The organism is Janthinobacterium sp. DSP2-3-3, from assembly GCF_049897325.1.
Lineage (GTDB): Bacteria > Pseudomonadota > Gammaproteobacteria > Burkholderiales > Burkholderiaceae_D > Janthinobacterium.
This window is the reverse complement of the sequence record NZ_JAFCWA010000005.1, coordinates 286712-452553: the sequence shown is the minus strand read 5'-3', so window position 1 is coordinate 452553 and position 165842 is coordinate 286712. Positions and strand designations below refer to the sequence as shown.

Sequence of the window (165842 nt, the reverse complement as noted above, 5' to 3'; positions counted from 1 at the left end):
GCCATCCACAAGAAGTGGCGCAAAACCTACTTTTCAACGCCATCCTCGACCACGCATCAGGCCTATCCGTTCTGGACGGGCGAGCTGTTCAACAAGCGCCGCGCCAAGGCCGACCAGGTCAACATCGACGTGAGCCACGGCCGCCTGTCGTCAGGCTTTACGGGCGAGGACAAGATCTGGCGCCAGATCGTCACCATCCTGGACGCTGAGCGCGGCGGCTGCAACCTGTTCGACATCGACGAGCTGCGCAACTTCGAATACAGCCCGGACCAGTTCGACAACCTGCTGATGTGCAATTTTATTGACGACTCGGCCTCGGTCTTCCCGCTGGCCGAGCTGCAGCGCTGCATGGTCGATTCCTGGGTGGAGTGGGACGACTACAAGCCGTTGCTGGGCCTGCGCCCGTTCGGCAACCGGCCCGTGTGGATCGGCTACGACCCGGCCTTGAACGGCGACAGCGCCGGCTGCGTCGTACTGGCCCCGCCCATGACGGCCGGAGGCAAGTTTCGCATCCTGGAGCGCCACCAGTGGCGCGGGCAGAGCTTCGAGGACCACGCCGACGCCATCCGCCAGATGACCCAGCGCTACAACGTCGAATACATCGGCATCGACACGACCGGCATGGGCATCGGCGTGCTGCCCATCGTGCGCGGCTTCTTCCCCGCCGTGACGGCCCTGAATTACTCGCCCGAAGTCAAAACCCGCATGGTCTTGAAGGCCAAAAACATCATCAGCAAGGGCCGGCTGGAATTCGACGCCGGCTGGACGGACATCGCGCAATCGTTCATGGCGATCCACAAGACCCTTACCCCCAGCGGGCGGCACGTGACCTATGTCGCCGGCCGCAGCGATGAAACCGGCCACGCCGACCTGGCGTGGGCCTGCATGCACGCCCTCGATCACGAGCCCTTCGAAGGCACCACCGACAACCACCACTCTTTCATGGAGATTTATTCTTGAGCAAAGCACGACACTTGCGCGCGCGCGGCCAGCAGGCCCAAGGCGCGCCATCAACAGCGGCCACGGCGCCGGCCGCCGCCGGCATCGAGGCGTTTTCCTTCGGCGACCCGACGCCCGTGCTGGAACACGCCGATATCCTCGACTGCTTCGAATGCTGGAAGAACGGCCACTGGTATGAGCCGCCCGTCAACCTGGCGGGCCTGGCCAAGTCCTTCAATGCCGGCGTGCACCACAGCAGTGCCATCCACTTCAAGGCCAACGTGCTGGCATCCACCCTGATTCCCAGCAAGTATTTGTCGCGCGACGCCTTTAAACGCATGGCCCTGGACTTCCTGACGTTCGGCAATGCCTACCTGGAAGACCGGCCCAGCCGCAGCGGCAAGGCGCTGGCGTACCAGCATGCCTTGGCCAAGTACATGCGGCGCGGCGTCGATCTGGATACCTACTTTTTTGTGAACGGCTACCAGGCCGTGCACCAGTTCGACAAGGGCCGCGTGTTTCACCTGATGGAACCGGATGTAAACCAGGAACTGTATGGCGTGCCGCAGTACCTGAGCGCGCTGCAATCGGCCTGGCTCAACGAGGCGGCCACCTTGTTCCGCCGCAAGTACTATAAGAACGGCTCGCACGCCGGCTTTGTTTTCTACATGACGGACGCCGCCGCCAACACCCAGGACGTGGACAATCTGCGCCAGGCAATGCGCGACAGCAAGGGGCCGGGCAACTTCCGCAACCTGTTCATGTACGCGCCGAACGGCAAGAAGGACGGCATCCAGATTTTGCCGGTGTCGGACGTGGCCGCCAAGGACGAGTTTTTCAACATCAAGAGCGTCACGCGCGACGACCAGCTTGCCGCGCACCGCGTGCCGCCGCAGCTGATGGGCATCCTGCCGAACAATGCCGGCGGCTTCGGTGCCGTGGAACCGGCCGCGCGGGTCTTCGCGCGCAACGAGCTGGTGCCGCTGCAGGCACAGTTCATGGCAATCAACGAGTGGGCCGGCGTGGAAGTGGTGAAGTTCGCCCCGTATGACTTGGGCCTGGGCAAGGAGAGCGCGCAATGAGCGACCACGTAGACAATACCGACAAGATCATCTATGCAGAGGTGGCGCGCGGCCTGGCCGCCGTGCGGCGCCGGCCCGGCCTGGTGGCGCATGGTTGTTGCCACTACTGTGACGAGGCGCTGGCGCCCGCGCTGCTGTTCTGCAATGCGGACTGCCGCGACGACTACGAGAAGGAGCAAGCGGCCAAGGCCCGCGCCGGCCGCACAGGATGACCGCCACGCCGCGATAGCCGGCAGGGCAGGGCCGCGACAGCCCCACCGCGCTAGAGCGCCGCAGCCACCGCAGAAGCCGCCCATGAGGCGGCTTTTTCACGTCTTGACAATTGATGTTGCTGATGAAGCAAGAAAAAGGCCCGTTTCGGCCCGGCGCGCGCAGTTGTCCCCCCTCCACACCTGCCCGCTATATAGGGGTCTTTTGACTCAAATTTGTGCCATGGCCGAAGGCGCATGAGGACTGGCGCGGCGGGGCGAAGAGGGGGAATGCGATTTGACGCATTTTGGCGCACTTTGAGCGGTTTTTTGTGCGACTGGTGCAATGGCGTGCAAATGTTGGTGTTTGCCCACTGGTGGGGCTGTATTGCAGTCTCTTGGTACATGCATTAATCAATACTGGCTAGATAGCCGCCGAGCGAGTCCGCTTCGGATTGGTTTTTTGAAGAACCCGGTAGATTTCTTGAGGTGGACTTTACAACTTCGGCTGGCGCGAAAAGCGCAAAGCTCTCGATAGCAGGATCTCCACCGTATAGCCAGCACCAGTTTCATGCACAAGCCAGAGCACTCCATTTTTTTCAATCACCCACGCATCGACAATCAAAGTATCAAATGGTTTAGCCATATCCTTTATGTCGATTTTTACCCGGCCTGCGCTTTCATCTATCGTTCGTAAAACCCTGTTCGTTCGACGCGTAAACTCGATGAAATAGGTGGAAATTATTATATTATCCACAATAGTTCCTGTTCAATTTTTAATAGAATTGCCAAGTGATTAGTTTCCTTAAAAACAAATGAGGAGAAATAGTAAATTCTCTGTGGAAATAAATAATTATCATGGAAAACAAATATTTAACATGTCAAGTTATATTTGATATCAAAGGGAATTTTAATATGGAAACATATTTAAGAAATTGGATCAAGCCTGCTCCGATAGAAATTTAATATGGAACTTTAAATAAATTTCTTTAATGGAATATGTGTTTTAAAAATACCATAATAAATTGCAATTAAGGCAACTTTATGTCAATAAGTGGCTCTTTATGATAGCAAAATAATTTGTAGAATAAATTTCTTCTAGGAATGTATTGATTCAAATCAACTTAAAGGACGCACGTCTGCATAAATATGTTGTGCCTGCTAATCTTGACATTCAATTTTTACCGAAAGTGGGACTAGATTAGTGACAGATAGTAATGACAATTTCTTGGTGGGAAAAGTTCTCTGTGTCGATAATCTGACATTTGAAAAACTCTATATAAAATACAGATCAAAGGTGAAACATATCGTCGCGCAAATTCTTTGTGATCCGCATGATATCGAAGATGTCATTCAAATTGTTTTTATAAAAGCATTTCAAGAAATTATTCCATCTCGGAGTGATTTGAATTTTCCTTCTTGGCTGTTTGTCATTGCCGCCGATAGAGCAAGAAAATTTCATGATGAAAAATATGGGGATAATATACGGTTTCTCGATGCCAAGGAATTGTATAAGGCATCACATGAAATAAATAACATAAATTATTTAGATAATCCCGAAGAGAAATATATTGCAATGCAGACCAATCTGAAAATTGAACGTGCATTTATGGCCTTGCCCGCCACCTTGCGCCTAACTTTTTGTCTTCGTGAAATAGAGTGCTTGAGTTACGAGGAAATATCTAAAAAAATAGCTCGCCCGATAGGCACGGTACGCAGCCGTATCTTTAGGGCACGCGAAGAAATGTGGGAGGAAATAAACAAATCAAGCTGATAGCGCGGAGGATATCGACATGGCGCCAGAACAAAGAAATTCGTGCCCCGACCTTAGATGTCACCCAGAGGAAACCACATGTTAATCACTTCAAATACAGTAGTGGATCACGAAGGTTCCACTTCATATACAAGAAGCGATATTCTGACTGCTCAGAAAATAGATGTGGGCATAATCTTCCAAGCGATGCTCGGTACAATTATTGCAGCAGAATATCTCAGGAGGAGCGGGGTTCCGTTGGAGATAGCCCTCCGAGTACTCACCATTTCCCATAGAAAAACCCCGACGCCTCCTCTATTGATAGGTGATCCAAAGCTGCCCCACGTGACGACCAATACGCAGAGGTTAGGTGATATAGCGAACGTGGATGCTTTGACCGTATTGAAGTCCTAATCAGACTGCTGCTGGTTGCAGGAGGTATGGTACGTGGTTTTTTGTGGAACAAGTTTTATGGAGTGAGTTCTTGGACACAAAGCACAGGGCATCCCGTGTGACAGGCGTTGGCGCAGGCGCCTGTCCAGAAAACCTACCTTTATTGGAGGCGCTTGTCCGAACGTGGGGGCGCGTACATCTCGGCACAACGATCACGCCAAGCCGACCTTAAGATGACTGTCGTCAACTGTTCACCAAGCAGTAAAATAAGCATGTCGACGAAAGTGTTTAGCAAACTGGCACTGGCTGCAGTGGATTCCGAGATCACTTGCCCTTCAAGACATGCTCGCAGCTTTTTAAATTCGGATTCGGCTGCTTGAAAGGCATGCCCAGGCATCATCCAAGGGAAAGTCTTCCCGGTGGTGTAAACGCTGCGCAAAAATAGGGTGTGAAATCCAACTTCGCCAATGGTCGATTTGAGCGTCGAAGCTAGCATCTTCCATAGATCGATGCTGGTGTTCACCACTGCGTCGGGGCGCTGTGTAATCGCCAGTTGAATCGTCTGATGCAGATGATGGGGGATGGAGGCCATAGATTCCTATGAAGACTCAGGGGCCAGGACTCTGACAATAGCCAACGAGTTATTCCTGAGTGTCGATTTCAGTATAGGACATCGGCGCACGAATTTCACACAATGACAGGTCAGTCGCAATTATTGCTGGTTTGTGGCGAAGGAATGCAAGTCGACACGGTTGAACGCAGGATCACTTGCAGCTAATGCTGGTTTGAGGAGGCTGTCAGTCGCAGTTAATTTTGGTCGAAAAATCCGCTGAATACAGGTCGGGCCGTTTCAAAAACGTTTCCGCATCGTACATGTAGGATGGTGAAAACAGTACGTTGCAAGGTAATGGAAAAACATTGCGTGCGGAACCAAATCGCGCGTAAGCATCTGAAATGTATGAAGTATTTTGAAGACTTGAAAACTAGCGACGGGTTAAACTGTTCGTGAGTTCGAATCTCACCGCTTCCGCCAAGTACATAAAAAATTCGTGAGTATACTCAACTTATATTCCACCGAATTTCATTGAAAATCAACGATTTAGCTTGATTTTTAGCCTTCCGAATCGCAGATTCGGCGGTATCCAAAAACCCTCTCGCAGAATGACGCGTAGGCTAAATTGTAGGTATGATGCGGTTTTTCTCAAAATCGTACCTGCAGGATATCGCATGGCCATCAATACGCTTACCGACGCAGACTGCCGTCGTGCCACGCCAAACGATGGCAAGCTGCGCAAGCTCTTCGATGGCCACGGCCTGATGCTGGCAGTCCTGCCAAGCGGAAACAAGGTTTGGCGCATGGCCTATCGCAACGACCAGGGCAAGCAGCAAACTGCCGTGATTGGCCCGTATCCGCTTATCGGCCTCATGGAAGCCCGCGACCGTCGCGACGCTTTGCGTTTGAAGCTGATCGACGGGGAAGACCTCAAGCGCAAGGCAAGCAGCCCATCCATTACCCTTGATGCCGCCATCGATATCCCTGTTGTGCCGCTCCACCCATCTGGGTTCATGCATATGTCCTTCTAAATCGCTAAGCCCGGGCAGCGATTCTATCGGCGGCGTCCATCCCGCCAGCGCCGGTTTCCTCCACGATTTGCAGGCATTCGTCGCATGGGAGAAGACACGGGCATCCGTGCCGCTAGAATGGGGGCGAGTTAAACACGAGGAATTTAATGAGTTCTCCCCCATTTTTGCCATTCAACGCGCCTCCCGTATCGGAAGTCAAGCACGACCGCCACCTTGTGCGCCGCTACTTGCTGCAGTCGGCGCTGCGCTTAAACGCCGGTTCACTCTTGTTCCTGTCGCTGGCGATCGCGCTGCTGCCGCTCTGGCTGAACCATACCCCGGCCGCGCCGGGCGAAATGGAGACCCGCAAGCTGACTCCGTACATTGTCGGCGGCGTTGTAGTGGCGGTGATGGTCTGGCTCGCGCTGATGTCTAATGGGATCGCTCGCAGCTTTCTTGCGCGGCTGGGCGAAGAGGGCAAGGCGCTGAGTGTCGAGGCGATGGCTTCCTTGGTTACGCGTCACATCCATGCGCCGTTCAATCCCTACACCACCTTTGACCTGTGCACCGAGTCCTTGTCGGGGCTGGCGCTCGGCACGGCACTTGGCTACTCCGGTCCGCCTGCTTTCTTCCATGACCCGTTCAAGGGCCGGATCGTGCTGGGTCGCTGGCGCCCCTTGGCGCTGGGGCGCCATGTCGAGGTGAGAATATCGTCCGATTTGGGCCCCAGTTGCCACATTGAGCTGCGCTGCCGACCGGGCTTGGCTTGGTTCGCGATCCAGCAGGGTGAGTCGCTAAAGACTGCCGAGATGGTGTCTACCCAACTGCACCAGCACCTCGCGCGCCATGCAAGCGCGCTAAATGCGGCTCGGCGTGAGCGCGAGCTGGAACGCACCTCTCTGCAGGCGCGCCTTTCAGCCTTGCAGGCCCAGGTAGAGCCGCACTTCCTGTTCAATACCCTGGCAAATCTAAAGTATCTGATCCGCACCGACCAGCGGGCCGCGCAAGAGATGCTCGACCATCTGGTCGGCTACCTGCAAAACGCGATGCCCGATATGCGCTCGGTGTCCTCGACCTTGGGACGAGAAATGGATCTTGTTAGCGACTACCTGGCGGTGATGCGCATCCGCATGGGCACGCGCCTACGCTACGCTGTCGAAGTGGCCGAGGAATTGCGCAGCCTGCCATTCCCGCCGGCGATGCTGATCTCGCTTGTGGAAAACGCCGTCAAACACGGTCTGGAGCGGGCCAGCCGACCAGGCCTGATCACCATCAGCGCAAGGCACGAAAGCGGCGGGAAGGGCGAGCTGCTGAGCGTGTCTGTTGTCGACGACGGGGTCGGCTTGACCGAACAATCCGGGCAAGGCACGGGGTTGGCGAATATTACAGAGCGCTTGCTGCTGCTATACGGGAAGAAGGCCAGCCTTTTTGTGGAGCCGGGCGACGGACAAGGCGTATGCGCAGTGTTGACGGTGCCTATTGTCGGGAGTCACGCCTGATGCCAAGCGCTCTGATCGTCGAGGACGAGCCTCTGCTAAGGGCGGAGCTGGTGGACCAGCTGCATGCCTTGTGGCCCGAACTGCAAATCGCCGGCCAGATCGAAAACGGCATCGAAGCGGTGGCATGCATCGACGTACTGAAACCGGACATCGTATTTCTGGACATACAGATGCCCGGCCTAAACGGTATGGAGGTGGCGCGCCATATTCCCGAGTCGTGCCAGGTAGTGTTCGTTACAGCGTATGCGGACTATGCCTTGGCCGCTTTCGATACCGGCGCGTCCGACTATCTGGTCAAGCCGGTGACGACCTCACGCCTGCTGCAGACGATCCGTCGTCTGAAGTCGCGCACGGCCGCAAGCCCGCCGCCGGCCGTGTGGGAACAGCTCTTTGAACAGGAGAGCGCACCGGTGTACCTCAAGTGGATCAAGGCCTCAAGCGGCAATTCGGTGCGGCTGGTGATGGTGAGCGAAGTGCTGTACTTCCAGTCGAACGAAAAGTACACGCGGGTGGTGACGGACAACGGCGATTCGCTGATTCGGTTGCCTCTCAAGTCCCTGCTTGAGCAACTGGACCCGCAGTTGTTCACGCAGATCCACCGCAGTGCCGTCGTCAATCTGCAGGCCATTGACCGGATTGAACGCAGTGAATCCGGGGTGCGCAGCGGCCCTGGGCTGGAGGTCATCCTGAAAGGTCGGACCGAGCGCTTGACCGTTAGTGAGGGATTTACCAAGCAGTTCCGCCAGATGTAGCAGGGATGTTAAAGCCTCTCTGCCGATTGGCCGCCTTCGTGACGACGGCGGATTTGTTGGTTCAGTTCGCAGTTAATCATTTAAGCATATTGAAAAAAAGGAAAATAATGAAAAATCAATGGATAGTTTCCCTGGCTTTGTTATTGCTGACCGTGACAGGGGCAATCGCAGCTACACCCCCGGTGGCGCCGACAGTGGAGGTCAATCGGGCAGTCCGGTTGGAGGTCATCGATACGCTGATTGCCAAGCTCAATGCCCACTACGTTTTTCCAGACAAAGCCAAACAAGTCGAAGTTGTCTTGCGCCAGCATCAGCGCGAGGGCAAGTACGATAGGGTCACGGACGGTCAACAACTCGCCAAACAGCTATTCGATGACATTGATGGCGTTATCCACGACAAGCATGTGTTCATCGATGTCAGTGCCCACCCTGTGCCTCCCGATGATGCAATGCCACCACCACAGACGCGGGCGGAATGGGAAAAACAAGTGCCGCCTGCCGTGCTTGAAAGGGTTCTTACATCAAACCTTGGCGTGGAAAAGGTTGATCACCTTAGTCCCAATATCGGCTACCTGGAGATTTCCTCATTCGGGCCGGTTTTCCTCGTATCCGACAAGTTCGCCGCAGCGATGAATAAACTCGCTAACACCGATGGCCTCATCATCGATCTGCGCAACAACGGCGGTGGCGGGGAAGACTCAGTGGCGCTACTAATCAGCTATCTTGTTGACGGGCGCACCCGCCTCAACGACATCTGGGAACGTGCGACCGGTATCACCACGCAGTATTGGACGCAGGATAAGCTCGACGGCAAACGCTATGGGGGCAAGAAGCCGGTCCTCATCTTGGCCGGCCCCGATACGAAGTCCGCCGCCGAATCATTCGCGTACCAAATGCAGGCGCTGAAACGCGCCAAGGTGATCGGGGAACGCACTTGGGGCGGCGCCAACGCTTCGCGCCCATATCGTCTCAGCGAGAATTTTGCTATCTTTATCCCAAGCAAGCGCCCGATCAGCTCAATTACCCATACAAACTGGGAGGGCAAGGGCGTCACTCCGGATGTCGCTGCAAAGGTGAACGATGCCCTCGCGGCGGCTAAAGTTTTGATGCAGCGACAATTTCATGGGGGCGCACCACGTGCTACCAATGATCACTAAAAACTATGGTCGATATGGCGGGTGCGAAGTTCATATTTGTCACGATGAGGTAGAAAACAGCCCTTGTACCGCCTGACTTCGCCGAGGACGCTGTCTACTACGGCTATACCGAACTCATGTCAGACCAAGAGCGGCACCTGATGATGTGGATCCCGGCCGGCAGGCCGATCATCGCAGCACCCGATCGAGCACCTGCGCCAGCGCGGCCGCGTCGGGCTGGCCTTCGATGCGCACGCGGACCTGGCCCAGCTCAAGCATGATCGTCCCCCTCACATTGATGGTGGCGTTGCCCGGCGCCGGCGCAGTGGGCGCCAGCACCACCGGCAAGAAGCCATCGTCGCGCATCAACGCAGGCACGCCGAGGCGTCCTTGTTGATAGAGGCTGCGCCAGCTGAATACCTGGTTGGCGTTGGCGCTGTGTTCGCGCGCGATGCGAGCGACCGAGACGCCAGGTTCGAGCGACAACGCCAGCAACGCGCACTTGAACTCCAACGAGTGCTGCCGATAATGGCCGCGCGTATTCGTGGAAATGGTCGGTTGAAAATTTGTGTCCATAATCATAATTTGTGGGCACAAATGTTGTGCCAAAATTCGATCATGGATGACGGTGGTCAGGCAGTCCAGACGGCGTCGGGAAGACGTTTACTGTTCAAGACTGAGCTAGTGCACTTAATCGGTATTAGTTCAAACTAGAACTGACACTTCGCGTCAAACGGGCGTCCGCATCCTGCTGCGGACGCAGCAACTTGCCGGCTTACTCCGTCATCGGTCCATAAAAAATTAACCGACCAGTCTCGAAAGCTGCGACGCCTGTGGTTAAACCTCAAGATGCCACGAAAGGTCCGGGAAGGGGCGGTTGAGCATGTCGCGTATGGTGGCCAGAAACCTTGTCCTGGCCTTGTACCGGTTGAATGCCTGCGACCTCAGTTTGGGCACTCCACCACCAGTTCAAAATAGTTTGGCCTGCTTGATAGCTGGTGCTTTGGGTACCTGCTCTCCGGTGGCCATCCCGATGGGTCCGCGCACGTGGGTAAGCTGCTCCCAATTTGGCTCTTAGAAGCAGTCCATGGGAACAAGGCAGAGCTGAGAATTGGCCGTTGCGGACTTGCACGTCCCCAGTTGGCCAACGGTATCTGCACGGGCGTTCATTGTTGTGAGGTCCCCGCATATAGATGCCAACGGCCAGCTATCCTACTGTGGCACTGGCCTTGCCGATGAGTGAGCATCCGCATGCCGTCTTGCAGCCATGTATGGCCACCGGAGTCCCCCCAGCGGTGAGGGTTTCATGAGCAGTAATGATTTTATTGACGCCATGCGGCGCGCCACCGGGATAGCGCTGCGGGCACATGACTTCGTCGCCTAGCCGCGCAATCGCCTTGCCACCGATATCGTGTGTGGGTGAGCCGCTGATGACTTTCCCTCCATGGTCGGTGGAATCACCGATTGTGATGATTTTCAAGGGCATGGTATTTCTCCTATTTGTTCCAGGTTGTCTTATTAAGTGGGACGGCCGTTGGATTCGGGCTTAACAGCGCTATCCACACCGGACCATTTCGGTAGTGGGGCTGGAGGCAACGGAAGCACTTGGTCGAGCCTGTTCAACTTCAGGTCGGGATTGATTTGTAACACGTCGTAAATAGCGTCGTAGCGCCTCTCTCGCTCAGCGTCTATCTTGCTACGCCATACCTTGCGAGCCTCGACATAGAGCTGGTATGCTGCCGGGTCGCGGCTTGCCGGCATGTGGTCCTTCCAGCGGGCGCAAGCGGGTAGCGGGTCAGACATACTGAACTTCTTGAATCCATATGGCAGGGTGCGCAAGGCTCTCTCCTGCAAGTAGCTTGAGAGGGAAAAAGTCGCAGCGACGAGCGACGCCAGCAGAACAAGGCAATATAGCCATCGTCGACGAGAGCCGTTTGCAACCGCATGAGATGTGGCGGACATTCAGGTTAGCTCAGTACGTGGGTTTGTCGTAGGACTCGGGTGTGACCGCGTCCTCAACCTTGGACCAGGGTGGTAATTGCGCCGGAGGTAGCGGAAGTATTAGGTCGAGCCTGCTCAGCTTTAGGTCGGGATTGATTTCTAATGCGTCGTAGATGGCGCTGTAGCGCCTTTTACGCTCCGGGTCGACTCCAATACCCAAAGGCCTTAAAAGGTCTTTTTCCTCGTCAGAGTCTTTTCCCCAATAGCCATGGCGGAACATAACCTCGAGGTCTCGCGCACACTCTATGCTCCCAAATTTCACGCCTTCCTGATATGTACGTATCGACTCTTGATATCGCTTATTTACTCCGGCATCTAGAGCCAGCGAATAGGCAGCCGGACCGTGTCCCTGTTGATATGCACATTGCAGCATAGTTGCCTCATCCTTAGGACGCCCCGCCTCACTATATGCCTTAGCCAACGCCATCTGCGCTTCTGGGCTGCCGAGCTGAGCCGCCCGCAGGTAGTATGCCCAAGCCAAATCGACATCGTAGTGCGCGCCGCCATAGCCATGCTCGTGAGCGACACCGAGGTCATACAGCCCCCACGGTTGCATCGCCTTGGCAGCCATGCGGGCGATTTCGACACTCTTGACGGGGTCTGCATCAAGCACGTGGTTGGTTTCGAGAACGCCGAGTCCGTGCAGATAAAAATGCGCCATTAGTGCACGCGCTCCCCAGTCGCCCAACTCGGCGGCCTTTTTCACATCGGTGAGTATGCGCGTGGCCTCCTCTCGCTTGAATTGCCACGCTATCTTATTGCGCCATACCTTGCGAGCCTCGATATAGAGCCGGTATGCTGCCGGGTCGCGGCTTGCCGGCATGTGTTCCTTCCAACGGGCGCATGCGGGTAGCGGGTCAGACATACTGAACTTCTTAAATCCATATGGCAAGGCGTGCAAGGCTCTCTCCTGTAAGTAGCTTGAGAGGAAAAAAGCCGCAGCAACGAGCGACGCCAGCAGAACAAGGCAATATAGCCATCGTCGACGAGAGCCGTTTGCAAGCGCATGAGATGTGGCGGACATTCAGGTTCGCTCAGTACGTGGGTTTGTCGTATGACTCTGGCTCGACCGCGTCCTCCACACCGGACCAGGGTGGCAATACAGCCGGAGGCAATGGAAGTACTTGGTCGAGTCGGCTCAGCTTTGGGTCGGGATTGATTTGTAACGCGTCGTAAATGGCGTCGTAGCGCCTCTCTCGCTCAGCGTCTACCTGAACTCCCAACGCACTGAGTGCATCTTTCTCCCTGTCAGAGCCGATAGCCCAATACCCTTGGTTAAACATAATCCTCAGGTCTCGCGCACACTCTGCGCTCCCAAATTTCACGCCATTTTGATATATATCTATCGCTTCTTGAAACCTTTTATTCACTCTAGCATATAGAGCCAGCTCGTGGGCAGCTGGTCCATGCCCCTGCTGATATGCACAATGCAGCATAGTGGTCTCATCTCCCCGGCGTCCAGCTTTGCTATAGGCTTGAGCCAAGGCCATCTGTGCCTCCGGGCTGCCGAGCTGAGCCGCCCTCAGATAGTATGCCCAAGCCAAATCGACATCGTAGTGCGCGCCGCCATAGCCATGCTCGTGAGCGACACCGAGGTCATACAGCCCCCACGGTTGCATTTCCTTGGCAGCCATGCGGGCGATTTCAACACTTTTGTCAGGGTTTGCATCAAGCACGTGGTTGGATTCTAGAACACCGAGTCCGTGCAGATAAAAATGCGCCATTAGTGCACGCGCTCCCCAGTCGCCCAACTCGGCCGCCTTTTTCACATCGGTGAGTATGCGCATGGCCTCCTCTCGCGTGAATTGCCACGCTATCTTGCTACGCCATACCTTGCGAGCCTCGATATAGAGCCGGTATGCTGCCGGGTCGCGGCTTGCCGGCATGTGGTCTTTCCAGCGGGCGCATGCGGGTAGCGGGTCAGACATACTGAACTTCTTGAATCCATATGGCAGGGTGCGCAAGGCTCTCTCCTGCAAGTAGCTTGGGAGGAAAAAAGCCGCAGCGACGAGCGACGCCAGCAGAACAAGGCAATATAGCCATCGTCGACGAGGGCCGTTTGCAACCGCATGAGATGTGGCGGACATTCAGGTTCGCTCAGTACGTGGGTTTGTCGTATGACTCTGGCTCGACCGCGTCCTCCACACCGGACCAGGGTGGCAATTTCGCAGGAGGTAACGGAAGTACTTGGTCGAGCTGGCTCAGTTTCAGGTCGGGATTGACATCCAACACTTCGGAAACGGTCTTGTATCGACTGCTGCGTTCCGGGTCCACTGTGACGCCGAGTAGTTTTAAGGCGGTTTTTTCCTCATCCTTCGCATTGGTCCAATGCCCATCTTCAAATAACAACCATAGGGTAGCCGCGCAGTTCGAATTTCCAAATTTTACGCCCTCTTGGTAGATTGTTATTGCCTCCATGAAGCGTTTATGGATTCTTGCAGTCATTCCTAACTCATACGCGGCGGGGCCATGACCTTGTTGGTATGCACATTGCTGCATAGTTTTTTCGTCGCCTAATCTTCCAGCGTCGCTATAGGCTTGGGCAAGTGTCATCTGTGCCTCTGGACTGCCTAGTTGGGCTGCCCTTAGATAGTATGCCCAAGCCAAATCGACATCGTAAGGTGCCCCTCCATAACCATGCTCGTAAGCTACGCCAAGGTCATACAGTCCCCAAGGTTGCATCTCCTTTGCCGCCATGCGGGCGATTTCGACACTCTTGGCGGGGTCTGCATCAAGCACGTGGTTGGTTTCGAGAACGCCGAGTCCGTGCAGATAAAAATGCGCCATCAGTGCACGCGCTCCCCAGTCCCCCAACTCGGCGGCCTTTTTCACATCGGTGAGTATGCGCGTGGTCTCCTCTCGCGTGAATTGCCACGCTATCTTGCTACGCCATACCTTGCGAGCCTCGATATAGAGCCGGTATGCTGCCGGGTCGCGGCTTGCCGGCATGTGGTCCTTCCAGCGCGCGCATGCGGGTAGCGGGTCAGACATACTGAACTTCTTGAATCCATATGGCAGGGCGTGCAAGGCTCTCTCCTGTAAATAGAAGTTGAGGGAAAATGCGCCTGCCGCCAATACCACTAGCAAGGTGAACGCATATATCAGGCGCAGTCGGTAATTGCTCATGTCTATACGACAGGCGAGCCAGGTTTGCGGTCCACATAGAACGGCATAATCTGGCTTTCAAGTGCCAAACCCGCTGCCATCAATTTCTTATTTTGGAGCGCCACATCCCCCCAGTTCCTAAACGTCTTGGACATATCACTGAATTGCGCCGGCCCCGCCAACCCAGAGCACTGGCTGAACAAATCACAGCGCAATTGAAACGCTACCTCCTTCGCCTCGCTCAACACGTTTAGCTCGCTGTCTAGTGCCATGCTGCGTAGATTCAGGTTGGCCGAGCCTATCGTGAACGCGGCGTCATCCACAATCGCCACCTTGGCGTGGATATAGATTTCTTCATAGTCCGTCGCTTGCAGCCTGTCTTTGTCCCTGGCGCAAGTCCAAAGCGACCCCATAAAAACCTTGATGCCACGCTCGGCCAGTTCTTCTGCGGTAATCGGCGGTTTGGTCTTTTTCTCCCGCGCCAGCTTCAAGGCTTCTTCGTGCTCCACCTTCATTGCCTCACTCCTGCCCACTTTGCTGGCTACATCGTAGGTCGGCACGTCCATGCCATCATTTTCCGGGGTGGAGGTCAGGATGAACACATATATCGGCTTCAGGTAGCCGGCCGAACGCAGGCGGCCGACGCATTCGATGAGATGCTCCGCCCAAGGCTCATACTGGATATATTGGTTCTGTATGAAGATATAGCGAAGAGTTTGCCGGGTCAGGTTGGCGTAGCATTCCTTAATGGTTTTCTCTGTATGCTGCGGCTCGGTGCGCAGCAGTTGTACATTGTGTAAGCCGTTTTGTAGTTTGAACGCGCTCAATGGTATCTTCGCACGCCGCGCGATGAACTCCGGGTCCATCTCATCATGAAGCCAGTCCCCAGCTTTCTTAACGATACGCTTGATTGGCGGATTAAAAAACCAAGCCGTGTCCATGAAGAGAGAGGTAGGCCTGGTTGACTTTTCCCACGCTTGGCAGAAATTATGATTGAGGTCGTAGAGAATCGGACCATGCAAGCGGCAGGACACATCCTGATACGGTTTGACCACATGGCTATTCTTGTCGATGTATGATTGGACAAGCCGCTCCTTGGCCGTCTGCTGCTGCGAGCTCAATTGGTATCCTGTACCAGCACTGTCATAACACTCGCCTTCCTTCCAAGCCGCCTTCTGTAGCTTCACATGCTCCATGTGGTAGATGCGCTCGCGCCTGATGTCGCGGAAGTGGTGCTCCGACGTGTCCCAGAAGTCGGTGACGGAATTATGTCCCATCACATAACCTATCGCATTGACCGGATTTTCATAGTCAATCAACAGCATTTTCTGGTGGTGCGTGGCAAACGCTTGGGTTACCTGTGCCATAAAACCAGTGGGCGCCAGCTCTCCCGACAATGACTTTTCTAACAAAGCGATAGGAAGTTTGCGCACATGAAAATGAATATTCGGTATCGCGTCGTCGCAAACCTGCGCATACCATTCTGCGTTATAGGCTTGGTGCGATTCGCTAAAATAACCGCCCATGGCGCATCCGATATATGGAAATCGTCTGCCGTAGTAGCCTGGATTGTTTTTCATTAACTTTTGCGTCACGGTGCTGTCGTGCCATACCAGCAAACGAACTTTGACCGGATTGGGCTTGCGCGAGGCAATCTTCTTCAGCAAATCTCCATAACGTATCCCATCCTCGGCGCTCTTCCCGCGCACCAGCACCATGCCAGGGTCGAATCCCCATGTGATGATGTCGACGCTATGCTTGGCGCTTTCCAAGTCCTTTGCTATTTTCCTAAAGACCGTTTCTCCGCAAATCAATGGTTCAATAAAACAGCGATAACGCGGCGGATGGACGGGATATGGAACATGAACAAACCAAGGCTGTGCGAGGCATTGGTAGGGCGCGTCGTTGTCGCGATAGGATAGAGTTTGCTTGTAGAGGTCTACGTTGCTGTTCATGCCACTCATGGTGCAGTCCTTAAAAAAGTCAGCGATGGCGTCATGCTTCGGATGAATCTTCGCCGTCGTCCAATGCAGGATTTGACAGCACTCGACTCTGTTCCAGCGTCGCGTAGCCCTCGTTGGCAGCCCCGCCCGAATTGGTGTACCCGTGGTAGCCGATGCCAGCGCTCATTTCCTGTTTCTCGTCATGTGGGTTCGGCGCGACGGTATAGCGGTTGCCGTTGGGGAGCTCCAACTCGTAGGTGGACTGCTTTTCCAGCTCGTGCTGGAAAGTCATGTTGCCATCGTCGTCAAACACCCCTTGCTCCGTCAGCGCGCCATCCTTATAGAGTTTGTAGGGCAAGCCGGCATTCAGGGCGCCGCCCGCCGCCGGATGACTGTTCAAATGAAACGTGCCCGCGCCCTTTAGCTGGGCCTGTGGCGGTTGCACCTGGGCTATCTGCAGGTTCTTAGGGCCGAGCAAACTGTGGCTCACTGCGTGCGCGACAAAGGTGCCGTTGCTGCCTTGTTCGATGCCGCCGGCGCTGAACCTGGCGTAGCTGCCGCCGCCGTTGATGACCACTTCTTCCTTGGCGCTGATGGTGATGCGGTTGGCCGTGTGCGTGATGTTGAGCTTGGCAAGGAGGTTGATGCTGTCCTTCAACGCCCGCACATCGATATCGCCGGCTGCCGCGACCAGCCGCATGCCGGCCTGCTGTACGAACAGGCGGAATGCTTGCCGCACGCTGGCGAACAGGCTGGCGCCGCTGGCGATGGACAGGTCTTGTCCGGTAGTAATCGCCGTATGCTGGTCGCTGGCCAGATGGGTGCTGCCGCGGGTCGTGGTCTCGATGCCGGCCGGGCTGGCCAGTACCAGGTGCGGCGCGGCCAGTTGGGGAAAGCTGCCCTTGGTGCCCGCACCTCCCTTGATGCTGTCGTTCTGCGCCTGGATGGCGGCCACTGCTTTGGCCTGGTCCTCGCCGTCCTGCGCGCCCGATTGCTCGGCCAACTTGGCTAGCGCCTCCTGCCGGGCATGGGCGGCCTTCAGGCGCAGCTGTGTCTCGCCCATGTCCTTGATGTGCGAGGCGCCGTTGGGGCGCGCCTCGGTGGTGAGGAGCATGCCCCGGTTCGCGCGCGCCACGCCCCAGGCATTGGTCGCCAGCTCCCAGCCGTCGCCGCGCGCGTCCATGCGCCCGTCGGACGTGTCAATGCGGGTGATGCTGCCCAGCGACAGCTGGCTGTGCTCGTGGTCGCTTTTGAGCTGCGCCTGGAGTGCGCCCTTGGTGTCGTCCAGTACCAGATGGTTGCTGTTGCCATCGCCGCCGCTGTTCAATTCGCGGCTGCGCAATCCGGCCAGCGAGCGCTGCGCGGGCAAATGCCAGGGCGGCATGTTGTCGCGGTTGTAGACGACGCCGACGACGATGGGGTGGTCGATGTTCCCATCGAGGAACTGCACCAGCACTTCCTGGCCGACGCGCGGCAAGCACATCTGGCCGAAGTACTGGCCGGCCATGGGCATCATGACGCGTATCCACGGTGAGCTGGCCTGGTCGAATGTGCCTAACCGGTCCCAGTGAAACTGCAGTTTGACCCGGGCCAGTGCGTCGGTATAAATATCCTCGCCGGGCGGGCCGACGACGATGGCCGTCTGCACGCCGGGATGGCGGCACGGCACGCTGTTATGCTGACGCCCCGGGCGCCAGCGTATGTCGCGGCGTAGGCAGACGAGGGTGTTGCTGTATTCCGATTTGCCGTCCGGGCCGGCGGGATAATTGTTGCTCGCGACATGTTCAACCGACACGATGAGATAGTCGCGCGCGCCGATGCCCGGTTTCCTGTCTTCGCCTGGTGCCGGCGCCTTGACTTGTGCACTGAAGTGGCCGCTTAGCTTGAACGTACGGCCCGGCTGCGCGGCGCGGTCGTTGCCGCCCGCCTCGAAATACTGGGTGCGCTGGTCATGTTCTTCCATGTGGCGCTGCGCCAGGGTCTCGCCGTCCCGCAGATTCGGGTAGCCGTAGGCGCCGGTGTTTTCGTAGATTTCATAGCCGTCCACGTCGCCCTGCGCGTTCAGGGAGCTGCCCTGGACCCGTTGCGGATGCGGGCTTTTATAGTTGAAACTGGCCAGTGTCAGTTTGCCGGAGCCGAGTTCCCGCACCGCTTGCCAGTCGTCAATCCCGTCCGCCTCCTCGGCCCCGGCCTGGGCGCGAAACTGCATCTGGTCTGCGCCATCCGCGACATGCGCGTCGTCGATGGGCTCGGCCAGGGTGGAGTTGTCGCTGAGAATGAGCGTGTGGCCATCGGCCCGGTGCTCGTAGTGGTAATACAGCCCTGCGTCTTCCCAACGGCGGTGCAGATGGTTGTAGTCCGTCTCGTTATGCTGGTTGGCGCAGGTCAGTTTTTTATCGTCGTAACCGGGGCCCAGCCTGGTCTTCCAGTCGCGCTGGCGGTAGTGCCCGAAGGTGGTCTCGGTCAGCTCGACGGTGCTGCGGTGGTGAAAGGAGACGTTGTCCTGGCGCAGCCTGGCGAAGGCCAGCCAGGGCGACAGCAGCATCTGGTAATAGGCGAAGCCGCCGTCGGTACGGACAAAACGGAAACTGCCGACGTAGCCGTTCATGTAGCGCAGGCTGCCGTTCTCGCGCACCAGCGAAATGGTGACCATCCGGCCCATCATGCTTTTGAGGGAAATACTGGCGTCGTCCGACAGCACTTCGGCCTCGATGCGAAAATCGCGCGATAACTCCTCGCACATGCGCACCTTGTTGACCAGCATGACGGCATTCGCGGGACCGTCCGCCTGCGGGAAGTCCATGCGCATCAGCCGATTGGCTTGCGATTGGGCGCCAAATATGGATAGCACCACCATGTCGGCGTCGATGATTTTTTGTGTCATACGTCCTCCATCGGTCACAACAGGTAGCTGGTCGAACCCTTGCAGATTGTGCCAAGTTTGTTTGTGAAAACCAGACGCTGCCGGCACGATGTCTGGAACAGACAGATACGCGCTTCGAATTGCAGGAAGGTGATGATGTTCAAGAGCATGCGGACTCCTGTTTATTGAACAGTATTGGAGTCGGAGTTGCCTTCCTGCCTGGACCAAGCGGGACGCTTGTCTTCCGGAACGTCTGCCTGGAAAATAGAGTCAATATTTTGCAGTGTATTTGCGTCATATAGAATGAGAGTACCTGCAAAATGCCTGCCTCCACAATCAATAGCGACCTGCTTTCCTCCCATCCAGAACCAATAATCCCGGATGAACGGTTCACACTTTATATATCGAAGCCTGCTATTTCTATAAATTGCAAGTTGACTGGAACTTGGCCCTACATCTCCCTCCGCAATCCATGAATTTAACACTAGCCATGCTGCGGAATGCTTATCTGGCGCTAAGGTTGCTCTTGCTGCACGGCCATTTCTTGTTATCTTTTTATCTCGACCATCAGGAAAAATAATATGAATGTTCTTTGCAGTGTCAATGTAGATGGATTCAAATTTATTGATATTTCTTGAGTGACAATTTGATGTACATATTATCAAAGCGATTGATATGAATTTTTTCATTATTCAGCTCCTAAATATTTCACCTGACGTCTGGTTCCATTTACACCGCCGAGCATCCATGCTTTTACCACAGCCGCTCCAGCGCCAAGAAAATTATCAATATGATAGTTTTGAATGGCGCTCCCCTTGTCATCTGCATAACGTGTTCCAACACCTTCGATATTGACTTTCGCTCGAGCTGGAATGATGCTTGTATCAACTGCAATAGAATGATTTTCCGTAACTGGTCCGTACTTCCCTTGAACACTCTGAACATGTCGGAACGATGTACCAGTTTGCGATGCGACGCGGTCAGGAGCACCCCTTGAATTTCGGTGCCACCCGCCCAGTAATTGAGCCAATGCAATATAGCGTCCATCGCTGTCTTTTCCGGTACCTTGCATCGGAACTCCTCTGGCGCTGAACAAAAAATCTTCTTTGTGTTTTTCTTGTAATCCGTTAGCCGCGACCAAAGGTCCAGAAAAATCATTTTCATCACAAACGTTATAACCTGTAATTAAAAATAATTCCTCATACCAAGCATCTTTAAAGCTGATTTTGAAAGTGGGAGATGTCACGCCGGAGGTGGTTACATTCAATTCAACAGCGCCAGAATCACGGGTTTCAAGTGTGAAAATTAATTCTCCATTGGCATCGGATTTTCCATGAATAATGATGCTATCTGCGGGTCTGTTGGATTTTATGCTAAGGGAATGGTCGGATACCTTAGCTCCGCTGGAGTGCATGGTAAGGCAAGCTTTAAGATTTAATCTGTATAATATTTTCCCATTTCGAACTCTTGCATTCGAAGGAATGACTGGCAAGGTGTCTGAGAATTTGTTTTTTTCAATTTTGATAGAGCAAACTATGTCATTCACGGTGATTTTTACTTCTGAACCGGATACTGGATTGGTATTGGCGGTAGCGATAATTGTCTCGGTCATATCACACCTCATCAGCCAGTAACTTCAAGGAAAGTTCAGTTGGTGAAGACGTATAAATCCTTTCGGTCAACCCTTCCTCATTGCTTATCCCTTCCCAGCAGGTCCCGTCAGATGCTGTAATGCAATATCGCTTATTGGCAATGGGAGTTTTGCCATCTTTTGCCACCAGACGAAATTGCTCATCAAATGATTCCAGGGAAGTAGCAGTTGTTAAATGAGGGCCCAGAGATGGCACATCAATGCTATTGGGGCCGAGCAAACTGTGGCTCACTGCGTGCGCGACAAAGGTGCCGTTGCTGCCTTGTTCGATGCCGCTGGCGCTGAACCTGGCGTAGCTGCCGCCGCCGTTGATGACCACTTCTTCCTTGGCGCTGATGGTGATGCGGTTGGCCGTGTGCGTGATGTTGAGCTTGGCAAGGAGGTTGATGCTGTCCTTCAACGCCCGCACATCGATATCGCCGGCTGCCGCGACCAGCCGCATGCCGGCCTGCTGCACGAACAGGCGGAATGCTTGCCGCACGCTGGCAAACAGGCTGGCGCCGCTGGCGATGGAAAGGTCTTGTCCGGTGGTAATCGCCGTATGCTGGTCGCTGGCCAGATGGGTGCTGCCGCGGGTCGTGGTCTCGATGCCGGCCGGGCTGGCCAGCACCAGGTGCGGCGCGGCCAGTTGGGGAAAGCTGCCCTTGGCGCCCGCGCCGCCCTGGATGCTGTCGTTCTGCGCCTTAATGGCAGCCACTGCTTTGCCCTGGTCCTCGCCGTCCTGCGCGCCCGATTGCAGGGCTAGCTTGGTCAGCGCCTCTTGCCGGGCATGGGCGGCCTTCAGGCGCAGCTGTGTCTCGCCCATGTCCTTGATGTGCGAGGCGCCGTTGGCGCGCGCTTCGGTGGTGATGAGCATGCCCCGGTTCGCGCGCGCCACGCCCCAGGCATTGGTCGCCAGCTCCCAGCCGTCGCCGCGCGCGTCCATGCGCCCGTCGGACGTGTCAATGCGGGTGATGCTGCCCAGCGACAGCTGGCTGTGCTCGTGGTCGCTCTTGAGCTGCGCCTGGAGTGCGCCCTTGGTGTCGTCCAGCACCAGATGGTTGCTGTTGCCGTCGCCGCCGCTGTTCAATTCGCGGCTGCGCAATCCCGCCAGCGAGCGTTGCGCCGGCAAATGCCAGGGCGGCATGTTGTCGCGGTTGTAGACGACGCCGACGACGATGGGGTGGTCGATGTTCTCATCGAGGAACTGCACCAGTACTTCCTGGCCGACGCGCGGCAAGCACATCTGGCCGAAGTACTGGCCGGCCATGGGCAGCATGACGCGTATCCAGGGCGAACTGGCCTGGTCGAATGTGCCTAACCGGTCCCAGTGAAATTGCAGTTTGACCCGGGCCAGTTCATCGGTATAAATATCCTCGCCGGGCGGGCCGACGACGATGGCCGTCTGCACGCCGGGATGGCGGCACGGCACGCTGTTGTGCTGACGCCCCGGGCGCCACTGTATGTCGCGGCGTAGGCAGGTGAGGGTGTTGCTGTATTCCGATTTGCCGTCCGGGCCGGCGGGATAATTGTTGCTCGCGACATGTTCAACCGAGACGATGAGATAGTCGCGCGCAGCGATGCCCGGTTTCCTGTCTTCGCCGGGCGCCGGCGCCTTGACTTGCGCGCTGAAGTGGCCGGTCAGCTTGAACGTGCGGCCCGGCTGCGCGGCGCGGTCGTTGCCGCCCGCCTCGAAATACTGGGTGCGCTGGTCATGTTCTTCCATGCGGCGCTGCGCCAGGGTCTCGCCGTCACGCAGATTCGGGTAGCCGTAGGCGCCGGTGTTTTCGTAGAGTTCATAGCCGTCCACGTCGCCCTGCGCGTTCAGGGAGCTGCCCTGGACCCGTTGCGGATGCGGGCTTTTATAGTTGAAACTGGCCAGTGTCAGTTTGCCGGAGCCGAGTTCCCGCACCGCTTGCCAGTCGTCAATCCCGTCCGCCTCCTCGGACCCGGCCTGGGCGCGAAACTGCATCTGGTCTGCAGCATCGGCGACATGCGCGTCGTCGATGGGCTCGGCCAGGGTGGAGTTGTCGCTGAGAATGAGCGTGTGGCCATCGGCCCGGTGCTCGTAGTGGTAATACAGCCCTGCGTCTTCCCAACGGCGGTGCAGATGGTTATAGTCCGTCTCGTTATGCTGGTTGGCGCAGGTCAGTTTTTTATCGTCGTAACCGGGCCCCAGCCTGGTCTTCCAGTCGCGCTGGCGGTAGTGCCCGAAGGTGGTCTCGGTCAGTTCGATGGTGCTGCGGTGGTGAAAGGAGACGTTGTCCTTGCGCAGCTTGGCGAAGGCCAGCCAGGGCGACAGCACCATCTGGTAGTAGGCGAAGCCGCCGTCGGTACGGACAAAACGGAAACTGCCGACGTAGCCGTTCATGTAGCGCAGGCTGCCGTTCTCGCGCACCAGCGAAATGGTGACCATCCGGCCCATCATGCTTTTGAGGGGGATGCCGGCGTCATCCGACAGCACCTCGGCCTCGATGCGGAAGTCGCGCGATAACTCCTCGCGCATGCGCACCTTGTTGACCAGCATGACGGCATTCGCGGGACCGTCCGCCTGCGGGAAGTCCATGCGCATGAGCCGATTGGCTTGCGATTGGGCGCCAAATACGGACAGCGCCGCCATGCCAGCGTCCACGATGTTGCGTATCATGCAGCCTCCGATGTGCTTCCCGCCGACGGCGGATGAGATGGGTCGTTATTTATCCTGTATCCGCCACTGTAGGTGGGTGTCGGGGGAGCCGTATTGAGGGGACTCAAGGGAGCTCATCAATAGTGAGCCGGTCCGCGCGCACTATCGTGGGGGAAATGAACATCACCTTGCGCAGCGACAGCCGCGGTCCGTGCGCCTGCATGCGGAAGTGGCCGCGCCGCCAGTGCGGCGACATCTCTCCAGACGCGCCGCGCAGATGGGCCGGCAGCGTGTCCGGCCCCAATACCACGCGGTCATAGAGGCGTTCCGTCTGCCGGCGCAGCTTGGCGGCCTTTCTGGGGCCCATGCCCTGCAAGCGCCGCAACGCGTCGCCATGCGGCGTCAGGCTTACATGCCGTGCCTGTTCGATGGCCCAGTACAGAAAAACCTTCGTGCAAAGCTGTGCCAGGGCCGTTTGCTGCACCAGCAAGGAATCGGACTGTAGCGTCCCCCCCGCACTGACGCCGGATGACGCTGAGCAGGGATTCCTGCTCGCCCTCGATGACAAAATCGAGGCTGCTGATGCCCAGGGGCTCGTCACGGCCCGCCGCATAAATCGCCACAATGGAAATGGCCCGTTTACCCTTGTACGTTGAGGCGAACACATAGGCACCTTGGATGCTATGAACGCCGGTCTCTGCGGGCAGCACGACTGCTTGCCGCATCGCCTCGCCGAATCGGATGTAGCAGGCCGCCATGCGCGGTCGCAACTGGGCGGCGGGAATGTCTTCGCCCAGGTCGGAACTCGTCAGCAGCCGCTCCGATGCCGGTGTCAACTCAATCACCACGTTGGGCCGCTGCCAGAACATCAGGGCCGCCGTGGTGAACATGGCGTCGCACTCGATGGCGTCCCGGGAAAAATTGCGGGGCGAGTGGCGCAGTAAAATATTGCGCACCAGGTCGTCGTTCTCGGCGAAGCGCAGATGCAGCCTGGCCAGCACGTCTGCGGCGCTCAACTGGGCGGCCCCGTCCTCGCGCTGCGCGGCGCATCGTTGCCATGTGTGATAAAAACCGATATTTCGCACATGCACAGGATGCACATCGTCGCCGCGTGCGCGGCAGGCTGCTATCGCCATGAAGCAAGCCGACATGGCTGGGCTGCTTGCGTATAGAAGGGGTCTCACCGCGTTACTCCTGCTCAATGGCCACTTGGCCGGATTGATGCATCTGTATCCCAGCCGCCTCCGGACTGTCGCCGCGTGAGCCTGCATCGATGGGCCGCAATAGGTAGCCGGCAGTGTCTCTGGAAACTTTGCCATCTTGTCGCAACAGAAAGGCGTCCCAATTCAGACGCCGCCCCGCGCCGGGTTTGCTCGTCAGGATGAGGCGTTGCAGGCACGACGGCTTGAATAAAATCCGCACCTCGAATTGCAGATTGGGCAGTCCGAACATCGCCAACCTTTGCGCCAGCCCCACGGCGGCGCTGCCGCGTGGGAGAAAACGCTCGGTATCGGCCTTGTCGAGGGGGCCGATGTTCAAGCGGACGCGCAGGTCCTTGCGCCGCAAGCGCCCGCCCAGCGCTGCACCGAAACCCAGCCTGGCAACTTTTTCGCCGAGCTTGCTGCGTTTGTTTTTCGGGATGACGTCCCAGACTTCGACGAAAGGTTCGAGCTCGACCTGCACCCCGAAGTGATGCGTCAACACGCGCGAGACCGAGCTTGCCGCCACCGGCCGGGTGCGCAACAACGCGGCATAGAATCCCGCCATATCGCAGGCGGCATCGTCTGCGCCGCCGGGCAGCGCGTCACGGCGAATACCCGCCAATGCCGTCAACAGCGGCAACTGGCCATCCTCGCCACCCATGTCGAGCCGGTGCTCCAGGCGATACTTGCCCCAGGCTTGAAAAAACATGGCCACCATGCGCTGGGAGAATAGGTCGATAAACGCGCGGGCGCTGTCGTCCCCGTCCCAGCGTTGCGCGGCGCTAATCCGCTCCGTGCGATGTAAAGGCAGGCCAGCGTTCACGCCAAGGAGCCCCAGGAACGCGGGCGTCAGGAATATCTTCGTGCCCGGCGCTTGCCGCATGGCCTGCAGCAATTCGATATCGGTCTCGCACGTCGCCGGCTGCGCCCCCAGCTCCTCGATTTGGCTGGCCGGAAAGCTCAGCGACAGGCTGTTCTGAAAGCGCAGTACCTGGGACAGCGCTTGCTCGTCGTCGTAAGACAGGCCGGCTTGGCGCAGCCAGCGTACCAGGATGCGCACAGCCTGGATAAAATGGAACCGCTGGGGTTCATCCATTAAACCCTGGATTACGCTAACGTCAGGTAGCCGCTTCTTGGCTTGCATCGCATGAGTTCCTTGTCGGATTGTTTGGATAGAACAACCAATTCGATGAAGCTGTTCACCTGCACATACAGGCCCAGGAACTGGTCGATGACTTCCACAAACAGCAGCAAGCCGCTGCCCACAAAAGCTTCTTCGTCGAGTGTCATGCGCATCTCGGTTCCGTGCACCAGCGCGGCGCCATGCTTGTGCCGCATCCAGGTCACCGTCGCCGCTTGTTGCAAGTCAGTGATGCCTTCTATCTGACGCCGTGAAATCGGCGAATGTGGCAAGTCGTACAGGGCCAGCATTTCGCGGAAAGCCGGCAATCCGCCTTGCGACAGTGCGTGCTGGTTCACCGTCAGATGGGAAATCAATCGCCATTGCTGGCTCCCTTTGGCAAAACGGTAGGTGCGGGTCGGCCGACGCAGAAGGCGAACCGAGTAGCTGTCGGCGTCGCGCAGCGGCGTCAAGTCGCCGCCGGCCTGCCCGTATTTCAGCGCATTGGGCAAGTCCCTGTTGGTGCAGCTCAGCGCAATCGACAGGCTCGTCTTTTCGACCTCCATCGGGTTGAAGTCGCCGTCAATCAGGGTGATGCGCTTTTCATGGCCGGGGCTGAGTGCAGCCAATTCGTCATCGCTGCGCAGCATCCAGTAATGCCCGTTCTTTGTGGACGCGTCCTCGCCGTGGCGCAGCGAATAAAACGGCCGGAATTCGGTCACTGCCTCCTTCTGTCCGCGCCGGCGCACCATCTTGACCGAGTCTATCGAGTACACCTCGAACGACTTGGCGTGCGCGGCATCCGCCACCACCGCATAGTCGGCAGTCAACTGCGTCAAGGATATCGGCTGGCCCGGCCGCTGGAACAGGTTGACCACCGGGCTGCAACCGAGCAGCAAATTCATCTTTGACAGACTAGCCAGCATACGGGCACGGGAGGAATCCGGCCGCAGGCCGACCAAGGCCACATGGAGCGTAAAGCGACGACATCCCTGTGGCAGCAGCGCCCGCAACGCCACCAGGTCGATGTCGAAGAAATTGAACTTTTCGGGAAAGACAAAATACTCGCTGAGCACCCGGTATGCCACGTGCGAGCGGGCGTCAAACGGGATGAGCGCCTCGTCTTCGGCGAAACCGACCGGCGCCAGTGGCACGGCCGGCAACGCCGTCCAGCGCCCCGGCTCGGTTTCCACATAGGCGCACACGGCGCGCATGAAAAGCGCGTCGCGCAGGGCCGCGCAAAACGAGGGCTCGCCATCGATGAACACGCGCAGGGCGGGGAGCTCGGCCGGCGCGGCGCCGTCGATGACGATGCTCAGTGCGGCGCTGGCAGATGACGGCAAGGTGACGCTGGAGGGCGCGCGTACTACCGGGTCGAAGCGGGCGGCGGCCAGCGTCATCGGCGAGAGCACGATGCCGTAGGCGGTCTTGAAACTGCAGCGTACGCCGTCGACGGCGCTGGAGTCCATCTCGGTACCGCGCGGGATGGTCAGCATCGGTGCTTCGCCCGCTGACTTGACGGAAGGATACGTGGCGCGCACTATCGAACAGGAGGGGAAGGGTCTCAGGTAGTGCGGAAACAGCGTCTCCAGTAGCGCTTCGGTCAATTCAGGATAGCTGTCGTCGAGCCGCTTCGCCACGCGCGCGGAAAGCAGCGCGACGGACTGTATCAATTGTTCGACATGCGGGTCCGGGCAAGTGTCGTCGCTGAGCTGCAGGGCGCCGCCCACCCTGGGATAGCGCTCGTAAAATTCGCGTCCGAGGCGACGCAGATACACCAGTTCACGCTCGAAATACGGCAACAAGTCTTCCATCAAGCTCTCCTTGCCCCTCACGGACGAAAGCCATGTGCAGATGTTCAAGTATCAATCAAGCGATGGCGAATATGTTGCGGTTGCGCAATACTGGTGACAGTGGCGGGTTTTGCTCGTCGTCATCGTGGCAACGGCCGGGCTTGGGACCTTTCTTGCGAAAACTCAATGAGTTTCCTAAATGCAGCGTCAAACTCTATCGACGAGCAATGCATTTTAAGGGAGAGAACATGAGCATCTCATTAAAAGTCTTGTGGGCCGAAGGTCTCACGCTCGATGCGCAGCATTTCCAGCAGTTGGACCTGTATCACGAGGCCCGCTTGCGGCACATCGCCTCGGCCATCAATCCCTACACCTGGGGCGTCCAGCTTGCACGCTGGAGCATTGAAGGTGTAACGAGCAACACGTTGTATGCGCAGGCGCTGACCCTGATTTTCAAGGATGGAGAAATCTACCAGGCGCCGCTTTCCGATGAATTGCCCTTGGCGATAGACTTGGGCAAGCTGCCTGCAGATGAGCAAAGCTTTGTCTTTTACGCGGCGCTGCCGGTCGTCAAGGCACATGGTGGCAATCTGGCCAGCGGCGAGGCCCCGTACGATGACACCCGATACTCGCCATTCGATGCGCAAGCTCTGGACCTCTACACCGATGCGCTCAGCACCAACGTTTCCTACATGAGAAAAAAACTGCGGCTGCTGTCGCATCTCGATATGCGTGACGCCTACGACTGCATCCCGCTAGTCAAGGTGCGCCGCAAGGAGGACAGCACCTTTGAAATCGACCCGACGTTCATGGCACCGAGCCTGTCGGTCGACGTTGACCCGGCCATGCGGGAAATGCTGCGCGGCTTGCTCGGCAAGTTGAACGCGAAAGCCGAGGCACTCTATCGTCTGCAACGGCAGCCGCGGGGAAACGCCATCGAGGCGCACAGTGGCGACGTGTCTTCATTCTGGATGCTCAGCACGGTCAGCGCCGCGAACGCGTCCCTTGCCCATTGCGCCAAGTCGGGACACTGCCATCCGGAGCGGCTGTTCGACAAGCTGATGGTGCTCGCGGGCGGCCTGATGGCGTTTTCCCGGAAGTATTCGGTATCAGATTTACCCGCCTACGACCATGAGAATCCGGCTCCCGGTTTCGACGCGCTGAACGCCATCATTTGCGAACTGCTCGATACGGTGGTGTCGTCCAGATACGTCGTCATTCCTCTCACCCTCGACAAGGAACAAGGCCCATACCATCAGGGAAAAATCGACGCCACGCTACTGGACCGGAAAGCAGGGCTGTACCTTGCCGTCACCGCCAATATGCCGGCGCTCAATCTGGTCGCGGAGGTACCGCGTCAGTTAAAAATCGCATCGCCCCACGACATCGAGGCGTTGATTCGTAGTGCCTTGCCTGGACTGCAATTGGTGCACATGGCCCAGGTGCCGATGGAAGTGCCGGTCCGCCCGAACGCTTATTATTTCTCGATTGATAACCGTGGTGAGCTTTACGAGGCGATGATGAAAGCCCAGGCGATAGCCATTTATGCGCCCAGCACCTTCACAGAACTGCGGATGGAGTTGTTCGCCATCACCGATTAGAGTGTCATTCCCACCTGTGATACATCTCATTACAAATGATGATTGGCGAGATATGGCGCAGTGCAGCATAATTCATCTGTCTCCTCCAACTCCTCCAAGAATTGGATTCAACCCGCCCAAGATGGCGGGTTTTTTTTAGCCAAAAATTTCAGTTTACGGGCCGTTGCCAAGGGACAGTAGGGCGGTTTCTCTTTGCCTAGAGGCTGCAGCGAAGGGCTTTATTCATGCTGATAGTACACATTTTCAATTGAAAGATACCGGTCGGTATGTTATCTTTGCACCCATCTTCAATCGTCAGCCGTTTTATTCAAATGACTCCAAATTTATTATCGTGGGCGGCTTTGGGCGGCGCCATTGCGTGCGAGGTGGCCGGCACCGCGTTCCTCAACAAGTCCGAGCAATTTAGCAAATTGGCGCCGACCTTGATCTCCCTCGGGCTGTACGGCGTTTCATTCTATTTACTGGCCCAGGCACTCAGGACTTTGCCGATTGGCGTGGCATATGCGATATGGGGCGGCCTGGGCATCGTACTCACCGCGATTGTCAGCATCGTGGTGTTCAAGCAGCGGCTCGACTGGATTGCCATGGTCGGCATCGGCTTCATCGTGGTCGGGGTGATTATCGTCAACGGCTTCTCTAAAGCAAGCGGGCATTGACATGGCATCTGCTTACGAACGTCGAAAGGATCCCGAAGCGGTGCGTCGTGCCTTGCTCAATTGTGCTGCGTTGATCGCTGGTAGCGAGGGTCTCGCCGCCGTGACAGTGGCGGGTGTGTCGGCAGCTGCAGGCGTGACCAAGGGGGCGCTCTTCCATCATTTCGCCAATAAACAGGCGATGGTCGATGCGATGGTCAATGAGCTGATGCAGGAGTTGGATGCGGCGCTCGACGACTTGATCGCCGTCGATCAGGTGCCGCGTGGCAGTTTTACCCGCGCCTATGTTCACGCCGCACTCTCTATGGACGATAACACCACGCGCATTTGGTCTGCTCTTATTAGTTCGCTGACTGCGGAGACGCTGGTGGCAGGCCAATGGCACGCCTGGCTAGCGCAACGATTGCGCCGCCATGCTGATACCGACGCCGGAGAACTTCTAGAGGTCGTCAGACTGGCGGCAGATGGCGCTTGGTTTACTTCGCTGAGCGCTGGCGCTTCGGCAAGGGTTCTGGACTTGCCAGCGATCAGAGCACGCTTGATAGCCATGACTTTTTTAACCATCGCAACACCATCAGGAGAGCATCATGTCTGACAGTTCAATTCTCGTCACCGGCGCCACCGGCAAGACCGGCAGCCGCGTCGCCGCCAATCTCATGCAACGAGGGTTCGCCGTCCGCGCCGTTTCGCGCAAATCGGCGGTGCGCTTCGACTGGGACGATGCATCGACCTGGCAAGCTGCGCTGCAGGGCGTACGCGCTGTGTACATCGTGCATCCCGGTTTGGGCTTTGACGGCGCGACTGAGCAAGTGGGAGATTTCGCCCGTGCCGCTGCTGCTGCCGGCGTGAAAAAGGCTGTGCTGGCTTCGACTCCGGATGACGGTAGCGAGTTTTCACAGGCCATGCGCGCTGCAGAACATCATATCGTCAACGCCGGCTTAGACCTGACAAGTCTGCGCCTGCGCTGGTTTTTCCAGAATTTCAGCGAGGATTTCCTGCTCCAGTCCGTACGCTCGGGCGAGTTGCGTTTGCCCGCAGGGTCCGGCAAGGAAGCGTTTGTCGATGCGGATGATATCGCCGAAGTGGCGGTCGCTGCGTTGACGGATGAGCGCCACAATGGCCGCCAGTACGACCTGACTGGCCCTTGCCTGTTGAGCTTTGCAGAGGTGGCGCAGGAAATTACGTCGGGGGCGCAACACCCTCTCTCGTATGTGTCGCTCGACCCCGCCACCTACGTTGCCGAGCAAGTCGCGCAACAGGTGCCGGAGGAATGGGCTTACTCTTTCAGCGTTCTTTATCAGGACATCGCTAACAACAAGCTGGCGCAAGTCTCGGGTGACGTCGAGGCTGTGCTTGGCAAGCCGGCGCGCGATTTTTCCACTTTTGTTTCGGCGATGGGGAAAGCTGGGGTTTGGAGGTAATCCGGCCTGCGTCCTAGCTTAACGCCTCGGCGATGTTGTTGCGGCTGGCCGCGGCGCTGGTTTCATGTGCAGACCATCGACGCCAGTAGCACCTTCCATGCGTGTGCCAGCTTGGTGTCATTGCGCTTCAGGTACGCAAAGACGTAAAGCCGTTTTTCATGGCTTCTTATAAATAAATGCTTCTCTAATATGCAATTTTTCAAGGATTAATGACGCATCCAGAAGGTGTGTTCCAGTTATGGAACGATGCCGCTGATGGAGGTAACTTAGGATGGGTAACTGCAGAGAGGTTGCACGATCAATGGTTGCGTGTTTTGCGGATTTCTCGTAGCTACAGGCCGTTCTGGCCTCAATGTTTAGAGCAAGGGTGCTCACACATGAAGAAGTTAAATATTTATTTAAAAAGCAATTTTATTTTATAAATAATATTTTTAAAAAAGTACCATCACGTTGTTCAACTTGCGTTGGCAGAGAAGGCTATGGCTCAATCTGAGGCAGAAAAGTCTAGTTGAAGCGCCTGTCGCCATGCAGAAAAATCGTTTCCGCATCGGCTACACATGGCAGCGAAAATACGGTGATGTAAGGTTGCATGAAAACCTTGTGCGGAATAATATACTATGTAATTTATTGAAATATAAGAAGTATTTTGAGGAATTGCAAGCTTGGCGACGGCTTACATTGTTCGTGAGATTCGAAGGGCTAGGCCTGCCGGCCCGGCCCGAATCCTTCAATTCGCTTTCAAAGGAGCCAGCCTCTACGACGTCCAACGCATCAGTTCGGGTACAAATGGCAGACCCTTGCACCCGCACTGTACTTTCTGTTTTAGGTTCTGAAAAATTTCTCCATGTGTACCTTGCCTGTCTAGAAGTACTGTGTAAAAATACAGTGTCAACATTCAAAAAGGACACCTCATGATCAAAGGCAGTTGCTGCTGTGGCTCAGTAAAGTTTGAATTGGCATCCCCTCCAAGCATGATGGGCATGTGTCACTGTTCTCGTTGTCGGAAGGTCGGAGCGAGTGCCTTGGCCTTCGTTGATAAAAATTCATTTACCTTGCTGGAGGGACGAGAATTTATTCAACGATATGAGCCAGAGCCCCGCTTTAAATATGCAAGAACTTTTTGCAAAAACTGCGGAACTTCTTTGGGGGAAATTGGTTCAGAGAATGATTCATTTCCAATATCAGTTAACTGCTTGGATGATGATCCTGAGGTAAGAATGCAATTTCATGTTTATGTTGGCTCCAAGCCTACATGGTATGAAATTTGTGATAACGCTAAACAGTTTCAAGAAAGTCCGACCTAATAAAAAAAGCCAGTCATTTGACTGGCTTTTTTATTGCAATTTTGATATTTCGAATAATTTCAATGTTAGTTTTCCGGCAGGATTGATCTTCCCGTTATCTAATCAGCTTTCCGACTGAGCCTGCTGTCACGGCACACAACGCATCAGTCTGTGTGAAAAATGGCAGACCTGAACCACGCGCCCTGCATGTGGCTTTTAGATTTCTATGTTCCAATCTTATCTCAAAATTATCGATTTTTTGAAATAACACCACTCATGTATTGATTTAAATCGCGAAAATCCTTAATCCCCCACGAGTGCGGCGATAGCTTAATTCCATTTTCTCGCAAAGTTTTTGGAATTAAGTCGCCATTTGGACGAAGTATGATTGATGATACAATAACGCCAGGATAATCTTTTAGTCGTTTTTTGAAAGAGGATGTTGTAAGGTCAGGTGTGGGAGGATTGCTTTTATTTGCCAATGGTCCGGTTCCTTTGATATCTATTCCGTGGCACATGGCACATCTCTGTAGGTAGAGATTTTTCCCGTTGATATTATCTGCGAAGGCTGGCGATGTTTTGATTAGCGATAGAATTACTAGCGAGACGATGAATGATATTTTCATTTAAATGTGGTCTTGGTAGCAGTAAAATTTGAATCCATTATTATATCTGTCGTTGTCCGGTTGCACCGGCCTAGTGAATTTAGTTGAAAAATTGTGACGTCATTGGTAAGGACCGGACCATCGCGGGGCATCGGTTGTATCGATCATGACCCGAATGTGATCATTTATGTGCCATCGGCCCCTTATCGATTGGTACGAAAACTTCCCATTTCTTTTGTATCGCGGGCTTTACGGTCTTGTCGCAAATTACAGCTACATTCGGTCCAGACAGGCCATGGCTTTTCGGAACCCATTTTACATGCAAAGATATCGCGCATTTGACAACCAGAATCTTCCGGTTCGGCGCCATGGCCTGCCACTTTGTTCCATTTTTCAGATTCTCTGCTGCAATGAACTTTACAGCTGCATCCCTTATCTCAAACAATCCATGTATGTCACCTCGTGTTCGATCTTCGTCAAGAGTAGTAGCGAGTGCCGATGAGACGTTCGCAACAAGAAAAAAGGAGCTAGCAAGGGAGGCGTACATGCGTTTATTCAATCGTAGCGGTAGCAACATATTTACAATCCTTGCCAAGTTTTCTCTTTATTAGATAAAGACATAGAGGGTTCCACATTTCCATTTTGAGATTGCACACAACTGTCGACAGGGCTGGTGGCGTTCGTCTGCTGGCAGGATTACCCCTCTGTTTGACCTTCTTTTCATACCCGTGCAAGCGCCGCGATCCTGTCGTAAGACTTCTCGAACCCGTGAGAGTTAAACGCGGGCGTGCATATTTTTCTATGGCACGGCAGGAGCCTGACGACGCACCAGCCCCTGCGCGTATGATGGAACCGCTTATTGCGCCATTACCAGACATGTGCGAGTTGGCGAGTTCCCCGCCATGACAAGGTCAAGCTTCCTCATCCCGTCTGAATACGAATTGTTGGCGGCTAATGCCTTGCGTGACAAAGTCTGCATCCGGCGGTATCATTTCCAAGAAAAAATCATGTTTAAAAATTGGAATTTTGTTAAATTTTCGCGAACGAAATATCCATCTGTTTTTCGTGAAATCGCTGTAACGGTCCCCTTTGAACTGCTGGTGTACAGCCGTGAAGGGAAGCAATCTTTCGGCAATATCCGGAAAAGAAAAACTTGGATTATCGTTTTTGAATTTTTCAAAAATTTCAAATTGATCTCTACAAATGACTTGAATGGCAGTCTCTGGAAAACGATGGCGTGGAGACCATAGTACGTTCCAGCCTGATTCTATTTCATTGATGAAATTCACCATGCGAGGCGTCAAAATATAGGCATCCGACTCGATATGGATTATTTTATCAACACCTAATTCATTTGCCACATTAATGGAGTGGAGAAAACTTCGCCACCAACCGGGGTAGTCAACTCCGCTTTGTCGCCCGAGATTGTTATCAAAGTGAATGATGAGATTTTTGTCGGTATTTGAAGCCAGCGGGTCTTTATGGGAAATTGTATTGATAATATCGATAGGCGGCAGATACGGCGACCCATCATCAATCATTATTTTTTTTATTGCATTGATTGGTATGTTTTCGTAGTAGTCGAGCCACCGTTGATACCGACTTCCCCATGATGGGGCATCTTTTATAAAGCTGGTGCAGAATATAATGGCTTTCATTGGCTAAGAAAATTCCTTGTATTTGAAAAATATAGATTATTCATGGTCTAATCATTAAAATTTCAAGTATTTTAACAGATTGAAGGCGGTTTAATAACAGAACGGCCATGCCGGCGATGTGGCCGTTCAGGTCATCGAGCCTCTGGCACTGCACGTGATGACTGCCGACATGCAGGCACTTGGCGGCGCCTCCCGCTCGCGACACAGGCGTTCAAGCATCGGCGCAAAGGCGAGACGGGGATCCATACTTTTCACCTATGTCGTATCGTCCACATGCCTGGATTATGGCCGCTTATTCTCTGTGCATGACAGAGGTTTCCCATGCGCGATCTCCTTACACCCGTGAATCAATGAAAACATCACTGTTGATATCGTCATCACTTTCCTGTTGATCCGTTGGATGTGGTTCGTGTCTTCGATCAATCTGGCATCAAGCGGCCCAGTAGTGAGCTCCCCAGAATCGCGCGCATGTTTGCCGCGCCTTGTCTCTTGCTGTCGGCATGGGTGGATGGCGAGCTTGTAGGGCTGGCCCGGTCGCTGACAGACTATGCGTTGCTGTTATCTCTCGGACCTCGCGGTAGACAAGCAATACCAGGGCCTGGGTATCGGCAAAGAGCTGGTCAAGCGCACCCGGGCCATCATCGGCGACGAAGTGTCCTTGATATTGCTCTCCGCCCCGGATGCCATGTCCTACTATCCGACGCTCGGTTTTGAACTTGCCGGCAATGCATACGTCGTTCGGCGCAAACATTGAGTGAGCGCTTTCAAGCACTCCTGCGCCTGATGAAACCCGTCTACACCCTCGCCGAAGCGTTGGCACAAGACCCCACTCGCACCGCCAAGACCAATCCCTCACCCTCGACAGGGCCAGACCCTCCATGGGCCTGAAAGGCAGCTACGGCCTGTTCGCCTCCGAAGCATGGTGGGAAAGCATCAAAGCGACGAGCTCAAGGCGCAGCCGGCAGCCGATGGCGGTGTCAATGTCGCGCGTATCGTGCTGGAAGGGTGCTGCGCTTTGCCGCCACACCACCCATTTGCATAGAATTGACCCCGGACAAATTCCTCATTGGAATTCGTTTGACCCGCGCCCGTGCCAGGTCTACAGTCGTCGAAGAGACCTCAACCGACTGCGTCGCCCACCCCATGGCCAAGCCTTTTCCTTTAAACCCCAAGAACCCTGAACGCATCTGCTGGGGCTGCGACAAATATTGTCCGCCGGACGCCATGCGCTGCGGGAATGGTTCCGAACGCACGCAGCATCCCATCGAACTGTTCGGGGAAGGCTGGAATGACTGGGGGCTGGCGGCCGCCGATAAAGAAGAGGCGCAGAAAAAACCTTAGCAGCGATAGCAAGCGAACAGCGCAGCAACCACTTACAATCCCTCATCGCGTCCGAGCTGAGGAGTCAACATGCCCAACCCCCTGTCCCGCTGGCTGGCAAGCAGCGCCGGTGATGACACCTGGGTCGAACACCCGGCCGTGCATACCATCGCCGAAGCGCTGATCCATGTGCCAGCCATGCCCGGCCTGATGGTGAAAAACCTGTTCGTGCGCGACGAGAAGGGCCGCCGGCATTTTCTCGTCATCGTGCCTTTCGACAAGCGCATCGACTTGGCGGCGCTGGGGCGCTTGCTGCCGGCCAGAAAGTTGAGCATGGCTTCGCCCGAGCGCTTGCTGCAGCACCTGGGCATCACGCCCGGCTCCGTCAGCCTGTTTGCGCTGATCCACGACAGCGCGCAGGCGGTGGAACTGGTGCTGGACCAGGCTGTGTGGGAGGCCAGCCATCTACAAGCCCATCCGCTGCGCAACACGGCCACGGTGGCGCTGTCGCACGCTACCGTGCTCAGTTTCCTCGCGCACACGGGGCACGTGCCCCGCATCGTGATGGTGCCTGCGGCGGATTAAAAGCGTCGCCTCAATGCCCGGACACTGGCGCGCCGCCACTGCGCCGTCCCGGCCGGAATCCATGCGCGCTGGCCGACCAGGCGACCACGAATGCCAGCACGAGCAAAGCCACCATAGCCCACGGGAAGGCGCCCGCGCCCCAGGTTTCCAGCAAGGTACCACCCACCACGCCCGCTGCCGCTATCGCGCCATTCCACGCCACTACATTCATCGACAAAGCCACGTCGGCGCCGCTGCCCGCCGTGTCGGCCAGCGCCGTTTGCAAGAGCGTTGCCGCGCCGCCGAAGGACAAGCCCCAGACGGCCATGCCCAGATAGATGACGGCAGGCAAGTGCGCCGCGATGCCCAGCACGAGTGCCGTCAGGGTGAAAGTAGCCAGGCTGGCCAGCACGGTGACGCGCAGGTGGCGCTCGACCAGTTTGCCCGTGATCCAGATGCCTGCCATGGCGGCAGCGCCGAAGACGAGCAGGACCAGGTCGATGCGTCCCGTCAATCCGGCCGGCGCCACAAACGGGGCGATGTAGGTGTAGAGAATGTTATGCGCCAGCATCCAGGCGATGACGACGGCCAGCACGGGGCGCACGCCCGGCGTGGTGAAGACGCGGCGCAGGGGCAGGCGCTCATGGACGGATTGGCCCGGGTAGTCCGGTACTTTTGCCAAGACCCAGGCGATGAGTGCCAGAGTCAGGGCGGAAATGATCCAGAACGCGGCGCGCCAGCCGACCAGGGATCCGAGCAAGGTGCCCAGCGGCACGCCCAGGGACAGGGCGACGGGCGCACCCACCATGGCCAGCGCCAGGGCGCGGCCTTGCTGGTGGGGCGCCACCATGCGCCGCGCGTAGCCGGCCAGCAAGCTCCACGCCAGCCCGGCCGCCATGCCGGCAAAGAAGCGGGCCGCCAGGGTCAGCCAGTAGTGGGACGACAGTGCCGTGACGGTATTGAACACGAGAAAGCCGATGATGGTCAGCAGCAGCACGTTGCGGCGGCGCCAGCCGCGCGTGGCGATGGTCAGGGGAATGGCTGCCAGCAAGGAGCCGAGCGCATAGGCCGTGACCATTTGCCCGGCCAGCGCGGCGCTGATGCCAAGGCCAGCACTGATCTGCGGCAACAAGCCGGCGGGCAAGGTTTCCGTAACGATACAGATAAAACCCGTCATGGCCAGGGCCAGCAGGCCGGAGATGGGGAGGCGATCGGCCAGCGCGGGGCTGGTTCCGGTAGTGATAGTGGCGTGATTCACGGCAAACATCCTTGTAAAGTGATCAGGCGCAGAAATGCTCCTGACCGTCATGGCGGTACATATGTATCGATCGGTATAAATATAGACGATGGCGCGCCCCGTTGTCAACAACTTCTGTATCGAGTAGTATGTAAGTGGCATATAAGGAGATGAGAAGGAGCGATGGATGGCGCAAATGGGACGGCCGCGCACGTTCGACCGGCAGGCAGCGGTCGAGCAGGCCATGTTTTTATTCTGGCAGCAGGGTTATGAATCGACGTCCTTGAGCCAGCTCAAGGCGAGCCTGGGCGGCGGCATTTCCGCGCCCAGCTTTTATGCGGCGTTCGGCTCGAAGGAAGCACTGTTCCGCGAAGCGGCGCAATGCTATCTGGATACCTTTGCGCGTGTGACGGAATGCCTGTGGGACGATGGCCTGGCACCGCGCGCGGCCATCGAGCTGGCATTGCGCCAGTCGGCCAGCATGCAGTCCGATGTGGGACATCCACCTGGCTGCATGGTGGCGCTCGGCTGCATGAGCGCGCCGACGGCCGAACATGCGGCCGTGGCCGCACCGCTCACGGCCTCGCGCACGCGCACGCGTGCCGGCTTCGTGCGCTGCGTCGAGCGGGGCATGGTCAGCGGCGAATTGCCCGATGGTACGGATGCAGCGGCGCTGGCCGCCGTCTTCGACAGCTTTTTATCGGGCGTGTCGATCCAGGCGCGCGATGGCGTTGGCTACGTCGTGTTTGACGCTGCCATTACGCAGATCCTGCGCGTGTGGGATGCCAATCGCGTGCCGGGCTAGACGCTAGGCCGTAAAGTGAAACTCCAGCACATCGTCGCCATATTTGTCCGTCTCTCCCGTCGCCGTCCAGCCCAGGTAGCGGTAAAAGCCATAGGAGCGTGAGGCGGGGTCGCTGGAGCAGCCCAGGAACAGCCGTTGATGGCCCTGTGCGCGCAGTTCCGTCATCACCAATTCCAGCATGGTCTTGCCGATACCGAGGCCTTCGAATTCCGGTAGCAGGGCCAGGACGATGATTTCTCCCGTGTCGCGCTCGCCAAAGCAGTAGCCGACCAGCTGGCCGTCGTGATGGCAGACCTGGCCGGGCAAGCTGCCTGAGCGCATCATCTCGGCCCAGGACTCGGCCGTAATGCCCACTTCCGCCAGGCGCTCCGCGGAAATGGCGTTTTGCCGCGTCTTGCCGCGCAATGCGATGAAGGCCGGGGTGTCTTCCGCCTTGGCGGCATGGAAAGTAATCGATGCTGGATGTGTCGTCATGTGTTGTATGGTTGCGATGGTGTCGGATCAACGGTGAGTAGAACTTGGATAAAGCTCATTCCCAGGGTTTGCGCATGATGTGCGCATGGCGCTGCCAGTCATAGGTTTTGGTGTTCTCTATTGCCTGCTGTCCGGGATTGCCGCTATCGATGATTTCATCCTTGACGATGAGCAAGTCATTCTTGTCATTCAAGCGATATTCCCGGTAGCGCTCACAATCCTGTTCGCGCCGTGCGATGGTGATTAATTTGTCAGCACGCCAGGCATAGCTGTCTTCATAAAAGCATTGCGCCGCGCAGCCGCAATTGGCGATGCCGCCTTCAATTCCTTGATCGGCTATGTTGATATCCAGATTCGGAATCGCTGATAATGGCTTGTTGAAACTGTATTGCTTCGCTGACGCATCCCACAGCCACACATCGGAACAGCGGATGCGCCCCTGGCTTTCCGTGTAGCCGGTGACCCACAGATCGGCATGGCCGTCAAAATTCATGTCCAGCAGCAGCGCGTGCAAATTGCCCGTGCCGCTGCCGCTACAACTGCCAGGTATCCACTGCTTCCCGATTTTCAGTTGATACGTCTGTTTTTCATCGTGATTCGCATAACGGATATCGGCGGCTTGCCGCACTTTGCCTGTCGCGGCTTTGTCCAGGTGCAGCGTGCCGCCATAAACCGAGGTGGAAATCAGGGATAAAAGCAGCGATAAAGACAAGACAGTCAGTTTCATGGAGATATTCTTGGGCAGGCATATTTGCGCAACGTCCAGATTGAATCGTGCGTGAATGATCATAACGCATGATTTGGGCAATGCGCCACACCGTTCCCTATCGTACATTCTGCGCGAAACAGTGCTGTGTACAATGCCCAAAAATCCCCGAATAAGAAATCTTTATGCCATCTTCTCCCGACTCTTTTAATGAAGCGGGCATCCTCGCTTATAACGACGGTCATCACGCCGAGGCGTTCAAATAATTCGACGCGGCCGCACGCACTGGCGATCCGGCCGGTCAGCATTTGCTGGCCAGCCTGTATTACCAGGGCCATGTCTTGACGCAAGACTTGCCGAAAGCGGTGGAATTGTTCACGGCGGCCGCGCAAGCGGGCTTTCCACCCTCGCTGGCCAATCTGGCTCTGATGTATGCGAGCGGCAATGGCGTCGCGCAAGATATGGCGTAATCGCTCGTGTATGGGCGTCAGGCGGCCGAGGCCGGTTCCCTGTCGGCACAGAATGAATACGGCTGGTCAAGAACCGCGACCAGTTGCTGGAAATCCTCACGCCGTCATAGCAGCAAGCGGCGCGCACGCTGGCGACCGACTATGCGACGCAGTACGGCGTCAATCCCCACTAATGGGTTGTTGGTGGGATTTCGCCGGCAACTTGGTCAGCACGCCGGCCGCATCGAGCTCATAGCTGTCGAAATCGCGTGCCAAAAACAGTTCACCCGAGTAATGCAGCCGCGCTTCCGCTTCCAGCTCGGCCATGCCGTCCGCATTGTGATAGCGGGCGCTGAAGTGGGTGAGGATCAGATTCGGCAAGCGGACCGCTTCGGCAAACTGCGCCACGCGCTGTACGGAACTGTGCGTGGGGCCGGGGCCCACTTTCTGCAGCATCGCTTCCGTGTAGGTGGCTTCATGCACGAGCAGCTGCGCGTCCGCACAAGCGTCCGCCAGCAACGCTGGCGTGTCGTTGTCGCCGCCGATCACTACCGTGGCGCGTTGCGTTTTCACCTGGCGGAAAGTGGCGGCGCGCAATACCGTGCCATCATCCCGGATCGCATCCTGGCCCGCCTGCAAGAGTCCCCAGGCGGGACCGGGCGGCACGCCAGCCGCCTGCAGGGCGGCCTTGTCCAGTTTCCATCTGCTTGTTTCCAGCGCAAAACGATAAGCGACGCTGGGTGCGCGGTGCGACAGCGCATGGCGCTCGATGGTCAAGCCCGCCTCCTCATGCACGACTGGCGCGCTATCGACGTCGATGTGGATCAGCGGATATGTCAAGAACAGTTCCGTGTGCAGCAGGGTCGCGTCGATCCAGGCCTTGATGGCGGCCGGGGCGATCAGCAGCAAAGGCTTCTTGCGCCCCGTCATCGAGGCGCTGGCCAGCAAGCCCGGCAGCCCATAGCTGTGGTCGCCATGCACGTGGGTGATGCAGATGCCCACCAGGTCGTGCACGGACAAGGGCAGGCGCTGCAGCCGATGCTGTGTGGCTTCGCCGCAATCGATCATCCACCAGTCGCGGTTGTGCGTGGTGTGCAGGGCCAGCGAGGTGACGTTGCGGTGGCGCGTGGGCACGCCGGAAGACGTGCCGAGAAAAGTCAGTTTGAACATGCGCGCATTATGCGGCAAGCCATCGCCGTTGCCAACGCGCCCGCCTTCAGCTTGCCATTGGTGTGCTCAATTTGTCCTTGTCAATGCTTACCGGGAAGGGCGAGCGCCGGCCGGACAGGGCCAGCAGTCGCCATTCTGTCCCGTCGCCTGCGCCGGCAGGGTCTAGGGATCGTAAAAGCGCGTGAGCTTGGCCAGCTGGCCATGCTCGATGCTGCGCACGCTTGCGCGGATGGCGCGCTGTATGCCTTTCGGCGTGTAGACGTGGGCCATCACATACGTGCACCAGTCGGCGGCCGCTTCCATACCGGCGCGCAGTGCGCGTTCCGACTACTGGGTGCTGTCGAGCGGGTCGTACATCGACGCGACGCCGCCGCCCGCCAGCATCTTGATCTGCGTCGCGCCCAGCATCAGCTACTGGCGCACGCGACGCAATACCTGCGCCTCGCCATCGGCGATCATGGCCATGCCCGCCGTTTCCGCCATGCTCAACTGGGCCGTCGACGATGCTTTCATTGCCGCCGCGCCGGGAGAGTGGCTGCCGGCAACTTAATTATAGGAAACTATTGCCATTGAAAGCCCGCAGCGGCCGTGGCAAGCCAAGCGTGCACTTGCTTTATGGAAAAAAATGTAGCATCGGCTTGCCAGACGGTAAGCTTGTCCCGTGTTTCCTTCGACAGGGTGGTGGCGCGTCGCCGGCCGTGTCGTCGACAAAGCCGTCGCGGCGGCAAAAGCTGGCCGGCGGCATGCCTGCCTGGCGCGCGATGCGGATGGCTAGCGAGGCGGGCATTGTCGGTTTTTGCCGGGACATCACGGTGACCAAGGGCATGCTGCGGCAAATGTATGGCGTAGGCTATGATGGCGTCAGCAAAACAGACAGGCTGCTGGATTTTCCCGCGGCGCTGTCGTCGGCGATCTATTTTGTGTCCAGCAGCGATGCTTTGCTGGCACTGGGTATTTCGCCGGCGGATCCCGGCCAAGGGGCGTCCCGGCAGTTCCCACTTATTTCTTTATAAGGAGTTTTCCATGCGTATTCGTCCAGCCACATTGCTGTCCACCCTGATACTCGGCAGCGTCGTCTTCAGCGCCTCCGCTTCCGCCGTCGGCCTGGGTTTCCTGGCCGATACGCCGATGGCTTACCTGAACAAGAACGACAAGCCCGTCTTCGTCAAGGCCGTCACCGACGTGCTCAATGACAAGAAAGATGGCGAAACTGTGCAATGGAGCAATGAAGGCTTGCGCAATTCCGTGCGTATTGCTGCCGAGATCACGGCCAGCGAGACGCAAAAGACGGATGCGCAAACCTGCCGCATGGTGCAGGTGGGCTTGAACGCCAAGGGCCAGGAACAGACTCTGAAACTGAAAGTGTGCAAGGCTGGCAGTGCTGCGTGGAAAGTGGCAAAGAGCTGATAGTCCGTGCTTGTCCTTGCCGGTTCTGCACCGGCAAGGCGACGACTTTCTCATAAGTAAGTGTTGCAGCGGTTAGAATCACGCTTTACCCTCACTTTTACCATTTGCATGCAGCAAAGTCGCCTCCTGTTTTTCCGCCTGGTCGGCCAGTTTCGCCGCTATGGCGCCATCGTTGCCGCTACTTTGCTGGCCGTGGGCGTGGCGTCCGCCACCGATGTGTTGTTAATCCGCCAGTTGCAAAATGTCGTCGACGCCATGCGCACGACGGCCAGCGCACAGGTGGCGCCCGCGTCCGGCGTGATGGGCATGCTGCAGGGCTGGGTCGACCGTTTCCTGCCGGCACAGGCAGGACAGGTGGACTTGTGGGTGATTCCCGCCACCATCCTGGGCCTGGCCGTGCTGCGCATGGTCTCCAGTTTTGCCGGCGATTACGGTTCCGTATGGCTATCGAGCCGGGTGCAGGCCGATTTGCGCGAAAAAATGTTCGCCACCATCATGCGCCTGCCCAGCCGCTTTTTCGATACCACCACCACCAGTTTGACGCAGTCGCGCGTGGCCTTCGACGCCAGCCAGGTATCACAGGCGGGCTTGAACGTGCTCAATGTGATGGTGCGCGATTCCGTCGCCACCATCGGCTACCTGATCTTGCTGTTCAGCATAGACGTGAAACTGGCCCTGTTCTGCATGGCCTCGATGCCCATCGTGGCCATCGTCGTGACCCTGGCGGGACGTCGCATGCGCCACTTGAGCAAGAGTTCGCAGCAAGCCGTGGGTGAACTGACGTCCGTGCTGGACGAAAGCATAGCCGGCCAACGCGTGGTGAAAATTTTCGGCGGGCAAGATTATGAACAGGCGCGCTTCGTCGACGTGGTCAAGCGCAACCGCCAGCTGGCCGTCAAGCATGCGGCCACCTCGGCCATGAATTCCGGCTTCATCATGATGCTCGTCGGCATTACCCTGTCCTCCGTGATTTACTTTGCCATGCTGCGCGCGCAAAGCGGCGCCATCACGCCGGGCGCCTTCGTCGCCTTCATGGGTGCGCTGATGGCGATGCAGTCGCCGATCAAGAATTTGACGAAAATCAATGAACCGCTGCAGCGGGGCCTGGCGGCGGCAGAGTCCGTCTTCGGCTTGATCGATACGCCGCTGGAACCGGACCCTGGCAGCATCGCCCCGGCCACGGTGCAGGGCAATCTATCCTTGCAAAACGTCCAATTCCGCTACAACAGCGACGATCCCGATGCGCCCACGGCCTTGAGCGATATCACGCTCGATATCCGCGCCGGCGAAACGGTGGCCCTGGTAGGCGGCTCCGGCGGCGGCAAGACGACCTTGCTGGGCTTGCTGCCGCGCTTCTATGACGTCAGCGGCGGCCAGATTTTGCTCGACGGCGTGGACGTGCGCGATTACTCCTTGCTGGCCCTGCGGCGCCAGTTCGCCCTCGTCAGTCAGGATGTGATTTTGTTCAACGACACCATGGCGGCGAATATCGCATACGGCGACCCGGCCCCGGACCAGGACAGAATCGAAGCGTCGGCGCGCGCCGCCTATGCCCACGATTTCATCATGCAACTGCCGCAAGGCTACGCAACGCAGGCGGGACAGAACGGTTCGCGCCTGTCGGGCGGGCAACGCCAGCGCTTGGCCATCGCGCGCGCCCTGTACAAGGATGCGCCAATTCTCTTGCTCGACGAAGCCACTAGCGCGCTGGACACGGAGTCGGAGCGACAGGTGCAGGCGGCGCTGGAAGTGCTGATGCGCAACCGCACCACCATCGTCATCGCTCACAGGTTATCCACCATCGAAAGCGCCGACCGCATCGTCGTCATGCAGGGCGGGCGCCTGGTGGAGTCGGGCAGCCATGCAGCCTTGCTGCAGCAGGGCGGCGCGTATGCGCGCTTGCATGCGAGCCAGTTGTCACCCGTCAAGGATGGCGCGGCTTAGAAAACGTGCATTTCCTGTAAGACCAGCCGGGCGCCCAGCGCCGTGCCTTCCACGCGAAACGTGGCGGTCAGGTCGGACCAGGCGCCGTTCAGGGGCAGGGCGTGGCGCGCCTCGGCAAGCGCCGCGCCGCCATCCTGGCAGTCAGGGCGTTCGACGCAGCGTTCGTGCGCCGCGCCGCTGGCATGTGCCGCCGGCGTGACGCGATACACGCTGCCATCCGCATACGCTTCCGGCGAACCATAACCTTCGATCACGGCGCGCAGCAGCGCCGGCGTCCAGCCGTAATACGCGTCGTGCGCCGTGCGCGCATGGGCGCACGCGTAATCGCCGCGCGCCAGGTCGGCGATCTAGGCATCGATGATGTCCAATATCTGGGTGTCGCTGGGGGCGGCTGGCAAGTGCATGGATTTCTTTCGTGACAGGGGAAAACGTTGCTTTCCATTATGATGGCAGCCGCACCATAACATTGCAACGGAACACAATGCACACACCACAGACGACGCGCGTGGCACTGGCAGCCCTGCTGGGCATGGCCCTGGCTTTGCCGCTGGCGGCTCAGGAACAGCCAGCGGGGTCAACGCCAACGTCAACGCCAACGTCAACGCCAACGTCAACGCCAACGCTACAGGAGGAAGACCAGACCATGTATCTGGATGAAAATTTTATGCCGAGCAACCAGCGCCATGCCGCGTACGCGCTGCGCACGCCGCCCGTGCGCGACGCGGCGTTGGGCGCCTGGCATGTACGGCTCGAATTTCCCGATACGCCGGGCGTGCTGGCCTTTGAAACCTATGCCACGGACCTCGACCTGAGCCAGGTCAAGTTCGTGCGTTTTCGCAAGTATTACTACGAGAATGGCCAGCTGCTGCGCGACACCTACTTCAATGCCCAAGGCGAGGAGCTGCTCGGCGGCTGCGTGTACTTCGAGAATGGCCAGGTCAAGCAGCGGGTCACCGCGTTGCCGAACGGGCGCGACAGTATCTCGGAAACGTATCACGAGAATGGTCAGTTGGCGTACAAGACGCTGTATCACGACGACGAGATGGCCGATGGCGAGCATGTGTCGTTTGACGCGAATGGGGCCGTCAGCAGCCGCTCGTATCGACGCAATGGCAAGATGGATGGCGTGCAGGAATCGTTTTATGCCGATGGCAAGCTGCATCGCTGGGGACGGTTCGTCGATGGTAAGCGCGAGGGCGAGTTTGTCAGGTATGCCCGGGACGGCAGCGTGCTGGCCAAGACCGTGTGGGTGCACGACCAGCCCGACGGTTGGTCGTTTGAAAGCCATGACAATGGCGTCCTGTCAAACAAGACGCTGTACAAGAAAGGTGCCGAGCTCAGCTTGCAAACGTGGGGGCCGAATGGCCGGCCTATATTTGCGTGGCAGAAAGACGCGCGGGGGCGTGACCATGGCGATACGACGGATTGGCATGCAAACGGCGTGCGCGCCAGCGTGATTCCGTTTGTCCACGGCCAGCGACACGGCTTGCTACAGACTTGGTACAGCGATGGCAGCCTGCGGCAGATCGTGCCGTACGAACACGGCAAGAAGCACGGCATCGAGCGCCAATGGGACCAGGCCGGCAAGCCGGTGCTGGAACAGGCTTGGCAGGATGGCCAGCCCGTGGCGGCGAAGTAAGGGATCGCATGCCATATCGACAGACCATGCGGAGCGTGCGCCTGGCGCTGCTGGCGGCGCTCATGACGGCCCTGCCGTTGGCGGCGCAGGCACAGGAGCAACAGCAGGCTCCGGCACCGGAGCGGCAGCCAGCGCAGGACAAGAGCATCTACCTGGACGAAGACTATGCGGCGAGCGACGTGCGCCATGCCGCGTATGCGTTGCGCACGCCGCCCGTGCGCAACGCGGCGTTGGGCGCCTGGCATGTACGGCTCGAATTTCCCGATACGCCGGGCGTGCTGGCCTTTGAAACCTATGCCACCGACCCCGATTTGCGCCAGGCCAGCTTCGTCCACCTGCGCAAGTGGTATTACCCGAATGGACAGCTGGCCCGCGATGAGAGGCTGGACGCCAAGGGCAATGTGCTGACCGGCGGCGCGTCATTCTATGCAAACGGGCAAGTCAAGCAGCGCGTGACCCTGCTGCCGACCGGGCGCGACAGCATCTCCGAGAATTACCATGAAAATGGCCAGCTGATGAACCGCATCCGCTACCACGGCAAGCAGATGGCCGATGGCGAGTACGTGTCATACGGGCCGAATGGCAAGATGAGCAGCCACGCCTTCCTGAAAGGCGGCAAGATGCATGGCTTGCAGGAAGTGTTTTACGCCGATGGCAAGCTGTTTCAGCGCAGTCATTTTATCCATGACAAGCAGGATGGCGAATTCCTCACCCTGGCCGAGGATGGCAAGGTGCTCGCGCGCAAGCTCTGGGTGGATGGCGAAGCCGATGGCTGGTCGTTTGAAAGCCACGACAATGGCCAACTGGCGCAAAAAGCCCTGTACCGCAAGGGCAAGTTGCTCAGCATGCAAAAGTGGGGCAGCAACGGCAAGCCGTCGATCGCCTGGCAGCAGGATGTGCAGGGGCGCGAGCAGGGCGATGTGACGGAATGGTATGAGAATGGCGTGCGCGCCAAGGTCACCCCCATGCGCGATGGCCAGCGCCATGGCTTGCTGCAAGTCTGGGCCAGCGACGGCAGCCTGCTGCAGTTAGTGCCGTATGAGCAGGGCAAGAAGCAGGGTATCGAGCGCCGCTGGGACAAGCGGGGCAAACAGGTGTGGCAGAAAGCTTGGCAGGCCGGAGCGCCATTGCCTGCCGGGCTATAGGCTCTAGGGGCGCATCCGCCTTTGCAGGTATCATGTACGGATTCCGGCCCGCCAGCAGGCGCGAAGCCGGCAGGATAACTGGAGGCAATGGTGGTAGATGCGGAAGTTTCGGCGATGGCCAGGGCGCAAGGCATGGCCTTGCAAAACATGCGCGTCGTCATGCGCGCGGCGCAGCGGCACTCGGCACAGATCGAGAAACAATGTGGCGTGTCGGGCGCGCAATTGTGGGTGATGCAGGAGTTGCTGGAGCGGCCAGGCTTGCGCATGGGCGAGCTGGCCAGCAAGATGTCCATCCACCAGACGACGGCCAGCAACCTGGTTGATGCGCTGGTGAAAAAAGTCTATGTGCGCAAGGCGCGCGACCAACCCGACCAGCGCGTGGTTACCCTGACCCTGACGGTGGAAGGGCAGGCCGTGATCGCCGGCGCGCCGCAGCCGGCGCGCGGCTTGCTGCCCAGCGCGCTGAGCCAGCTCGATGCCGACAGCCTGGCGCACCTGAACCAGGGCTTGAACGCCTTGCTGGCCGTGGTCGCCCCCGATGACAGGCAGGCGGGCATGCAGCCGTTTCCGTTTACGATGTAGTTTACGATGTAGTGTCCCGGCTGGCCTGCGGCAGCCGTTGCAGCTGCAACTGCGCCAGCGCCCCGTACAGCGGTTCGCTGAGTACGCGCGAGACCGTGCTGGCCACCACGGCGCACGCCATCAGGCTCAGCACCATGCCGTGGCCATCAACCATTTCCATGACAATAATAAAAGCCGTCAGCGGCGCCTGCGTGGCGGCGGCCAGGAAGCCCACCATGCCCAGTGCGATCAGGGCGGGCGCGTGCGGATAGTGCAGCAGTTGCGCAATGTCATGCCCGATGCCGGCGCCGATGGCCAGCGAGGGCGCGAAGATGCCGGCCGGCACGCCCGACCAGACGGTCAGCCAGGTCGCCACATATTTGAAGGCAACAAAGGCAGGGGCCGCTTCGGACGAGCCTTCCAGCATGGCGCGCGTGGCCACAGTGCCGCTGCCGAACGTGGCGCCATGGCTGGCGATGCCGATGGCCGCCACCAGCAGACCGCAGACGGCGGCGAACAGCACGGGCCGGCCTCTTCTCCACGCGGACAGTTTGCCCAGCGGATTGCCCCGGGCGGAGGCCAGCAGCAGCCTGGCGAACAGGCCGCCGGCCACGCCCGCCACCAGCGTCACTAGCAAACCTGGCAAGGCCAGCGCCAGGCCGATGGGGCCGGGATGGATGATGCCGAAGTGGGTGGCGTTGCCGTGAATGGAGACGGCCATCATGCCGGCCAGCACGATGCCGGCGACGATCAGGCCGCTGTTGCGCTGCTCCGGCGAGCGAGAGAGTTCCTCGATGGCAAACATGACGCCCGCCAGCGGAGTGTTGAAGGCGGCCGCGATGCCGGCTGCGCCGCCGGCCACCAGCAGCGAATGGGCGCTCACCTGCGAGTGGCGCGGCAGCCAGCGGCGCGCGGCCAGCATCACGCCGGCGGCGATTTGCACGGACGGGCCTTCGCGTCCCAGCGACAATCCGCCCAGCAAGCCGCCCGCCGTCAAGCCTATCTTCGCGGCACTCAGTTTCAGGGAGACAAACAAGGAGCGCTGTTCGGGTGCCACGGCCGGGTCCAAGGTGGCCATCACTTGCGGGATGTCGGAACCGGCCGCGCCCATCGCATAGCGGCGCGTCAGCCAGACTAGCAGGGCGGCGCAGGCGGGCGTCCACAGCAGCGCGAACCACCAGGCCTTGCCGTTAAAAAAGAGAAACAAGTCCAGCGCTTCCTCCGCCAGCCACGTAAAGCCGACGACGACGAGGCCCGCGATGGCGGCCATGCCGACGACGACGGCGCGCGACCACCACAGGCGCGGGTTGGCAAATTCATGCTTGAAGGCAGAGGGAATATCGTGCAAGTGCTTCATTGCGGCAAATCCAGGGTAGGGCGCGCAAGGCGTCGGGGAGGCTTGCCATTATAAAGACATATTTGTCCAAATGTATTTCGTTGCATCTTACACCTGACTTATTTGTGGGCAAGAGGCTTGTGGGCAAGAGGCGACAGAATGGCCGCCTTGGCCAGGAAATCGACGAGGGCGCGCACTTTCGGCGCCAGGTGCGGCCCGGACGGCCATAGCAGCCAGCAACCGTGGGCCGGATGGTCGGCGATGGCGTAGTCCATCAGCACCTCGATCAGGCTGCCATCAGCGATGGCGCTGCGCACATGAAAGTCGGGCAGCCAGGCGATGCCCAGGCCTTGCCGGGCGAAGTGCAGGCGCGCTTCCACGTTGTTGCAGATCATGGACTGCGGCAAGTCCGGCGCCGCCTCGCCATCGTCCTGGCGCAGCTGCCACTGTTCGATCTTGCCGCTGTGGCGGAAACGGTAGTGCAGGCAAGCATGGTGTTGCAGCTCAAGGGGGTGGCTAGGCGTGCCGTGGCGCGCCAGATAGGCGGGCGAGGCCACCAGGCAGGAGCGGAACTGGCCCAGCTTGCGGGCCGCCAGGCGCGAATCGCGGGGCGCTCCGATGCGGATGACGGCGTCGAAGCCATCGCCGACGACATCGGTCAGCGCATCGGAAAAGTCCAGGTCGAGGGCGATGGCGGGGTGTAGTTGGGCGAAAGCGGCCAGCGCGGGCAGGAACAGGCCGCCCAGTTCCGGCAAGCCCAGGCGCAGACGCCCGTGCGGCGCCAGATGGCCCGCCAGTTCATCCTGCGCCGCTTGCATTTCGGCCAGGATGGTCTTGCTGCGCGCGAGGAAGAGCTTGCCCTCCGCCGTCAAGCTCAGTTGGCGCGTGCTGCGCTGGAACAGGCGCGCGCCCAGCCGCTGCTCCAGCCGCGCCAGGCTCTTGCTGACGGCCGATGGCGAAATGCCGGCCTGGCGCGCGGCGGCAACAAAGCTGCCCGCTTGCGCCAATTGCACGAACAGGGCCACGCCGGAGAGATTATCTGTTTCCTGGTTTTGCATGATTCATGACAGTTTGGTCAGTAGTGAAACGCATTGAAGCATATTTTTCTTTATCGCGTGGCTGCTTACCATGGACTTTTATCTGTAGGGGTAGGCAATGAAGATGATCGGATTCAGGAAGGGCAGCAGCGTGGACGACGAGGATGGCTTGTTCGACATGACGGGGGCGATGCCGGTGCCCGGCCCGCGCGAGGTGCTGGTGCAAGTGCGCGCCGTGGGCGTCAACCCGCTCGACACCAAGGTGCGTGCGGGGCGGGTAGAAGTGCCGGAGCGTGTCGTGACCTTGGGCTGGGACGCGGCCGGCATCGTGCATGCCGTGGGCAGCGAAGTGACCCTGCTGGCGCCTGGGCAAGCCGTGTATTACGCGGGCTCGTTCGACCGCGCGGGCGCGAATGCCGAATACCACCTGGTCGATGAGCGCATCGCCGCGCGCATGCCGGCGACGCTGGATTTTGCGCAGGCGGCCGGCGTGCCGCTGGCGGCGCTGACGGCGTGGCAGCTGCTGTTCGAGCGTTTTGCCATCACGCCCGGCGACACGCAGCCGCGGGGCAGCCTGCTGGTGCTCGGTGGCGCGGGCGGCGTTGGCTCGATGCTGATCCAGCTGGCGCGTCAGTTGACGGGGCTGACGGTGATCGCCACGGCCTCGCGCGGCGACAGCATGGAGTGGTGCCGCACCATGGGTGCGCATCACGTGATCGACCATACGCTGCCCATGCCGGAACAGGTGGTAGCATTGAAACTGGCGCCCGTGCGCCACATCGCCGCCCTGTCGCACACGGCACGCCACGTCGCGGCATTGACGCAGATCATCGCGCCGCACGGCAAGCTGGCCGTCATCGACGACCACGATGCTTTCGACGCGGCGCCGCTGAAAGGCAAGAGCGTGTCGCTGCACTGGGAAATGGTGTTTACGCGGCCCCTGTACGCCACCGACGATATGCAGGAACAGCAGCGCATCCTGACCCGTGTGGCGGCGTTGCTGGACGAGGGCGTTCTGCGCCACACTGTGCGGCAGCGTTTGTCGCCCTTCAATGCAGCCACCGTGTTGCGCGCGCATGCGCTGCTGGAGCGGGGCGGGCAGCCGGGGAAAATCGTCGTCAGCGGCTGGTAGCTACACGAACAGCTCGTGCCGCGCGCTCTGGCTGATGGCGATGGTGGCCGGGTGGCTCAAACGCCGTTCCGTGGTGATTGCATACACTTGCTCGACCAGGCTGTCGACCCGGCCCAGTGCCACCACGGCATATTGCTCGCAGACCTGGGGCGCGATGACGGTGGGCGCAAAGAACAGGCCCGCGCCGGACTGGCCGAAGGCCTTCATCATGGCGCTGTCGTCAAACTCGCCGACGATGCGCGGGTGCAGATGGTTGTCGCCGAGCCATTGCAGCAAGCGCCCGTAGATGGCGAAGTCTTCGCCCGGCAGAAGCAGCGGCGCGCCATCCAGGCATTGCGGGAAGCCCCCGGTCAGCGTGGCGGCCAGGGTAGGCGTGCCGAACAGGGTCATGCCGCTCTCACCCAGTAAATGGTTAAAGCCGCGCACGCTCAAGTGGGCCGGCATGGGGCGGTCCGCCATGATCAGGTCCAGCCGGTGCACGGCCAGGTCCGCCAACAGGCTGGCCAGCCGGCCTTCACGGCAAATGATGCGCAGCGGCTCGGCCAGGCCCAGTGCCGGCGCGACCAGGCGGCAGGCGATCAGTTTTGACACGGAATCGGCGCAGCCCACGCGAAAGGTCGTTGTCGCCGTGCGCGACTGGTCGCGCACGATTTCCAGCAATGCATCGCCCGTGCTGAAAATGCTTTCGGCATGGCTGAGGATGCGCCGGCCCGTATCCGTCAATTCCAACTGGCGCCCGCTGCGGCGGAACAATTCCACGCCCAGGGTTTCGGCAAAGTCGCTGAGCTGGCCGGAAATCGATTGCGGCGTCAGGTGCAGCTGTTCGGCCGCGCGGGCGATGCTGCCCGTCTTGGCCACCATCCAGAAATAGCGCAAGTGCTTGAAGTTGAGTGTCGACATGGTTTTCCCGGAAAATCAATACATCGAATTTTTCGATGTATTCGTAAATTATATTCGATTTGTTCGATGTTTGGATTGAGACTATGATGGCTGCTCAATTCATGCAAGGAGAGTGTCATGGGCATCAGGATACAAACAGACAGTTGCGGAGGCCGCCGATGAACGGCCTGGAAAGCATTGCGACGGCACCCATGTGGGCCGGCTTCATCGTATTCGTCCTGTTCATGCTGGCGCTGGACCTGTTCGTCTTCGGCGGCAACAAGGCGCACAAGGTGGGCGTCAAGGAAGCGGCAACGTGGTCGCTGGTGTGGGTCAGCCTGGCCCTGCTGTTCAACGGCGGCCTGTGGTGGTATCTGAACGGCACGGCCGGTCCCGAGATCGCCAACCAGAAGGCGCTGGAATTTTTCTCCGGCTACCTGATCGAGAAAGCGCTGTCCGTCGATAACGTGTTCGTCTTCCTGCTGATCTTCAGCGCCTTCCAGGTGCCGATCCAGTACCAGCGCCGGGTCCTGATTTACGGCGTGCTGGGCGCGATCGTCATGCGTGCCGTGATGATACTGGCCGGTGCCTGGGTGGTGAGCGAGTTCAGCTGGGTGCTGTACCTGTTTGGCGCCTTCCTGTTAATTACCGGCATGCGCATGCTGGTGGCGGCCGATGCGGAGCCGGACGTGGCGAACAACCCGGTGCTGCGTTTTGCCCGCCGCCACCTGCGGGTGGCCGACGGCGACCATGGTGAGCGTTTCTTCGTGGCCAAGGGCGGTTTGCGCTATGTCACGCCGCTGTTCCTGGTGCTGATCCTGATCGAGGTGACGGACCTGATCTTCGCGGTCGATTCGATCCCGGCGATTTTCGCCATCACGACGGACCCGTTCATCGTCTTTACGTCGAACCTGTTCGCCATCATGGGCTTGCGTGCCCTGTACTTCCTGCTGGTGGACGTGGCTGACCGTTTCCACATGCTCAAGTATGGCCTGGCGATGGTGCTGGTGTTCATCGGCGCCAAGATGCTGATCATGCCGTGGTACCACGTACCGGTGGAAGCGTCGTTGCTGGTGGTGGCAGTCCTGATCGTGGCTAGTTGCGTGGCGAGCGTGTTCATCACCCGCAGCGACAAGAAATAAACAGCGAATTTAACAGCGATATGGCGCGCCCCGCAGGGCGGTGGCGCGCTTTTTAAACTAACAATGGAAGAGAAACTATGCGTACCTATGAAATGAACAGTCCTCAGGCAGCGGGACGTATCCTGGCCCTGATGATGGTGGTCGACGGCAACCTGGCCAGCACCGAGCTGCAAGCCATGCACCGCAGCAAGATTCTCGAGCATATCGACTTGGCGCCGGCCGCCTTCCAGCAACTGCTGCAAGACTTGTGCGACGACATGCTGACCTCCACCGTGCATGGTGCCGTGCAACTGGCCAATGGCGTGATCGACAGCCTGCTCGATGAAATCGATGACCCGGACTTGCGCCGCAAGTTGCTGCAAGCCATGTGGAAGATCGCCGATGCCGACGACTGGCTGGCCGATGGTGAAGCGGTTTTGCTGGCCCGTGCCAGCGCGGCGTGGTCGGCGGAAACGAACTTCCGCGCGCATGCCGCCTGAGGCAAATCAAGCCGCCTTGTGCCCCATGGCAATGACGGCGGCGCCGGCCAGGGCCAGGCCCACGCCGGCGATGTCCGTCCAGGCGGGCGTGATGCCGTCCACCAGCCACAGCCATCCCAGGGCCGTGGCGATATAGATGGCGCCATACGTGGCGTACACCCTGCCGCTGGCGGCTGGATGCAGGGTCAGCAGCCACACGAAGATCAAGAGGCTGATGGCGGCCGGCAACAGCAGCCAGGCGCTGCCTTTGTTGCTCAGCCACAGCATGGGCAGGTAGCAGCCCAACAATTCGGCCACGGCCGTGACGGTAAACAGCCCGAAAGTGCGGGCAAGACTGGTCCATTCGATGGCGTCGTTCATTGCATTCCTGTGATGTGCTCAAGACGCCATTCTAGCTGCCAGGCTGCCGGCACTGCTATGATCGGGTTCGGATACCCGAGGAGAAAACAATGACGACGACCCCAGCGCCGCGCGCCTTGCTGCAAGCCATGTTCCACGCGGCCATCGCCGCGGCCCAGCCATCGCACTGCGTGCCGCCGCATCTGCCGCCCGCGCCCAAGGGGCGTTTGATCGTCATCGGCGCCGGCAAGGCGTCGGCGGCCATGGCGCAAGCCGTGGAACAGCACTGGCCGGGGCCGCTCTCCGGGCTGGTGGTGACGCGCTACGGTTACGCCGTGCCATGCGAGCGCATCGAGATCGTCGAAGCGTCGCATCCCGTGCCGGACGCGGCCGGCATGCAGGCCGCGCGGCGCATGCTCGATCTGGTGGGTAACTTGCAGGCCGAGGATACCGTGCTGTGCCTGATTTCGGGCGGCGGCTCGTCCCTGCTGGCCTTGCCCCTTGACGGCATCACCCTGGAAGACAAGCAAGCTTTGAACCGCACACTGCTGGCGTCCGGCGCCACCATCGGCGAAATGAATTGCGTGCGCCGCCATTTGTCCGCCATCAAGGGGGGACGGCTGGCGGCTGCCTGCCATCCGGCGCAAGTCGTGACCCTGGTTATTTCCGACGTGCCTGGCGACAAGCTGGGCGATATCGCCTCCGGTCCCACGGTGGGCGATGCCACCACCTGCGACGACGCGCTGGCCATCGTGCGCCGCTATGGCATGGTCTTGCCGGACAGCCTGCGCGCAGTGCTGGAAAGCGGGCGCGGCGAATCGATCAAACCTGATGACCCGCGCCTGGCGCGCACGCGCACGACCCTGATCGCCACGCCGCAGATGGCGCTGGAAGCGGCGGCAGAGGTGGCGCGCGCGGCCGGTATCACGCCAGGTATCACGCCATATATATTAGGCGACAGCCTGGAAGGCGAGGCGCGCGACGTGGGCAAGGTGATGGCCGGCATCGCGCTGCAAACGGCTTTGCGGGGTCAGCCGTTCCCCGCCCCGTGCGTGCTGCTGTCGGGCGGCGAAACGACGGTCACCGTGCGCGGCAACGGGCGCGGCGGGCGCAATGTGGAGTTTTTGCTGGCGCTGGGCATCGCGCTGGAAGGGCATGCAGGCATACACGCGCTGGCCGGCGACACGGATGGCGTCGACGGCCAGGAAGACATCGCCGGCGCGGTTCTGGCGCCCGATACCCTGCAGCGCGCCTGGGCGCTGGGCATCAAGCCCCGCGACAGCCTGGACAACAACGATGGCCACGGCTTCTTCCAGGCGCTGGGAGATAGTGTGATCACTGGCCCGACATTGACGAACGTCAACGATTTCCGGGCCATTTTAATTACCTGATTACTGGAAATTTTCAAGCACGATCTTGCCCTTCGCCGTATTGCTTTCCAGCAGGGCATGCGCGCGCTTCAAGTTTTGCGCGTTGATCGTGCCGAAGCGTTCGGCCAGGGTCGTCTTGATGACGCCCGCATCGACCAGCTGCGCCAATTCTTCCAGCAAGGCGTGCTGCTGGGCCATGTCTTCCGTCTGGAACAGCGAGCGGGTAAACATCAGTTCCCAGTGCAGGGACACGCTCTTGCCCTTGAACTTGCGCACGTCGATGTGCTCGGGGTCGTCGATCAGGGCGAACTTGCCTTGCGGCGCGATCAATTCCACGATTTGCTCGAAATGCTTGTCGGTCTGGTTCAGGCTGATCACATAATCGACGGGCGGCAAGCCCAGGCGCGTGATTTCCCCCGCCAGCGGCAAGCTGTGGTCGATCACGTGGTGGGCGCCCAGTTCCCTGACCCAGCCGGCCGTTTCCGCGCGCGAGGCCGTGCCGATGATGGTCACGCCCGTCAACTGCCGCGCCAGCTGCACCAGCACGGAACCGACACCGCCCGCCGCGCCGATCACCAGCAGGGACTTGCCGGTGAGACTCTTGTCGCGGCTGATCTGCAAACGGTCGAACAGCAATTCCCAGGCCGTAATCGCCGTCAAGGGCAGGGCGGCGGCGGGAGCAAAGTCCAGGCTGGCAGGCATGTGGCCGACGATGCGCTCGTCGACCAGCTGGAATTCGCTGTTGCTGCCGGGGCGGTTGATGGCGCCCGCGTACCAGACTTTATCGCCGACCTGGAACAGGGTCACGTCGGGGCCGACGGCGGCGACGACGCCGGCCGCATCCCAGCCCAGCACTTCCGGCTGGCCGCCCTTGGGGGCGCGGTTCTTGCGCACCTTGGCGTCGACGGGGTTGACGGAGATGGCCTTGACGGCGACGAGCAGGTCGCGCCCCGTGGCGACGGGCGTGGGCAGCTCGATGTCGAGCAGGGCGTCGGCATCGGTAATGGGCAGGCTGTGGTGGTAGGCGATGGCTTTCATGTTCTTCCTCGTTGATTGGATACCGTATGATGGTGGCAATGCCACCCTGGAAACAGGGGGCGCGCACCGAAACACTTTCAAAGGAATGCTGAAAATTGCTGCGACTCGATGACTTGCAGGTGTTTGTGCGCACGGCCGACCGGGGCAGTTTGTCGGCGGCCGCGCGCGAGATCGGCATCTCGCCCGCGCTGGCCAGCGCCGCCGTCAAGCGCCTGGAAGGGGAGCTGGGCTTGCGCCTGCTGGCCCGCACGACTCGTTCTCTGAGTCTGACGCCGGAAGGCACGCAATACCTCGAACATGCGCGCGAAGCCTTGCGCGTGCTGCGCGCGGGCCACGACGCACTGCTGGCCGGCAAGGACAGTTTCGGCGGAACTTTGAAAATCGCCATGCCCTCCGACCTGGGCCGCAACCTGATGCTGGGCTGGCTGGATGAATTCCAGTCGCGCCATCCCAAGCTGCAGTACCAGCTCAGCGTCAGCGACCGGGTGGCCGACATGGTGCGTCAGCAAGTGGACATTGCCTTGCGTTACGGCCAGCAGGACGATTCGTCCATGATCGCCATGCCGATTGCGCCCGCCAACGACCGCGTGCTCGTGGCCTCGCCCGACTACCTGCGCGCGCATGGCCCCTTGCTGACGCTGGAAGACTTGCCTCAGCACAATTGCTTGCGCTTCGCGCTGGAAGACGGCTTGCACGACCGCTGGACTTTTTACCGCCTGCCCCAGCGCGAGCAAGTCACGATCTCCGTGAGCGGCAACCGCAGCGCCGACGATGCCGAGCTGGTGCGGCGCTGGTCCGTGGCGGGCCTGGGCATTGCCTACAAATCGCGGCTGGACGTCGCTGGCGACCTGGCCGCCGGCCGCCTGCACGTGCTGCTGCCCGAAGTGGCGGGCGAGGCAACGCCCTTGCAGCTGGTGTGCATGCACCGGACGCAAGTGACGCCCCTGGTGCTGCAGCTGCGCGATTTCCTGCGCGACAAGTGCGCGGAGTTGGTATAACAGCACGATTGATTACAACTCGTTGCAAATGACAATCATGCACGGGTCAACCTGGGCGTACCCTCAGGCATTCTGCATGAAACCGCTTGAAGGATAGCCATGACCCCCAGCCGACTGCTGCCGACGACCTTGATTTCCCTGCTGTTGCTGGCCGGCTGCGCCGCGACGGCGCCGCCGGCCGAGCAGCATGCCGTCGCCGCGCCTGACAATGCCGCGCAAGGCATCGCCATGCTCGAGCGCATCAGCTGGGGCGTGAACGGCGGCAGCGTGCGCCAATTGCAGGCGCAAGGCTGGAACGCTTACCTGCAGGCGCAGTTGCACCCAGGAAAAACGACCTTGCCGCCTGCCGTCCAGGCGCAGATCGACGCCATGACCATCAGCCAGGTGCCGCTGGATCAATTGGTGATTTCTATGGAGCAAAAGCGCAAGGAGTCGGCTGGCGTCATGGACGATATGGCGAAGCAGCAGGCGCAAAAGGATTACCAACAGGAACTCGCCCGCCTGGCGCGCGAGGCGGCCACGCGTTCGCTGTTGCTGGACGTGTATTCGCCGAACCAGTTGCAGCAGCAACTGAGCTGGTTCTGGCTCAACCATTTCAGCGTGCACCAGGGCAAGCACAACTTGCGCGCCATGGTGGGCGATTACGAGGCGAATGCCATCGCGCCGCATGCCTTGGGGAAATTTCGTGACTTGCTGGGCGCGACCGTCCACCATCCGGCCATGTTGCGTTACCTGGACAATGAAGCCAATGCCGTCAAGCGCATCAATGAAAACTATGCGCGCGAGCTGATGGAGTTGCACACGCTGGGCGTGAATGGTGGCTACAGCCAGACGGATGTGCAGGAGCTGGCGCGCATCCTGACGGGGGTGGGGGTGAACTTGGGAGCAAACTTGGGAGCGGACACGCCGAAAGTCAAACCGGTGCTGCAGTCGCAATACGTGCGCCGGGGCTTGTTCGAATTCAATCCGAACCGCCACGATTACGGCGATAAACAATTCCTCGGACAAACGGTGAAAGGCCGGGGACTGGCCGAGCTCGATGAAGCGCTGGATCGCCTCAGCCGCAGTCCCGCCACCGCGTATTTTATTAGCGGCAAGCTGGCCCAGTATTTCGTCAGCGACAATCCGCCCGAGCCGTTGGTGGCGCGCATGGCGGCCACCTTCCAGCACAGCGACGGCATGATCGCCGACGTGCTGCAGACCATGTTCAGCAGTCCGGAGTTCCGGCAGTCGCTGGGCAAGAAATTCAAGGACCCCATGCATTATGTGGTGTCGGCCGTGCGCCTCAGCTATGACGACAAGCCCATCCTCAACGCGGGTCCCATGCTGAACTGGCTTTCGCGCATGGGCCAGCCCTTGTACGGACGCCAGACACCGGATGGCTATCCGCTGGCTGACGCTTCCTGGGCCAGCCCCGGCCAGATGACGACGCGCTTCGATATCGCCCGCACCATCGGTTCGGGCAGCGCCGGCCTGTTCAAGACGGATGGCCCGCAGGCGCAGGAAAAAGTGGCGTTCCCGCAACTGGCCAGCGCCCTGTATTACCAGTCGCTGCAGCCAACATTGAGTCCGGCCACGCGCCAGGCCCTGGAACAGGCCGCTTCGCCGCAGGAGTGGAACACGTTTTTGCTGTCGTCGCCAGAAATGATGCACCGCTAAGTTACGCTGAAGGAATCGCCATGAACCGTCGTGACTTGTTGAAAGCCCTGGCCGCCGCGCCCCTGTTGTCGCATGCGGGCAGCTTGCTGGCCGCGCCCGCCACGAATGCCCGGCTGCTGTTCGTCTTCTTGCGCGGCGGCTATGACGCCAACAACCTGCTGGTGCCGGTCGGCAGCGATTTCTATTATGCCTCGCGGCCGAATATCGCCATTGCGAAACCCGGTGCGGACAACGGCGCGCTGGCATTGACTGCCGACTGGGCCTTGCATCCGGCCTTGCGCGAGACCATTTACCCCATGTTCCATGGTGGCGAGGCGGCCTTCATTCCATTTGCGGGCACGACGGATTTGACGCGCAGCCATTTCGAGACGCAGGACAGTATCGAACTGGGACAGGAGATCGGCGGGCGCCGCGATTTCCGCTCGGGCTTCCTGAACCGGCTGGCGCAAATCCTGAATAGCAGCAACCACGCCATTTCCTTCACGGACCAGTTGCCCCTGATCTTCCAGGGCGGCGTGCAAGTGCCGAACATGGGGCTGCGCTCCGTGGGCAAGTCGGGTATTGATGCGCGTCAAAGCCAGGTCATCGCCGCCATGTACAGGGGCACGCCCTTGCAGCAACCCGTCAGCGCGGGCTTTGCCGTGCGCGACGACGTGGCGAAAGAGTTGACGGGAGAAATGCAGGCGGCCAACCGCAACGCCATCAGTACCAAGGGCTTTGAATTGGAAGCGCAGCGCATCGCCCGCTTGATGAAAGACAAATACAACATCGGCTTTGTCGATGTGGGCGGCTGGGATACGCATGTGGGGCAGGGCGGCGCCAGCGGCTATCTGGCGGGGCGCTTCGATGAGCTGGGGCGGGGCCTGGCCGCGTTTTCGCAGGAAATGGGTAGTGCATGGCGCAATACCGTGGTGGTGGTGGTCAGCGAATTTGGCCGCACCTTCCGCGAAAACGGCAACCGCGGCACGGATCACGGCCACGGCAGCGTGTTCTGGGTGCTGGGCGGCGGCATCAAGGGTAAGCAGGTGGCGGGCGAGCAGGTAGCGATTTCGCCGGCGAACCTGTTCCAGAACCGCGACATGCCCGTGCTGAATGAATACCGCGCCGTGCTGGGCGGCTTGCTGCGCCGCACGTTCGGCTTGACGCCGGCGCAACTCGATCACGTGTTTGTCGGCGTCAAACCGGTGGAGCTGGGACTGGTATAAATCGCCATGCCGCCGTGTTACGCTACGCCTGCGCAACTGGCGCGTAGCCAAGCCCGCCACTACTCACCACGGCGGGCACGAATGGAGTGGTATGAGCGATACCCAGCGCGACATCGTCAGCGCAGGCTTTTCCCTGGCCCTGATTGCCGTGACGGCCGTCGTCATGCAGCGTTTCTTTTTGCCGCTCGTGTGGGCCGGCATCCTGTGCGTGGCCACCTGGCCTTTGTACCTGCGCGTGCGTGCGGCGCTGGGGCAGCGCACCATCATCGCGGCGGCCGCGCTGACCCTGGCGTTCGCCTGCATCTTCATCATACCCGTGCTGTTCGGCGTGGCGCAGGCGGCGCGCGAAGTGCCCGTGCTGGCCAATTTCATCGTGCATGCGAATACCGAGGGCTTGCCCGTGCCGGACTGGGTGGTGCACATTCCCCTGGCCGGTAGCGCCATCGGCGACTGGTGGCAAGCCACGCTGAGCCAGCCCCACGGCCTCAGTCACTTCTTTGCGGGCAGCGCCGTGGGCGGCTTTCATTCCGCACGCGACATGCTGAAAATCCTCGGCGCGGACGTGTTCCACCGCCTGGTCGATTTCGGCCTGGCCTTCTTGTGCCTGTTTTTCTTTTACAAGGATGGCGAAGCGCTGACGCGCCAGATCACGGCCGTCGGCAGCCATTTCCTGCGTCCTGAACGCTGGGGCCGCTATGCGCAAAAGATTCCCACGGCCATCCGCGCCACCGTCAACGGCTTGGTGCTGGTGGGTCTGGCGGAAGGCGTGCTGATCGGTATCGCCTACGCCATCGTCGGCTTGCCGTCACCGGCCCTGTGGGCGTTTGCTACCGGCATCCTGGCCATCATCCCCTTTGGCGCTCCGTTGGCTTACCTGTGTGCCGCCGCCTTGCTGGTTTTCCAGGGCAATGTAGGCGGCGCCATCGGCGTGGCCGCGTGGGGCACCGTCGTGCTATTCGTGGCCGACCACTTCGTGCGTCCCGGCATGATCGGCAACGCCACCCGCTTGCCCTTCCTGGCCGTGCTGTTCGGCATTCTGGGCGGCGTGGAAACCCTGGGCCTCGTGGGCCTGTTCATCGGCCCCGTCGTGATGGTGCTGTTCGTGACGCTTTGGTACGAAGCGAATGTGTCTGGCAGCGTACCGCCTGCCAACGCACTTGCCGACGCATCTGCTGAGACACCTGCCAGCCCGGCTGCGCCGGAACGCACACAGTAGTGAGGGGTCGGCCAGCGCTGTTGCCGCTGGCCGGTACTGTCGTGTTCCTGGCGGAGCCGGGCGAGCTGACTTTACAACAGGGTGCGAGCACCTTGTTTTAAAGTCATTCTTAATGCGCCTTGGATAGAATAAGCAACCAACGGCGCATCAGCAGCACTTCAACATAGCCCGGCTCGATGCCCGTACCGCACTCGATCAAGGGATTGACGGTGTAGTAGCGCTTGCGGAAGTCGCGGCAAACGAGGATTTCGCGCTTGCCCATGCGGACGAGGAAAGAGCTTGGGGCGTATTCCAGGCCGAACCGTGAGCCAAAACCGCTATTCAATGTTGCCATGACAATTCCTTTGAGGGAGATGTGTTGAACGAGTCATCAGAATAGCATAACTACTGTATGAAAACACAGCTACTGTATGAATAAACAGTATTTTTTTACTGGTGTGGTTTTTTTGATCATCACCACGAACAGGAAAGTGAGAGCAGTTTGCAAGAGAAGAATGACATGGGCATGACCACGGGCTGGACCACGAGACTGCGCCGCTTCGTCGAAGCGCGCCTGTCGCCCGAGGGCGAACTGGGCCTGCACATGACGGTCGGCGTGGCCCTGATGCTGGTGGCCATCGTGGTCTTTCACGAAATCGCCGAAGCCGTGATGGGCATGCAACAAATCACGGTGATCGACTTGCAGGTGGCGCACTGGTTCAACCAGCATGCCGTGCCATGGATCACCAGTTGCCTGCTGGTCGTCACGCACCTGCATGGCGTGATCGGCGCCATCACCCTGGCGACCCTGCTGGGCTGGTATCTGCACCGCAAGGGCGCCACCTACTGGCTGTTTACCCTGGTCATTACCATGCCGGGCGTCATGTTTTTGAACCTCCTGCTAAAGTACATTTTTGTCCGTGCGCGGCCCAGTTTTGACGAGCCCATCTTGCAGACGGCCCTCAGCACCTACAGCTTTCCCAGTGGTCATACGGCCACCTCGACGGCCCTGTACGGCTTGCTGGCCGCCTACCTGATTTGCCAGACGGCGCCGGGCGCGTGGGGCAAGCGCATCGCCATAGCGCTGGGTGCCTTCCTGATGGCGTCACTCGTGGGTTTCAGCCGCATCTACCTGGGCGCGCATTACCTGAGCGATGTGCTGGCGGCCATGGCGGAAAGCTATGGCTGGCTGGCCATCTGCATCGCCGGCGTGTCGACCCTGCGTCGCCGCCGGCATATCCGGCAAACCAAATAAGGGGAAAGATCCTGAGCAAAATTGCAGTCATCATCAACGGGGGCGCTGGCTGTGGCTATGCGCCCGACTGGGCGCAGCAGCTCGAAGCACAGTTCCTGGCCGTGGGGCTTGACGCCGCCATCACCTTGGCGCAAAGCGGGGCCGAGATGATCGCCACGGCCGAGCAGGCCCTGCGCGATGGCGCGCCCATCGTCGTGGCCGGTGGCGGCGACGGCACCATCAATGCCGTGGCGTCCGTCGTCGTCGGCAGCGGCACGCCGTTTGGTGTCTTGCCGCTAGGCACCCTGAACCATTTCGCCAAGGATTTGAGTATCCCGCTCGACCTCGATGCGGCCATCGCCAATGTGGCGCAGGGCGTGCTGCACAAAGTCGACGTGGGCGAAGTGAATGGCCGCATCTTCCTCAACAATTCCAGCCTGGGCCTGTATCCGGACATCGTGCGCGACCGCGAAAAGCAGCAACGCCGGCTGGGAAGGGGTAAGTGGCTGGCCTTCAGCTGGGCCCTGCTGGCCGCCTTGCGCCGCTATCCATTCCTCAGCGTGCAATTGAAACTCAACGATGCCGTGCATGCGCGGCGCACGCCGTTTGTGTTCATCGGTAATAATGAATACCTGATGGAAGGCTTGACTATCGGTGAGCGCGAGCGGCTCGATGGCGGTCAGCTGAGCCTGTACGTGGCGCAGCGTCCGGGCCGCCTGGGCTTGGTGCGCCTGGCACTGCACGCGCTGTTCGGCAAGTTGTCGCAAGCCAAGGATTTCGACGTGCTGACGGCCACCGACCTGGAGATTGCCACGAAACACCGGCGATTGCGCGTGGCCACCGATGGCGAAGTGACCATCATGAATACGCCGCTGCAGTACCGCATCCGCACGGCCGCGCTGGCGGTGCTGGTGCCTGCGCCGGCACCTTCCAGGGAGTAAGGCCATGCGTACCCTCGTGCATTTGTCCGACTTGCATTTTGGCAGGGTCGATGCGGACCTGCTGGTACCCTTGCGCGCGCTGGTCGAGCGCCTGGAGCCGGACGTGGTGGTGGTCTCGGGCGACTTGACGCAGCGCGCCCGCAGCGCCCAGTTCCAGGCAGCGCGGCACTTTCTCGACAGCTTGCCGGGGCCACAGATCGTGGTGCCGGGCAACCATGACGTGCCCCTGTATAACGTATTTTCCCGCTTTTTGACGCCGCTGGTGAAGTACCGGCGCCATGTGACGGACGATTTGTCGCCCGAGTATGTGGACGACGAAATTGCCGTGCTGGGCATCAATACGGCCCGCTCCCTGACGTTCAAGGATGGCCGTATCAGCCAAGAGCAGATCGATGTCCTGCGTGAACGCCTGGGCCGTTTGCCGCCCGGTTTGACGCGCATCATCGTCACGCACCATCCATTTGACTTGCCCGAGCACTTCGACAAGGATGATCTGGTCGACCGCGCGCCGCTGGCGCTGCAAATGTTTTCCGAATGCGGCGTGGACTTGTTGCTGGCCGGCCATTTGCACGCCAGCCATGCGGGCGATACCTCGGCGCGCTACAAGATCGACGGCTACGCTGCCCTGATGGTGCAGGCGGGCACGGCCACGTCCACGCGGGGCAGGGGCGAGTCTAACTCCTTCAATGTCATCCGCATCGAAGACCGCTGCATCAGAGTCGAGCGCTACAGCTGGAATGAAGACAGCGCCGACTTTGAAAAAGTCAGCACGGAAGCGTTCGAGCGCCAGGGCGGCGTGTGGGCCAGCTTGCGGCCGCTGTAGTATCTCGTAGGTCGGATTAGCGGCGGTACGCCGTGTCATCCGACCTACGCCGACCTGCGCCATCGTAAGTCGGCAGCAGGAGTGGCCGGCAAAATGGCCAAGGCTAGGCGCGTTGCCGAAGACAGTACGAATAGTACGGCGAGGCAATGCAACAACGCTCTGGACTTTTTGACGGCTACTCCCTTACAGCCAGTAGTTCATGAAGCGCGCCGCCCACTCCTTCATGCGGTCCGAGATGGGCCGCGTTTCCCATTTTGCCCGGGTAATCTCTTCCGAGTCGCGCAAGTCTTCCTGAAAGGCGTTTTCCATTTCACGGCCGAAACTGTCGCCCAGCACGATCACGTTCAGTTCGCTGTTATGCAGGAAGCTGCGCATGTCGATGTTGGTCGAGCCCACGGTCGACCAGGCGCCGTCGATGACGGCCGTCTTGGCGTGCAGCACCGCCAGTTTCAAGTGGAAGATGCGGATGCCGCCGGCCAGCAACTGGTCGTACAGGGCGTGTCCCGCATGGAACACCAAGCCGCTGTCGGACACGCCCGGCAGCACCACGGTGACATCCACGCCACGTTTCGCGGCGGCGACCAGCGCGTCGACCGTCTGCTGGTCGGGCACGAAATAGGCGGACGTGATGTGGATGGATTTCTTGGCTTCCTGGATGGCTAAAATATACGCCTTGTAGATTTCAAAGCCGCCGTCCGGCTCGCTGGCCACTACGCGCACCAGTTTGTCGCCCACTTCCGACAGGGGCGGAAAATAATTCGCGTCCGGCAAGTCGGCCTGGTCTTGCTGAGCCCAGGTGCGGATGAACAGCCACTGGAAGGCGGCCACGGCCGGGCCTTCCACTTTTACGTGCGTATCGCGCCAGCCCACATCCTTCTTGTCGGTGGGCTTCGATTTCGAGCGGAACAGCGAGCTCTTGGCATAGGTATCGCTGATATTGATGCCGCCCGTAAACGCCATCTTGCCGTCGACGATCAGCACCTTGCGGTGGTCGCGGTTATTGATTTTCCACTCATCGCCCTTCAGTTTGGCAGGATTGACGGGGTTGAAGGCCACCAGGTGGATGCCGGCCGTGCGCATGCGCTCGAAGAACGCTTGCGGCACGCCAATGGTGCCCACGCTATCGTAGATGACGTTCACCGTCACACCCGCCTGCTGCTTTTCGATGAGCATGTCGGCAAACTTCAGGCCCAGCGGGTCCTGGTCGAAGATATACGTTTCCAGGTTGATGCTGCTCTTCGCTTCACTGATGGCCTGGAACATGGCGGCCATGGTTTGCGGGCCGTCAAACAGCAGGGTTACTTTGTTGCCCTTGATCAAAGGCACGCCCGTGGCCGCCTCTTCCAGCGCGGCCTGGGTCTTCAAGTCCATGCCGGACTTGGCCCAGCGCTTGTTGAGCAGGGCGGCCCGGCTGTTGACGTTCAGCAAGGCGCCCTTGCCCGTGATCACATTCGGCCTGGCCACCGGTTCCAGGGTGGTGTTGAGGTTCTTGACATTGGGCAGCGAGGCGCATGCCGCCAGGGTCCAGCACAGCAATAGGGCGGTGAGGCAGGGTTGCATGCGCCTGGCGGTCATTTTTGAGCCTTGGTCGTGGGTGACAGGTTTGCCGAGTCATCGGCCAATGCCAGTGGTGGCGGGTTTTTCGAGCCGAAGAAGAAGACGATGGGCGAGCGCAGGAAGCGCTTGCCGAGAATCTTCAACAATTGCATGCCGTGCTTGAAGCGCACCTGGCGCGAACGCAGGGCCACCCACAGGGCTAAACCGAAGCTGACCAGCAGGTTGGTGGTGCCGATGGCGAAGATGCCCGACAGCGACTTGACGGCCAGTTGCCAGCTCATGTTGTGGTCCAGTCCCACCAGCGCTGTCGCAAAGTTGGCGGCCGAGAAGGTGATGTGGCGGATATCGATCGGCAAGCCGATCAGGAAGCCCAGGGTGCCGATGGAACCGAGCAGGATACCGAAATAGAAGTTCCCCATCAGTCCGCCCAGGTTGTTTTCCAGGTACAGGCCCAGCCGTTGCAAGCGCTCCTGGCCGATCACTTTGCCCAGGCTGCGCAATTGCGCGATGCGCTGCGCCCAGCGCGTGTACAGCGCCTGGTTGTCATAGTAGCCCGAAATCAGGCCGGCCACGAACAGGCACACGCCGGCAATCATGGCGTAGAAGATGGCGGGGCTGCCGATGGGGTCGATATCGTGCAGCAAATGCATGGCTTTTTCCGGCGACACCAGGTTGTGGCCCGTGATCGCCTTGTAGCCCAGCGCGATCAGCCAGGCCGTGGGAATGGCCGTCGCCAGGTTGCCCAGCACGGCCATGTTTTGCGTGCGGAAGACCTTGTTGATCAGTTCCGCCATGCTGTCGAGGTCGATATTTCGCCCATCCTTGCTGTGCAGACCGGCGGCGATGCGCGAGGCCGTCATGGCCGGCTGCTTGGTGGCCACCGTGAAGTGCAGCAAGTGGATGAACATGAAGCCGATCGAGTAATTCATGCTGAACATGAATGCTTCGACCAGCGGTGCCGAGCGCAAATACGACATCAATATCTTGAACAGGGCCATGAAGCCGATGATGACGCCGGCGCCGGCCGATGACAGGAACATGGCGCCCATCTCGCGCCGGCTTTCCGCGATGTAGTGTTCGCCCGTGCGGCTGGCGTTTTCCGTCACATTGCGCGCCAGCAAGTTGATATTGTCGGAAAACAGGTCGCTGACCTTGTACTTGTGGTTATGCGCGCGTATCAGTTCCAGCGCCAGTGCGACGGCGCCCGCGCGGCGGCGGCTGACGGGCTGCGGGTGCAGCAAGTCTTGTGTGGCGTCCACCGTGATGGCGGCGATGTCCACGTTGGCGGAGCTGGGCAGCTCGCCGCTCGTGTCGACCAGGAACAACAGCTTGCGCAGGCGGTCGATGCTTTGCGCCAGCGCCACCAATAAATACGTGAGGGGAATGCTGGTGCCCTGGTACAGGGCCTTCTTGCGGATCTTGGCGATGACGGTATCGCACTGGTCCAACATCACCAGCAAATGGCGCGCGTCCTCGATGTGCTCGATATTGCCGTGCAGCAGATTCGTGTAGGCGTCCAGGTAGGCGTTCACTTCCGTGTTCTGCACCATGAACGGCGACTGGAACACTTCGATTTCATTGTGGAAACGCGTCAGTTCGGGTTCGAGGCCCATGGCGCAGACGCGGTAGGACAGCGTGCGGATGGCATCGAGCATGCCCGGCAGCATGATATTGCCATCGCCGACGGCCAGTTCGATATCGTCGCTGGTGAGCACGTCGAACAGTTCCAGCCAGTCCGCAGCGGGCACGTTGCTGATCCACAAATAATCGGTCTTCAGGTACAGCACCTGGTCGAGTGCGTCGTTCAGGTACTCGTCGCCCAGGGCGGGTGGCAGCATGCGGTAGGCGATGCGGCGTTTCAATTCGGTGAAGAAACCGCTGTTCGACAGCACGCCGATGTCCGTGTACAAGCTGGCGTGGCGGCGCGCGGCCAGCACGCGCAGCACGTATTCGTGCAGCGCGCGCGCTTGCGCGCGGTTACCTTTGAGAAGCTGGCGCAGGGTGCGCACGTTGGCGATCGCGGTAGCGCTGTCGTGGGGGCGCTTGGGACGCAGAGAGTTGAACAATTCCACCAGCAAGTCGATATTGCTGGAGTTGGGGTCAATGCGTTCGAGGATAGCTAGCATGCAGAAAAACGGGCGAGCCGCTGTCGGTAAAACCAGTAGTGTACCGCCTGCGTCAAATCGCGCAACGTTCGCTACCGAACATTGCTTTACGGCAGGGCCTGCTTTTAACGCCATTTTGCCGCTAGTACCACAATCATGGTCACTCTTGCGTGTTGTCAGTGCGCGACGTGTTTCCCGGGGCTAAGCTGAAGTTTCTGTTGCACAACGCACTGATGGATGGACAAAAAGCGAGGATAAGGTAACACTAAGATCAGACACACAGCGCATGTCCTGATCAATACCGGAAAGTTTCACCCACGTTACCGAGATATTTATCATGAAGACCTCGTATTTTGCGCTGGCTGTGATAGGGATGGGGCCGTTCGCGCTGGGCGCAGCGGCCCAGGCTGCCGATGGCGCGAGCAATGCCGCATCCAGTAACGTTGCCGTGTATGGCGTGCTTGACGCGGGTATCGTTGCCGACCGGGGCTGTGCCGCCAGTTGCGCCGGCAGCAAGGTGTCCGGTGGCGTGGCATCCGGCTCGCGCCTGGGCGTGCAGGGCCGCGAAGCCTTGGGCAATGACATGTCCGCCGTATTTGCCCTGGAAGCGGGCGTGCAGAACGACACGGGGCAGTCGGAGGACGGCCGTTTGTTCGGCCGCCAGGCTTACGTGGGCCTGGACAGCCGCCTGGGCGCGCTGACCCTGGGTCGCCAGTACAACCTGCAATACCTGACGCTGACCGACGTGGCCGACCCGTTCAAGGGCGGCATGGCCGGCAGTGCCAGCAACCTGGCCGGCTACAGCGTGAAACGCTATGACAATACCGTCAAATACGTGACGCCCGCCTTGCGCGGCGTGTCCGCCAGCGCCATCTACAGCTTTGGCGAGTCGCCGTACAGCAGCGCCAACAACCGCGCGTACGGTGCCACGCTCGGTTATTCGGCCGGCGCCGTGAATATCAGCGTGTCGCACCAGCGCAAGAACAACTTCATCCTCGCCTCAGGCACCCTGCCCGCCATCGACATGTCGGCCCGCAACACTCTGATCGCGGCAAATATCGACCTCAAAGTGGCCACCGCCTTTGCCGCCGTGGGCGTGAACAAGGGCTATGGCAGTTCGCCGTGGGACCCCAGCAATGCGTACAGCTCGCTGGCCCTGTCGATGTCGTCGTCGGATAGCCGCGACACCTTGCTGGGCGTATCCGTGCCCGTGGGCGGCTTAAAGCTGCTGGCCTCGTACGTGCGCAAGGATGACCGCGACCTGGCCAACCGTGATGCCAATCAGGTGGCCGTCGGTCTCACGTACTCGCTGTCAACACGCAGCGATTTCTACGCGTCTTACGCGAAGATCCACAACAAGAACGGCGCCCGCTACACGGTGGGCAATGCCAGCGACGCGGGACGCGGCGACGCCGCTTTTAATATGGGCTTTCGTCATGGCTTCTGAGCAGCCGCGCCCGCCAGGCGGCCGGTGCAGGATGACAGCGCGCCTTTAACATAGGCTTCCGTCACGGCTTCTGAGCGCCAGCGGTTGATGGCGCAGGGCACGTTGCCCCCAACCATTTGCCGTTGCTTGTGACGTTCACCTGCTCCGGCGTGCCGCGCGCGCTGGTGGTCACCGCCAGTTGCATGCTGAAAGCCTGGTCGCCACTGAAGCGCACCTGGCCTTCGCCGCTCGATTTCGGGTTTGCGCAGGTGAACGATACATTCATGCCGCCCGCAGTGTCGGTATTGGTCGACTTGCAATCGCCGGGCTGGCCCGTGGGAATCTGCTTGCGCGCAGCCATTTCCGGCGTCACGCACGCCGTTACGCGCACGGCGCCATCGGCGCCCACGGTGGGCATGGCCATGCCGCGGCTGGCGGCCATGTTTTCCAGCTGCTTGCGTTGATCGGGAGGAAGGTTGCCCAGTTGCTGCAACACCATGGACATGGCGTTGTCGGTAGCGGCATCGGGCGACGCCATCTTGCTGTCGACTTGCCACAGGCCCGGCTTGATGGTGGTGGACGGCGAGGCAGCCTGGGCACCGGCGTGCGCGCCGATGGCGGCGCAGACCAGCAAACTCAGGCGTAGCAGGGAGTGGTTCATGTTGGCGTCTCCAAAAAGGGCAGACCCCAGCATACGGCATGGCAAGCGGGGCACGCTTGCCAATGTGTTACAAACTGTGATCGGGTTCGATGCGGCGCACGTCCACGCAGGCGATGCGGCGCTCGTCGGCCTCGACGATTTCATAGCGCAAGTCATCGAGTTCCAGCACTTCGCCCACGGCCGGCATGTTTTCAAAGTGCGCCAGCAGGAAGCCGGCCAGTGAGTTGTAATCGCCATCTTCGCTGACCAGTGACTCCGTCTCGAAGACTTGCTCCAGGTAATGCAGGTCCGTGGCGCCGTCGATGCGCCAGTGGCCGGGGCCCAGTACTTCCACGTCGGGTTGCTCGTCCTCGTCGGGGAATTCGCCGGCGATGGCTTCGAGAATGTCGATGGGCGTCAGCACGCCTTGCACGGTGCCGAACTCGTCGACCACCAGCACCAGCTGGCCGCGCGAGCGCTTCAAGGTTTCCATGGCTTTCAGCACGCCGGCCGCTTCCGGCACGACGATGGCTTCGCGCATGCTGGCCGGGTCGATCTTGCCGTGCGACACGAGATCTTCGATGAGGTCCTTGCTGCGCGCGATGCCGATCACATTGTCCAGGTCATCATTGCAGACAGGAATCATGCTGTGCGGCGTTTCGCGCAGCAGTTGCAGCATCTTCTCGCGGCTGTCGCTCAGGTTGACCCACGAAACGTCGCCGCGCGGCGTCATCACCGAGCGGATCGAGCGTTCGGCCAGGGTCAGCACGCCGCTGACCATGTTGCGCTCTTCCACGCCGAAGGCGGACGGGTCGAGCGCTTCCTTGACTTCGTGCTCTTCGACAGCTTCGCGGCCCTTGCGCCCGCCCAGCAGGCTCAGCACGGCTTGCGCCGTGCGGTCGCGCAGCGGCGCATTCGATTGCAGCTTGAGAAAATTGCGGCGCGCCAGCTGATTGAAGAACTCGATGACGATCGAGAAACCGATAGCGGCATACAGATACCCTTTCGGAATGTGGAAGCCCATGCCTTCGGCCACCAGGGACAGGCCGATCATCAGCAAAAAGCTCAGGCACAGCACCACGACGGTAGGGTGGGCGTTGACGAAGCGCGTCAACACTTTTGAGGCGAGCATCATGACGACGATGGAAATGACGACGGCCGCCATCATCACGTACAGGTTGTCCACCATGCCGACGGCCGTGATGACGGCGTCGAGCGAAAAGACGGCGTCGAGCACGACGATCTGCGTCACCACCAGGCCGAAGCCGGCGTAGACCTTGGGACCCGTCTGGGCGTGGGCCACCCCTTCAAGGCGCTCATGCAGCTCGGTAGTGGCCTTGAACAGCAGGAACAGGCCGCCGATGAGCAGGATCAGGTCGCGCCCCGAAAACGAGAATGTCCATAGGGAGAACAATGGCGTGGTCAGGGTGACCAGCCAGGAAATCAGGGAGAGCAGGCCCAGGCGCATGACGAGGGCCAGGGTCAGGCCCAGCACGCGCGCCTTGTCGCGCTGGTGCGGCGGCAGTTTCTCGGCCAGGATGGCGATGAAGATCAGGTTGTCGATACCCAGTACGATTTCCAGTACGACCAGCGTCAGCAGGCCGACCCAGATTGTCGGGTCAAATAACCATTCCATGTGTGTAACCTTGTAAAGTCGATCAGTGTAAAGCGTGCCTGGCGGCTAACTGCCCCAGGCGCGTGGGTGTTGCATGCATATATTCAGAGGCGGACGCGCGGCGGCCGGGTGACCTGCCGCGCGTCCGCTTCGGCAAGTGCGCCCGGTCCCGCCTGCCAAATGATGGCGCAAAAAGGCGCGCCCTGGCGCGAGGTCGGGTACAGCGTGATGGGGTCGTTGTCGCATTCGTCGGCGTCGCAGTTGTCACCGGGCAAGCCCGCATGGGCGCTGGGGTCAAGGCAATCGGCGACGAAGGCGGGCGTGGTGGTAACGCCGGCCGCGACTGCATGCTGGAATGGGGAAGGGCTGGCGTAGGCCATGCTGGCGAACGCCTGGGGTAGGGCGATGAAAACAAAAAGGCAGAGCAGGACGAGAGCTCGTCTCATATACAGGCTGATAGTTCTGGAACCGTGAAGTATAACACGGGCAGATAACAGCCCGATGACAGGACTTGCGTAACTGATAAGTATGCCGTAAATTGTGAGTGCAATAATTTCCCTGGGCAGCGAAGACGCAGCGCGGGCCTATGGCAATGTTTGCGTTTGTATCGCATTGCGCTTGCGCATCTTTCGCCTGTGCATTTTTAAACGTAGTGTTACCAGGACTCCGCTTTGAAACCAATTACCGCCCTCCTGCTTGCCGCCGGCATCCTGTCGCCTTCCTTCATCCTGGCCGCCACCCCGGTGGACGTCGCGCCGACCCAGAAAACCGCCAAGGCTGCACCCAACCGCGCCGCCGTCAAAGTCACGTCCGTCGAAGGCATCACCGAATATCGCCTGGCGAATGGCTTGCGCGTGCTGCTGTTCCCGGACGCCAGCAAGCCGACCCTGACCACCAACATCGTTTACCTGGTCGGTTCACGCCATGAAAACTATGGCGAAACGGGCATGGCCCACTTACTCGAGCACTTGCTGTTCAAGCCCAGCGCCAACTTCGGCGTCAGGAAGGGCACGAAAACCCCGGTCGAGATCCTGAACTCGACGGGCGCGCAGTTCAATGGCACCACCTGGTACGACCGCACCAATTACTACGCCACCTTCCCCGCCAACGACGACAACCTGCGCCAGATGCTGGCGATGGAAGCGGACCGTATGGTCAACGCCGCCATCGACCAGAACGATCTGTGGAATCCGACGACGCAAAAGGGGGAAATGACGGTCGTGCGCAATGAATTCGAGATGGGCGAAAGCGACCCGATCGGCGTGACCAGCGAACGCATCCAGGCTATCGCCTACGACTGGCACAACTATGGCAAGTCGACCATCGGCGCCCGTTCCGACATCGAGCAAGTCAACATTCCCCGTCTGCGCGCGTTTTATCATAAATATTATCAGCCAGATAATGCCGTGCTGATGGTGGCGGGCCGCTTCGACGAAGCCAAGGTCTTGAAGCAGATCAATGCGCTGTTCGGCAAGATCCCGAAACCCACGCGCGTGATCGAACCGACCTACACTGCCGAACCGGTGCAGGATGGCGAACGTGCCGTGACGGTGCGCCGCAGCGGCGGCACGCAGTTCGTCGGCGCCGGCTACCATGTGGCGCCGTCCGGCAACCCGGACGCCGTCGCCATCGAGGTGCTGGGCCACGTGCTGACGGACGCCCCGGCCGGCCGTTTGCACAAGGCGCTGGTGGAAACCAAGCTGGCCAGCAAGATTGAATACAACTCGGTGAGCAACCTGGAGCCGGGCTACAACCTGTTCGGCGCGCTGGTGCCCGTCGATGGCAACCTCGACGTGGCGCAAGCAGCCATGCTGAAAGTGCTGGAAGAGCTGAAATCGCAGCCGATCACGGAGGCGGAAGTGGCGCGCGTGAAACAGCAACTGAACAAGCAGGTGGAACTGATCACCTCGAACACGGCGCGCATGACGATCGCCCTGACGGAATCGCTGGCAGCCGGCGACTGGCGTTTGTTCTTCCTGCAGCGCGACCAGCTCGACAAGCTGACGACAGCGCAGGTGCAGGCGGCGGCCGAGAAATACCTGAAGAGCTCGAACCGCACCCTGGGCCGCTTCATCCCCACCGACGCGCCGGACCGCACGGTGGTGCCGGCCTACGCCGACGTGGCGCCGCAACTAGCCGGCTACACGGGCCGCGCCGTGGTGGCGCAGGGCGAGGCGTTCGATCCCAGTCCCGACAATATCGAAGCGCGCACGCAGCGCTTCACCTTGCCGAACGGCTTGAAGGGCGCCTTGCTACCGAAGAAAACCAAGGGCAACACCGTCAGCCTTGTGTTGAAATTGCAGATCGGCAGCGAAGAAAGCTTGCGCGGCAAGGCGCAAGTGGGCAGTTACACGGCCAATCTGTTGTCGCGCGGCACGGATAAACTGTCGCGCCAGGAAGTGAAGGACAAGTTCGACCAGCTGGGCACGCAAGTGGCCATCACGGGCGGCGCCGAGGGCGTCACCGCCATGCTGACGGGCAAGCGCGAAAATTTGCCGGCCGCCATGGACCTGCTGGCGCAAGTGCTGCAAAAGCCGGCCCTGAGCGAAACGGAATTCCTGGAATTGCAGCGCGAGCGCGTGGGCCGCGCGGAACAGGAATTGCCTGAACCGCAGCCGTTGGCCGTGAACGCCTTCCGCCGCCTGCTCGACGCCACGCCGGAAGGCCATGTGCGCCACGTGGCCACCCTGCCGGCGGAACTGGCGCAATGGAAAGCCATCCAGGTGGCCGATGTGAAAGCCTTCCATGGCGCCTATTATGGCGCTGCGAACGCGACTTTCGCTGCCGTGGGCGACTTTGACCCGGCCGTGCTGAAGGCGCAAGTGGCCAGCCTGTACGGCAGCTGGAAGGCGCAGCAGCCGTATGTTCGCATTGCCGACACCGTCAAGCCCGTCAGTGGCGAAAAAGTCACGCTGGAAACGCCGGACAAGGCGAATAGCGTGCTGTTCGCCATCCAGCCGATTCCCCTCAAGGATGACGCCGCCACCTATCCCGCCTTGCTGATCGCCAATCACATGCTCGGTGGCGGCGCCTTGCGCAGCCGCCTGGCCGACCGCATCCGCCAGAAGGAAGGCTTGTCGTACGGCGTCGGCTCGCAAGTGACGGTACCGTCGCGCGAACCAGCCGGTTACTGGATGGCGTATGCCATCAGCGCGCCGCAAAACACGGTCAAGGTGGAAGCGGCCCTGCGCGAGGAGATCGCCAAGGTGCTGGCCGACGGCTTCACGCAAGAGGAATTGGTCGAGGCGAAGAAAGGCTGGCTGCAATCGGAAGAAGTGGGCCGCACGCAAGACAGCGGCCTGGCGCGTGGTCTGGCCGATTATCTTGCGCAAGACCGTACCATGGCGTACGACAAGGACCTGGAAGCGAAAGTGGCAGCATTGACCCTGGCGCAAGTGAACCAGAGCTTGCGCGAGTACCTGAAGCCATCGGCCGTCTCTATCGTGACGGCCGGCGACTTCGCCAAGGTGGCGAAAGAGGGCGAGAGCGGCGCCAAGGCAACGACGTCGAAATAAGCTGTTTTAGATAGAGAAAACCCGCTGGCAATGACATTGCCAGCGGGTTTTTTATTGATGCGTGTCAGCTTAGCGTGGTGCTAACTCTGCGACATAAATTTCCACGCGGCGATTGCGTGCACGTCCCGATGCATCTGCATTCGAGGCGATCGGCTCGCGTGCGCCGCGGCCTTCCGTGACGACGCGCGTCGGCGAGACGCCGCGCATGGCCAGGTAGTCGCGCGTGTGGGCCGCGCGTTCCACCGACAGCGGTTCGTTGATGGAAGCGCTGCCCGTGCTGTCCGTATGGCCGATGATGCTGACCGTGGTGTTCGGGTTTTCATTCAGGGTGGCGGCGAAGCGGTCGAGGATGGGGCGGAAGTTACCCTTGATGTCGGCGCGGTTGGTGTCGAAGGAAATGTCGCTTGGAATTTCCATTTTCAGGCGGTTATCAGCCGTTTGCGACACTTGCACACCAGTACCCTGTGTCGCTTGTTCCATCGCGCGCTTCTGGTTTTCCATGCGGTTCGACCAGATATTGCCGACTACGGCGCCAGCTGCCGCACCCAGCAGGGCACCGCCGGCCGTGCGGCCGCTGCTGCCGCCACCGGTGGTGCCGCCGATCAAGGCGCCGAGGCCAGCGCCGATGCCAGCGCCCGTGGCCGTGCCACGTTGCGTCGAGGACATGTCCGCGCAGCCGCTAGCGGCCAATGCGACCACCAGCATGCCGATCAGGGATTTGGCGCCAGGGCCTTTTTTGAATGTTTCTTTCATGGATTTTCTCCTTGTTTTGTTATTGGGACATACCCAGAATTACCTGTACACGTTACTGCAAAATGAAGCTGTTTGCCAGTGCGCGCACACTGTATGCAAAAGGCGGCAAAAAGGCGGCGCCCGTTTGCACGCGCGCCGCCCTGTCTGGCCAGTGAATTGGCTGCTATAAACCGCGCCCGCTGATCAAGCGCAGCAGTACCATGATCACGGCGACCACCAGCAGGATGTGGATGAAGCCGCCAATGGTATAGGAAGTTACCAGGCCCAGCAGCCAAAGAATAATGAGTACGACGGCGATTGTATACAGCATGATATGTCCTCCGAGAGTAATGTGTGGATGACGGCGACTGCCTTGGCCTTGCGGGCGCTGGCGCGTGGCGCCGTCATCGGTTCTTGTCATTGCGCGGCGACCGGGTCGCTGAACGCTGATGCCATGACTAAGTGTCTACTTTGTTTGTCTTGCGTTCTGTACGCTGTCGTACACAAGGCTCAACTATCGGGGCCGGTCGGCGTGCTCATCGGCCATGCCTGGCACCCACGCCAGCATGCCGGCCATGCCGACGGCACCCGCCAGGCAGCTGAGCATGCCGCCCGTGAGCAACAGCATGACGCCGAACACGGGCGCGCCCGCTTGCGAAGGCGCCAGGTCCAGCGCGCAGAAGCCCAGCGCGGTGGCCAGCAAGCCGCCGCCAATAAAGCCGAGCCAGATCCGATTATTGCCTGCCTTGTCGCATTCCATGGCTACTCCTTGATGACATTCCGTTGAACTTTCCTGAATGCATCATCTCGCGCCACGGCAAGCTTATCTGTACGCCAACGAACATGATCAAAAAGAAAACGCCCGGACAGGCCGGGCGTGTGTGTAATGTGCCACAGTGGCGGGCGGCGCGCTGGCCGCCAGCCCCTTAGTCGATGGCGCGCAAGGCGCCGTTGACGACGCGTACGCGGTCGCCCTGACGCCAGTTCGGCGCGGCGCTCTGGTGCACGGTGCGCGTTTTGCCGTTATCGAGGCGCACCACGATGTTGTAGCTGCGCGTGGCGCGCACGCTGCCTTCGATCTGGTTGCCGGCCACGGCGCCGCCAACAGCGCCCAGCACGGTAGCCAGTTGCTTGCCGTGGCCGCCACCGACCTGGTTGCCCAGCAAGCCGCCAACGACGGCGCCGCCGGCCGCACCCACGCCGCTGCCTTCGGCGCGGGTATTGACTTCATGGATGGCTTCGATCACGCCGCAATTGCCACATACCTGCGGCGCAGGGGCTGCCGCGTATTGTTGCTGTGGCTGTGGCTGTTGCTGGCGCACGGGCTGCTGCTGCTGTTGCTGCTGCTGTTGCAGCGGTAAGGCGGCCAGCGGCTGCGCGCCGGCAGGCTGCAAGTTCGCCTGCGGCTGGTTTGCCTGCAGGCTGGCCAGCTGTTCGGCCGAAGTGCTGGCCGCCAGTGGCTGCGCATCGCCCTGGGACGAGGGCAGCCAGCCCATCAGGGCCGCCGTGCCCACGCCGCAGAACAGCAGGACGGCGACGGCGGCGGCAAGCACCAGCGGATGGAGGGATTTGGTGGTGGTGGTCATGGAAAGCTCCTTGGTGTTTTTAAATAATGACATGGGTAGTGCGTGTGGTCCGTGCATGCAGCCAGTGTGCTGTGCCGCGTGCCGCGCTTCCGTGCGTCACCGTACATACAGGCACGGTACTGCACCGTAGGCTAAGTAAAAATTATGTCGAGTTGTAACGTTTTAACGACAACAAGGAAAAGCAATGCGACCAACGAACGCCAGCATGACCCTGTCCCGCGACGCAGGCCGATCTGGCCTGGGGTCGCCTGCGGGCGCGCTTGACGCCGGCAACCGCTTGCTGGCCAGCTTGCCCGAGCACGACTTGCGCCACCTGACGGCGCTGTTCGATACCGTCACGGTCGAGGTGGGCGAGGTGCTGTACGAACCGGGCCAGCCGATCGGCTATATCTACTTTCCCGGCGACTGCCTGATCTCGCTGCTGGCCGTGGCGGAAGGCCGGATGACCCTGGAAGTGGGCTCCGTCGGCCGTGAAGGCGTGCTGGGCGCTTCCGTCGCGTTGGGTCATGAGCTGGCGCAAGTACGTGCCGTGGTACAACGTTCCGGCACGGCCAGCCGCATCGCACGGGCGGCGTTCTGCGCCGAGTTCGCCCAGCTCGATTCCCTGCAGCGCCTGCTGTACCGCTACACGGACACCTTGCTGGCGCAAGCCATCCAGATTGCCGTATGCAGCCGCTTCCATGTGCTCGAGGCGCGTCTGGCCCGTTCGCTGCTGATCACGCGCGACCGCCTGCAGTCGGAAAAATTTCACCTGACGCATGAATTTCTCGCCCACACCCTCGGTGTGCGGCGCGTCGGCGTGACCAAGGCAGCCAGCGCGTTGCAACAGCAAAAACTCATCACCTACAGCCGCGGCAATATCGAAATCCTCGATTCCGCCGGCCTGGAAGCCGTCTCCTGCCGCTGTTACGCGCTGGTCAAGGACAGCGGCGCCATCGGCATGGCCAACGTCTTCGTCTGATTTCCCTCATTCTTGTGCCGCAGACGTAAAAAAGCGGGGTGGGCGCCTGGGCACCCACCCCGCTTTCTTGAGCAACGATTACTTCGGCTTGACCTGATTACCGATCACGCCGCCGACGGCGGCGCCACCGACTGCACCGATGGCGCTGCCGCCCGTCAGTACGGAACCGGCAACGGCGCCGACACCGGCGCCGATGGCCGTATTTTTATCCTGGCCGGACATGTTGGCGCAAGCAGTCAAGCTCAGCAGCAGAGCGGCAACGGAAGTGGTAGCGGCGATTTTTTTAATGATTTGCATAATAGTTCTCCTATGAATTCGGACCTCGTGGCGCCGGCATGGTATGGGCCGGTGGGACTTCGTGTCGCCACGTCTTGGGTGTTTCAGGCACGATTACAGAATAGGATTGTGACAAGGCAGGGTCTGTTCGGCAACGCACATAGGGGTGTAACAATTGTAATCGTGCACGGCTGGCGGCAACGTTGTCATATTCTGCCATCTCGTTCACCGGCTTTTGCGCGGTGCCTTGCCCGGTTTCGGCGCCACCGGTTTCACGCGCGCCTGGGCCAGCAGGGCCGCGCATTCGCTGTCCTCGCCGGGACCAGTATTGACCAGCGGCAGCAGCGCCGCCACGGGCGCCACCACGGCCAGCGCCAGAGCGCCGCCGGCGCGCAGGGCCAGCACGCCCTTGTCGACGCTCACATCGGGCTTGCTGAAGGTGCCTTGCACATACAGGGGCGAGCGCAGCGAAAAGATGCGCAGCCCCTTGCTGTCCGGCTGCAAGGTCAGGTCCAGTTGTTCATTGGCCAGGTTCACCGTGCCGTCGATATGCAGCACCGCATCGTCCGTGTCGACGATGAATTGGCGCGTGCGCATCAATCCTTTGGTGACGGCGAAGTCGGCAGCCATGCAATTGAGCCTGACCTGCTTGTCGCCCACCAGCTTGGTCAGCACGACACTGCCGATATTCAAGCCCATTTCTTCCAGCAGCAGCTTGCTGATGCTGCCCCGGTTGATCAGCGCGCGCACTTCGCCGTTCGAACTGCCCAGCAGGCTGGCGACGGAATTGCCCGTGGCCGACAGCGAAGCGTCGCCATTGATTTCACCTACGCTGGCCTGCAAGGCCGGCAGGCGGGGAAATAGTTGTTGGATGTGCAGATGGCGGGCGCTGGCCTTGAGTTCGGCGGCGATGCCGTTGGCGATGACTTTGCCGCTGCCGTCGAGCCTGATCTGCGACGTCAGGGTGCCACCCGCCACGTTGAAGTTGAGCGGTGTCAAGGACAGCACGCCGTCCATCAGCACCACATGCGTGTCGAGCTTGCTGATCGGTAACTCGGCGTCGCGCGTGATTTTATCCGCCGTGTAGCGCACATCGGCGTCCAGGCTGGTCCAGCGCTCCGTTTTGAAGGTTTCCACCGGCAGCACGCGGCCGGCCGGCTGCGTCGACGGCACGCCCCGTTCCTTCTTGCTGGCGCTGGAATCGGCGCCCACCAGCGGACCCAGGTCGGAAAATTGCAGCAGGCGCGAGTGAACTTCGCCCGTCAGGCGCTTGCGTGGCTTGCTGGCCGAAAAGGCCAGCTTGCCACTGATGTCGCTCGACCCCACCTTGCCGCTGAACTGGTCGTACACCCATTCGCCGCCGCGCGGCGCCAGGGTGCCCGTCAAATGGCCTTCCGTGCTGAAATGCGGCGTTTCCGGCAGCAGCACGCCCGTCAATGGGTACAGGCGCGCCATGCTGGGCCCGGATATTTTCAGGCGCACGTCGAGCGCGGCCAGGTCCGCCGGGCGCGTCAAGGTGCCTTCGATGGCCACGCTACTGCCGTTCGCGCGCATGTCGGCCTGGATGGGGAAGGGCGTGCCTTGCTGCTGCAGCGACAGCACGCCGCCCGCCTTGCCGCCGCCCTGGATGTTTTCTCCACGGTAAGTGCCGGACAGTTTCCAGGCGATGCCGTAGCGCGCATCGTTCGCTATGGTGTCGACATCGGCGCGCATCGCTGTGTGCGTGACGGCATCGTTCAGCGTCACGCTGCCCTTGCTGAAGACCACGCTTTGCAGTTCCAGCTGCCACGGCGACGGCTGCTCCTGCTTGTCGAAGGTCCAGTTGTTCTTGCCATCCTTGTTGCGCAGCAGGCGTACTTGCGGCGTATCGAAGCGCAATTGCGGGATGATGATTTTCTTGTCCAGCAGGGCCAGCGGATTGAGTGAAAACGCCAGCTGGCTCACGCTGGCCAGCTGCGCCGTGTCATTCGCCGCTGTCATGGCGTTCGGGTTGCCCAGGCGCACATCTTTTGCCTGTAAGTGCGGCCACGGCAGGTAGGCGCGCCAGTTTTGTTGCCACGCAATCCCTGGCTGCTGCCACGTCAGCGACAGGTCGCCCGCAATGACAAAGGGCCGGCCCAGCGCTTCGCTGGCGCGTGCATTCAGCCAGGGCTTGGCGCGGTTCCAGTCCATGTTGAGCAGGATGACGGCGGCCGTGACGGGCAGGGCGACCAGCACGGCGGCGCTGGCGAGGGCGATTTTCTGGCGGCGCGAGAGGGCGATAAAGCGTGGCATAGGTGTGGGGTAAGAAGCGTTTCTTTCTGGATAGATGCAAGATGCTACAGGAATCGTTACAAAGCCGGGTCCGTTTCAGGTTTTGCTGGCGCAGGCGTGCGCTAACGCACCTTGCCCATGCAAGTATTGTCGATTTCTTACTCTATGTGCGGCACCGAACGGATACGCGGGAAGCCGGAGCCTATAACGTCATACATCAAACGCCGTTCCTGATTCCAGATGCACCGACGTATGAACCTTACTGCTTAACATTCTCTAGGAGAAGAAAAATGACAAACCGAGATTTCACGATGTCCCCACTGGCCGCCCTGGCTGCTTGCGCCACCGCCGTCGTCCTGATGACGGGCTGTTCCAGCCTGAAAACGCCTGCCACGGCCGATGTCGCCGTGTCGCGCGCCGCCGTGGATAACGCCGCCAGCGCCGGTGCCGCCGAACTGGCACCCGATGAAATGCGTTCGGCCCGCGAAAAAATGCGCATGGCTAACCAGGCATTGAAAGACCGCGACTATAAACTGGCACGCGAGTTGGCCGACCAGGCGCAGGCCGATGCCAAGCTGGCGCAAAGCAAGGCCAACTCGACCAAGGCCACCAGCGCCGCCGATGAAATCAACGAGAACATCCGCGTCATGCGCGAAGAACTCGACCGTGCTAACCAGCAAGCCCCGAAACAATAACTAACAATAAGAACAGAACAGGAACCCATCATGAAAAAAGCTACTTACACCACCATTCCCGGCCTGCTGGCCATGGCCGCTTTTGTTGCCGCCTGCAGCTCCGCACCGACCACCACCAGTCTGCTCGATCAGACGCGCGGCGATTACATGGCGGCGCAATCGAACCCGCTGGTGTCGACCTATGCTCCACGCGAATTCCGCGAAGCGAGCGCTGCGCTGGAAGCGGCGAACGCGGCCGCCACGCGCCAGGATGACAGCGAAAAGGTCGACAAGCTGGCCTACCTGGCCAAGCAAAAGATAGCCACGGCGCAAGAAGTCGCCAAGCAAAAGGCAGCGGAAGCCGATATCGCCAACGCCGGCAAGCAGCGCGACCAGTTGCGCCTCGATGCACGCACGCAGCAGGCTGACCAGGCCACGGCACGCGCCCAGGCGGCCCAGGCGGATGCGGAAGCAGCCAAGGCCCAGGCGCAATCGGCCGAAGCGTCGGCCCGTGACGCCACCGCCCGCGCCGCCGCGCTGGAAGTGCAGCTGGCCGACCTGGCCGCCAAGAAAACCGAACGCGGCATGGTCATTACCCTCGGTGACGTGCTGTTTGGCACGGACAAGGCGAACTTGACGGCCGATGGCGCGAATACGGCACGCAAGCTGGCCGATGTGCTGAAAAACAACCCGCAACGCACCGTGCTGATCGAAGGCTTTACGGATAGCACGGGCGGTTCCGCGCACAACTTGGAATTGTCGCAGCGTCGCGCCGAATCCGTGCGCAATGCGCTGCTGGAACAAGGCATCAGCCGCGACCGCATCGCCACGAAAGGCTATGGCGCCGCCTATCCGGCCGCCGGCAATGACAGCGCGGCGAACCGCCAGCTGAATCGCCGGGTGGAAATCGTCTTGTCCGAGGACAACACGGCCATTCCCGCCCGCCGCTAAGTCGCGCCGCCTGGCGCGGGAGTAGAAAGGCAGCACCGGCCGCATGTTGGCCGGTGGATACCCAAGCAAGACTTGAAAGGAAACATTATGATCCAAACATCTGTTGAGATTCCAGCTGGCATCGATACGGCCGCCATCCGCGCCGCCGCCAAAAACCTGGACGACGGTGCCGTGACGGCCGGCTATCAGGCTGACCGCGAGGAATTGATCACCCTGTTGAATGCGGCGCTGGCTACCGAACTGGTGTGTATTGCGCGCTATAAACGCCATTACTACACCGTAAGCGGGCGCGACAATGGGGGCGTCAAGGCCGAGTTCCTTGAGCATGCGCAGCAAGAGCAGGAGCACGCCGACTGGCTGGCTGAACGCATCGTGCAATTGAATGGCAAGCCAGATTTTAATCCTGCAACATTGCTTGCACGTAGTCATGCCGAGTATGATGACTCCGAAGACGTGCAAAGCATGGTGCGTGCCAATTTGATCGCGGAACGCGTAGCGATCGAGTCATATCGCCAGATGATCGTGAAAATTGGCGACAAAGACCCGACCACACGCCATTTGTTGATCAAAATCATGGCTGTCGAGGAAGAGCACGCCGATGATATGCGCGATCTGATGGAATAGTGTTTTTGAGTAAAGTAGGTATAGTAACTACATTCATCCATAGCTAAGGAGCTAAACCATGTTGGAAAACAATATCACCACCGTCAATAACGATGTCAAAACCCTGGTCAAGGATGCGCAAGCCCTGTTCAGCGCCGCTGCCGCCCTGACTGGCGAAAAAGCCGATGAAGTGCGCGTCAAGGGCATGAAAACCCTGGATGCCGCACTGGCCAAAGCGCACGAAGCGCAAGCGTCGGCCATCGTTGCCACCAAGCAGATGGCTGCCCAGGCAGACGGTTACGTCAAGGAAAACCCATGGCGCACGGTGGCCGTCGCCGCTGGCGTCGGCGTGCTGGTCGGCTTCATCCTGGGCCGCAAGTAATCCACCGTCAGGAGCGATATGGACAAGTCTGCTTCATCTCACCAGGGGCCGGGATTGATCGGCTCGGTCGCCGGCCTGGCCAAAAACGCCGTCGGACTGATGTTGTCGCGGCTGGAACTGGCCACCATCGAACTGTCGGAGGTGCGCAATCACATGTTGCAGCTGGTGGTCATTTTCGCCTTGGCGACAGTTGCGGGCTTGTTTGCCATCGCTTACGGCAGCGTGCTGATCGTTTTCCTGGCCTGGGATAGCCTGGGCTGGAAGATCCTGGCGATCATGACGGTCGTGTTCGTACTGCTGGCCATCACTCTGGTCATCTATGCACGCGCCATGCTGCGTCAAGGAAAGTTGTCCATGCCGGCCACCATGGCGGAATTGAAGGCTGACCGCGACATGCTGATGTAAGCTGCTGGCGGGAACCACCCGGACCTGTGCCGGAACGGGGCCCGCCATGTCCAGCCTGCCTTACGAGGAGAATTCATGTCGGAAAACGACAAACTGGCGGCGCAAGCCGCCCGCAAGCGCCTGCTGATCGCCCAGGGCGAAATGTACCGCGTGGGCATCGTGCATGCGCGCGCCAACGTGGGCTATGGGCTGCGTCCCGAATCGCTGCTGCAGGGCGTGGTCGAGACGGCTGTCGGCTTTGCCGGCCACCGGGTCGAGTCCTTGCTGGCGCCGGGCGGCATGCGCCTGCAAGGCGCCATGCCCTATGTGCTAACGGCGCTATCGTTTATCGGACGCAAGAAGCTGGTCAAGCCGGCCCTGGTCCTCGTGGCCGTGGCCGCCGTTGCCACCAGCTGGCTGCGCCGCAAGCGCTGAACGCCAGCCATGTTGCACGGGAACGCCGTCATGGACGGCGTTTTTTTTTGCCCGTATCCACTGTTGGGCGCATACAGGCGCAATCCCTTACAATGATTCACGCTGCACTTGCGCGGCGCATACAGGGCCATCTTGATGACGAATTCGAAGACACCGATCAATCAGTTAAATCCCTCGCGCCTGCGCATCGTGCTGGTGCTGCAAGGCGGCGGCGCGTTGGGCGCCTACCAGGCTGGCGTCTATCACGCGCTGCACGAACATGGCCTGGCGCCGGATTGGGTGGTGGGCACCTCGATTGGCGCCATCAATGCAGCCATTTTGGCCGGCAACAAGCACGAGGACAGGCTGGTGCGGCTAAAACAGTTTTGGCAGCGCGTGGCGCACCGCGACAGTATCGATATGAACCTTGTTTCGGACCAGCAGCGCCGCTCGAACATCTGGCTGGCCACGCTCGATACGGTGCTGCGCGGCGTGCCCGGCTTCTTCAAGCCGCGTTCGTTCAGCCTGTTCCCGACAGGAATCGCCGTCAAGCCGGAAGACGCCAGCTATTACGACACAAGCGAGCTGGCCAGCACCCTCGAGGAACTGGTCGATTTCGATTATCTGAACCAGCCCGGTGGCATGCGTCTGACGGTCAACGCCCTGCGCGTCAAATGCGGCAGCCTCGTCAGTTTCGACAGCCAGCAGCAGCCACTGACGGCCGACCATATCCGCGCCAGCGGCGCCTTGCCGCCCGGCTTTGCAGGCGTGCGCGTCGATGGCGACCTGTACTGGGATGGCGGCCTGTATTCGAATACGCCGCTGGAAACCGTGCTCGACGACACGCCCCACGTCGATACGCTGGTCTTCATGGTCGACCTGTGGAGCTCGGAAGGCCCGGAGCCGACCACGCTCGATGAAGTGCAGACGCGGCAAAAAGATGTCACCTTCGCGTCGCGCTCGAAGCGGCATATCGAAGATTACGTCAATACGCATACCTTGCAACATAAATTGCGCGAACTCTACGCCAAGCTGCCCGACAGCGCGCATAACCGGCAACAGACGGAAGAACTGGTAGCGCTGGGCTGCGACAGCACCATGCACATCGTGCGCTTGCCGTATGCGGGGCGCGACTGGCACATGGCGGCCAAGGATATCAATTTCTCCAAGGGCTCCATCGATTGGCGCTGGGAGCAGGGCTACCAGGACGCCTTGCGCGCGATTAAGGCGGCCGGCTGGCTGGCGTTCGTCACGGAAGACACGCCGCTGGTGGTGCACGAGTTGCCGCCGTACGAACGCGACGCCGCCTGATCAGGCGGCATCGCAATAGCACTGCGCATCACTGCGGATGCGCCGCTACACGCAGTTTTTCCGCGTTCGCCATGTCTTGCCGGTAAGTGTCGTGCGCATCCTTCAGGCAAGTGGCCCGCGTGGCGGATGGTTCCATACGGCAGGCTTTTTTGGCCTCGGCCAGGGCGGCGGCGATTTCCTTGCGCAAGGTGCGCAACTGGGCTTGCGCCGTGCTGTCTTCCTGGTACCAGCGGGCCGGATCGCCCGCTTGCGGGGCAGCGGTTTGTGCCTGGCTGAATGGTGCCAGGCTGCATGCCAGTACGATGGCCAGCGCCGGGGGAGTGAGTCGGAGTGTCATGATATTTCCTCTTTGAAATAGAAAAGGCGCCGCAGCGCCTTTTTTTTACAACCTGCCCGTCAGTAATAGCAGGATCAGTATCACGACGACCAGGCCGGCGATGCCGCTGGGGCCGTAACCCCAGTTGCGGCTATGCGGCCAGGTAGGCAGGACGCCGACCAGGGCCAGGATCAAGATGATCAGAATGATGGTGCCCATGGCAACTCCTTGTTATCGTACAACGTATGCGGGATGGCGGATGCCTGCTGGCACAGTCCGCCGAAAATTAATAGCGGTAGACGCGGCCGTCAACGACGCGCACGCGGTTGCCTGGACGCAAGTCATTCGCGTTGTCCTGCACCACGGTGCGGTATTCGCCGTTGTCGAGGCGCACGCTGATCTGGTAGGACTGTGCTTGCTGCCTGCGGCCCTCCACCTGGTTGCCGACCACGCCGCCGGCGACGGCGCCCGCCACGGTGGCGGCCGTGCGTCCGCCGCCCGAGCCGATGGTATTGCCCAACAAGGCGCCGGCGATGCCGCCGACCACGGCGCCGGCGCCGCTGGTTTGACCGCCACCCTGCACGATCTGGATGGAGTCGACGGTGCCGTACATGGCGGACTCAGGCTGGTTGGCCGGGTAGTACTGCTGTGACTGGGAAGGGCCGGTGGCACAACCGCTCAGTACGGCTGTGCCGGCGAGCATCAGTGCTGCCAAGGTGGCATTGGTTTTCATTTTATTCTCCTGACGAGGTGAGGGTGTAGTGCCATCTTAGTTACGCCCCTGTTCCCGGTCTGTACGCTGCCGCACGCACTTATTTCGTGTCGGAATGGTGTTTTTGGCGAATGCGATGCGTCAAAACGTTGTTATTTCTCCCTGACTGCTTCCCACTTTCAAAATAAATTACTTGTGTACGGCAGCGTACAGAAGGGCGGCGACGATCCACGTAAAACGGTAGTCATGCCAAGCAGACATGCTTGTCACCACCAGGGAGAAATACATGAACAAGAATAAGCTCTTCACCGCCATCGTCGTCAGCCTGGCGTGCGCCGCCTGGGGCGGCCAGGCAGTGGCCGCCACGCCGGAAGCGAAAGCAGCCTACAAGGCGGCCAAAGAACAGGCTGGCCTGAATTACAAGCTGGCGCATGCGGAATGCGAAAAAATCACGGGCAACCCGAAGGATGTCTGCATTGCCGAAGCGAAGGCCGTGCGCACCTACGATGAAGCAGTTGCTCAGGCGCAATACACGAATACCCTGCGCGCCTACACCAAGGCGCGCATCAAGATTGCCGATGCCAACTACGACGTCGACCTGGCCCGCTGCAATGCGTTGACGGGCAACGACAAGGATGTCTGCGTCAAGCTGGCCAAGTCCACCAAGGTGGCGGCCCTGGCCGACGCCAAGGCAGACAAGAAAGTTATCGAAGCGCGCAGCGATGCGCGTGAAGCAAAGAGAAAAGCCGAGTACAAGGTCGCGACAGAAAAATGCGATGCATTAGCCGGCGCAGCCAAGGATGACTGTATCAAGGCTGCAAAAACCCAGTTTGGCTACTGAGCTCCCTCCGGCGCGCAGTCACCAGATTGGTATAAGAAGCTCATTGTGAGCACATTGATTGACCACTCCTAAGGAAAAAACCATGAAATTCACTAAATCTATCGCTACTGGCCTTTTCGTCGCTTCCCTGTTCGCTGTTGCAGGTTGCGCTTCGACCCCAACCAAAGAAGGCACGGGCGAGTACATCGACGATGCGGCCATCACCACCAAAGTCAAAGCCAGCATCTTCAATGAGCCTACCCTGAAATCGACGGAAATCAACGTTGAAACCTTCAAGGGCGTGGTTCAGCTGAGCGGCTTCGTGGCTCAGCCAGCTGACGCCGCTAAAGCGGGCGAAATTACCCGTGGCGTCAAGGGCGTGAAGTCGGTGAAAAACGACATCCGCGTCAAGTAATGGCATGACCTGCCGCAGCGCCCGGCCCGATGGCTGGCGCTGTGGTCCTCCACCGACCGTCGCGGGAATCGCATGCATATCCAGCCTACAGATACCCCGCCCGAGCCGGTGGCGGCTGCTTCCATCGAGCCTGCCGGGCCACCTCCCGGCGCGCCCGAGGAGCACTTGGATGCATCCTTGCGCCTGCCGTTGCATGTCCATGCGCGCGGCCTGGCCTTGGGCATCATCGCTACTGTCAGCTTCATCTACGCGCTGCAATGGGCGCAGAAATTCCTCATTCCCGTCATCTTCGGCATTTTTATTGCCTATACCCTCAATCCCGTCGTCGCCTGGCTGGAAAAGCTGCGCCTGCCGCGCGCCATTTGCGTTAGCGTGGTGACGGCGCTGATCCTGTTCGGCTCCATCGTCGTGATCGAGCGCGTGCAGGGCGAATTTGAATCCATCGTTGAAGAGTTGCCGGCCGCCACACAGAAACTGTCGCGGCTGATCGCCGAGAACACGGGTGGCAAGAACAGCACCTTCCAAAAGATGCAGGCCGTGGCCAATGCAATCGAGCAAGTGGCCGCTGGCGCCGAAGCGCGCCGCAATATCCGCCGCGCCGCCACTGCGCCGGATGCACCGAATTTCAAGATCATGGACTGGGTCTGGGCTGGCTCGCTGGGCCTGGTGGGTTTCCTCAGCCAGGCCGCCATGGTCATCTTTCTCGTGTTTTTCCTGCTGCTGTCGGGCAATACCTTCAAGCGCAAGCTCGTCAAGCTGACGGGCCCGTCGTTGAGCCGCAAGAAGGTCACCGTGCACATCCTGGAAGACATCAATACCTCGATCCAGAACTATATGTTCATGCTGCTCGTCACGAATGGCTTGCTGGCGGTCATGATGTGGATCGCCTTGCGCGTGATCGGCTTGGAAAATGCGGGCGCCTGGGCCATCGTGGCCGGCTTGCTGCACATCATGCCGTATTTCGGTCCCTTGCTCATCACCATCGCCACGGGGATGGTCGCCTTTTTGCAGTTCGAATCGCTGGAAATGGTCTTGCTGGTGACGGGCACGTCGATGGCCATCGCCACCCTGGTGGGCACCTTTGTCACCACCTGGATGACGGGGCGCATCGCTCGCATGAATCCCACGGCCGTCTTCATCAGTCTGCTGTTCTGGGGCTGGCTGTGGGGCGTCTGGGGCTTGCTGCTGGGCGTGCCCATCATCGTCATCGTGAAGGTGGTGGCCGAGCGCGTGCAGGGCATGGAAGCGGTGGCCGAGCTGCTGGGCGAATAGCGTGCGGCAACGCCAACGGCGCCCGTGGGCGCCGTTGTTGCATGCAGGGGCAGACAATCAGGACTGGTGGCGTTTCAATATCCTGACTTGCACATCGCCGTCTTCCGTTTTCGGCATGTCCTTCATGCTGCCCAGTTGCAGGGCAAATTGGCGCGTGAATTCGGCACCCAGGAAGAAAATCTGCGCCGAGTAATACACCCACAGCAGCAGGGCCACCAGCGAACCGGCTGCGCCATAGCTGCTGGCCACACCGCTATTGCCGATATATACGCCTATCGCATACTTCCCCAGTGCAAACATGAAAGCCGTGCCCACGGCACCGATCAGTACGTCGCGCCATGACAAGCGGACGCGCGGCAGCATTTTATAGATGACGGCGAACAGGCTGGCGATGACGGCAAAGCCGATCAGGTTCGACAAAATGGTAAACAGCACGGCCGTGTCCTTCCACACGCCTTCCCAGAAGTTGGCGAGGATGGCCATGGCCGCGTTGACCACCAGCGACACCATCAGCAGGAAGGCCAGGACCAGCACCAGGCCGAAAGACAGCAGGCGCGTGCGCAGCATGTCCCAGGCGCCCGCTTCCTTCAGGGGGGGCACTTGCCAGATTTCATCGAGACTGGCTTTCAGTTCGGCAAACACGCTGGTGGCGCCAAACAGCAGCAGGGCGCTGGCGATGAGGGTGGCGATGCGGCCCTGTTCATGGTTTTTCGCGCCGGCCAGCACGAGCTGGATGGCTTCGGCGCCTTGCGTGCCCAGCAAACCTTGCAGTTGCCCCATCAGCTCGCCGCGCGCGGCGGCCGGGCCATAGAAAAAACCGGCGATGGCAATCACCAGCACAAGGATGGGGGCGATGGAAAACAGGGTGTAGTAGGCGAGGGCGGCACCCTTGCTCGAGGCGCGGTGCTCCAGCCATTCAGTGACGGAGCAGACGATGACACTACGCATCTGCTTGCTGAACGGAGCCAGGCTGGCCAGTTTGGGATAGCGGGTAGAAAAATTCATAGTGACTTTCAATGAAAAAAAGGGGCCGCAGCCCCTTTTTTAACTAGTGGCGTACCACTGGTATTGCTTACTGTACGCGGCGTTCGATGGTGATCTGTTCCACTTCAACGCGGCGGTTTGGTTCCAGGCACTTGATCAGGTCGGCACGCTTCTTGTTATCGCAGGTGACGACAGGATTGGTCGAGCCCTTGCCTTCGGCCGTCAGACGGTTGGCGGCGACACCGTGGGCGACCAGGTATTCCTTGACTGCGTCAGCGCGCTGCTGCGACAGTTTCAGGTTGTACTTGGGTGAACCGATGCGGTCGGCATAACCACTGATGACGACGTTGTTGACGTCCGGCGCTGCGGTCAGCACGCGGGCGATCTCGTCGAGCTTGGTCTGTGTCGGGCCCAGCTTGGCGCTGTCGAACGCGAACAGTTCCGTTGCCGCCATCGTCACTTTTTCAAAGCGTGCTGGCGGTGGCGGCGGTGGTGGCGGCAAGACCACGACGACTTCCTCGCGTACTGGCGGCGGTGGCGGTGGTGGCGGCGATGCAGGCGGTTTGTCGAACGCGAAGTTCAGGCCCACGGTGACATAGTAGTTGTTGGACTTGCTGCTCGGGTCGAAGGTATTGCCGCGCAGGAAGCCGTGCACATTGCGTATGTCAGCCTGGAACGACAATTGATCGTTGATCGTGGACTGGAAGCCCAGGCCGACGCTGGCGTATGGCGAACTCTTGCTGCGTTCACCGAAAGCGAAGCTGGTGTCCTTGTCGCGCTGCATGCCGGCACCCACCAGCAGGAAGGGACGGAAGGCTTTACGCGAGAACATGTACAAGCCGTCTACGCCCAGCGTATTTTGCTGGTAGCGCTGGCCGCCATCCTTGGAACGGGCGTACGTGGTGCCCAGCTGGATATCCCAGTCCGGGGAAACAGGCTTACCGAAACGCAAGCCTGCGCCATAGCCGGTTTTATCCGTGGCAAAGTCGGAATCTGGCTTGAGTGCGTTGATGCTGGGTTGAATATACCAGGAGGGATTGATTTCCTGGGCCTGTGCGCCTAGGGCGGAGCACAGGACTGCGGCGGCAACGGCGATTTTTTTTAGATTATTCACAAGTAACTCCCAACGTTGATAAGAGATTTTCTCTACAGCATCAAAGCGACATCTTGCTACACGTGCTATTGCATGGGATAGACAACATGAGATAGACAACAATTCCAGTGCGCTCGTCTTGCGATAAATGCACTGCTGTTGGACTAAGAATACGATTCCAGGTTCGAGAGGTCGGTGCGTTAGCGCACAAAGCATTGTTGTATATCAATGGTGTTGCAGATTCACGACAAAGACCTTGGTGTTGAAAAAAACTAATTTACTTGGTGGAATCTTCACCAGTACGGCCATTTCCTGGCGCCGCGGCAGAGGCAATCGTACGACTTGTTACCAGCATGCCACTGTATATTAGCAACAATGTTGCGCTTGATAACTACTATTACATTCATGTTGTATTCCTGCCGCGTTCTGTTGCCTTGCCGGGCTTCCTCCTGGCAACTTGTGCGTGCCGCAGCCAGCTCCGCCACTTTTCATCAAGGAGTCACCCGTGCCTGACCATCCCCGTATTGTTTCTTCCCCGCTGTTTGGCAAACTGGGCCGGCTATGTCTGCTGCTCTCGCTGGGCATGGCTACGCCGGTCTGGGCCGATAGCGGCGTGTCCCTGTTTTCACCGAGCGGCACGGTCAAGGCCGTACGCCAGGTGCGTGCCCAGTTCGCCACGCCGATGGTGCCGTTCGGCGACATGGGCTTGCCCGCGCCGTTTGCCATCGATTGCGGCAAGGCCGAGCCTGCCGTCGTGGCGGGCGCCGGGCGCTGGGCCGACGAGCGCAACTGGAACTTTGATTTCGAGCGCGACTTGCCCGCCGGCGTGGCCTGCAACTTCACCTTGAAAGCGGGACTGAAGGACCTGGCGGGCAAGCCCTTGCAGGGAACGACGTCCTACCGCTTTTCCACGGGCGGCCCGGCCATCGTCGAGGCCGTACCCTATGACGGCCAGCCGTATATCGATGAAAACCAGATCTTCGTGCTGGGCCTGGACGCCGTGCCGAACGAGGCCAGCGTGGCCGCGCATGCGTATTGCCGCGCCGATGGCATCAATGAAAAGATTCCCGTGCGGCGGCTGGTGGGTAAGGAATTGGAGCAGGTATTGACCCTGCGCAAGAGCTTTCTCGACCGCTACCTGACCGTGTACTTCAAGAAGCGGGGCACGCTGTGGAAAGTGGGCATGCCCGTCGCCAGCAAGGGCGCGCCGCCGTTGCCCGTCGCCGTGCTGCAATGCAAGCGCAGCTTCCCCGCCAACGCCAAGGTCTCCCTGGTGTGGGGCGAGGGCATCGCCAGCGCCAGCGGCATCGCCACGGACAAGGCGCAAACCCTGCAGTTCAAGACGCGCCCCGACTTCACGGCCAAGTTCAGCTGCGAGCGCAGCAATCCGAAGGAACAGTGCATTCCCTTCCTGCCCATGCGCTTGCAGTTTTCTGCGCCCGTGCAAGCATCGCTGGTGCGCGCCGTGACCCTGACAGGGGGCGGCAAGACGTATGCGCCGACGCTCTCGAAGGAAGAGGAAAAAGCCGAATTCGTGCAGTACGTGACCTTCAACGGTCCTTTCCCCGTGCAAGCCAGTTTCGTGCTGAACCTGCCGCCGAAGCTGACGGACGACGCGGGCCGCGCCTTGCTCAACCGTGCGCGCTTCCCCATGACGGTGCGCACGGGTGAACAGCCGCCGCTGTTGAAGTTCCCGGCCCCGTTCGGCATCATCGAGGCCAAGGGCGACGGCTTGCTGCCTGTCACCGTGCGCAATATCGAGCCCGTGCTGACCGGCAAGGAAATCGCCAAGGAATCGGCCTCCACCGCCGCGCCTGCCGCGACAGGCGCCACCTTGCGCGTGCCCGACAATGACGACAAGTTCATCATCGAGTGGATGCAGCGCCTGGCCGGCGATGGCGCCGGTGGCGAATACTGGCAGCCGTACGCCCAGTATGCGGGCAACATGAGCAAATCCGTGCTGGCCCAGGCGGCCGGCACGCGCCCCATCAGCCTGCCGCGCCCCGATGGCAAGAAAACCTTTGAAGTGATCGGCATTCCGCTGCAGAAACCGGGCTTTTACGTGGTCGAGCTGGCCAGCCCCATCCTCGGCAAAGTGCTGCTGGGCAAACCCACCACGGCCTACATTCGCACGGCCGCGCTGGTGACCAACCTGGCGGCCCACTTCAAGCACGGCGCACAATCGTCGCTCGTGTGGGTGACGTCGCTGGACAAGGGCGCGCCTGTTGCGAAAGCGCAAGTGGCCGTGCGCGACTGCGCCGGCAAGCTGCTGTGGCAAGGCGCCACGGGTGCGGACGGCGTGGCGCACATCCCTGGCGAGCTGGCCAATTCCAGTTGCAAGAACAATGGCCGCTACTTTATCAGTGCGCGCAGCGGCGGCGACATGACGTTCACCCTGTCGGATTGGGTGGGCGGCATCGAAGCCTGGCGTTTCAACTTGCCCACGGACGATACGCGCGCCGACAACACCTTGCTGGCCACGGTATTCGACCGCACCTTGCTGCGCGCCGGCGAAACCGTGCACATGAAGCATTTCATTCGCAAGCACACGGCCGAGGGCATGAGCCTGGTCGACAAGAACAACGGCCCCGGCAGCGCCACCTCCGTCGTCATCACGCATCAGGGCAGCGACCAGAACTACCAACTACCGCTGCGCTGGTCCGCCAGTGGCACGGCGGAAAGCGACTGGGTGATTCCCGCCGACGCCAAGCAGGGCGAATACAGTGTGACGATGGCGGGCCGCCCGTCCGGCAGTTTCCGCGTGGAAGCGTTCCGCGTACCGACCATGAAAGCCGTGCTGCAGGGGCCGAAAGCGCCCGCCGTGCAGGTGAAACAGCTGGCCCTAGATGCGCAAATCACCTACCTGGCCGGTGGCGCCGCCACGAATGCGCCCGTCAAGCTGCGCACGGTACTGCAAGACAAGAGCGTCACCTTTGCCGACTATCCCGATGTCAGCTTCAGCAATGGCGACGTGAAGGAAGGCTTGGTCAAGCAGGGCACGGGCTACGATGATGATGAGGGCGAATGGCAAGATGAAGGCCATGGCGGACCAGCCGGCCCCGGCGCCGGCGCTTCCGCGGCGCGCACGCAAAGCTTGACCCTGGACAAGGCGGGCGGTGCGCGCATCGTCATCGACCAGCTGCCGCAGCTGTCCGTGCCGCGCGACCTGGTGGCGGAAATGGCTTTCCAGGATGCGAATGGCGAGACGGCTTCCGTGGCCACGCGCGTGCCGCTGTGGCCATCGAACTATGTGATTGGCATCAAGCCCGACGCCTGGGCCTTGAGCAAAGATGCCTTCAAGTTCACGGTCGCCGTGCTGGGCACCAATGGCAAGCCCGTGGCAAATGCGGCCGTGGCCGTCGATTTCTTCCAGCGCAACAGCTATTCGCACCGCCGCCGCCTGATCGGTGGTTTCTATGCGTATGAAAACAGCAGCGAAATCGTCAAGCTGGGCCCCGCCTGTTCGGGCAAGACGGACAACAAGGGCTTGCTGATCTGCGATGTGAAGGCGCCCGCCAGCGGCAATTTGATCTTGCGCGCCCGTACGCAGGATGCTGCCGGCAATGCGGCTGTCGCCAACCGCGAAACCTGGGTGGCCGGCAGCGGCGACTGGTGGTTCAACGCCAGCGACAATGACCGCATCGACGTGCTGCCTGAAAAGAAACGCTATGAACCGGGCCAGGAAGCGAGCTTGCAGGTGCGCATGCCGTTCCGTTCGGGCACAGCCTTGATCACGGTCGAGCGCGAAGGCATCCTCGACACCTATGTGCGCCAGCTGAATGGCCGGGAACCGGTGGTGAATATCCCTGTCAAAGCGAATTACGCGCCGAATGTGTATGTCTCCGTGTTTGTCGTGCGGGGCAGGGTGGATGGCGTGCAGCCGACGGCCTTGGTTGACCTGGGCAAGCCAGCCTACAAGATGGGCATCGCGCCCCTGAACGTGGGGTGGCAGGCGCATGAACTGAATGTCATGGTGGTGTCCGACAAGGAGGTCTACAAGACGCGCGACAAGGCGGAAGTATCCGTGCGCGTGCGCCGCGCCGACGGTAAAGCCTTGCCGGCCGGCGCCGAAGTGGCGCTGGCGGCCGTCGATACGGGGCTGCTGGAGTTGATGCCCAACGATAGCTGGAAGTTGCTCGACACCATGATGGCGCAGCGCAGCCTGCAGGTGGAAACGGCGACGGCGCAGATGCAGGTGATCGGCAAGCGCCACTTTGGCCGCAAGGCTTTCCCGGCCGGCGGTGGCGGCGGCAAGGGTGCCAGCCGCGAGCTGTTCGATACCTTGCTGTTCTGGAAAGCCACCGTCAAGCTCGACGCCAAGGGCGAAGCCACGGTGCAAGTGCCGCTGAACGATTCGCTGACGGCGTTTCGCATCGTCGCCATCGCCAGCGCCGGCAAGGAATTGTTCGGCACCGGCAGCACGGATATCCGCAGCTCGCAAGACTTGATCTTGATGTCGGGCTTGCCGACTCTGGTGCGCGAAGGTGACCAGTTGCGCGCGGGATTCACCGTGCGCAACACCTCGGCCGCCTCCTTGAGCGTGGACCTCAATGCCAGCGCGGCCGGCAAGGCGCTGCCGCGCCAGAGCCTGACGTTGGCAGCGGGCGAAGCGCGCGAAGTGGGCTGGGATTACCAGGTGCCGCTCGGTGCGGCAAGCATCGTGTGGGATATTAGCGCCAAGGCGGGCAGCGGGCTTGGCAACACCTCGGATAAACTGAAAATCACGCAAAAAGTGGGCCAGGCCACCCCCGTGCGCACTTACCAGGCCACCTTGCTGCAGATCGATAAGCCCATCAATATGTCGGTGCAGATGCCGGCCGGCGCCTTGCCGGGCCGAGGCGGCATCCAGACCAGCTTTGTCGCCAAACTGGGCGGCGAGCTGCCCGGCGTGCGCGAGTACATGGCGGCCTATCCGTACACCTGCTTCGAGCAGAACACCTCGAAGGCCATCGCCCTGCAAGACCAGGATGCGTGGAACAAGCTGGCCGCCAGTCTGCCCGCCTACCTGGACAGTGATGGCATGCTGAAATACTTCCCCATCATGGAACAGGGCAGCGACAGCCTGACGGCATATGTATTGTCGGCAAGCAGGGAAGCGGGCTATGCGATTCCCGAGCAGACGAAGAACCGCATGGAAGAAGCCTTGACGGCCTTCGTGCAGGGCCGCATCGTGCGCCGCTCCGCGCTGGCCACGAGCGACCTGGCCGTGCGCAAGCTCGCTGCACTGGAAGCGCTGTCGCGTTCGAACAAGGTGCCGCCGGATGCCCTGGAGAGTATCAGCATCAGCCCGAACCTGTGGCCCACTTCCGCCGTCATCGACTGGAGCCTGTTGCTGCAACGCACGCCACACCTGGCGCGCCGCGATGCGCTGCTGGCCGAAGCGCAGCAGATTCTGCGTTCGCGCCTGAACTTCCAGGGCACGACCATGGGCTTTTCCACCGAGCGCAAGGATAACTGGTGGTGGCTGATGGTATCCGGCGACGTCAATGCCAACCGGCTGCTGCTGGCCGTGATGGATGACCCGGCGTGGAAGGATGACATCGGCCGCCTGGTGCGCGGCAGTATGGGGCGCCAGAAGAAGGGCCGCTGGGATACCACGGTGGCCAACGCCTGGGGCACTTTGGCCATCGCCAAGTTCTCGGCCAAGTTCGAATCTGCACAAGTGACGGGCGCCAGCGCTGTGAAGCTGGGCGGCGATACGCAAGCGCTCGTGTGGAATGGCGCGGCGAAAGTCGGCCCTGTGCTGCAAGCGTGGCCGAAGGGCACGGACACCCTGGGTCTGGCGCATAGCGGCACGGGCAAGCCGTGGGCCACCGTGCAAAGTCTGGCGGCCATTCCGCTCAAGGCGCCCGTGTCCAGCGGTTACACGATCAAGAAAACCATGACGCCAGTGGAACAGAAAACCACGGGACTATGGTCGCGCGGCGATGTCTACCGCGTGCGTCTGGACTTGTCGGCGCAGGCGGACATGAGCTGGGTAGTGGTCGACGACCCGATTCCCGCCAGCGCCACGGTGCTGGGCAATGGCCTGGGCCGCGATTCGCAGCTGCTCACGGCCGGCGAAAAATCCACGGGCTGGGTCTGGCCGACATTCGAGGAACGGGCCTTCGACGCCTTCCGCGCGTATTACGCCTTCGTGCCGAAAGGCACCTGGAGCGTGGAATACACGGTGCGCCTGAACAACGCCGGTGACTTCAGCCTGCCGGCCACGCGCATCGAAGCCATGTATTCGCCCGAGATGTTTGGCGAGTCGCCGAACGTGAATGTGAAGGTGGGGCAGTGAAGGGAAAGTTGATTGCCGCCATGTGTGGCGCGCTAGCGTGCAACTTTGCGCTGGCGCAAGCGGTGCTGACGCCGGCCCAGGTGCAAACTGCCTACCGCAGCTCGGAAGCGCAATTGCTCGACCGCAGCGGCGCACCCCTGCAATCCTTGCGCGTGGACATGAAAGTGCGGCGCTTGCCGTGGGTGCCGCTGGCTGATGTTTCTCCCGCCGTGCAGCAAGCCGTGCTGCTGGCGGAAGACCAGCGCTTCATGCGTCATGGCGGCGTGGATGTGTCCGCGCTGGCCACGGCCGCCTGGGACAATCTGTTTTCGAAAAAGCCCCGCGGCGCCTCGACCATCACCATGCAGCTGGCGGGCCAGCTCGATGCGGACTTGCAGGCGTCCTCGGGCGGACGCAGCCTGCGCCAGAAATGGGACCAGATGCGTGCCGCCCAAGCCATCGAAGACAGCTGGAGCAAGGCGCAGATTTTCGAGGCGTACTTGAACCTGGTATCGTTCCGTGGCGAGCTGCAAGGCATCGCCTCCGCCTCGTACAGCCTGTTCGGCAAGGCGCCGTCCGGCCTGAATCAGACGGACGGCATCATTTTGGCCAGCCTCGTGCGCGCACCGAATGCGCCGCAGGCCACCGTCACGCGGCGCGCGTGCGCGCTGGCGAAAGAGTGGCGCATGGACAGCAGTTGCCAGCTGATCGGCCAGCGCGTGCAGACGGCCTTGCAGCGCACGGCCCTGTACGCCGACCTCGCGCCGGCGCCGCAGGTGGCGCAGCAGTTGCTCAAGCAATCGGGCAGTTCCGTGCGTAGCACCCTCGATGGCCCCCTGCAGCGCTTCGCACAGGAAAACCTGCGCCAGCAACTGGCCTCCTTGCGCGAGCGCAATGTCAACGATGGCGCCATCATCGTGCTGGACAACCGCAGCGGCGACATTCTCGCCTATGTCGGCAATGCGGGCGGCAGCCATGTCGATGGCGTGGCTGCCCTGCGCCAGGCCGGTTCCACCTTGAAACCATTCCTGTATGAATTGGCCATCGAACGCCGTTTGATGACGGCCGCCTCCGTCATGGACGACTCGCCGCTGGACGTCGCCACGGCGTCGGGCATGTATGCGCCGCAAAACTACGACCGCAATTTCAAAGGTTACGTCAGCGCGCGCACCAGCCTGGCCAGTTCACTCAACATTCCCGCTGTGCGCACGGTGTTGCTGACGGGGCAGGACGGCTTTTATAACCGCCTCAAGGAAGTGGGTCTGTCCAGCCTGACGGAACCGGCCGAATACTACGGCCCCTCGCTGGCGCTGGGCTCGTCGGAAGTGACCTTGCTGGAACTGGCCAACGCCTACCGCGCGCTGGCCAATGGCGGGCTGTACAGCACCGCCGGCCTGCAGCCGGGGCAGGCCGGCAAGGATAGACGCCGCGTGATGGAGCCGGGCGCCGCCTTTATCGTCGGCGATATCCTGGCCGACCGTGCCGCGCGCAGCATGACCTTTGGCTTGCGCAACGAGTTGGGGACCAATTTCTGGAGCGCCGTCAAGACGGGCACCAGCAAGGACATGCGCGACAACTGGTGCATGGGCTACTCGGAGCGCTATACGGTGGGCGTCTGGGTGGGCAACTTCGACGGCAAGCCCATGTGGGATGTTTCTGGCGTGACGGGCGCCGCGCCCGTATGGCGCGACGTGATGGATTACCTGCACAAGAACGTGCCCAGCCACGCCCCGAAAGCGCCGCCCGGCGTATTGCAGCAGATGGTGGCGTACCAGCCCGCGCTGGAAGCGCCGCGCCGCGAATGGTTTATCGCCGGCACGGAAAGCCCCGTGATCGCCGTATTGGGCGATACCGTGAAGCCGCCCGCCATCGTGTACCCGGCAGAGGACAGCATCCTCGCCATCGACCCCGACATCCCGCCAGCCCTGCAGCGCGTGTTCTTCCAGGCGCAAGGCAGTCATGGCTTGCGCTGGGTGCTCGACGGCAAGGACATGGGCGCGGCAACGGAGAGCATCAGCTGGCGCCCGGTGCCGGGCAAGCATGCGCTGGCCCTCGTCGACGAAGCCGGCAAGACGGTGGCAAGGGTGGTGTTCCAGGTGCGGGGGAATGCGCTGGCGCAGCTGAATTAGGCGGAGTGATTCGTGCCCTTGGCCAGCTTCTAGCGCAGTATTGTCAAAAAGTATTTACGGCGCGCTGAGGATATTCGTCAGCGCAATGCGATACGCCGGCTGCACGTCGCCATTCCGGTCCAGCTTGTCCGTCATGATCACGCCGTAACCTTGCGCGTACCACACGTATTCGCCGCTTTTGCCTTTGCTTTTTTCACCGACGTCGTGCAGCTCGAACTTGCAGGCGTCGGGGAAGCGGCGCCCGCCCAGTTCCAGGCGTTCCCAGCCCAGGAAGGTGATCGAGACATCGCGTTTGTCAGTACGCGTGGAAGTGGTGATTTTGTCGGACAGGCCAGCCAGTGGGTAGTGGGTGCTCGTTTGCGTGTCCGAGAATTGCACGCGCACTTCGTGACCGGGGCGCATGTTGGCGGGGATGGCGGACTGTGGCGTGTAGACGTTCTTGCTGCGCACGCTGCCATCTTCATTGTAATGGATCGCACCCGTCAGGAATACCTGGCCATCGTGGATGTCCTGGTAGGACGTGGCCAGCAGCACGCCGCCGTCAAGGATCAGCTGTGTGCCCTTTTGTTTCTTGCCCTCGAAGTTTTCCTCGACATTGACTTGCGCATCGCCATTGTTCTTGCTGAACTTGATGCCTGCCGTCAGCTCCATGCACTCGCCCACCGTGGGCGCGGCTTGTGCACCCGCGGCCGCCAATACGCCTGCCGTTACCATCGCCACCATCCCGCACCATGCTGCTTTCATTGTCATCCTAGCTATCTTGTAAAGGCGCGATGATAGCGTGCCTTGGAGCAATGTGGCGCAGCGCAGCGCTGGAAGCAATGCTTAGCGGGCCGGTGCTGCCGGTGTCGCTGGCGGCGAGGTGGCTGGTCCGCTGGCTGCCGGGGTGTCCGGTGTGTCCGGTGTGACCACGGGCTTGCCGCGGCGGCTGCGCTTGTCCGTGCGCGTTTTGTCGGGCGTGGCGTCGTGAACCAGCTTGCCTTTGTTGTCGAGTTTGTCGGACTGGTCCGATTTCTGGCCCGGATCATTCGGATTGTTGGTGTGGTTGCCTGTCTGATTGACATTCGTCGTCGACTGGGCTTGTACCCAGGCGCCGCCCACGGTCATCAGGGTGGCGGCCAGCAAGAGAGCGGCGGTTTTCATGGCAGTATCCTGTGCAAAGTGTTGATGTGAGCCGGTATTGTCACACAGGAGACTGGCCGCACGGGTAGGACGCCGCCCCATGGTTGTGTCGGCCATTTGCTTCAGATCAACGGAATTGTTCCGTCGAGATATCAAATCGCTTGAGCTTGTCGTACAGGGTTTTCTTCGGGATATTCAAGGCAGCAGCTGCATCGATGACATTGCCGTTGTGGCGGCGCAAGGCTTCTTCGATGATGGAAATTTCGAACGTGTCCACCTGTTCGGCCAATGAGGCTTCGCGGCAACCGGCCGGGCTGAGCGTGTCGTCGAGCAAGCCCAGCACGAAGCGGTCGGCGACATTGTGCAGCTCGCGCACATTGCCGGCCCAGCGCTGCGCCATCAGGGATGCGATCAGGTCACCGCTGACGAGGGCCGCCGGCTGGCCATAGCGCAGCGCTGCCTGCAGCACGAAAAATTCGAACAGCAGGGGGATATCCTCGCGCCGGTTGCGCAGCGCCGGCAGGGTCAGGCTGGCCACGTTCAGGCGGTAATACAGGTCGGGCCGGAACTTGCCCTGTTCCGCCAGTACATTCAAATCTTCCTTGGCGGCGGCAATCACGCGGAAATTGACGGAAATCAATTTATTGGAACCGAGCCGCTCGACTTGCCGTTCCTGCAGCACGCGCAACAGCTTGACTTGCAGGGCCAGCGGCATGCTTTCGATTTCGTCCAGAAACAGGGTGCCGCCGTTGGCGTACTCGATCTTGCCGATGCGCTGGCGCTGCGCGCCCGTAAATGCCCCTTCCTCGTGGCCGAACAGTTCCGACTCGAAAATCGATTCGGGCAGGGCGCCGCAGTTGATCGCCACGAAAGGGTGGTCGCGGCGCTCGCTGAAGTCGTGCAGGCAGCGCGCAATCAGTTCTTTTCCAGTCCCCGTTTCGCCGAGGATGATGATGTCGGCCGATTTTGGTGCCAGGTTCAGCACCAGCTGGCGCACCTTGGCCATGGCCGCGCTGCGGCCCACGATGCGCGCCTCGATGCCGACCCGCTGTTCGAGCTGGCGGCGCAAGTTCATGTTTTCCAGCACCAGGTGGCGTTTATCGAGCGCGCGGCGGCACACTTCCACCAGCAAGTCGGCGGAAAACGGTTTTTCGATGAAGTCGTAAGCGCCACGGCGCATGGCGCCCACGGCCATCGACACGTCGCCATGGCCCGTGACGAGGATGACGGGCAGGCTGGCATCCTGCGCCACGGCGATATCGAGCAGTTTCAAGCCATCCATGCCGGGCAGCTTGATATCGCTCAATAAAATGCCCGCAAATTCGGGCACCAGGTAGGGCAGTGCTTCCTCGGCCGTGGCGACGGCCGTCACTTGCAAGCCCGCCAGTTCCAGCGATTGCCGGGCGCCCTTGCGCACCACGGCATCGTCTTCCACCAGCAGCACTTGCATGCCTTCAAAATTATTCTCGTGCATCAGATGTTTCCTTCGTCTCTCTCCCCCGGGTCGCAGCTCAGGGTGATGGTAAATTGCGCGCCGCCCCCTTCCTGCGCGCTACGGTTGCGCACCGCCAGTGCGCTGTCGGCCGCGCGCAGTATGCCTGCGCTGATCGATAATCCCAAGCCCAGTCCGTGCTCCTTGGTGGTATAGAAGGGGTCGAAAATCTTGTCGAGCGAGGCCAGCGGGATGCCGGGGCCATTATCGGTGATATGCAGCACGGCGAGCTTGCCTTCGCGGCGCACCTGGAACCATATATGCACGGGCTCGCTTTCCGGCACGGCATCCATGGCGTTGGTGATCAAGTTGGTAAACACCTGTTCCAGGCCGATGGCGTTGCACAGTACGATGATATCGTCCTCAAGCCAGCTTTCATGCAGGGTCAGGCGCTGCGAATGCTTGCGCGTGCGGATTTGCAGCATGGTTTGCGCAAACGCCTGGCGCACGCTGACGGGTTTGCGGGCATCGTCGCCGCGCCGCGCAAAGCCTTTCAATTGCGATGTGACATAGCCGAGGCGCTTGACGAGGTCGGAAATGGTCGACAGATTGTCCAGCGCATCGTCGATGCGGCCCCGCGCCAAAAAGACTTTGGCATTATCGGAAAAAGTTTGCAGGGCGGCCAGCGGCTGGTTCAGTTCGTGCGTGACGCCGGCCGCCATCTGGCCAATGGCCGCCAGTTTGCCGCTTTGCACCAGTTCCGCCTGGGCATAGCGCAGGGTCTGCTCGGCCCGCTCGCGTTCGGCCACTTCCGCCTGCAGGCGGCCATTCGCATGCACCAGGTCGGCCGTGCGCTGCTCGACCTTGATTTCCAGCTGTTCATAGGCGCGCGCCAGCGTCTGTTGCGCATTGAGCTTGTCGGCGATGCGGCGCCGGCGCTGGCGCGCATACATCAGGCCCAGCAGCAGCAAGGCCCAGCCCAGCGCGGCGGCGATGGCTGCGTTGCGCGCCGCCTCGTTGACCTGGTCGAGTTCGGCCAGCACCGTGATTTGCCATTGCAGCGGACCCAGCGCGCGGTTCACGGCCAGATAGTTCACCTTGTCGGCGCTGCCGGACAGGGCCGGCGTGTCGCCAGCCTGCGGGCGCTCCAGGGTCATCACGCTGGCGCCATCGGCGAACTGGCGCTGCACCTTGTGCGGCAGGATGGGCAGGTTTTCCTGCAGGAACTGGCGCTGCTCGCTGATATCGTGCTTGGCGGCCGGCGACAGCGGCGCCAGGGTCTTGAACTTGAAGGCGGGCGTCGTGGCCAGGATGATCACGCCATTCGCATCCTTGACCCAGATCTGCTCGCCTGCGCCCGGTGTGCGCCACGATTGCTCGATCCAGTCCAGGTTGACCTTGGCGGCGACGATGCCGATGACGCGTCCGTCGCGTAGCACGGGCTGCGAAATGAAATAGCCAGCCTCGAAGGTGGAGAAGCCGATGCCGTAGAAGCGGCCTATGCCGCCCGCGAACGCATCCTTGAAGTAGGGCCGGAAACCGTAGTTGACGCCCACGTAGGAACTGCGGTCTCGCCAGTTGCTGGACGCCAGGGTCGTGCCCTTGTCGTCGAGCACATACACGGCAAAGGCGCCCGCGCGGCGGTTCATGTCGACCAGGTAGGCGTTGATCTGCGCGACTTTGTCGGCGCTGGGCTGCTCCAGCAGTTGCGCCACAGCATCGCTCTGGGCCACGGCCAGGGGCAGGAATTCGTATTTATTGAGGGCGCCGCCGATGGAGGCCGCGTACAGTTCCGCGCGCGAATCGAGGGTGCGGTGCAATTCATCGAGCTGGCGCTGCTGTACCCAGGCATACGAGGCCCATGTCAGCAAGACCAGCGTAGCCACGGCCAGCAGGGGGCCGAGCGCCGGTCTCAGGGTCCATTTGCCGAATGCCATGGTGCTCCGTGTGTCGGGTTGATGGGGGCAGACCAGACGGTACTGCCCCGGTGCTAACTAATCAGACATACTATCAGTCTGCCGTACTTGCCATGGTTTCGGCGTTGTGGTGCCTTTGCTGCTCTTCCATCACCATCTCGCCCAGCATACGTTTGAGGCGGTTGAACTCGGGGTCGCTCGGGTCGCGCGGGCGGGGCAGGTCGATTGCCACGTCGCGCTTGATGGTGCCGGGACGGTAGGTCATGACGATGGTGCGGTCGGCCAGGTAGATCGATTCCTCGATCGAGTGCGTGACAAACACGATGGTGGTGCCGAAGACTTTCCAGATTTTCAGCAATTCATCTTGCAGGTTGCGCCGCGTCAAGGCATCCAGTGCGCCGAACGGTTCATCCATCAGCATGATGGGCGAATCGAGGGCCAGCACGCGGGCGATCGCTACGCGCTGGCGCATGCCGCCCGACAAGTCTTTCGGGTAGCGGGCACGGAATTCCGTCAAGCCCAGCATGCTCAGCAGCATGTCGACCCGTTCCTTGATTTCGGCCGGCGTCTTGCCGGCGATTTCCAGGCCGAAAGCGATATTGCTCTCGATGCTCATCCATGGGAACAGCGCGTATTCCTGGAACACCATGCCGCGGTCGGGACCGGGTTCGGTGATCAGCTTGCCACCGGCCAGGATTTGGCCGGAAGTCGGCTGCGAAAAGCCGGCGAGGGCATTGAGCAGGGTCGACTTGCCGCAGCCGGACGGCCCCAGCAGGCAGATGAACTCGCCGCTGGCGATTTCCAGGTTGATATCCTTCAGGGCGATGACGTCGGCGCCGCCCGTCGTGAAGATTTTATTGACTGCATTGATATTGATCGTGGTCATGGCCGTTCCTCTCAGTGTTCCAGGCCGCGGTGCCACTGCAGCAAATGATTATTCAGGGCATTCATTGCCATATCGATGGCCAGGCCGAACAGGCCGATGGTAAACATGCCGGCGATAATCTTGTCAGACCAGAAATACTCGCGCGCTTCCAGGATGCGGAAACCGAGGCCGCTGTTGACGGCGATCATTTCCGCCACGATCACGACGATGAAGGCCGTGCCCATGCCGATGCGCGCGCCGGCCAGGATGTAGGGCGTGGCCGCCGGCAGGATGACGCGGCGGAACATCGTCATCTGGCTGGCGCCCAGGTTGCGCGCGGCGCGAATATAGATGCCGTCGACCTGGCGCACGCCGGCGATGGTATTCATCAGCACGGGGAAGAAAGAACCAATGCTGATCAGGAAGAAGGCGGGCGGATTGCCCAGGCCGAACCATAAAATCGCCAGCGGGATGTAGGCGATCGGTGGAATCGGGCGCAGCACCTGCACCAGCGGGTCAAACAGTTTATAGATGGTCTTGTTGGTGCCCATCAGCAGGCCCAGCGGCAAGGCCAGGCCGGCGCCGATGGCGAAGCCGCCCAGCACGCGCGACAGGCTGGCCCAGGCGTCATGCGGCAGTTCGCCGGAGAACATCCACACCAGGTAGTTGCCCGCTTCCGGCGTGTACGCTTGCATGGGGATCAGGTATTCATACCACTTCACCAGCACGGCGACGGGCGACGGCAGGATTTGCGGATTGATCCAGCCAAACGTGGACAGCGCTTGCCAGAACAGCAGCACGGCCACGGGCACGATGGCACCGTGCACGAAGCGTTTCATCATTTGTATATTCATCGTGATACTTTCCGATTGGCGTGGTCGTGGTTAGCGTGGGACATAGGATTTCTTGGCTTTTTCCAGCAGGTCGAGCTTGACCCAATCCTTGGCGGCAGGCGGTTTTGCCATGCGTCCCACGCCGAATTTCACCATGTAGTCGGTGGTCAGCTGCACGTGGCTCTGGGAGATGTCTTCCGTGAAGATGGCGTTGTCGATGGCATCGCGGTAATCCTCAGACGTGATCTGGTTCTTGAACATCGATTCGCGCACATATTTTTCGGCCAGTTTCGGGTCGGCCAGGAAGGCGCGCGTGGCGGCGACGAAGCAATCCATGAAACGCTGTGCCACGGCCGGCTTTTCCTTGTACATTTTTTCCGTCATCACGAGAGCGCGCACGGGCTCGCCCAGCGGTGTGTCATACGGCTTGACGATGGCCGCGCCGTATTTCTTGTGGATCGCCTGGGTCGAGTAGGGCTCGGACTGGCTCATGACGTCGATATCCTTGGTCAGCAGCGCCTGATTCAAGTCCGGGTAGCCCATGTACAAGATCTGCACGTCCTTGCCCGGTTTGTCGGACCAGGTCAGCTTGGCCTTGGTGAGTTCGGCAAACAGCAGGATTTCCTGCGGGCCACCGCGCGTGACGCCGACTTTCTTGCCCTTCAGGTCGGCAATGCCCTTGATGTTCAGGTCGGGACGTCCGACGATCTGCACACCGCCCTTGGCGAAGCCGCCCACCAGGTACACGGGTAAGCCCGTGGCACGGCCCGTGATGGCCGCTTCCAGCGCACTGGCGGAGACGTCGATTTCACCGGCGATCATGGCCGGCACGATGTCGAGGCCCTTGGCGAAGATGCGTTCTTCGATTTTCAAGTCGTACTTCGGCGCGATTTCCTTCATATAGGCGACGGCGCCGTAATGGGCGAATTTCAGGTTACCCAGGCGGACCAGGTCGGCGGCGTGGACGGCCAGCGGGAATTGCGCGGCCAGTGCGACGGCCACGACCAGAGCCTTGGTGTTCAGGAAGGACGAGATACGGAAGGTGCTTGCCATGCTGTTGTCTCCAAAAAGTAGATGGTTTTATATAGTGGGTCGGGCTGCCGCTCTGACGGCGGTTATGAAAATATAAAAGCATCTTCCGTGCCAGTGGAGCGCACTTTGGCGTTTATTGCAAGTGATTGTTTATAAAGGTTTAATTTGAATCTATTGAAAAAGGGAAATATCGATATTCCGTCTTTCCGCACGGCGAGGGGAAAGGCTGTGCGGATTGCCAGATTGCCGGCGGGTCGGTTCGATGCTGGCTGGCGCTGCGCCTGCCGTTGAACCTTCATGGCGTGACCGACTCCAATCGTAAAAAAACGCGTTGCGAACAGGCTGGCAACGCGTAACTCCCCCGTGGAGTAGGGATGGCGCCGCGTGGACGCCTGATTGATCGCCGTCCGGCGGCCTTGTCTGTTGGCTTTACTTCGGCGCCGTGGCGGGCGGCAAAGCGGGGGCGGTGGCGGGATCGGTCAGCGGCGCAGGCAGCGTCACGTGGCCCGGACCCGTTTCCGGCATGGCAGGCGTGACGGGAGCAGCCATCACTTGTGGGGCGGACGGGGGGGGCGGTGCCGTTTCGGGCAGCGGCGCTTCGGCGGGTTTCTTACAGGCGGACAGGGTGACGAGCAAGGTGGCGGCCAACAGGGCAGGCATTTTCATGAGGTTTCCTTTGCAAGAGTCGAAGTAGCGCGATCGGGCGGGGGGCGGGGCGGCGGGCGCCGCGTGCGAAGCTTGAATTTATTGCAATGGAGCTTCTGCTTCTGTTCGCTATTTCACTTTGCGCCATGAATGGGGGCCAGAGTGGGGGCGGAGCGTTTTTCAGATGCCATTTTTAGATGCCCCGAGAGAAAGAATGCAGTAGGGCAATATTTTTCACTTTCTTGTTCCTAATGTTCGTTAACGCACAGACCAGCTAGGAGCAGGATGGCATTCTGTGCCCAGACGCTCAGGATTTGTGGTGTTCTGGTATAAAAATTGCCAAGAACTTAACAATCCGGGCTACCGGCAATCGTTTAAAAGGAGTATTCAAATGCATGCAATGACTCAGTCTCACGTGAAGAGCGAATTAAAGGCAGCGCACCAGGAACTTCGTAGCCCCGAAAAAGGCTCGCAAATGGTAGAACGCGCAGCACCTATCCCACCGGAGCGGATGAATCCCATTTCCATGGCACCGATCGAGCGCGTGCGTTCGACGTCGGCCACCCTGCGCCGCATCGAAAACATGCAAAAACTGATCGGCGAATTGTCGCTGCACGAGATGCTGGCCGATGAAATCGCCTGGTTCCTCAAGTTTTCGCCATCGGGCGCCCGTAAATACATCCGCGACTTGCGCGAAGCGGGCGTGATCGAACTGGCACGCTACATCGAAGGCACCGCCACTTACCTGGGCAAGGCAGTGTACCAGTTGACGCCAGATCCTGAGCGCGTGCGCGCTTTCCTAGCAGCCATCGTTCAGCCGAAACGCGAAGGCGCGCCACCACGCAAGGACCGTCCCGGCCTGCGCGAGCAAAGCATGGCAGGCAGCGGCCGCCACTTCCACATCTTGGCCGATGACACGCATTACGCCATCCGCGTCAACCGCGGTCCCGTAACGCGCGATCCGTTGGTGGCTGCCTTGTTTGGTGCTCCTCAGCAAAAGACCGCTGAGTAAGTCTGTGCCTTGCGGGCCGCGTGGTGATTGGCGGGCGCGGGCGTAATGCTGGTGATAGTGGCTGGTGATAGTGATTCTTAGATGCATGTTGAAAGCCGGGTGACACCCCGGCTTTTGGCGTTGCACACGGCTCTTTGAGCTAGTCTGATTGAAAAGACTGCAAGCATCCCCATGTGGGCTGGACTGCCCGCCCTTCCCGATGCGGGTTCATTCGAAGGAGCTTGTCCTTGTTCGCCTACACCGTCTCCGTTTGCCCGATTGCCCCCGTTGTTCTGAAGTGGGCCGTTGCATGAACCCGCTGCTGTGGATCGCCTTCGTCACGGCCGCCATCGTTTTTTCGCTGTGGTTCCCCCGCTGGCGTTTGAAGCGTGCCCTGGCCAAGCCCTTGCCGCCCGAAGGCTTGGCCGTGCTGGAAAAGAATATTCCCGTGTATGCGCGCATGCCGGCCCCGCTGCAGGAACAATTGCGCCATCTCGTCGTGCAATTCCTGTACCAGAAGAAATTCGTCGGCTGTGGCGGCCTGGAGATCACGGACGAGATGCGCTACACCATCGCCGGCCAAGCCTGTTTGCTGCTGCTGAATCGCCAGACCCAAGTGTATCCGGAGCTCGACACTATCCTCGTGTATCCCACGGAATTCATCGTCACGCGCAATGAAGTGGGGCCGGGCGGCGTGGTCACGCCATCGGCCAACGGCTTGCTGGGTGAATCCTGGGGCGATGGCCGCGTAGTGCTCGCTTGGGACCACGTGCAGCGCGGTGCGGCTGACTGGACCGATGGCCACAATGTGGTGCTGCATGAATTCGCCCATCAGCTTGACAGTGAATCGGGCGCCGCGAATGGCGCGCCGTATTTGCCCAGCGTGTCGAGCTACCGCAGCTGGGCCACGGTGCTGTCGCGCGACTTCGACAACCTACGCCACGACGCCATGGTTCAGCAGCAAAGCGTGATGGACCATTACGGCGCCACAAATCCCGCCGAATTCTTTGCCGTGGCCACGGAAACCTTCTTTGAAAAGCCGTACCAGATGGCCGAGCACCATGCAGAACTGTATGCGCAATTCTTGCAGTATTACAAGGTCGACCCGCGCGACTGGATGGCGCCGCCTGTGGAGCCGGAACACATGGCCTCGCCACTCCCCAACTTTGCCCAGCACTGGTAAGCGGAGACTTCAGCCCAGCAATCGCTGTTTCAGCGCGGGATAGCTGCTGCGCGAGACGGGTATGCCCGTGCTGGTCTGCGTGTCGAGCGCGTATTTGCCGCCCGCACCGATCTGCAGCCGCTTGAAGCCCAGGCTGTTGACGATGTAGGAGCGGTGCACGCGCAGGAAGTGGGGCGGCAGCAGGGCCATGAGCTTGTCGATAGCCAAGTCGTGAAAGCACTGTTCGCCGCTGCGCAGCACGATGTTGCTGTAATGACCGTCGGCTTGCACATGATCGATCTCTGCCATGGCGATCCATTCCAGCGCCCCCCGTCTCTTGACGGCCAGCGAGGCGGTTTCCGTGTGCCGCCCGGTATAGCGTTGCAGCGCCTTGTGCAGGCGTTCGCGGCTGAAGGGCTTGGCGACGAAGTCGAGCACGCCAAACTCGAAGGCCGTGATCGAGCGTTCCGCGTGCGCCGAGACGATGATGGTCTGGAACGGGGCGTTGCCGGCCTGGCGCAGCAAGTCGTAGCCGTCCGCGCCGTGCAGGTGCAAGTCCAGCAGCAGCAAATCATAGTCATGCTGCCGCAGCGCGGCCAGCGCCTGTTCCACATTGTCATGCAGCGCCAGCGCCGCCAGGCGTGCGCCGAAATGTGCGCGCACCTCGCGCGCCAGGCCTTGCGCGATCAGCGGTTCATCTTCCAGTATCAACACATTCATGGCGCCGCCGGCAAGGTAAAGGTGAGGCGCCAGCCCGCTGGCTGTTGTTCGCTGGCATGTTCGCTGGCATATTCGCTGGCATAGCGGGCATGATCGCCAAACACGGCCTGCAGGCTGGCGCGGATGTACTGTTCGCCCACGCCGCTGCCCGCGTGCGGGCGCGCTACGCCTTCGGGCAAGACCAGGGTGAGCACGTGTGTTTGCGCATCTTTTACGATGCGCAGGATAAAGGCCGCACCCTGGCGGTAGCGGTTATGGCTGAATGCGTTTTCCAGCGCCGTCAGCAACAGGGCGGGCGGCACGGTGATGCCCGCCGCCTCGCCATCGAGCTGCAGGCGGCACGGTTGTTGCAGCCGCGTGCCCATGATGCTCAGGTAATTCTGACACAGGGCCAGTTCTTGCGTCAGGGCAATGCTGGGCTGCTGCGCAAACTCGTTGAGCATGCGCAACTCGGCGCCCAGCGCTTCGATGAAGTTTTCGGCCGCCTGCGGCGATTGCGCGTTGAGTTCGCTGATCAGGCTCAGGGAATTCATCAGGAAATGCGGTTGCATGCTTTTGCGCAAGAGCTGGTTTTCCAGCTGCTGGGCACGCGCCGCCTTGCTGCGTACACGCAGCAGCTGCGCCAGCAATTGTGCGCACAGGGGCAGCAGCAAAAAGCACACGACGAGGGCGAAGCCGCCTTCGGCAAACTGGCTGCCCGTCAGCAGGAACAGGGCGCACGAAGCCAGCGCGATCAGCGTGCCGCCACGGCTGCCCGGCAGGCGGCGCCACAGGGCGCCCAGATTGAGCGCCAAGCTCGCCGCCAGGCCCGTCAAAAACATCAGCCAGCAGCGTGCGTCGAAATGCGTGTGCAGCGCGCCGGCCAGCGCGATGCACGCCAGCAGCACCGCCGCCGCCAGCGGCCAGCGCGGTAGCCGGTATGCCGTATAAAAATACAGGGGCAGCAAGGCGGAAAAAAGCCAGGTGAGGGCGCAGACGGCGTACAGGCGCGGCAAATGCAAGGGGTAGGCATAGCCGGTTACACTGCGCCAGATTTCCACCACCAGCAGCAGCGCCGCCACCAGGCACAGCGCGGCAAACATGGCCCAGTGCCGCTGCCGCTGGTACAGCACCGTCAAGGCGAGGAAGAGCACGGCGACAGCGCCCAGCGCCCCGGCCAGCAGCAGCGGCGGCAGCCGGTACCAGGCCAGCGCCACGCGGTAGTCTTGCCGGTCGATCAGGTACAGCGCATAAAATGGCGACGCCAGGTGCGCCGGCACCTGCTGCGTCGACAGCAGCAGGCGCAAATGGTGCGTGCCCATGGTCAATTGCTGTGGCGTCAGGTGGATGCCGAAATCGATGTCGCCCGCGCGTTCCCCGCTGGCTTGCCGGGCCGGTTGGCCATTGCTGCCGATCAAGTTGCCGTCCAGCCAGAGCTCGCTGGCGGCCAGCGCCGACAGTACCAGCAGTTGCGTCGATGGCGGCGTGGCGGCCAAGGACAGCTCGCGTTCCACGCACAGCAGCTGGCCTGGCTTGAGTAACTGGTGCAGCGTGGCGGCGGGCGCGGCGGATGCTGTGCCGCAGGCGCGCCAGCCCTCGTCCAGCGGCAGGCGATCCATGGCGCCAGCAAAACTGGGCAAGACTAGGCAGCACAGGAGCAGGGAGCGGAAGAAGGAAGGCAGGAAGAAGGAAGGCAGGAAGAAGGAGGGCATGGCGGGCATTGTAGCGGCTGCTACCCATTTGCAACATTTTCATCCTCTTTGGTGCCGTTCATGCGGGCTACGTGCATTTCGTGCACAGCCCGCCAATGCTGTGTGAAAGACACTTACCATGCATCAGCGCCGTGCTGTGCACACGGCCCTCACCATGGAATAATGACTATGCAAAGCAGCAAATACTACGGTTTCGCCGGCGCGCTGGCGCTGTTGTGCGGCGTGGCGCAAGCCGCCTCCGCTCCCTCGGCTGTGCTGACCGCGCGACTGGCCGACTTCGACGGCTGGGTAGCCCAGCGCATGGGTGCGCAGCGCATCCCGGGCGTCACCGTCGGTTTCAGTCAGGGCGAGGTGGAATGGGTAAAAGGCTATGGCTATGCCGACCTGGAAAACCGCGTGCCGGCGACGGCCCGGTCCAGCTATCGGCTGGCGTCTGTCACCAAGCCCATGACGGCCCTGGCCATCCTGCAACTGGTCGAACAGGGCAAGATCGACCTGGATGCGCCTGTGCAAACCTATGTGCCGTATTTCCCCCTCAAAGCGTTTCCCGTGACGGTGCGCCAGTTGCTGGGTCACTTGGGCGGCATCGATGCCTACCGCGACAGCAAGGCGGAGCAGCATTTCAAGGAGCACAAGGATACGCGCCAGTCCATCGCCGTCTTCGAGCAGTTCGACCTGATCGCCGAACCGGGCACGCGCTTCCGCTACACCAGCTATGGCTACAACTTGCTGGGCGCCGTCATCGAGGGCGCCTCGGGCGAAAGCTATGGCGGCTACATGCGGCGCCACGTGTGGGGGCCGCTGGGCATGGACGCCACCGTGATGGATGAGCCGGATGCCGTAATTGCCCATCGCGTGCGCGGCTACCGGCTGGCCGGCCAGGAATGGAAAAACTCGGAATTCGTCGATATCAGCAGCCGCTTTTCGGCCGGCGGCACACGCTCAAGCGTGTCCGACATGCTGGCGTTTGGCAGGGGTATCCACGCAGGCAAGATATTGTCGGCGGCCAGCGTGGCCGCCATGGTGCAGCCGATGGCCACGCGCGCGGGCCGCTTGACGAACTATGGCATGGGCTGGGAAGTCTTTCCGACGGGCGGGCGTTATGCCATCGCGCACAGCGGCCAGCAGCCGGAAACCGTCACCTATCTGTACAGTTTTCCCTCGCGCAAGCTCACCATTGCCGTCGCCGCCAATCTGGAGCGCGTCAATCCCGAGCCGTTCGTGCAGCGCCTGTTCGAAGTGGTTACGGGCGAACCGTGGCAGCTGAAAACGTATATCGCAGATGCCGGCGCGCAGCGCGCTTACCAGGTGGCCCAAGGCTTGTTCGAGGAGGGCCGGGCGCATGCCGAGCGCACGCCTCAAGCGTATGCCGATGCGGCCGCCACGCGCATAGCCTTTACGCAAATCAACCGGCAAGCGCTGGCGCCGGAGGCCGGGGCGGCACGCGCTTTCATCGACGCCGCCCGCCATCCCGCCGGCGGCAGCGTTTTCCTGGCAGCCGGCGCCAGCATGGCCATCCAGCTGCGTCAGTCGGGCGTCGACCTGGACACCTATTCGCGTGGCGGCGCGCTGGCATTTGCGCGCGACTATATTCTGTTGTCGCAAGGTGCGGCGGGCGCCACCTTGCCCCGCTTCGAGCCCGCTTTCGAGCAAGCCATCGTGGCCCTGGCCGCCAGCTGGGACCGCACCGCCGCCATCGCCTGGCCGGCCGCCTCCGCCTCCGCCTCCATTCCCGCACTCGATAGCCAACTGCGCGCAGCCTTCCGCGGCCAGCGCGCCTATCCCGATTTCGTGCCCGAGCTGCAGGAACTGGCGCAAGCGTCGGCCGCGCGCGGCGAGGCGGAATCAGCGCTGGCGGCCAGCAGCCTGGCAGTGGCACTGTATCCGCTCAGCGACCGCGCACATGCGCTGCAGGGCTTGACCTTGCTGCGCGCCGGCAAGACGGAATCCGCCCTCGCCGCCCTGCGCCTGGCGCTGTCGCGCGACCCGCTGGGCGCAGCCAGTCCTGCGGCGCTGAATCTGGAAGCCTACCGCTTGAAAGGCAGCGGCGCCGTCGCGCAAGGCATGGCCGTGCTGCAGGCGGCTGTCAGCCTGCATCCGCGCGACGCGAATTTGCAGGATAGCCTGGCCGAGTTTTATGTCGAGCAAGGCTTGCGTCCGCAGGCCGTCGCGGCTTACCGGCAGGCACTGCAGCTCGATCCCCGCTATCCGGGCGCCGTGGGGGCCAAGGCGGCGATCCTGCGCCTGGGTGGCGAGACGAACGCGCTGGCGCCTTAGATGACGGCTTAGATGAATTCTGCATAAACATGGGTGAAAAGATTCCTTTTTGGAAATAAGCGCGTTGCGGTTTAATGGCGGCATTCATTACGCCACCAGAGGAATCCCATGCAGAACCGTCTTCATTTCGCCGCGCTTCTTTTCACCTCCATCGCCTTCACGCAGGTGGCGCAAGCGGACCAGCTGGCCGCCATCAAGGCGAAAGGCGAGCTGGTCTGCGGCACCCTGGGCACGGACGAGCCGAACAGTTTCATCGACGCCAAGTCGCGCCAGCTGGTTGGCTATGAAGTGGACCTGTGCCGCGCCATCGCCCAGGGCCTCGGCGTCAAACCGGTGATCAAACAGCTGGCCGTGGCTGCCCGCATTCCCGAATTGCAGCAAGGCCGCATCGATATCCTGACGGCGTCCCTGACGCACAACAAGGAACGCGAAGCGCTGATCGATTTTTCCCTGTCGACGTTTTACACGGGCCAGCGCGTGCTGGTGAAGAAAAGCAGCAATATCACGACGGTCGCTGGCCTGGCCGGCAAGAAAGTGCTGACCGTTAAGGGCGGCACGCAGGAACCGAATATCCGCAAGGCCGTGCCCGGTGTGGACGTGGTGACGTTCGAGACGGCGGGCCAGGCCTACCTGGGCTTGCAGCAAGGCAAGGGCGTTGGCTATGTCGACGATGAAGTCTCGCTGCTGAACAACTACGCCAAGCTGGGCGCCGCGCAAAAGGACTATATTGTGCTGCCGCAAAACATCAGCCAGGAAGTGTTTGCCTTCGGCATTCGCAAGGGTGAGACGGGCGTGAAGACGGCTGTCGACCAGGTGCTGCGCGGACTGGAAAAGTCGGGCGAGGCAGAAAAACTGTTCTTCAAATGGTATGGCCCGACGAGCAATGTCAAGTTTCAAAAACGTACTTTCAAGATCGAATCGGACAAGATCGACGCCTGAATTTAGCCTGACTCTTCCGCATGTTTGATCTGAACTTTTTGCTGTCCGGCGACTACCGCGACTGGCTGGTCTCCGGCTTGCTGCTGTCCTTGCAACTGATGGGCATCACCTTGCTGCTGGCCTTGCCGCTGGCGTGTGGCGTGGCCATGCTGCGCCTCGCCCCGTCGCGCCTGCTCAACGGGCTGGGCGCCGCGTACGTCGAGCTGATCCGCAACGTGCCCTTGCTGGCCCACTTCCTGCTCTGGTATTTCGGCGCGCCCGAATTGCTGCCCGACACGTGGAAGGAACGCTTGTATGCCGGCAATATCGAGGCCGTCAGCGCCATCACCGCCCTGACCTTGTACACGGCCGCCTACATGGCGGAAGATATCCGTAGCGGCATCCGCGCCATTCCTGTCCAGCAATTCGAGGCGGGACGGGCGCTGGGCTTCAGTTTTCTCGCCAGCATGCGCCTGTGCATCGTGCCGCAGGCGCTGCGGCTGGCCGCGCCACCGTTGCTGTCGCAAACCCTGAACCTGTGGCAAAACACCAGTATCGCCACCGTCATTGGCGTGGCCGAGCTGATGTACCAGACGCAGCGCGTGGAAGCGGCTTCGTTCCGCAGCGTCGAGGCGTTCGTCTTCGCCGGCGTGGCCTACCTGGCCGTCTCGCTGCTGATCGCCAGCCTGGCGGCCTTGCTGCAAAGGAAGGTGTCCTGATGCTGGAACTCATCGACGATTACTGGCTGTATTTTCTCGTTGGCCGCTATCCCGAGGGACCGCTGGGCGGCCTGGCGCTGACGGTGCTGCTGGCCAGCCTGGCGCTGGTGCTCAGCCTGCCGTTCGGCTTGCTGCTGGGCCTGGCACGCCTGAGTCCCTGGCGCCTGCTGCGCTGGCCTGTGGCTGCGCTGATCCACGTGGTGCGGGGCATCCCCTTGCTGCTGGTCATCTTCTGGGCCTATTTCTTCCTGCCCAGCATCACGGGGCACGAAAGCGGGCAATTCGGCACCATGCTGGCCGCCCTCGTCATCTTCGACGGCATGTATTTGGCGGAAATTGTGCGCGCCGGCGTGCAAGCCGTGCAACGCGGACAGGTGGAGGCGGCCCGTTCGCTGGGCTTGAACTATCTGGACAGCATGCGTACGGTGGTGTTGCCGCAGGCAATGCGCCATATGCTGCCCTCGCTGGTGAACCAGTTCGTCTCGACCATCAAGGAAACCTCGCTGGGCACCATCATCGGCCTGGCCGAAGTGTCGTTCATCGCCTCGCAAGTCAATGGCCTGGTGCTGACCAAGCCCGTGCAAGTGTATTTCCTGCTGGGCATGACGTATTTTGTTTTGTGTTTCAGCCTGTCGCGCGCCGCCTTCTGGCTCGAGCGGCGCCAGGCACGACTCCTGAAAGCGGCTGCATGATTAGCTTTGACAACGTCAACAAATACTATGGCGACTATCACGCCTTGATCGGCATCAATGAACACGTCGCCAAGGGCGAAGTACTGGTGGTGTGCGGGCCGTCAGGCTCCGGCAAGTCGACCCTGATCCGCACCATCAATCGCCTGGAGGCGATCGCTTCGGGCCGCATCACGGTGGCGGGCCAGGATATCCATGCGCCGGGGCTGGATGTGAACGCCTTCCGCTCGCACATCGGTTTTGTGTTCCAGCAATTCAACCTGTTTCCACACTTGTCCGTGCTGGACAATTGCGCGCTGGCGCCGCAGCACTTGCGCGGTCTCACCCGGCGCGAAGCGGAAGAGCGGGCGCTGGCCTTGCTGGAGCGCGTGGGGCTGGCGCACAAGGCGCGCGCCATGCCGGCGGCACTCTCGGGTGGCCAGCAGCAGCGCGTGGCGATTGCTCGCGCGCTGGCCATGCAGCCGCCGCTGATGCTGTTTGATGAACCCACCAGCGCCTTGGACCCGGAAATGGTGGGCGAAGTGCTGCAAGTGATGCGCGATCTGGCGCAGGGCGGCATGACGATGGTGTGCGTCACGCACGAGATGGGTTTCGCGCGCGAAGTGGCGGACCGCGTCTGGTTCATGGACCACGGAGAAGTGCTGGAGCGGGCTGCGCCCGAGGATTTCTTTGCGCGGCCGCAACATGCGCGCGCACAACAATTTCTGTCCGATATACGCAGTCCGTTCGGTGTATCCGCATGAGTGAGCGGCTATGTGCGTAAGCGAACGGTATGCTGGCGCTGTCCGGCGCACGCTATCCTGGTGGCGCATGGTGCGCCCGCAGCCGACCAGGAGGGCAGTATCATGTCACGCATCATCGCAGGTCATTTTCAGTTGCAGGAACAGATCGACGCCGCGCGCGCCGCCCTGAACCAGGCGGGCTTTCCCGACAGCCGCATCAGCGCCTTCTTTGTCAACCAGCCGGGCCAGCATGATTTGCATGCGCTCGGTGGCGACCGCGACATGTCGCCCGGCGCCAAAGAGACGCCGGAAGGCGTGGTGGAAGGCGTGGCCGTGGGCGCTGTGGTAGGCGCCGGCATCGGCGCCGCCGCCACCCTGGCGACAGGGCCGCTGGGTCCGGTAGTGGGGGCGCTGGTGGGCGCCCACGTGGGCTCGCTCTACAGTTTCAACAAGATGAAGGAGGCGGGTGAAGCCGAAAAGCATGGTGAGAACAACGGCGAAAACCGCCGCCAGCCCCGGCATCCGGGCATGCTGATCGCCGTCGCGCTGGGCGGCCTCGACGAGCGCGAACGGGCGCTCGAGGCGCTGCACCGGCTCGGCGCCGAGCATATCGAGGAAGCGGAAGGCACGATTGCCAATGGCGACTGGCACGACTTCGATCCGCTCAGCATTCCCGTGCTGGTGGCGTGAATCGGCGCACCCGCCGTGCCATATGCATATATGCCGCGCCGCACGGAATTTAGGTATGATACTTGTCAGTATTCGTAATTATTGGTAAACAATGCCGACAGGGATAGTTTCCGTGCGCCCGAAGTGATACTGGACCAAGGTGACTGCCTGTAGTACTTGCCTCGCATGCTAACGAGTATGAATAGGAGGGCGCGTCATGACACAGGCATGGTTCATTCTGACACGGGCCGACGGGCGCGACATCTGCGCGCCCTCGCCGGCACAGCTGGCTGATGCGCTGGCCGAAGTCTATCGCGGCGGCGCCATCACGCCGGACGGCAGCCCGGCCGCTGTCCTGTTGCGCTTTGGCTACGACGATGGCTTGATGTATCAGGTCGAGGTCGCTAGCGGAGGCGAAGTCACTTTTGAAGAATGGTCGGACCGCGATTGCGAAATCGCGCTGGCCAGTCCGCGCCACATGTCGGCCCTGCCGCAGGGCGACGCGCTACAGCTGTGGCAGTGGCTGGCGCAGCGCCAGGTGGCCAAGATCCGCAGCCAGCCCTGGCAAGGGGCTTAGCCCGCTGCTTTCAACAGGCTCTAGTGCGCCATCAGCACGGGGATCGTCATGCGCTGCAAAATGGTGCGCGTGACGCCGCCCAGGATGGTTTCGCGCAGGCGCGAATGACCATATGCTCCCATCACCAGAAAGTCCGCCGACAGGTCCGCCGCCTGCGACAACAGCGCTTCGCCGATGTCGCCGCGCCGTACGCCACCACCGTCGAGCAAATGCAGCCGCGCTTCCACGCCATGGCGCGCCAGGTAGTGCGCCAGCTCGGCGCCCGGCTGTTCGCCGTGTTCGGTGGCATGCACCTGGGCATCGAAGATGGCCACGTGGACTTGCGCGGCGCGCTGCAGCAGGGGCAGGGCGGCGGTCACGGCGCGGCTCGCTTCCTTGCTGGCATTCCAGGAAATGAGCACATTGCGCGCGGCCGCAGGCGGCGCCAGCAGTGGCAGTGGCGGCGCATACGGCACGATCAGCACGGGACGTCCCGAATGCAGCAGCACATAGGCGGGAAAGTCGCGCATCACGGACGGCGATTTATCCTTGGCATTGTATTGACTGATCACCACCAGGTCCGCATAGCGGGCCAGCAAGCTGATGCCGCCCGCCGCCTCGTCGTCGAGCACGCGCTGTTCGAACGAGGCGACGCCGGCCGCGCGCACCTGCGCCTCGAAACCGTCGAGTGCGCGCGTCGCCCGCTCTCTCAGGAAATTGAGGTGCAGACTCAGGTTGGGGTCGGCATCGAGGTCGGGCTGGTTCTGGTACAGCAGGCGTGACACGCCCGTCAGGGACACGCCCGTCAGGTGGCCACCGCAAGCCTGGGCGATGCTGGCGGCCGCTTCGATGCGGGCGGCGCGCCCGGCGCTGTCGTCAATGTGGAGCAATACGGTTTTATACGTCATGGCCTGACCTCTCGCTGTGCACTAGCGGCCATTTTGGCACAGTCCGGGGTGTCGGCCGCGCACGACTGCATCAGGCTGAGCACTTGATCTGGCGCAAAGCTGGCGATAAAAACTGCTCCTACACTTGATCCCACGCAGAACAACCATAACAAGCGGGGAGAGATAGCAATGAAGGAACAAAAGGTAGCGCTGGTCACGGGCGGCATGGGTGGCCTGGGCACGGCCTTGTGCCGGCGCCTGCATGCGGCGGGCTTTGCCGTCGTGGCGGCGCACACGCCGGGCAACGCGCGCGTGGAAAGCTGGCTCGACGAGCAGCAGGCGCAGCAGTATTATTTTCATCCGCTGGCCATCGACGTGGGCGATTTCGACGCCTGCAGCGTAGCCGTGGCACGCGTGCTTGGGCAGTTCGGCCGCATCGATGTGCTGGTCAATAACGCCGGTATCACGCGCGACCAGAGCATGCGCAAGATGGAATTGCCGCACTGGGCCGAGGTCATGCGCACCAATCTCGACAGCCTGTTCAACATGAGCAAGCAGGTGCTCGAACCGATGCTGGCCAACCGCTGGGGCCGCATCATCAACATCTCGTCCGTGAATGGCCAGAAGGGCGCGTTTGGCCAGTGCAACTACGCGGCCGCCAAGGCGGGCGTGCATGGCTTCAGCAAGGCGTTGGCACTGGAAGTGGCGCGCCACGGCATCACTGTCAACACCGTCTCGCCCGGTTACCTGCGCACGCAGATGGTGACAGCCGTGCCGGCCAATATCCTGGAAACGAAGATCCTGCCGCAGATTCCCCTGGGCCGCCTGGGCGAGCCGGACGAGGTGGCGGCCCTGGTGGCCTACCTGGCGTCCGACGAAGCGGCGTTCGTCACGGGCGCGAATATCGCCATCAATGGCGGGCAGCACATGAGTTAAGCAAGCGTAGAGCTTGCAGTAGGGCAATGGCAGTAGAGGAGACCCGTCCACCCAGCCGGCACACAGAGGCTGACGGGAAGACGAACAGCAGCATGGCAGCGCGGATGGAAAGCAGGGGGCGGGGCAGCGATGCCTTGCCCCCTTGCCGCAGCACCAGGTCAGCGCTGGTTTTTTTCCAGCCGCGTCTGACAATCGATGCACAGGCGCGCCTCGGGGCGCGCATTCAGGCGAGACAGGCCGATGGCTTCGCCACAGTTGTCGCACAGACCATAGCTGCCATTGGCAGATTTGGCCAGCGCGTGCTTGATGATGGCCAGCTGCGCCAGGTTGTGCTCGGCCGCTTCGCTGACGAGGGCGTTCAAGGTGCGCACGCTGGCGTTGTCGGCAGGCGAGGCTTCTATTTCATTGAGCAGCGAGGCGCGCGCATCCGCCTCGGCAGCTTCGTTCTCGAGCTGTTCCAGCAACGCCAGCTTGCGTTGCTCCAGCACGCCCTGCAGGCGCTGCAACTGGTCTTGCGGCAATCCATTCATGGCTGTCCCCGATAGGAGTCTCTCCTACATGGTAGTCCAGGATTGGCCGCTCTGCTTGCGCTAATGACCGCGCCGCGTTTGATGCGGCGCAGGCAGGCAAGGGCTGTTCTATGCTGGTTCTTTCAGGCAGTTGACCATCCAGGCCACGCCGAACTGGTCTTTCAGCATGCCGAAGCGTTTGGCCCAGAACGTTTCCTCCAATGGCATCTGGATGTTGCCGTCACGCGCGAGTGCGTCGAAAGCCCGTTCCGCTTCCTCCGGCGTGTCGAGGGTTAGGCAGACCGAGCAGCCACTCATGCCCTTGGCGCCATCCTCGGTGCAGCCGCCGTCCGAGCCCATCAGCATGGTGGCCCCCAGCTGCACGGAGCCATGCATGATCTTGTCGTACCAGTCTTCCTTGACTTGCTCCTGGCCTGGTGAGCCGCGATACGGCATCAGGCACAGGTCTGTGCCATGCAGATGCTGGCGGTAGTATTCCAGCGCTTGCGCGCAGTTTCCATCGAATTGCAAATACGGTTCGATACGCATGTTGGTCTCCTCTGGCCATCGCTCCGCCGGCACGATTGCCATGCGGGGCTGTCCCAGTATAGGCGCTCGCTAGCCAATTTCAATCAGTCCGGCGCCATCTCTTGCAGCCGCTCACGCACCTTGCCCAGGGTGCCGAGGATGCGCTCGGGATTGCCTGCCAGGACGGCGCTGCCCAGGTGCAACAAGCTCGTTGCCAGGCTGATCCAGTGCCGCACGTCGTCGTTGCGGGCAATGCGCAGGCGCACCGTGTCAAGCAGGCCGCTGAGCTGGCGCTGCGCCGTTTCCAGGCCGTCCACCGTGTGCCCGGCCGCATCGGCATACAGCTGGTTGGCTTGCTGGCGCAAGGCCACTTCCAGGGCGAAGACGGCCTGTGCCTGGCTGTGGCTGATGCCGTTTGCTCCCTGGCTGGCGCGCTTGCGGATAGCGCGCATGACGGCGCCATGCAGGGTGACGGCCGCCTGCGACAAGCTGTCAGCCAGTTGTTCGACGCGCATGGCGCTGCTGAGCGCCGCTTCGCGGCGTTCGCTGCTGCTCCTGCCTACTGATCCGTCCATCTTGCCTCCGTGGTGGTGAGGGTGGCAGCGAGGTGGGTGTGTTCGCGCCCCAGTGCCGCCAGTTGCCGGCGCGTCAATGTATGGCGCAGACCAAGCAGGCGGTATTCCTCGGTTTTGCTTTGTTGCATGTTTTTCGCCAGCACGGCCAGCAGGCGCTGCTGCGGCGTGTCGGCATAGGCGATTTCCACGTCGAGCAAGCCGAGCACCATGTCGCGCTCGTTATCGCCGCTCTTGTCGTACAGCAGCAGCAAGCTGTCGAGCGCGGCCAGCAAGGCTTGCAGCGGCGCGTCGCCATCGTGCAGCACCTGGGCCAGGTGCGCCTGCTGGTTGGCCGCACCGCCCAGGCGCGCGAGTTGTTGCAGCAACAGGGTGTAGGCGCTGACGTGGCGGTCGTCGATGCCGCTGCCTGGCCAGGCGCGGATGGCAGCGCCAGCGCTGGCCAGTTCGGGCTGCACCTCATACGCATCGGCTTGTGCCAGCCGGCCCAGCGCCTGCAGGTACAGGCGGACGGCCTGCGCCAGGCGCGCAACATCCGCTTGCGCGGCGTGGCGCTGCGTATCGAGCAGGCGTTCGCGCGCGTCTTCGGCGGGCGACAGATAGGGACGGGCGCGCTGGTAGCTGTCCACGTGGCGCTGCGACAGCTCGCTGAAGGCACTCAGGGCATCGGTGCCGGCGGCCAGGGCGCGCACTTGCGCCAGGTCGGTGCGCGCGGTGGTGCAGCCGCACAGCACCATCGTCAGGCACAGGTTCAGGCAAAGGGCGCGGCGATGGCGGGTAGGCAGGGCGGACACGTTACCTCTCGACAGGAAATGCTGTATGGAAAGGTATTGTGGTGCCGGCCTGCGCCGCCCGCCTTGTGCGGGCGCAAGCGCGCTGCGATCAGGCGCCGATAGTGCCCGCTGTGCCCGCTGTGCCCGCTGCGCCCGCTGCGGCTGTCAATTGCTCGCGCCAGCCCAGTCCCGCCACGGTGTCGCTGACGGGACGGTACTCGCAGCCGACCCAGCCTGCATAGCCGACCTGCTCCAGCAGTCTGAATATGTGGCGGTAATTGATCTCGCCCGTGCCCGGTTCGTGGCGGCCCGGCGTGTCGGCGATCTGGATGTGGCGGATCAGGGGCAGCAGGGCGCGGATGGTGTTGCTCAGTTCGCCCTCCATGCGTTGCATGTGATAAATGTCGTATTGCAGGAAGATATTGCTGCGCTGGCAGTCGGCGATGATGTCGGCCGCCTGCTGGCTATGGTGCAGAAAGTAAGCGGGCATGTCGTAGTGGTTGATCGGCTCGATCAACACATTGATGCCATGCGGACGGCAGGCGTCTGCCGCAAACTGCAGATTGCCGATCAAGCTTTGCCGCGCCCGCTCCAGGCTCATGCCGGGCGGCACGATGCCGGCCATGCAGTGCAGCTGTTTCGCGCCGAGCGCCAGCGCGTAGTTGAGCGCCAGTTGCACGTTGCTGCGAAATTCCTCGCTCCGGCGCGGATCGCAGGCGATGCCCCGTTCGCCGTGTTCCCAGTCGCCGGGCGGGAAGTTGAACACGGCCAGCTGCAAATGGTGGCGTTCCAGCCGCATGGCGATTTGCCGCGCTTCGACGGCATAGGGAAACAGGAATTCGACGGCATCGAAGCCCGCCTCCCTGGCGGCGGCAAAGCGGTCCAGAAAGGGCAGTTCGGTAAACATCATGCTGAGGTTGGCAGCGAAGTTCGGCATGGCAGCACGCAAGTGAGGACGATGGATACTATCCTAGCCCAAATCGGCCATTGGTGGCGTGCATAAAAAAACCGTTCCAGAAGCAAGTTCTGGAACGGTTTTTGTCGTCTTTTTATAAAGACAAACGCCGCCTGAAAGCGTAGCGAGCGGGAGTGATATTGCGTCGAGTAGCGCAGCCGTACAGGAGTACGGCGAGCAACCCAAACGCAAAGCGCCCCGCGCAGTAGCTTTCAGGCCGCGTTTTAACGGCCGCGGCCGCCGGAACGGTGATTGGCTGCCGAACGCGGCGCATTGCCCGAACGGTTGCCGCCGCCACCGCCGCCCGCTGGACCGGCGCTGCGTGGCTTGGCGCCGCTGCCGCCGGTTTTCACGCGCACCACGGCGCCGGCTGGCGCGCGGCTGTTGTTGCGGTGACCGCCGGTGCCGCTGCGCAATTGCACAGGCTGGGCGCGGGCGTTCAAGTCTGGCTCGAAGCCTTCGATGACTTCGCGCGGCAGAGTTTGCTTGATCAGCTTTTCGATGTCTTTCAACATTTCGTGCTCATCCACGCAGACCAGCGATACGGCTTCGCCCTTGGCGCCGGCACGGCCCGTGCGGCCGATACGGTGCACATAGTCTTCCGGAATGTTCGGCAAGTCGTAGTTGACGACGTGCGGCAACTGGTCGATATCGATACCGCGCGCGGCGATGTCGGTGGCGACCAGCACTTGCAGCGTGCCATCCTTGAACTCGGACAGCGCGCGCGTGCGCGCCGACTGGCTCTTGTTGCCGTGGATGGCCAGGGCGCCGATGCCGTCCGCGCCCAGCTGCTCGACCAGTTTATTGGCGCCGTGCTTGGTGCGTGTAAACACCAGTACTTGCGTCCAGTTATTCGACTTGATCAGGTAAGACAGCATCGGGTGCTTCTTGTCGCGGTCGACCGGATGGATTTTTTGCTGGATGACTTCCACGGTCGAATTGCGGCGCGCCACTTCGATCATGGCCGGCTTGTTCAGCAAGCCGTCGGCCAGGGCCTTGATCTCTTCCGAGAACGTGGCCGAGAACAGCAGGTTCTGGCGTTTCGGCGGCAGCACGGCCAGCACTTTCTTGATGTCGCGGATGAAACCCATGTCGAGCATGCGGTCGGCTTCGTCGAGGATCAGGATTTCCACTTTCGACAAATCAACGGTGCCCTGGCCCATGTGGTCCAGCAAACGGCCCGGTGTGGCGACGAGCACGTCGACGCCGTGCTTCAGCTGCTTGATTTGCGGGTTGATGCCGACGCCGCCGAAGATCACGGTGGAGTTCAGCTTGGTGTACTTGCCATAAGTGCGCACGCTTTCCTCGACCTGCGCGGCGAGTTCGCGCGTCGGTGCCAGGATCAGGGCGCGGATCGGGCGCGTGGAAGTGTTGCTGGTGATGGCTGCGCCATTCGCGTCAGTCGACAGGCGGTGCAGCAAGGGCAGGGTGAAACCGGCCGTCTTGCCGGTGCCGGTTTGTGCGCCGGCCAGCAAGTCGCCGCCAGCCAGCACGGCGGGAATCGCCTGCGTCTGGATCGGGGTCGGCACGGTGTAGCCGTGTTCGGTAACGGCACGTACGATAGCGTCGGACAATCCGAGGGAGGAAAAGGACATGGTAACTTTATTGTGAGATCGGCCTGTCGCCATCGGGGGGCGCCAGTCGCAGGCAATCAGATTAGGGGTCGAAAGACAGCGGCAAGGGGACTGGTCATATGTGCCGCACACGCGAAGTATAACAGCATGTCAAAAAAGCGTTCCAATTGTTTCAAGTTTGTAAGACCGGGAGCGTGGCAGGCTGATCATGTGACGTATGTCGCAAATTCTGCTTGCAACGATGTGACAGTTGTCGCACAATTGGTGCATTCGTCACATGAGGGGATTCCATGGCTACGCCATCCGTTACCGAATTATCGTTATTGAAAGCCCTGTGGAAAGAGCCGCCCCTGTCCGCGCGCGAACTGCATGCCAGGGTAGAAGATGAGCTGGGCTGGTCTTTTTCCTCCACGCGCAAGACGGTCGAACGCATGCTGGACAAGGGCATGCTGGCGCAGCGCAGCGTGCACGGCGTGCTCGTGTATGAAGCGAGCGTCGATAAAGTGGCGACCCTGGCAGCGTTTGCCCACGATTTCGGCCGCCGTGTGATGGAAATCGACAGCCCCCTGCCAGTCAGTATGTTCAGCGGCAGCAAATTGGTGGACCGTGAGGAACTGGCCGAACTGGAGCAACTGCTGCACGACTGGCCGCTTGAGCCGAAGGAGTAAGCGATGAGCGCCTTGAACCTGTTGCAGGCCAGCGCCGCCTGCCTGCTGAGCGGACTGTTGTTGCAGGGAATGATGTTTCTCGCGCAACGGCGCTGGCCCGCGCTGCGCGCCCAGCGCAGCGTATGGCTGGGTGCGCAACTGGTGCTGGCGAGCGTGTTTGCGCTGAGCTTGCTGCCCGACAGCCGGCACGTCAGCGTGGTGCCTGCCGTCAACCTGCCCGCCGCCATCGCCACGCCGGCCCCGGTGACGCAATTGTTTGCTGTGGCGAAGGCTGCGCCAGCCATGGCCGTTGGCGCGCCCCAGTCCGATGCCCCGGCCGCCACGGCTTGGCTGAGTTGGCTTGCACCGGGCTGGCTGGGCATTTATCTGCTGGGTATCGCCTGCGTGGCGTGGCGCTACTGGTGCGGTCGCGCCACCTTGCGGGCCCTGCTCAAGGCGGCACAGCCCTTGGATGCGGCGGCGCTGGCCATGCATGCCGCTTTTTCACCTGCGCAATTGCTGCAATTGCAAACGCAGGGCATGGGCGTACTGGAAATCGACGCGCCTGTCTCGGCCATGCTTGTCGGCGTCTGGCGTCCCCGTTTGCTGTTGCCTGCGCATTTGCGGCAATTCACGCCGGAGCAGCAGCAACTGGTGATTGAGCATGAATTGACGCATGCGCGCCGCCGTGATCCGCTCGTCCAGTGGCTGGCGGCGTTGGCCTACCTGCTGCTGTGGTTCAACCCGGCAATGCGCTGGCTGGGCGGGCAACTGGCTTGGGCGCAGGAGCTTGCTTGTGACCGCCACGTGCTGGCCGGCCGTCCCCAACAGCAGCGTCAGCAGTATGCGGCCGCCCTGGTGCGCCAACTGAGCCTGCAAACCCGCTTTCCCGCTGGCCTGGCGTTCGGCGGCAAGCCGGGCGGCATGCTCGAGCGTGTTGCCCGCATGCGCGATGTGCAGACGGGCGCCATGCACTGGTCCGTCAATGCTGGCTTGGCGCTGACGCTGTGCACGCTGGGCGCGGCCAGCGTGGTCTTGCAGCCGGCCCTGGCCTGGACGGCAGGCGAATCTGCGCTTCTGGCCAAGGCGACAGACTGGCGTCATCCCCTGGCCAGCATGCGCGTGACGGGTTTCTTTGGCGTGGTGCGCCCCGCCACGCCCAAGGGTTTGCGCGGACTGGACCTGGCCGCCAGCCGGGGCACGCCTGTGTTTGCCGTGGCGGACGGTATGGCGACGGTCAAGCACGACGAGTGGCTGGGCAAGTTCGTGCGTATCAACCATGGCGGCGGCATCGAGTCGCTGTACGCCCACCTCGACAGCGTTGCGCTGGTCGATGGCGCCGTGGTCAAAGCCGGGCAAACCCTCGGCACGGCCGGCGCCACGGGCCGGGCGACGGGGCCGCACCTGCACTTTCAGGTGCGCCAGGATGGCCGCGTGCAAGATCCGCAAACGCGGCTCGCGGGCCTCGACGCCAACGCGAGCGAACACGCGCTGCGCATGCGCAAGGAGCAGTTCGGACGCTGACGCCTGCCATCAGTGCCGCAGGTCGGGCGGGTGCGGCGCATCCCCCGGCCACCATTCACCCTTTTCGGGATATTCCATGCGATTGAGTCTATTTTTGTGCAGCCTTGCGCTGCCGTTGACGGCGCACGTCCGTGCCGACGATGCCATCCCCGACAGCACGCTTCCTTCCGTCACCGTCAGCGCGGGCAAGGCGGACCAGCGCCGCAACGATACCGTGTCGAGCGTCGTCGTCGGCCATGCGGAATTGATACGCCAGGGCGACCGCAGCTTGTCCGACGCCCTGAAGCGCCTGCCCGGCATTTCCATCGGCGGCGCGCCCGGCGCGGGGCAGGGTGGGCAAATCCAGATGCGCGGGCTGGGCCAGGGTTATACCTTGATCATGCTCAATGGCGTGCCTGTGCCGCCCGGCTTTTCGCTCGACTCTCTGGATCCGGAGCTGGTCGAGCGCGTGGAAATCATGCGCGCCGCCACGGCGGAGTTTTCCGCGCAGGCGATTGCCGGTTCCATCAATATCGTGCTGAAAAAGTCGGGCGGGCGGAGCGAACGCACGTTCAAGCTGGGGGCGTCCGGCAGCCATGGCATGCCCGCCGGCAGCGCCACCGTGCAATGGTCGGACAAGGATGGCCGAATGTCGTATGCGCTGGCCGGCACGCTCAGTCACACGGGCCGCGAGGCACTGCTCGACGAGTGGAGCCGCGAATTTGATGGCGGCGGCACTCCCACGGTGGTGCGCCATACACCGCTCACCGAACGCGTGAAGAGCGACGGCATTGAGCTGGCACCCCGTTTGCAATGGGCGCTGGAGGGCGAGGACAGCCTGGCCTGGCAAAGCCTGGTCAATCTGCGCCGCCTGGCCAGCCGCCGCCATGCACTGGAAACGACTTACCTGGGCGCCAATACGGCGTATCCCGAAAATCAGGCGAATTTCAAGCAGGACAGCAGCACCGTGCGCAGCGATCTGCACTGGCTGCGCAAGTTCGCGCAAGGCGCCAGTCTCGACGTGAAGCTGGGTGTCAGTTACAACCACCGCGTCAATGATTATCGGTTCCTGGGCAGCGGCGCGGCCCCAGGGCAGGGCACGACGCGCCTGGTCGATTCGGGCGTGGACGAGGTGGACGTGCATGCGAGTGGCACCTACCGCCGCGCGCTGGGGCAGCACCACGTTCTGGCGGCGGGATGGGATGCCGGGCACCGGCGGCGCGCGGATTTCCGCCGCGAACGCCAGCTGGAGCCGGGCGGCCCGCCCGTCCTTGCAGACGAGGACTATGCGGCCACGCTGCGGCGCCTGGCGCTCTTCGCGCAGGATGAGTGGCAGCTGTCGGCGCGCTGGTCGCTGTACCTGGGCTTGCGCTGGGAAGTCTTGCGCACGGCCAGCGCCCCCGCCGACGTGCGCTCGCAAGTGTGGAGTCCGCTGCTGCAAAGCCTGTGGAAGCTGGGCCCCAGCGACCAGGTGCGCCTGGCTCTCACGCGCACCTACAAGGCGCCGCAGATTTTCGAGCTGATCCCGCGCCCGTACACGGTCGATAACGGCAACAGCCCCACGAATCCCGACAACCAGGGCAACCCGGCGCTGCGTCCGGAACTGGCGTGGGGCTTGGATGCGTCCTATGAATACTACCTGGAAGGCGGGGGAGATGGCGCCATGCTGGGTGCCAGCGCCTCGCTGCGGCGCATCAGCGACGTGATGCTGGACCGGCTGTACCAGGAGAACGGGCGCTGGGTGTCCACCCCCGTCAACAAGGGCAAGGCGGAGGTGCGTGGCATCGCGCTGGAAGCGAAACTGCCGTTGAAAGTGCTGTTGGCGGGCGCTCCCGCGTTGGATCTGCGCGCCAATGTGGCGCGCAACTGGTCGAGGGTCGATGCCGTCGCCGGCCCCGATAACCGGCTCGACAGCCAGCTGCCGTGGAGTGCCAACCTGGGGGTGGACTACCAGCTGGCAAGCTTGCCCTTGAGTGTAGGCGCTAACATGAACTACCAGGCGGGCGGGCGTTCACGCGAGTCCAGCCAACTGCTGGCCTACCAGGGCGCCAGGCGCGAGCTCGATGTGCACGCATTGTGGAAACTCGGTGACAAGCTGCGCGTGCGCGTGTCGGGCGCCAACCTGCTGGCCCAGGCCATCCGCACGCGCAGCCTGTATGCGGATGGTGCGGGCAGCCTGCTGCGCACGGTCGATACGGGCAGCTACCGCACGCTGCGCGTCATGCTTGAAGGCCCCTTGTAGGCTTTGTAGCTAGTCGTCGATCTCCCCGACGGCGTAGTCCACGCCCTGCGCATCGAGGTAGGCGCGCACGGTGGCCAGGCCGTGCCAGGGATCCGGGCGCAGGTACTGACATATATACAGGCCGGCGTCCGTCAGCCTGGCGTCGGTGTCGGGCATGGCGGCGCCGGCCGGGCGCGGCGCCGGCGCCGCCAACTCTGGCAGCTGCGCGAGGTGCCGGCGCTGTTCCTGCGTCAGGCTGGCCGTGATCCTGAATTCAAATCCCATGTTTTCTCCTTGATGTGTGGCTTGCTGTTGCGCTTATTTCGTATCATCGAAAAAATTGCATATAGCTTGGCATTCTTTCCGTTTTTGTTTTCAAAGTATCTCGTCCATACTGCATAGCACTGGCCCGGCACACACAGCGTGACCAAAGGGCAGGAGCAGAAACACCGTATAACGACATCCTTTTTTTATATTCAATTATTTTCACTAAGGAAAACATCATGCCTATCGCTACCGCCCAAGCCGCACAAAAACTGCTGACCCCAAACGATCATACCCTGATCATGATCGACCACCAGTCGCAGATGGCGTTCGCCACCCGCTCCATCGACCTGGCCCTGCTGCGCAACAACGCGGCCCTGGTGGCCAAGGCGGCGTTTGAATTCAAGGTGCCGACGATCCTGACGACGGTGGCCGCCAAATCGTTCTCCGGCCCGATCTTCGATGAAATCCAGTCCGTCTTCCCGGAACAGGCGCCGGTCGACCGCACCACGATGAACACCTGGGAAGATGCGCGCATCGCCGACAAGGTGAATGGCTACGGCAAGGGCAAGATCGTGCTGGCCGGTCTGTGGACGTCCGTCTGCATCGTCGGCCCCGCGCTGTCGGCGCTGGAGCAGGGTTTTGACGTGTATGTGATCGCCGACGCCAGCGGCGACGTCTCCGACGAAGCGCATGCGATGGCGCTGCAACGCATGCTGCAGGCGGGGGCGCAGCCGATGACGTCCGTGCAATACTTGCTGGAACTGCAGCGCGACTGGGCCCGTGGCGAGACCTACAATGAAACGGTGGCGACGGCCGTGGCGCACGGCGGCGGCTATGGCCTGGGCTTGATCTACGCCAAATCCATGTTCAATGCCAGCGAAGGCCATTGATTTTTCACTGATGCCCCGGCCCCGCCGCCCGCCGGCGGGACCGTTTTTTCACCTGATTCGGGAGTTCCCATGCACGCAAACACGATCTTGTTGAATGGCCGTTTCCACACGGTCGACAGGGCGCAGCCGCTGGCGTCCGCCGTCGCCATCGCCGATGGCAAATTCCTCGCCGTGGGCGACGTGGAAGACGTGATGCGTCATCGCGGCCCCGCCACGCAGGTAATCGACCTCGATGGCCGCACGGTCATTCCCGGCCTGAATGACTCGCACCTGCACCTGATCCGCGGCGGCTTGAACTACAACCTGGAATTGCGCTGGGAAGGCGTGCCCTCGCTGGCCGACGCCTTGCGCATGTTGAAAGAACAGGCGCTGCGCACGCCAAACCCGCAATGGGTGCGCGTGGTGGGCGGCTGGACTGAATTCCAGTTCGCGGAAAAGCGCATGCCGACCCTGGACGAGATCAACGCGGCCGCGCCCGATACCCCCGTCTTCATCCTGCACCTGTACGACCGCGCCTTGCTGAACCGCGCCGCGCTGCGCGCCGTCGGTTACGATAAAAATACGCCGAACCCGCCGGGCGGCGAAATCGTGCGCGACGCGGCGGGCAACCCGACCGGCCTGCTGATCGCCCGGCCGAACGCCATGATCTTGTATGCGACCCTGGCCAGAGGCCCGAAGCTGCCGCTGGAATTGCAGGTGAACTCCACGCGCCAGTTCATGCGCGAATTGAACCGCCTTGGCATCACCAGCGCCATCGACGCGGGCGGCGGCTTCCAGAATTATCCCGAGGATTACGCCGTCGTCGACGAACTGGCGCAAAAAGAGCAGTTGACCATCCGCATCGCCTACAACCTGTTCACGCAAAACAAGGGCGCGGAATTGCAGGACTTCCAGAAGTGGACGGGCATGGTGAAACCGGGCGACGGCACGGATTTCTATCGCCATAACGGCGCCGGCGAAATGCTGGTCTTTTCCGCCGCCGACTTCGAGGATTTCCTCGAGCCGCGCCCGGAGCTGGCAGCCGGCATGGAAGATGAACTGGAAAAAGTCGTGCGCCATCTGGTCGAACAGCGCTGGCCCTTCCGGCTGCACGCCACCTATGACGAATCGATCAGCCGCATGCTCGACGTGTTTGAAAAGGTCAACCGCGACACGCCGTTCGGCGGCTTGCACTGGCTGTTCGACCATGCGGAAACCATCAGCCCTAAAAATATCGACCGCGTCAAGGCGCTGGGCGGCGGCCTGGCCATCCAGCACCGCATGGCTTTCCAGGGCGAGTATTTTGTCGAGCGCTATGGCGCCGATGCAGCCAAGGCCACGCCGCCCGTGCAGCGCATGCTGGACGCGGGCGTGCCCGTGGGCGGCGGCACGGATGCCACGCGGGTGGCCAGCTACAACCCGTGGACGGCGCTGTACTGGCTGGTCTCCGGGCGCACCGTGGGCGGCCTGGCCCTGACGGATGCGGCGGGCAGATTGTCGCGCGACACGGCGCTGGAACTGTGGACGGCGGGCAGCGCTTGGTTTTCCAGTGAGCAAGGCAAGAAGGGCCGCATCCGTGCAGGCATGCTGGCCGACCTGAGTGTACTGTCGGCCGATTATTTCAAGGTGCCGGAGGAGGCGATCAAGTCCATCGAATCCGTGCTGACCATGGTGGGTGGGAAAATCGTCTACGGCCAGGCGGAATTTGCGACCCTGGCGCCGCCGCCGATTCCCGTGCTGCCCGAGTGGTCGCCCGTGCGCACGGTGCCCGGTCATTACCGTCCCGTGGTTGCGCAAACGCAAGCCTTGCTGCCGCACCAGTGCGCGGGCGCCTGCGGCGTGCATGCGCATGCCCACGACCGGGCGCGCAAGTCGGCCGTGCCGATCAGCGATTTTTCCGGTTTCTGGGGCACGCTGGGCTGCAGCTGCTTCGCCTTCTAGGAGAACCGCATGCGCTACAAGAAAGTGAGTTTGGGCCTGTTGCTGGCCTTTGTCGTGGGTTTTGTCTGCCAGTTGGCGCACATCCCCGTGCCGGCGCCGCCCGTGCTGGGCGCCGCGCTGCTGGTGTTTTTGACCAGCAGCGGCTACTGGCTGACGGGTTTGTACCTTGAGCGCCGCGCGCAAGCAGAAGCGCAGCGGGAGGCGCCATGAACGTCATGCTGGCCGGCGCCGTGCTCGGCGTGCTGGTGGGTGCGGTGTGCCGCTGGTTCGACCTGCCATCGCCCACGCCACCCACGCCGACAGGCGCGGCGATGGTGGTGGCTATGACATTGGGCTTCGTCATGGCAGGGCAGCTGCCGGCGTAGGCGATTACTTGGAAATGCGCAGGATGGCCGAGGCGAGGCGGGTGAAACAGGGGCTCAGGTCGCTTTCGGTGGCCGCATAGCAGTACAGGCCCGCAGGTTCGGCCGGCTTGCGGCAACTGGTTTTCGCATCGGCCGTATTGGCCAGGCAGCGCAGCAAGTCTTCGCCCAGTTCGTTGTCCGGCCCTTCCTTGCTCTTCAGTGATGCGCCCATGCCCAGGGTAAAGACGTAAATGCCTTCCTGGCGCGCCTTTGCCGCCATCGCCTCCACCAGGTTGCGCGAGGCGCGGTGCACATTTGTCCATTGCGCCTGCGCCGAGGCGACGGAAGCGGTCACGACACGGGGCGTGCTGGTCACGATGGGAAATTCGCGCAGCGGGGCGGCGTCATTATTCGCGTTATACCATGGGGGAAGCGCGGTGATCTGCGTGGCGGCGCAATCGCCGTACTGGAGCGTGTCGCTCACTTTCATCCGGTACAGGCCGGCCAGCGCGGGGTTTTGCAGTTTTGGAAAGGTGGCGAGCGCGCCTGCCGTCTTGCATTTGCTGCTGGTGTTGGGAAAGTACGAGGAAAATGCCGCTGGCGAACCATCGGAAAAAAACACGATGACGCGCAGGCTGGAGCGGTTGATCTGTTCGATGTCATTCAGCTGCTTGCGCGCCTGGAACATGCCTGCGGAAGAATTGGTGCCGCCGACAAAGGCGAATTGATCGATCTTTCCATCTTTCATGGTCATGCTGCTGCGGTCAAAACCGCGCTCGACCTGCCTGATCGGAATATCGATTTGCGCTTCCGAAGCGAAGTGCAGCAAGCCGACCCGGTCGACCGTGGAGTTGAATTTGTTCAGGAAAGACTTGCCCGCCGCCCGCACGGCCTCCGCATTGTTTTCTAGCGACCTCGACGTATCCATCACCAGCACCATGTCCAGGTCCTTGCGAATGGTTTGTGCGCTGGCGGCCACGTTCAGGGTCTTGAAGCCAAGTATGCCCATCAGCGACACGGGCAGGGAGGCGGTGGCCGAGACGTCGATGGTGACGCTGCCGCTGTCGAACGTGACGCTGACCGGATGCAGGGTCGGCGTCGACATCAGGAAGTTGTCCGGATAATTAATGTCAAAGAACTCCTTCGCCGACTGACGCGCATTGGCCCGCTGTTCCTCTTCCGAGTTGCCTGCGGTAACGCCACGCGCTGCCGCCAGGCTGGCCGAGTCGACCGCTGCGTTGAGCTTGGCCTTGACGAAGTAGCCGAGGGCCGAATCGACGGCCAGGCCCACGGAGGCGATCAGGACGACGGCCGACAGCGCCACCAGGATCAGTACTTGCCCGCCTTGCCGCTTGTGTGGAATGCGCATCAGAATATCGTCATCGAAGTGAGGTTGGGACCCAGCACGGGAGTCGTGCTGTTGCCAAATTTCAAGGTACCGAACAGCATGTCGAAATTGTAGAAAGTTTCCACTGCGTAGATCAGTTCGCCATCGGCCAGCTGGCTCTGCATCAATGGCACCGCGGGCGCATACTCATCCTTGGCGATGCCGGTGCACGTGCCATTGCTCCAGCTGCCGCATTGCCACACCTGGCTGGCGGGCAGGTAGCCGCTGGCCTTCGCGCCGGCGTCCCAGCGGTACTGTTCCAGCACGATATTGCGCAAGCCGCTCTTCGCCGTGTAGCCCATGATCTTAGTGATATAGATCATGCCGTGCCCGTTCATGTCCAGCGGCGGGGTGGTGGCGGCCAGCGCATTCATGATGCTCTGGCTGGAGCCGCTCAGGTCGGACGTGGCGCGCGCGGACAAGTTGGCGCCTTCGCGGCTGATGTTGAGCAGGATGGTCTTGGCCTGGATGGCGCGCGACAGGTCGGCCAGCATAAACAGCAGCAAGGCCAGCAAGGGCAGCACGATGGCAAATTCGATGGCGGCGATGCCGCGCGCGGCGCGGCGCGGAAAACGGGGGGCTGGTGCGCGCATCACAGGCCGCCAAAGCTTTCATTGCGCATGGTGGCGGCCACCACGAAATGCGCCTGACCGTCGTGGAACAGGGCCCTGATCATGGGCGTGGCAAATGCCCAGCGGCAATCGACGGAGATGACGACGATATCGCCGGCCTGGCCGAACATGGCGGCGCCGACCGCAGCGCTGCCGTTGACGGCGATCACGGGGCTGACCTTGTCATACATGCCCATGGAACTGTCGCGTATCTTTTGCATCACGGCCTGGTAGCGCTGCTGGTTGGCGCTGTCGGGGTCGAGGTCCTTGGCCCCCGTGACGGCATAGCGCGCGCCTTCGCGTACGGCATGCTGCATGGTCATATTGGCAAAATAGGCCATGCTCAATTCAATGATGCCGATTATCAGCATGAGAAAGACCGGTGCTATCAGGGCCAATTCAACCAGCGTGGTGCCGCCCTGTCCGCTTTGCTTACGGAATATGCGGGAATCGACCTGTTTTAAACGCATGGGAATAATCCGGTTAAGTTCCGCGATGACGAATGTCGGGCGGCTGGCATTGGGCCATTTGACTGGCGATTATTCTATATCGATTTTCAAGGGCGTGGCCGTCATTTAAATTATTACAGGTCAAGATAATCGTAATTAACTGCGTTATTTCAAGTGTGCCGGCCCCGTCCTTACAGGGCCGGGAGTAATATGCGCGGGTATGAAAACAAGCCTGGTGTCAGGATTGTCCTGCGTGCAGGCAAAGACTTGTTTTGCAAGGTGATGCAACAAAATGCTGCAATGTAAGCAACAGCAGCGGTGGCAGCAGCGATGGCGCGCCCGCGGCGCACCCGTACTGGCCACGCTGCCCATCCATCGGCACACGCCCGGCATGCGGCGACCGCCGGCCTGGGGGACGCACCGCGTTTGCGCGTGCCGGACCATGGCCTCTTCCTTTGTGCCCCCATGACTTCTTTCCCCTGCGCGCGGCGGCAGAAGGCGCGCGCGGACGAGGCAGGCAAGCCGATTCGGATCAACAACATGCCCCCGATGGGAGTGGGCTTCAAGTAAAGAGGTAAAGCATGTCAACAAAAAATGTCATACGCGTCATGCTGGTGTCGGATCACAAGACCTGGCTGTGGGGCTTGGAGCAGTTGCTCGCCGGCGCCCAGCCGGCGATGCAGGTGGTGGCCAGCTCCACCGAGATCGACAGCGCGCTGCTGCTGGCCAGCACCCTGTGTCCTGACGTCATCGTGCTCGACGCCGATCTTGGCTGCGGCGGCGCCTGCGCCATCGATTATCTGCCGGAGCTGCTCGGCAATGGCGTGTCGCGGGCCTTGCTGTTCAGCGGCACGCAGGACCAGGCCGCATGCGGGCGCGCTGTGCGCAGTGGCGCGCGCGCGGTGATGGGCAAGGAAACGCCGGTCAAGCAAATGGTCGACGCCATCGCCCGCCTGCATCAAGGCGAATTGTGCCTCGATCCGGCGCTGCTCGACAGCATGCTGGGAGTGCTGAACAAGCCGGAGGCGGCGCCTGATCCGGAAGAGCAGCGGATCGCCAGGCTGACGCTGAAGGAGCGCAAGATCGTTGCCATGATGGTGGAAGGAAATGGCGCGCTGAACCGCGCGATAGCCCAGCGCGCTTTTATCTCGGAGCAAACCTTGCGTAATCATTTGACATCGATCTACAGCAAGCTCGATGTCACCAACCGCCTGGAATTATATGTGTATGCCACCCGCAACCGGCTGGCCGAGCCCATGCCTGCGGAATGACAGTACATATGTCCTGATTGTGAACAAAAAATTAAGATGGTTTGTACTGCGCATAAAATGACTTTTCTCTGATTCGATTTAATGTTTGTTTATATAAAATACACGAATCAGAAATTGGCAAATAAAAACAAAGATAATGTTTTTATTTTCAGACTGTATTTTTAGTTTTTATCATGTTTAAAACTTGACCTGAAAGGGAATAATATGAATTTCATTAAAAACTTTATCGCCGAAGAAGATGGCGTGACTGCCATCGAATATGCGCTGATCGCTGCGCTGGTGGCTGCTGCGCTGGTAACGGCCGTCGGCTATTTCACCACCGGCCTCGATGGCGCCTTCAAGGCGATCGGCACCAAGCTGACGGGCGCGGCGATCTAAGGCGCCTGCCCACCGCGCAGCACCCCGGCAGGCCGGCTGCCCATGCGGACCGGCCTGTCGACTTCCCGCCCAACGATGCGCATGCTGTCATGTGCTCGACTTGCATCAGGTACACGATGGACCCTCATTCTTTCTGGACGTTCAGCCCCGCCATTGTCTTGTGGTGGCTGCTTGCCGCAGCTGTCTGGCATGACGTGCGCCGCCGGCGCATTCCCAACCGCTTGGTGTTTTCCGGCGCCTTGCTTGGCGTGCTGCTCAACAGCCTGGCGCTGCCCGGAGTGACGCCGGCCGGGCCGTGGCTGGCGCTGGGCGGCCTAGCGGTCGGCCTGGGCTTGCTGCTGCCCATGTATGCGATGAAGGCGCTGGGCGCGGGCGACGTCAAGCTGATGGCGATGGTGGGGGCCTTTCTTGGCCCACGCCCCGCCGTGTTTGCGGTGCTGTGCAGTCTGCTTGCTGGCGGCGTGTTGGCGCTGGCCGTCGCCCTGTGCCGGGGCACGCTGCGCCAGGCGATGAGCAATGCCTGGCAATTGCTGCTGCAAGGCTGGCTGCGTGCCGCGGCAGGCGAGGTGCCGCAGGTCGGCGCGTCCGCCGCGCCGAGCGGCAACTTGCCGTACGCGATCGCCATTGCCGTTGGCACCGCCATCTGGCTGGCCCTGGCTGCCGGCGGATATGCATGACGCGCCCGGCACCGAGATGGCCGCGTACGCCCGGAAAACCCGGCGTCATCGGCAGGATCAACATCGAGAGGATAAGTAATGAGAAATAGCCGCGTTGTGATCGTGCTGCTGCTGGCATTGCTGATGGCGGGAGGCGCCGTGCTGGCGGCGGCGCGCTGGATGGCAGGACAAGGCGTGCCGGCCAGCCAGACGGTGATGGTCGCGCTAGTCGATATCGGTGTGGGCGCGAAGGTGACGCCGGCCATGCTGCGCGGCATGGACTGGCCGGCGGGCGCCATGCCGCCGGGGGCGTTTGGCGAGACTGGCGCGCTGGACGGGCGTATCACGCGCACCGCCGTCAGCAGGGGCGAGCCTGTCCTGGAAAGCAAGCTCGCGCCGCCCGGCGCCACCGGTGGCCTGTCGGCCATCGTGGCTGCCGGCAAGCGTGCCATGACTGTGCGCGTGAATGACGTGGTGGGCGTGGCCGGTTTCGCCTTGCCGGGCAATTTCGTCGACATTCTCGTGCATACGCAGGATGACCGCGCCAGGCCGGCGGGCGGCGGGCCGCTGGCCATTTCCAAGATCGTGCTGGAACGCATCCTGGTGCTGGCCGTGGCGCAGGAGTCCGGCCGCGATGACAACAAGCCCAAGGTGGTCAATGCCGTGACCCTGGAGCTGACGCCGGAGCAGGTGGAAAAGCTGGACCTGGCGCGCAGCGTGGGCAGTCTGTCGCTGGTGCTGCGCAACCAGGTCGATCCGGCGCCCGTCAACACGGGCGGCGCTACCAAGGAATCGTTGCTGGAACTGAAGGCGCCGGCGGCCGCGCCGGTGCGCGCGGCGCGGCGCCAAACGGCCCCGGCACGCGCTGCCGCGCGCGACAGCATCACCGTCATCAAGGGCATGGATACCAGCGTCCAGCAATTTTAAAAATCAGCAGGCAAGCGAGCAAGGATGATCGATGAACAAATTTCGTAAGCACGCCTCGAGTGCGGGCATGCGCCTGAGCCTGGCGCTGGGCGGCGTGGCGGCAGGCCTGGCTTGGCCGGGCAGCGCCATCGCGGCGGCGCCGGCCAGGCAGGCCGTCATGTCGCCAGTCGCGGCGCCGGCCATGTCGCTGGGCGCCGATATTGCCCGCCTGGGCGCACCCGTGCGCATCGCCGTGGGCAAGTCCACCTTGCGCAGCCTGAGCCTGCCGGTGTCGCAGATCGCCGTCAATGATCCGCGGGTGGCCGGCGCCAGGATGCTGGGCTCGTCCAGCCAGCTGTTCGTCTGGGGCCTGGCCCCCGGCAGCACCAACCTGATCCTGTGGGACCGGCAGCAGCGCCCCGTGATCGTCGATATTGAAGTCGAGATCGATGTCGAGGGCTTGCAAGCGCAGCTGGCTTATGTCTTCCCTGGCGAGCGCGCCGTCAAGGCTGGCGCGGCCGGCGGCAGCATCGTGCTGTCGGGGCAGGTGAGCGACAGCGTCAAGGCCAGCCAGATACTGGAGATGGCGCAGGCCTATGCGCAGCGCGGCGCCGGCGAAGCGGCCGCGCCGGCCGACGGCGCCGCCAGTGCGGCCGGTGGCGTCAAGGTCATCAATATGCTATCGATCGCGGCACCACAACAGGTCATGCTGGAAGTGAAAATCGCCGAAGTGTCGAAGACCCTGGTCGACCAGCTGGGCGCCAGCGTGGGCATCAGCGGCACGCGTGGCAACTGGACCTACGGCCTGCTGTCGAACCTGCTCAGCGGCAACCCGAGCCAGCTGGGCGCCGTGCACGGCAAGAATGGCAACGGGCTGACGCTGGATGCGCAAAAGCGCGACGGCCTGGTCAAGGTGCTGGCCGAACCGAACATCATGGCCATCAGTGGACAGGAAGCCAGTTTCCTGGCGGGCGGCAAGATTTTCATTCCGGTCGCACAAGACAGCACCACCAACAAGATCACGCTGGAGGAAAAGGAATTCGGCATTGCCGTCAAGTTCACGCCCACCGTGCTGGAAGGCGGACGCATCAATCTGAAGGTGGCGCCGGAAGTGTCGGAGCTGAACCGCGAAGGCATCGGCATCACCACCGGCGGGGGCGCCGCCGCCAATGCGGTGTTGCCGGCATTTACCACGCGGCGCACCACCACCACGGTGCAGCTGTTCGACGGCCAGAGCTTTGCCGTTGGCGGCTTGATCAAGAACAATGTGACGACCAATATCAAGGCCTTGCCCTTCCTGGGCGAGATTCCCGTGCTGGGCGCGCTGTTCCGCAGCAGCGATTTCCAGACCGACCGTACCGAGCTGGTGTTCATCATCACGCCGCACCTGGTCAAGCCACTCGACAGAGCGCTCGATGGCGACATCGTGTTGCCGACTGACGCCTATGTGGCGCCCAGTCGCGGCGAGTTCTTCTTGCAAGGAAAAATGGAAGGCGCCGCCGCGCCACGGCCACGCCAGGAAGCAGCCACGCAGACAGCGCCGGCTGGCCCGGACATTCAATAGGAGCACATCATGCAGCATTCCCTTTTTCTCCCCGTGCTCCTGGCCGCCCTGGCCGTCAGCGGCTGCGCCGCCACCCCGAACCTGGACCGCCAGTTTGGCCACAGCGTCGAGCAACTGCGCTTGCGGCAAGTACTGTCGCCGCAGGCGGGCGCGAACCGCGACCCCGTGGCCGGCATGGACGGCAAGGCCGCCCAAGCCGCCTACACGGCATATCAGAAAAGCTTTGCCGCGCCCGCGCCGCAAGCGGCCGCTTTTACCATCGGCGTCGGGGCGCGCCAGTGAACCTGGCATCGTCATCACAGAACAAGCAAGGCATATCGTGAAAATCGCCATCAATTCCAGGGATGAAAAAACGCTGTCCGAACTGGGGCGGCTGCTGCGCAGCCGCAATCGGCTCGACGAGATCAACGCAGGCGGCGAAACGCTCGAACCGCTGCAGGCGGCGCAGTCCCTGCCCGACGTGCTGATCTTCGACCGTCCATCGAACGACGGCGCCGACCTGGCCGCCATCGAGCGCCTCAGCAACCTGCATCCGCGCATGGCCTTCATCGTGCTGTGCCACCATCAGGCGCCTGAATTCCTGCTGCAGGCCATGCGTGCAGGCGTGCGCGACGTGTTGCCGTTTCCCGCCGCGCCGGCCAGCCTGTATGCGGCGCTCGAACGCATCGAGGAAAAGCTGGAGCGGCGCGAGCAAGGCAACGGCAAGGTGCTGGCCTTCATCTCCTGCAAGGGCGGCAGCGGCGCCACCTTCATTGCCAGCAACCTCGGTTATGCGCTGGCCGCCGGCGGCCAGCAGCGCGTTGCCCTGATCGACATGAATTTGCATTTTGGCGATGCCTCGCTCTTCGTTTCCGAGAACAAGCCGCTGGCCACGCTGTCCGACGTCACGCGCGACATCCACCGGCTCGACTCCTCGTTCCTGGGATCGAGCATGCTGCACATCCTGCCCAACTACAGCGTGCTGGCCGCGCCCGAGGACCCGGCCCACGCCAGCGAAGTGGCGCCCGAACACATCGACGCCATCATCAAGCAGGCCAGGCGCCAGTACGATTTCATCGTGCTCGACGTGGGCCGCAACCTTGATGCCGTCAGCGTGCGCGCGCTGGACCACTCCGACATGATTTTTCCTGTCCTGCAGGCGACCTTGCCCTACATCCGCGACGGCAAGCGCCTGCTGGGCATGTTCCGCTCGCTCGAATACGCCAAGGACAAGGTGCATATCATCGTCAACCGTCACGACAAGGGCGGCGAAATCCGCCTGCGCGATCTGGAGGCGGCGTATGGCACGACGGTCTACCGCACCGTGCCGAATCACTACGCCTCGGCGGCCGCCTCGGTCAACCAGGGCGTGCCGATTTTACAGCTCGACAAAGCCAGCCCGATCACCCGCTCGCTGCAGGAATTCGCCGCCAGCCTGGCCGGCGGCGCGGCCAGCACGGCGCGCCAGGGCTGGCTGGGCCGCGTTTTGCGGCGCGCCTGATCCACGCGCTCGATCCACATCCTAGAACAGGAGCATTTCATGGCTAGTTCCCCCATCGCCGTCTTGTCCATCCGCGAACGGCTAGGCAGCGCCAAGATCGCCGCGCTCGCGCCGCAACGCATGGCGGCCATCGACAACCACGGCTACCGTGACCTCAAGCTGCGCATCCATGGGCTGCTGCTCGACCGGGTCGACCTGGAAAGCATGCAGCGCCTGTCGCAGGAGCGCATCCGCGAAGAATTGCGCGGCCTGGTCGAGCGCTTGCTGGAGGAAGAGGCGGTGGTCATCAACGACGCCGAGCGCAAGAGCCTGACGCGCGACATCCAGCACGAGATGCTGGGCTTCGGGCCGCTCGAAACGCTGCTCTCGGATGCCAGCGTGTCGGACATTCTGGTCAATGGCCACAAGCAGGTCTATGTGGAGCGCGCCGGCCGCCTGGAGCTGACCGACGTCAGCTTCGACGATGACGCCCACCTGATGAAAATCATCGACAAGATCGTCTCGCGCGTGGGCCGCCGCATCGATGAATCGAGCCCCATGGTCGACGCGCGCCTGCCCGACGGTTCGCGCGTCAACGCCATCATTCCGCCGCTGGCGATCGACGGCCCGGTGATGTCGATCCGGCGCTTCTCCGTCGACCCGCTGCGCCTGGCCGACCTGGTCGCCTACCAGAGCATGACGGCCGAGATGGCCGAGGTGCTGCAGGGCCTCGGCAAGGCGAAGATGAATATCCTCATTTCCGGCGGCACGGGCAGCGGCAAGACCACCATGCTCAACGTGCTGTCCGGCTTTATCGGCCAGACCGAACGCATCGTGACGGTGGAAGACGCGGCCGAGCTGCAATTGCAGCAGCCGCACGTGGTACGCCTGGAAACGCGCCCCGCCAATATCGAAGGCAAGGGGGAGGTGAGCCAACGCGCGCTGGTGCGCAATGCGCTGCGCATGCGCCCGGACCGCATCATCCTGGGCGAGGTGCGCGGCGCCGAGGCGCTTGACATGCTGGGCGCGATGAACACGGGCCATGAAGGCTCGATGGCGACCATCCACGCCAACACGCCGCGCGACGCCATCACGCGGCTGGAAAACATGATCAGCATGGCGGCGGCCAACCTGCCCAGCAAGGCCATCCGCCAGCAGATCAGCTCGGCCGTGTCGGTGGTGGTGCAAGTGTCGCGCCTGATCGATGGCAAGCGCAAGGTCACGTCGATCCAGGAAATCACGGGCATGGAAGGGGAGGTCATCACGATGCAGGAAATTTTCAGTTTCAGGCAGACCGGCGTGGCCGAGGGCGGCGCGGTGGTCGGGTATTTCTCGGCCAGCGGCATCCGCCCGCGCTTTCTCGAGCGGCTGAACAGCTTTGGCATCGGCGTATCGGGCGCCTTGTTCGAACCTGCCGCGGCGGGACGCTGACCCGCCATGCTTTCTTACCTTGTCTATCTGCTCATCTTCCTGGCCGTCCTGCTGCTGATGGCTGGCGCCTGGCTGGCGTGGCAAGCGGCGCGCGGGGCGGGCGCGGCGCGAGTGGCGCGGCGCCTGCAGGCCATGTATACGGCCAGCGGCGGCGAACAAGCCCTGTCGATCACCAAGCAGCGCCCACTGAGCACCAATCCGCTGCTGCAAGGCATGCTGGAAGGCTTGCCCGGCACGCGGCGCCTCGATCAGTTACTGCTGCAGGCGGGCATGCGCTGGCGCGTGGCTGGCTTCCTGGGCTATTGCACGCTGGGCTGGACGGCCGGCCTGCTGGTGGCCAGCGCGCTGCCGCTGCCATGGTATGTGCGCCTGGGTATGAGCGTGGGCGGCGCCGCGCTGCCGTATCTGCTGGTGCGCCGCGCCAGGAGCAAGCGGCTGGTGCGCATCGAGCAGCAACTGCCGGATGCGCTCGACCTGATGGGCCGCGCCATGCGTGCCGGCCATGCCTTTCCGACCGCGCTGAAAATGGTGGGCGAGGAAATGACGGGGCCGCTGGCTGAAGAGTTCCGCGCGGTGTTCGACGAAGTCAGTTTCGGCGTCGCGATGGCCGATGCGCTGGGCAACCTGGCCGCGCGCGTTCCCAGCACGGACTTGCGCTATTTCGTCATCGCCGTGCTGATCCAGCGCGAAACGGGCGGCAACCTGACTGAATTGCTGAGCAGCATCAGCGCCATCATCCGCGATCGCCTGAAATTGCTGGGTCAGGTGCGCGTGCTGTCGGCCGAAGGGCGCATGTCGGCCTGGATTCTGGGTTTGCTGCCGTTTGGCGCGGCGCTGATGATGTACATGATGAATCCGCAGTTTATTGCCGTGCTGTACACGGATGCGGGCGGGCGCAAGATGGTCGGCGTGGCGTTGGGCTTGCTGATGGTTGGCGTGCTCGGCATCAGAAAAATTATCAATATCCGGGTGTGATATGAAAGAAAAGATACGATGAGTAACATGAGTGCGGCGCAGTTGGCTTTGCTGGGCCTGTTGTTCCTGATTGTTTTCGCGCTGGCCCTGCTGGTGCTGCGCCTGCTTGCTGGCAATGCGGTGCAGGAGCGGCTGCAGGCGCTGGGCGATGCCGGCGCCGCCGGCGACAGGGAGCGCCTTGCCCGGCGGCGCTGGCTGGTGCACGCCGTCAGCCTGACGCGCCCGCTGGCCAGATTGTCGCTGCCGGACGAGGGCTGGGAAAGTTCGCCCATCCGCAGCTGCTTCGTCCATGCCGGCTGGCGCAGCCAGGCCGCGCCCGCGCTGTTTTACGCGGCCAAGACCGGCTTGTTCGTGGGCTTGCCGCTGCTGGTGTACTTTCTGCTGCGCCAGGGCGGGCACAATTTGCCGTTGTGGCTGGTCGCGGCCGCCGCCCTCGGCTATTACCTGCCCAATGTCTGGCTGTCGCGCTGCGTGAAACAGCGTCAGCGCGAAGTGTTCGAGACCTTTCCCGATGCGCTGGACCTGATGACGGTGTGTGTCGAAGCGGGGCTGGCGATGGATGCGGCCCTGGCGCGCGTGGCGCAGGAAATCGGGCTGAAAAGCGCGGTCCTGGCCGAAGAGCTGCAACTGGTGACGCTGGAGCTGCGCGCCGGCAGCGCCAAGGACATGGCCTTGCGCAACCTGGCCCTGCGCACCGGGGTGGAGGATGTGGACGCGCTGGTGACCCTGCTGATCCAGGCCGAGCGCTTCGGCACGAGTATAGCCGCGTCGCTGCGCGTGCAGTCCGACCAGCTGCGCACCAAGCGGCGCCAGCGCGCCGAAGAAACGGCGGCCAGGATCGCCCTCAAACTGCTGTTTCCGCTGATCTTTTTCATCTTTCCATCGTTGATGGTAGTGCTGATGGGGCCGGCGTTCCTGCAGATTTACCGCGTGCTGCTGCCGGCCATGCGTGGCAACTGAAGGGACCAAAAAAAAACTGCCGGAGGAAACTCCGGCAGCTTTTTTTACCTCAGAGCGCGCCTGGCAATCAGGCGAATGGCGTCAGCAGGGTAATCATCTGGCCAAAGATCTTCGGGCTGGCGGCGATGACGTCGCCCTTGTGCAGGTAGTCCGATTCGCCGGAAAATTCACCGACGATACCGCCCGATTCCGTGATCATCAGGGCGCCTGCGGCGATATCCCAAGGCTTCAAGCCTTTTTCGTAGAAGCCGTCCAGGCGGCCGCAAGCGACGTAGGCCAGGTCCAGTGCGGCCGAGCCAGCGCAGCGTACGCCCTGGCTGCGTTCGCCCATGATCGCGTACATTTTCAGGTATTCGTCCAGCGCGCGGGCGCTGCCGGCCACGTAGCCGGTGCCCAGCAGGGCGTTCGAGATGCGGTCTAGCTTGGTGACGCGGATGCGTTTTTCGTTCAGGTAGGCGCCGGCGCCCTTGGTGGCCGTGAACAGGTCGTTGCGGACCGGGTCGTAGATGACCGCTTGCGTGACGACGCCGCGATGCGCGAGAGCGATCGAGATGCAGTATTGCGGGAAGCCGTGGATAAAGTTGGTGGTGCCATCGATCGGGTCGATGATCCACTGATATTCATTCTCGTCGTGCGAGTTGGCGGAAGCTCCCGATTCCTCAGCCAGGAACGCGTGGTCCGGGTAGGCTTTGGACAGCACCTCGATGATGGCTTGTTCGGCCGCTTGGTCGACGTCGGTGACGAAATCGTTATGTTGTTTTTCCGTGACGACGACGCGGTCGAGGTCAAAAGAGGCGCGATTGATGACGGCGGCGCCGCGGCGGGCGGCTTTGATCGCCGTGTTGAGCATTGGGTGCATGTGAGCTTCCGTTAAAAGCACGCGACCGCCCAAGGTCGCCTTGCGGCGCCGGTACGATAGAGTGCAAGAATGAATTAAAGAGCGGAGCGGTGCCGAAGTGGTTAAAATCCCGGCCTGGAGTCAGCGTTTTGTGACTCCGTTTCCCGAAATTTCCTGTATCGATACCGCGCAATAGCGCTATTTTAAATGAATCTGCCCGAAATCAACACGTCTCTTTTCAAACGCCTGCGATTTATTCTTGTCGAAACTAGTCGTCCTGGCAACATTGGCGGCGTCGCGCGCGCCATGAAAACGATGGGTTTTTCCGATCTGGTGCTGGTCAACCCGCGTTTCCCCGATGCCTTGACGGACGCGGAAGCGGTGGCCTTCGCCAGCGGCGCGCAGGATATTCTGTCTGGCGCGCGCATCGTCGGCTCGATTGCCGAGGCGCTCGAAGGCTGCAATTACGCGGCGGCCGTGTCGGCCAGATTGCGCGAATTTTCGCCGCCCGTCACCGCCCCGCGCGCCATCGCCATCCAGCTGGCCGCCAGCGCAGACTTGCACGCGGCCGTCATCTTCGGCAACGAGCGCTTTGGCTTGCCCAACGAGATCGTCGAGCAGTGCAATGTGCTGATCAACATCCCCGCCAATCCCGCGTATTCCTCGCTGAACCTGTCGCAGGCGGCGCAGGTCGTCGCTTATGAATGCCGCGTGGCGGCCCTCGGCGATGCGCAGGCGGCCAGTCCCGTCGGTTTCCACGGCGACGCGGCCAGCCTGACGCAGGTCGACGGCATGTATGCGCATCTTGAGCAGGCGCTGGTGGCCATCGATTTCCTCGATGCCGACAATCCGAAAAAGCTCATGCCGCGCCTGAAACGCCTGTTTTCGCGCACGGGGTTGGAAACGGAAGAGGTCAATATCTTGCGCGGCATCGCCCGGCATATCCTGGCGGTGGCGAAAAAAGGCCCATGATAGAGACCCGGCTGCTGCGCCAGTTCATCGCCGTCGCCGAGGAACTCAATTTTCGCCGCGCGGCCGAACGGCTGCACATGGCGCAGCCGCCGTTGTCGCAGGCGATCCTGCGGCTGGAGGAGGCGCTCGGCTACCCTGTTTTCGAGCGCACCAACCGCAAGGTCAGTCTGACGCCGGCCGGCAGCACTTTTCTGACTACGGCGCGCCAAGTGCTGGCCAGCCTGGAAGAGGGCGTGGCGGCCACGCGCCGCGTGGCGCAGGGCATCGAGGGGCACTTGCGCCTGAGTTTCATCAACATCACGCCGTATGCCCACGTATTGCAAGCCTTGCGCGCTTTCCGCGCCGCCTCGCCCGCCGTGCAATTCATCTTGCGCGAAGCGTCGACGCAGCAACAGGTCGAGTGGCTGGAGCAGGGCGAGGTCGATATCGCCCTGCTGCGCGCGCCGGGGCGCAGCACGCCAGGCTTGCATTTCGAGCGCCTATCAGGCGAAGACATTGTGGTGGCACTGCCGTCCGACCACCGCTGTGCGGCGCAGGTAAGCGTGGACCTGGCGGACCTGGCCTTTGATGATTTCGTCGCCTCGCCGCGCGACTTGGGTCAGGGTTTCCATGACCAGCTTGCCAGCCTGTGCCTGCATGCGGGCTTCGTGCCGCACGTGGTGCAGCAGGCGCGCCGCCTGCAAACGGTGCTGGGCCTGGTGGCGGCCGGTTTCGGCGTGGCCCTGCTGCCGGCCAGCCTGGCCGTGTGCATGCCCGCCGGTGTCGTCATGCTCCCGCTGCAAAGTGATGCGCCCGAGGCCTTGCGCCAGCTCGACCTGTACATGGCGTGGGACCCGCAGCGCCATTCTGCCGTGCGCGAGCGCCTGCTGGCGCAGCTGCGGCACTTCGGCCCTCAGTGAGACCTTAGATTGAGACGTCAAGCGTCTCGTTTCAAGATAAATAAGATATTTTACAGATGGCGGCCCAGGGGCCAGCATGACGTTTTGCCTGTCCTGGAATCGTCATGTCCTTAGCTTCTACCTCTGCCGTGCCGCGCGCCGCCACCGCGCTGCCGCCTGCCATTTATCTGCTCTCCCTGTGCAGCTTTGCCTTCGGCCTGTGCGAATTCATCGCCGCCGGCCTGTTGTCCCCCATGGCGCGCGACTTGCACGCCAGCGTGGCCGCCGCCGGTGGCGCCATCGCCGCGTATGCGCTGGGGGCGGCCATCGGCGCGCCCGTGCTGACGGCCATGCTGGCGCGCCGGCCTACGCGCCAAGTGCTGCTGGCGACGATGGCCGTGCTGGCGGCGGGCAGCGTGGCGATGGCGGCGGCGCCAGCCTTGGGCGCGCTGCTGGGCGTGCGCTTTATCGTCGGCCTCGCGCATGGCGTGTTCATGGCCGTGGCCTCGCATGCGGCCACCAGCCTGGTCGACCCTTCCCGCGCGGGCCGCGCCCTGTCCATCGTCTGGCTGGGCCTGACCCTGGCGCTGGCCGGCGGCGTGCCGCTGGGGACCTGGCTGGGCGCCGTCTCGTCGTGGCGCGCGGTGTTTGCCGCCATCGGCGTGCTGGCCCTGTGCGGCGGCGCCGGCCTGCGCTTCGCCATGCCGGCCGTGCGCCAGCAGGGCGCCGCCGTATCGGCCCTGGCCAGCCTGCGCGCCATCGTGCAGCCGCCCCTGTTGCTGGCGGCCGGTGTGGCGGCGCTGGTCAGCGTGGCCACCTTCAGCTTTTTCACATATATCTCTCCCTTCCTGCTGCAGCTGAGCGGGCTCGATGCGGGCTGGCTGGGCGCCGCCATGCTGTGTTTTGGCGCGTGCGCCATCGGCGGCAACTTGCTGGGCGGGCATTGTGCCGATGGCGCACGCGCAGACCGTTCGGCCATACTGGCCCTGGCCGCGCTGGGGCTCAATCTGCTGGGGTTTTATATGCTGCGCGCCCAGCCCCTGGCCATGCTGGCCCTGTGCGGCACTTTGGGCTTGCTGTTCTTTGCTCTTGTCACACTGTCGACCATGCGTTTGCTAAGCCTGGCGCAGCAGCATTGCCCGGGCAGCGACGCAGTGGCGGCGGGGCTCAGTATCGCCGCCTTCAATGCGGGCACGGCCGCCGGCGGTGCGCTGGGCGGCGTGCTGATCGTCGCCATCGGCTTGCCCAGTATCGCCATCGGCGGCGCGCTGGCGGCGCTGCTGGCCATGCTGTTGCTGTGGTTTCAGTCGCAAAAACTAGACGCGCCGCTCTAGTTTTTGCGCGCGGAGCGCCGCTTCCTTTGGCGTACACTGGCTTACAAAAGACCGTACAAAACAAGGAGAGACATGGCAATGGAGACATGCTGATGCGACGCAGATCGTTTCTGAAACTGGGCTTGCTGGGCGCCTGCGCGCTGGCGGCCGGCGGCGCCGCGTACCGCCTGGTGCGCGGACCGGCGGCGCCTGGCCGCTTCGTGCTCGATGGCGCGGCGCGCGCGGCGCTGTCGGCCATCGTGCCGGCCATGCTGGGCGAGGCCTTGCCACAGGGGGGCGATTCGCGCAGCGAGGCGCTCGATGGCGCCATCGCCGGCGTGGACACGGCCATCCGTGGCTTGCCACTGGCGGCGCAGCAGGAAGTGCAGGACCTGTTTGGCCTGCTGGCGCTGGCGCCCGCGCGGCGCTTTGTCGCCGGCGTGCATGGCGGCTGGCGCGAAGCCGATCCCGCCCAGGTGGCCACCTTTTTGCAGTCGTGGCGTACGCACCGCCTGGCGACATTGCAGACGGCCTATCTGGCCCTGCATGATTTGATCCTCGGCGCCTGGTATGCCGATGCCGCCCACTGGGCCGCCATCGGCTATCCGGGACCGCTGCCCGAACTGAGCGCATAAGGCATCCATGAGCACATCCCCCATACCCGACCCCATCGCCATCGGCGTGGCCAGAGGCTGGAACGTCACCGACGCCAGCACCCTGACCGCCGACCGCAGCTTCGAAGCGGATGTCGTTGTCATCGGCAGCGGCGCCGGCGGCGGCGTGACGGCGGAAATCCTTGCGCTGGCCGGCCTGAAGGTGCTGATCGTCGAAGAGGGCGGCTTGAAGTCCTCGAAAGACTTCAAGATGCGCGAAGCGGACGCCTATCCCGCGCTGTACCAGGAATCGGCCGCGCGCAAGACGCGCGACAAGGCGATCAATATTTTGCAGGGGCGCACGGTGGGCGGTTCGACCACCGTCAACTGGACCTCGAGTTTTCGCACGCCGCCCGGCACCCTGGACTACTGGCGCCAGCATTTTGGTTTGTCCGGCTACTCCGTGGACGCCATGGCGCCGTGGTTCGCCATGATGGAAAAACGCCTGCACGTGAGCGACTGGGCCGCGCCGCCGAACGAAAACAACGATTTGCTGCGCCGCGGCGCCACGGCGCTGGGCATACCCACCGCCGCCATCCGGCGCAATGTGAACGGCTGCTGGAACCTCGGCTACTGCGGCATGGGCTGTCCGACGAACGCCAAGCAGTCGATGCTGGTAACGACGATTCCTGCGGCGCTGGCGCTGGGTGCGGGCCTGCTCGTGCATGCGCGCGCCCAGCGTTTCCTCTTCAAGGGCGAGCGCATCGACAGCCTGCAGGTGACGGCGCTCGACGCCGCCGGGCAGGCGCCCACGGGCGTGCGCCTCACGCTGCGCGCCAAACATTTTGTGCTGGCAGGCGGCGCTATCAACTCGCCGGCCCTGTTGCTGCGCTCGCAGGCGCCCGATCCGCACGGCTTGCTGGGCCGGCGCACCTTTTTGCATCCGACGGTGATCTCGGCGGGCCTGTTCAAGCAGCGCGTCGACGCCTACGCGGGCGCGCCGCAGACGATCTATTCCGACCATTTCCTGCACACGGCGCCCATCGATGGCCCTATCGGCTACAAGCTCGAAGCGCCGCCCCTGCATCCGCTGCTGATGGCCACCACCATGGGCGGCTTCGGTGAGGAGCATGCGCGCACCATGCGCGAATTCCCCCATGCGCACGGCTTGCTGGCGCTGCTGCGCGACGGCTTTCACCATGAGGCGGTTGGCGGCAGCGTATCTCTCGACAGTTTTGGCGCGCCCGTGCTCGACTATCCGCTCACGCCCTTCATCTGGGATGGCGTGCGGCGCGCGCTGCTGTCGATGGCGGAAATCCAGTTTGCCGCCGGCGCCAAGAGCGTGTATCCCGTGCACGAGCTGGCCAGCCACTATACGAGCTGGGCGCAGGCGAAGCAGGCCATCGGCGATTTGCCGATGAAGGCCTTGCTGGCGCGTGTGGTGTCGGCCCACGTGATGGGCGGCTGCGCCATGTCGGACGAAGCGCGCCTGGGCGTGACGGGTGCCGATGGCCGCTACCACGGCGTGCGCAACCTGTCGGTGCACGACGGCTCGCTGTTCCCCACCTCGATCGGCGCCAATCCGCAACTGACGATTTATGCGCTGGCCGCGCGCCTGGCCAGCGGCCTGGCGCAAGCGGTGACGGGCAAGCCGGCCCCCGTGCCCATGCCTGTCGCCGCCCCAGCCGCCGCATGATCGCGCGCATCCTCAAGTGGCTGATGCTGCTGCAGGTGCTGGCCGTGCTGGGGTTTGCCTACCTGGCCATGCAGGCGTGGGGCGTCGCTTCGCCCGTCATGGCCCTGCTGTTGGCGGTCGTCATGCTGCTGGCGATGCGCGCGCTGATCGTGGCGCGCAATTTCTGGCAGAGCCGGAGTTTGGGCAGCGTCGTGCCACACGACTATCAGTTGGGTGTCCGCGGCATCGCGCGCCTGTTCCTGGGCGAGTTGCGCGCCACCCTGTGGACCTCGTCGTGGGGCATGCTGCGACCGCGCCTGCATGCGCTGGATGCCGCCACGGATTCTCAGGGTTTGCCGGTGCTGCTGATCCATGGCTATGTGTGCAACCGCGGCTACTGGACGCAGCTGAGCGGCCAGCTGGCGCGGGCCGGCATCGCGCATGACGCCGTCGATCTGGAACCCATAGCCGCTGACATCGAGGATTTCGTGCCGCAAGTGGAGCGGGCCATCGTGGCGCTGTGCGCCCGCACGGGCAGCAACCGTGTCATCATCGTTGCCCACAGCATGGGCGGTCTGGTAGCGCGCGCCTGGCTGCGCGATTACGGCGCAGCCCGCGTGGCGCGCATCTTCACTATCGGCACGCCGCACCACGGTACGGTGTTGGCCAACGTGGCGGCGGGCGCCAATGCGCGCCAGATGAGCCGTATCAATGGCGCACCAAGCGCCTGGCTGGCGCAGTTGGCCGCCAGCGAGACGCCGGAAACGCGCGCCCTGATCACGTCGATGTATTCGCATCACGATAATATTGTCGCACCGCAAACTTCCGCCCACTTGCCCGGCGCGCGCAATCTGGCCTTCGGCGGTATCGGCCACGTGGCGCTGGCCAGCGATCCGCGCGTGCTGCGTCAGCTGGTAGCGGAAATTACTATCAAGGTCGAAGCCGTCTAGCCACCGTCTTGCCCCCATTTTTCCTGAATCCTGTTGTGTTTTGTCTGCATGGCAAGACTGTCTCTTTTGACTCTGCTGTTGCTCAGGTTTAACAGGTACAGGCTCAGAAAATGCTGTTTTCCACTGGCGTCCTGTATTAAGCTAGCATCATGAAGGTGACGGCCAGCAATGATTGCCGGGGCCGTATGTGCCGCGCCATGCGCATCCGCATGCGAGATATTTGCGGCGATGCATGGCAGAATGTTGTAGGATCAGCATGTTGCCGCGCAAGCGGAGAGTTGGGTGCAGGCAGAAAATGAGTCCATGCAGTTTTCATTGGGGGTGCTAATTGTCCGCACGTATCCTGATTATTGAAGATAACGCCACCAATATGGAATTGATGGTGTATCTGTTGCGTGCCTTCGGGTACACGCCGCTGGCCGCCTATGACGGCGAAGAGGGCGTGCGCATGGCGCGCAGCGAATTGCCGGACCTGATCATCTGCGACGTGCATTTGCCCAAGCTCGATGGCTATGGCGTAGTGGCCGAGCTGAAGAAAGACCCGCTGCTGCGCAACATCCCGGCCCTGGCCGTGACGGCGCTGGCCATGGTGGGCGACCGCGAACGCCTGCTCGAAGCGGGTTTCAATGGCTATATCGGCAAGCCGATCGAGCCGGACCTGTTTGTGGCGGAGCTGGAATCTTTTTTACCCGGGGCGCCGTCGACGCCAGTTAAAAACGACATAGCGACCATATTGATCGTTGACGATCATGTGCTGAACCGCGAGTTCCTGACCGCACTGCTGGGCTACGGCGGCCACCGCCTGCTCGAGGCGGCGAATGGTGCAGACGCGCTGGAAGTGCTGCGTACCGAGCGGCCGGACCTGATCATCTCCGACATCCTCATGCCGAACATGGACGGCTACGAATTCGTCACGCGCGTGCATGCCGACCCTGCGCTGGCCGACGTGCCCATCATCTTTTATACGGCCACCTACCGCGAGCAGGAAGCGATCTTACTGGCGCAGGCGTGCGGCGTGCGCTGGGTGTTGCCCAAGCCGTCCGACCCCGAGGTCATCGTGCGCACGGTCAACGAGGCGCTGGGACTGATGCCGGCAGCCTCCCAGTTGCCCGCCGTGCCGGGCGCGGGCGGCAGTACGACCCCTCCCGCCACTGGCCAACTGGCCGGCATCGAGCACCAGGTCAGCGGCTATCTCGACGAACTCGAGTCCAGCAGCCAGCAGATTTCGCAACTGGCCAGCCAGCGCGAGGGCCAGGCCGCCATCCCCGAAGACCTGGCCATCATGACGGAGCGCCTGTCGCGCTCTCTGTCGAGCCTGCAGGCGGTGAGCCTGCGCCTGACGGCCCTGATCGAGCTGGGCATCGAGCTGGGCGCAGAACGCGATCCGCGCGCCTTGATCGAGGCAGGCTGCAAGGTGGCGCAGAATATCTGCGTCTCCAAGTACGCCTGTATTGGCGTGCTGGAAGCGGGCGCCGAAAAGCTTAGTTATTTTTCCTCCTGCGGTGCAGAGAAAAACCTCGAGCGCATTGCCAGCGCGCCGCGCACGGGCATCCTGAACCGCTTGCTGGAGCAGCGCCAGCCCTACCGTGTCAATGGCCTGAAAGGTGACCCCGGTGCACTGGGCCTGCCCGACACCCATCCACCCGTGCACTCCTTCCTGGGCGTCGCCATCGCCTCGCGCGAGCGCAGCCACGGCTGGTTGTACCTGGTCGACAAGCTGGGGGCGAACGAGTTTTCCGAAGTCGACGAGCGGGTGGCCGCCACGGTGGCGGCGCAGATCGCCGTCGCCTACGACAACCTGCTGCTGTACGACGAAATCAAGCGCCACCACGAGCAGCTGACCCTGGACATGGCGGAGCGTATCCGCCTCGATGAAGACTTGCGCCGCTTTCGCCTGGCGATGGATGCCACGGCCGACGCGATTTTCCTCGTCGACCGCGCCGGCATGTGCTTCGTCGATGTCAACCAGACTGCCTGCCGTATGCTGGGCTTTGAACGCGAGGATTTCCTGCGCGTGGGGCCGGGGCGCGCGAACGAGGGCGAGACCCAGCTGGAAGATCTGTACAACAAGCTGCTGGCGGGCGATCAAGGCGCTCCGATAACGGAATTGCAGCTGCAGCGCAAGGATGGTTCGCCACTGTCGGTGGAAGTGCAGCGGCGCACCTTGCGCTCGGGCGAGAGCTGGATTCTGGTGGCCGTGGCGCGCGACATCACCGAGCGCAAGGATGCCGAGCAGCGCCTGATGAAGCTGGCCCATTTCGACACCTTGACCGGCTTGCCGAACCGCAGCCAGTTTTACGCCTCGCTGACCCATTCGCTGGCCCAGGCGGCCGAACACCAATGGGCCGTGGCCGTGCTGTTCATGGACATCGACCGCTTCAAGAATATCAACGACACCCTGGGCCATACCCTCGGCGACGACCTGCTGCGCCAGTTTTCCAGTCGCCTGGTTGATTGCCTGCGCGTGCGCGATACCATCGGCCGCTTTGGCGGCGATGAGTTTGCCACCATCCTGGTGCTGCCCGAGGGTGCCCAGCATGCCGTGGGCGTGGTCGACAAGATCCGCGAAGCGATGCGCAAGCCCTTCGACTTGCTGGGGCACGAGGTGACGGTGACAGTCAGTATCGGCATTTCAGTGTTCCCCGAAGACGGCGTCGATGCGGACACGCTGATTCAATACGCCGACACGGCCATGTACCGCGCCAAGGAGGCCGGGCGCGATGCCTTCCGCTTCTTCACGGCGGAAATGAATGCGCAATCGATGGCGCGGCTGGACCTGGAAAATGCCCTGCGGCGCGCCATCGACAACGAGGAATTCGTGTTGTTTTTCCAGCCCAAGGTGAATATCATCTCGGGACGCATCAGCGGCGCCGAGGCGCTGATACGCTGGCGCCGCCCCGGCCTCGGCATGGTTTCGCCGGCCCTGTTCATCCCCCTGCTGGAAGAAACGGGGCTGATCGTACGGGTCGGTAACTGGGTGCTTGACGAGGCCTGCAAGAAGATCAGCGAGTGGGGCGCCAGCAGCATCGGTCCCGTGCACCTGTCCGTGAATGTGTCGGGCATCCAATTTTTCGTCGGCGGCTTGGAAGAAGAGGTGCTCAGGGCGATCAGCAAGTACGATATCGCGCCCGACCTGCTGGAACTGGAGCTGACGGAAAGCTCGCTGATGTCGAACGCCGAGGAAACCATCGCCGTGCTGCGCAACCTGAAGGCGCTGGGCATCCAGATTTCCATCGACGATTTCGGCACCGGCTATTCCAGCCTGGCCTATCTGAAGCGCTTCCCCATCGACAAGCTGAAGATCGACATCGCCTTCGTGCGCGAAGTGACCAGCAATCCGGATGACGCGGCCATCGTGCTGGCCATCATCAGCATGGCGCACAGCATGAAGCTGGAAGTGATCGCCGAAGGCGTGGAAAACGATGCGCAACTGGCCTACCTGCGGCGCCACGGCTGCGACGAGATGCAGGGCTATTATTTCAGCCGCCCCGTGCCGCAGGACGAATTCGAGCAGATGCTGATGAAAGGCAAGCAGCTGCAAGCGCCCCAGGAGGCCGATGGCGAAGAGCAGCAGACTTTGCTGATCGTCGACGACGATGTCTTCATGCTCGACGTACTCAGCGACTTCCTGGCGCAGGACGGCTACCGCATCCTCACGGCGCAGACGGCCGCCGAGGGTTTCGACATCCTGGCGCGCCACAAGGTGCAGGTGATTCTGTGCGACCAGTGCATGCCGCTCATGAGCGGCACCGAATTCATGGAGCGGGTCAAGCACCTGTGCCCCGACACCTTCCGCATCATGTTGTCCGCCTTTGCCGACCTGACCCCCATCATGGCGGCCATCAATCGTGGCGCCATCGACCGTTTCTATACCAAGCCGTGGAAAGGCGCCGTGCTGCGCGAGAATATCCGAGAAGGCTTCCGCCTGCACAAGCTGCTGCATGGCCCGGTGAAAGTGGCGGCCTAGGTGCTTGCCACAGCGTGCGCCAGCGCACGTTTAGAAGCAGCTTTCTATCGAATTAGACTCCCGTCTCTAGTTTTGCTCTCTAGAATAAAAAGCATCCATGAAGTGGCATGGCCTTTCATATGACGGGAGCGGGCGATGGTGAAGAAATTGAAGGAGTTGACGGAAGACAAGGAATTGGCGAGCGCCGTGCGCTCGTCCGCGCAGCAGATCTGGCAAGCGGGCCTGGGTGCCTTCGCCAAGGCGCAGGAAGAGGGCGGGCGCGTGTTTTCCAAGCTGGTGAAGGAAGGCACGGAATTCCAGAAGCGCGCCGAAGACAAGGTGGCCGATGTCGGCGATAGCGTCGGCAAACTGGCCGATGGCGTGGGCAAGCAGGCCAGCGGTTCCTGGGACAAGCTCGAGCAAGTGTTTGAAGAGCGCGTCGCGCGCGCCCTGGCCACCATCGGCGTGCCCATGCAAAACGATATCGCCGCGCTGCACGCCAAGATCGATGCCTTGAGCGTGCAGGTGGCGACGCTGTCGGCCAAGGCCGCGCCGGCGCCCAAACCGAAGGCTGTGGCTAAGCCCGCCGTGAAGGCGGCGCCGAAAGCCGCGCCGAAAGCAGCCGTCGCCAGGTCACCGGCCAAGCCGGTAGCCAGGGCCGCGCCGCGCGCCGCAGCCAAGCCAGTGAGCAATTCAGCGAGCAAGCCAGTGAGCAAGCCTGCTGCGAGCGCGGCGGCGAAGAAAAAAGCGGCGCCGGCCTGAGTTGGTGCAGCATGCCTCCAGCCTGCTCGCGCAGGCTTTTTTTTTGCTTGCGTTTTTCGCCGGCGCCGTGGGGCCGAGTGTTTCATTACGGCTATCTTAGGTGGTATGCTTGCGGCAGAACACAGAGAGATTGCCCGCCATGCTACAAAAAGCACCACGCCGTACCCGCGAACGCATCCTGGAGTTGTCGCTGCGCCTGTTCAATGAGTTTGGTGAGCCGAATATCACGACGACCGTGATTGCGGAAGAGATGAACATTTCGCCGGGAAATCTGTATTACCACTTCCGTAACAAGGACGACATCGTCAATTCGATCTTCGTCCAGTTCGAGGCGGAAATCGAACGCATCCTGACCGTGCCTGACGGGCGCCGTTCGAATATCGAGGATGTCTGGCTGTATTTGCACCTGATGTTCGAACTGATCTGGCGCTACCGCTTTTTCTATCGCGACCTCAATGATTTGCTGTCGCGCAACCGCAAGCTGGAACTGCACTTCAAGCTGATCCTGGCGCACAAGATCAAGGTGGCCACGCAGCTGTGCGAAGATTTGCGCAGCGAACAGTCGCTCGAAGCGTCGGACATGGAAGTCGCTGCGATGGCGACGAATATGGTGGTCGTTGCCACCTACTGGCTGTCGTATGAATATGTGCGCAACCCGCGCAAGTACAGCGAGCAGCAATCGATGTCCGATGCGCTGGCGCGTGGCTGCTACCAGGTGCTGTCCCTGATCGGACCGTATTTACGCAATGAAACGCATTTGCTGTTTCGCAAACTGTCGGAAGAGTATGTGACCAAACTCAAGAATGACTGACGCGGCTGCTGGCGCCATGTCGTTAATTACAGGAGACATGTATGGCTTGGAAACAATTTCCCTATCCGGACGCGGCATATGTCTACACGCCGCACACTCTGGAGGCGGCCTGGGCGCGCCTGCATGCGGGCGATGTGGAGCCTTTGCCCACGCACTCTGCATTGGTGCAGGCCTGGCTGGCCTTCCATGCGGGCGACTTCGAGCGCGCCGCGAAGCTGGGTCTGGCCGTTGGCGTGCCCGGCTATGCGGTGGCGCACAAGGCGACCTGCATTTACGCCACGCACCTGGAAGTGAACGACAGCCAGAAACTCGACATGTACGAAGAAGTGGCGGAGCGCTGCGAGCGTCAGCAGAGCGAGCAGCCGGACAACCCGGCCGGCTACTACTGGCATGCCTACAGCCTGGGCCGCTACGCGCTGGGCACGTCCGTCGTCAAGGCACTGGCGCAGGGCATGGGCGCGCGCGTGCGCAACAGCCTGGACCGCACGATGACGGTGGCGCCCATGCATGCGGAAGCGCATATCGCGTTTGGGATTTATCATACGGAAATTATCGACAAGGTCGGCGCCATGATCGGCAGCCTGACCTACGGCGCCAACAAGGAAGACGGCTACCAGCATTTCAAGACGGCGCTGGCCCTGACGCCCTATTCGGCGCTGGCGCACAGCGAATATGCGCGCGCTTTGAACATGCTCGACGGAAAGAAAAAGCTGGCGGAAGCGCTGGCCCTGTATGAAAAGGCGGCCGACTGCGTGGCATTGGACGCCAAGGAACGCCTCGAGGTCGAGGCGGCGATCGATGAATTGAAAGGATAAGGATTACTGTGATCAAGGCTTTATGTGTGTACTGTGGCGCCAACGCGGGCGTCTCGCCGGACTATGCCGTGGCGGCGCGTGAATTGGCGCGCGTGCTGGTGGCAGAAAATATTTCACTGGTGTATGGCGGCGGCAAGGTTGGCCTGATGGGCGTGATCGCCGATGAAGTGCTGCGCCTGGGCGGCGAGGTAACGGGTGTGATCCCCACCCAGCTGGTTGAGCGCGAAGTGGGCCACACGGGCTTGACGCGCCAGTTCATCGTGAAGGACATGCATGAGCGCAAGGCGATGATGGCCAGCCTGTCCGATGCCTTCATCGCCATGCCCGGCGGCTATGGCACCCTGGAAGAGTTGTTCGAGATGCTCACGTGGGCCCAGCTGGGCTTGCACGCCAAGCCCATCGGCTTGCTCAATGTGGACCGTTTTTATGATGGCTTGCTGGCCTTCGTGGAAAATGGCAGGGAGCAGGGCTTCATCCGCCCGCAGCACGCGGCTTTCCTGAACGCCGAAGCCGATCCTGCGGCGCTGGTGCAGCGCCTGAAGGAGTGCGCGCCCTAGCGTCGTCAATGCAATGTAATGCAATGCAATACAGCCATGCCCTGGAAAGTGCATGGCTTTTTTATTTCTGCACGGGAAAATTGATTAAGCTCAACAAATCAATTAATAAAAATATAGCTACAATATTTTCTATTTGGCATGTTTTTTTGAAAATGAAAATGCATTTTATGCATGAGTGTGGTCTACTGGCATTGTTCAAAAGTTAGGAATATCGGACACCGACGAGTGTTGTACAGACTCCCAAAAAAAGGTGCCGATCTGCTTCAAGTTGCCACAGCCACGCTACTTCATCATCTCGAAAGGATGCTATTTTGAAACCTATGACCCTCTTGCGCGCGACCGCTGTCGCCGCCCTTCTCGCCGCTGGCGGCGCCCACGCACAAACCACCACCATCGGCTTCGATGCGCTGGAACACCCCGGCATCTTCGGTTCCGTCTTCAACTCCTATTCCGAAGGCGGCTACGATTTCGACAGCAGCTTCTTGGGCCTGTTGAGTTCTGCGCATCAAAGCAACTTTGCTTATGCGGGTTCGGCGGGCCTTGGTGCCACATTCTTGTCGAGAACAACCATGAGCCGCACCGACGGCGCAGCCTTCTCGCTGAGCTCGATCAGCCTGGCGGACTTCGTGAGCTTGCCTGGCTCCTACGACGTGACGTTCATCGGCCGTCAGGTAGGCGGCGGCACGGTGACCCAGACCTTCAGTCTCGATGGCAGCCATACTTTCAGCGATTACACGTTTACGGGCTTCAACAATCTGTTGTCGGCATCGTGGAAGGAAGGCGCCTTGCACACCTTCCAGGTCGATAATATCGCCGCCAGTGTGAGCGCCGTGCCGGAACCGGCCACGTACGGCATGCTGCTGGGCGGACTGGGTCTGCTGGCCTTCCTGCGCCGCCGCAAGAACGCCGCCTGAACCTGAACTTGAGCAGGGTGCCGGCCACGCCGGCGCCTACGCGCCTACGCGCATACGTGAAGCCGCCAGTGTTACCAGGTGGCTATGCTGACAGGCTGGCGCACGCAAACAGAACCCCCGGTGCAACTGCTGGGGGCTTCTGTTAGGAGCGCGTCACGACCACAGGCGCTGGCCCGACAGGTCGAGCTGCGTCAGGTACAGGCGCACGTCGAATTCGTACTGGTGGTATTGCGGTTCCATATACGTGCACAGCTTGTAGAACGCCTTGTCATGTTGCTTTTCTTTCACATGCGCCAGTTCGTGTACGGCGATCATGCGCAGGAATTCAAGCGGCACTTCCTTGAACATGGTGGCCACGCGGATTTCATGCTTGGCCTTGAGCTTGCCGCCTTGCACGCGCGAGATCGAGGTATGCAAGCCCAACGCATGCTGGATCACATGGATCTTGCTGTCGAATGCCACCTTGTTGATGGGCTCGGCATTGCGCAGGAATTCATTCTTCAAGTCTTGCACGTACTGGTACAGCGCTTTGTCGTTGCGCACATCGTGCGCGTTCGGGTAGCGTTTTAACAGGACTTCGCCCAGCTTGTCTTGCGCGATCAGTTGTTGCACTTGCGCTTGCGTTTGTTCGGAATAGGCGCTCAGGTATTTCAGGGATGGCTGCATGCGGGGGGGCGGGGTGGGGCGCGGAGGTGTCAGTAAGGCGAGAATGTACCATACCGCTGCGCCCCGCGCTGTGCCAACCCTTCACGGGGCCGCCTGCGCGCGCCCCGTGCCACCGTCAAGCGGCGCGCGCAGGTCAGCCTGGTCAGTCCTAGCCCTAGCCCTAGCCCCTGTCGTCCTCGTCCTCGTCCTTGCTGCCTTGCCGGCTCGCCTTGGCTTGCTGCTCGGCGCTGCCGCTGCGTGCCGTGCTACTGTTGCGGCTTTCATTGGCGCGCTGGGCCGATTGTCGGCTTTCGCCACCTTTCCTGCCGATTTCCGCCATGTGTTCGCGGTTGCGGCTGACGGCTTCACCACCTTTTTGCCCGGCCCGGCGTGCCTCTTCCGAGTCGAATTCATGCGCCGTGCCCTTTTGATGGGCTGCCTGACCGCCCTTGCTGGCAATTTCGCGTTGCTGCTCTTCGTTCATGGCGGCGAAACCGCGTTTGCTTGTGCCTTTGGCGTTGCCCGATTCGCTGGCTTTCTGGGTGTTGCCAGCGCCTTTGCCCTGCTCATTACTGTTAGCCATGTCGCTCTCCTTGCTGTCGAGTGGGAATCAGATACTCAATGCGCCTGATCGGATTGCTTGCCGGTCTCGTGGCTGCGGCCTGCACCATCGTGGCGTCCCGTGGCGTGCATTTTTTCGATGATTTCACGCTGGCGCTGTGTGGCTTTTTCCGTTTCTTCGGCCGTCTTGCGTACCACTTCATCGGCGAAAGCCACGGCTGTACGGCTGGCTTCGGGCAGGTGGTTCTCTGCCGTGCGGTTCATCTCGACATGGGCGCTGGCGACGAGGTTGCCGAGTTGCTGCTGGTACTGGCGTAGCTTGTTGCTGCCCGGCTGCACCTGCGCAGCGGCCAGCGACATGAACTCGCCCGCGTCGCGCGCGCACAGCAGTTGCTGGCTGGCGCTGTTCCATTCCTGTAGCAGGTCTTGCGCCAGCCGCAGATGCAGCTCGCCCAATTGCTGCGTCGTATCGAACAGTTTGCGCGATAGTTCTGTGGCGAAATTGCACTGGGTCTCCAGGTGGGACTTCAGGGCGGGGCTGAGACTTTGGGGGATACTGTTGGTGAACATGTTCTACCTCAATGAAAATCTGGTCCGAGAAACACCCGGTGTACCGGATGCGACGTGTGCTGAAACAAGCAAAGAGATAGACGCCAGATGGCGTGCCAGGTTCCACGCCGGATGCCGGTTTGGCGCGAGAATGGCGCTTGGCAGGCGGGAAATCGCGATGACTTTGCGCCAGATCAAATGAACCGGAATCGGCTTGCCGTCGCTGGCAGCCATGCAGCTTGTGTGGGAAATGCCGGCTTACAGGCCCGGCCGTGCGACAATAGCCGGCTCGCGGCAGCGCAGCCGATGGCCGGCGCGCGTGGCTGAGCCGAGCATAGCCCACCTTTTTTTGCCTTATTCCGCGACCATGACGCATCCCGAATATATCCTGACCCTGTCTTGCCTGGACCAGCGCGGCATCGTGCACCGCGTGTCCGGCTTCCTGGCCGAACACGGCTGCAATATCCTCGATTCCGCCCAGTTCGGCGACCAGGAATCGCAGCTGTTCTTCATGCGTGTGCATTTCGCGCTGGAAGACGGCGCCGTCAGCGACGCCCAGCTGCGCAGCGACTTCGCCGACTTGTCGCAAGTCATGCAGCTCAATGGCCAATTCCATGGCCAATTGCACGATGCGCGCGTCAAGCCGCGCGTGATGCTGATGGTGTCGAAGATCGGCCATTGCCTGAACGATTTGCTGTTCCGCTACAAGAGCGGCTTGCTGAACGTGGAAATTCCCGCCATTGTTTCGAACCACATGGAGTTCTACCAGCTGGCGGCCAGCTACAATATTCCCTTCCACCACCTGCCGCTGGCGGCCGGTGCGCCGGAAGCGGCCAAGCTGGCGCAGGAAGCGAAGATCATCGAGTTGATGGACACGCACAAGATCGACCTGGTGGTGCTGGCGCGCTACATGCAAATCCTGTCGCCCGGCCTGTGCCAGGCGCTCGACGGCCGCGCCATCAATATCCATCACTCCTTCCTGCCCAGCTTCAAGGGCGCCAAGCCGTATGCGCAGGCGCACCACCGCGGCGTCAAGCTGATCGGCGCGACGGCCCATTTCGTCACGGGCGACCTGGATGAAGGCCCCATCATCGAGCAGGATGTCGAGCGCGTCGACCATGCGATGGATGCCGAAACCCTGACGGCCATCGGCCGCGACGTCGAGTGCGTGGTGCTGGCACGCGCCGTGAAATGGTTCGTCGAGCACCGCATCCTGAAAAATGGCGATAAGACCGTGGTATTCCGCTGATCCCGTCGCCCGTACAATATTGACATCCACTTTACCGAGACAGAAACACGATGGCCCTTAAAGCAACAATTTTCAAAGCCGATCTGCAGATCGCCGACATGGACCGCAACTACTACCAGGATCACGCGCTGACCCTGGCGCGCCACCCGTCCGAAACAGACGAGCGCATGATGGTGCGCCTGCTGGCGTTCGCCATCCACGCCGACGAAGCACTGACGTTTACCAAGGGCTTGTTCGACACGGAAGAGCCCGACCTGTGGCAGAAAGACTTGACTGGCGCCATCCAGCTGTGGATCGAAGTGGGCCAGCCCGACGAAAAACGCATCCTGAAGGCCTGCGGCCGTTCAGAACAGGTGATCGTCTACAGCTATGGTGCAACCAGCCACATCTGGTGGAAGCAGATAGCGAACAAGCTGGAGCGGGCGAAGAACTTGACCGTGATCAACCTGCCATCCGAGGCGGCGCAAGACATGAGCAAGCTGGCGCAGCGCAGCATGCAGCTGCAATGCACGATCCAGGATGGCCAGATCTGGCTGACCGACAGCGTCAACACGGTCTTGATCGACCGCGAACCGGTGAAGCCGGCACGCTGATTTTGAGCGTTTGAAACGCAAAAAGCCCGGAGCGCTCCGGGCTTTTGTCATTGCAGGCATTTAATTGGGCGCGCTGCCCAGGCGCTTGATGCTGCTCGAACGCTGCATGCTGCGGCTGATGCGCGGATCGCCGTAATAGCTCACTTCGCCCGAGCCGCCGATGCTGATGCTCAAGTCATCCTTGGCCCACACTTCCGCCTCGCCCGAGCCGCCGATGCTGACCTGCACCTCGCGCGCGGTCAGGCGCCCCGCCTGGATATTGCCCGAGCCGCCGATCGATGCTGTCAGCTGCTCCGTCTTGCCGCTGGCCTTGAAGTTGCCGCTGCCGCCGATGGCCACGGACACCATGCGGCTGTCGAGTTCGCGCGCGTTGATGGAGCCGGAGCCGCCCACGTCGAAGCGCAGCTTCTCGGCGCGCAAGCCCGTTGCCGTGATGTTGCCCGAGCCGCCCACGCTGATGCGCTCCACCTGGCGCGCCTGGATGACGATGATCAGGCTGCTTTGGCGGAAGTTGGCGTTGCGCTTGGCGGGGCGGATGCGCAAGGTGCCGTTTTCCACCGCCGTCTCGATCAGCGGCAGGATATTGTCATCGGCCTCAATGGTGACGCTATCCGTGTTGCCGATACGCAGTTCTACCGTGCCCGGCACATTCAGCGCCACGGCATGGAAATTGCCGACCTCGCGCGTCTGCTTTTGCAGCTTGCCGCTGCCCTGGATGCTGTTGCCGGAAATCCAGTCCAGCGGCGACGCCAGCGCCGGCGCGGCCGGCATGGCCAGGGCGCAGGCTGCCAGCAGCAGGGCCGTGGCGGCGCCAGCGTGGCGGCGGTGGCGGAGTTGGAAAATTGCGTGTGTCATTCTTGCTCCCTGTTTTGAATTGGACTGCATGCATGGTATGCCAGCCGGCCACGCCTGCGTACCGCGCTGCGACAGACGGCAATGCTGGCGGGACAGAATGCAGGAAGATGCGACAGGATGGCATGAGGTATCATGTCGCTGGGATATACGACGACCGGCACGCGCCGCTCACACTACTGGAATTACATGCTGATCATCACCATTAAACAGGGCAAGGAAAAGAGCTTGCTGGGCCAATCGTGGATTTACGCCTCCGCGATTGAAAAAGTCGAAGGCAAGCCGCAGGAAAAAATGAAGCCCGGCTCGACGGCCATTGTGCAAAGCTCGGCGAAGCAGTTCATCGCCCGCGCCGCCTACAATTCGAAGTCGCAGATCCGCGCGCGCATCTGGAGCTTCAAGGAAGACGAAC

The 165842-nt window shown here is 61.3% G+C and carries 164 protein-coding genes and 2 pseudogenes (1 of these 166 cut by a window edge); 93 read left to right on the top strand and 73 right to left on the bottom strand.

The window, feature by feature from the left end; all coding sequences use genetic code 11:
• From ACP7DE_RS13390 to ACP7DE_RS13380, 3 genes are all read left to right on the top strand, one after another.
• Positions 1 to 960, top strand: a 960-nt coding sequence (locus tag ACP7DE_RS13390; RefSeq protein WP_426072543.1) for a terminase large subunit domain-containing protein, incomplete at its 5' end; no start/stop codon positions are given.
• Positions 957 to 2021, top strand: a complete 1065-nt coding sequence (locus ACP7DE_RS13385; protein ID WP_426072542.1) for a phage portal protein — start codon at positions 957 to 959, stop codon at positions 2019 to 2021. The genes ACP7DE_RS13390 and ACP7DE_RS13385, both read left to right, overlap by 4 nt.
• Entirely contained in the window at positions 2018 to 2233 is a 216-nt protein-coding gene (locus ACP7DE_RS13380; RefSeq protein ID WP_426072541.1) for a hypothetical protein, read from the top strand. The genes ACP7DE_RS13385 and ACP7DE_RS13380 overlap by 4 nt, the downstream gene beginning before the upstream one ends.
• Before the next feature lie 472 nt (positions 2234 to 2705).
• On the opposite strand, the gene ACP7DE_RS13375 is transcribed toward ACP7DE_RS13380, so the two are convergent.
• On the bottom strand, positions 2706 to 2966 hold the full coding sequence (locus ACP7DE_RS13375; RefSeq protein ID WP_426072540.1) for a hypothetical protein: 261 nt from the start codon (positions 2964 to 2966) through the stop codon (positions 2706 to 2708).
• Positions 2967 to 3413: 447 nt separating this feature from the next.
• Between ACP7DE_RS13375 and ACP7DE_RS13370 the strand changes: the two genes are divergently transcribed.
• Together ACP7DE_RS13370 and ACP7DE_RS13365 are read left to right on the top strand one after the other, a co-directional pair.
• Positions 3414 to 3983 (top strand): sigma-70 family RNA polymerase sigma factor, encoded by a 570-nt coding sequence (locus ACP7DE_RS13370; RefSeq protein WP_426072539.1) that lies wholly within the window; start codon positions 3414 to 3416, stop codon positions 3981 to 3983.
• A gap of 78 nt (positions 3984 to 4061) precedes the next feature.
• On the top strand, positions 4062 to 4376 hold the full coding sequence (locus tag ACP7DE_RS13365; protein ID WP_426072538.1) for a hypothetical protein: 315 nt from the start codon (positions 4062 to 4064) through the stop codon (positions 4374 to 4376).
• A gap of 139 nt (positions 4377 to 4515) precedes the next feature.
• On the opposite strand, the gene ACP7DE_RS13360 is transcribed toward ACP7DE_RS13365, so the two are convergent.
• Positions 4516 to 4947 carry a hypothetical protein gene (locus tag ACP7DE_RS13360; protein WP_426072537.1) on the bottom strand — a complete coding sequence of 144 codons (432 nt, stop codon included), beginning with the start codon at positions 4945 to 4947 and terminating at the stop codon, positions 4516 to 4518.
• Between the two features lie 635 nt (positions 4948 to 5582).
• Here ACP7DE_RS13360 and ACP7DE_RS13355 point away from each other — a divergent pair.
• From ACP7DE_RS13355 to ACP7DE_RS13340, 4 genes are all read left to right on the top strand, one after another.
• The gene (locus ACP7DE_RS13355; protein WP_426072536.1) at positions 5583 to 5939 is read left to right on the top strand and encodes an Arm DNA-binding domain-containing protein; all 357 of its coding nucleotides are present in this window, start codon (positions 5583 to 5585) and stop codon (positions 5937 to 5939) included.
• Positions 5940 to 6085: 146 nt separating this feature from the next.
• On the top strand, positions 6086 to 7417 hold the full coding sequence (locus ACP7DE_RS13350; RefSeq protein ID WP_426072535.1) for a sensor histidine kinase: 1332 nt from the start codon (positions 6086 to 6088) through the stop codon (positions 7415 to 7417).
• Positions 7417 to 8169, top strand: coding sequence for a LytR/AlgR family response regulator transcription factor (locus tag ACP7DE_RS13345; RefSeq protein WP_426072534.1), 753 nt, complete (start codon positions 7417 to 7419; stop codon positions 8167 to 8169). The genes ACP7DE_RS13350 and ACP7DE_RS13345 overlap by 1 nt, the downstream gene beginning before the upstream one ends.
• Positions 8170 to 8174: 5 nt before the next feature.
• Positions 8175 to 9326, top strand: coding sequence for a S41 family peptidase (locus tag ACP7DE_RS13340; protein WP_426072533.1), 1152 nt, complete (start codon positions 8175 to 8177; stop codon positions 9324 to 9326).
• Between the two features lie 168 nt (positions 9327 to 9494).
• On the opposite strand, the gene tnpA is transcribed toward ACP7DE_RS13340, so the two are convergent.
• The 14 genes from tnpA to tssF all read right to left on the bottom strand — a co-directional run bounded on the left by tnpA (position 9495) and on the right by tssF (position 27609).
• The gene (gene tnpA / locus ACP7DE_RS13335) at positions 9495 to 9881 is read right to left on the bottom strand and encodes an IS66-like element accessory protein TnpA (protein WP_426072532.1); all 387 of its coding nucleotides are present in this window, start codon (positions 9879 to 9881) and stop codon (positions 9495 to 9497) included.
• 631 nt (positions 9882 to 10512) lie between these two features.
• On the bottom strand, positions 10513 to 10791 hold the full coding sequence (locus ACP7DE_RS13330) for a PAAR domain-containing protein (RefSeq protein ID WP_426072531.1): 279 nt from the start codon (positions 10789 to 10791) through the stop codon (positions 10513 to 10515).
• A gap of 32 nt (positions 10792 to 10823) precedes the next feature.
• Positions 10824 to 11066 (bottom strand): DUF6396 domain-containing protein, encoded by a 243-nt coding sequence (locus ACP7DE_RS13325; RefSeq protein WP_426072562.1) that lies wholly within the window; start codon positions 11064 to 11066, stop codon positions 10824 to 10826.
• Between the two features lie 211 nt (positions 11067 to 11277).
• Positions 11278 to 12129: a tetratricopeptide repeat protein gene (locus ACP7DE_RS13320; RefSeq protein ID WP_426072530.1), complete on the bottom strand. Its 852-nt coding sequence runs from the start codon at positions 12127 to 12129 to the stop codon at positions 11278 to 11280.
• Between the two features lie 211 nt (positions 12130 to 12340).
• Complete coding sequence (locus tag ACP7DE_RS13315; RefSeq protein ID WP_426072529.1) at positions 12341 to 13270, bottom strand: tetratricopeptide repeat protein; 930 nt, start codon at positions 13268 to 13270, stop codon at positions 12341 to 12343.
• 133 nt (positions 13271 to 13403) lie between these two features.
• Entirely contained in the window at positions 13404 to 14432 is a 1029-nt protein-coding gene (locus ACP7DE_RS13310) for a tetratricopeptide repeat protein (RefSeq protein WP_426072528.1), read from the bottom strand.
• Positions 14433 to 14434: 2 nt separating this feature from the next.
• Positions 14435 to 16366 carry a phospholipase D-like domain-containing protein gene (locus ACP7DE_RS13305; RefSeq protein ID WP_426072527.1) on the bottom strand — a complete coding sequence of 644 codons (1932 nt, stop codon included), beginning with the start codon at positions 16364 to 16366 and terminating at the stop codon, positions 14435 to 14437.
• 40 nt (positions 16367 to 16406) lie between these two features.
• Positions 16407 to 19238, bottom strand: coding sequence for a type VI secretion system Vgr family protein (locus ACP7DE_RS13300; protein ID WP_426072526.1), 2832 nt, complete (start codon positions 19236 to 19238; stop codon positions 16407 to 16409).
• 161 nt (positions 19239 to 19399) lie between these two features.
• Positions 19400 to 19906 (bottom strand): hypothetical protein, encoded by a 507-nt coding sequence (locus ACP7DE_RS13295; protein ID WP_426072525.1) that lies wholly within the window; start codon positions 19904 to 19906, stop codon positions 19400 to 19402.
• Positions 19906 to 20829 carry a 3D domain-containing protein gene (locus tag ACP7DE_RS13290; protein ID WP_426072524.1) on the bottom strand — a complete coding sequence of 308 codons (924 nt, stop codon included), beginning with the start codon at positions 20827 to 20829 and terminating at the stop codon, positions 19906 to 19908. The genes ACP7DE_RS13295 and ACP7DE_RS13290 overlap by 1 nt, the downstream gene beginning before the upstream one ends.
• Before the next feature lies 1 nt (position 20830).
• The gene (locus ACP7DE_RS13285; RefSeq protein WP_426072523.1) at positions 20831 to 23494 is read right to left on the bottom strand and encodes a type VI secretion system Vgr family protein; all 2664 of its coding nucleotides are present in this window, start codon (positions 23492 to 23494) and stop codon (positions 20831 to 20833) included.
• Positions 23495 to 23787: 293 nt separating this feature from the next.
• Positions 23788 to 24609 carry a hypothetical protein gene (locus ACP7DE_RS13280; protein WP_426072522.1) on the bottom strand — a complete coding sequence of 274 codons (822 nt, stop codon included), beginning with the start codon at positions 24607 to 24609 and terminating at the stop codon, positions 23788 to 23790.
• A gap of 52 nt (positions 24610 to 24661) precedes the next feature.
• Positions 24662 to 25771 (bottom strand): type VI secretion system baseplate subunit TssG, encoded by a 1110-nt coding sequence (tssG, locus tag ACP7DE_RS13275; RefSeq protein WP_426072521.1) that lies wholly within the window; start codon positions 25769 to 25771, stop codon positions 24662 to 24664.
• Between the two features lie 11 nt (positions 25772 to 25782).
• Positions 25783 to 27609 (bottom strand): type VI secretion system baseplate subunit TssF, encoded by a 1827-nt coding sequence (tssF, locus tag ACP7DE_RS13270; RefSeq protein WP_426072520.1) that lies wholly within the window; start codon positions 27607 to 27609, stop codon positions 25783 to 25785.
• A gap of 227 nt (positions 27610 to 27836) precedes the next feature.
• Here tssF and tssK point away from each other — a divergent pair, with 227 nt between their 5' ends.
• The 5 genes from tssK (at position 27837) to ACP7DE_RS13245 (ending at position 32567) form a co-directional block, all read left to right on the top strand.
• On the top strand, positions 27837 to 29189 hold the full coding sequence (gene tssK / locus ACP7DE_RS13265; RefSeq protein WP_426072519.1) for a type VI secretion system baseplate subunit TssK: 1353 nt from the start codon (positions 27837 to 27839) through the stop codon (positions 29187 to 29189).
• 266 nt (positions 29190 to 29455) lie between these two features.
• Positions 29456 to 29845 carry a DMT family transporter gene (locus ACP7DE_RS13260; RefSeq protein ID WP_426072518.1) on the top strand — a complete coding sequence of 130 codons (390 nt, stop codon included), beginning with the start codon at positions 29456 to 29458 and terminating at the stop codon, positions 29843 to 29845.
• 1 nt (position 29846) lies between these two features.
• A complete protein-coding gene (locus ACP7DE_RS13255) occupies positions 29847 to 30437 on the top strand; it encodes a TetR/AcrR family transcriptional regulator (protein ID WP_426072517.1) in 591 nt (196 codons plus the stop codon).
• A complete protein-coding gene (locus ACP7DE_RS13250) occupies positions 30430 to 31263 on the top strand; it encodes an NmrA family NAD(P)-binding protein (RefSeq protein ID WP_426072516.1) in 834 nt (277 codons plus the stop codon). The genes ACP7DE_RS13255 and ACP7DE_RS13250 overlap by 8 nt, the downstream gene beginning before the upstream one ends.
• 911 nt (positions 31264 to 32174) lie before the next feature.
• A complete protein-coding gene (locus ACP7DE_RS13245) occupies positions 32175 to 32567 on the top strand; it encodes a GFA family protein (RefSeq protein WP_426072515.1) in 393 nt (130 codons plus the stop codon).
• Positions 32568 to 32794: 227 nt separating this feature from the next.
• On the opposite strand, the gene ACP7DE_RS13240 is transcribed toward ACP7DE_RS13245, so the two are convergent.
• From ACP7DE_RS13240 to ACP7DE_RS13230, 3 genes are all read right to left on the bottom strand, one after another.
• A complete protein-coding gene (locus ACP7DE_RS13240; RefSeq protein WP_426072514.1) occupies positions 32795 to 33172 on the bottom strand; it encodes a c-type cytochrome in 378 nt (125 codons plus the stop codon).
• A 160-nt stretch (positions 33173 to 33332) separates the two neighbouring features.
• The gene (locus ACP7DE_RS13235) at positions 33333 to 33698 is read right to left on the bottom strand and encodes a hypothetical protein (protein ID WP_426072513.1); all 366 of its coding nucleotides are present in this window, start codon (positions 33696 to 33698) and stop codon (positions 33333 to 33335) included.
• 364 nt (positions 33699 to 34062) lie between these two features.
• Positions 34063 to 34809, bottom strand: a complete 747-nt coding sequence (locus ACP7DE_RS13230; protein ID WP_426072512.1) for a hypothetical protein — start codon at positions 34807 to 34809, stop codon at positions 34063 to 34065.
• A gap of 547 nt (positions 34810 to 35356) precedes the next feature.
• On the opposite strand from ACP7DE_RS13230, the gene ACP7DE_RS13225 reads away from it, so the two are divergent.
• The 3 genes from ACP7DE_RS13225 to ACP7DE_RS13215 all read left to right on the top strand — a co-directional run bounded on the left by ACP7DE_RS13225 (position 35357) and on the right by ACP7DE_RS13215 (position 36714).
• Positions 35357 to 35563: a GNAT family N-acetyltransferase gene (locus ACP7DE_RS13225; protein ID WP_426072511.1), complete on the top strand. Its 207-nt coding sequence runs from the start codon at positions 35357 to 35359 to the stop codon at positions 35561 to 35563.
• A gap of 389 nt (positions 35564 to 35952) precedes the next feature.
• On the top strand, positions 35953 to 36150 hold the full coding sequence (locus ACP7DE_RS13220; RefSeq protein ID WP_426072561.1) for a DUF3079 domain-containing protein: 198 nt from the start codon (positions 35953 to 35955) through the stop codon (positions 36148 to 36150).
• Positions 36151 to 36219: 69 nt separating this feature from the next.
• Entirely contained in the window at positions 36220 to 36714 is a 495-nt protein-coding gene (locus tag ACP7DE_RS13215; RefSeq protein WP_426072510.1) for a prolyl-tRNA synthetase associated domain-containing protein, read from the top strand.
• Between the two features lie 10 nt (positions 36715 to 36724).
• Here the strand turns inward: ACP7DE_RS13215 and ACP7DE_RS13210 are convergent, their stop codons facing one another.
• Positions 36725 to 37960 (bottom strand): MFS transporter, encoded by a 1236-nt coding sequence (locus ACP7DE_RS13210; protein ID WP_426072509.1) that lies wholly within the window; start codon positions 37958 to 37960, stop codon positions 36725 to 36727.
• Positions 37961 to 38117: 157 nt separating this feature from the next.
• Between ACP7DE_RS13210 and ACP7DE_RS13205 the strand changes: the two genes are divergently transcribed.
• Entirely contained in the window at positions 38118 to 38735 is a 618-nt protein-coding gene (locus ACP7DE_RS13205; RefSeq protein ID WP_426072508.1) for a TetR/AcrR family transcriptional regulator, read from the top strand.
• 3 nt (positions 38736 to 38738) lie between these two features.
• Here ACP7DE_RS13205 and ACP7DE_RS13200 read toward each other — a convergent pair whose 3' ends face one another.
• Together ACP7DE_RS13200 and ACP7DE_RS13195 are read right to left on the bottom strand one after the other, a co-directional pair.
• A complete protein-coding gene (locus tag ACP7DE_RS13200) occupies positions 38739 to 39209 on the bottom strand; it encodes a GNAT family N-acetyltransferase (protein ID WP_426072507.1) in 471 nt (156 codons plus the stop codon).
• 55 nt (positions 39210 to 39264) lie between these two features.
• Complete coding sequence (locus ACP7DE_RS13195) at positions 39265 to 40044, bottom strand: XAC2610-related protein (protein WP_426072506.1); 780 nt, start codon at positions 40042 to 40044, stop codon at positions 39265 to 39267.
• A 176-nt stretch (positions 40045 to 40220) separates the two neighbouring features.
• On the opposite strand from ACP7DE_RS13195, the pseudogene ACP7DE_RS13190 reads away from it, so the two are divergent.
• Positions 40221 to 40385, top strand: a pseudogene (locus ACP7DE_RS13190) (hypothetical protein); the annotation flags it as partial.
• A 159-nt stretch (positions 40386 to 40544) separates the two neighbouring features.
• On the opposite strand, the gene ACP7DE_RS13185 reads toward ACP7DE_RS13190, so the two are convergent.
• Positions 40545 to 41534, bottom strand: coding sequence for a ribonuclease Z (locus ACP7DE_RS13185; RefSeq protein WP_426072505.1), 990 nt, complete (start codon positions 41532 to 41534; stop codon positions 40545 to 40547).
• Between the two features lie 189 nt (positions 41535 to 41723).
• Positions 41724 to 42023 (bottom strand): annotated as a pseudogene (locus ACP7DE_RS13180) (amidohydrolase family protein); the annotation flags it as partial.
• 74 nt (positions 42024 to 42097) lie between these two features.
• Here ACP7DE_RS13180 and ACP7DE_RS13175 point away from each other — a divergent pair.
• From ACP7DE_RS13175 to msbA, 3 genes are all read left to right on the top strand, one after another.
• Positions 42098 to 42547 (top strand): hypothetical protein, encoded by a 450-nt coding sequence (locus ACP7DE_RS13175; protein ID WP_426072504.1) that lies wholly within the window; start codon positions 42098 to 42100, stop codon positions 42545 to 42547.
• A 10-nt stretch (positions 42548 to 42557) separates the two neighbouring features.
• Positions 42558 to 42941 (top strand): hypothetical protein, encoded by a 384-nt coding sequence (locus tag ACP7DE_RS13170; RefSeq protein WP_426072503.1) that lies wholly within the window; start codon positions 42558 to 42560, stop codon positions 42939 to 42941.
• 108 nt (positions 42942 to 43049) lie between these two features.
• Complete coding sequence (msbA, locus tag ACP7DE_RS13165; protein WP_426072502.1) at positions 43050 to 44885, top strand: lipid A export permease/ATP-binding protein MsbA; 1836 nt, start codon at positions 43050 to 43052, stop codon at positions 44883 to 44885.
• On the opposite strand, the gene ACP7DE_RS13160 is transcribed toward msbA, so the two are convergent.
• Positions 44882 to 45139: a hypothetical protein gene (locus tag ACP7DE_RS13160; protein WP_426072501.1), complete on the bottom strand. Its 258-nt coding sequence runs from the start codon at positions 45137 to 45139 to the stop codon at positions 44882 to 44884. The two genes, msbA and ACP7DE_RS13160, sit on opposite strands and share 4 nt — an antisense overlap.
• Before the next feature lie 227 nt (positions 45140 to 45366).
• On the opposite strand from ACP7DE_RS13160, the gene ACP7DE_RS13155 reads away from it, so the two are divergent.
• The 3 genes from ACP7DE_RS13155 to ACP7DE_RS13145 all read left to right on the top strand — a co-directional run bounded on the left by ACP7DE_RS13155 (position 45367) and on the right by ACP7DE_RS13145 (position 48251).
• Entirely contained in the window at positions 45367 to 46524 is a 1158-nt protein-coding gene (locus ACP7DE_RS13155; protein WP_426072500.1) for a hypothetical protein, read from the top strand.
• Between the two features lie 8 nt (positions 46525 to 46532).
• Complete coding sequence (locus ACP7DE_RS13150; protein ID WP_426072499.1) at positions 46533 to 47669, top strand: toxin-antitoxin system YwqK family antitoxin; 1137 nt, start codon at positions 46533 to 46535, stop codon at positions 47667 to 47669.
• A gap of 87 nt (positions 47670 to 47756) precedes the next feature.
• Positions 47757 to 48251 carry a MarR family winged helix-turn-helix transcriptional regulator gene (locus ACP7DE_RS13145; RefSeq protein WP_426072498.1) on the top strand — a complete coding sequence of 165 codons (495 nt, stop codon included), beginning with the start codon at positions 47757 to 47759 and terminating at the stop codon, positions 48249 to 48251.
• A 1-nt stretch (position 48252) separates the two neighbouring features.
• On the opposite strand, the gene ACP7DE_RS13140 is transcribed toward ACP7DE_RS13145, so the two are convergent.
• Positions 48253 to 49587, bottom strand: coding sequence for a chloride channel protein (locus tag ACP7DE_RS13140; protein WP_426072497.1), 1335 nt, complete (start codon positions 49585 to 49587; stop codon positions 48253 to 48255).
• A gap of 98 nt (positions 49588 to 49685) precedes the next feature.
• Positions 49686 to 50624 carry a LysR family transcriptional regulator gene (locus ACP7DE_RS13135; RefSeq protein WP_426072496.1) on the bottom strand — a complete coding sequence of 313 codons (939 nt, stop codon included), beginning with the start codon at positions 50622 to 50624 and terminating at the stop codon, positions 49686 to 49688.
• 103 nt (positions 50625 to 50727) lie between these two features.
• Between ACP7DE_RS13135 and ACP7DE_RS13130 the strand changes: the two genes are divergently transcribed.
• Complete coding sequence (locus ACP7DE_RS13130; protein ID WP_426072495.1) at positions 50728 to 51735, top strand: zinc-binding alcohol dehydrogenase family protein; 1008 nt, start codon at positions 50728 to 50730, stop codon at positions 51733 to 51735.
• Here the strand turns inward: ACP7DE_RS13130 and nhaR are convergent, their stop codons facing one another.
• A complete protein-coding gene (nhaR, locus tag ACP7DE_RS13125; protein ID WP_426072494.1) occupies positions 51736 to 52635 on the bottom strand; it encodes a transcriptional activator NhaR in 900 nt (299 codons plus the stop codon).
• A 158-nt stretch (positions 52636 to 52793) separates the two neighbouring features.
• Here nhaR and ACP7DE_RS13120 point away from each other — a divergent pair, with 158 nt between their 5' ends.
• Together ACP7DE_RS13120 and ACP7DE_RS13115 are read left to right on the top strand one after the other, a co-directional pair.
• Positions 52794 to 53756, top strand: coding sequence for a TerC family protein (locus tag ACP7DE_RS13120; RefSeq protein WP_426072493.1), 963 nt, complete (start codon positions 52794 to 52796; stop codon positions 53754 to 53756).
• Positions 53757 to 53833: 77 nt separating this feature from the next.
• A complete protein-coding gene (locus ACP7DE_RS13115; protein ID WP_426072492.1) occupies positions 53834 to 54235 on the top strand; it encodes a TerB family tellurite resistance protein in 402 nt (133 codons plus the stop codon).
• Between the two features lie 6 nt (positions 54236 to 54241).
• Here ACP7DE_RS13115 and ACP7DE_RS13110 read toward each other — a convergent pair whose 3' ends face one another.
• Positions 54242 to 54595 (bottom strand): YnfA family protein, encoded by a 354-nt coding sequence (locus tag ACP7DE_RS13110; protein WP_101480338.1) that lies wholly within the window; start codon positions 54593 to 54595, stop codon positions 54242 to 54244.
• A gap of 89 nt (positions 54596 to 54684) precedes the next feature.
• On the opposite strand from ACP7DE_RS13110, the gene ACP7DE_RS13105 reads away from it, so the two are divergent.
• Positions 54685 to 55965: a glycerate kinase type-2 family protein gene (locus ACP7DE_RS13105; protein WP_426072491.1), complete on the top strand. Its 1281-nt coding sequence runs from the start codon at positions 54685 to 54687 to the stop codon at positions 55963 to 55965.
• On the opposite strand, the gene ACP7DE_RS13100 is transcribed toward ACP7DE_RS13105, so the two are convergent.
• Complete coding sequence (locus ACP7DE_RS13100; protein ID WP_426072490.1) at positions 55966 to 56982, bottom strand: zinc-binding alcohol dehydrogenase family protein; 1017 nt, start codon at positions 56980 to 56982, stop codon at positions 55966 to 55968.
• 95 nt (positions 56983 to 57077) lie between these two features.
• On the opposite strand from ACP7DE_RS13100, the gene ACP7DE_RS13095 reads away from it, so the two are divergent.
• From ACP7DE_RS13095 to ACP7DE_RS13080, 4 genes are all read left to right on the top strand, one after another.
• A complete protein-coding gene (locus ACP7DE_RS13095; protein ID WP_426072489.1) occupies positions 57078 to 57980 on the top strand; it encodes a LysR substrate-binding domain-containing protein in 903 nt (300 codons plus the stop codon).
• Between the two features lie 99 nt (positions 57981 to 58079).
• Positions 58080 to 59639: a DUF1800 domain-containing protein gene (locus ACP7DE_RS13090; RefSeq protein WP_426072488.1), complete on the top strand. Its 1560-nt coding sequence runs from the start codon at positions 58080 to 58082 to the stop codon at positions 59637 to 59639.
• Positions 59640 to 59659: 20 nt separating this feature from the next.
• Entirely contained in the window at positions 59660 to 60844 is a 1185-nt protein-coding gene (locus ACP7DE_RS13085) for a DUF1501 domain-containing protein (RefSeq protein WP_426072487.1), read from the top strand.
• A 91-nt stretch (positions 60845 to 60935) separates the two neighbouring features.
• Positions 60936 to 62060 (top strand): AI-2E family transporter, encoded by a 1125-nt coding sequence (locus ACP7DE_RS13080; protein ID WP_426072486.1) that lies wholly within the window; start codon positions 60936 to 60938, stop codon positions 62058 to 62060.
• 109 nt (positions 62061 to 62169) lie between these two features.
• Here the strand turns inward: ACP7DE_RS13080 and ACP7DE_RS13075 are convergent, their stop codons facing one another.
• Complete coding sequence (locus tag ACP7DE_RS13075; protein ID WP_010396348.1) at positions 62170 to 62394, bottom strand: hypothetical protein; 225 nt, start codon at positions 62392 to 62394, stop codon at positions 62170 to 62172.
• A gap of 165 nt (positions 62395 to 62559) precedes the next feature.
• On the opposite strand from ACP7DE_RS13075, the gene ACP7DE_RS13070 reads away from it, so the two are divergent.
• The 3 genes from ACP7DE_RS13070 to ACP7DE_RS13060 are packed head-to-tail and all read left to right on the top strand — an operon-like array spanning position 62560 to position 65037.
• Positions 62560 to 63294 carry a phosphatase PAP2 family protein gene (locus ACP7DE_RS13070; RefSeq protein ID WP_426072485.1) on the top strand — a complete coding sequence of 245 codons (735 nt, stop codon included), beginning with the start codon at positions 62560 to 62562 and terminating at the stop codon, positions 63292 to 63294.
• A gap of 11 nt (positions 63295 to 63305) precedes the next feature.
• Positions 63306 to 64214: a diacylglycerol/lipid kinase family protein gene (locus tag ACP7DE_RS13065; RefSeq protein WP_426072560.1), complete on the top strand. Its 909-nt coding sequence runs from the start codon at positions 63306 to 63308 to the stop codon at positions 64212 to 64214.
• Positions 64215 to 64218: 4 nt separating this feature from the next.
• Positions 64219 to 65037 (top strand): metallophosphoesterase family protein, encoded by an 819-nt coding sequence (locus ACP7DE_RS13060; RefSeq protein ID WP_426072484.1) that lies wholly within the window; start codon positions 64219 to 64221, stop codon positions 65035 to 65037.
• A 183-nt stretch (positions 65038 to 65220) separates the two neighbouring features.
• On the opposite strand, the gene cls is transcribed toward ACP7DE_RS13060, so the two are convergent.
• Both cls and ACP7DE_RS13050 read right to left on the bottom strand, forming a co-directional pair.
• On the bottom strand, positions 65221 to 66597 hold the full coding sequence (gene cls, locus ACP7DE_RS13055) for a cardiolipin synthase (protein WP_426072483.1): 1377 nt from the start codon (positions 66595 to 66597) through the stop codon (positions 65221 to 65223).
• A gap of 11 nt (positions 66598 to 66608) precedes the next feature.
• Positions 66609 to 68720 carry a site-specific recombinase gene (locus ACP7DE_RS13050; protein WP_426072482.1) on the bottom strand — a complete coding sequence of 704 codons (2112 nt, stop codon included), beginning with the start codon at positions 68718 to 68720 and terminating at the stop codon, positions 66609 to 66611.
• Between the two features lie 316 nt (positions 68721 to 69036).
• Here ACP7DE_RS13050 and ACP7DE_RS13045 point away from each other — a divergent pair, with 316 nt between their 5' ends.
• Entirely contained in the window at positions 69037 to 70146 is a 1110-nt protein-coding gene (locus ACP7DE_RS13045; RefSeq protein WP_426072481.1) for a porin, read from the top strand.
• A gap of 61 nt (positions 70147 to 70207) precedes the next feature.
• On the opposite strand, the gene ACP7DE_RS13040 is transcribed toward ACP7DE_RS13045, so the two are convergent.
• The 3 genes from ACP7DE_RS13040 to ACP7DE_RS13030 all read right to left on the bottom strand — a co-directional run bounded on the left by ACP7DE_RS13040 (position 70208) and on the right by ACP7DE_RS13030 (position 72826).
• The gene (locus ACP7DE_RS13040) at positions 70208 to 70786 is read right to left on the bottom strand and encodes a DUF3617 domain-containing protein (protein WP_426072480.1); all 579 of its coding nucleotides are present in this window, start codon (positions 70784 to 70786) and stop codon (positions 70208 to 70210) included.
• 67 nt (positions 70787 to 70853) lie between these two features.
• Entirely contained in the window at positions 70854 to 72401 is a 1548-nt protein-coding gene (locus ACP7DE_RS13035; RefSeq protein ID WP_426072479.1) for a TerC family protein, read from the bottom strand.
• Positions 72402 to 72484: 83 nt separating this feature from the next.
• Positions 72485 to 72826 carry a hypothetical protein gene (locus ACP7DE_RS13030; RefSeq protein WP_426072478.1) on the bottom strand — a complete coding sequence of 114 codons (342 nt, stop codon included), beginning with the start codon at positions 72824 to 72826 and terminating at the stop codon, positions 72485 to 72487.
• A gap of 225 nt (positions 72827 to 73051) precedes the next feature.
• On the opposite strand from ACP7DE_RS13030, the gene ACP7DE_RS13025 reads away from it, so the two are divergent.
• Entirely contained in the window at positions 73052 to 75895 is a 2844-nt protein-coding gene (locus ACP7DE_RS13025; RefSeq protein WP_426072477.1) for a M16 family metallopeptidase, read from the top strand.
• 69 nt (positions 75896 to 75964) lie between these two features.
• On the opposite strand, the gene ACP7DE_RS13020 is transcribed toward ACP7DE_RS13025, so the two are convergent.
• From ACP7DE_RS13020 to ACP7DE_RS13005, 4 genes are all read right to left on the bottom strand, one after another.
• Entirely contained in the window at positions 75965 to 76600 is a 636-nt protein-coding gene (locus tag ACP7DE_RS13020) for an OmpA family protein (RefSeq protein ID WP_426072559.1), read from the bottom strand.
• Positions 76601 to 76811: 211 nt separating this feature from the next.
• On the bottom strand, positions 76812 to 76958 hold the full coding sequence (locus tag ACP7DE_RS13015) for a lmo0937 family membrane protein (RefSeq protein WP_010396376.1): 147 nt from the start codon (positions 76956 to 76958) through the stop codon (positions 76812 to 76814).
• A 183-nt stretch (positions 76959 to 77141) separates the two neighbouring features.
• The gene (locus ACP7DE_RS13010) at positions 77142 to 77387 is read right to left on the bottom strand and encodes a hypothetical protein (RefSeq protein WP_426072476.1); all 246 of its coding nucleotides are present in this window, start codon (positions 77385 to 77387) and stop codon (positions 77142 to 77144) included.
• 166 nt (positions 77388 to 77553) lie between these two features.
• The gene (locus tag ACP7DE_RS13005; protein WP_426072475.1) at positions 77554 to 78213 is read right to left on the bottom strand and encodes a glycine zipper 2TM domain-containing protein; all 660 of its coding nucleotides are present in this window, start codon (positions 78211 to 78213) and stop codon (positions 77554 to 77556) included.
• 184 nt (positions 78214 to 78397) lie between these two features.
• Here ACP7DE_RS13005 and ACP7DE_RS13000 point away from each other — a divergent pair, with 184 nt between their 5' ends.
• Complete coding sequence (locus ACP7DE_RS13000; protein ID WP_426072474.1) at positions 78398 to 79174, top strand: Crp/Fnr family transcriptional regulator; 777 nt, start codon at positions 78398 to 78400, stop codon at positions 79172 to 79174.
• Between the two features lie 78 nt (positions 79175 to 79252).
• Here ACP7DE_RS13000 and ACP7DE_RS12995 read toward each other — a convergent pair whose 3' ends face one another.
• Entirely contained in the window at positions 79253 to 79471 is a 219-nt protein-coding gene (locus ACP7DE_RS12995) for a glycine zipper 2TM domain-containing protein (RefSeq protein WP_077401543.1), read from the bottom strand.
• Between the two features lie 204 nt (positions 79472 to 79675).
• Positions 79676 to 81724 carry an AsmA family protein gene (locus ACP7DE_RS12990; RefSeq protein ID WP_426072473.1) on the bottom strand — a complete coding sequence of 683 codons (2049 nt, stop codon included), beginning with the start codon at positions 81722 to 81724 and terminating at the stop codon, positions 79676 to 79678.
• A 269-nt stretch (positions 81725 to 81993) separates the two neighbouring features.
• Here ACP7DE_RS12990 and ACP7DE_RS12985 point away from each other — a divergent pair, with 269 nt between their 5' ends.
• The 7 genes from ACP7DE_RS12985 to ACP7DE_RS12955 all read left to right on the top strand — a co-directional run bounded on the left by ACP7DE_RS12985 (position 81994) and on the right by ACP7DE_RS12955 (position 86422).
• Positions 81994 to 82398, top strand: coding sequence for a DUF4398 domain-containing protein (locus ACP7DE_RS12985; RefSeq protein ID WP_426072472.1), 405 nt, complete (start codon positions 81994 to 81996; stop codon positions 82396 to 82398).
• A 30-nt stretch (positions 82399 to 82428) separates the two neighbouring features.
• Positions 82429 to 83328 carry an OmpA family protein gene (locus ACP7DE_RS12980; protein WP_426072471.1) on the top strand — a complete coding sequence of 300 codons (900 nt, stop codon included), beginning with the start codon at positions 82429 to 82431 and terminating at the stop codon, positions 83326 to 83328.
• A gap of 87 nt (positions 83329 to 83415) precedes the next feature.
• Positions 83416 to 83952, top strand: coding sequence for a ferritin-like domain-containing protein (locus ACP7DE_RS12975; RefSeq protein WP_426072470.1), 537 nt, complete (start codon positions 83416 to 83418; stop codon positions 83950 to 83952).
• 58 nt (positions 83953 to 84010) lie between these two features.
• Positions 84011 to 84313 carry a DUF883 family protein gene (locus ACP7DE_RS12970; protein WP_035826246.1) on the top strand — a complete coding sequence of 101 codons (303 nt, stop codon included), beginning with the start codon at positions 84011 to 84013 and terminating at the stop codon, positions 84311 to 84313.
• 18 nt (positions 84314 to 84331) lie between these two features.
• Positions 84332 to 84718: a phage holin family protein gene (locus tag ACP7DE_RS12965; protein WP_426072469.1), complete on the top strand. Its 387-nt coding sequence runs from the start codon at positions 84332 to 84334 to the stop codon at positions 84716 to 84718.
• 75 nt (positions 84719 to 84793) lie between these two features.
• Positions 84794 to 85132 (top strand): hypothetical protein, encoded by a 339-nt coding sequence (locus ACP7DE_RS12960; RefSeq protein ID WP_426072468.1) that lies wholly within the window; start codon positions 84794 to 84796, stop codon positions 85130 to 85132.
• 135 nt (positions 85133 to 85267) lie between these two features.
• Positions 85268 to 86422 (top strand): patatin-like phospholipase family protein, encoded by a 1155-nt coding sequence (locus tag ACP7DE_RS12955; RefSeq protein ID WP_426072467.1) that lies wholly within the window; start codon positions 85268 to 85270, stop codon positions 86420 to 86422.
• A gap of 28 nt (positions 86423 to 86450) precedes the next feature.
• Here the strand turns inward: ACP7DE_RS12955 and ACP7DE_RS12950 are convergent, their stop codons facing one another.
• The 3 genes from ACP7DE_RS12950 to ACP7DE_RS12940 all read right to left on the bottom strand — a co-directional run bounded on the left by ACP7DE_RS12950 (position 86451) and on the right by ACP7DE_RS12940 (position 87471).
• Entirely contained in the window at positions 86451 to 86759 is a 309-nt protein-coding gene (locus tag ACP7DE_RS12950; RefSeq protein ID WP_426072466.1) for a hypothetical protein, read from the bottom strand.
• 45 nt (positions 86760 to 86804) lie between these two features.
• Positions 86805 to 86957, bottom strand: a complete 153-nt coding sequence (locus ACP7DE_RS12945; protein ID WP_010396415.1) for a DUF3309 family protein — start codon at positions 86955 to 86957, stop codon at positions 86805 to 86807.
• Between the two features lie 67 nt (positions 86958 to 87024).
• On the bottom strand, positions 87025 to 87471 hold the full coding sequence (locus ACP7DE_RS12940) for a glycine zipper 2TM domain-containing protein (RefSeq protein ID WP_426072465.1): 447 nt from the start codon (positions 87469 to 87471) through the stop codon (positions 87025 to 87027).
• 265 nt (positions 87472 to 87736) lie between these two features.
• Here ACP7DE_RS12940 and ACP7DE_RS12935 point away from each other — a divergent pair, with 265 nt between their 5' ends.
• The 3 genes from ACP7DE_RS12935 (at position 87737) to ACP7DE_RS12925 (ending at position 89957) form a co-directional block, all read left to right on the top strand.
• Positions 87737 to 88291, top strand: a complete 555-nt coding sequence (locus tag ACP7DE_RS12935) for a hypothetical protein (protein ID WP_426072464.1) — start codon at positions 87737 to 87739, stop codon at positions 88289 to 88291.
• Between the two features lie 82 nt (positions 88292 to 88373).
• Positions 88374 to 88685, top strand: a complete 312-nt coding sequence (locus tag ACP7DE_RS12930) for a BON domain-containing protein (RefSeq protein ID WP_034786324.1) — start codon at positions 88374 to 88376, stop codon at positions 88683 to 88685.
• A 72-nt stretch (positions 88686 to 88757) separates the two neighbouring features.
• The gene (locus ACP7DE_RS12925) at positions 88758 to 89957 is read left to right on the top strand and encodes an AI-2E family transporter (RefSeq protein ID WP_426072463.1); all 1200 of its coding nucleotides are present in this window, start codon (positions 88758 to 88760) and stop codon (positions 89955 to 89957) included.
• Between the two features lie 57 nt (positions 89958 to 90014).
• Here the strand turns inward: ACP7DE_RS12925 and ACP7DE_RS12920 are convergent, their stop codons facing one another.
• On the bottom strand, positions 90015 to 90962 hold the full coding sequence (locus ACP7DE_RS12920) for a YihY/virulence factor BrkB family protein (protein WP_426072462.1): 948 nt from the start codon (positions 90960 to 90962) through the stop codon (positions 90015 to 90017).
• A gap of 67 nt (positions 90963 to 91029) precedes the next feature.
• Positions 91030 to 92055, bottom strand: coding sequence for an OmpA family protein (locus tag ACP7DE_RS12915; RefSeq protein ID WP_426072461.1), 1026 nt, complete (start codon positions 92053 to 92055; stop codon positions 91030 to 91032).
• Between the two features lie 484 nt (positions 92056 to 92539).
• Here ACP7DE_RS12915 and ACP7DE_RS12910 point away from each other — a divergent pair, with 484 nt between their 5' ends.
• Both ACP7DE_RS12910 and pbpC read left to right on the top strand, forming a co-directional pair.
• Positions 92540 to 98317, top strand: a complete 5778-nt coding sequence (locus ACP7DE_RS12910) for an alpha-2-macroglobulin family protein (RefSeq protein WP_426072460.1) — start codon at positions 92540 to 92542, stop codon at positions 98315 to 98317.
• Positions 98318 to 98337: 20 nt separating this feature from the next.
• The gene (gene pbpC, locus ACP7DE_RS12905; protein ID WP_426072558.1) at positions 98338 to 100425 is read left to right on the top strand and encodes a penicillin-binding protein 1C; all 2088 of its coding nucleotides are present in this window, start codon (positions 98338 to 98340) and stop codon (positions 100423 to 100425) included.
• Between the two features lie 54 nt (positions 100426 to 100479).
• Here pbpC and ACP7DE_RS12900 read toward each other — a convergent pair whose 3' ends face one another.
• The 8 genes from ACP7DE_RS12900 to ACP7DE_RS12865 all read right to left on the bottom strand — a co-directional run bounded on the left by ACP7DE_RS12900 (position 100480) and on the right by ACP7DE_RS12865 (position 108291).
• Positions 100480 to 101169 carry a hypothetical protein gene (locus ACP7DE_RS12900; RefSeq protein WP_426072459.1) on the bottom strand — a complete coding sequence of 230 codons (690 nt, stop codon included), beginning with the start codon at positions 101167 to 101169 and terminating at the stop codon, positions 100480 to 100482.
• 81 nt (positions 101170 to 101250) lie between these two features.
• A complete protein-coding gene (locus tag ACP7DE_RS12895; RefSeq protein WP_426072458.1) occupies positions 101251 to 101568 on the bottom strand; it encodes a hypothetical protein in 318 nt (105 codons plus the stop codon).
• 106 nt (positions 101569 to 101674) lie between these two features.
• Positions 101675 to 103021, bottom strand: coding sequence for a sigma-54-dependent transcriptional regulator (locus tag ACP7DE_RS12890; RefSeq protein WP_426072457.1), 1347 nt, complete (start codon positions 103019 to 103021; stop codon positions 101675 to 101677).
• Positions 103021 to 104916: a sensor histidine kinase gene (locus tag ACP7DE_RS12885; RefSeq protein WP_426072456.1), complete on the bottom strand. Its 1896-nt coding sequence runs from the start codon at positions 104914 to 104916 to the stop codon at positions 103021 to 103023. Before ACP7DE_RS12885 ends, ACP7DE_RS12890 begins: the two co-directional genes overlap by 1 nt.
• A 73-nt stretch (positions 104917 to 104989) precedes the next feature.
• On the bottom strand, positions 104990 to 105781 hold the full coding sequence (locus tag ACP7DE_RS12880; RefSeq protein WP_426072455.1) for an ABC transporter ATP-binding protein: 792 nt from the start codon (positions 105779 to 105781) through the stop codon (positions 104990 to 104992).
• Between the two features lie 11 nt (positions 105782 to 105792).
• On the bottom strand, positions 105793 to 106614 hold the full coding sequence (locus ACP7DE_RS12875) for an ABC transporter permease (RefSeq protein ID WP_426072454.1): 822 nt from the start codon (positions 106612 to 106614) through the stop codon (positions 105793 to 105795).
• 30 nt (positions 106615 to 106644) lie between these two features.
• The gene (locus tag ACP7DE_RS12870; RefSeq protein ID WP_426072453.1) at positions 106645 to 107646 is read right to left on the bottom strand and encodes an ABC transporter substrate-binding protein; all 1002 of its coding nucleotides are present in this window, start codon (positions 107644 to 107646) and stop codon (positions 106645 to 106647) included.
• Positions 107647 to 108054: 408 nt separating this feature from the next.
• Positions 108055 to 108291: a hypothetical protein gene (locus ACP7DE_RS12865; RefSeq protein WP_426072452.1), complete on the bottom strand. Its 237-nt coding sequence runs from the start codon at positions 108289 to 108291 to the stop codon at positions 108055 to 108057.
• A gap of 490 nt (positions 108292 to 108781) precedes the next feature.
• On the opposite strand from ACP7DE_RS12865, the gene ACP7DE_RS12860 reads away from it, so the two are divergent.
• Together ACP7DE_RS12860 and ACP7DE_RS12855 are read left to right on the top strand one after the other, a co-directional pair.
• Entirely contained in the window at positions 108782 to 109282 is a 501-nt protein-coding gene (locus ACP7DE_RS12860; RefSeq protein ID WP_226938940.1) for a winged helix-turn-helix domain-containing protein, read from the top strand.
• Between the two features lie 289 nt (positions 109283 to 109571).
• On the top strand, positions 109572 to 110444 hold the full coding sequence (locus ACP7DE_RS12855) for a zinc-dependent peptidase (protein WP_426072451.1): 873 nt from the start codon (positions 109572 to 109574) through the stop codon (positions 110442 to 110444).
• Between the two features lie 9 nt (positions 110445 to 110453).
• Here the strand turns inward: ACP7DE_RS12855 and ACP7DE_RS12850 are convergent, their stop codons facing one another.
• A complete protein-coding gene (locus ACP7DE_RS12850; RefSeq protein WP_426072450.1) occupies positions 110454 to 111143 on the bottom strand; it encodes a LytR/AlgR family response regulator transcription factor in 690 nt (229 codons plus the stop codon).
• Positions 111140 to 112843 (bottom strand): histidine kinase, encoded by a 1704-nt coding sequence (locus ACP7DE_RS12845; RefSeq protein WP_426072449.1) that lies wholly within the window; start codon positions 112841 to 112843, stop codon positions 111140 to 111142. Before ACP7DE_RS12845 ends, ACP7DE_RS12850 begins: the two co-directional genes overlap by 4 nt.
• Positions 112844 to 113002: 159 nt before the next feature.
• Here ACP7DE_RS12845 and ACP7DE_RS12840 point away from each other — a divergent pair, with 159 nt between their 5' ends.
• The 7 genes from ACP7DE_RS12840 (at position 113003) to ACP7DE_RS12810 (ending at position 119405) form a co-directional block, all read left to right on the top strand.
• The gene (locus ACP7DE_RS12840) at positions 113003 to 115111 is read left to right on the top strand and encodes a serine hydrolase (RefSeq protein WP_426072448.1); all 2109 of its coding nucleotides are present in this window, start codon (positions 113003 to 113005) and stop codon (positions 115109 to 115111) included.
• 108 nt (positions 115112 to 115219) lie between these two features.
• A complete protein-coding gene (locus ACP7DE_RS12835) occupies positions 115220 to 116050 on the top strand; it encodes a transporter substrate-binding domain-containing protein (protein ID WP_426072447.1) in 831 nt (276 codons plus the stop codon).
• A 20-nt stretch (positions 116051 to 116070) separates the two neighbouring features.
• Positions 116071 to 116748 carry an amino acid ABC transporter permease gene (locus ACP7DE_RS12830; protein WP_426072446.1) on the top strand — a complete coding sequence of 226 codons (678 nt, stop codon included), beginning with the start codon at positions 116071 to 116073 and terminating at the stop codon, positions 116746 to 116748.
• Positions 116748 to 117440, top strand: coding sequence for an amino acid ABC transporter permease (locus tag ACP7DE_RS12825; RefSeq protein ID WP_426072445.1), 693 nt, complete (start codon positions 116748 to 116750; stop codon positions 117438 to 117440). Before ACP7DE_RS12830 ends, ACP7DE_RS12825 begins: the two co-directional genes overlap by 1 nt.
• Complete coding sequence (locus ACP7DE_RS12820) at positions 117437 to 118180, top strand: amino acid ABC transporter ATP-binding protein (protein ID WP_426072444.1); 744 nt, start codon at positions 117437 to 117439, stop codon at positions 118178 to 118180. Before ACP7DE_RS12825 ends, ACP7DE_RS12820 begins: the two co-directional genes overlap by 4 nt.
• 102 nt (positions 118181 to 118282) lie before the next feature.
• Positions 118283 to 118849 carry a hypothetical protein gene (locus ACP7DE_RS12815; protein WP_426072443.1) on the top strand — a complete coding sequence of 189 codons (567 nt, stop codon included), beginning with the start codon at positions 118283 to 118285 and terminating at the stop codon, positions 118847 to 118849.
• 196 nt (positions 118850 to 119045) lie between these two features.
• Positions 119046 to 119405 (top strand): hypothetical protein, encoded by a 360-nt coding sequence (locus ACP7DE_RS12810; RefSeq protein ID WP_426072442.1) that lies wholly within the window; start codon positions 119046 to 119048, stop codon positions 119403 to 119405.
• Between the two features lie 20 nt (positions 119406 to 119425).
• Here ACP7DE_RS12810 and ACP7DE_RS12805 read toward each other — a convergent pair whose 3' ends face one another.
• Positions 119426 to 120292 carry a universal stress protein gene (locus ACP7DE_RS12805; RefSeq protein ID WP_426072441.1) on the bottom strand — a complete coding sequence of 289 codons (867 nt, stop codon included), beginning with the start codon at positions 120290 to 120292 and terminating at the stop codon, positions 119426 to 119428.
• Positions 120293 to 120460: 168 nt separating this feature from the next.
• Here ACP7DE_RS12805 and phbB point away from each other — a divergent pair, with 168 nt between their 5' ends.
• Entirely contained in the window at positions 120461 to 121207 is a 747-nt protein-coding gene (phbB, locus tag ACP7DE_RS12800) for an acetoacetyl-CoA reductase (RefSeq protein WP_426072440.1), read from the top strand.
• A 158-nt stretch (positions 121208 to 121365) separates the two neighbouring features.
• Here phbB and ACP7DE_RS12795 read toward each other — a convergent pair whose 3' ends face one another.
• The 6 genes from ACP7DE_RS12795 to ACP7DE_RS12770 all read right to left on the bottom strand — a co-directional run bounded on the left by ACP7DE_RS12795 (position 121366) and on the right by ACP7DE_RS12770 (position 126139).
• Positions 121366 to 121737 carry a TraR/DksA family transcriptional regulator gene (locus ACP7DE_RS12795; protein ID WP_426072439.1) on the bottom strand — a complete coding sequence of 124 codons (372 nt, stop codon included), beginning with the start codon at positions 121735 to 121737 and terminating at the stop codon, positions 121366 to 121368.
• Between the two features lie 108 nt (positions 121738 to 121845).
• Positions 121846 to 122265, bottom strand: a complete 420-nt coding sequence (locus tag ACP7DE_RS12790; RefSeq protein ID WP_426072438.1) for a VOC family protein — start codon at positions 122263 to 122265, stop codon at positions 121846 to 121848.
• A gap of 83 nt (positions 122266 to 122348) precedes the next feature.
• A complete protein-coding gene (locus ACP7DE_RS12785) occupies positions 122349 to 122819 on the bottom strand; it encodes a hypothetical protein (protein ID WP_426072437.1) in 471 nt (156 codons plus the stop codon).
• Positions 122804 to 123610 (bottom strand): hypothetical protein, encoded by an 807-nt coding sequence (locus ACP7DE_RS12780; RefSeq protein WP_426072436.1) that lies wholly within the window; start codon positions 123608 to 123610, stop codon positions 122804 to 122806. The genes ACP7DE_RS12785 and ACP7DE_RS12780 overlap by 16 nt, the downstream gene beginning before the upstream one ends.
• An 88-nt stretch (positions 123611 to 123698) precedes the next feature.
• On the bottom strand, positions 123699 to 124526 hold the full coding sequence (gene otnI / locus ACP7DE_RS12775; protein ID WP_426072435.1) for a 2-oxo-tetronate isomerase: 828 nt from the start codon (positions 124524 to 124526) through the stop codon (positions 123699 to 123701).
• A 242-nt stretch (positions 124527 to 124768) separates the two neighbouring features.
• Positions 124769 to 126139, bottom strand: coding sequence for a DEAD/DEAH box helicase (locus ACP7DE_RS12770; RefSeq protein ID WP_426072434.1), 1371 nt, complete (start codon positions 126137 to 126139; stop codon positions 124769 to 124771).
• A 269-nt stretch (positions 126140 to 126408) separates the two neighbouring features.
• On the opposite strand from ACP7DE_RS12770, the gene ACP7DE_RS12765 reads away from it, so the two are divergent.
• From ACP7DE_RS12765 to ACP7DE_RS12755, 3 genes are all read left to right on the top strand, one after another.
• Positions 126409 to 126786: a BlaI/MecI/CopY family transcriptional regulator gene (locus ACP7DE_RS12765; protein WP_426072433.1), complete on the top strand. Its 378-nt coding sequence runs from the start codon at positions 126409 to 126411 to the stop codon at positions 126784 to 126786.
• A 3-nt stretch (positions 126787 to 126789) separates the two neighbouring features.
• Entirely contained in the window at positions 126790 to 128289 is a 1500-nt protein-coding gene (locus ACP7DE_RS12760; RefSeq protein ID WP_426072432.1) for a M56 family metallopeptidase, read from the top strand.
• A gap of 76 nt (positions 128290 to 128365) precedes the next feature.
• Positions 128366 to 130510: a TonB-dependent receptor plug domain-containing protein gene (locus tag ACP7DE_RS12755; RefSeq protein WP_426072431.1), complete on the top strand. Its 2145-nt coding sequence runs from the start codon at positions 128366 to 128368 to the stop codon at positions 130508 to 130510.
• Between the two features lie 9 nt (positions 130511 to 130519).
• Here ACP7DE_RS12755 and ACP7DE_RS12750 read toward each other — a convergent pair whose 3' ends face one another.
• Positions 130520 to 130774 (bottom strand): hypothetical protein, encoded by a 255-nt coding sequence (locus tag ACP7DE_RS12750; protein WP_426072430.1) that lies wholly within the window; start codon positions 130772 to 130774, stop codon positions 130520 to 130522.
• 218 nt (positions 130775 to 130992) lie between these two features.
• On the opposite strand from ACP7DE_RS12750, the gene ACP7DE_RS12745 reads away from it, so the two are divergent.
• From ACP7DE_RS12745 to ACP7DE_RS12730, 4 genes are all read left to right on the top strand, one after another.
• Positions 130993 to 131646 carry a hydrolase gene (locus tag ACP7DE_RS12745; protein WP_426072429.1) on the top strand — a complete coding sequence of 218 codons (654 nt, stop codon included), beginning with the start codon at positions 130993 to 130995 and terminating at the stop codon, positions 131644 to 131646.
• 69 nt (positions 131647 to 131715) lie between these two features.
• Positions 131716 to 133566 carry an amidohydrolase gene (locus ACP7DE_RS12740; RefSeq protein WP_426072428.1) on the top strand — a complete coding sequence of 617 codons (1851 nt, stop codon included), beginning with the start codon at positions 131716 to 131718 and terminating at the stop codon, positions 133564 to 133566.
• A 9-nt stretch (positions 133567 to 133575) separates the two neighbouring features.
• Positions 133576 to 133776, top strand: a complete 201-nt coding sequence (locus ACP7DE_RS12735; protein ID WP_426072427.1) for a DUF1427 family protein — start codon at positions 133576 to 133578, stop codon at positions 133774 to 133776.
• Complete coding sequence (locus tag ACP7DE_RS12730; protein WP_426072426.1) at positions 133773 to 133931, top strand: XapX domain-containing protein; 159 nt, start codon at positions 133773 to 133775, stop codon at positions 133929 to 133931. The genes ACP7DE_RS12735 and ACP7DE_RS12730 overlap by 4 nt, the downstream gene beginning before the upstream one ends.
• 4 nt (positions 133932 to 133935) lie before the next feature.
• Here the strand turns inward: ACP7DE_RS12730 and ACP7DE_RS12725 are convergent, their stop codons facing one another.
• From ACP7DE_RS12725 to ACP7DE_RS12715, 3 genes are read right to left on the bottom strand one after another with little or no spacing between them, the layout of a single operon-like run.
• Positions 133936 to 135279 (bottom strand): vWA domain-containing protein, encoded by a 1344-nt coding sequence (locus ACP7DE_RS12725; protein WP_426072425.1) that lies wholly within the window; start codon positions 135277 to 135279, stop codon positions 133936 to 133938.
• Complete coding sequence (locus ACP7DE_RS12720) at positions 135279 to 135890, bottom strand: TadE/TadG family type IV pilus assembly protein (protein ID WP_426072424.1); 612 nt, start codon at positions 135888 to 135890, stop codon at positions 135279 to 135281. The genes ACP7DE_RS12725 and ACP7DE_RS12720 overlap by 1 nt, the downstream gene beginning before the upstream one ends.
• Positions 135890 to 136378 carry a TadE/TadG family type IV pilus assembly protein gene (locus ACP7DE_RS12715; RefSeq protein WP_426072423.1) on the bottom strand — a complete coding sequence of 163 codons (489 nt, stop codon included), beginning with the start codon at positions 136376 to 136378 and terminating at the stop codon, positions 135890 to 135892. The genes ACP7DE_RS12720 and ACP7DE_RS12715 overlap by 1 nt, the downstream gene beginning before the upstream one ends.
• 560 nt (positions 136379 to 136938) lie before the next feature.
• On the opposite strand from ACP7DE_RS12715, the gene ACP7DE_RS12710 reads away from it, so the two are divergent.
• The 10 genes from ACP7DE_RS12710 (at position 136939) to ACP7DE_RS12665 (ending at position 145957) form a co-directional block, all read left to right on the top strand.
• Complete coding sequence (locus ACP7DE_RS12710) at positions 136939 to 137628, top strand: LuxR C-terminal-related transcriptional regulator (RefSeq protein ID WP_426072422.1); 690 nt, start codon at positions 136939 to 136941, stop codon at positions 137626 to 137628.
• A 204-nt stretch (positions 137629 to 137832) separates the two neighbouring features.
• Positions 137833 to 138006 carry a Flp family type IVb pilin gene (locus ACP7DE_RS12705; RefSeq protein ID WP_071650303.1) on the top strand — a complete coding sequence of 58 codons (174 nt, stop codon included), beginning with the start codon at positions 137833 to 137835 and terminating at the stop codon, positions 138004 to 138006.
• 116 nt (positions 138007 to 138122) lie between these two features.
• Complete coding sequence (locus tag ACP7DE_RS12700) at positions 138123 to 138683, top strand: A24 family peptidase (protein WP_426072421.1); 561 nt, start codon at positions 138123 to 138125, stop codon at positions 138681 to 138683.
• A 78-nt stretch (positions 138684 to 138761) separates the two neighbouring features.
• Positions 138762 to 139589, top strand: a complete 828-nt coding sequence (gene cpaB, locus ACP7DE_RS12695) for a Flp pilus assembly protein CpaB (RefSeq protein WP_426072420.1) — start codon at positions 138762 to 138764, stop codon at positions 139587 to 139589.
• 31 nt (positions 139590 to 139620) lie between these two features.
• The gene (locus ACP7DE_RS12690; protein WP_426072419.1) at positions 139621 to 141132 is read left to right on the top strand and encodes a type II and III secretion system protein family protein; all 1512 of its coding nucleotides are present in this window, start codon (positions 139621 to 139623) and stop codon (positions 141130 to 141132) included.
• Between the two features lie 9 nt (positions 141133 to 141141).
• A complete protein-coding gene (locus ACP7DE_RS12685; protein ID WP_426072418.1) occupies positions 141142 to 141414 on the top strand; it encodes a hypothetical protein in 273 nt (90 codons plus the stop codon).
• A gap of 37 nt (positions 141415 to 141451) precedes the next feature.
• Positions 141452 to 142612 carry an AAA family ATPase gene (locus ACP7DE_RS12680; protein ID WP_426072417.1) on the top strand — a complete coding sequence of 387 codons (1161 nt, stop codon included), beginning with the start codon at positions 141452 to 141454 and terminating at the stop codon, positions 142610 to 142612.
• Positions 142613 to 142675: 63 nt separating this feature from the next.
• Positions 142676 to 144022: a CpaF family protein gene (locus tag ACP7DE_RS12675; protein WP_426072557.1), complete on the top strand. Its 1347-nt coding sequence runs from the start codon at positions 142676 to 142678 to the stop codon at positions 144020 to 144022.
• Positions 144023 to 144028: 6 nt separating this feature from the next.
• Positions 144029 to 144997, top strand: coding sequence for a type II secretion system F family protein (locus ACP7DE_RS12670; protein ID WP_426072416.1), 969 nt, complete (start codon positions 144029 to 144031; stop codon positions 144995 to 144997).
• 18 nt (positions 144998 to 145015) lie between these two features.
• Positions 145016 to 145957: a type II secretion system F family protein gene (locus ACP7DE_RS12665; RefSeq protein ID WP_426072415.1), complete on the top strand. Its 942-nt coding sequence runs from the start codon at positions 145016 to 145018 to the stop codon at positions 145955 to 145957.
• Positions 145958 to 146024: 67 nt separating this feature from the next.
• On the opposite strand, the gene ACP7DE_RS12660 is transcribed toward ACP7DE_RS12665, so the two are convergent.
• Positions 146025 to 146807, bottom strand: coding sequence for an inositol monophosphatase family protein (locus tag ACP7DE_RS12660; RefSeq protein ID WP_426072556.1), 783 nt, complete (start codon positions 146805 to 146807; stop codon positions 146025 to 146027).
• Positions 146808 to 147002: 195 nt separating this feature from the next.
• On the opposite strand from ACP7DE_RS12660, the gene ACP7DE_RS12655 reads away from it, so the two are divergent.
• The 12 genes from ACP7DE_RS12655 to ACP7DE_RS12600 all read left to right on the top strand — a co-directional run bounded on the left by ACP7DE_RS12655 (position 147003) and on the right by ACP7DE_RS12600 (position 160981).
• Entirely contained in the window at positions 147003 to 147767 is a 765-nt protein-coding gene (locus ACP7DE_RS12655) for an RNA methyltransferase (RefSeq protein ID WP_426072414.1), read from the top strand.
• Complete coding sequence (locus ACP7DE_RS12650; protein WP_426072413.1) at positions 147764 to 148666, top strand: LysR substrate-binding domain-containing protein; 903 nt, start codon at positions 147764 to 147766, stop codon at positions 148664 to 148666. The genes ACP7DE_RS12655 and ACP7DE_RS12650 overlap by 4 nt, the downstream gene beginning before the upstream one ends.
• A 104-nt stretch (positions 148667 to 148770) precedes the next feature.
• Complete coding sequence (locus ACP7DE_RS12645; protein WP_426072412.1) at positions 148771 to 149979, top strand: MFS transporter; 1209 nt, start codon at positions 148771 to 148773, stop codon at positions 149977 to 149979.
• An 86-nt stretch (positions 149980 to 150065) separates the two neighbouring features.
• A complete protein-coding gene (locus ACP7DE_RS12640; protein WP_426072411.1) occupies positions 150066 to 150593 on the top strand; it encodes a hypothetical protein in 528 nt (175 codons plus the stop codon).
• A 7-nt stretch (positions 150594 to 150600) separates the two neighbouring features.
• Complete coding sequence (locus ACP7DE_RS12635) at positions 150601 to 152247, top strand: GMC family oxidoreductase N-terminal domain-containing protein (RefSeq protein WP_426072410.1); 1647 nt, start codon at positions 150601 to 150603, stop codon at positions 152245 to 152247.
• Positions 152244 to 153176 carry an esterase/lipase family protein gene (locus ACP7DE_RS12630; protein WP_426072409.1) on the top strand — a complete coding sequence of 311 codons (933 nt, stop codon included), beginning with the start codon at positions 152244 to 152246 and terminating at the stop codon, positions 153174 to 153176. The genes ACP7DE_RS12635 and ACP7DE_RS12630 overlap by 4 nt, the downstream gene beginning before the upstream one ends.
• Positions 153177 to 153504: 328 nt before the next feature.
• Complete coding sequence (locus ACP7DE_RS12625) at positions 153505 to 157143, top strand: EAL domain-containing protein (RefSeq protein WP_426072408.1); 3639 nt, start codon at positions 153505 to 153507, stop codon at positions 157141 to 157143.
• A gap of 135 nt (positions 157144 to 157278) precedes the next feature.
• Positions 157279 to 157884, top strand: a complete 606-nt coding sequence (locus tag ACP7DE_RS12620; protein WP_426072407.1) for a phasin family protein — start codon at positions 157279 to 157281, stop codon at positions 157882 to 157884.
• A gap of 139 nt (positions 157885 to 158023) precedes the next feature.
• A complete protein-coding gene (locus tag ACP7DE_RS12615) occupies positions 158024 to 158695 on the top strand; it encodes a TetR/AcrR family transcriptional regulator (protein WP_034758777.1) in 672 nt (223 codons plus the stop codon).
• A gap of 41 nt (positions 158696 to 158736) precedes the next feature.
• Positions 158737 to 159510 carry a hypothetical protein gene (locus ACP7DE_RS12610; RefSeq protein ID WP_426072406.1) on the top strand — a complete coding sequence of 258 codons (774 nt, stop codon included), beginning with the start codon at positions 158737 to 158739 and terminating at the stop codon, positions 159508 to 159510.
• Positions 159511 to 159521: 11 nt separating this feature from the next.
• On the top strand, positions 159522 to 160067 hold the full coding sequence (locus ACP7DE_RS12605) for a TIGR00730 family Rossman fold protein (RefSeq protein ID WP_426072555.1): 546 nt from the start codon (positions 159522 to 159524) through the stop codon (positions 160065 to 160067).
• 320 nt (positions 160068 to 160387) lie between these two features.
• A complete protein-coding gene (locus ACP7DE_RS12600) occupies positions 160388 to 160981 on the top strand; it encodes a PEP-CTERM sorting domain-containing protein (protein ID WP_426072554.1) in 594 nt (197 codons plus the stop codon).
• Between the two features lie 153 nt (positions 160982 to 161134).
• Here the strand turns inward: ACP7DE_RS12600 and ACP7DE_RS12595 are convergent, their stop codons facing one another.
• The 3 genes from ACP7DE_RS12595 to ACP7DE_RS12585 all read right to left on the bottom strand — a co-directional run bounded on the left by ACP7DE_RS12595 (position 161135) and on the right by ACP7DE_RS12585 (position 162757).
• Positions 161135 to 161647 (bottom strand): YgjP-like metallopeptidase domain-containing protein, encoded by a 513-nt coding sequence (locus tag ACP7DE_RS12595; protein ID WP_426072405.1) that lies wholly within the window; start codon positions 161645 to 161647, stop codon positions 161135 to 161137.
• Positions 161648 to 161807: 160 nt separating this feature from the next.
• Positions 161808 to 162209, bottom strand: a complete 402-nt coding sequence (locus ACP7DE_RS12590; RefSeq protein ID WP_426072404.1) for a KGG domain-containing protein — start codon at positions 162207 to 162209, stop codon at positions 161808 to 161810.
• 35 nt (positions 162210 to 162244) lie between these two features.
• Positions 162245 to 162757, bottom strand: coding sequence for a phasin family protein (locus tag ACP7DE_RS12585; protein ID WP_426072403.1), 513 nt, complete (start codon positions 162755 to 162757; stop codon positions 162245 to 162247).
• 346 nt (positions 162758 to 163103) lie between these two features.
• Between ACP7DE_RS12585 and purU the strand changes: the two genes are divergently transcribed.
• Positions 163104 to 163985, top strand: a complete 882-nt coding sequence (gene purU / locus ACP7DE_RS12580) for a formyltetrahydrofolate deformylase (protein WP_298412192.1) — start codon at positions 163104 to 163106, stop codon at positions 163983 to 163985.
• Between the two features lie 50 nt (positions 163986 to 164035).
• Positions 164036 to 164578 carry a YaeQ family protein gene (locus ACP7DE_RS12575; RefSeq protein ID WP_034786185.1) on the top strand — a complete coding sequence of 181 codons (543 nt, stop codon included), beginning with the start codon at positions 164036 to 164038 and terminating at the stop codon, positions 164576 to 164578.
• Between the two features lie 60 nt (positions 164579 to 164638).
• Here ACP7DE_RS12575 and ACP7DE_RS12570 read toward each other — a convergent pair whose 3' ends face one another.
• The gene (locus tag ACP7DE_RS12570) at positions 164639 to 165433 is read right to left on the bottom strand and encodes a head GIN domain-containing protein (RefSeq protein WP_426072402.1); all 795 of its coding nucleotides are present in this window, start codon (positions 165431 to 165433) and stop codon (positions 164639 to 164641) included.
• Between the two features lie 186 nt (positions 165434 to 165619).
• On the opposite strand from ACP7DE_RS12570, the gene ACP7DE_RS12565 reads away from it, so the two are divergent.
• A protein-coding gene (locus ACP7DE_RS12565) for an SAM-dependent methyltransferase (RefSeq protein WP_102122529.1) crosses the window boundary here: on the top strand, positions 165620 to 165842 show its 5' end (the start). The gene runs 413 nt beyond the window's last position; only the first 223 of its 636 coding nucleotides appear in the window; it begins with the start codon at positions 165620 to 165622; its stop codon lies off the right edge, out of view.

What these genes read in the sequence shown, in the direction of transcription:
- ACP7DE_RS12655 (WP_426072414.1), top strand. Translation starts at nt 147,003, where the DNA reads ATGAATCTGCCCGAAATCAACACGTCTCTTTTCAAACGCCTGCGATTT.
- ACP7DE_RS12760 (WP_426072432.1), top strand. Translation starts at nt 126,790, where the DNA reads ATGAGCGCCTTGAACCTGTTGCAGGCCAGCGCCGCCTGCCTGCTGAGC.
- purU (WP_298412192.1), top strand. Translation starts at nt 163,104, where the DNA reads ATGACGCATCCCGAATATATCCTGACCCTGTCTTGCCTGGACCAGCGC.
- ACP7DE_RS13155 (WP_426072500.1), top strand. Translation starts at nt 45,367, where the DNA reads ATGCACACACCACAGACGACGCGCGTGGCACTGGCAGCCCTGCTGGGC.
- ACP7DE_RS12805 (WP_426072441.1), bottom strand. Translation starts at nt 120,292, where the DNA reads ATGACGTATAAAACCGTATTGCTCCACATTGACGACAGCGCCGGGCGC.
- ACP7DE_RS12705 (WP_071650303.1), top strand. Translation starts at nt 137,833, where the DNA reads ATGAATTTCATTAAAAACTTTATCGCCGAAGAAGATGGCGTGACTGCC.
- ACP7DE_RS12590 (WP_426072404.1), bottom strand. Translation starts at nt 162,209, where the DNA reads ATGGCTAACAGTAATGAGCAGGGCAAAGGCGCTGGCAACACCCAGAAA.
- ACP7DE_RS13220 (WP_426072561.1), top strand. Translation starts at nt 35,953, where the DNA reads ATGGCCAAGCCTTTTCCTTTAAACCCCAAGAACCCTGAACGCATCTGC.
- ACP7DE_RS13115 (WP_426072492.1), top strand. Translation starts at nt 53,834, where the DNA reads ATGCGTACCTATGAAATGAACAGTCCTCAGGCAGCGGGACGTATCCTG.
- ACP7DE_RS12660 (WP_426072556.1), bottom strand. Translation starts at nt 146,807, where the DNA reads ATGCTCAACACGGCGATCAAAGCCGCCCGCCGCGGCGCCGCCGTCATC.
- ACP7DE_RS12820 (WP_426072444.1), top strand. Translation starts at nt 117,437, where the DNA reads ATGATTAGCTTTGACAACGTCAACAAATACTATGGCGACTATCACGCC.
- ACP7DE_RS12950 (WP_426072466.1), bottom strand. Translation starts at nt 86,759, where the DNA reads ATGACACTCCGACTCACTCCCCCGGCGCTGGCCATCGTACTGGCATGC.
- msbA (WP_426072502.1), top strand. Translation starts at nt 43,050, where the DNA reads ATGCAGCAAAGTCGCCTCCTGTTTTTCCGCCTGGTCGGCCAGTTTCGC.
- ACP7DE_RS12875 (WP_426072454.1), bottom strand. Translation starts at nt 106,614, where the DNA reads ATGAATATACAAATGATGAAACGCTTCGTGCACGGTGCCATCGTGCCC.
- ACP7DE_RS13300 (WP_426072526.1), bottom strand. Translation starts at nt 19,238, where the DNA reads ATGACACAAAAAATCATCGACGCCGACATGGTGGTGCTATCCATATTT.
- ACP7DE_RS13005 (WP_426072475.1), bottom strand. Translation starts at nt 78,213, where the DNA reads ATGACCACCACCACCAAATCCCTCCATCCGCTGGTGCTTGCCGCCGCC.
- ACP7DE_RS12750 (WP_426072430.1), bottom strand. Translation starts at nt 130,774, where the DNA reads ATGGGATTTGAATTCAGGATCACGGCCAGCCTGACGCAGGAACAGCGC.
- ACP7DE_RS12755 (WP_426072431.1), top strand. Translation starts at nt 128,366, where the DNA reads ATGCGATTGAGTCTATTTTTGTGCAGCCTTGCGCTGCCGTTGACGGCG.
- ACP7DE_RS12745 (WP_426072429.1), top strand. Translation starts at nt 130,993, where the DNA reads ATGCCTATCGCTACCGCCCAAGCCGCACAAAAACTGCTGACCCCAAAC.
- ACP7DE_RS12740 (WP_426072428.1), top strand. Translation starts at nt 131,716, where the DNA reads ATGCACGCAAACACGATCTTGTTGAATGGCCGTTTCCACACGGTCGAC.
- ACP7DE_RS13000 (WP_426072474.1), top strand. Translation starts at nt 78,398, where the DNA reads ATGCGACCAACGAACGCCAGCATGACCCTGTCCCGCGACGCAGGCCGA.
- ACP7DE_RS12725 (WP_426072425.1), bottom strand. Translation starts at nt 135,279, where the DNA reads ATGCGCATTCCACACAAGCGGCAAGGCGGGCAAGTACTGATCCTGGTG.
- nhaR (WP_426072494.1), bottom strand. Translation starts at nt 52,635, where the DNA reads ATGTCGACACTCAACTTCAAGCACTTGCGCTATTTCTGGATGGTGGCC.
- ACP7DE_RS12870 (WP_426072453.1), bottom strand. Translation starts at nt 107,646, where the DNA reads ATGGCAAGCACCTTCCGTATCTCGTCCTTCCTGAACACCAAGGCTCTG.
- ACP7DE_RS13015 (WP_010396376.1), bottom strand. Translation starts at nt 76,958, where the DNA reads ATGCTGTATACAATCGCCGTCGTACTCATTATTCTTTGGCTGCTGGGC.
- ACP7DE_RS12815 (WP_426072443.1), top strand. Translation starts at nt 118,283, where the DNA reads ATGTCACGCATCATCGCAGGTCATTTTCAGTTGCAGGAACAGATCGAC.
- ACP7DE_RS13150 (WP_426072499.1), top strand. Translation starts at nt 46,533, where the DNA reads ATGCCATATCGACAGACCATGCGGAGCGTGCGCCTGGCGCTGCTGGCG.
- ACP7DE_RS12920 (WP_426072462.1), bottom strand. Translation starts at nt 90,962, where the DNA reads ATGAATTTTTCTACCCGCTATCCCAAACTGGCCAGCCTGGCTCCGTTC.
- ACP7DE_RS12930 (WP_034786324.1), top strand. Translation starts at nt 88,374, where the DNA reads ATGAAATTCACTAAATCTATCGCTACTGGCCTTTTCGTCGCTTCCCTG.
- ACP7DE_RS12860 (WP_226938940.1), top strand. Translation starts at nt 108,782, where the DNA reads ATGAATCCCATTTCCATGGCACCGATCGAGCGCGTGCGTTCGACGTCG.
- ACP7DE_RS13360 (WP_426072537.1), bottom strand. Translation starts at nt 4,947, where the DNA reads ATGGCCTCCATCCCCCATCATCTGCATCAGACGATTCAACTGGCGATT.
- ACP7DE_RS12855 (WP_426072451.1), top strand. Translation starts at nt 109,572, where the DNA reads ATGAACCCGCTGCTGTGGATCGCCTTCGTCACGGCCGCCATCGTTTTT.
- ACP7DE_RS12980 (WP_426072471.1), top strand. Translation starts at nt 82,429, where the DNA reads ATGAAAAAAGCTACTTACACCACCATTCCCGGCCTGCTGGCCATGGCC.
- ACP7DE_RS13070 (WP_426072485.1), top strand. Translation starts at nt 62,560, where the DNA reads ATGGGCATGACCACGGGCTGGACCACGAGACTGCGCCGCTTCGTCGAA.
- ACP7DE_RS13235 (WP_426072513.1), bottom strand. Translation starts at nt 33,698, where the DNA reads ATGTACGCCTCCCTTGCTAGCTCCTTTTTTCTTGTTGCGAACGTCTCA.
- ACP7DE_RS12670 (WP_426072416.1), top strand. Translation starts at nt 144,029, where the DNA reads ATGCTTTCTTACCTTGTCTATCTGCTCATCTTCCTGGCCGTCCTGCTG.
- ACP7DE_RS13060 (WP_426072484.1), top strand. Translation starts at nt 64,219, where the DNA reads ATGCGTACCCTCGTGCATTTGTCCGACTTGCATTTTGGCAGGGTCGAT.
- ACP7DE_RS13010 (WP_426072476.1), bottom strand. Translation starts at nt 77,387, where the DNA reads ATGGAATGCGACAAGGCAGGCAATAATCGGATCTGGCTCGGCTTTATT.
- ACP7DE_RS12665 (WP_426072415.1), top strand. Translation starts at nt 145,016, where the DNA reads ATGAGTAACATGAGTGCGGCGCAGTTGGCTTTGCTGGGCCTGTTGTTC.
- ACP7DE_RS13170 (WP_426072503.1), top strand. Translation starts at nt 42,558, where the DNA reads ATGCGTATTCGTCCAGCCACATTGCTGTCCACCCTGATACTCGGCAGC.
- ACP7DE_RS12710 (WP_426072422.1), top strand. Translation starts at nt 136,939, where the DNA reads ATGTCAACAAAAAATGTCATACGCGTCATGCTGGTGTCGGATCACAAG.
- ACP7DE_RS13145 (WP_426072498.1), top strand. Translation starts at nt 47,757, where the DNA reads ATGGTGGTAGATGCGGAAGTTTCGGCGATGGCCAGGGCGCAAGGCATG.
- ACP7DE_RS13310 (WP_426072528.1), bottom strand. Translation starts at nt 14,432, where the DNA reads ATGAGCAATTACCGACTGCGCCTGATATATGCGTTCACCTTGCTAGTG.
- ACP7DE_RS12885 (WP_426072456.1), bottom strand. Translation starts at nt 104,916, where the DNA reads ATGGCATTCGGCAAATGGACCCTGAGACCGGCGCTCGGCCCCCTGCTG.
- ACP7DE_RS12895 (WP_426072458.1), bottom strand. Translation starts at nt 101,568, where the DNA reads ATGAAAACCGCCGCTCTCTTGCTGGCCGCCACCCTGATGACCGTGGGC.
- ACP7DE_RS13210 (WP_426072509.1), bottom strand. Translation starts at nt 37,960, where the DNA reads ATGTTTGCCGTGAATCACGCCACTATCACTACCGGAACCAGCCCCGCG.
- ACP7DE_RS12935 (WP_426072464.1), top strand. Translation starts at nt 87,737, where the DNA reads ATGAACAAGAATAAGCTCTTCACCGCCATCGTCGTCAGCCTGGCGTGC.
- ACP7DE_RS13085 (WP_426072487.1), top strand. Translation starts at nt 59,660, where the DNA reads ATGAACCGTCGTGACTTGTTGAAAGCCCTGGCCGCCGCGCCCCTGTTG.
- ACP7DE_RS13245 (WP_426072515.1), top strand. Translation starts at nt 32,175, where the DNA reads ATGATCAAAGGCAGTTGCTGCTGTGGCTCAGTAAAGTTTGAATTGGCA.
- ACP7DE_RS12840 (WP_426072448.1), top strand. Translation starts at nt 113,003, where the DNA reads ATGCAAAGCAGCAAATACTACGGTTTCGCCGGCGCGCTGGCGCTGTTG.
- ACP7DE_RS12845 (WP_426072449.1), bottom strand. Translation starts at nt 112,843, where the DNA reads ATGCCCGCCATGCCCTCCTTCTTCCTGCCTTCCTTCTTCCTGCCTTCC.
- ACP7DE_RS12620 (WP_426072407.1), top strand. Translation starts at nt 157,279, where the DNA reads ATGGTGAAGAAATTGAAGGAGTTGACGGAAGACAAGGAATTGGCGAGC.
- ACP7DE_RS12985 (WP_426072472.1), top strand. Translation starts at nt 81,994, where the DNA reads ATGACAAACCGAGATTTCACGATGTCCCCACTGGCCGCCCTGGCTGCT.
- ACP7DE_RS12650 (WP_426072413.1), top strand. Translation starts at nt 147,764, where the DNA reads ATGATAGAGACCCGGCTGCTGCGCCAGTTCATCGCCGTCGCCGAGGAA.
- ACP7DE_RS12765 (WP_426072433.1), top strand. Translation starts at nt 126,409, where the DNA reads ATGGCTACGCCATCCGTTACCGAATTATCGTTATTGAAAGCCCTGTGG.
- ACP7DE_RS12795 (WP_426072439.1), bottom strand. Translation starts at nt 121,737, where the DNA reads ATGAATGGATTGCCGCAAGACCAGTTGCAGCGCCTGCAGGGCGTGCTG.
- ACP7DE_RS12880 (WP_426072455.1), bottom strand. Translation starts at nt 105,781, where the DNA reads ATGACCACGATCAATATCAATGCAGTCAATAAAATCTTCACGACGGGC.
- tssG (WP_426072521.1), bottom strand. Translation starts at nt 25,771, where the DNA reads ATGGATGAACCCCAGCGGTTCCATTTTATCCAGGCTGTGCGCATCCTG.
- ACP7DE_RS12965 (WP_426072469.1), top strand. Translation starts at nt 84,332, where the DNA reads ATGGACAAGTCTGCTTCATCTCACCAGGGGCCGGGATTGATCGGCTCG.
- ACP7DE_RS13205 (WP_426072508.1), top strand. Translation starts at nt 38,118, where the DNA reads ATGGCGCAAATGGGACGGCCGCGCACGTTCGACCGGCAGGCAGCGGTC.
- ACP7DE_RS13230 (WP_426072512.1), bottom strand. Translation starts at nt 34,809, where the DNA reads ATGAAAGCCATTATATTCTGCACCAGCTTTATAAAAGATGCCCCATCA.
- ACP7DE_RS12810 (WP_426072442.1), top strand. Translation starts at nt 119,046, where the DNA reads ATGACACAGGCATGGTTCATTCTGACACGGGCCGACGGGCGCGACATC.
- ACP7DE_RS13330 (WP_426072531.1), bottom strand. Translation starts at nt 10,791, where the DNA reads ATGCCCTTGAAAATCATCACAATCGGTGATTCCACCGACCATGGAGGG.
- ACP7DE_RS12640 (WP_426072411.1), top strand. Translation starts at nt 150,066, where the DNA reads ATGCTGATGCGACGCAGATCGTTTCTGAAACTGGGCTTGCTGGGCGCC.
- ACP7DE_RS13105 (WP_426072491.1), top strand. Translation starts at nt 54,685, where the DNA reads ATGACGACGACCCCAGCGCCGCGCGCCTTGCTGCAAGCCATGTTCCAC.
- ACP7DE_RS13080 (WP_426072486.1), top strand. Translation starts at nt 60,936, where the DNA reads ATGAGCGATACCCAGCGCGACATCGTCAGCGCAGGCTTTTCCCTGGCC.
- ACP7DE_RS12785 (WP_426072437.1), bottom strand. Translation starts at nt 122,819, where the DNA reads ATGGACGGATCAGTAGGCAGGAGCAGCAGCGAACGCCGCGAAGCGGCG.
- ACP7DE_RS12990 (WP_426072473.1), bottom strand. Translation starts at nt 81,724, where the DNA reads ATGCCACGCTTTATCGCCCTCTCGCGCCGCCAGAAAATCGCCCTCGCC.
- ACP7DE_RS12720 (WP_426072424.1), bottom strand. Translation starts at nt 135,890, where the DNA reads ATGCGCGCACCAGCCCCCCGTTTTCCGCGCCGCGCCGCGCGCGGCATC.
- tssF (WP_426072520.1), bottom strand. Translation starts at nt 27,609, where the DNA reads ATGGAAGACTTGTTGCCGTATTTCGAGCGTGAACTGGTGTATCTGCGT.
- ACP7DE_RS13120 (WP_426072493.1), top strand. Translation starts at nt 52,794, where the DNA reads ATGAACGGCCTGGAAAGCATTGCGACGGCACCCATGTGGGCCGGCTTC.
- ACP7DE_RS13290 (WP_426072524.1), bottom strand. Translation starts at nt 20,829, where the DNA reads ATGACCGAGACAATTATCGCTACCGCCAATACCAATCCAGTATCCGGT.
- ACP7DE_RS12940 (WP_426072465.1), bottom strand. Translation starts at nt 87,471, where the DNA reads ATGAAAACCAATGCCACCTTGGCAGCACTGATGCTCGCCGGCACAGCC.
- ACP7DE_RS12715 (WP_426072423.1), bottom strand. Translation starts at nt 136,378, where the DNA reads ATGCGTTTAAAACAGGTCGATTCCCGCATATTCCGTAAGCAAAGCGGA.
- ACP7DE_RS13380 (WP_426072541.1), top strand. Translation starts at nt 2,018, where the DNA reads ATGAGCGACCACGTAGACAATACCGACAAGATCATCTATGCAGAGGTG.
- ACP7DE_RS13355 (WP_426072536.1), top strand. Translation starts at nt 5,583, where the DNA reads ATGGCCATCAATACGCTTACCGACGCAGACTGCCGTCGTGCCACGCCA.
- ACP7DE_RS13075 (WP_010396348.1), bottom strand. Translation starts at nt 62,394, where the DNA reads ATGGCAACATTGAATAGCGGTTTTGGCTCACGGTTCGGCCTGGAATAC.
- ACP7DE_RS12900 (WP_426072459.1), bottom strand. Translation starts at nt 101,169, where the DNA reads ATGAAAGCAGCATGGTGCGGGATGGTGGCGATGGTAACGGCAGGCGTA.
- ACP7DE_RS13280 (WP_426072522.1), bottom strand. Translation starts at nt 24,609, where the DNA reads ATGGCGATAGCAGCCTGCCGCGCACGCGGCGACGATGTGCATCCTGTG.
- ACP7DE_RS12645 (WP_426072412.1), top strand. Translation starts at nt 148,771, where the DNA reads ATGTCCTTAGCTTCTACCTCTGCCGTGCCGCGCGCCGCCACCGCGCTG.
- ACP7DE_RS13050 (WP_426072482.1), bottom strand. Translation starts at nt 68,720, where the DNA reads ATGCTAGCTATCCTCGAACGCATTGACCCCAACTCCAGCAATATCGAC.
- ACP7DE_RS12865 (WP_426072452.1), bottom strand. Translation starts at nt 108,291, where the DNA reads ATGAAAATGCCTGCCCTGTTGGCCGCCACCTTGCTCGTCACCCTGTCC.
- ACP7DE_RS13320 (WP_426072530.1), bottom strand. Translation starts at nt 12,129, where the DNA reads ATGCCGGCAAGCCGCGACCCGGCAGCATACCGGCTCTATATCGAGGCT.
- ACP7DE_RS12970 (WP_035826246.1), top strand. Translation starts at nt 84,011, where the DNA reads ATGTTGGAAAACAATATCACCACCGTCAATAACGATGTCAAAACCCTG.
- ACP7DE_RS12790 (WP_426072438.1), bottom strand. Translation starts at nt 122,265, where the DNA reads ATGCGTATCGAACCGTATTTGCAATTCGATGGAAACTGCGCGCAAGCG.
- ACP7DE_RS13255 (WP_426072517.1), top strand. Translation starts at nt 29,847, where the DNA reads ATGGCATCTGCTTACGAACGTCGAAAGGATCCCGAAGCGGTGCGTCGT.
- ACP7DE_RS13030 (WP_426072478.1), bottom strand. Translation starts at nt 72,826, where the DNA reads ATGAGACGAGCTCTCGTCCTGCTCTGCCTTTTTGTTTTCATCGCCCTA.
- ACP7DE_RS13295 (WP_426072525.1), bottom strand. Translation starts at nt 19,906, where the DNA reads ATGAAAAAATTCATATCAATCGCTTTGATAATATGTACATCAAATTGT.
- ACP7DE_RS13040 (WP_426072480.1), bottom strand. Translation starts at nt 70,786, where the DNA reads ATGAACCACTCCCTGCTACGCCTGAGTTTGCTGGTCTGCGCCGCCATC.
- ACP7DE_RS13240 (WP_426072514.1), bottom strand. Translation starts at nt 33,172, where the DNA reads ATGAAAATATCATTCATCGTCTCGCTAGTAATTCTATCGCTAATCAAA.
- ACP7DE_RS13340 (WP_426072533.1), top strand. Translation starts at nt 8,175, where the DNA reads ATGTTAAAGCCTCTCTGCCGATTGGCCGCCTTCGTGACGACGGCGGAT.
- otnI (WP_426072435.1), bottom strand. Translation starts at nt 124,526, where the DNA reads ATGCCGAACTTCGCTGCCAACCTCAGCATGATGTTTACCGAACTGCCC.
- cls (WP_426072483.1), bottom strand. Translation starts at nt 66,597, where the DNA reads ATGCAACCCTGCCTCACCGCCCTATTGCTGTGCTGGACCCTGGCGGCA.
- cpaB (WP_426072420.1), top strand. Translation starts at nt 138,762, where the DNA reads ATGAGAAATAGCCGCGTTGTGATCGTGCTGCTGCTGGCATTGCTGATG.
- ACP7DE_RS13195 (WP_426072506.1), bottom strand. Translation starts at nt 40,044, where the DNA reads ATGTACGATAGGGAACGGTGTGGCGCATTGCCCAAATCATGCGTTATG.
- ACP7DE_RS12735 (WP_426072427.1), top strand. Translation starts at nt 133,576, where the DNA reads ATGCGCTACAAGAAAGTGAGTTTGGGCCTGTTGCTGGCCTTTGTCGTG.
- ACP7DE_RS13260 (WP_426072518.1), top strand. Translation starts at nt 29,456, where the DNA reads ATGTTATCTTTGCACCCATCTTCAATCGTCAGCCGTTTTATTCAAATG.
- ACP7DE_RS12825 (WP_426072445.1), top strand. Translation starts at nt 116,748, where the DNA reads ATGCTGGAACTCATCGACGATTACTGGCTGTATTTTCTCGTTGGCCGC.
- ACP7DE_RS13140 (WP_426072497.1), bottom strand. Translation starts at nt 49,587, where the DNA reads ATGAAGCACTTGCACGATATTCCCTCTGCCTTCAAGCATGAATTTGCC.
- ACP7DE_RS13020 (WP_426072559.1), bottom strand. Translation starts at nt 76,600, where the DNA reads ATGCTGGTGGTCGCATTGGCCGCTAGCGGCTGCGCGGACATGTCCTCG.
- ACP7DE_RS13090 (WP_426072488.1), top strand. Translation starts at nt 58,080, where the DNA reads ATGACCCCCAGCCGACTGCTGCCGACGACCTTGATTTCCCTGCTGTTG.
- ACP7DE_RS12850 (WP_426072450.1), bottom strand. Translation starts at nt 111,143, where the DNA reads ATGAATGTGTTGATACTGGAAGATGAACCGCTGATCGCGCAAGGCCTG.
- ACP7DE_RS12630 (WP_426072409.1), top strand. Translation starts at nt 152,244, where the DNA reads ATGATCGCGCGCATCCTCAAGTGGCTGATGCTGCTGCAGGTGCTGGCC.
- ACP7DE_RS13045 (WP_426072481.1), top strand. Translation starts at nt 69,037, where the DNA reads ATGAAGACCTCGTATTTTGCGCTGGCTGTGATAGGGATGGGGCCGTTC.
- ACP7DE_RS12575 (WP_034786185.1), top strand. Translation starts at nt 164,036, where the DNA reads ATGGCCCTTAAAGCAACAATTTTCAAAGCCGATCTGCAGATCGCCGAC.
- ACP7DE_RS12690 (WP_426072419.1), top strand. Translation starts at nt 139,621, where the DNA reads ATGAACAAATTTCGTAAGCACGCCTCGAGTGCGGGCATGCGCCTGAGC.
- ACP7DE_RS12835 (WP_426072447.1), top strand. Translation starts at nt 115,220, where the DNA reads ATGCAGAACCGTCTTCATTTCGCCGCGCTTCTTTTCACCTCCATCGCC.
- ACP7DE_RS12610 (WP_426072406.1), top strand. Translation starts at nt 158,737, where the DNA reads ATGGCTTGGAAACAATTTCCCTATCCGGACGCGGCATATGTCTACACG.
- ACP7DE_RS12995 (WP_077401543.1), bottom strand. Translation starts at nt 79,471, where the DNA reads ATGCAAATCATTAAAAAAATCGCCGCTACCACTTCCGTTGCCGCTCTG.
- ACP7DE_RS12830 (WP_426072446.1), top strand. Translation starts at nt 116,071, where the DNA reads ATGTTTGATCTGAACTTTTTGCTGTCCGGCGACTACCGCGACTGGCTG.
- ACP7DE_RS13225 (WP_426072511.1), top strand. Translation starts at nt 35,357, where the DNA reads ATGCGTTGCTGTTATCTCTCGGACCTCGCGGTAGACAAGCAATACCAG.
- ACP7DE_RS12600 (WP_426072554.1), top strand. Translation starts at nt 160,388, where the DNA reads ATGACCCTCTTGCGCGCGACCGCTGTCGCCGCCCTTCTCGCCGCTGGC.
- ACP7DE_RS12585 (WP_426072403.1), bottom strand. Translation starts at nt 162,757, where the DNA reads ATGTTCACCAACAGTATCCCCCAAAGTCTCAGCCCCGCCCTGAAGTCC.
- ACP7DE_RS12730 (WP_426072426.1), top strand. Translation starts at nt 133,773, where the DNA reads ATGAACGTCATGCTGGCCGGCGCCGTGCTCGGCGTGCTGGTGGGTGCG.
- ACP7DE_RS13135 (WP_426072496.1), bottom strand. Translation starts at nt 50,624, where the DNA reads ATGCAAAACCAGGAAACAGATAATCTCTCCGGCGTGGCCCTGTTCGTG.
- ACP7DE_RS12615 (WP_034758777.1), top strand. Translation starts at nt 158,024, where the DNA reads ATGCTACAAAAAGCACCACGCCGTACCCGCGAACGCATCCTGGAGTTG.
- phbB (WP_426072440.1), top strand. Translation starts at nt 120,461, where the DNA reads ATGAAGGAACAAAAGGTAGCGCTGGTCACGGGCGGCATGGGTGGCCTG.
- ACP7DE_RS13100 (WP_426072490.1), bottom strand. Translation starts at nt 56,982, where the DNA reads ATGAAAGCCATCGCCTACCACCACAGCCTGCCCATTACCGATGCCGAC.
- ACP7DE_RS12925 (WP_426072463.1), top strand. Translation starts at nt 88,758, where the DNA reads ATGCATATCCAGCCTACAGATACCCCGCCCGAGCCGGTGGCGGCTGCT.
- ACP7DE_RS12960 (WP_426072468.1), top strand. Translation starts at nt 84,794, where the DNA reads ATGTCGGAAAACGACAAACTGGCGGCGCAAGCCGCCCGCAAGCGCCTG.
- tssK (WP_426072519.1), top strand. Translation starts at nt 27,837, where the DNA reads ATGAGCATCTCATTAAAAGTCTTGTGGGCCGAAGGTCTCACGCTCGAT.
- ACP7DE_RS12955 (WP_426072467.1), top strand. Translation starts at nt 85,268, where the DNA reads ATGACGAATTCGAAGACACCGATCAATCAGTTAAATCCCTCGCGCCTG.
- ACP7DE_RS12685 (WP_426072418.1), top strand. Translation starts at nt 141,142, where the DNA reads ATGCAGCATTCCCTTTTTCTCCCCGTGCTCCTGGCCGCCCTGGCCGTC.
- tnpA (WP_426072532.1), bottom strand. Translation starts at nt 9,881, where the DNA reads ATGGACACAAATTTTCAACCGACCATTTCCACGAATACGCGCGGCCAT.
- ACP7DE_RS13185 (WP_426072505.1), bottom strand. Translation starts at nt 41,534, where the DNA reads ATGTTCAAACTGACTTTTCTCGGCACGTCTTCCGGCGTGCCCACGCGC.
- ACP7DE_RS13250 (WP_426072516.1), top strand. Translation starts at nt 30,430, where the DNA reads ATGTCTGACAGTTCAATTCTCGTCACCGGCGCCACCGGCAAGACCGGC.
- ACP7DE_RS13345 (WP_426072534.1), top strand. Translation starts at nt 7,417, where the DNA reads ATGCCAAGCGCTCTGATCGTCGAGGACGAGCCTCTGCTAAGGGCGGAG.
- ACP7DE_RS13305 (WP_426072527.1), bottom strand. Translation starts at nt 16,366, where the DNA reads ATGAACAGCAACGTAGACCTCTACAAGCAAACTCTATCCTATCGCGAC.
- ACP7DE_RS13350 (WP_426072535.1), top strand. Translation starts at nt 6,086, where the DNA reads ATGAGTTCTCCCCCATTTTTGCCATTCAACGCGCCTCCCGTATCGGAA.
- ACP7DE_RS12570 (WP_426072402.1), bottom strand. Translation starts at nt 165,433, where the DNA reads ATGACACACGCAATTTTCCAACTCCGCCACCGCCGCCACGCTGGCGCC.
- ACP7DE_RS12770 (WP_426072434.1), bottom strand. Translation starts at nt 126,139, where the DNA reads ATGTCCTTTTCCTCCCTCGGATTGTCCGACGCTATCGTACGTGCCGTT.
- ACP7DE_RS12700 (WP_426072421.1), top strand. Translation starts at nt 138,123, where the DNA reads ATGGACCCTCATTCTTTCTGGACGTTCAGCCCCGCCATTGTCTTGTGG.
- pbpC (WP_426072558.1), top strand. Translation starts at nt 98,338, where the DNA reads ATGTGTGGCGCGCTAGCGTGCAACTTTGCGCTGGCGCAAGCGGTGCTG.
- ACP7DE_RS12945 (WP_010396415.1), bottom strand. Translation starts at nt 86,957, where the DNA reads ATGGGCACCATCATTCTGATCATCTTGATCCTGGCCCTGGTCGGCGTC.
- ACP7DE_RS13365 (WP_426072538.1), top strand. Translation starts at nt 4,062, where the DNA reads ATGTTAATCACTTCAAATACAGTAGTGGATCACGAAGGTTCCACTTCA.
- ACP7DE_RS13110 (WP_101480338.1), bottom strand. Translation starts at nt 54,595, where the DNA reads ATGAACGACGCCATCGAATGGACCAGTCTTGCCCGCACTTTCGGGCTG.
- ACP7DE_RS12890 (WP_426072457.1), bottom strand. Translation starts at nt 103,021, where the DNA reads ATGCACGAGAATAATTTTGAAGGCATGCAAGTGCTGCTGGTGGAAGAC.
- ACP7DE_RS13200 (WP_426072507.1), bottom strand. Translation starts at nt 39,209, where the DNA reads ATGACGACACATCCAGCATCGATTACTTTCCATGCCGCCAAGGCGGAA.
- ACP7DE_RS13130 (WP_426072495.1), top strand. Translation starts at nt 50,728, where the DNA reads ATGATCGGATTCAGGAAGGGCAGCAGCGTGGACGACGAGGATGGCTTG.
- ACP7DE_RS13285 (WP_426072523.1), bottom strand. Translation starts at nt 23,494, where the DNA reads ATGATACGCAACATCGTGGACGCTGGCATGGCGGCGCTGTCCGTATTT.
- ACP7DE_RS13035 (WP_426072479.1), bottom strand. Translation starts at nt 72,401, where the DNA reads ATGGAATGGTTATTTGACCCGACAATCTGGGTCGGCCTGCTGACGCTG.
- ACP7DE_RS12975 (WP_426072470.1), top strand. Translation starts at nt 83,416, where the DNA reads ATGATCCAAACATCTGTTGAGATTCCAGCTGGCATCGATACGGCCGCC.
- ACP7DE_RS13215 (WP_426072510.1), top strand. Translation starts at nt 36,220, where the DNA reads ATGCCCAACCCCCTGTCCCGCTGGCTGGCAAGCAGCGCCGGTGATGAC.
- ACP7DE_RS12635 (WP_426072410.1), top strand. Translation starts at nt 150,601, where the DNA reads ATGAGCACATCCCCCATACCCGACCCCATCGCCATCGGCGTGGCCAGA.
- ACP7DE_RS12595 (WP_426072405.1), bottom strand. Translation starts at nt 161,647, where the DNA reads ATGCAGCCATCCCTGAAATACCTGAGCGCCTATTCCGAACAAACGCAA.
- ACP7DE_RS13325 (WP_426072562.1), bottom strand. Translation starts at nt 11,066, where the DNA reads ATGCCGGCAAGCCGCGACCCGGCAGCATACCAGCTCTATGTCGAGGCT.